This is a genomic window from Proteus sp. fly-1067, assembly GCF_040139345.1.
GTDB lineage: Bacteria > Pseudomonadota > Gammaproteobacteria > Enterobacterales > Enterobacteriaceae > Proteus > Proteus vulgaris_B.
Genome location: NZ_JBEEUL010000004.1, coordinates 57,672 through 283,793 on the forward strand (window position 1 = coordinate 57,672; position 226,122 = coordinate 283,793).

At 38.2% G+C, this 226,122-nt stretch carries 187 protein-coding genes, 1 other RNA gene and 2 pseudogenes (1 of these 190 cut by a window edge); 103 read left to right on the forward strand and 87 right to left on the reverse strand.

Going from position 1 to position 226,122, the window contains the following annotated elements; genetic code table 11:
• From ileS to ABN217_RS07880, 14 genes are all read left to right on the forward strand, one after another.
• Positions 1–599 carry the final stretch of an isoleucine--tRNA ligase gene (ileS, locus tag ABN217_RS07810; protein WP_349459291.1) on the forward strand. Its footprint begins 2,212 nt before the window's first position, so only the last 599 of its 2,811 coding nucleotides appear in the window; its start codon lies off the left edge, out of view; it ends in the stop codon at positions 597–599.
• A 3-nt stretch (positions 600–602) separates the two neighbouring features.
• Complete coding sequence (gene lspA, locus ABN217_RS07815; RefSeq protein ID WP_196553503.1) at positions 603–1,118, forward strand: signal peptidase II; 516 nt, start codon at positions 603–605, stop codon at positions 1,116–1,118.
• Positions 1,119–1,187: 69 nt separating this feature from the next.
• Complete coding sequence (fkpB, locus tag ABN217_RS07820) at positions 1,188–1,658, forward strand: FKBP-type peptidyl-prolyl cis-trans isomerase (RefSeq protein ID WP_072069463.1); 471 nt, start codon at positions 1,188–1,190, stop codon at positions 1,656–1,658.
• On the forward strand, positions 1,639–2,592 hold the full coding sequence (gene ispH / locus ABN217_RS07825; RefSeq protein ID WP_072069462.1) for a 4-hydroxy-3-methylbut-2-enyl diphosphate reductase: 954 nt from the start codon (positions 1,639–1,641) through the stop codon (positions 2,590–2,592). Before fkpB ends, ispH begins: the two co-directional genes overlap by 20 nt.
• 223 nt (positions 2,593–2,815) lie before the next feature.
• The gene (gene dapB, locus ABN217_RS07830) at positions 2,816–3,637 is read left to right on the forward strand and encodes a 4-hydroxy-tetrahydrodipicolinate reductase (RefSeq protein WP_340895101.1); all 822 of its coding nucleotides are present in this window, start codon (positions 2,816–2,818) and stop codon (positions 3,635–3,637) included.
• Positions 3,638–4,071: 434 nt separating this feature from the next.
• Positions 4,072–5,235, forward strand: a complete 1,164-nt coding sequence (gene carA, locus ABN217_RS07835) for a glutamine-hydrolyzing carbamoyl-phosphate synthase small subunit (RefSeq protein WP_072069460.1) — start codon at positions 4,072–4,074, stop codon at positions 5,233–5,235.
• A gap of 17 nt (positions 5,236–5,252) precedes the next feature.
• Positions 5,253–8,480, forward strand: a complete 3,228-nt coding sequence (gene carB / locus ABN217_RS07840) for a carbamoyl-phosphate synthase large subunit (protein ID WP_196553505.1) — start codon at positions 5,253–5,255, stop codon at positions 8,478–8,480.
• Positions 8,481–9,308: 828 nt separating this feature from the next.
• Complete coding sequence (locus ABN217_RS07850) at positions 9,309–10,202, forward strand: AraC family transcriptional regulator (protein ID WP_196553507.1); 894 nt, start codon at positions 9,309–9,311, stop codon at positions 10,200–10,202.
• Positions 10,203–10,414: 212 nt separating this feature from the next.
• Entirely contained in the window at positions 10,415–12,109 is a 1,695-nt protein-coding gene (locus tag ABN217_RS07855) for an ABC transporter ATP-binding protein (protein ID WP_196553508.1), read from the forward strand.
• On the forward strand, positions 12,099–13,739 hold the full coding sequence (locus ABN217_RS07860; protein ID WP_196553509.1) for an ATP-binding cassette domain-containing protein: 1,641 nt from the start codon (positions 12,099–12,101) through the stop codon (positions 13,737–13,739). The genes ABN217_RS07855 and ABN217_RS07860 overlap by 11 nt, the downstream gene beginning before the upstream one ends.
• Before the next feature lie 131 nt (positions 13,740–13,870).
• Positions 13,871–16,063: a TonB-dependent siderophore receptor gene (locus ABN217_RS07865; protein ID WP_349459292.1), complete on the forward strand. Its 2,193-nt coding sequence runs from the start codon at positions 13,871–13,873 to the stop codon at positions 16,061–16,063.
• Complete coding sequence (locus ABN217_RS07870; RefSeq protein ID WP_072069454.1) at positions 16,063–16,317, forward strand: hypothetical protein; 255 nt, start codon at positions 16,063–16,065, stop codon at positions 16,315–16,317. Before ABN217_RS07865 ends, ABN217_RS07870 begins: the two co-directional genes overlap by 1 nt.
• Entirely contained in the window at positions 16,314–17,720 is a 1,407-nt protein-coding gene (locus ABN217_RS07875; RefSeq protein WP_340895112.1) for a PepSY-associated TM helix domain-containing protein, read from the forward strand. Before ABN217_RS07870 ends, ABN217_RS07875 begins: the two co-directional genes overlap by 4 nt.
• Before the next feature lie 12 nt (positions 17,721–17,732).
• On the forward strand, positions 17,733–18,956 hold the full coding sequence (locus tag ABN217_RS07880; protein ID WP_340895113.1) for a RhtX/FptX family siderophore transporter: 1,224 nt from the start codon (positions 17,733–17,735) through the stop codon (positions 18,954–18,956).
• An 85-nt stretch (positions 18,957–19,041) separates the two neighbouring features.
• Here ABN217_RS07880 and ABN217_RS07885 read toward each other — a convergent pair whose 3' ends face one another.
• From ABN217_RS07885 to ABN217_RS07895, 3 genes are all read right to left on the reverse strand, one after another.
• On the reverse strand, positions 19,042–26,148 hold the full coding sequence (locus ABN217_RS07885) for an Ig-like domain-containing protein (protein WP_349459293.1): 7,107 nt from the start codon (positions 26,146–26,148) through the stop codon (positions 19,042–19,044).
• 223 nt (positions 26,149–26,371) lie between these two features.
• A complete protein-coding gene (dkgA, locus tag ABN217_RS07890; protein WP_196553514.1) occupies positions 26,372–27,202 on the reverse strand; it encodes a 2,5-didehydrogluconate reductase DkgA in 831 nt (276 codons plus the stop codon).
• Positions 27,203–27,230: 28 nt separating this feature from the next.
• A complete protein-coding gene (locus tag ABN217_RS07895) occupies positions 27,231–28,388 on the reverse strand; it encodes an iron-containing alcohol dehydrogenase (protein WP_196553515.1) in 1,158 nt (385 codons plus the stop codon).
• Positions 28,389–28,567: 179 nt separating this feature from the next.
• Here ABN217_RS07895 and ABN217_RS07900 point away from each other — a divergent pair, with 179 nt between their 5' ends.
• Positions 28,568–29,350 (forward strand): class I SAM-dependent methyltransferase, encoded by a 783-nt coding sequence (locus tag ABN217_RS07900; protein ID WP_196553516.1) that lies wholly within the window; start codon positions 28,568–28,570, stop codon positions 29,348–29,350.
• 160 nt (positions 29,351–29,510) lie between these two features.
• Here ABN217_RS07900 and ABN217_RS07905 read toward each other — a convergent pair whose 3' ends face one another.
• Positions 29,511–30,179: a DedA family protein gene (locus tag ABN217_RS07905; RefSeq protein ID WP_196553517.1), complete on the reverse strand. Its 669-nt coding sequence runs from the start codon at positions 30,177–30,179 to the stop codon at positions 29,511–29,513.
• Positions 30,180–30,302: 123 nt separating this feature from the next.
• Positions 30,303–31,493: a cystathionine beta-lyase gene (gene metC, locus ABN217_RS07910; protein WP_349439247.1), complete on the reverse strand. Its 1,191-nt coding sequence runs from the start codon at positions 31,491–31,493 to the stop codon at positions 30,303–30,305.
• A 327-nt stretch (positions 31,494–31,820) separates the two neighbouring features.
• On the opposite strand from metC, the gene exbB reads away from it, so the two are divergent.
• The 14 genes from exbB to yedF all read left to right on the forward strand — a co-directional run bounded on the left by exbB (position 31,821) and on the right by yedF (position 46,550).
• Positions 31,821–32,840, forward strand: coding sequence for a tonB-system energizer ExbB (exbB, locus tag ABN217_RS07915; RefSeq protein ID WP_196553519.1), 1,020 nt, complete (start codon positions 31,821–31,823; stop codon positions 32,838–32,840).
• 6 nt (positions 32,841–32,846) lie between these two features.
• A complete protein-coding gene (gene exbD, locus ABN217_RS07920; protein ID WP_072069444.1) occupies positions 32,847–33,275 on the forward strand; it encodes a TonB system transport protein ExbD in 429 nt (142 codons plus the stop codon).
• 1,944 nt (positions 33,276–35,219) lie between these two features.
• Positions 35,220–36,344 (forward strand): hydrogenase 2 small subunit, encoded by a 1,125-nt coding sequence (hybO, locus tag ABN217_RS07925; RefSeq protein WP_072069443.1) that lies wholly within the window; start codon positions 35,220–35,222, stop codon positions 36,342–36,344.
• The gene (gene hybA, locus ABN217_RS07930; RefSeq protein WP_036911746.1) at positions 36,341–37,354 is read left to right on the forward strand and encodes a hydrogenase 2 operon protein HybA; all 1,014 of its coding nucleotides are present in this window, start codon (positions 36,341–36,343) and stop codon (positions 37,352–37,354) included. The genes hybO and hybA overlap by 4 nt, the downstream gene beginning before the upstream one ends.
• The gene (gene hybB, locus ABN217_RS07935; protein ID WP_196553520.1) at positions 37,341–38,522 is read left to right on the forward strand and encodes a Ni/Fe-hydrogenase cytochrome b subunit; all 1,182 of its coding nucleotides are present in this window, start codon (positions 37,341–37,343) and stop codon (positions 38,520–38,522) included. The genes hybA and hybB overlap by 14 nt, the downstream gene beginning before the upstream one ends.
• Positions 38,519–40,222 carry a hydrogenase 2 large subunit gene (gene hybC, locus ABN217_RS07940; RefSeq protein WP_072069441.1) on the forward strand — a complete coding sequence of 568 codons (1,704 nt, stop codon included), beginning with the start codon at positions 38,519–38,521 and terminating at the stop codon, positions 40,220–40,222. The genes hybB and hybC overlap by 4 nt, the downstream gene beginning before the upstream one ends.
• Positions 40,222–40,710 (forward strand): HyaD/HybD family hydrogenase maturation endopeptidase, encoded by a 489-nt coding sequence (locus ABN217_RS07945; protein WP_072069440.1) that lies wholly within the window; start codon positions 40,222–40,224, stop codon positions 40,708–40,710. The genes hybC and ABN217_RS07945 overlap by 1 nt, the downstream gene beginning before the upstream one ends.
• A complete protein-coding gene (hybE, locus tag ABN217_RS07950) occupies positions 40,707–41,201 on the forward strand; it encodes a hydrogenase-2 assembly chaperone (protein ID WP_196553521.1) in 495 nt (164 codons plus the stop codon). The genes ABN217_RS07945 and hybE overlap by 4 nt, the downstream gene beginning before the upstream one ends.
• 62 nt (positions 41,202–41,263) lie before the next feature.
• Positions 41,264–42,478 carry a hydrogenase nickel incorporation protein HypB gene (gene hypB / locus ABN217_RS07955; protein WP_349459294.1) on the forward strand — a complete coding sequence of 405 codons (1,215 nt, stop codon included), beginning with the start codon at positions 41,264–41,266 and terminating at the stop codon, positions 42,476–42,478.
• Positions 42,469–42,735, forward strand: coding sequence for a hydrogenase maturation factor HybG (gene hybG, locus ABN217_RS07960; protein WP_196553523.1), 267 nt, complete (start codon positions 42,469–42,471; stop codon positions 42,733–42,735). The genes hypB and hybG overlap by 10 nt, the downstream gene beginning before the upstream one ends.
• Positions 42,722–43,858, forward strand: coding sequence for a hydrogenase formation protein HypD (gene hypD, locus ABN217_RS07965; protein ID WP_072069436.1), 1,137 nt, complete (start codon positions 42,722–42,724; stop codon positions 43,856–43,858). Before hybG ends, hypD begins: the two co-directional genes overlap by 14 nt.
• Positions 43,855–44,874 carry a hydrogenase expression/formation protein HypE gene (gene hypE, locus ABN217_RS07970; RefSeq protein WP_072069435.1) on the forward strand — a complete coding sequence of 340 codons (1,020 nt, stop codon included), beginning with the start codon at positions 43,855–43,857 and terminating at the stop codon, positions 44,872–44,874. Before hypD ends, hypE begins: the two co-directional genes overlap by 4 nt.
• A 210-nt stretch (positions 44,875–45,084) precedes the next feature.
• A complete protein-coding gene (gene yedE, locus ABN217_RS07975; RefSeq protein WP_196553524.1) occupies positions 45,085–46,311 on the forward strand; it encodes a selenium metabolism membrane protein YedE/FdhT in 1,227 nt (408 codons plus the stop codon).
• Positions 46,308–46,550, forward strand: a complete 243-nt coding sequence (gene yedF, locus ABN217_RS07980; protein WP_196553525.1) for a sulfurtransferase-like selenium metabolism protein YedF — start codon at positions 46,308–46,310, stop codon at positions 46,548–46,550. The genes yedE and yedF overlap by 4 nt, the downstream gene beginning before the upstream one ends.
• A 71-nt stretch (positions 46,551–46,621) precedes the next feature.
• On the opposite strand, the gene rdgC is transcribed toward yedF, so the two are convergent.
• A complete protein-coding gene (gene rdgC / locus ABN217_RS07985) occupies positions 46,622–47,530 on the reverse strand; it encodes a recombination-associated protein RdgC (RefSeq protein ID WP_072069432.1) in 909 nt (302 codons plus the stop codon).
• A gap of 1,327 nt (positions 47,531–48,857) precedes the next feature.
• Here rdgC and ABN217_RS07990 point away from each other — a divergent pair.
• The 4 genes from ABN217_RS07990 to ABN217_RS08005 all read left to right on the forward strand — a co-directional run bounded on the left by ABN217_RS07990 (position 48,858) and on the right by ABN217_RS08005 (position 54,578).
• Positions 48,858–50,036: a porin gene (locus tag ABN217_RS07990; protein WP_231619330.1), complete on the forward strand. Its 1,179-nt coding sequence runs from the start codon at positions 48,858–48,860 to the stop codon at positions 50,034–50,036.
• A gap of 83 nt (positions 50,037–50,119) precedes the next feature.
• Positions 50,120–52,075, forward strand: coding sequence for a bifunctional 2',3'-cyclic-nucleotide 2'-phosphodiesterase/3'-nucleotidase (locus ABN217_RS07995; protein ID WP_349459295.1), 1,956 nt, complete (start codon positions 50,120–50,122; stop codon positions 52,073–52,075).
• 84 nt (positions 52,076–52,159) lie between these two features.
• Positions 52,160–52,936, forward strand: a complete 777-nt coding sequence (locus ABN217_RS08000; protein WP_196553527.1) for a ribonuclease T2 family protein — start codon at positions 52,160–52,162, stop codon at positions 52,934–52,936.
• Between the two features lie 19 nt (positions 52,937–52,955).
• Positions 52,956–54,578: a bifunctional metallophosphatase/5'-nucleotidase gene (locus ABN217_RS08005; protein WP_115350484.1), complete on the forward strand. Its 1,623-nt coding sequence runs from the start codon at positions 52,956–52,958 to the stop codon at positions 54,576–54,578.
• A 247-nt stretch (positions 54,579–54,825) separates the two neighbouring features.
• On the opposite strand, the gene ABN217_RS08010 is transcribed toward ABN217_RS08005, so the two are convergent.
• The 3 genes from ABN217_RS08010 to sbcD form a co-directional block, all read right to left on the reverse strand.
• Positions 54,826–55,425 carry a nitroreductase family protein gene (locus ABN217_RS08010; RefSeq protein WP_072069426.1) on the reverse strand — a complete coding sequence of 200 codons (600 nt, stop codon included), beginning with the start codon at positions 55,423–55,425 and terminating at the stop codon, positions 54,826–54,828.
• A gap of 157 nt (positions 55,426–55,582) precedes the next feature.
• Entirely contained in the window at positions 55,583–59,284 is a 3,702-nt protein-coding gene (locus tag ABN217_RS08015) for an AAA family ATPase (protein WP_197269550.1), read from the reverse strand.
• A complete protein-coding gene (gene sbcD, locus ABN217_RS08020; protein WP_197269549.1) occupies positions 59,281–60,513 on the reverse strand; it encodes an exonuclease subunit SbcD in 1,233 nt (410 codons plus the stop codon). Before sbcD ends, ABN217_RS08015 begins: the two co-directional genes overlap by 4 nt.
• A gap of 219 nt (positions 60,514–60,732) precedes the next feature.
• On the opposite strand from sbcD, the gene phoB reads away from it, so the two are divergent.
• The 3 genes from phoB to brnQ all read left to right on the forward strand — a co-directional run bounded on the left by phoB (position 60,733) and on the right by brnQ (position 64,567).
• On the forward strand, positions 60,733–61,422 hold the full coding sequence (phoB, locus tag ABN217_RS08025) for a phosphate regulon transcriptional regulator PhoB (RefSeq protein ID WP_072069424.1): 690 nt from the start codon (positions 60,733–60,735) through the stop codon (positions 61,420–61,422).
• Positions 61,423–61,445: 23 nt separating this feature from the next.
• Positions 61,446–62,744 (forward strand): phosphate regulon sensor histidine kinase PhoR, encoded by a 1,299-nt coding sequence (gene phoR / locus ABN217_RS08030; RefSeq protein WP_072069423.1) that lies wholly within the window; start codon positions 61,446–61,448, stop codon positions 62,742–62,744.
• Between the two features lie 479 nt (positions 62,745–63,223).
• On the forward strand, positions 63,224–64,567 hold the full coding sequence (gene brnQ / locus ABN217_RS08035; protein WP_197269548.1) for a branched-chain amino acid transport system II carrier protein: 1,344 nt from the start codon (positions 63,224–63,226) through the stop codon (positions 64,565–64,567).
• A gap of 57 nt (positions 64,568–64,624) precedes the next feature.
• Here brnQ and ABN217_RS08040 read toward each other — a convergent pair whose 3' ends face one another.
• The 12 genes and pseudogenes from ABN217_RS08040 to ABN217_RS08095 all read right to left on the reverse strand — a co-directional run bounded on the left by ABN217_RS08040 (position 64,625) and on the right by ABN217_RS08095 (position 76,601).
• Positions 64,625–65,602, reverse strand: coding sequence for a type II toxin-antitoxin system HipA family toxin (locus tag ABN217_RS08040; RefSeq protein WP_349459315.1), 978 nt, complete (start codon positions 65,600–65,602; stop codon positions 64,625–64,627).
• Between the two features lie 9 nt (positions 65,603–65,611).
• A pseudogene (locus ABN217_RS08045) lies at positions 65,612–65,779 on the reverse strand (type II toxin-antitoxin system HipA family toxin); the annotation flags it as partial.
• Between the two features lie 56 nt (positions 65,780–65,835).
• Positions 65,836–66,129 (reverse strand): helix-turn-helix domain-containing protein, encoded by a 294-nt coding sequence (locus ABN217_RS08050; RefSeq protein ID WP_164525946.1) that lies wholly within the window; start codon positions 66,127–66,129, stop codon positions 65,836–65,838.
• 112 nt (positions 66,130–66,241) lie between these two features.
• On the reverse strand, positions 66,242–67,210 hold the full coding sequence (ydhT, locus tag ABN217_RS08055) for a protein YdhT (protein ID WP_196553532.1): 969 nt from the start codon (positions 67,208–67,210) through the stop codon (positions 66,242–66,244).
• Positions 67,211–67,235: 25 nt separating this feature from the next.
• Positions 67,236–68,033, reverse strand: coding sequence for a thiosulfate reductase cytochrome B subunit (phsC, locus tag ABN217_RS08060; protein WP_197269547.1), 798 nt, complete (start codon positions 68,031–68,033; stop codon positions 67,236–67,238).
• Positions 68,030–68,701: a 4Fe-4S dicluster domain-containing protein gene (locus ABN217_RS08065; RefSeq protein ID WP_072069418.1), complete on the reverse strand. Its 672-nt coding sequence runs from the start codon at positions 68,699–68,701 to the stop codon at positions 68,030–68,032. Before ABN217_RS08065 ends, phsC begins: the two co-directional genes overlap by 4 nt.
• Positions 68,702–68,767: 66 nt before the next feature.
• Entirely contained in the window at positions 68,768–69,481 is a 714-nt protein-coding gene (locus ABN217_RS08070; protein WP_231619329.1) for a YdhW family putative oxidoreductase system protein, read from the reverse strand.
• Between the two features lie 22 nt (positions 69,482–69,503).
• Positions 69,504–71,606, reverse strand: a complete 2,103-nt coding sequence (locus tag ABN217_RS08075) for an aldehyde ferredoxin oxidoreductase (protein WP_072069416.1) — start codon at positions 71,604–71,606, stop codon at positions 69,504–69,506.
• Positions 71,607–71,659: 53 nt separating this feature from the next.
• On the reverse strand, positions 71,660–72,289 hold the full coding sequence (locus ABN217_RS08080) for a ferredoxin-like protein (RefSeq protein ID WP_072069415.1): 630 nt from the start codon (positions 72,287–72,289) through the stop codon (positions 71,660–71,662).
• Between the two features lie 607 nt (positions 72,290–72,896).
• Positions 72,897–74,657, reverse strand: coding sequence for a gamma-glutamyltransferase (ggt, locus tag ABN217_RS08085; RefSeq protein WP_072069414.1), 1,761 nt, complete (start codon positions 74,655–74,657; stop codon positions 72,897–72,899).
• A gap of 299 nt (positions 74,658–74,956) precedes the next feature.
• Complete coding sequence (locus tag ABN217_RS08090) at positions 74,957–75,559, reverse strand: peroxiredoxin C (protein WP_072069413.1); 603 nt, start codon at positions 75,557–75,559, stop codon at positions 74,957–74,959.
• Between the two features lie 454 nt (positions 75,560–76,013).
• Positions 76,014–76,601 carry an acyl carrier protein phosphodiesterase gene (locus ABN217_RS08095; RefSeq protein WP_196553533.1) on the reverse strand — a complete coding sequence of 196 codons (588 nt, stop codon included), beginning with the start codon at positions 76,599–76,601 and terminating at the stop codon, positions 76,014–76,016.
• A gap of 107 nt (positions 76,602–76,708) precedes the next feature.
• Between ABN217_RS08095 and queA the strand changes: the two genes are divergently transcribed.
• The 10 genes from queA (at position 76,709) to thiL (ending at position 86,393) form a co-directional block, all read left to right on the forward strand.
• The gene (queA, locus tag ABN217_RS08100; protein ID WP_197269545.1) at positions 76,709–77,782 is read left to right on the forward strand and encodes a tRNA preQ1(34) S-adenosylmethionine ribosyltransferase-isomerase QueA; all 1,074 of its coding nucleotides are present in this window, start codon (positions 76,709–76,711) and stop codon (positions 77,780–77,782) included.
• 182 nt (positions 77,783–77,964) lie between these two features.
• Entirely contained in the window at positions 77,965–79,107 is a 1,143-nt protein-coding gene (gene tgt / locus ABN217_RS08105; RefSeq protein ID WP_072069411.1) for a tRNA guanosine(34) transglycosylase Tgt, read from the forward strand.
• A gap of 85 nt (positions 79,108–79,192) precedes the next feature.
• Positions 79,193–79,528: a preprotein translocase subunit YajC gene (gene yajC / locus ABN217_RS08110; protein WP_006535133.1), complete on the forward strand. Its 336-nt coding sequence runs from the start codon at positions 79,193–79,195 to the stop codon at positions 79,526–79,528.
• 32 nt (positions 79,529–79,560) lie between these two features.
• Positions 79,561–81,408, forward strand: a complete 1,848-nt coding sequence (gene secD / locus ABN217_RS08115) for a protein translocase subunit SecD (RefSeq protein WP_115350476.1) — start codon at positions 79,561–79,563, stop codon at positions 81,406–81,408.
• A gap of 10 nt (positions 81,409–81,418) precedes the next feature.
• Positions 81,419–82,387 carry a protein translocase subunit SecF gene (secF, locus tag ABN217_RS08120; protein WP_196553535.1) on the forward strand — a complete coding sequence of 323 codons (969 nt, stop codon included), beginning with the start codon at positions 81,419–81,421 and terminating at the stop codon, positions 82,385–82,387.
• A gap of 116 nt (positions 82,388–82,503) precedes the next feature.
• Positions 82,504–82,953, forward strand: coding sequence for a transcriptional regulator NrdR (gene nrdR / locus ABN217_RS08125; RefSeq protein ID WP_006535128.1), 450 nt, complete (start codon positions 82,504–82,506; stop codon positions 82,951–82,953).
• Between the two features lie 70 nt (positions 82,954–83,023).
• Entirely contained in the window at positions 83,024–84,178 is a 1,155-nt protein-coding gene (ribD, locus tag ABN217_RS08130; RefSeq protein WP_197269544.1) for a bifunctional diaminohydroxyphosphoribosylaminopyrimidine deaminase/5-amino-6-(5-phosphoribosylamino)uracil reductase RibD, read from the forward strand.
• Between the two features lie 212 nt (positions 84,179–84,390).
• Entirely contained in the window at positions 84,391–84,861 is a 471-nt protein-coding gene (ribH, locus tag ABN217_RS08135) for a 6,7-dimethyl-8-ribityllumazine synthase (protein ID WP_036932916.1), read from the forward strand.
• A 28-nt stretch (positions 84,862–84,889) separates the two neighbouring features.
• The gene (gene nusB, locus ABN217_RS08140) at positions 84,890–85,306 is read left to right on the forward strand and encodes a transcription antitermination factor NusB (protein ID WP_072069408.1); all 417 of its coding nucleotides are present in this window, start codon (positions 84,890–84,892) and stop codon (positions 85,304–85,306) included.
• A 103-nt stretch (positions 85,307–85,409) separates the two neighbouring features.
• Positions 85,410–86,393, forward strand: a complete 984-nt coding sequence (gene thiL / locus ABN217_RS08145; RefSeq protein ID WP_196553537.1) for a thiamine-phosphate kinase — start codon at positions 85,410–85,412, stop codon at positions 86,391–86,393.
• Between the two features lie 70 nt (positions 86,394–86,463).
• Here thiL and ABN217_RS08150 read toward each other — a convergent pair whose 3' ends face one another.
• The 10 genes from ABN217_RS08150 to xseB form a co-directional block, all read right to left on the reverse strand.
• Positions 86,464–86,799 (reverse strand): zinc ribbon domain-containing protein YjdM, encoded by a 336-nt coding sequence (locus tag ABN217_RS08150; protein WP_196553538.1) that lies wholly within the window; start codon positions 86,797–86,799, stop codon positions 86,464–86,466.
• A 383-nt stretch (positions 86,800–87,182) separates the two neighbouring features.
• Positions 87,183–88,193 (reverse strand): ribose operon transcriptional repressor RbsR, encoded by a 1,011-nt coding sequence (gene rbsR, locus ABN217_RS08155; RefSeq protein WP_425355531.1) that lies wholly within the window; start codon positions 88,191–88,193, stop codon positions 87,183–87,185.
• 4 nt (positions 88,194–88,197) lie between these two features.
• A complete protein-coding gene (gene rbsK / locus ABN217_RS08160; RefSeq protein WP_072069402.1) occupies positions 88,198–89,124 on the reverse strand; it encodes a ribokinase in 927 nt (308 codons plus the stop codon).
• A gap of 76 nt (positions 89,125–89,200) precedes the next feature.
• The gene (rbsB, locus tag ABN217_RS08165) at positions 89,201–90,091 is read right to left on the reverse strand and encodes a ribose ABC transporter substrate-binding protein RbsB (protein ID WP_196553540.1); all 891 of its coding nucleotides are present in this window, start codon (positions 90,089–90,091) and stop codon (positions 89,201–89,203) included.
• A 42-nt stretch (positions 90,092–90,133) separates the two neighbouring features.
• Positions 90,134–91,099, reverse strand: a complete 966-nt coding sequence (rbsC, locus tag ABN217_RS08170) for a ribose ABC transporter permease (protein ID WP_036932908.1) — start codon at positions 91,097–91,099, stop codon at positions 90,134–90,136.
• Position 91,100: 1 nt separating this feature from the next.
• Positions 91,101–92,609 (reverse strand): ribose ABC transporter ATP-binding protein RbsA, encoded by a 1,509-nt coding sequence (rbsA, locus tag ABN217_RS08175; RefSeq protein WP_197269541.1) that lies wholly within the window; start codon positions 92,607–92,609, stop codon positions 91,101–91,103.
• A gap of 7 nt (positions 92,610–92,616) precedes the next feature.
• Complete coding sequence (gene rbsD, locus ABN217_RS08180) at positions 92,617–93,036, reverse strand: D-ribose pyranase (protein ID WP_072069399.1); 420 nt, start codon at positions 93,034–93,036, stop codon at positions 92,617–92,619.
• A gap of 420 nt (positions 93,037–93,456) precedes the next feature.
• The gene (gene dxs / locus ABN217_RS08185; protein ID WP_197269540.1) at positions 93,457–95,322 is read right to left on the reverse strand and encodes a 1-deoxy-D-xylulose-5-phosphate synthase; all 1,866 of its coding nucleotides are present in this window, start codon (positions 95,320–95,322) and stop codon (positions 93,457–93,459) included.
• A 66-nt stretch (positions 95,323–95,388) separates the two neighbouring features.
• Positions 95,389–96,312, reverse strand: coding sequence for a (2E,6E)-farnesyl diphosphate synthase (gene ispA / locus ABN217_RS08190; RefSeq protein WP_196553542.1), 924 nt, complete (start codon positions 96,310–96,312; stop codon positions 95,389–95,391).
• On the reverse strand, positions 96,313–96,576 hold the full coding sequence (gene xseB, locus ABN217_RS08195; protein ID WP_196553543.1) for an exodeoxyribonuclease VII small subunit: 264 nt from the start codon (positions 96,574–96,576) through the stop codon (positions 96,313–96,315).
• Between the two features lie 201 nt (positions 96,577–96,777).
• On the opposite strand from xseB, the gene thiI reads away from it, so the two are divergent.
• The gene (gene thiI, locus ABN217_RS08200) at positions 96,778–98,229 is read left to right on the forward strand and encodes a tRNA uracil 4-sulfurtransferase ThiI (RefSeq protein WP_196553544.1); all 1,452 of its coding nucleotides are present in this window, start codon (positions 96,778–96,780) and stop codon (positions 98,227–98,229) included.
• Positions 98,230–98,335: 106 nt separating this feature from the next.
• Here the strand turns inward: thiI and yajL are convergent, their stop codons facing one another.
• Positions 98,336–99,016, reverse strand: a complete 681-nt coding sequence (gene yajL / locus ABN217_RS08205; protein ID WP_231619328.1) for a protein deglycase YajL — start codon at positions 99,014–99,016, stop codon at positions 98,336–98,338.
• On the reverse strand, positions 98,985–99,905 hold the full coding sequence (gene panE, locus ABN217_RS08210; protein WP_349440768.1) for a 2-dehydropantoate 2-reductase: 921 nt from the start codon (positions 99,903–99,905) through the stop codon (positions 98,985–98,987). The genes yajL and panE overlap by 32 nt, the downstream gene beginning before the upstream one ends.
• A 227-nt stretch (positions 99,906–100,132) precedes the next feature.
• On the opposite strand from panE, the gene ABN217_RS08215 reads away from it, so the two are divergent.
• On the forward strand, positions 100,133–100,624 hold the full coding sequence (locus tag ABN217_RS08215) for a YajQ family cyclic di-GMP-binding protein (protein WP_072063676.1): 492 nt from the start codon (positions 100,133–100,135) through the stop codon (positions 100,622–100,624).
• Positions 100,625–100,702: 78 nt separating this feature from the next.
• Here the strand turns inward: ABN217_RS08215 and ABN217_RS08220 are convergent, their stop codons facing one another.
• From ABN217_RS08220 to ABN217_RS08250, 7 genes are all read right to left on the reverse strand, one after another.
• Positions 100,703–102,073 carry an MFS transporter gene (locus ABN217_RS08220; RefSeq protein ID WP_197269538.1) on the reverse strand — a complete coding sequence of 457 codons (1,371 nt, stop codon included), beginning with the start codon at positions 102,071–102,073 and terminating at the stop codon, positions 100,703–100,705.
• 173 nt (positions 102,074–102,246) lie between these two features.
• Positions 102,247–103,131 carry a heme o synthase gene (gene cyoE / locus ABN217_RS08225; RefSeq protein WP_072069392.1) on the reverse strand — a complete coding sequence of 295 codons (885 nt, stop codon included), beginning with the start codon at positions 103,129–103,131 and terminating at the stop codon, positions 102,247–102,249.
• Positions 103,132–103,142: 11 nt separating this feature from the next.
• A complete protein-coding gene (locus ABN217_RS08230; RefSeq protein ID WP_072069391.1) occupies positions 103,143–103,475 on the reverse strand; it encodes a cytochrome o ubiquinol oxidase subunit IV in 333 nt (110 codons plus the stop codon).
• On the reverse strand, positions 103,475–104,086 hold the full coding sequence (locus tag ABN217_RS08235; protein WP_072069390.1) for a cytochrome o ubiquinol oxidase subunit III: 612 nt from the start codon (positions 104,084–104,086) through the stop codon (positions 103,475–103,477). The genes ABN217_RS08230 and ABN217_RS08235 overlap by 1 nt, the downstream gene beginning before the upstream one ends.
• Positions 104,086–106,068, reverse strand: a complete 1,983-nt coding sequence (cyoB, locus tag ABN217_RS08240; protein WP_115350464.1) for a cytochrome o ubiquinol oxidase subunit I — start codon at positions 106,066–106,068, stop codon at positions 104,086–104,088. The genes ABN217_RS08235 and cyoB overlap by 1 nt, the downstream gene beginning before the upstream one ends.
• Before the next feature lie 4 nt (positions 106,069–106,072).
• Complete coding sequence (gene cyoA, locus ABN217_RS08245; RefSeq protein WP_115350463.1) at positions 106,073–107,023, reverse strand: cytochrome o ubiquinol oxidase subunit II; 951 nt, start codon at positions 107,021–107,023, stop codon at positions 106,073–106,075.
• Positions 107,024–107,519: 496 nt separating this feature from the next.
• Positions 107,520–108,281, reverse strand: a complete 762-nt coding sequence (locus ABN217_RS08250; RefSeq protein ID WP_072069387.1) for a nucleoside-specific channel-forming Tsx family protein — start codon at positions 108,279–108,281, stop codon at positions 107,520–107,522.
• Positions 108,282–108,648: 367 nt separating this feature from the next.
• Here ABN217_RS08250 and dbpA point away from each other — a divergent pair, with 367 nt between their 5' ends.
• Complete coding sequence (dbpA, locus tag ABN217_RS08255) at positions 108,649–110,022, forward strand: ATP-dependent RNA helicase DbpA (protein ID WP_196553547.1); 1,374 nt, start codon at positions 108,649–108,651, stop codon at positions 110,020–110,022.
• A gap of 105 nt (positions 110,023–110,127) precedes the next feature.
• Here dbpA and ampG read toward each other — a convergent pair whose 3' ends face one another.
• Both ampG and ABN217_RS08265 read right to left on the reverse strand, forming a co-directional pair.
• Positions 110,128–111,648, reverse strand: a complete 1,521-nt coding sequence (ampG, locus tag ABN217_RS08260) for a muropeptide MFS transporter AmpG (RefSeq protein ID WP_196553548.1) — start codon at positions 111,646–111,648, stop codon at positions 110,128–110,130.
• 55 nt (positions 111,649–111,703) lie between these two features.
• Positions 111,704–112,282 carry a YajG family lipoprotein gene (locus ABN217_RS08265; protein ID WP_072069385.1) on the reverse strand — a complete coding sequence of 193 codons (579 nt, stop codon included), beginning with the start codon at positions 112,280–112,282 and terminating at the stop codon, positions 111,704–111,706.
• A 339-nt stretch (positions 112,283–112,621) separates the two neighbouring features.
• Here ABN217_RS08265 and bolA point away from each other — a divergent pair, with 339 nt between their 5' ends.
• The 9 genes from bolA to ABN217_RS08310 all read left to right on the forward strand — a co-directional run bounded on the left by bolA (position 112,622) and on the right by ABN217_RS08310 (position 123,623).
• Positions 112,622–112,936, forward strand: coding sequence for a transcriptional regulator BolA (gene bolA, locus ABN217_RS08270; RefSeq protein ID WP_072069384.1), 315 nt, complete (start codon positions 112,622–112,624; stop codon positions 112,934–112,936).
• A gap of 320 nt (positions 112,937–113,256) precedes the next feature.
• Positions 113,257–114,561 carry a trigger factor gene (tig, locus tag ABN217_RS08275; protein WP_072069383.1) on the forward strand — a complete coding sequence of 435 codons (1,305 nt, stop codon included), beginning with the start codon at positions 113,257–113,259 and terminating at the stop codon, positions 114,559–114,561.
• A gap of 256 nt (positions 114,562–114,817) precedes the next feature.
• Positions 114,818–115,441: an ATP-dependent Clp endopeptidase proteolytic subunit ClpP gene (gene clpP / locus ABN217_RS08280; RefSeq protein WP_004245088.1), complete on the forward strand. Its 624-nt coding sequence runs from the start codon at positions 114,818–114,820 to the stop codon at positions 115,439–115,441.
• A gap of 145 nt (positions 115,442–115,586) precedes the next feature.
• Positions 115,587–116,858, forward strand: a complete 1,272-nt coding sequence (gene clpX, locus ABN217_RS08285; protein WP_036932880.1) for an ATP-dependent protease ATP-binding subunit ClpX — start codon at positions 115,587–115,589, stop codon at positions 116,856–116,858.
• Positions 116,859–117,118: 260 nt separating this feature from the next.
• On the forward strand, positions 117,119–119,479 hold the full coding sequence (gene lon, locus ABN217_RS08290) for an endopeptidase La (RefSeq protein ID WP_072069382.1): 2,361 nt from the start codon (positions 117,119–117,121) through the stop codon (positions 119,477–119,479).
• Positions 119,480–119,693: 214 nt separating this feature from the next.
• Positions 119,694–119,969, forward strand: a complete 276-nt coding sequence (gene hupB / locus ABN217_RS08295; protein WP_036911695.1) for a nucleoid-associated protein HU-beta — start codon at positions 119,694–119,696, stop codon at positions 119,967–119,969.
• A 464-nt stretch (positions 119,970–120,433) separates the two neighbouring features.
• Positions 120,434–122,311, forward strand: coding sequence for a peptidylprolyl isomerase (gene ppiD, locus ABN217_RS08300; protein ID WP_196553549.1), 1,878 nt, complete (start codon positions 120,434–120,436; stop codon positions 122,309–122,311).
• Positions 122,312–122,596: 285 nt separating this feature from the next.
• On the forward strand, positions 122,597–122,971 hold the full coding sequence (locus ABN217_RS08305) for a ComEA family DNA-binding protein (RefSeq protein ID WP_419775808.1): 375 nt from the start codon (positions 122,597–122,599) through the stop codon (positions 122,969–122,971).
• Positions 122,972–123,218: 247 nt separating this feature from the next.
• Complete coding sequence (locus ABN217_RS08310; RefSeq protein ID WP_072069380.1) at positions 123,219–123,623, forward strand: acyl-CoA thioesterase; 405 nt, start codon at positions 123,219–123,221, stop codon at positions 123,621–123,623.
• Positions 123,624–123,773: 150 nt separating this feature from the next.
• Here ABN217_RS08310 and queC read toward each other — a convergent pair whose 3' ends face one another.
• Entirely contained in the window at positions 123,774–124,472 is a 699-nt protein-coding gene (queC, locus tag ABN217_RS08315) for a 7-cyano-7-deazaguanine synthase QueC (protein ID WP_196553551.1), read from the reverse strand.
• 158 nt (positions 124,473–124,630) lie between these two features.
• Here queC and ABN217_RS08320 point away from each other — a divergent pair, with 158 nt between their 5' ends.
• The 5 genes from ABN217_RS08320 (at position 124,631) to amtB (ending at position 130,546) form a co-directional block, all read left to right on the forward strand.
• Positions 124,631–125,092, forward strand: a complete 462-nt coding sequence (locus ABN217_RS08320) for an Lrp/AsnC family transcriptional regulator (RefSeq protein ID WP_072069378.1) — start codon at positions 124,631–124,633, stop codon at positions 125,090–125,092.
• Positions 125,093–125,148: 56 nt separating this feature from the next.
• Entirely contained in the window at positions 125,149–126,894 is a 1,746-nt protein-coding gene (locus ABN217_RS08325; protein ID WP_196553552.1) for a SmdA family multidrug ABC transporter permease/ATP-binding protein, read from the forward strand.
• Positions 126,881–128,668 (forward strand): SmdB family multidrug efflux ABC transporter permease/ATP-binding protein, encoded by a 1,788-nt coding sequence (locus ABN217_RS08330; protein ID WP_196553553.1) that lies wholly within the window; start codon positions 126,881–126,883, stop codon positions 128,666–128,668. Before ABN217_RS08325 ends, ABN217_RS08330 begins: the two co-directional genes overlap by 14 nt.
• A 234-nt stretch (positions 128,669–128,902) precedes the next feature.
• The gene (locus ABN217_RS08335; RefSeq protein WP_072069375.1) at positions 128,903–129,241 is read left to right on the forward strand and encodes a P-II family nitrogen regulator; all 339 of its coding nucleotides are present in this window, start codon (positions 128,903–128,905) and stop codon (positions 129,239–129,241) included.
• Between the two features lie 12 nt (positions 129,242–129,253).
• Positions 129,254–130,546: an ammonium transporter AmtB gene (amtB, locus tag ABN217_RS08340; protein ID WP_196553554.1), complete on the forward strand. Its 1,293-nt coding sequence runs from the start codon at positions 129,254–129,256 to the stop codon at positions 130,544–130,546.
• 35 nt (positions 130,547–130,581) lie between these two features.
• On the opposite strand, the gene tesB is transcribed toward amtB, so the two are convergent.
• Complete coding sequence (gene tesB / locus ABN217_RS08345) at positions 130,582–131,454, reverse strand: acyl-CoA thioesterase II (RefSeq protein WP_196553555.1); 873 nt, start codon at positions 131,452–131,454, stop codon at positions 130,582–130,584.
• A 321-nt stretch (positions 131,455–131,775) separates the two neighbouring features.
• Here tesB and ffs point away from each other — a divergent pair.
• Positions 131,776–131,872, forward strand: an RNA gene (ffs, locus tag ABN217_RS08350) — signal recognition particle sRNA small type.
• A gap of 355 nt (positions 131,873–132,227) precedes the next feature.
• Here the strand turns inward: ffs and hha are convergent.
• The 4 genes from hha to ABN217_RS08370 all read right to left on the reverse strand — a co-directional run bounded on the left by hha (position 132,228) and on the right by ABN217_RS08370 (position 137,829).
• Entirely contained in the window at positions 132,228–132,431 is a 204-nt protein-coding gene (gene hha / locus ABN217_RS08355) for a hemolysin expression-modulating protein Hha (RefSeq protein WP_006535062.1), read from the reverse strand.
• A 46-nt stretch (positions 132,432–132,477) separates the two neighbouring features.
• A complete protein-coding gene (gene tomB, locus ABN217_RS08360; RefSeq protein ID WP_196553556.1) occupies positions 132,478–132,840 on the reverse strand; it encodes an Hha toxicity modulator TomB in 363 nt (120 codons plus the stop codon).
• Between the two features lie 631 nt (positions 132,841–133,471).
• Positions 133,472–136,621 (reverse strand): efflux RND transporter permease subunit, encoded by a 3,150-nt coding sequence (locus ABN217_RS08365; protein ID WP_197269535.1) that lies wholly within the window; start codon positions 136,619–136,621, stop codon positions 133,472–133,474.
• Between the two features lie 14 nt (positions 136,622–136,635).
• On the reverse strand, positions 136,636–137,829 hold the full coding sequence (locus tag ABN217_RS08370; RefSeq protein ID WP_115350452.1) for an efflux RND transporter periplasmic adaptor subunit: 1,194 nt from the start codon (positions 137,827–137,829) through the stop codon (positions 136,636–136,638).
• A gap of 124 nt (positions 137,830–137,953) precedes the next feature.
• Here ABN217_RS08370 and acrR point away from each other — a divergent pair, with 124 nt between their 5' ends.
• The 3 genes from acrR (at position 137,954) to mscK (ending at position 142,529) form a co-directional block, all read left to right on the forward strand.
• The gene (gene acrR, locus ABN217_RS08375) at positions 137,954–138,598 is read left to right on the forward strand and encodes a multidrug efflux transporter transcriptional repressor AcrR (RefSeq protein WP_072069369.1); all 645 of its coding nucleotides are present in this window, start codon (positions 137,954–137,956) and stop codon (positions 138,596–138,598) included.
• Positions 138,599–138,626: 28 nt separating this feature from the next.
• Positions 138,627–138,980: a DsrE/DsrF/TusD sulfur relay family protein gene (locus tag ABN217_RS08380; RefSeq protein ID WP_196553558.1), complete on the forward strand. Its 354-nt coding sequence runs from the start codon at positions 138,627–138,629 to the stop codon at positions 138,978–138,980.
• Between the two features lie 165 nt (positions 138,981–139,145).
• Positions 139,146–142,529, forward strand: coding sequence for a mechanosensitive channel MscK (gene mscK / locus ABN217_RS08385; protein WP_419775807.1), 3,384 nt, complete (start codon positions 139,146–139,148; stop codon positions 142,527–142,529).
• On the opposite strand, the gene rsmS is transcribed toward mscK, so the two are convergent.
• Both rsmS and priC read right to left on the reverse strand, forming a co-directional pair.
• Positions 142,526–142,693 (reverse strand): pleiotropic regulatory protein RsmS, encoded by a 168-nt coding sequence (gene rsmS / locus ABN217_RS08390; protein ID WP_072069366.1) that lies wholly within the window; start codon positions 142,691–142,693, stop codon positions 142,526–142,528. The genes mscK and rsmS overlap by 4 nt on opposite strands.
• An 11-nt stretch (positions 142,694–142,704) precedes the next feature.
• A complete protein-coding gene (gene priC, locus ABN217_RS08395; protein ID WP_197269534.1) occupies positions 142,705–143,247 on the reverse strand; it encodes a primosomal replication protein PriC in 543 nt (180 codons plus the stop codon).
• Between the two features lie 138 nt (positions 143,248–143,385).
• Here priC and apt point away from each other — a divergent pair, with 138 nt between their 5' ends.
• The 11 genes from apt to yjiA all read left to right on the forward strand — a co-directional run bounded on the left by apt (position 143,386) and on the right by yjiA (position 156,567).
• The gene (gene apt, locus ABN217_RS08400) at positions 143,386–143,937 is read left to right on the forward strand and encodes an adenine phosphoribosyltransferase (RefSeq protein ID WP_036932856.1); all 552 of its coding nucleotides are present in this window, start codon (positions 143,386–143,388) and stop codon (positions 143,935–143,937) included.
• A gap of 251 nt (positions 143,938–144,188) precedes the next feature.
• Positions 144,189–146,162, forward strand: a complete 1,974-nt coding sequence (gene dnaX / locus ABN217_RS08405; RefSeq protein ID WP_349459296.1) for a DNA polymerase III subunit gamma/tau — start codon at positions 144,189–144,191, stop codon at positions 146,160–146,162.
• Positions 146,163–146,216: 54 nt separating this feature from the next.
• Entirely contained in the window at positions 146,217–146,546 is a 330-nt protein-coding gene (locus ABN217_RS08410; protein ID WP_036932854.1) for a YbaB/EbfC family nucleoid-associated protein, read from the forward strand.
• Positions 146,546–147,151 carry a recombination mediator RecR gene (gene recR / locus ABN217_RS08415; protein WP_072069364.1) on the forward strand — a complete coding sequence of 202 codons (606 nt, stop codon included), beginning with the start codon at positions 146,546–146,548 and terminating at the stop codon, positions 147,149–147,151. The genes ABN217_RS08410 and recR overlap by 1 nt, the downstream gene beginning before the upstream one ends.
• A gap of 244 nt (positions 147,152–147,395) precedes the next feature.
• Entirely contained in the window at positions 147,396–148,064 is a 669-nt protein-coding gene (locus tag ABN217_RS08420; protein ID WP_349459297.1) for a vWA domain-containing protein, read from the forward strand.
• Positions 148,064–148,819, forward strand: a complete 756-nt coding sequence (locus ABN217_RS08425) for a protein phosphatase 2C domain-containing protein (RefSeq protein ID WP_196553562.1) — start codon at positions 148,064–148,066, stop codon at positions 148,817–148,819. The genes ABN217_RS08420 and ABN217_RS08425 overlap by 1 nt, the downstream gene beginning before the upstream one ends.
• Before the next feature lie 17 nt (positions 148,820–148,836).
• Positions 148,837–150,288: a protein kinase domain-containing protein gene (locus ABN217_RS08430; protein WP_349459298.1), complete on the forward strand. Its 1,452-nt coding sequence runs from the start codon at positions 148,837–148,839 to the stop codon at positions 150,286–150,288.
• Positions 150,289–150,303: 15 nt separating this feature from the next.
• Positions 150,304–152,811: a TonB family protein gene (locus ABN217_RS08435; RefSeq protein WP_349459299.1), complete on the forward strand. Its 2,508-nt coding sequence runs from the start codon at positions 150,304–150,306 to the stop codon at positions 152,809–152,811.
• Between the two features lie 335 nt (positions 152,812–153,146).
• The gene (locus ABN217_RS08440) at positions 153,147–155,297 is read left to right on the forward strand and encodes a carbon starvation CstA family protein (RefSeq protein ID WP_109407961.1); all 2,151 of its coding nucleotides are present in this window, start codon (positions 153,147–153,149) and stop codon (positions 155,295–155,297) included.
• 60 nt (positions 155,298–155,357) lie between these two features.
• Entirely contained in the window at positions 155,358–155,564 is a 207-nt protein-coding gene (locus tag ABN217_RS08445; protein WP_004245057.1) for a YbdD/YjiX family protein, read from the forward strand.
• Between the two features lie 22 nt (positions 155,565–155,586).
• Positions 155,587–156,567, forward strand: a complete 981-nt coding sequence (gene yjiA / locus ABN217_RS08450; RefSeq protein ID WP_340895229.1) for a GTPase — start codon at positions 155,587–155,589, stop codon at positions 156,565–156,567.
• Positions 156,568–156,742: 175 nt separating this feature from the next.
• On the opposite strand, the gene ABN217_RS08455 is transcribed toward yjiA, so the two are convergent.
• The 3 genes from ABN217_RS08455 to pepT form a co-directional block, all read right to left on the reverse strand.
• Positions 156,743–158,065, reverse strand: a complete 1,323-nt coding sequence (locus tag ABN217_RS08455; RefSeq protein ID WP_349459300.1) for an L-cysteine desulfidase family protein — start codon at positions 158,063–158,065, stop codon at positions 156,743–156,745.
• 669 nt (positions 158,066–158,734) lie between these two features.
• Complete coding sequence (dcuC, locus tag ABN217_RS08460; protein ID WP_196553567.1) at positions 158,735–160,102, reverse strand: C4-dicarboxylate transporter DcuC; 1,368 nt, start codon at positions 160,100–160,102, stop codon at positions 158,735–158,737.
• Positions 160,099–161,352 (reverse strand): peptidase T, encoded by a 1,254-nt coding sequence (pepT, locus tag ABN217_RS08465; protein WP_349459301.1) that lies wholly within the window; start codon positions 161,350–161,352, stop codon positions 160,099–160,101. The genes dcuC and pepT overlap by 4 nt, the downstream gene beginning before the upstream one ends.
• 442 nt (positions 161,353–161,794) lie before the next feature.
• Here pepT and ABN217_RS08470 point away from each other — a divergent pair, with 442 nt between their 5' ends.
• Together ABN217_RS08470 and ABN217_RS08475 are read left to right on the forward strand one after the other, a co-directional pair.
• Entirely contained in the window at positions 161,795–163,042 is a 1,248-nt protein-coding gene (locus ABN217_RS08470) for a hypothetical protein (protein WP_197269525.1), read from the forward strand.
• Positions 163,043–163,222: 180 nt separating this feature from the next.
• Positions 163,223–164,020 carry a hypothetical protein gene (locus ABN217_RS08475; protein ID WP_197269524.1) on the forward strand — a complete coding sequence of 266 codons (798 nt, stop codon included), beginning with the start codon at positions 163,223–163,225 and terminating at the stop codon, positions 164,018–164,020.
• A 46-nt stretch (positions 164,021–164,066) separates the two neighbouring features.
• Here ABN217_RS08475 and ABN217_RS08480 read toward each other — a convergent pair whose 3' ends face one another.
• Positions 164,067–165,407 carry an MATE family efflux transporter gene (locus ABN217_RS08480; RefSeq protein ID WP_072069352.1) on the reverse strand — a complete coding sequence of 447 codons (1,341 nt, stop codon included), beginning with the start codon at positions 165,405–165,407 and terminating at the stop codon, positions 164,067–164,069.
• A 200-nt stretch (positions 165,408–165,607) separates the two neighbouring features.
• Here ABN217_RS08480 and ABN217_RS08485 point away from each other — a divergent pair, with 200 nt between their 5' ends.
• Positions 165,608–166,507: a diaminopimelate dehydrogenase gene (locus ABN217_RS08485; protein WP_164525968.1), complete on the forward strand. Its 900-nt coding sequence runs from the start codon at positions 165,608–165,610 to the stop codon at positions 166,505–166,507.
• Positions 166,508–166,593: 86 nt separating this feature from the next.
• Here ABN217_RS08485 and ABN217_RS08490 read toward each other — a convergent pair whose 3' ends face one another.
• Together ABN217_RS08490 and ABN217_RS08495 are read right to left on the reverse strand one after the other, a co-directional pair.
• The gene (locus ABN217_RS08490) at positions 166,594–167,421 is read right to left on the reverse strand and encodes a phosphoenolpyruvate hydrolase family protein (RefSeq protein WP_072069350.1); all 828 of its coding nucleotides are present in this window, start codon (positions 167,419–167,421) and stop codon (positions 166,594–166,596) included.
• 16 nt (positions 167,422–167,437) lie between these two features.
• Positions 167,438–168,649 (reverse strand): Tm-1-like ATP-binding domain-containing protein, encoded by a 1,212-nt coding sequence (locus ABN217_RS08495; protein WP_349459302.1) that lies wholly within the window; start codon positions 168,647–168,649, stop codon positions 167,438–167,440.
• 231 nt (positions 168,650–168,880) lie between these two features.
• On the opposite strand from ABN217_RS08495, the gene ABN217_RS08500 reads away from it, so the two are divergent.
• The 4 genes from ABN217_RS08500 to ABN217_RS08515 all read left to right on the forward strand — a co-directional run bounded on the left by ABN217_RS08500 (position 168,881) and on the right by ABN217_RS08515 (position 173,632).
• Positions 168,881–169,513, forward strand: a complete 633-nt coding sequence (locus ABN217_RS08500; RefSeq protein ID WP_072069348.1) for a TetR/AcrR family transcriptional regulator — start codon at positions 168,881–168,883, stop codon at positions 169,511–169,513.
• A 64-nt stretch (positions 169,514–169,577) separates the two neighbouring features.
• Positions 169,578–170,210, forward strand: coding sequence for a helix-turn-helix transcriptional regulator (locus ABN217_RS08505; protein WP_196553572.1), 633 nt, complete (start codon positions 169,578–169,580; stop codon positions 170,208–170,210).
• A gap of 201 nt (positions 170,211–170,411) precedes the next feature.
• Positions 170,412–171,995, forward strand: a complete 1,584-nt coding sequence (locus ABN217_RS08510; RefSeq protein WP_349459303.1) for a hypothetical protein — start codon at positions 170,412–170,414, stop codon at positions 171,993–171,995.
• A 74-nt stretch (positions 171,996–172,069) separates the two neighbouring features.
• Positions 172,070–173,632 (forward strand): hypothetical protein, encoded by a 1,563-nt coding sequence (locus ABN217_RS08515; protein WP_349459304.1) that lies wholly within the window; start codon positions 172,070–172,072, stop codon positions 173,630–173,632.
• Here ABN217_RS08515 and ABN217_RS08520 read toward each other — a convergent pair.
• Positions 173,627–174,037, reverse strand: a complete 411-nt coding sequence (locus ABN217_RS08520) for a GNAT family N-acetyltransferase (protein ID WP_196553575.1) — start codon at positions 174,035–174,037, stop codon at positions 173,627–173,629. The two genes, ABN217_RS08515 and ABN217_RS08520, sit on opposite strands and share 6 nt — an antisense overlap.
• Before the next feature lie 113 nt (positions 174,038–174,150).
• Between ABN217_RS08520 and ABN217_RS08525 the strand changes: the two genes are divergently transcribed.
• Positions 174,151–175,203, forward strand: a complete 1,053-nt coding sequence (locus ABN217_RS08525; RefSeq protein ID WP_349459305.1) for an AbrB family transcriptional regulator — start codon at positions 174,151–174,153, stop codon at positions 175,201–175,203.
• Positions 175,204–175,330: 127 nt separating this feature from the next.
• Here ABN217_RS08525 and ABN217_RS08530 read toward each other — a convergent pair whose 3' ends face one another.
• A complete protein-coding gene (locus ABN217_RS08530; RefSeq protein ID WP_502935122.1) occupies positions 175,331–175,681 on the reverse strand; it encodes a YacC family pilotin-like protein in 351 nt (116 codons plus the stop codon).
• Positions 175,682–175,894: 213 nt separating this feature from the next.
• Here ABN217_RS08530 and cueO point away from each other — a divergent pair, with 213 nt between their 5' ends.
• Both cueO and hpt read left to right on the forward strand, forming a co-directional pair.
• Positions 175,895–177,475, forward strand: a complete 1,581-nt coding sequence (cueO, locus tag ABN217_RS08535; protein WP_349459306.1) for a multicopper oxidase CueO — start codon at positions 175,895–175,897, stop codon at positions 177,473–177,475.
• Positions 177,476–177,634: 159 nt separating this feature from the next.
• Complete coding sequence (gene hpt / locus ABN217_RS08540) at positions 177,635–178,177, forward strand: hypoxanthine phosphoribosyltransferase (protein ID WP_072070990.1); 543 nt, start codon at positions 177,635–177,637, stop codon at positions 178,175–178,177.
• Positions 178,178–178,245: 68 nt separating this feature from the next.
• Here the strand turns inward: hpt and can are convergent, their stop codons facing one another.
• Positions 178,246–178,899 carry a carbonate dehydratase gene (gene can / locus ABN217_RS08545; RefSeq protein WP_072070989.1) on the reverse strand — a complete coding sequence of 218 codons (654 nt, stop codon included), beginning with the start codon at positions 178,897–178,899 and terminating at the stop codon, positions 178,246–178,248.
• 849 nt (positions 178,900–179,748) lie between these two features.
• Between can and ABN217_RS08550 the strand changes: the two genes are divergently transcribed.
• The 4 genes from ABN217_RS08550 to ABN217_RS08565 all read left to right on the forward strand — a co-directional run bounded on the left by ABN217_RS08550 (position 179,749) and on the right by ABN217_RS08565 (position 183,140).
• Positions 179,749–180,684, forward strand: a complete 936-nt coding sequence (locus tag ABN217_RS08550; protein WP_196553578.1) for an ABC transporter ATP-binding protein — start codon at positions 179,749–179,751, stop codon at positions 180,682–180,684.
• A complete protein-coding gene (locus ABN217_RS08555; protein WP_072070987.1) occupies positions 180,681–181,451 on the forward strand; it encodes an ABC transporter permease in 771 nt (256 codons plus the stop codon). Before ABN217_RS08550 ends, ABN217_RS08555 begins: the two co-directional genes overlap by 4 nt.
• Before the next feature lie 186 nt (positions 181,452–181,637).
• Positions 181,638–182,870, forward strand: coding sequence for an MFS transporter (locus ABN217_RS08560; RefSeq protein WP_072070986.1), 1,233 nt, complete (start codon positions 181,638–181,640; stop codon positions 182,868–182,870).
• 87 nt (positions 182,871–182,957) lie between these two features.
• Complete coding sequence (locus ABN217_RS08565; protein WP_109407946.1) at positions 182,958–183,140, forward strand: DUF2526 family protein; 183 nt, start codon at positions 182,958–182,960, stop codon at positions 183,138–183,140.
• A gap of 100 nt (positions 183,141–183,240) precedes the next feature.
• Here the strand turns inward: ABN217_RS08565 and htpX are convergent, their stop codons facing one another.
• From htpX to ABN217_RS08590, 5 genes are all read right to left on the reverse strand, one after another.
• Positions 183,241–184,206 (reverse strand): zinc metalloprotease HtpX, encoded by a 966-nt coding sequence (gene htpX, locus ABN217_RS08570; protein WP_196553579.1) that lies wholly within the window; start codon positions 184,204–184,206, stop codon positions 183,241–183,243.
• Between the two features lie 77 nt (positions 184,207–184,283).
• Positions 184,284–184,844: a LemA family protein gene (locus tag ABN217_RS08575; protein WP_072070983.1), complete on the reverse strand. Its 561-nt coding sequence runs from the start codon at positions 184,842–184,844 to the stop codon at positions 184,284–184,286.
• Between the two features lie 290 nt (positions 184,845–185,134).
• Positions 185,135–185,953: a dimethyl sulfoxide reductase anchor subunit family protein gene (locus ABN217_RS08580; RefSeq protein ID WP_196553580.1), complete on the reverse strand. Its 819-nt coding sequence runs from the start codon at positions 185,951–185,953 to the stop codon at positions 185,135–185,137.
• A gap of 2 nt (positions 185,954–185,955) precedes the next feature.
• Positions 185,956–186,507: a 4Fe-4S dicluster domain-containing protein gene (locus tag ABN217_RS08585; RefSeq protein WP_196553581.1), complete on the reverse strand. Its 552-nt coding sequence runs from the start codon at positions 186,505–186,507 to the stop codon at positions 185,956–185,958.
• Positions 186,508–186,509: 2 nt separating this feature from the next.
• Positions 186,510–188,846: a molybdopterin-containing oxidoreductase family protein gene (locus ABN217_RS08590; protein WP_349459307.1), complete on the reverse strand. Its 2,337-nt coding sequence runs from the start codon at positions 188,844–188,846 to the stop codon at positions 186,510–186,512.
• Positions 188,847–189,077: 231 nt separating this feature from the next.
• Here ABN217_RS08590 and ABN217_RS08595 point away from each other — a divergent pair, with 231 nt between their 5' ends.
• Positions 189,078–189,767 carry an IclR family transcriptional regulator gene (locus ABN217_RS08595; RefSeq protein ID WP_196553583.1) on the forward strand — a complete coding sequence of 230 codons (690 nt, stop codon included), beginning with the start codon at positions 189,078–189,080 and terminating at the stop codon, positions 189,765–189,767.
• Positions 189,768–189,833: 66 nt separating this feature from the next.
• Here the strand turns inward: ABN217_RS08595 and efeB are convergent, their stop codons facing one another.
• The 6 genes from efeB to ABN217_RS08625 all read right to left on the reverse strand — a co-directional run bounded on the left by efeB (position 189,834) and on the right by ABN217_RS08625 (position 194,405).
• A complete protein-coding gene (gene efeB / locus ABN217_RS08600) occupies positions 189,834–191,099 on the reverse strand; it encodes an iron uptake transporter deferrochelatase/peroxidase subunit (RefSeq protein WP_340895262.1) in 1,266 nt (421 codons plus the stop codon).
• Positions 191,089–192,012, reverse strand: a complete 924-nt coding sequence (locus ABN217_RS08605) for an EfeM/EfeO family lipoprotein (RefSeq protein WP_340895263.1) — start codon at positions 192,010–192,012, stop codon at positions 191,089–191,091. The genes efeB and ABN217_RS08605 overlap by 11 nt, the downstream gene beginning before the upstream one ends.
• Positions 192,002–192,838 carry an FTR1 family protein gene (locus ABN217_RS08610; RefSeq protein ID WP_196553586.1) on the reverse strand — a complete coding sequence of 279 codons (837 nt, stop codon included), beginning with the start codon at positions 192,836–192,838 and terminating at the stop codon, positions 192,002–192,004. The genes ABN217_RS08605 and ABN217_RS08610 overlap by 11 nt, the downstream gene beginning before the upstream one ends.
• Positions 192,839–192,840: 2 nt before the next feature.
• Positions 192,841–193,188, reverse strand: a complete 348-nt coding sequence (locus ABN217_RS08615) for a cupredoxin domain-containing protein (protein WP_072070975.1) — start codon at positions 193,186–193,188, stop codon at positions 192,841–192,843.
• 70 nt (positions 193,189–193,258) lie between these two features.
• Positions 193,259–193,816, reverse strand: a complete 558-nt coding sequence (locus ABN217_RS08620; RefSeq protein WP_349459308.1) for an iron transporter — start codon at positions 193,814–193,816, stop codon at positions 193,259–193,261.
• 301 nt (positions 193,817–194,117) lie between these two features.
• Entirely contained in the window at positions 194,118–194,405 is a 288-nt protein-coding gene (locus ABN217_RS08625) for a helix-turn-helix domain-containing protein (RefSeq protein WP_036932801.1), read from the reverse strand.
• Positions 194,406–195,004: 599 nt separating this feature from the next.
• Between ABN217_RS08625 and gss the strand changes: the two genes are divergently transcribed.
• Positions 195,005–196,882, forward strand: a complete 1,878-nt coding sequence (gene gss / locus ABN217_RS08630) for a bifunctional glutathionylspermidine amidase/synthase (RefSeq protein ID WP_197269512.1) — start codon at positions 195,005–195,007, stop codon at positions 196,880–196,882.
• A 90-nt stretch (positions 196,883–196,972) separates the two neighbouring features.
• Positions 196,973–197,326: a hypothetical protein gene (locus ABN217_RS08635; protein WP_115350421.1), complete on the forward strand. Its 354-nt coding sequence runs from the start codon at positions 196,973–196,975 to the stop codon at positions 197,324–197,326.
• Positions 197,327–197,404: 78 nt separating this feature from the next.
• Here the strand turns inward: ABN217_RS08635 and ABN217_RS08640 are convergent, their stop codons facing one another.
• Complete coding sequence (locus ABN217_RS08640) at positions 197,405–198,061, reverse strand: hypothetical protein (RefSeq protein ID WP_196553588.1); 657 nt, start codon at positions 198,059–198,061, stop codon at positions 197,405–197,407.
• An 18-nt stretch (positions 198,062–198,079) separates the two neighbouring features.
• A complete protein-coding gene (gene dsdC, locus ABN217_RS08645; protein WP_115350419.1) occupies positions 198,080–199,024 on the reverse strand; it encodes a DNA-binding transcriptional regulator DsdC in 945 nt (314 codons plus the stop codon).
• Between the two features lie 223 nt (positions 199,025–199,247).
• On the opposite strand from dsdC, the gene dsdX reads away from it, so the two are divergent.
• Both dsdX and dsdA read left to right on the forward strand, forming a co-directional pair.
• Complete coding sequence (gene dsdX / locus ABN217_RS08650; protein ID WP_072070969.1) at positions 199,248–200,585, forward strand: D-serine transporter DsdX; 1,338 nt, start codon at positions 199,248–199,250, stop codon at positions 200,583–200,585.
• Between the two features lie 12 nt (positions 200,586–200,597).
• Positions 200,598–201,926 carry a D-serine ammonia-lyase gene (gene dsdA, locus ABN217_RS08655; protein WP_196553589.1) on the forward strand — a complete coding sequence of 443 codons (1,329 nt, stop codon included), beginning with the start codon at positions 200,598–200,600 and terminating at the stop codon, positions 201,924–201,926.
• Between the two features lie 242 nt (positions 201,927–202,168).
• Here the strand turns inward: dsdA and fbpC are convergent, their stop codons facing one another.
• The 14 genes from fbpC to sfsA all read right to left on the reverse strand — a co-directional run bounded on the left by fbpC (position 202,169) and on the right by sfsA (position 217,183).
• Positions 202,169–203,209, reverse strand: coding sequence for a ferric ABC transporter ATP-binding protein (gene fbpC, locus ABN217_RS08660; protein ID WP_072070967.1), 1,041 nt, complete (start codon positions 203,207–203,209; stop codon positions 202,169–202,171).
• Positions 203,210–203,224: 15 nt separating this feature from the next.
• Positions 203,225–205,303: an ABC transporter permease gene (locus ABN217_RS08665; protein WP_349459309.1), complete on the reverse strand. Its 2,079-nt coding sequence runs from the start codon at positions 205,301–205,303 to the stop codon at positions 203,225–203,227.
• Positions 205,304–205,377: 74 nt separating this feature from the next.
• Positions 205,378–206,409: an ABC transporter substrate-binding protein gene (locus tag ABN217_RS08670; protein ID WP_023580795.1), complete on the reverse strand. Its 1,032-nt coding sequence runs from the start codon at positions 206,407–206,409 to the stop codon at positions 205,378–205,380.
• A gap of 2 nt (positions 206,410–206,411) precedes the next feature.
• Entirely contained in the window at positions 206,412–207,764 is a 1,353-nt protein-coding gene (uhpC, locus tag ABN217_RS08675) for an MFS transporter family glucose-6-phosphate receptor UhpC (protein ID WP_082151857.1), read from the reverse strand.
• A 67-nt stretch (positions 207,765–207,831) separates the two neighbouring features.
• Positions 207,832–209,388 carry an MASE1 domain-containing sensor histidine kinase gene (locus tag ABN217_RS08680; protein ID WP_349459310.1) on the reverse strand — a complete coding sequence of 519 codons (1,557 nt, stop codon included), beginning with the start codon at positions 209,386–209,388 and terminating at the stop codon, positions 207,832–207,834.
• Position 209,389: 1 nt separating this feature from the next.
• Positions 209,390–210,022 carry a response regulator transcription factor gene (locus ABN217_RS08685; RefSeq protein ID WP_072070962.1) on the reverse strand — a complete coding sequence of 211 codons (633 nt, stop codon included), beginning with the start codon at positions 210,020–210,022 and terminating at the stop codon, positions 209,390–209,392.
• Between the two features lie 226 nt (positions 210,023–210,248).
• Positions 210,249–210,629 carry an aspartate 1-decarboxylase gene (gene panD, locus ABN217_RS08690; RefSeq protein WP_064719124.1) on the reverse strand — a complete coding sequence of 127 codons (381 nt, stop codon included), beginning with the start codon at positions 210,627–210,629 and terminating at the stop codon, positions 210,249–210,251.
• A 42-nt stretch (positions 210,630–210,671) separates the two neighbouring features.
• The gene (gene panC / locus ABN217_RS08695; RefSeq protein WP_196553591.1) at positions 210,672–211,523 is read right to left on the reverse strand and encodes a pantoate--beta-alanine ligase; all 852 of its coding nucleotides are present in this window, start codon (positions 211,521–211,523) and stop codon (positions 210,672–210,674) included.
• Positions 211,524–211,566: 43 nt separating this feature from the next.
• Positions 211,567–212,358, reverse strand: coding sequence for a 3-methyl-2-oxobutanoate hydroxymethyltransferase (gene panB, locus ABN217_RS08700; protein ID WP_196553592.1), 792 nt, complete (start codon positions 212,356–212,358; stop codon positions 211,567–211,569).
• Positions 212,359–212,719: 361 nt separating this feature from the next.
• Positions 212,720–213,214: a 2-amino-4-hydroxy-6-hydroxymethyldihydropteridine diphosphokinase gene (gene folK, locus ABN217_RS08705; protein WP_164525980.1), complete on the reverse strand. Its 495-nt coding sequence runs from the start codon at positions 213,212–213,214 to the stop codon at positions 212,720–212,722.
• Entirely contained in the window at positions 213,207–214,544 is a 1,338-nt protein-coding gene (gene pcnB / locus ABN217_RS08710) for a polynucleotide adenylyltransferase PcnB (RefSeq protein ID WP_502929688.1), read from the reverse strand. The genes folK and pcnB overlap by 8 nt, the downstream gene beginning before the upstream one ends.
• Before the next feature lie 310 nt (positions 214,545–214,854).
• Entirely contained in the window at positions 214,855–215,766 is a 912-nt protein-coding gene (gluQRS, locus tag ABN217_RS08715) for a tRNA glutamyl-Q(34) synthetase GluQRS (protein ID WP_349459311.1), read from the reverse strand.
• A 54-nt stretch (positions 215,767–215,820) separates the two neighbouring features.
• A complete protein-coding gene (dksA, locus tag ABN217_RS08720) occupies positions 215,821–216,276 on the reverse strand; it encodes an RNA polymerase-binding protein DksA (protein ID WP_023580786.1) in 456 nt (151 codons plus the stop codon).
• Between the two features lie 196 nt (positions 216,277–216,472).
• Positions 216,473–217,183: a DNA/RNA nuclease SfsA gene (sfsA, locus tag ABN217_RS08725; RefSeq protein ID WP_196553594.1), complete on the reverse strand. Its 711-nt coding sequence runs from the start codon at positions 217,181–217,183 to the stop codon at positions 216,473–216,475.
• Between the two features lie 85 nt (positions 217,184–217,268).
• Here sfsA and hrpB point away from each other — a divergent pair, with 85 nt between their 5' ends.
• Both hrpB and mrcB read left to right on the forward strand, forming a co-directional pair.
• On the forward strand, positions 217,269–219,701 hold the full coding sequence (gene hrpB, locus ABN217_RS08730; RefSeq protein ID WP_349459318.1) for an ATP-dependent helicase HrpB: 2,433 nt from the start codon (positions 217,269–217,271) through the stop codon (positions 219,699–219,701).
• A gap of 116 nt (positions 219,702–219,817) precedes the next feature.
• Positions 219,818–222,136 (forward strand): annotated as a pseudogene (gene mrcB, locus ABN217_RS08735) (bifunctional glycosyl transferase/transpeptidase); the annotation flags it as partial.
• A gap of 73 nt (positions 222,137–222,209) precedes the next feature.
• Here the strand turns inward: mrcB and hemL are convergent.
• Positions 222,210–223,496 (reverse strand): glutamate-1-semialdehyde 2,1-aminomutase, encoded by a 1,287-nt coding sequence (gene hemL, locus ABN217_RS08740; protein WP_072070954.1) that lies wholly within the window; start codon positions 223,494–223,496, stop codon positions 222,210–222,212.
• Between the two features lie 275 nt (positions 223,497–223,771).
• Between hemL and erpA the strand changes: the two genes are divergently transcribed.
• The 4 genes from erpA to ABN217_RS08760 all read left to right on the forward strand — a co-directional run.
• Entirely contained in the window at positions 223,772–224,116 is a 345-nt protein-coding gene (gene erpA, locus ABN217_RS08745) for an iron-sulfur cluster insertion protein ErpA (RefSeq protein WP_064719135.1), read from the forward strand.
• 57 nt (positions 224,117–224,173) lie between these two features.
• The gene (locus ABN217_RS08750; RefSeq protein WP_349459312.1) at positions 224,174–224,320 is read left to right on the forward strand and encodes a hypothetical protein; all 147 of its coding nucleotides are present in this window, start codon (positions 224,174–224,176) and stop codon (positions 224,318–224,320) included.
• 695 nt (positions 224,321–225,015) lie between these two features.
• A complete protein-coding gene (locus ABN217_RS08755; protein WP_349459313.1) occupies positions 225,016–225,534 on the forward strand; it encodes an Hcp family type VI secretion system effector in 519 nt (172 codons plus the stop codon).
• A 99-nt stretch (positions 225,535–225,633) separates the two neighbouring features.
• Positions 225,634–226,122: contractile injection system protein, VgrG/Pvc8 family (locus ABN217_RS08760; RefSeq protein ID WP_349459314.1), on the forward strand; the 489-nt coding region annotated here is incomplete at its 3' end.

Here is a 226,122-nt window from a genome sequence, read left to right on the forward strand (position 1 = left end):
AAAGCGACAGTGTTGCTCGTCGTAGTTGCCAAACAGCATTATTCCATATCAGTGAAGCATTAGTCCGTTGGATGGCGCCAGTTATGTCATTCACTGCTGATGAAATCTGGAATGAACTGCCAGGTGAGCGTGCAAAATATGTCTTAACTGAAGAGTGGTATACCGATTTATTTGGTTTAGATGCATCAGAAACCTTAAATGACGATTACTGGGCTGAATTACTGGCTGTTCGTGGTGAAGTCAATAAAGTGTTAGAGCAAGCACGTACAGATAAACAACTACGTGGCTCTTTAGAAGCATCAGTCACACTGTATGCAGATAACGCTTTAGCAGATAAATTAAATGCATTAGGTAATGAACTGCGTTTTGTTTTATTAACATCTCAAGCGACAGTAGCTGATATTAGTGAAGCACCAGAAACAGCATTAGCCTCTGATATGGCGGGTTTAAAAATCGCCTTTAATAAAGCAGATGGCGAAAAATGTCCTCGTTGCTGGCATTATGCGACAGATATCGGTCAAGTAGCGGAACACGCTGAATTATGCGGACGCTGTGTTACTAACGTAGCCGGTAACGGTGAAGAACGTAAGTTTGCTTAATTAATGAAGAAAACACTTTGCTCTACAGGTTTACGCTGGTTGTGGTTAGCAATTGCTGTAGTGGTGTTGGATTTAGGAACAAAACAGTATTTCATGCAGACATTTCGTCTGTATGAATCTGTTGCTGTGATGCCTTTTTTCAATTTCACTTACGCACATAACTATGGTGCTGCCTTTAGCTTTTTAGCGGATAAAGGGGGATGGCAACGTTGGTTTTTTGCACTGATTGCATTAGCAATCTGCATTACTTTATTAGTAATGATGTATAAAAATAAAGCGAACGCCAAACTAAGTAACATTGCTTATGCGCTTATTATTGGCGGAGCATTGGGTAATCTTTCTGATCGTCTGATCCACGGGTTTGTTATCGATTTCCTTGATGTTTATGTCGGAGATTGGCATTGGCCCACTTTTAATATTGCTGATATGGGTATTTGTATTGGTGCTGGACTTATTATCATTGAAAGCTTTTTCCCTGATAAAAATGTCAGTCCGCAAGATACAAAAAAGCAAAAGTAATCAGACAATGAGTTAACTAAAATAACCCCTGCCTTATGGCGGGGGTTACGCTTAATAGAAGGTATTAGTATGGTTATGCAGGTACTCAACAATAGTGCGGTATTGCTGAATTTCACTTTAAAATTAGCCGATGGCTCTGTTGCTGAATCTACGCAAGCACATGGTAAACCCGCTCTTTTTCGTTTAGGTGATGAAAGTTTATCGCCAGCCTTAGAAGCTGAATTATTGGGGTTATCAACGGGAGATAAAAAAACTTTTACGCTTGCGGGCGAACATCTTTTTGGTAAATACAACCCTGACTTGATCCAATACTTTATGCCTTCTGACTTTGCAGAGTCTGGGGTGCCAGAAGCGGGCACTATTATGCTATTTACAGCAATGAATGGCAGTGAAATGCCGGGCATTGTAAAAAATGTCACTGAAGATTCTGTCACGGTTGATTTTAATCACCCATTAGCGTCAGAAGAAGTGACATTTGATATTGAAGTTGTCAGCATCAATCCTGAGGAGGAAACAACACATGCAAATACTGCTGGCTAACCCACGAGGCTTTTGTGCGGGTGTTGACCGAGCTATCAGCATTGTTGACCGCGCTCTGGAAATCTATGGCGCACCTATTTATGTTCGTCACGAAGTGGTTCATAACCGTTATGTAGTTAACGATTTACGCGAACGTGGCGCTATCTTTATTGAAGAAATTTCAGAAGTACCCGATAACGCGATTTTAATTTTTTCGGCTCATGGTGTTTCTCAAGCTATTCGTCAAGAGGCTCGTTCACGTAATTTAACAATGCTTTATGATGCAACTTGCCCATTAGTAACTAAAGTTCATATGGAAGTAGCTAGAGCTAGCCGTAAAGGTAAAGAGGCGATACTAATCGGTCATGCAGGGCATCCCGAAGTTGAAGGTACAATGGGGCAATACAATAACCCTGAAGGAGGGATGTATTTAGTTGAGTCACCTGCTGATGTCTGGAAGCTAACAGTCAAAGATGAAGACAATCTTTGTTTTATGACCCAAACAACACTTTCTGTAGATGATACATCTGAAGTTATTGATGCTTTAAATGCACGTTTTCCCAAAATTATTGGGCCTCGTAAAGACGATATTTGTTATGCAACAACCAATCGTCAAGAAGCGGCGAGAGAACTTGCTGAAAAAGCAGATGTTGTTTTTGTTGTTGGTTCTAAGAACTCATCAAATTCAAACCGCTTAGCAGAATTGGCTCAGCGTGCAGGAAAACCTTCTTATCTTATTGATAGCTTTGAAGATATTGATGAGTCATGGGTGACTAATGTCAATATTGTCGGAGTGACTGCAGGAGCTTCTGCCCCTGATATTTTAGTACAGCAGGTATTAGAGCGTCTAAAAAGCTTTGGTGCTGATGAAGTGATCGAATTATCAGGGCGTGAAGAAAATATTGTTTTTGAAGTACCTAAAGAACTTCGACTTGATTATAAAGTTATCGAATAAGACATCTAGAAAGCGTGGTTTTTAAAGCAGAGTTTAAATCTCTGCTTTTTTTATATCTAAAGTTAAATGAATAATCATGCTATTCATCTCTTTTACTGATAATTAGCGCTGTTTGGTGTGTTTTTCTTATCTAGAACGTTAAATACTGGCATCAAACGGATGACATCGCTAATCTGTAAATAATAAATAGAGATCATAAGCATTGTTAAGGAGAAATTTAGTTATGTCTGCAAAAGAACTTCGTCTTGCTGTTGTAGGTGCTGGTGGACGCATGGGGCGCCAATTAATTCAGGCAATTTCTCAACAAGAAGGAACTGTGCTAGGTGCTGCTTTTGAACGTACAAATTCTTCATTAATTGGCTCAGATGCGGGCGAGTTGGCTGGCATTGGCCATATCGGTGTCACGGTAACTGATAACTTATTAGCACAAGCTAATTCATTTGATGTATTAATTGATTTTACACGTCCAGAAGGCACGCTTTCGCATATTGAATTTTGTGTAGAACAACAAAAAGGTATGATTATCGGTACGACAGGCTTTGATGATGAAGGCAAGAAAGCCATAGATGATGCAGCAAAAATCATCCCTATTGTGTTTGCAGCCAACTTTAGTGTTGGTGTTAATTTGGTGCTTAAATTACTTGAAAAAGCCGCTAAAGTGATGGGATCTTATAGTGATATTGAAATTGTAGAAGCGCACCATCGCCATAAGGTTGATGCACCATCAGGCACAGCATTAGCAATGGGTGAATCTATTGCAGATGCATTAGGTCGTGATCTTAAAGAGTGTGCCGTTTATGAGCGAGTAGGGCATACGGGAGAGCGTGACCCTAAAAGTATTGGTTTTGCTACTATTCGTGCAGGTGATATTGTGGGTGAACATACTGCGATTTTTGCCGATATTGGCGAAAGAGTCGAGATAAGCCACAAAGCTTCTAGTCGAATGACATTTGCAAATGGCGCAGTAAAGGCGGCTATTTGGTTAAGCTCTAAAAAATCAGGTTTATATAATATGAAAGATGTTCTTTCTTTAGAAGATTTGTGATTTATTGTTTTTTATAATCAATTGAAAACTCATGATTATTTTTTTAATTGTGAGTTTTTTTATTTGATTTTTTATTTTTATTTTATTCTTTCTTGTTTATATTGATTATCTCTTATATTTTCTGTTTTTTTTCTAAAAAAAGACACAATTCTTCTGTTTTTTCTTTTAAAATCTCATTTTTAAATTATCTTAGTAAGCAAACGGTTAAATTTGCAAGATTTGTTATATTAATTGTCACTTGGTTGATTAAATTGCTAATGATTGATATTTTTTTAATTAAAAAGGTGTTTTTTCTAGACATCTGTCCATTCGATCTTTAGAATGCGCCCAATTTGCCAAAAATTTGCCCAATTTTATGTTTTTGGCATTGATTTAGAGTCTTAAATCTGAATTAATATGCATGAAATGTGATTTATTATTCTCTGGAGGGCGTTTTGATTAAATCAGCTATACTGGTTCTAGAAGATGGGACCGAATTCCACGGCAAGTCGATTGGCGCAGAAGGCGCCGCCATCGGTGAAGTCGTTTTTAATACTTCAATGACTGGTTATCAAGAAATACTAACCGACCCGTCTTACTCTCAACAAATTGTTACTCTCACCTATCCCCACATTGGCAACACCGGCGTTAATCATTCAGACGAAGAATCAGAAACCATTCATGCTCAAGGCTTAATTATTCGTGATTTACCATTAGTGATGAGCAACTATCGTGCACAAGAAACATTATCTGATTATCTTAAACGCCATAATATCGTTGCGATTGCAGATATTGATACACGCAAGCTAACGCGCTTATTGAGAGAAAAAGGTGCGCAAAACGGTTGCATTATCGCAGGCAATCACCTTGATACTCAACAAGCTCTCGAAAAGGCCAGATCATTTCCTGGTTTAAAAGGAATGGACTTAGCAAAAACGGTGACAGTGAAACAGCCTTATCAGTGGACTCAAGGAAGTTGGACATTAAAAGGTGAGTTACCCAAAGCAAAATCAGTAGATGAATTGCCATTGCATATTGTGGCATATGATTTTGGTGTGAAACGTAATATTTTACGCATGCTGGTGGATAGAGGGTGTCGAGTTACCATTGTACCAGCACAAACACCTGCGCAAGATGTTTTAGCACTTTCACCTGATGGTATTTTTCTTTCAAATGGTCCCGGGGATCCAGAGCCCTGCGAATATGCCATTAACGCCATTCAAACATTTTTAACAACCGATATTCCTCTCTTTGGCATCTGTTTAGGTCATCAGCTTTTAGCATTAGCCAGCGGTGCAAAAACCATCAAAATGAAATTTGGGCATCATGGTGGTAACCATCCTGTTAAAGATTTAGATAAAAATACGGTGATGATCACAGCGCAAAATCATGGATTTGCCGTTGATGAAACCTCTCTTCCTGCCAATTTACGTGTGACACATAAATCTCTATTTGATGGTTCTTTACAAGGCATTCATCGCACAGATAAACCTGCATTCAGTTTTCAAGGCCATCCAGAAGCCAGCCCTGGGCCACATGATGCTGCACCTCTTTTTGATCACTTTATCGAACTTATCGCGCAATATCGTCAAAACCTGCAATCAGTAACAACAAAATAAATCAGGAGCGAAAGAAAATGGCTAAAAGAACAGATATCAAAACAATCCTGATTTTAGGTGCAGGGCCGATTGTTATCGGGCAAGCGTGTGAATTTGATTATTCAGGCGCTCAAGCATGTAAAGCGCTACGTGAAGAGGGATATCGAGTTGTTTTGGTAAATTCAAATCCTGCAACCATTATGACCGATCCTGAAATGGCTGATGCAACGTACATTGAGCCTATTCACTGGCAAGTTGTGAGAAAGATTATTGAAAAAGAACGTCCTGATGCAGTATTACCGACAATGGGCGGGCAGACAGCACTGAACTGCGCTTTAGAATTGGAGCGCCAAGGTGTTTTAGCTGAATTTGGTGTCACCATGATTGGTGCAACAGCTGATGCAATTGATAAAGCAGAAGATAGACAACGCTTTGATAAAGCGATGAAAAAAATCGGCTTAGATACAGCACGTTCAGGTATTGCACATAACCTTGATGAAGCGTTTGCGGTCGCACAACAGGTTGGCTTTCCTTGTATTATTCGTCCATCATTTACTATGGGCGGTACAGGGGGCGGTATCGCCTATAATCGTGAAGAATTTGAAGAAATTTGTACTCGTGGTTTAGATTTATCACCTACCAATGAATTATTAATTGATGAATCATTGATTGGCTGGAAAGAGTATGAAATGGAAGTTGTTCGCGATAAAAATGATAACTGTATTATTGTTTGTTCTATTGAAAACTTTGATGCAATGGGCATTCACACAGGGGACTCCATTACTGTTGCACCTGCGCAAACATTGACTGACAAAGAATATCAAATTATGCGTAATGCCTCGATGGCGGTATTACGTGAAATAGGTGTTGAAACAGGCGGTTCTAACGTTCAGTTTGCCGTTGATCCGAAAACAGGACGTTTGATTGTTATTGAAATGAATCCTCGGGTGTCACGTTCTTCTGCCTTGGCATCCAAAGCAACAGGCTTTCCAATTGCTAAAGTTGCCGCAAAATTAGCGGTAGGTTATACCCTCGATGAGCTGATGAATGACATCACAGGAGGAAGAACACCTGCCTCTTTTGAGCCTTCAATAGATTATGTTGTGACAAAAATTCCTCGTTTTAACTTTGAAAAATTTGCAGGAACCAATGACAGATTAACAACGCAAATGAAATCTGTTGGCGAAGTGATGGCAATTGGTAGAACGCTACAAGAATCTATGCAAAAAGCATTACGAGGCCTCGAAGTGGGGGCGACAGGTTTTGATCCTAAAGTCGATTTAGACGACCCAGAAGCATTAACCAAGATCCGTCGAGAGCTAAAAGAAGCAGGCTCTGACCGAATTTGGTATATCGCAGATGCTTTCCGTGCTGGATTATCCGTTGATGGTGTCTTTAACCTCACCAATATTGATCGCTGGTTTTTAGTTCAAATAGAAGAAATCGTTCGCCTTGAAGAAAAAGTCAGCGAAGTCGGTATAAAAGGCTTAAGTGCTGATTTCTTACGTCAGTTAAAACGTAAAGGTTTTGCTGATGCACGTTTAGCTAAAATACTTAATATAAAAGAGCACGCTATTCGTCAATTACGAGAGCAATATCAGCTACATCCAGTCTATAAACGTGTTGACACATGTGCGGCAGAATTTGCGACTGATACCGCTTATATGTACTCGACTTATGAAGAAGAGTGCGAAGCAAATCCACATCAAGATAAACCTAAAGTCATGATATTAGGTGGCGGACCCAATCGTATAGGTCAAGGGATTGAATTTGATTATTGCTGTGTTCATGCGGCGCTTGCGTTACGTGAAGACGGTTACGAAACCATTATGGTGAACTGTAACCCTGAAACAGTTTCAACAGATTATGACACTTCTGACAGACTCTATTTTGAACCAGTCACATTAGAAGATGTGCTTGAAATTGTACGTATCGAAAAACCAAAAGGGGTTATCGTGCAATATGGTGGGCAAACCCCACTGAAATTAGCAAGAGCGCTAGAAGCTGAAGGTGTGCCAGTCATTGGCACAACACCAGATGCTATTGATAAAGCAGAAGATCGTGAGCGTTTCCAAAAAGCGGTTGATAAATTAGGGCTAAAGCAGCCTGAAAATACCACGGTGACTGCTTTAGAAGAAGCGGTAGAAAAAGCACAGTTAATTGGTTATCCGCTGGTGGTTCGTCCTTCCTATGTACTTGGTGGACGCGCAATGGAGATTGTTTACGATGAAGTCGATTTACGTCGCTATTTCCAAACTGCGGTGAGTGTGTCAAACGATGCGCCAGTGTTGTTAGACCGTTTTCTTGATGATGCGATTGAAGTCGATATTGATGCGATTTGTGACGGTAAGCAAGTCGTGATTGGCGGCATTATGGAGCATATTGAACAAGCGGGTGTTCACTCTGGTGACTCAGCTTGCTCATTGCCTGCTTATACCCTAAGCAAAGAAATTCAAGATGTGATGCGTAAACAAGTTCGTGAACTTGCTTTTGAGTTAGGTGTAAAAGGGTTAATGAATGCACAATTCGCGGTAAAAGGTGATGATGTTTACCTTATCGAAGTCAATCCTCGCGCTGCTCGTACTGTACCTTTTGTATCAAAAGCCACAGGTGTGCCATTAGCCAAAGTCGCCGCGCGTGTGATGATTGGCCAAACTCTTGAAGAGCAGGGCGTTACAAAAGAAGTTATTCCCCCTTATTACTCAGTAAAAGAAGTCGTTTTACCTTTTAATAAATTTGCAGGCGTTGACCCCATTTTAGGGCCAGAAATGCGTTCAACAGGTGAGGTAATGGGCGTCGGTGCAACCTTTGCACAAGCCTTTGCTAAAGCAATGTTAGGCAGCAGTTCTACCATGAAGAAAAAAGGTAGAGCACTTCTTTCTGTGCGTGAAGGTGACAAAAAGCGTGTTGTTGATTTGGCAACGAAATTACTAAAAAGTGGATTTGAATTAGATGCTACACATGGTACAGCCATTGTATTAGGTGAGGCGGGAATAAATCCACGTTTAGTCAATAAAGTACATGAAGGGCGACCGCATATTGAAGATAGAATTAAAAATGGTGAATATGACTATATTGTTAATACCACATCTGGTCGCCAAGCCATTGAAGATTCTAAAATTATTCGTCGCAGTGCATTAAGATATAAAGTCCATTATGACACGACGTTAAATGGCGGATTTGCAACAACGTTGTCATTAGCGGCCGATCCTACGGCGAGTGTTATTTCAGTTCAAGAAATGCATAAAAAGATAAATAAAGCTTAAGTTTATTTGTTGCCATAATAATGATCCTGAATATGAGGAAACTTGTATTCGGGATTTTTTATTTTTTATCGCTATTAAAAAAAAGAAAATTTTACGGAAAAAAGAAAGCCCCAAATAAATTTATTTGGGGCGATTGCAAAACAAAGAGGTGGGTGCGGATCTTTTTTTTCAAGTAAGGAATCAAGAAAATAAAATAAGTTAATTTCTTTGTTTTAGCGGGTTGATTTTGTCTTTTTTTGTCGCTTGAGTCAAGAGAAAATTATTTTACGATATTAAGTAACGTGTTGTTTTAATTGATTTAAGTTTGTTGTTTGCTACGGAAAAGGTATAGGGGATAGAGAAATTTCTGTTACTATATTGGCGGGTGCTTGGATCATTTTGGTTCAAGCATTTTGCAAGAGCCAAAAAGAGAAAAGCCCCGAATTCTATTTTCATAAAATCCGGGGACAGACTCAAACCTCAACAACTTGATTCTGTCTCCTTTTCCGAAAGGAGTCAATCAAATTGACGAAAATAACCTTATTTGGCATTACGGTTATCTGTGTGACTGTTCTATGTTTTACAATAACTGTAGGCGAACGATTATGTTTACTTAACATTAGTAATGGAAACACAGTCGTTCAAGCTATTTTGATGTGTAATAAATAGCTTGGTTGGAGGGAGGTTTTCTCCCTCCCAATTTTTCTTCAAGTTGTCAGAGTTTTGGGTACAAGCACCCTGTCTTTTAAATTATTCTTTGTGATAGTTGGATATAAATGATAATGATTGCTATTTCGTTGAATGTTTGACAACATAGCTGATTATTTACTCTGCTGATATCTTTCTATTATGTCTCAACACTCTTCATTCTATTCATATATTGGTTATCAACCTAAGCATCAACAGGTTGAAGAATATCGCTTTCAAGACCAAATTTTATTACGCCAAGGTGTATTAGAAACTACAGAAGATCTGCATATTGAAGAGACTTATCAAGCCGGCTTTAATTTAGTGGCGGTTCATAGTGGAAGTGTGATTAGTGAAAGTGTCAATGGGCAGAAAATAGAGATAGCAACACCGAGTATTTTTATTGCTAATAGTGTTGAACGTTATTCTTTATTGAATCAATTTAAATCTGGCGATCCTCTAAGATACACATTATTGCAATTATCATCTCAGTGGCTTGAGCAACAATATATTTTATTACCTGAGATATTAAAGAAAAATCAAGGATTAACTCTGCATCATCTGACTTTGGATAATACGTTTTTAGCGTTAACCATGCAGTTATTCCAAAATCCGGTTCATGATTCCTTAAAACCACTTTATTACTCAGGTAAAGCTTGCGAATTTGCTTCATTAAGTTTGCAATATTTATGTCATGAACAAGAGCCAGCCAATCGGCCATTAAGTCAGCGTGAAAAAAACAGTTTAAAACAAGCCAAAGAAATTTTAATTGCTGAAATGGAAACGCCACCAAAGCTTGAAATATTAGCAACTCGTGTGGGATTAAATACTCGAAAACTTACTCAAGGTTTTCGTCAATTATTTGGTAATTCTGTTTATGGTTGGCTACAAGAATATCGTTTACAAACCGCATATAATATGTTGCTAAATGAAGGGGAGTCTATCTCAAGTGTTGCCTATTATGTTGGTTATACACCCGCTCATTTTTCCGTCGCGTTTCGTAAACGTTTTGGTATATTACCGGGAGATGTACGCAAAGGGCATTTTACGCCTTAATTGATTTTATTAGGTTTATCGGTATATTTATTATCTTCATCGCTTGATTTGTCATCTATTAAACACTTAATTAATTCTATCTTTTCCATCTTGCTTAATAAATAAGCAAAATGCGTCTAAATCGAAAGTAATAGTCACGCAATCTAAAGTCTTGTTGCTAGAGGGAAAATACCCTTTTCGCTATAGTGCCACAAGATGTTGTGGAGATTATTATGCATAATGAATTATGGGCGTTGTTGCGTCCTTATCGCTCTTTATTAATAGGTGCGCTGTTACTACAAGCTGTTGCTGGTTTTAGTTCTTTAGTACCTTGGTTAGCACTTTATCAACTGATTATTTCTTTCCCTTCTACTAATACATTCTGGCTAACTATTGCGGTTATTGGTGGCATTGTATGGCTAATATCACAAACCATTGCATTTCATTTAACACATTTAATGGATGCAAAATTAACCTACCAATTACGATTAGCATTATCAGAAAAAATGCAGAAATTACCATTAAATTGGTTTGTTAACCAAGGGAAAAATGGTATTAATCAATATGTTCAGCAAGATATCAAAGCATTACATCAATTAATTGCCCATGCACCCGCTGATATTGTGCAATTAATGGTTGTTCCTGCTATTGCCATTATTGTGTTATCAACAGTAAATCTTTTTTTACTAGTTTTCTCTCTTATTCCTTTAATCATTGCTTATTTTTGTTTTAAACAAACACAATCATCACGTTATCAAACCTATTGTGAACAGCGTGATGAGGCAATGAAAATGCTCTTTGAAGATTATCAACTTCTTGCTGAAAATCCTCTCGTAGCACGCCAATTTCCGCATAAAGGAATTGTTGATAAAACAGAGAAAGCACTATTTAATTTTGTTTTTCATTTTCAAAATTGGGTTAAACGAGTTGGATTATTAGGATCACTTACCCAATTATTATTGAGTGCCACCTTATTAACAGGATGGCTATTATTGGGTGCTACTATTTTTGAACAAGCGTTACCATTGGCCGATTTATTACTGTTTATTTTATTGTTAAGACGTATTGCAGAGCCTGTTATGGCTATGGGGCATGGCGGTGATGCCTTACGTGTAGCAAAAAAATCAGCGCAGCGGATACAGCAATTATTAAATCAGCCTGAAATGCAATATGGTGATTTATCAACAGAGACGATATCTCACGCCGTAGCGTTAACAGCACACTCTGTTTGCCTTTCGTATGGTGATAAAGAGATCCTCAATAATATTAATTTTGAAATTAAGAAAGGAGAATTTATTGCCATTGTAGGCCCCTCTGGCGCAGGAAAAAGCTCTTTACTACAACTGATTGCTCGATTTATGGATGCAACATCAGGTGAGATTTTTATTGAGAATAAGCGTTTACAGGCGTATTCACGTAATACATTAAATCAAATTACTACAGTGGTGATGCAAAACAGTCAACCATTGCCTTATTCAATTAAAGATAACTTATTGTTATTTAATCCCCATTGCAGTGAAGAGCAACTACAATCAGCAATGAATGAAACATATTTTGCTGAAGTCGTTACTAACTTACCCCGAGGTTTATCTACTTTAATTAATGATGAAACGCCACTTTCTGGCGGTGAAGCACAACGTTTGGCAATAGCGCGTGCTTTCATTGCTAATAGCCCACTGTTATTGGCTGATGAACCTTCTTCAGCACTAGATCCTGATAATGCCCAACATATTTTTAATGCATTAAAAAATAAAACCATGACACGGATAATCGTCACACATTCACTGGTTTTAGCACAACAAGCCAACAGAGTGATATTTATGGTTGATGGAAGATTAGTAGCAATGGGAAATCATGATGATTTGCTACTCAATTGTGAGCGCTATAGTGATTTTGTTCAGAAACAAGGAGAGCAAAATGAAGACTAATCCCTTTGTTTCATTACTCTTATCTTTAAAATATCCTCTCAGTTTTATGGTATTGAGCGCCATTTTAGAAGGGCTGTGTGGTTTATTATTATTGCCGATTATTATCTATTGGGATCAGGATGCTAGCCAATATTTATGGATGTTAGCGGGATTAACATTAATTACACTTGTTTTTCAGTACATTGCGACATTAAAAGGTTTTCTTGCGGGTACAACGGTGATGAAAATCTTAGTTCAAGCGTTGATCCGCCATTTACCTCGTAGTTTAACACCACCACCTCAAGCACACACGTTATGCTCAGGTGCTGCAATGAGTGCAATGAGTATCCCTGCCCATTTATTAGCGCCTGTTATTAGTGTTGTAGTGACGCCATTAACTGTAATTATTGGGCTTTTATTTTATAACATCATTTTTGCTTTGATTTTTATCGTAGCTGCATTATTACTTGTTGCAGTGATGCGGATCAGTGCCAAGGGGCTGTATAGACAAGAAGTGACACTGCAAACAGCAGAGTCTGTTGTGGCTAAAACATTGGCTGATTTTGCACAACATCAGGTATTATTGCGAAAAAGTGGGAGAAATACGCTGTTTTCACAGCAATTACAGCAAGACTTATTGGATCAACACCACCAACAAGTGCAATTATTACAACGAAGCTTACCCTATCATCTGATTTTTTCTTTATGTATTCAGGTTATTTTCATTGCTGTTTTAGTTATTGGTGTAGTGAATGTTGATATTAATACTCTTACTTTAACGCAGTGGTTGGCTGTCGTGGTATTAATCGCTCGTTTTATTGAACCTTTATTTCAGCTTTCTCATATTGATCAAGCATTAAGGCAGAGTAAACAATCACTTACTTTAATAAAAAATACGTTGGATGCTCCCACATTACAAAGCCCAAAACAAAGTGATACTCCTAAAAGCAATGACATTCGTTGTGAACAACTGGAGGTGAATAATAGTTTAGGAGCGCTGATCCTTTCTAACATAACAGTGCTATGCCCTGATAAAAAAATGACAGCAATTGTCGGCAGTTCTGGTGCGGGTAAAACAACATTATTACATGTTTTGGCACGTCTTAGGGATGCTGATAAAGGGCAGATTTATTATGGAGACAAAAGGGTCAATGATTTATCTGAGAGTGTATTAGCGCAAACAAGACAAATTGTATTTCAACATAATCAATTAATTAGAGGCACATTGCGTTGGTCATTATTACAAGATGATAACTCAACTGTCAGTGATAATGATATTTTGCATCTACTTAATGCATTGAATTTATCGGTGACTCAAACAGATTTAGATGAAGATGTGGGCGATCAGGGAGATCGTTATTCCGGTGGACAAAAACAGCGACTATGTTTAGCGCGTTCATTATTAGCCGATCCTAAGATCTTATTTTTAGATGAGCCAACGGCGAGCCTCGACATCGTCAGTCGTGAGAAAGTGGTACGTTATCTTGAAGGGCTAACATCTACTCGTGTTGTGATCACGCATGATCCTGATATTGCTAAACATGCTGATCACGTGATTGTGCTTGATAACGGAAAAGTGATTGCTGAAGGTTCGCCTAATACGTTGTTGTCATCTTCAACATGGTTTCTGAATTTTTGTGGCTCATTGTGAGTGTTAGATCTTTACTGATTGCCAATCAATATCGATTGGCAATCGAAAGAGATAATCTGGCAATCTAAAATACCGTAATCCTAAAATTGGTAGAGTGATAACCATTATCATTTGAATATTTTGGGATGAATATGGTTTGCATTTCTTCTTTAGCTGGCTTAGATAAAACACAGAAATTATCGCCAGTATTAAATCAACGTACACAAAATAAATTGGCATTAACACAATGTGCTATTTTGTGTTCTACCGCTTTATTTTCACTTTCTGCCATCGCAAATACAGCAACAGAAAATAATAAAGCAGTCGATGTTTTGGTTGTGACTGAAAGCGTAGCACAAAACCGAAATAACCTTGCTCCTGGTGTTAGTACATTAAGTAAAATGGCGCTTAAACCTAGAGAGATCCCACAAACTGTCTCTGTGATAGATAGAGAGCAGATAGAAAATCAAAACCTAAATACTCTTGATGAAGTGATGACTCGTGCTAATGGGGTTACTAGTGCACCTTTTGTTTTATTAACAACGGCTTATTACGCACGTGGTTTTCAAATTAACTCCTTTGAACTTGATGGTGTTCCCGCATTAATGGGAAATATGGCAAGTTCGCCACAAGATATGGCAGTGTATGAGCGTGTAGAGATCTTAAAAGGCTCTAACGGATTAATGCATGGAATGGGAAATCCTGCGGCAACCGTCAATATGGTACGTAAACACGCCCCTTTAGACTCACAATTAAAAGCAACATTTACGGCTGGGAGTTGGAACCGTTATCGCGGTGAAGTCGATGTGGGCGGACGTCTAAATCAAGAAGGTAGTGTGCGCGGTCGTGTCGTAATGGCATGGGAAGATAAAGATTTTTTCTATGATATTTCAGATCAAAAGACGCGTTTGATTTATGCCACAGTGGATGCAGACTTAACGACTAACACACTATTACGTACCGGTATTCAATATCAAACAATAGACTCCATCACCAATATGGCAGGTGTGCCAATGGGAAAAGATGGTAGCGATTTACACCTTCCTCGTAAAACTTATTTAGATGCTGATTGGGATCGCTTTAAATGGGATACCACTCGGTTATTTACCGGAATTGAACATCAAATTAATGATGATTGGTTGTTTAAAATCAACGGTGATTATCAATATGCTAAAGCGCGTTTGTTGTATGCAGGGGCATGGGGAAATATTGATCCTGAAACCGGTGATGGTGCCATGCTAATGGGAGGAGCATACAAGTTTCATAACTATCAAACCAGTCTTGATACCAACGTCACAGGAAAACTTAACGGTTGGGGCTTACAACATGATCTGATAGTGGGAATGAGCTACTCAAAAGCCAGTGAAGAACAGCACACTGGGCAATTTAAAGATCCTCTCAATGTTCCTGTAAATATTTATCGGTGGGATCCTCATAGTGTACCGAAACCACAAATAACGGATTATTCCTCTCAAGGCGCGACAAAAACGGAACAAACTGGTGTCTATGGAATGGGGCGGATCAAGCTTATTGAGCCAGTAACATTGATTACAGGGGCGAGAGCGAGCTGGTGGGAAGTGAAAAAAACCCAAGCTAAGTTTACTGAAAATGGAAAAATCACCCCTTATGGTGGTTTGATTTGGGACTTTGCACCTCAATGGTCATGGTACAGCAGTTATTCTACGGTTTATCAACCACAAACGGGGAAAACCTGGAGTGGTGACATGTTGAAACCAGTGGAAGGACAAACAGTTGAAACCGGGATCAAAGGAGCGTTGATGAACGGTGGGCTTAATGTATCAGCCGCTATTTTCCGTATCGACATGAAAAATAATCCACAAGAAGATCCGGCACATCCTGGCGGTGGTTTTAATACCTATTTTATTAGTGGCGGCAAAGTTGTTAGTCAAGGTTTTGATATTGAAGGAATGGGGTACTTATCGCCATTTTGGGATCTCTCGGTCGGTTATACCTATACCGATACGGAATATAAAGAAGATACCTTGAATAAAGGTAATAGCTTTAACTCATTAGTGCCTCGTCACATGGTAAGAGTGTGGACAAATTATCAGTTACCTTGGGATGCGCGTAAGTGGAGTGTTGGTGGTGGTATTCAAGCGCAAAGTGAATATAGCAAAACAAACGGTGAAGTTACGTTACGCCAAGGTGGCTATGCGGTATTCAATTCGCGTTTAGGTTACCAAATTAATGAACATTGGTCTGCTGCATTAAATATTAATAACGTCTTTGATAAACGTTATTACACAAGCCTTTTCTCACCTCAATGGAATAACCGTTACGGCGAACCTCGTAACGTTATGTTGAATATCAAGGCTGATTTCTAATGCAAAAGGCACTGCTGATCAGTTGTGCTGTTTTAGGCAGCGTAATAGGGAGTATTACGCTGTCATTATTGATAGCAACATTTTATCCCAGCACTGACCCCCTTAATCGCCTATATGCAGCCGTCTTTTTACCCGTTGTCTGTTTATGTGGATTGCTCTGTTTTAGCTTATTCTCACTAAATGGAAAACAGGTATTTTGGCGCGCATGGAGCTGGTGGCCATTACCTTTAATATTGATGGAATTTATTGTATGAAAGCAATATTAAAGCGCCAATTTTTACAACTTCATCACCAAGTGGGTTCTTTGTTTGGTATTCTATTATTTATTATTCTATTGACAGGAACATGGTCATTAGCACATGAAAATTTAAATTTATGGGCTCAATTTAAGCCATTAGATAGAGAGTTATTGCCGTTAGATCAGTTATTAGTAAAAGGCGAATATCTATTAGGTCAAAACGGTTTCAATAGTGTGAAATTACCCTCTATAGACCATCCAATTATTACTTTCTGCCAAGGAATGGGCGATTGTTCACTGCAATTAAATGCACAAACGGGTGAAAAAATTACAGTAAGAGAAGTTATCTCTCCTATTGTTAATTTACATAAAAATCTATTTATGGGTTTTTCTGGGCGGTTATTTATTAGTTTATTTGGTTTTGTGTTTGCGCTATTACTAATAACGGGCATTGTTATTCATCACCGTAAAGTTTATCAACTATTTCGACTCCGTTTTAATCAAGGGCGTAGGCTGTTTTTCTTTGATTTACATAATGTAATTGGATTATGGAGTTATCCTTGGCTAGTAATGTTTGCATTAACTGGAGCATTATCAGGATTAGGGGCATTTGGTACATTAATGCTCGCAAAATATGTAGAGCCAGATGCTCCAGTACAAGTCATGATGAAATTAATGGGACAATCAACGCCTGTTTCATCTGAGTTTATTGCATCTTCTCCTAGCTCATTATTAATTCAACTTTCACAAGAAAAACCAGACTTTATTCCTGAAACTATTAATTGGAAAAATAGAAGTAATACTGAGCAGCAAATTACAGTGAGTGGTATTCATTTATATTTACCCAGCACCGCTAATTTTGAGCAGTTATTTTTTTCTGGCTTAGATAACCATTGGATTGCGGAAAAAAGTTCTGTGTCTCAGCAATTTTGGACACGTGCTTTTATTGCCATTCAACCTTTGCATTATGGTCAATATTTATGGGCAGGTTCAGCAAATTTTAGTTTATCGGTACTTCATTGCCTAATGGGAATGATGGCCTGTGTATTGACCTTTAGTGGATTAGTAATTTGGGCATTAAAAAAGCCTATTAATATCAGTTCCCGTTTAGTGTTAGGAAGTTGTTCTGGCTTAATTTTTGCCAGTACATGTTTACTTCCTTTCGCTATTTTCTCCGCGTTATCACCGATACTGCCTTTTTTTGGTGTTTGGTTGATAACGCTTCTTTTTTATTTTTTTTATCCGCAAGTGATCCAACTTACTTTTCTTATTTTAACCATCAGTAGTGTGGTTTTATTTATCAGTGTCTTTAGTCACTTATTTATAACCCACGCTGCTTTGTGGTGGATAAGTTGTGCCTTGTTGATCAGTGCTATTTTTTATTTTTTGATAGGTCTTTTTCTACTAAAAAGACAGTAATTGGAGTCTGTTATGCAAGAATTATTAAAACATCGGCAATTAGTGATAACGCTAGGTTTACTTTATTTAGCACAAGGTATTCCGATGGGAATTGCGATGGATGCATTGCCTACATTATTACGCCAAGAAGGTTCGGCTTTAAGTGCAATCGCATTTATTCCATTAGTTGGATTGCCATGGGTATTAAAATTTTTATGGGCGCCAGTGGTTGATAATTATTGGTTTAAATCTTTAGGTCGTCGCCGTAGCTGGATTATTCCCATGCAGATCATTGTGACGTTCTGTTTATTATTATTAGCAATCCTTGGTATTTCTATCGAAACGGCAAAATGGGGTGTCACTTTATTAGCTATCGCTTCATTAGCCAGTGCTACACAGGATATTGCAACAGATGGTATGGCCGCTGAACATGCGAGTGGCACGTTATTATCGAAAATAAATGCTGTTCAAATTGCAGGCGTGATGGGCGGCTTTTTCTTAGGAGGAGCAGGTATGATGATCCTCACTGATAAATTAGGCCAGCATACCGCATTACTGTTATTTGCCTTAGTGCCCGCTATCAGTTTATTTTTTATTACGTTATTTCGTCAAAAAGCAAAATATGATGAGGGTGAAAATGGTGATTCACCTAATGCAAGCCTATTAAAAATGGTACGGAGAAAAGGAGCGGTAAGACTATTAACACTGACATTGCTTTCAGCAGTAACCGCAGTATCAGGCTTTGGTTTAGCAAAGCTCTTTTTAAGTGACAGTGGTTGGTCTTTAGCAGAGATCGGGAAAATGGGCATGATGGGTGGCATGGTAACCCTTTTCTTTGGTTGTGGCGGTGGTGCTTGGTTAATTAATAAAATTGGTGTGTGGCGCGCTTTTTCTGCAGGATTACTGTGTGCTTTAGGTTCCTCATTATTATGGCTTTCACAATCAATAGGCTCTATCAGTCTTACAATAGTTACTGTGTGTATTGTATTAGGCTCTTTATCATCAGGGATCACTTCTGTGGCTATTATGACCGCAGGCATGCGTTTTGCGTCAACCGATAATCAAGCCGGTACTGATATGACCGCAGTACAAAGTATGCGTGATATCGGTGAAATGGCGTGTGCAATGATGTTGGTGAGTTTAACGGCAACAATAGGGTATCGTGGTGGGTTTGGTTTGGCAGCTATAATTGCAGTTTGTGCATTGGTAGTGACGTTGATGAATGTAAAATACCAAGAGAAAGTGTCGATTTCTTAAAATTAGAAAAGATAAAAGCATTGATGATTAAAAAACCCCCGTAAAAAGTAAACTTTACGAGGGTTTTATATTAATCAGTCATTTTTTAATTTACTGCTTTATTATAAATAGTGCTGACTTTATTTTTATTTGGATCACCTGTGCCGTCCCATTGAACTGTTTGTTGATATTCTTTGGTTACTCCATTGATCGTGATATTTGTGATTAATGTCGCTGAGCCTGAATCAGGATCACCTGCTAGAGGTTGAAAACAATCTTCTTTCATCGCTAATGAAGGAAACGTATTATTGAAAGAATTATTTTGAGTTGAAGTATTATACACGTATTCATCATGATAATCGACTTCACTACGACTTGCATCACCTTGAATATTAATGAGTTTATGAGAAACTGCTATAGGGTATAATAATTTCTCAGAATATAACCCTAATGAGGTAACAGGAGAAGCCATAACATGTGTCATTGTATCTGTTGGTAATGTTCGGCACGAACTGGTTTGTGTGCCATTATTACTTGTTTCAATAAATAAGATTTTTCCAGCTAATGTAAAATCCATATATTTAGGAGAGATTGCTTTAACATTTAAAGGGTAGAAAGTAGGGTATTCTTTATTGTTGTCAGCAAGATCAAATACAATAACTTTGATTTTAAGATCAGTGCTTTGTAATGAATTTTTTTCCATCGTTAATCGCGTTGTGACTGTATTCCCCGAAGCGATTGCGTTTGCTGGATATTCAAATATTTTGCTAGTTTTTTTGTTACCGTCCCATAATTCAAAGTTAACTGCATATTCCATTCCGGATGTTTTAGGCGGTATCCAAGAAAAAGTTAACGCATCATCCTCATAAACCGGTGTCCAACTTATTGGTGTATTGGTATTTGGAATAATTTGAGCTTTATTATTATTATCCACTCTTCGTGAGACATAATTAATTGTGACATGAGGCACCTTTCTTACATTAACAAAATAATACCCTTCTGATTCATAGAAATAGTCATTTTCTTTTGATGTTAATGTAATCTCTGTGCTACCTGAGCTGACTTTAATAATGGTTCCATCTTCTTTTATCGAAACAATACTAGGATCTTTTGCTGACCAAACACCTTGCGCCTCTTTAGGTAAAGGGGATATGGGTTGTTGAACCTTAATATTGGTATCATTTTCATATAATATCATGTTTTTTGATGCAAATTGAATGGACAGTGTTCCTTTATCTTGTTGATAGTCAACGGTCACGGTATCTGCTAAAAATTGTTCGGTGGCATCACTGTTTATATGTATTTTTGTTTTACCGGGCTTGACTTCCGTAATAGTACCTTGTGTATCAATAGTCATTACGTGTTGGTCATCACTTACATAATTTAAAGGAATATTTTTTGCATCAGCATTGTCAAAAGTAACGCTAACATTATATGTTACCCCATCATTCCATGTTGATTGTATAGAGAGTGGGGACGTTAGTTTTAGATTTGGTTTCGCTTTTTCAATCACCAAAGGATAGCTGCTTTGAGATGGTTGATATTGGTCATTACCCGCCGTTTGTAACGTAATAATCGCGGTTCCTGCTTTTTTCATCGATACTTCACCGTTAAGAGCATCAATTGAGGCTACTGAAGGATCAGAACTAGACCACATCACATTAATGTTATTTGGAATACCTGTATAACCTAATGCGTTAATGGGTGCAGAAGCATAGGTTTCTTGCTGAATAGGCTTATCAAAAATAATCTCAGGTTTAGGAATAGTCACTTTAATGGTGATAGGTTTGGCAAGCGTTATCCCCTCTGAATTTGCCGTTAATACGATATCTGTTTTGACATTCGACGTGAGGTTGGTTTGATATTCTCCATTTCCCACGGGTTTTAACGGATTATCGCTAAAGTGAGGTGTGCCGCTGGTGGCGGTAATCGACACTTTTTTACCCTCAATGGCGTTATCATACTTATCTATTAATTTAACAGAGAGTAAGGCGCTATCTTTGTCATTTCCACCAATAGATTGACGGCTACTGCTAAAGGTTGATTTATTGGCGTCAATATCAGCTGGTGTGACAACTACATCATGAATAGGTTTATGATTATTTAAATCAAGGTAAGCACTCATTTTTAATGTGCCTGCAACATGACTTGTGACTTTCGTTCTTGCGACACCTTTTGCATCGGTGTAGGTACTAAAGTCATAATCATCCGCCAAGCCTTGTAATTTCCACGAGACGATAACGTTCGGCAATATATTGTCATTGGCATCGACAATGGTGGCTTGGTAATTAACGCCTTTGTCACCGGCAATTATGGTTGTTCTATCAACATCAACAGCTTTAACTTGCCATGTTGCTGGATCGGCGCGCAGTTGTAAGGTTTTTTGCTTCTTAAATTCGACTCCATTCACTTTAACAGTGAGTTGTGTGGTGCCTGATTGAGTCCCTGTGACGGTGATTTCATAATGACCAGGGGACACCTGTTTTGCTGTGCTAAATTGCAAGGTTGGGTTAGCTGAAATACCTTCAACAGTTTGATCTGGCAGAATATTGCCTCCTTTATCACGAACCGTTAATGAAAGTACCGCACTATCTTTACCATTAGCAATAATACTTGAAGGCAATAAACCAATTTCTGAGCGATTTTCGTCAACATCATCGGCGATAAAATTAACATCATCTGCAGGATAAGTACCCGTGCTTAATACAACACTGACTTTGGCAATACCAGCGGGATCTCGGGTTAATTTAGCTTGTGTTACACCTTTACTATCAGTAAAAGTGAGCGGTGTAGCTAATAAACTGTCTTTGTTTGTTGTCCATGTGACAGGCATACCCGCAATAATAGGGTTGTCATTGGCATCAATTAAGTAAGCATCATAGGTGATGGTATCTCCTGCATGAGGTGTTCTATCACTGATCACAAATTTGCTGACTTTTGCCGTTTGTCCATTAGGTAAGACAGTTAATGGTGCGGTTTGCGTTAAAGTGACTGCGTTGACTTCGGCACTGATGACCGTCTGTCCTGCTTTTATCGCGCCAATTTGTGCTTGATAAATACCTTTATCCGTTTCAGTAAAAGGAGAGATTGTAAACGTGAGATCCGTACTGTAACGAGCATTAATTTTACTTGCTAATCCTTTGAGTAAATTCCCATTTTTATCTTTTAATGTGAGTGTCAATGTGGCTTTTGTTACTGTGGAAACAATGCTATCAGGGGTGAGCGATAACTGAGATTGATCCGCAGAAATAACATCAGTATTAAAGGTAATAATATGGTCTGCATCTAAAGATTGCTGACTGTCTAACAGTGCACTGACTTGTGTTACACCCGCTTGTGTACTGGAAATGGTGGTTTCGGCAATACCTTGCGCATTAGTTTTGCTGAGAGGGGAAGAGAATGTGCCTAATGGACTTATCCAACCGACAGCAACATTTGCCATGCTTGGATTCCCTTGCTTATCAACTATTTCTGCGCGAAGTGTAACTTTATCATGACCGTTAGCAATGACTTCATAAGGCTTGATAACTGTGACACTTTTAATCACGGCATTTTGGGTATCAGCAACAAAACCTAATGGTTGAGTTAAGGTAAATTTGGTATTGCTTTGCTGATATTGCGCACTGATGGTGCTTATTCCTTCTTGTTTACCACTGATATTGAGTTGATAAATTCCTTTGGCAATTTCTTTGATAGAACTAAATTGAATGGTGTTGTTATCCCCAGTTAATAACAGTGTTTTTGCTTGCTGAGGCACAGGGTTATCAAATTTATCTTTTAACGTAATAGTGGCAGTAGAAACCGATTTACCATCCGCAATAATCGATTGTGGATTGAGTATCATGCTGCTGTGTGCACTGGCAGCATTACCCGGTGTGAAGATAACATCTAATGACGCTTGTTGTTTATTTAACAGCGTTGCGGTGAGTGTTGTTGGTAGTGCTTGTGTTCCTTTTAATTCGATATTAACGTCGCCGTTATTATCAGTTTTAACTAAGTTTTTGCTTAATGTATTGTGTGTTGCCTGCCAAAAAACAGGGTGCTGCATTAATGGATTATGATGTGAATCCACAACATGAGCTGTAAATGTCAGGGTGTCGTTATCATCAGCAATTGCACTGATTTTACCATTCAGTGGAGTAATGGTGACAGTTGCACTGTTATGATCAGCAACGGCCATTAAGGTAACTTGTGCTGTTTTACCATTTGCCAATTTGGCGTTAATGGTGGTTAAACCAGCTTGATTTGTCGTGATACGTGTTTGAGTTTGTCCTTGTTTATCAGTTCGTGTCTGAGGTGCACTAAATACTACACCTTGAGAGCCTTGCCATTGCACTGACATATCCGATAACGGGTTGCCTAAATTGTCGGTAATAACCGCTGTGAGTAATGCACTGTCTTTGGTATCGGCAGTAATTTGGTTTTTATCAATCGTTAATGAAGCAAAAAGAGCTTGTTGAATATCAGCAGTAAAATGAATAGGTGCAGCATCAACAGTATCGTTGCTAATGCTGGCGGTCACTATTACATCTAACTCTTTGGTGCTGGTGATTTGCGTCGTCGCTATCCCTTGATCGTCAGTAACAGACATATCATCAATTTTTACGCTATTAGGATCTCCATCAGTTGACCAAATAATTTTTGCGTTGATTAATGGGTTGTTATTATTATCTTTTACCACAGCGGTGTAGGTTACTGGGGTTTTACCATCAGCAATATAAGGTGGCGCAGATGCGGTGATAGACGTGATTTTTCCATTTGACATATCCGCAATAAATTGTGTTTTTTCTTGGCTAACCACGTTATTAACTTCAGCACTAACGGTCACAATTCCTGATATTTTGCTGGTCATTGTGGTAGAGGCAAGACCTTGTTTATCAGTCGTTAATGTGGTTTGTTTTAGTTGCGCTTTATTGTCAGCAGTTAATTGAATTGTGATATCTGGAACGGGGTTTTTATTGGCATCAAGGACTTTAAATGCCAACGTTTTTTCATCACTATTATTGGCAAAGGAGCGATAAGGCGTGATGGTGAAAGTCTCTAATTTTGCCGTATGAACATCAGCAATGAAATTAACTTTCGCCGCATAAGCAATATCTTTCACTGTGACTTCAATGTTTGTTTGACCTTGCAGTGTATTGGTAATAGGAACAATAATTTTACCCTGTGCGTCAGTCTCACCTTGTTGCATTATCGTTGCACCATTATCAGCACTAAAGCTAACGGGATAATGAGGAATTGGATTATGGTTAAGATCAGTGACTATCGCTTGGATTTTATTTTGACTTTTACCATCAGCAGGGGCGTTATCTTTAACAACTGTTAACTCACCCTTGGCAATATGCGCAGTAATATCATCAGCAATAAAAACAACCTTTGCCGAATTAAAGGTATCATCTCTAAATTTCGGCGTTAATGTGACCGTTTCAGGTGAACTTCCTGCCGTGATAGTAAGCTGATATTTCCCTGCATCAAGACGAGTAAACGCGGAAATTCGGCTGGTGCTTATTGCGTTATCCGAGCTACTGTTTAGTGATAATTCTTTAAGATTAATATCAACGGGTAATTTATCGTTATCCAGTACGGTTAACAGTAATGATTGCGTGGAGTGCCCATCAGCAGCTAATTGGCTTATTTTAGGCGTAAATTGGCTATTTTGCGTATTAATTGCCGATTGAGAAACTATAATTTTGCTTTGTACAGGATCAGAGCGATTACCTTGTTCATCAATAGCAATTGCACTGATGGTATAGCTATTTTGTTGCTCAGTACCAGTGACATGGCGAGGTAAAATAACTGAATAATTAAAGCCACCGTTATGATTAATTTTACCGCCATTGGTGATTAAGCGACTTGCAGACCATTCAATATTTTTCACGGGATATTTAGCGTGAACATAAACATTGAGATCTTTTTCTTCATTGGCATAACCCGAAAGTGAAGGTGCCATGGAGAGGAAAACCAGCGTTTTCTTTTTATACTCCAAAACAATATCGTTATTTCTATCGACAAAATCATAGCGGCTACCCGACATTAAACGCATTGCTCGCACATTATCAGGATTAAGCTGTGATGAGATTGATTCACCAAGGTGATATTGTAAGCTAATATCTAAGCGATTATCGCCATTGTCGTTTAAACCAAAGCGACGCTCTGCACCAAAAGTGAGCAAAGGAACGGGGGTATAAGTGAGTCCAGCAGTATAAGCGTGAGGATTTTCTTGACGATTATCTTTGCCAAACAAACCCACTTCTTTGCCGTAATACTGTTCAAAAATAAGTTTTGCACCTAATTGTGGATATGCTGGCAAATAGCCTTCTGTTCTGATATCCCAACCATTAGCTGGGCGTTCGTTATAATCCATGACATCATCAGAAGTGCGCCAATTGGATAAACGATGGTAGTGGTTCATGCTGAGTTTAAAATAATCTCGCCAAACTTCAGCACCAACACCAAATCGGCTGTGATAGCGGCTGAGGTCGTAGTCATAAAACGCATTAAGTCCCACCATAAATTTATCGGTAAAATGACGATAACCAATTCCTTGGTTGAATTGGCTACGTGAGTCTTTACGGTGATAACTTGTTTGAGTAAAAACTAAATTTTTCTCTTGATCGTAAATGGGAATTAATAAATCGGCCGAGCTATTTTCTAACGTAAAATCTTTATCTGTGGATAATGATACTCGAGCATGACCAAATTGATTTAACCATTGTTCTATTTGTTGATTGGCTTTACTTGATACTCGGCTAATTGCATATTGTGTTGCATCAGTCTCTTTATTTAATAAAGATGAGTTATCAACAATAATTTGAGCGAGTTCTTGTCCGTCTGTTGAAGGAATAGGATTATCTTGATTGTTATTATTTAACCATTTTTTTGTCAATAAAGATTTACTAGGGATATTCAGTGTAATACCTGTTTTTATCTTTAAATTACCGACTAAAGAGACATAATCAGGATTTATTTCAATTAACTCAAATAGCTTTATATTAAACTGCTTTGCAATAGACTCAGGGGTATCACCTTCTTTAACTTGATACGTATTTTCTTTATTAATGAGTTGATTTTCTTGTATATTCCCATCCGCAAAAACATTGACAGGTATTGTTGCTGAAATAGGAAAAGCTAACTGAATTATAATATTAAACCAAGCAACTTTCTTTGTAATGGAGGAAAGTTGCGGTGTTAGCTCACTTTTAAATTTTGTCATTTTTAAACTCACCGTTACAAATAATGATGAGATTCTCGTATTTATATATCTTTTTTATATCAGAAAGTGAACTTGAATTAATTAATTTCTAAAGATATAAAAAAATGCATTCAGAAAAATAAAAATATATCGTCAAAAAAAGGAAGAATAGAGGATGAGCGAATTGAATAAGAAAAAAGTCAATAGGAAATAACACTATTGACTTTTAACGTGTGAATTAATATTAGATATCAACAAAAACATCAGGATCAGGTCCTAAACGTTTTTTCTGCTCAAGTGTTGTTATTTCCGCAACTTCCTCTTTTTCTAATTTAAAATCAAAAATGTGAAAGTTTTCTTCAATACGAGAAGGGGTGACAGATTTTGGAATAACCACTAGTCCACTATCTAAATGCCAACGTAACACAATTTGAGCGGGTGTTTTATGGTATTTTTCAGCCAGTTTTTGAATAATTGGTTGATCAAATACGCCCTCGCCGCCTTGGGCTAATGGGCTCCAGGATTCAGTCACAATATTGTGAGTCGTATTCCATGCTCTTAATGGTGCTTGTTGCATTAATGGATGAATTTCAATTTGATTAATAACAGGAGTAACGCCCGTTTCAGTAATGATACGTTCGAGGTGCTCTTCTTTGAAATTACAGACACCGATACTTTTGACCAAACCTTCTTTTTGCAAGATGATCATTTGCTTCCACGTTTCAACATAAAGTTCACGTGATGGTGCTGGCCAATGTATTAAATAGAGGTCAATATAATCAAGTTGTAAACGCTGAAGACTTTCTAAGACAGCACCACGAGCATGGGTTTGATCGTTGTTCCATAATTTGGTTGTGATAAAGAGTTCATCACGAGGAACCGTCGTCTGTTTTAGCGCTTTACCTACACCTTCTTCATTGTGATAAATTGCCGCGGTATCAAAAAGACGATAGCCTGTATCAAGAGCGTGGTGAATAGCTTTAACCACTTGATGGTTATCTGCTTGCCAAACGCCAAGCCCTAATTGAGGTATTGCGTTGCCATCAGATAATTTGATTAGTTTAGGTTTATTCATTTATATCTCCAAAGTCGTATTAAAGTCCTTAGAGTGCCGCTGTATAAATACGTTGGCTGACTTCTAACGTGATATCTTGGTGCTCGCCCAGCGCTGTTTGTCCATGCTCTTCCAATTTTCGCACTAATGCGGGAATATCTTCTTCATTGATTTTGAAATCAGCCAGTCGAGTTCTAAGACCCATTAATTCAAAGAATTTTCGAGTTTCGTTAATCGCAGTTTCAATTTTAAAAGCGTCAGAACCTTGGTTTATACCCCAGACTTTTTGTGCATATTGGATTAACTTTTCATATTTAGCCTGTCGTTTTTCATTTAATAGGGCAGGTAAAACGATGGCGAGAGTTTGTGCATGATCAAGCCCGTGTAAAGCTGTGAGTTCGTGACCTAATGCATGCGTAGCCCAATCTTGAGGAACACCAACACCAAGGATGCCATTAAGGGCTTGTGATGCTGTCCACATAATATTAGCACGGATATCATAGTCTGTAGGTGATGTCAGCGCTTTTGGTCCTTGATCAATTAAAATACGTAAAAGGCCCTCTGCATATTCATCTTGTACACGAGCATTCACAGGATAAGTGAGATATTGCTCTAATATATGAATAAAAGCGTCTACAACCCCATTAGCCGTTTGTCTTGGGGGTAAAGAATAGGTAGTTGTAGGATCTAAAATGGCACAATGAGGGTAGACATAAGGACTGGAAAAGCTTTGTTTATCCATGGTCTGTTTTTTACTGATAACTGAAAAACTGTTTGTTTCTGTACCAGTTGCCGGAAGCGTTAATACGCAACTTAAAGGTAGGGCTTTTTCAACGACTTTACCGCGACTGGTAACAATTTCCCATGGCTCGCCTTGATAGGGAACAGCAGCTGCAATAAATTTTGTCCCATCAATAACCGACCCGCCCCCTACGGCTAATAAATGCGTGATACCGTGATATCTTGCATAAGAGACGGCTTTCATCAATGTTTCATAAGAAGGGTTGGGTTCAATACCACCGAATTCATGAATTTGATGGCCGGGAAGTGCAGTATAAATTTGGTCTAATACACCATTACGTTTAATACTACCCCCACCATAGGTCAGTAATATCCTTTCATTTTTTCCGATTTCAGAACGTAATTTTTCGATTTGACCTTGACCAAAATGAAGGCGAGTAGGGGAGTAATAAGTAAAGTTTTGCATGTTGTTTCCACCTTAAATTGATGTTCTGTGGGATGACAATAAATCAGGAAAAATTTATTTATTGTATCTAGACGAAATAGCATGACATAACTATAACTGTAAGGTTGTAGAATTAAGAGGTGAATTATCTGCCTTAATGACTACAACGTCCTATCGTGTTGTAATTTATAAGGAGTTATATGGAAAGTCATTATTTAACATTAAACCAAGAACATTGGGATAAACAAGCTGCAATGGAAAATCAGTGGTCTAAGCCTGTAAGCGATGAAGAAATTATCGCTGCAAAGCAAGGCGACTGGAAAGTTCATTTAACGCCTAACCCAGTTAAGAGTGAGTGGCTAGCTGATATTAAAGGTAAAAAAATACTCTGTTTAGCGTCTGCGGGTGGGCAACAAGCGCCTATTTTAGCCGCGGCTGGTGGTATTGTGACAGTATTTGATTTATCAGAAGGGCAATTAAGTAAAGATAGCCAATTGGCGCAAAAGCATCAGTTAGATTTGGTGGCAGTACAAGGAGATATGGCAGATCTAACAGCATTTGCTGATGAAAGTTTTGATATTATTTTTCATCCTATTTCCAATTTATATGTACCAGATGTAAATCCTGTTTGGCAAGAGTGCTACCGTGTTTTGAAGAATGGCGGTGTATTGATGGCGAGTTTCTATAATCCCGTTGTATTTGTTGATGATAGAGATCCGCAATTACGTTCTCAGGGATTAATGAGACCCACTTACCGCTTACCGTATAGTGATCAAGATTCATTGCCTTCAGACATTCTGCAAGAAAAAGTGGCCAAAGGTGATGGGCTTGTATTTGGTCATTCTTTAACGGATCTTATTGGTGGACAATTAGCGGCGGGTTTTCTATTACAAGATTTTATTGAAGATTTTGCCCCTCATGCGCGTTTTCTTGTTGATAGCTATATTCCTACATTCCTTGCTTCAAAAGCGATTAAGCTTTAAAGAGAAATAGAGTAAAAAGACCATGATTGTAATTAATATAAATGGATTTTTAGTCAGATATTAATAGATTAGGAGATAAAACAATGAACAACTGAACTTTTGAAGTATTAGATGATTAAAAACGCCATTATAATGTTTAAAATAATGGCGTTTTTTTGAATTACTTATTACTGGGGCTATTTTTACGATGGCGAATATACATTACGATAGAGCCAATTAAACCTGCGCTTAAGAGCAATACAGGCAGTGTCATCAAAATATTCATCACTAATGTTTCATGCTTTTGAATAAAGGGAATTAAATTCAATACATAACCTAGTGACACAATAATACCCACCCACAAAAAGCCACTTAACCAGTTAAATATTTGAAAGCGACGTTGTTGTAATTCGGATAAGCCTGCTAACGTTGGTAATAATGTTCGTACAAAACCGATAAAGCGACCAATTAATAGTGCATACAAACCTTGGCGATGGAAAAGATCATTTGCCTTATGGTGATATTGCTCAGGTAATTGAGCCATCCAACGTTTAACTATTTTTGTATCACTTAACCAGCGACCTTGTAAAAAACCAAGCCAACTCCCAATACTGGCGGCAGTACCTAATACAATGATTGTCGGAAAGAAGTGTAAAACATCTTTTGCAATTAAGGCACCGCAAAGAATAAGCAGTGTATCTCCTGGTAAAAATGCTGCGGGTAACACCCCATTTTCCAGCATAATAATAACAAAAAGAACAATATAGATAACCCATAACACATTAGGATTAGCCAACACCATATAATCGTGTTGCATTAATGCGTGAATTATCTCTTTTAATGTACCCATTAGCGAACTCGCATTAAAAAGAACTTTATGTTCGCTATTCTAACGCAAAATAAAGATAACAGTTTGATTTAATCCCTGTGGAACCACAGGGATAGATTTTTTTTATAAAAATTTAATGATTAATTAAGAAATACGTAAAAATGCGTGTTCAAGATCTTCAATTAAATCATCTACATTCTCTAATCCAATATGAACACGGAATAATGTGCCAGTAAATGTAGGTTGTGTTTCATATTGGCGCATTGCTTTAATGTCATTAGGTTGATAACCCAAAATTAAAGATTCAAATCCTCCCCATGAGAAAGCCATTTTAAATAATGAAAAGTTATCTAAAAAAATCTCAAATTCTTCTGGCGAGAGGTTTTTTTTCAAACTAAAAGAGAATAATCCGTTACTGCCTGTGAAATCACGTTGGAAATATTCATGTCCTGGGCAAGAGGCTAGCGCAGGGTGATAAACGTTATCAACTAATGGATGCTGTTTTAGCCAACGAGCAACTTCCAATGCGCTTTGCTCATGTTGCTTCATTCTTACTGGTAATGTTCTTAATCCTCTTGCTGCCATATAAGCAGTATCAGGATCAACACATTGTCCTAATAGATAGGTATTTTCTCGTAACTGTTTCCAACAGCGTTCATTCGCTACAGCAAAACCTAACATGCCATCAGAGTGGCCATTAATATACTTTGTGGCAGATTGGATTGAAATATCGACACCAAAAGTCAGTGGTTTAAGTAGCAATCCTGCCGCCCAAGTGTTATCAATCATAATAATGATTTCAGGATTATATTGGCGAACTGAGCTGATTATTCCTTGTAGATCTTGAATTTCCATCGTGATTGAACCGGGGGATTCAAGAAAAATAATTTTTGTTTCAGGTCGCAGTAGTTGACTGATATTTCTACCTATTAATGGATCAAAATAGGTTGTTGCGACTGAAAACTTACGTAAGATCTGATCACAAAAGTTTTGCGTTGGATCATAAGCTGATCCTGTCACAAGAATATGAGAGCCTTGTTCAACAAAGGCGAGTATAGACTGCGTAATAGCTGCCGCACCTGAAGGAAAAAGTGCACAACCTGCACCGTTTTCTAATTCAGTTAAGGCTTCTTGTAAGGCAAAATGGGTGGTTGTACCTCGACGGCCATAAAAAAGTGTACCCTCCGCGCGTTTTTTGGTTGCATCACGTTTTTGTGCAACTGAATCAAAAATAACAGATGAAGTGCGTTGTATAATAGGGTTTACTGCGCCGTGAGAATATTTTTTAGCTCGACCAGAAAGGAGGAGTGAGGTTTCTTGTTTTTTTAGCGTCATCCTTAATACCTTCTTTTAATTGATGGTGTGTTTACTCCACGTTAATTCATTTTTTGGATAAGTACAAAAGACGATCGATGTAGTTGATAAAATTTCACGTTACGTGAAATAACGATAATTTGTCTTAAAAATCGACAAATGAAAAAAAAATAGCCAAATAGTAATGATAATTACTATCAAAATGCTTCATGTTTGATATCATTTGAGCGTTTTCTCTTTCCTGATGGCAAACAGGATGATTGTAAGCGAACGATTTTGGGTAAGTAGTGACGGAAAACGTCATTGCTGAATAAATAAATAGATAAAAAGAGAGTAAAAGGCCAACTGATGCGTAATTTGACAGCTTCTATTCTATTGGCAATCGGTCTGACAGGCTCTGCTTTTGCGGATACGACTCCTGCCACACCAACTGAACAGCCAACTACTGCTGCCGTTTCTTCAACAGCTTCTACACAGGGAACTGCTACAACTACAACACCAACAACAGACTCATCTGCGAATACCAGCAATGAGGCTAAAGTACCGGGTTCTGAACCTGCTAAGCCTGAGGGTGAAAATACTTTACCTGCAACGGTTGAAAATGCAGAAAACACGGTAAATACTCCGTCAGCGACAGAAAATTCATCACCAGCAGTAGAGCCAGAAATGGTTGCTGGTGGTGGGTTTGCAGAAGATTTATCCGTAATGGGCATGTATCGTAATGCCGATTTAGTCGTTAAAAGTGTCATGATTGGCTTACTGTTAGCTTCTATTGTGACGTGGGCGTTATTTTTCGCCAAAGGAAGCTACTTACTCTCATTACGTCGTCGATTAAGAAATGAAACAGCGCAATTAGTTGATGCTAAATCACTCAATGATGCTTTAACCATTAGCAAAAAATTTGGTAATAAGAGCGCGACTGCTGATTTCTTTAATGATGCTGAATTAGAGCGTACATACTCTCAAGAAAGTAAAGTGGCATCAGGCATTAAAGAACGCGTTGAAATGCGTATGGAACGTCGCGTTGCTGCCATTGTTCGTGAATTAGGCCGTGGTAATGGCTACTTAGCGACTATCGGTGCAATTTCTCCATTTATCGGTCTTTTTGGTACGGTTTGGGGAATTATGAACAGTTTTATTGGTATTGCACACTCTCAAACGACTAACTTAGCAGTTGTTGCTCCAGGAATTGCAGAAGCTTTATTAGCTACCGCGATTGGTCTGATTGCCGCCATCCCAGCAGTTATTATTTATAATATTTTTGCTCGTATGATCGCAGGTTATCGTGGTGAAATTGGTGATATTGCAACAGGTGTGGTGACATTAGTTAGCCGTGACTTAGATATCGAAAACAGCAAAGCAAGGTAATGAATTATGGCAATGCGTCTTGGTGATGATTCAGGTGATGATAATGAATTACATGATATCAATGTGACGCCTTTTATTGATGTCATGTTGGTTCTGCTCATTATCTTTATGGTAGCCGCGCCTTTAGCTACCGTTGATATAAAAGTAAATTTACCCGCTTCAAGTGCAAAACCACAGCCACGTCCTGAAAAGCCTGTCTATTTGACTATTAAGTCTGATAAGCAAATTTTCATTGGTGAAGAGATGGTCACGCATGAAACGATGGCTAATGTGTTAGATACGATGACACAAGCAAATAAAGAGACCACTATCTTTTTTCAAGCAGATAAAAGCGTTGATTATGAAACGTTAATGGCTGCCATGGATTCGTTAAGAAAGGCAGGGTATCTCAAAGTTGGATTAGTAGGGATGGAAACAGTCTCTACAGGTGGATAAAGTTTAGAAATACGCCATCCAACTAAGTATTATTACGCTATTTTAAAAGCACTTTATTTATCGTTGTAAAATGATGAATAAGGTGCTTTTTTATTGTACAAAAAATTATACTTATATTTTTTATTGTTTTTAGTTATTAATGAGACAATTAATAAAATTGAGTTAGAATAAAATTTAGCTTTAGTGTTGAATAATATTAATAATAGATAGATTAATTTTAAGAATAAATAGTTAATTAAGTTACTTGGTAATAACGAGCTGAATCAATTAATGCTAAGTAGATATTATTATTTCAACTTACCTTACATTAATATTCATTAACTCTTCATTTTTTTTCACTTTTTGATTTGTTGATATTTTCTTTTTTAAGTTAAATCTCCTTATAACCATATGATTAGTAATGTTTTTGTGTGAATTTGATTTAAGTGTAAAAATACTTGCGTAAAAAATCTTATTGGATATAATGCATCCACGTTACAAATTGAAACATTCTGTTACGTACAAGAACGCCTAATTTGTTTATTATCTAAGTTATCCGTATTTGGATGCTTATTTTTTTATTGCACCAGGTAGACCGTTGTTTTCAGTCATTCCAATTTCTGATAAGTAGATTTTATTTACTTATTCAAACCACTTCTTATTTTTGATAAGCGGTGAGTAAAATAAAACGTGAAAGGCAGAGAACTACACATAGCATTTTATTATTTTAATAAATTTAAAGGCCATAACATTTCGGTGTTATGGCTTTTTATTTTGTTGACTGATTCTATTTTTATCATTATTTTTGTCGTTCCTGTCGTTCCTGTCGTTCCTGTCGTTCCTGTCGTTCCTGTCGTTCCTGTCGTTCCTGTCGTTCCTGTCGTTCCTAAATTTTAGTCTAAAAGGGAGATGCTTTGCTTTGGGTTTATCTCTTATTCTTTATAAGGTCTTTGTTAGATTGAAAACTACAACCAGTTAACAAAGTGCTTTTCTATTTTTTAGATTTATGACCACTTCTTTTATCTATTCTCACAAAAAAAAGAAATATGCTTTATTTGGGGATTTTTTATCGATAGTTTGTGCTTTTTTTATCCACAATAACAACAAGGATTTAACATGAAAATTTATTTAGGCTAATTTCATTATAAACTCGATATGTTATAAAATAACTTAATGTAATTATCGCGATAGATTACTAATTAGTAATAATTAATGATCTTATCTTTTGAATGTTATCACACATCAATATGTATTTAATTTTATAACGATTTTACGTTAGGATATTAGCTTATTCCAAAAGCGAATATACATATAACTATATGAAAAATGATAAGAAAAACAGGTTAATTTATGATTAAAAAATAAACAGGATCATAATGATTAAAAAATAATAACAAATGAAGATTGGATAAATTAGTAATTAAAATAGACTGAAATTAAATATATTAATGTAATGATTTCTTGTTTATGAAATGCAATTTTTAACATTATTTATGATGTAATATAAAGGTTGATAATATGAAAACAAGAGTCATAATTATAATTAAAAAATATATTAAAACTTATCTTTAATAATTTTTTTTAGAAAATTAAAAATATTAATTATTAATTTTGTATTATTTTAAATATATTGTCTTATAAATTGAGTATTTTTTAGCTTGTTTGTATCGCATTGATTTATAATGACTAATAAAATTTAATCTCCCTGCTTATTGAGATAATGAGAATTATTTCTATTTAAATTATCATTATTAAATAGCATTTTAATAATTTTAAAATGACGAAATATATAAAATATAGGCGTTAAACCTTATATTGCTGAAACGTTTTTACTCACATAAAAGAATAATTTATTTTTTAATGAATTATCGCTTGATAATGATCAAGTCATTATTGTGTCGGAGTGTTAAAAAGGCGGTGTTTTAAAATTATTCCAATTAAAAATCATCATATCAGGAGAGATATATGGCCTTGGGGAATAATGTTTTTTCCCATCATGGTATTAACCGACGCGATTTTATGAAATTGTGTGCTGCGTTGTCAGCTACCATGGGATTAAGCGGCAAAGCAGCCGCAGAAATGTCAGAAGCAATGGCGTCATCTGAACGCCCACCCGTTATCTGGATTGGTGCTCAGGAGTGTACAGGGTGTACGGAGTCTTTATTACGTGCAACTCACCCGACTCTGGAAAACCTAGTACTTGATGTTATCGCACTTGAATATCATGAAGTGCTTTCTTCAGCTTTTGGTGATCAAGCTGAAGAAAATAAACACAATGCGATGGAGAAATATAAAGGTAAGTACGTTCTCGTTGTCGATGGTTCAATTCCAGACAAAGATGGCGGTGTTTACTGTATGGTTGCAGGAAAACCTATTCTTGAGCATATCAAAGAAGCCGCTGAAGGGGCCGCTGCGATTATTGCGATTGGTTCATGTTCTGCATGGGGTGGTGTACCAGCAACTGGGGGTAACCCAACAGGCGCTAAATCATTGGAAGCAATTTTACCGGGTAAAACCGTTATTAATATTCCAGGATGTCCACCAAATCCACATAATTTCTTAGCAACTGTTGCACATATTATTACTTTCAACAAATTACCTAAGTTAGATAGCAAAAACAGACCGCTTTTTGCTTATGAGCGTTTAATTCACGAAAACTGTGAACGTCGCCCTCATTTTGATGCGGGTCGTTTTGCTAAAGAATTTGGTGATGAAGGTCATCGCCAAGGTTGGTGTTTATACCATTTAGGCTGTAAAGGCCCTGAAACCTATGGTAACTGCCCAACATTGGAATTCTGTGATGTCGGTGGTGGAATTTGGCCTGTGGGTATCGGTCACCCTTGTTACGGATGTAACGAAGAAGGGATTGGCTTTACTAAAGGTATTTTCCAATTAGCGAATGTTTATCAGCCAACACCAAAAGCGCAAGTGCCTGATGTTAATGCGAAAGAAGGTGGCGGCGTGTCTTATGGTGCTGCGGGCTTGCTCGGTGCTGTCGTAGGTGCTGTCGCCGGTGTCAGTGTGATGGCGGTGCGTCAATTAGGCCGTGACAAGAATGCCACAGGAGCCTCACAGGAGGATAAACGGTGAATAGGCGTCATTTCTTTAAGCTGGCATCAGGTGGGGTTCTCCTTGCGGGAATGGCTCCCACTGCGAGTCATGCTGCGGCGCAGAACCGTCCCCCAATTCCTGGGTCTCTCGGTATGCTCTATGACTCTACATTATGTGTAGGCTGTCAAGCATGTGTCACAAAATGTCAGGAAATCAATCACCCGGAGCCAATGGAGCGTGGTGATACTTACGCCAATGGTGATCCGATTTGGTCAAACAATGACAAATTAAGTCCTTACACAAATAACATTATTCAAATTTGGCGTGATGGTACTGGTGAAAATAAAGACCAACTGGAAAACGGTTATGCCTTTATTAAGAAACAATGTATGCATTGTGTCGATGCAAACTGTGTTTCTGTTTGTCCTGTTTCTGCGTTAACCAAAGATCCAAAAACCGGTATTGTCCATTATCACGCAGATATCTGTACAGGTTGTCGTTACTGTATGGTGGGATGCCCCTATAACATTCCAAAATACGACTATGACGATCCATTTGGTAAGCTCTATAAATGTGAGCTTTGTAACCAAAAAGGTGTTGAGCGTTTAGACAAAGGCTTATTACCAGGTTGTGTTGAAGTGTGCCCAACAGGTGCGGTTATTTTCGGTACACGAGAAGAATTGCTTGAAGAAGCAAAACGTCGTTTAGCGAAAAAAGCGGGTGAGGAATACCATTACCCACGTCAAACCATTAGTGGTGGCGATACTTATCTGCATAAAATTCCTGAATATCAAGATCATATCTATGGTGAGTTTGAAGGTGGCGGTACGCAAGTCATGGTACTTTCAGCGGTGCCTTTCGACAATTTAGGTATGCCAGAAGTAGCACCATTATCTACAGGTGCGCGTTCTGAACATATTCAACACACGCTTTATAAAGGCATGGTATTACCAATAGCAGCCCTTGCAGGGATCACCTATTTGGTTAACCGTAATAGTAAAAAACAAGAGCAAGAACACCACAAGGAGGATAACGATGTCGAGTCATGATCCTCGTCCACTTGGCGGTAAGTTATTTACTCTCGCTGTAAGAGTGTTTTTACCGCTTGCTGTGCTCGGTTTTATTCTTATTGGTAAGCGTTTGATATTAGGTCTGGGTGATGTCTCTGACCTGAATGGGGGATACCCTTGGGGTATTTGGATTGCTTTTGACTTATTGATAGGAACAGGCTTTGCATGTGGCGGTTGGGCACTTGCATGGGCTGTTTATGTCTTTAATAAAGGCGAGTTTCACCCATTAGTGCGTCCTGCATTATTAGCGAGCTTGTTCGGCTATTCATTAGGTGGTTTATCCATTGCTATTGATATTGGTCGTTATTGGAACATGCCTCACTTCTTTATGCCGCAATACTTTAACGTTAACTCAGTGTTGTTTGAAACAGCGACCTGTATGACCATCTATATTATGGTGATGGCATTAGAATTCTTACCTGCGTTATTAGAACGTTTAGGCTGGAAAGTGTCGTTGAAACGTCTTAACAAAGCGATGTTCTTTATTATTGGTCTTGGTGCTTTACTGCCAACCATGCACCAATCCTCAATGGGGTCATTAATGATTTCAGCGGGTTGGAAAGTACATCCACTGTGGCAATCTTATGAGATGTTACCTGTTTTCTCCCTGTTAACTGCTTTTCTTCTTGGTTTCACTATCGTTATTTTTGAAGGTTCTTTGCTAAAAGCAAGCCGCACCATGAATGATGATGAAACACCACTATTTACCAAGTTAACTAAAGTAATCGAAGTGCTACTGATTGCGTTCTTGGTCTGTCGTTGGGGTGAAATTATTTGGAACGGTAAACTGAGTTATATCGGAAATGGAGATATGTTCTCGTGGTTATTTATTGCTGAAAGTGCATTGTTATTACTTCCTCTTATTTTGATGCATTTAAATAATAACCGTCGTAGTCCAAAAATGCTGTTTGTCTGTGCTGTCTTTATTTTAATCGGCGCAGCAATGTGGCGTATGAACTACTCTTTAGTTGCTTACAACCCAGGCAATGGTTACCACTATTTCCCAACAGCAAGTGAATTGCTGATTTCTATTGGTTTCGTTGCATTTGAAGTAACAGCTTACATTCTTATTATCCGTTTACTGCCGGTTTTACCTGCACAAACAGACTCAAATATACAATTAAAAAAGGCTGAGGTTAAATCATGAGCCAACGCATTACTATTGATCCTATTACCCGTATTGAAGGGCATTTACGCGTCGATTGTGAAATTGATAACGGAAAAGTTGTTAAGGCTTGGTCTTCCGGTACCATGTGGCGTGGAATGGAGGAGATCCTAAAAGGAAGCGATCCTCGTGATGCATGGATTATCGTGCAACGTATTTGTGGTGTTTGTACGACAGTTCACGCAATTGCCTCAGTACGCGCTGTAGAAGATGCTTTAGGTATGGATATTCCTGTGAATGCGCAGTATATCCGTAACTTGATTTTAGGTTCACATATCATCCATGACCATATCGTCCACTTCTATCAGCTTTCTGCGATGGACTGGGTTGATATCACATCAGCATTACAAGCCGATCCTGAAAAAGCATCAGCGATGTTAAAAGGGGTTTCTGAATGGCATCTGAACTCTGCCGAAGAATTCAGAAAAGTACAGAAAAAAATCCAAGGTTTAGTGGACAGTGGCCAGTTAGGTATTTTTGCTAATGGCTACTGGGGTCACTCAGCCATGAAATTGCCACCAGAAGTTAACCTAATTGCGGTTGCTCACTACCTGCAAGCACTTGAGTGTCAGCGTGATGCAAACCGTATTGTGGCTATTTTGGGCGGTAAAACACCTCATATCCAAAACTTGGCTGTGGGCGGTGTGGCTAACCCGATTAATCTTGATGCGCCAAGTGTTCTCAACTTAGAACGTTTAATGTACGTGAAAAGCTTTATCGATAAACTAGGTGATTTTGTTAACCAAGTTTATAAAGTAGATACTGCTATTTTTGCGGCTTATTATCCTGAATGGTTAAAAATCGGTAAAGGTGCTAACTACTATCTGTCTGTACCTGAATTACCAATTAATGGTAATAACACAGAGTTCTTATTGTCTGGTGGTTATATGGAAGGGATTGATTTCTCTACTTATCGCCCAATTAAAGACTGGAAAGATCAAAACCTGAAAGATGGTATCGAAGAAAGTGGTAAACACGCATGGTATGAAGATGATGAACCATTAAAACCATGGGAAGGCTTAACTCGTCCTAAATACACTGGTTGGGATGAGAACAACAAGTACTCATGGGTTAAATCACCAACATTCTATGGCAAACCTGTAGAAGTTGGCACGTTAGCATGGTTAGTGTGTGGGTTAGCAGGTAAGCACGAAGGAACTGTTAGAAACTACAACGATATCAATAAGATCTATACTCAATTAACCGGTGAAACACTGGTGACAGAGCAACTAGAATCGACTTGGGGACGCATCATTGGACGTACTGTCCATGCATGTGTGTTACAAGAATCACTGGCCTCTTTATGGCAATCATTGGTTGATAATATCGGCCGTGGTGATACAGCTGCCTTTATTAAACCAGAGTTTGAACCAGGTAAAGAGTATCGTGGTGTCGGTTTCGAAGAAGCCTCTCGTGGTATGTTATCTCACTGGATCGTGTTTAAAGACGGTAAAATCACTAACTATCAGGCAGTTGTTCCATCAACATGGAATGCGGGTCCTCGTAATTTTAATGATGAACCGGGTCCTTATGAACTCTCTCTAGTGGGTACACCTGTTGCTGATCCGAAAAAACCGTTAGAAGTGGTAAGAACGATACACTCCTTTGACCCATGTATGGCATGTGCTGTGCATATGGTTGATTTAACAGGTAAAGAGCTAAGTAAGGTGAAGGTATTATAATGCGAACTCTCGTCTTAGGTATTGGTAATTTATTACTAAGCGATGAAGGCATTGGTGTTCGTATAGTAGAAGCGCTCGAAGAGCGCTTCTCTTTACCAGAGAACGTCGATGTTATTGATGGTGGCACATCAGGTATGGAAATTTTGCAAGATATTGCAGCAAGAGACCTCCTGATTGTTGCCGATGCGGTAAGAAGTAATCATGAACCAGGCAGTATTTTTATCTTACATGATGATGATGTTCCGGCACTTTTTACACAGAAAATTTCTCCTCATCAATTAGGTTTATCTGATGTATTAATGGCTTTACGTATGACGGATGAATTTCCTCGTAAGCTTATTTTAGTGGGTATTGAACCTGCATCATTAGAGCCAAGTATGTCACTGTCTGATATTGGTGAAAAATCAATGGAAATTGCGTTAGAGCACGTAGTCAATATTTTGCGTGAATACGGCATTCCAGTGACACCAAAAGAGGTAATCGCATGAGTGAATTAAGCTGGGATATCATCGGTTATGACAAACCACCAGTAGAGTTACTTGAAGCTCGTTTTAGTGAAATTGCTGAAAAAGAGATGAAAGGATTGCCTTTTTATCGTGAAGGTATTCCTGTTAAAGCAGGGGGCTTTACCTTATTTGAAAATCAGTGGATAGGCTCAGTTCTGACGCCTTGGATGTTAGAACTCGTGGTTTTTCCTGGACCTTCACAAGAGTGGCCACATCGAAAAGTGGGTGATCGTATCGGGTTAGAATTACCTTGTGGACAGATTAAATTTGTTGTGGGCGAGCTTGCGGGGGGTATGCAATATCTTGCTTGTTCATTAATGTCACCACTTGATAGGCACCTAACAGGTGAACATGCTGTTGAGTTGGTTGAAAATAGTGTAAAAATGGCACTTTCTCTTCCTGTTCAGACACAATCCGTAGCAGAAGTTGATTTAAGTCGTCGTTCTCTCTTCCGTGGTCAGTTAAGATCATAGTGTAGAAATTTTACGCGACACAGAGTCACATTCTTCTTATTGAATAGTACAGGAGTCAGAATATGTGTAGCACTTGCGGTTGTGGCGAAGGCAATGTCAGAATTGAAGGCGTAGAGCCTCATTCACATGAGCATCACCATCATCATTCTCACGACCATGATCATCACGACCACGGTCATCATCATGATCACGACCATCATGGGCATGATCACCATCATGAACACAAGGCTACTCCAGCGAATACTGTTCATAAATATATTGATAAGTCTGAACAAAAGCATAAGCATAACTACGAAACCAATGGTCAGCCTATCATTGTTCATCACCACTATTATCATAACAGCGGTGATGTTCATCTCCATTTTCATAACGATACACAGCTAAACGAAACCCCAGTTTTCCATGAGCATCATCATGGGCATGACGATCATCACCAGCATGATCATCATGAGCACGATCACTCACATAGTCACTCTCACGAACATGCTCACGATCATAGTCATGAGCATTCTCACAACCATCAGCACGATCATGAGCATGAAGAGCAATTTAGCCCAGTGATTGAAAATCAGAATATGCATTATGGCCAAGGTGAAGCAGGAACATATGCTCCTGGTATTAGCCAAAAGCGTATGCTGAAAATTGAAATGGATGTGTTGGATAAAAATAACCGCATTGCTGTTCATAACCGTGAACATTTTGAACAACAAAATGTGTTGGCATTGAATTTAGTTTCAAGCCCCGGCTCCGGTAAAACTACACTGTTAACACAAACGTTAAAACAGTTAGCACAACGAGTCCCTTGTGCCGTGATTGAAGGAGATCAGCAAACCACCAATGATGCTGATCGTATCCGTGAAACGGGTGTTCCTGCAATTCAAGTGAATACAGGTAAAGGTTGTCACCTTGATGCACAAATGGTGCATGATGCGACACACCAATTAGGCTTACAAGATAACAGCGTTCTCTTTATTGAAAACGTGGGTAACTTAGTGTGCCCAGCCAGTTTTGATCTGGGTGAAAAGCATAAAGTCGCTATTCTTTCTGTCACTGAAGGCGAAGATAAACCACTGAAATATCCGCATATGTTTGCTGCAGCTGATTTAATGATTATCAACAAGATTGATTTAGTGCCCCATCTTAATATTGATATTCAATCCTGTATCGAATCTGCTCGCCGTGTTAATCCTAATATCGAAATCATTGCATTATCGGCAACCACCGGTGAAGGTATGGAAGCGTGGTTAGCTTGGTTGGAGAGTCGTTTATGTGCTTAGGTGTTCCGGCTAAGATTGTTGAGGTGGGCGAAGACGTCCACCAACTCGCTTATGCTGAAGTGAGTGGCGTTAAACGTGCTGTTAATATTTCAATGGTATGTGAAGGCGAACCCCATGAATTATTAGGTAAATGGGTGCTAATTCATGTGGGATTTGCCATGAGTATTCTTGATGAGCAAGAAGCACAAGATACCCTTGATGCATTACAGCATGTTTATGGTGTAACCCTTGAAGAGGCTGATGATGCAGTACGTTGATGAATTTCGCGATCCCGAACTTGCTAAAGCTTTGTTAGCCCAAATTCGTGAAACTATTTCACAATGGCCTCACCCTATCACACGGCCATTACAAATCATGGAAGTGTGTGGTGGGCATACACATGCCATTTTTAAATTTGGTCTAGACCGCTTATTACCAGAAGAAATTGAGTTTGTTCATGGACCAGGTTGCCCTGTTTGTGTATTACCTATGGGGCGAATTGATGCCTGTTTAGAAATTGCAGCACGTCCTGATGTGATTTTTTGCACATTTGGTGATGCAATGCGTGTGCCGGGTCGTAATGGTTCAATGCTGGATGCGCGTCGTCGTGGTAGCGATATTCGTATTGTTTACTCACCGCTTGATTCACTAAAGATTGCACAAGATAACCCTGATAAACAAGTTGTTTTCTTCGGTTTAGGCTTTGAAACAACCATGCCAAGTACTGCAATGACGCTACAACAAGCAAAATTGCGTGGACTTAAAAACTTTTCTCTATTTTGTCAGCACATAACTATCGTACCTACTTTGCGTTGTTTGTTAGAGCAAGACGATGTTCGCATTGATGGCTTTATTGCACCGGGACATGTAAGTATGGTGATTGGATGTACACCATATCAACCGCTATGTGATGAATTTGAAAAGCCTTTTGTGGTGACAGGATTTGAACCATTAGACTTATTGCAAGCTATACTGATGGTCATTAAACAGCTTAAAGCAAAAGCAGAAAATGCAGATTATGTTTTAAGTATTGAAAACCAATATAGTCGCATTGTACCAAACGAAGGTAATAAGCTGGCGCAAAAAGCGCTTAAAGATGTCTTTATGTTAAAAGAAACCAGTGAATGGCGAGGATTGGGCGAGATCCCGATGTCAGGTATTCAATTAACACCCGCTTATTCTGAGTTTGATGCGGAGTTACGTTTTACACCTGCACCACAAAAAGTAGCAGATAACCCACAATCTCGCTGTGGTGATGTATTAACAGGACGATGCAAACCTTCCGATTGCCCGCTATTTGGCAAAAGCTGTACGCCAGAAACCGCATTAGGTGCTTTAATGGTGTCATCAGAAGGGGCATGTGCGGCTTATTATCAGTATCGCCGTGAAGGTAATATATGAAACAACCTGATGAAATCACCTTAGCCCAAGGTAATGGTGGGCAAGGTATGCAACAACTGATCGAAGGCCTGTTTTTAAAAGCGTTCGATAATCCGTTATTAAATGAAAAAGAAGATCAAGCGCGGATCACGTTAAATGAGTTAACGGCTCTTGGCGATCGTCTTGCTTTTAGTACAGACAGTTATGTAATTGATCCGATCATTTTTCCCGGTGGGAACATTGGTAAATTGTCTGTATGTGGCACTGCTAACGATCTTTCCGTCGGTGGTGCTGTGCCTCGTTACCTGTCATGTGGTTTTATTCTTGAAGAAGGGCTCCCATTTGAAACCCTTGAAGTGCTTGTATTAGCGATGGCAAAAGCAGCTTCACAAGCAGGAATACAAATTGTCACAGGGGATACCAAAGTGGTTCCTCGTGGTGCTGCAGATAAGATCTTTATCAATACTGCGGGCATTGGCGTTATTCCAACCCAAATTAATTGGGCCGCAAGCAATATCAAAGCCGGTGATAAGATCTTAGTGAGTGGTACGATTGGTGATCATGGTGCAACAATCCTTAATCTTCGTGAAAATTTAGGATTAGAAGCGGATCTACAAAGCGACTGTGCTGTTCTTGAGCCAATGATTGCATCTTTACGTCAAATTGAAGGTATTCGTGCATTACGTGATGCAACACGAGGCGGTGTGACCGCTATTTTGCACGAATTTGCCCAAGCCAGCGGTTGTGGCATGAATGTACATGAAAGCAAATTGCCAATGAAACAAGCCGTTCGTGGTGTGTGTGAATTATTAGGCCTTGAAGCACTTAATTTTGCTAACGAAGGTAAAATCGTTTTAGTAGTATCGCCTGACGTTGAAGCACAAGTTATTGACGCTTTACATCAACACCCTTTAGGTAAAGATGCTTGTACTATCGGTGAAGTTACAACTGATAACTATATTCGTTTAACTGGGATTTTCGGTACAAGTCGAATTCTAGACTTACCTTATAACGAACCTCTGCCTCGTATTTGCTAAACACTTCTTCCCCCACTTATAAATGAGAATTATGGCTGAATTTATAAGTGGGATAAGTTATCTGCCTGTTACAAAAACTTTGTTATAACGCAAATTTCCTTCATTTATCTGAATACTGACTCTTTGATAAAAAAATTATTGGAGTAACATGTTCGGCCAATCCTACTGCGTGGAGAGGGTCTCTCGTAGAGGTAAGCTCTAGGAAAAAACATGTCTTGGTCAGAATTTAAATCTCAATACCTGATCCGTTTTTGGAAGCCTCTTCCAGCGGTTATTGCGGCAGGTATCTTATCAACTTACTACTTTGGTTTAACCGGCACTTTCTGGGCTGTCACTGGTGAATTTACTCGCTGGGGTGGTCACGTTATGCAGTGGTTTGGCGCTCATCCTGAAGAATGGGGTTATTTTAAAATCATTGGCCTTGAAGGTACGCCGTTAACGCGTATTGATGGCGTGATGATTATTGGGATGTTTGGTGGTTGTATTATGGCGGCGCTTTGGGCAAATAACGTCAAACTTCGCCATCCTCAACATAAAATTCGTATTCTTCAAGCCGTTCTTGGTGGGATCATTGCTGGTTTTGGTGCTCGTTTAGCAATGGGATGTAACCTTGCGGCTTTCTTTACGGGTATTCCTCAATTCTCTTTACATGCTTGGTTTTTCGCGGTTGCAACGGCAATTGGTTCTTATTTTGGTGCCAAGCTTTCACTGATGCCACTGTTTCGTATTCCCGTAAAACTGCAAAAGGTCAGTCAAGCCTCACCGATTACCCAAGACAAACAACGTGCAAAACGTCGCTTTAGATTGGGAATGGTTATCTTTTTTGCCATGATTGCGTGGTCTTTAATTATTCTTTTTGATTCACCAAAACTGGGCTTTGCTATGTTAGGCGGTATTGGTTTTGGTATTTTAATTGAACGAGCGCAAATCTGTTTTACCTCTGCTTTCCGTGATTTATGGATAACGGGCAGAACCCATATGGCAAAAGCGATTATTATTGGTATGGCAGTAAGTGCGATTGGGATCTTCAGCTATGTCCAATTAGGTGCAGCGCCTAAAATTATGTGGGCAGGGCCGAATGCTGTAATTGGTGGTTTACTCTTCGGTTTCGGTATTGTACTTGCTGGTGGGTGTGAAACTGGCTGGATGTATCGTGCAGTGGAAGGCCAAATTCACTTTTGGTGGGTTGGATTGGGTAACGTTATCGGTTCTACATTATTGGCTTACTACTGGGATGATTTTGCCTCAGTGATTGCAACGGATTACGACAAGATTAATTTGCTTGATACCTTTGGTCCTGTGGGGGGATTAGGTGTGACGTATCTCATGCTTGGTGTGTCATTTGTATTATTACTTTGGTGGGAAAAACACTTTTTCCGTAAAAAAGCCCAACAAGAACAATCTATTTCAACGCAGATTAATAAGGAAATCGCATGAACCCAAAAGACACTATTATTCCTGATTATCGTCTAGATATGGTCGGTGAACCTTGTCCTTATCCTGCGGTGGCAACGCTTGAAGCCATGCCATCACTGAAAAAAGGCGAAATATTAGAAGTAGTGAGTGATTGCCCTCAATCAATCAACAATATTCCGCTTGATGCTAAAAATTACGGATATACTGTATTAGATATTCAACAAGATGGTCCGACTATCCGTTATTTAATTCAAAAATAAATTTTATTTTTATTAGATAAAAAAACAGCCTAACATCGTGAATGATAGGCTGTTTTCTTGAGAAGATATGATTACTCGGCTTCGCCACCTAAGACTTCAGTGACTCGTTCAATTAAAGCGCTTAATTCACCCGTCATTAAAACGAAGTCGGCATCAAAACGTTGGGCAAAATCGGCTTTATCGATATCATCATTTTGTTCACGTAAAGTTTCACTGAATTTAATGCGTTTGATAGAGCCATCATCACAGAGCATAAATTGAAGGCGATCTTCCCAATCTACAGAAAGTTTGGTGACAAATTTGCCTGCTTCAATATGTGTCGCAATTTCATCAGAGACTAATTCTTGTTTCTTACAACGAATAACACCACCTTCTTCTAGTACGGCTTTTAGCTCTGCTTCATCCATTAAGGTAAAACCAGCTGGAAGCTCACCTGAACGTACCCATTCAGTCATTTTTAGTTCAACTGATTCATTAAAGTTGAGTGGAACAACAGGGAGTGAGCCTAAGGTCTTGCGTAACAAGGCTAAGTTATCTTCAGCGCGTTTTGCACTACCTGAATCAACAATGACTAATTGTTTTTCTAAATCTAACCAAATAAAGGTTTGTGAGAATTTGCTAAAAGCACGAGGAAGTAGGGTATGAACTACTTCATCTTTTAGGGTCGCTTTTTCTGTTTTTTTCAGTTTGCGCCCTTGTTCACCTTCAAGTTTTTCAACTTTGTCCTGTAAGGCGTTTTTAATTACTGTAGCAGGTAAGATTTTGTCTTCTTTTCGTGCACATATCATCACGTGCTTACCAGCAACATGAATAAGCGCTTCACCACGATCGCCCATAGGTGAAACCCAACCTGTTCTGGTCATATCTTGGCTACTGCAAGGAGTGAATGCCAATGAAGCAAGCTGTTGTTCTAACTCATCCATTGACAGTGCTATCTCTTTATTTAATCGATAGACCAAAATATTTTTAAACCACAGCATCTGACATTCCCCTTAATCATTATTTACCGCATTATGATACTGAATGTTTAGGGTATCTAAAAGGTAATATCCCTTAAAAGAAAATATCCATAATGTTATTTAATAAAAAAGAAAAAAAGCTGAAACGAATAATTAGTAAATCTACTCTATGATAATGAGTTTTATTCTTATTTGGATTGGGTTAACTAAGAATATTAATACTGAAATAACGAGATTTTTAGCACAAGCTCTTATGTGATAATAATCACATGATTTCACTTTTTAGCCATTTTTTGTTTACAATATGAAATCATTTTCAGATTTATCCCTGCATTAATTTACAAAACAAAAATCTTCTTGACGCTCCTGTGTGATAATTGTCACAAAAATAAGAAAATATAAAGAGTGATTTTTCATAAATAGCAAAGTGATATACATCACAAATTTGAATATTTGTTTTTTAAATATCGTCAAAATAGCACGATTGGGCTTTTTATATTAACCAAGGTTATAGTTTAGATTTTATAATGTTTTATCCTGTTTCTTTGTGACTTGTACGTATTGATTAGATATTGTGATTGAATGGTATTCTTGTGCTTCTCTTTTTAATATTTGTAGTTAATTATTCTTTTTTCGAGCGAGTGTTACTCGTTACCACCAGTTAAATTGTATTTAAATGTGATTTTGCTTTTATTTAAATAAGAAATAAATATAAAGATAAAAAATTATTAATTAGGGATAACAATATTCAAATCTTTAGTGTTATTTATTTAGTGGTTAAAATTAATACTTCCTTTTAAATATATTAAATAGGGGGATAAATTTTTTATTAGCAAAAAAAAGAGTCTTGTAACAAAATGAAATCTAAAAGAAAAATCAAAAAATGTTATTTTTGAAAAGTTGATTTAGTTCAAAAAACACGTATCTTTACCTTTAATTGTGATGCCTATCACTTAGGTATGTAACCATGAAATTGCATGTTGGTGTAATTGTGGGCTACATCACGAAAGAAGGGCTTTTTTTTGAGTAACATGCCAACGAAAACTCAACGACCTATTTCTTTTCCTAACAGAAATAAAAGCAATGCCCTTATTTAAATATAATGAGGATATTATTTTTGTGTCTTATTGGTGATTACGTCTGTGTCAAGGAAATTAAAACCTTTAAGAAAATTTTGTAGAGTCATAATTAGTAGCTATAAAAATTATCAATTGTGAGAGCGATTTTCTTTTTCGAAATTCGTGGCAGAGATCTTTTGTCTGAATATCAGGTCAATTATATACGGCGGTATTATTTTTGAACTTAAAGAAAATCATAAAACTATAGAAAATAGATGGGTATTTTAATCATGAAAAGCTTGAAGCCTCTAGCAGCACTGGTTGGTTTGTTGGTTCTTTCTGGATCGGCAAACGCAGTAAACGTGTATAACGATAAAGGTACACGTTTTGATGTAAACGGTCAGTTTCGTTTAAAAACACAAGTGACTAGCAAAGATCACGAAATGCGTATGCGTGATGATGGTAGCCGTATCGGTTTCTTCGGTTCACATGAACTGACTAACGACATCAAAGTATTTGGTAAATTAGAGTGGGGTTCAGATACCCAAAAAACTAATAGTGATAACAAATATACCAACTTTGATATGTTCAACCGTGTGGGTTATGTAGGTTTCTCTCACCGTGATTATGGTCAAATTCAGTTTGGTCGTACCTATATTCCGATCGACTGGGTGAAAAAATCAAGCTATGGCTATGGTAATACGGGTGTATTCTACTTCAGCGATGTATTAAGTCGTTCTGTTGGTAGTCAAAGTAATGGTGTTGGTAAAAACAACTTTATGACCCGTTTACCACAGACTATCTTTATTGAAACTAACCGTTATGAAGGCTTTAAATTAGCCGCAACTGTAACAGGTAAAGATGGTAAAGATGAGAAAGACGGAAAACCAGGTGATCGTAAACAAGGCGATATTCGTAATGCTTACTCTATTGTTGGTTTCTATAAATCAACCTTCGGTTTAGAGTTTGATGGTGGGTACTCATCAGCAACGGGTGAACAAAACTTCTATGATGGCCCTAACAAAGGTAAGCAACCAGAGAACAGTATTTTAGCTTTTGGTGCTGAATACTTCTTCCCAGGTCGTGAGTTTTCTATCGGTTTAGACTATGGTCAATCCCGTGCTAAAAACTCTAGCAATGTAGTTGCTCAAGGTGCAGCTCCAACTAGCTCATATTCAGTTAAAGGCGACTGGAAAGCAGACCTGTATGGTGTTGGTGTGAAATGGCACTGGGATCGTATCGAAAGTGGTATGTATGCGGGTTACTACCTACGTGATGGCGATGCTAACACATACAACTATAAGAAAGAGACTTATACTGTGGGTGTAGATAAACGTTTTGCGGTATCTAAATACAACAACTTACGTTTATTCGCTGAAATGGCATACGATGATGCGCGTAGTGATAGTGAAGCGTATGAAGATAAAAAACAATATATCTTCGAAACAGGTATGCGTCTGTACTTCTAGTCCTTTCAAAGAGACTGTTTAACAGAAGTAACGAAAGGAGAGCCATTTTGCTCTCCTGTTAACCAATATATAAGGGGTGTGTAATGGTTAAGAATGTGTTGAAAATTTCAACATTAGCAATGTTTGTTGCATTCAACGTGAATGCTGCGACAGTCGATCTTCGTATTATGGAGACGTCTGATGTTCACAGTAACTTAATCGACTTTGACTACTTCAAAGATAAACCAACAGAACAATTTGGTTATGTCCGTACTGCTAATTTAATTAAAGCAGCAAAAGCTGAAGCAACCAATGCGATTTTAGTTGATAACGGCGACTTGATCCAAGGTAGCCCACTGGCTGACTATCAAGCAGCTAAAGGCTTAGAAAAAGGCGAATCTCATCCAGCTCACCAGCTGATGAACACCATGGGCTACACAGTAGGTAACTTTGGTAACCATGAGTTTAACTATGGTTTAGATTACCTGAAAAAAGCCATTGCTGGTGCTAAATTCCCTTACATCAACGCCAACGTGATGGATGCGAAAACAGGCAAAAACTATTTCACACCTTATATCATTGTTGATACACCAGTAAAAGATCGTGATGGTAAAGAACACACTATCAAGATTGGTTATATCGGCTTCGTTCCACCACAGATCTTAATCTGGGATAAAGCCAATCTGGATGGTAAGGTCGTTGTAAATGATATTACAGAAACAGCGAAAAAATTCGTCCCTCAAATGAAAAAAGAGGGTGCTGACCTGATTGTGGCTATTCCTCACTCTGGTTTCGCGTCAGAGCCGTACAAAGCAATGGCTGAAAACTCTGTTTATTATTTAAGCGAAGTTGAAGGCATCAATGCAATCATGTTTGGTCACGCTCATGGCGTATTCCCAAGCAAAGAGTTTGAAGGCATTAAAGGCGTTGATGTTGCTAAAGGTACAGTAAACGGCGTTCCTGCTGTTATGCCTGGTCAATGGGGTGATCACTTAGGTGTCGTTGATATGGTTATCAATAACGACAGCGGTAAATGGGTGATGACAGAAGCAACAGGTGAAGCGCGTCCAATCTTTGATAAAGCAAACAAAAAAGCATTAGTTGAACGTGATGCTGAATTAGCTCAAATCATCGAAAAAGCACACCAAGGTACCCGTGATTTTGTGGGTAAACACATTGGTAAAGCTTCTGCCAATATGTACAGCTTCTTAGCATTAGTACAAAGCGATCCAACAGTACAAATCGTTAATGATGCACAAGTTGATTACACCAAACACTTTATTCAAGGTGATCCGAACTTAGACGGTTTACCAGTATTAGGTGCAGCTGCGCCGTTTAAAGCGGGTGGCCGTAAAAATGCACCAGCAGACTTCGTAGAAGTTGAAAAAGGTGACTTAACATTCCGTAACGCTGCAGACTTATATCTGTATCCAAACACATTAGTGGTTGTTAAAGCGACCGGTGCGGATGTTGTTGAGTGGTTAGAATGTTCAGCGGGTATGTGGAATCAAGTTGATCCTAACTCAACTAAACCACAAGAACTGATCAACTGGGATGGTTTCCGTACTTATAACTTCGATACCATTAGTGGTGTGAACTATAAAGTTGACTTAACTCAACCAGCTAAATATGACGTTGATTGCCAAGTGGTTAACAAAGATGCGAATCGTATCAAAGAAGTGACTTATGAAGGCAAACCAATCGATCCTAAAGCAACATTCCTGATCGCAACAAATAACTACCGTGGGTACGGCGGTAAGTTCGCAGGTACAGGTGAAGCGAATATTGCGTTTGCATCTCCAGATGAAAACCGTGCAATTTTAGCTTCTTATATTGCTAAACAAACTAAAGAAAAAGGTGAAGTTACGACTAAAGCCGCTAACAACTGGTCATTCTTACCTATTAAGACTGACAAAGCGTTAGATGTCCGTTTTGAAACTTCACCAAGTGAAAAAGCAGCAGCATTTATTAAAGATTTCTCTCAATATCCAATGACTTTCGTGGAAAATGATGAAATTGGTTTTGCAATTTACAAAATCGATTTAACTGAGAAGAAATAAGCCATTAAGCCTGTCCATTCTGGGCAGGCTTTTCTTACCTTTATGAACCAAAAGAGTGAATTTATAACTCTTTAGGGGGATTTTATGCGCTTTATGAAGCTATTACCTGCTGCTTTTGCTTTAGTGTTAGCAGGATGTGCAACGCAAGCACCTGAAATTACAGAACCATTAAAACCTCAGGCTAAATTAGTTGAAGGTGTATCTTGTATTGTACCTGATGCACCAACAGCACCTTACGACTACATTGCTTCTAATGATCGCTATGGTCAAAACAGCACAGCATCAACAGATTACTTTAAGTTAGCGATTAACTACTCACCGGCTTTTTGTGATTATAAAAGTAATAATATTAAACGCTTAAATAACGATAATGAAAAAGATCGTGCAAAACGTGAGTACGATAAATTTGAAATCCAATGCTTCTCAGATAATAAATTTGGTTGGATTGTTCATGGGCTGTGGGCTGAAACCTGTGATGGTAAATCATGGGAAGACTGCCGTGATTGGAAAGACATACGCAAGCATCCTCGTTTATGTAAAGGCGATTTACCACCTTTAGAATACTCTGTTATCAAACCTTATCTGTGTGATTCTCCGGGTATCGATCTGTTACAAGGCGAATGGGAAAAACATGGTGTTTGTGCGTTTGATACACCAGATGCATTCTTTGGTAAACAAAAAGAGTTGTATGAAGCGTTAGTATTACCAGAGGGCCGTCCTTCAAATAGTGCATTGATTAAGTTCTTAAAAGAAAACAATCCATCACTGAAGGATAAAGAAATTCAAATTAATCGAGATGAATTCTATATCTGTTATAGCAAAGATTTCGAAGTAATTGATTGTCCGAAACGTGAATTTTGATCTTAGGGATAAATTTTAAATGAACCATAAATATAAACTCGTTGCACTTGCAGTAAGCTCAGTCTTATTAGCAGGTTGTGCAAAAAACTACGACGAAGCTAATGTTGTTGATGTGCGTGTTATCGCCATGAATGACTTCCACGGTGCGCTAAAAGCGCCAGGTCCAAATAAACCTGGTGGCATTGAGCACATGGCTACGTTAATTAAAGAAATGAAGAAAGATAATCCGAACAACATCGTTGTTGCTGCGGGTGATATGGTTGGCGCAAGCCCACTGTTATCTTCAATGTTCCATGATGAGCCTTCAATCGAAGCATTATCATTAGCGGGCTTAGAAGCGACTTCTGTGGGTAACCATGAATTCGATAAAGGCATGGGCGAGTTACTGCGTAAACAAAATGGTGGTTGCCATCCAGTAACAGGTTGCCAAGGTCCTACTGAGTTTAAAGGTGCTGATTTCCAATACTTAGCGGCTAACGTGATTGTTAACGAAACAGGTAAAACATTACTGCCTGAATACGTTATCAAAGAATTTAACGGTATTCCTGTTGCTTTCATTGGTGTCACCTTGGAAGGAACTGCAGCAATCGTAACGCCTAAAGGTACTGAAGGTTTAAGTTTCCATAACGAAGCAAAAACTATTAACGCATTAGTGCCTCAGTTAAAAGCACAAGGTGTTCAAGCGATTGGTGTGTTAATTCACGAAGGGGCTGCACAGCGTCGTGATGGTGGTCCAGTAAACATCAACGCATGTAATGGTATTACAGGTAAAGTACTGGGTGTTGTTGATCAATTAGATCCAGCGATTGACTTCGTTGTGACAGGTCACACTCACCAAGCTTACAACTGTACTATCAACGGTAAATCAGTGACATCGGCGCAATCAAACGGTGCAATGTTAACGCGTATCGATCTGAAATTAGATAAAACAACTAAAGATGTTGTTGATGTAGAAGCTCGTAATATTTGGGTTGATAACCGCAAATATGAAAAAGATCCAGCAGTCACTAAACTGTTAGAAGCTTACGAAAAAATCGCTACCCCATTAGCTAACCGTATTATCGGTAAGTTAGAAGGTAATTTAACTAAGCAAACCAATGACGCGGGTGAATCTGCACTGGGTCAAGTGATTGCTGATGCACATTTATATACTGCAAAACCAAAAGATATGGGTGGCGCACAAATCGCATTTATGAACAGCGGTGGTATTCGTGCTGATATGACAGGTGGTGATGTTTCTTATAACGCAATCTATACTGTACAGCCATTCTCTAACGTACTGTTAACTCAAACATTAACGGGTGAGCAAATCAAACGCCTGTTAGAACAACAATGGGATCGTTCACGTCCACAAGTGTTAGCGATTTCAGGTAACTTCCAGTACACATGGGATAGCAAAGCCTCTAATGGTAACCGTGTTATCGTTGAATCAATGAAAATTGACGGTAAACCAGTAGATATGAAAGCATCTTACCGTGTTGTTGCTAACGAATACTTAGCAACGGGTGGTAGTAACTTCTCTGTCCTGAAAGAAGGTAAAGATCCAGTTTACAGCGTGCCAGATGTTGATGCAGTCGTGAAATACTTTGCTGAGCAGTCTCCAATTGCTCAACCAAAAGCAAATAACATCACACGTAAATAACGTATTTTCATACGCCTTGTGAAAATCGCACCTTTTACTTCGGTAAAGGGTGCGTAAATAAATAAAGAGAGCAAAGTGTTGAACACAAAGGGTCCATCCCTACCTTTGTATTCATTACGCACTTTGCTCTTTTTTTATGGATATGTAATAAAAAAAAGCCCACAGTGGCTGTGGGCAAGGAATGAAAGTGAAAAAAAGAGGGTATTACTTATTGCTAGGGTCTTTTGTCAGATGTCTGTTCTAACACTTATTTGAAGATTTTAAAGCGTGAATCATCTTCCATATAATTCTTCTCACCAGCCTCTTGTTCAATTGAACCAAAGACCATTTGAGCTCTTAATTTCCATGTTTTTGGCAGATCCCAAGTTGCATGAACTTCATCATCAATAATTGGGTTGTAGTGTTGTAATGAAGCACCTACGTTCTCTGCTGCTAATGCAGTCCAAACAGAAAGTTGCGCCATACCACTTGCTTGCTCTGACCATACAGGGAAGTTGTCAGCATACAGTGGGAACTGCTCTTGCAGACCTTTTACGATGTCAGTATCTTCAAAATACAAAATTGAACCAGCACCTGCGGCGAAGCTATTAATTTTTGCTTCAGTTGCACTAAATGCTTCTGCAGGGACTAATTTTTTCAGGGTATTTTTAACAATATCCCATAGTTTTTGATGTTGTTCACCAAACAGAACAACCACACGAGATGTTTGTGAATTAAATGCAGTTGGGCTTTCTTTAACCGCTTCTTTGATAATCGCCGTGACTCTGTCTTCGCTAATTGGAAGTTGATTACCTAAATGATAAATTGTTCTACGTTTTTTCATTAAATCAGTAAATGCGTTAGACATGATGTCTCCTTGATAAATTTAAGCGCTTAAAGCGTGTCTTAGCTTGGGCTAATCTATGGACATACTATAGGTGCTATTGGTGATTTATTGATATATAAAAAATTTAATCAGTTACGTCAAAATATTCGACCTAGTTTTTAACTGATTGATTTATATTCTATTTGTTTTCATATCTAAATTCAGGAGCAAGCTGGCTAATACCTAACCCACCGGCTTTCTTTACTTTGATCTGTACCGGAATGCGTTCTTTCATGGCTTCTACGTGACTAATCACACCAATAATTTTGCCAGAAGCATTAAGACTATCGAGTGCATCTAGTGCGATATCTAGCGTATCAGGATCGAGTGTGCCAAAGCCTTCATCTAGAAATAGTGATTCAATCTGCGTTTTATTACTGACCAAATCAGAAAGTGCGAGAGCGAGCGATAAACTAACTAAGAAACTTTCTCCTCCAGAGAGAGTACGTGTATCTCGTAGAGCATCGGCTTGCCATGTGTCTGCAATTTGTAGTTCAAGACTTGCGGGTGTTTTACGTTGTAAGAAATAACGTCCATGTAGTTTTTCTAAACGACGATTGGCCAAATAAATTAAATGATCGAGCGTTAATCCTTGAGCAAAACGACTAAATTTATCTCCTGAAGCAGAACCCACCAATTCATTTAAATAACTCCAATCATCAAATTGAGCTTGTTGTTTAGAAATATGGGTAAGCAGGCTTTGTTGCTCTTTACGTTTTGCTTCATCAGTGCGTAATTGCTCTTGGATACGAAATTTTGTCTCTTGTAAGTGAGTAATTTGTGTTTCTAACAGCAATAATTGAGTATTAATTTGTTCGATATTTTGCTGTGTTGCCAATAATGGCTGTTGTGACAAATGTTGTTGATATACCTTTTCTTGTGTATCCAAACGTGTTTTTTCTTGCAATAGCTTATCAAGCCGTTGTTTTTGTTGTTCTTGTAAACGGTTTCTTTCTTCGACTGATAACAAGGATGTTAAAAATGCATTTTCGTCAGCAAAGGGACTGTTTTTTAACCTATTGTGATATTGCTCAATAATGCTTTGTGAAAGTGTATGAAGCCGTTGTAACGATTTTTCATTTTCCTGATATTGACCAATAAGTTGATTCAGACGAACTTCAAGTTGGTTTTTTTCTTCGCTGTATTTCTCAATAACTTTTTGTAATAACTGACTTTTTTGTTCTAATTTATTGCGTGCATCTTCGGTGGATTGTGTCCCGAATAAAGCTTGGCGTTGTGCTTTCAACTGTTCTTGTTGTTGATGTAGTTGTTTAAAGTGGATCAAGACATGCTCAAGTTCTTTTTGAGTTTCAGCTAAATAGCGTTTTCTCTCATCTTGTGTTAATGACAATTCACGAATTATTTGCAGTAATTCCTGATATGCTTTTAATGTCGATTGATATTGTTGACTCTCTATTTTACGCGCATTAAGCCATTGAGTTTTTTCTTCGAATTGGCATAACTGATAGCCTTGTTGTTCAACACGAGATTGGATTTCTTGTGCTAATTGTGTCTGTTGTTGCAAATATTGTGCTGTTTGTTGCTGTTTATTGATGACTTCTTTTTGTTGTTGAGTAAATTCATTTTGTTGATAAAGAATAGCTTGCTGTTGTTGATTAAAAAGCTCCTTAGCATCAGATAACAGTTTGTATTCTTGCTGAATTTTGGTTTCTAATACGTTATAACTGGATTGTTTTTGTTTCAGTAAAGTATCTTCTGCCTCAAGCTTGGCATCTAATTTAGTCAACGCATCTTCTTTGCAGTCAGCATCAGGCAATGCGTATGCTTGTGCTAAGATTTGCCATTGTTGTTTTAATGTCGCTATATCTTGAGTGAGTTGTTCACTATCTTCATTGAGTTTTTTGTTTTGAGCTTGATAGTTAGCGCATTGTGTTTTTTGTTCCACTAACTCTATTGTTAATGTATGAACTTGTTGTGTTAAAAGATCTAATCGTGTTTTTGTTTCGTCTGGTTTAATTTCTTTATATTTTTCAACATAAGGATGTTCTGTTGAACCACAAACAGGGCATGGGTTATCTTTAACTAGATGTTGTCTCTCTTCTTCATATTCCGCTAACTTTCGTATTAAAAGATAATTATTATTTAAATCTTTAAGATGTTGTTCTTTCTCTTTTAAAACAATGTCATTTTTGTGGATACTTTCAGTCAGCATAACTATTTTTTGCTGATTTTCTGACTGAATTTTTTGGTACTGAAGTTCTGTTTTTATCGCTCGCTGTAATTGAGCCTGTAATCCCATCAGTTTAGCTAGGGCATTTCTTTGTTGTGATATTTGCTGTAAACGAGGAGAAATATCTGTAATTGCATCAGCTTTATTTTGTTGCTCAAGTTGTGTTTGCCACTTCTTTAATTGCTGTTGCTGTAAATTAAGACTGTATTGTTGTTGCTCTAGTGCTTTAGTTGCTTTTTCTAAGGCGAGTTTGAGAGTGTGTTCTTTTTCTTGCTCTGTTTTTTCACTCTTTTTGCTAATAAGATATTTTTCTGTGATTTCATCATATTGCTCAAAATAGCGTTGCCATAAAGGTAGATTTTCAGCAAGTTGAGCATAAGCCGTATGTTGGCTTAAATAATCATTTAATTCACTGGCTTGTTTTTGTGATGTTGTTAGTTGGTGTGCTGTTGATTGAATTTTTTCTAGATATTCTGATTGCGTTTTTTCGAGTGCATTTTTTTGCTGTGTCTTTGTTGAAATATCTTGTTGTAGCAAGGCTAATTGATTATCTAATGGCGTCACTTTTTCGCGAATAAGTTGTAATATCTGCTGTTTTTTCTCATCGTGTTGTTTAAATGTGTCACGTGCTTCAATTAAATGCTGATTAATTGGTTGGCTTTGTTGTTCAATAAGCTGTTTTTCTGCTGTTAGTGTTGAGAGTTGTGACTCAATATAAGTTTGTTCTTTTAATAGGCGATTTTTTTCATCATAAATCGGGCGAATTTTTTCTGCCGGCTCGCTATTTTCAAGACGTTGAATATCAGGTTTTGCAGCAACTAATGCTTCTTGCGCTAAGTTAACCTCAGTTTGCGCTAATGCTTTGTTTTTATTGAGTTCAATTTCTTTTTCTTGCCACTGTTTTGCTACTTGATATTCCTGTTGTTCTTTTTGTAATAGGCTCTCTTTGGCAAAAAGATCTGTTTGTTCCGTTAATAAAGCTTGGCGGGCATTTTCATCTAATAATGCCATCATTTCAGCCTGTTGCTTGAGTGTTTTTAACGTTTGTTCTTCTTCACGCCAATGTTTAAAGATTAATTGGGAAATATGACGATAAATATCTGTACCAGTGAGTTCTTCGAGTAACTCTGCGCGAGATTTGTCATCAGCATTAAGGAATGCTGCAAATTGTCCTTGTGAAAGCAACATTGATTTAGTAAATCGGTCAAAATCCAGCCCTGTAATATTAATGATCATCTCTTTTACTTGGCTTATCTTACTCGCTAATATTTTGTCCTCACCCTCTGTGATATTTATTTTGACAAGTTCAGCTTGTGGTGCCTGAAGATTGCCATCTTCTTTATAATTAGCACGGCGTTGTTCCCAAAATGCACGATAAGCGACACCTTTGACTTCAAATTCAACTTCCGCCAAACACTCCGCAGTATGACGTGTCATTAATTCATTTTGCGATTGTGTGACTTTGTCCAATCGTGGTGTTCGATGATAAAGCGCTAAACTAATAGCATCTAAAAGGGTTGTTTTTCCCGCACCTGTAGGGCCAGTAATCGCAAACAATCCGTTGCTAACAAAAGGCTCTTGGTTAAAGTTAATTTTCCATTCACCTTTTAAGGAGTTAATATTTTTAAAGCGTAGACTTAAGATTTTCATTTTGCTTCGTTATCCTCTTGTTCTGCCATCTCAACTGCTTGTTTAAACAATGTGGTTAACCGTGTTTTAGTTTCTTCTGAATCAAAATCATGTTGTTCTAAACGTCTTTCAAAAACATCATAGACCGTTAATTCTGTCAGTGTTTCTTTTTCATTTTGAATGAGCACTTGGCGTTGTTTTCTGGATCTTCTTAATAAAACCACATCAAAAAGTGGGTCGTTAGTTAGCTCCTGAATACGCGCTTGTATATCACTGAGATAATCTTGTGTAGAAACTTCAATATCCAACCAGATAGTTATATCTGGTTCAGCATATTGTTTTTTTAAATTTTCAAGCTGTGTGGCTATTTCTTTTAATGAGCCAGTAATTGTGCGCAATAGCTGAAATTCGGGGATAGGGAGTAGTGTAAGCTCAGTTAATTTATCTTGCTCAAAATCGATAAGGCAGACACTTTTTTGTTGCCCACTCTCATCAAAACTTAAAGGAATTGGAGAACCACTGTAACGAATATGCCCTGATTTATTCACCACTTGAGGGCGATGAATGTGGCCAAGAGCAATATAATCAAATTCAGGAAACAGGGTTGCAGAGAAGGCTTCTAAAGTACCGATATATATTTCACGTACAGAATCGGTCACACTTGCACCAATCGTTGTCAGGTGGCCTGTCGCAATAATAGGGATCTTGGTGTTTAATTGTTCACGTAAATCGAGAGCTGCTTGATATTGAACTTGATAATAATCAGCAATCGCTTCTTTTAGCGCGTTTTGTTTTTCAGCACCGGATTGCCCACTTCGGCTAGTTATCATATCTCTAGGGCGTAGATAGGGGATCGCACACAGTAAGGCTCCTGGCGTGTTATCTTTTTTACGAAGAATTAGCGGTGCTTGTGGCGTTTCGGTATGAACATTGGCAATAACAGTGGTATTTAAACACGCCAATAGTGATTTAGATTCATTGAGTGTTGCGACAGAATCGTGATTTCCACCTAAAATTATCAATTGGCATTGTGTGTCTCTCATTGCAACAACAAAGCGGTTATACAGTTCTCTGGCATAGCTTGGGGGCGAGCCAGTATCAAATATATCACCAGCAACAATTAAGGCATCGACTTGATAAACTTTGATTTGTACTAACAACCAATCAAGAAATTGTTGGTGTTCTTGTGCGCGGGTTTTAGTAAAAAAATATTGCCCTAAATGCCAGTCTGATGTGTGAATAATCCGCATTGCTATCCCTCTTTTTTATTTGCTGAGAGTATAGCGCACCTTGCTTTTTTAGTGAAAACTCAGCAGTAAGCCTTTTTTTGAGTGATTTTTCACCGAAAAATGATTTATTTACCTTAACAACACCATGGTATTTCAGTAATGTTAAGGTTAGTCATAAATCTGTCATAAAAGTGCATCATAATCATTTTGACCCTCTATATACATTACACAGGATAGAGTATGGCAAGGCGTATTCTTGTTGTTGAAGATGAAACCGCAATTCGAGAGATGATCTGTTTTGTTTTAGAACAAAATGGTTTTCAACCCATTGAAGCAGAAGATTATGATTCTGCATTGAGTTTTCTTATCGATCCTTACCCTGATCTGGTTTTATTAGATTGGATGATCCCCGGAGGTTCCGGTTTACAGGTAATAAAACAGATGAAGCGAGAAAGTAATACTCGTGACATTCCTATTATTATGTTAACGGCAAAAGGGGAAGAAGAAGATAAAGTCCAAGGCTTAGAAACGGGTGCTGATGATTATGTTATCAAGCCCTTTTCACCTAAAGAGCTTGTCGCCCGAGTGAAGGCAATTTTACGGCGTTTATCACCGATGTCAGCGGAAGATATCATTGAATTCAATGGATTATCACTTGATCCTGTTTCTCATCGAGTAACTAGTCAAGATAAACCGATTGATATGGGGCCTACTGAATTTAAACTCCTGCACTTTTTTATGACGCATCCTGAACGCGTGTATAGCAGAGAACAACTGCTAAACTATGTTTGGGGAACGAATGTTTATGTCGAAGACCGTACCGTGGATGTGCATATTCGTCGTTTACGTAAAGCCATTGAAGAAGATGGTCATGACCGAATGATACAAACAGTACGAGGAACGGGATATCGCTTCTCTGCCCGTTTCTAAGTCAATATGGGAGTAATCGTCAGGTGTTAGAACGACTATCATGGAAAGCCCTCGTTTGGGGGCTATGTCTATTTTGCTTACCTGCCTTTGTATTATCACTTTTTATTGGCCATCTTCCTTGGCTGCTGGTGGCATCACTTTTTAGTGCTTTGGTTTGGCATGCTTATAATTTGATGAAATTGTCTAAATGGTTATGGCTCGATCGCTCAGTCTTACCACCAGAAGGCAGAGGAGGATGGGAGCCTATTTTTTATGGCATTCGACAAACACAGCAACGTAATCGTAAACGACGTCGAGAATTAGGCGACTTAATTAAGCGCTTTAGAAGCGGAGCTGAAAGCTTACCTGATGCAGTTGTAATGATGACTAATGAAGGTAATATTTTTTGGTGTAACAGCTTAGCTCAACATCTATTAGGTTTTCGGTGGCCAGAAGACAACGGGCAAAATATTTTTAATTTATTACGTTACCCTGATTTCTTGCACTATTTTACCGCAGGCGATTTTAGTCACCCTTTAACGATTTCTCTTAATAATGGTTCTATTGTGGAGTTTCGTGTGATGCCATACAGCGAAGATCAACGTCTAATGGTGGCGCGAGATGTGACAGAAAAAAATAAACTAGAAAATGCACGACGTGATTTCTTTGCCAATGTGAGTCACGAATTAAGAACGCCTTTAACCGTTATTCAAGGCTATCTTGAAATAATGGAAGAAAATAGTGCAGAAAAACCCGCAGAACATAAAGCGATAATGACAATGCAAGAACAAGCTAAACGGATGGATACGTTAGTAAAGCAGCTCTTACAACTTTCCCGTATTGAATCAGCTCCTCATATCGATTTAAATAAAGTTGTTGATATACCCGCCATTTTAACCTTATTACAACAAGAGGCGAACTCACTAAGCCAAGGACAGCATCATATTACCTTTGATATTGATGAACAGTGGGCTGTACGTGGTAATGAAGAGCAGTTGCGCAGTGCTGTGTCTAACTTAGTCTATAACGCGATTAATCACACAGAAGAAGGCACAACAATAAAAGTCAGCTGGAAGAAAATTCCTCAAGGTATGTTATTTAGTGTCTCCGACAATGGGTCAGGGATCAGTGCTGAACACTTAACACGTTTAACAGAGCGTTTTTATCGTGTTGATAAAGCACGCTCTCGCCATTCTGGTGGGACAGGGTTAGGGTTGGCAATTGTGAAAAAATCACTGCTTCATCATCATTCACAATTGAATATTGAAAGTAAAGTTGGGAGTGGAAGTACGTTTTCTTTTATTCTGCCTCAAACCTTACTATCTGCTAAAAAAGTACACTAATCATCTTTTCTATTTAAAGCCTTTATCATCTAATATTTAATTAGTGATAAAGGTTTTTTGTCTTTTTATCACTCTTTTCGATGTCAATAAAAACTAATATCGTAGCGTTAAATTTTAATATTATTAATTAATAAGAACTTTAAATATTGCTAATGAACAATATTGCTGGTGATAAAATGCACAAATCATATCGTGTATATTCGGTGATATATGATAGTTATAACTAGCACTGAAAAATAGTTTAGATGATTATTCTGGTTTTTAGATTGGCTATTGCCTTTTTTCATTATAAAAGTTTTACTTGTGCCCAGTTATCGGCAATTTTTTCTATTTGATACGTAATTGCTCTGCATGAAATGATTATATGTGGATATTATCCTGAATAATAATGATATGAGCACAAATAGATATTGTTGATTTTATGTTACGTCATCTCGGCGTTATTTAACCATTATTGTAACTACATATTAACAAAACTTATGGCACATAGATTAACTTCCAGAGATATTCTGGCATTAGGGTTTATGACCTTTGCCCTTTTTGTCGGTGCTGGCAATATTATTTTTCCTCCTATGGTGGGTTTGCAATCCGGTGAATTTGTTTGGACAGCCGCAATCGGCTTTCTTATTACTGGTGTCGGTTTACCTGTATTAACCATCGTTGCATTAGCTAAAGTTGGTGGCGGCATTGAAGCATTAAGTACACCTATTGGTAAATCAATGGGGTTACTATTAGCAATTGTTGCTTATCTTGCTGTTGGTCCTCTTTTCGCAACACCGCGTACTGCAACCGTCTCTTTTAAAGTGGGTATTGCTCCTTTAGTGGGTGATACTGAAATGTCATTGCTGATTTATAGTATTGTCTATTTTTTAATTGTTATTGGTATTTCGCTTTATCCGGGAAAATTACTAGATAGCGTTGGTCATATTTTGGCACCGATTAAAATTTTGGCATTGGCGGCATTGGGTATTGCTGCGATATTTTGGCCTGCTGGTGGTGCTATTCCTGCTACTGAAGCTTATCGAGATATGGCGTTAACTCAGGGCTTTATTAACGGCTACCTCACCATGGATACATTGGGAGCTATGGTTTTTGGTATCGTGATTGTTAATGCGGCTCGCTCTCGAGGTATTGATAATTCATCCTTGTTGACGCGTTACACTATGTGGGCGGGAATTATTGCAGGTATATTATTAACTGCGATTTATTTGAGTTTATTTAAATTAGGCTCTAGCAGTGGCAGCATTATTCCGGGCGCCCAAGATGGTGCAGATATTTTACATGCCTATGTTCAATATACATTCGGTAACTTTGGTAGCTTCTTTTTAGCTCTATTGATCTTCTTAGCCTGCATGGTGACAGCTGTTGGTTTAACGTGTGCATGTGCAGAGTTCTTTAGTCGTTATTTGCCTATCTCTTATCGTACATTGGTACTGATTTTAGCGATATTTTCAGCTGTTGTTTCAAATTTAGGATTAAGCAAACTGATCGCGTTTTCTATTCCTGTGCTGATTATGATTTATCCACCTTGTATTGTGATTATTTTAATGAGTTTCACATTACGATTGTGGAATAACCCAAGCCGTATTATCGCACCAGCAATGGCGGTTAGTTTATTTTTTGGTATTTTTGATGCCATAAAAGCCTCTGATTATTTGAAGCATTTATTACCAGAATGGGCGACAAAACTGCCGTTAAGTGAGCAAGGTTTAGCATGGTTGATCCCAGTATTAGTGACAATTGTTGTATGTGGCATTTACGATAAAGTGGCGGGCTCACAGAATAAAAAAGTGATCCATACTGAAGCCATCCATAAGCAATAAAGTACGTTGATTTGAAAAATAAAAAGGGAAACGAAAGTTTCCCTTTTTTTATTGGAGTTAAAGCAAGTGTCGATTTTCTTTTAAGCGATCAGCAAGTGTTTTTTCTATATCTGCTCGTATTAATTTGGAGACATCATATTCTTTGGCAAGTGATGAGAATCGAGCAATAACATCAACGGTATGATGAATATACGCTTGTGCTTGTTGCCAACTTTCAAAACCGGCAATTTCAGCAAGTTGCTTTATTGTATTTAATGGTGGCTTTTTACCATATCCAGCAAATGAAGTGATATGTTCATTTCTTGGATTGGGATTATAAGTCACATCATAAAAAGGGGCTGGTTCCCAATGTCCATCATCATATTGTAGAAATGACCAATTTTTACTGTGATCATCTTGATTAGAAGCGAATAGATTAAAAATGGCTCGTTTAAATTGGAGTTTTCCAGCTGAAACTGATTTGCATAGTACACGATTTACTTTGATTAAATCTTCATAATCTAAAGAAGGTAACCTAAAATCAGCATCTAATAATCCGCATGCGCTGTGCATGATTAAACGTCCTGATTTACCAGAACTATTTGTGATACGATCAAAGCGTTTTAATGCTAGCCAAGATTTTCCATTACTGTTTTTAGGAACGTCAATAAGTCGCCATTGTGGAGGATTAAGCTCTAGTTCTTTTGCTAGAGTGAGATAGATGGCTTCACATAATCCTTCATCGTGACCAAGAGGTAAGTTTTTGGACGTAAATTTGATCAACCATGACTCATCACCTTCTTCTTCATATGTTTTACATTTATTAAAGTCGTCTTGATTAAAATAAAGTAAGGCTTTAGGTCTCGCCCCTCCAGAACTACCAACAATAGCAAGCTCAGATAAAACAGTTTCCGTTTGCCCGTCAAATACAGCTTGTGCTTCTAACCCTAAATTAATCAAGTCAACTTCAAAATGTTCATCTGATTGGTAGTCAGAGATAGGTAAATAAGATAATCCGCCCATACCTTTATTACCAACAAAGGCTAGCCTATCCATTGCTGTAATTTTATGTGGTTGTATGCCGTGTTGGCGAAAAATTCTGTCTTGTAATAATCGTCCCCACCCATCAGGTAAGCTATCAGAGAAAATCCCATGCAAATTATCATGAGGTTTTTTAGGTGCAATTTGTAAATCTGTATTATTTTTCAGATTAAAAGGAGAGCTATTGCCATATTGTGTTAAATAGTGTGCATCATATTGAAAAAATACATCATTATTGTTTTGTTGGCTTAAAACTCATCTTGCAATACCTCCTCAATCGTTCTTGGTATACGAGGCTTATTGACTTTTTTAGGGTCAACAACGGCATAAAGATTATTTAAATCATCAAGGCATTGCCAAAGTAACAATAATTGACGTAGTGAAATTTTGCCTTGTAGTTCAAATTTTTTAATCGTTGATGCTGGGACGGTACTGCGCTCAGCAAGTTGTTCGCGTGACCATTTTTCTTTTTCACGCTGTTTTCGTAAATGAGTAGCAAAGGCTCGACTTACATCGAGATCAGTCAGTAATGAGAGTTTCATTATTAGCTCTAAGTATTAAATGGATACTATAATGTCTAATTATAGCATAAATTAGCTATTTTAGACATTATAGTATCCATTTAATGAAAGTGGCTTTAGTGGGGATTTTCTATTAATTATGCGTTTCAGTGAAATTATCCATTGTTACTGGGCGTTGGTTTTCATCTAAATAATAATGGACTCCAGCAACAATATTATCTTCACCTTCATAGAAAATGTTAAAACGAGTACGTTGCCCATCATGATAAGCAATTACGGCACTACCGCCTTTTCCTAAGCAGAACTGATGGAGATCACCGGTTGAGATACAAATACTGTTGTCGCCAGATACCGTGACTTTACAGTTATCACCCGTATTAATTGCTACAGAGTTATTTCCAGTAACATTGATTTGCGCTAAATCACCTGTATTAGTGACTTTTGCGCGATCTTGAGAGGCTGTAATAAAGTTACGCATACCGCTATTGGCGATATGAACACCATTGCCTGAGGCATAAATTTTGACATCATTGCCACTATTACAAATGCGAGAGCGCCCACCTAAGCTACCAATACGACACTGATTGCCTGTATTACACACTTTTCCTGCAAAACCCGTATTCATCAATTGATTGCTATAGCCTGTATTGGCAATACTATTTTCATCACCGGAAAATGCCACAATGTTATTACTACCACATAAAGCGAGATCGGCGCTGAGTTGCTGACTTTTTAAGATTAACTGATGCCATTCGGTAGAGAATTGAATATTTTCAGCACTAGGCAAGGTGTTGTGGTATGGCAAGCGTTGTAATGTGACGCCTTGTTGTTGTTCATCACCGAGTAGGAACAAGATGTTTTCCATCACTTCTTGTTCCTGTTTGGCAAAGGAGGCTTCGTTAAAATGACGTAAATAAATATATTGAATAAAGCTTTCTATCCATTGTGTACGGCGCTGTTTTATTAACTCACAATGAATAGCACTGTAAGTGCCTCCATTAGGAAAATAACGTAGAAACCAACGATAAAGCGAAGTTGAAACATGCAGTTGTCGTAAGTCTTCTTTTGTTAATGTGATATTTTCCTTTAAAGGGACTGACATATAAGCTCCTCAATAAAATTCTTTATTAGTGTCTGTGATAACCATCAACCATACTGCGAAATGTTTGGAATGGTGTTTTTCCTGTTGTACACAGATAAAGGTGACCAATGATAAAAAAGACACTACATACCGCTAATATTTGGTGTGCAATTAATAACCAAGCTTTAAACGTTACAGCATCAGCAGGAATAAACGCTGGATTTTGAAGTAAAACACCGGTTATCAAAAGTAGTGGAACTAATGCATACATCACACCTAAATAAGCCATTTGTTGCAGTGGGTTAAATTTCACATTAGGAGTCGCTGGGAAAGGGTGATCTTCTCCTTTAATAATCCCATAGAGATAAAAACGAGTTTGCATAAAAGCACGTTGAAACCAGTTTTTACCATCAATGCGATAAAATTTACCATTACCGCCGACAAGATTAATTAACACAAAAGATAACCAGCACACTAAGAGGAGATAACCACAGATCTCATGCACACTAACTAATAAGGCTGTATCGTGAGCAGAAAGTAGAGCGAAATGGTTAATGCCACCACTAAGGAGCAATAAAATAAATAAAGAGGCATTACTCCAATGCCATAAACGTACTGCCTTAGAGTAAAGGTAGAGTTTCTCTTCTTTATGTGATTGACCATGTGGTGTAGCAAAGCGATAACGTAAAAAGCCATGAAGTGCGAGCACGAGTAGCATGCCAACAAATAATACACCTGCAACAATGAGCCAAAGCGGTAAATAATCTGGTGTATAAATTAAAACATACTCTTTTAGTGCGGCTTGAAACTGGGCACTGTCTGGCATGGTATTGACGATACTCATACTTTACCCTCCTCTTGAACATGAGGCCCTACACGGCGATAGAGATGGGGTTTTCCTACACCATCAAGTTGATAAATATAATAATCGTGTGTTTTAAGCCATTCTTGAACTTGGGGGCTGTCTTCTCTACCAAATAACAAGGCATTTTGTGGACAAGCACTCACACAAATTGGTGGGAAACCTTTTTGTAATCGAGACTCAAGACAAAAATCACATTTATCAGCAACATGCGTCACAGGGTTAAGATAACGTACTTGGTATGGACATGCTGATATACAGTAGCTACAGCCAATACACTTTTCTTTATCTACACGCACAATGCCATTGGTTTCATCACGCCAAGATGCGCCTGTAGGGCATACAGGAATACAAGGAGCATCTTCACATTGCTGGCAGGAGTGTCTAAAGAAATGGTACTTGTCGTTGTCTTCTTTTAGGCTTAATGGAATATGAGCAATATCCATTCTTGCCATTCCCGTTGGAACTTTATTTAATCGACGACATGCAGTGGCACAAATATTACAACCATTACAAAGCGTCTCATCATGGATCATGGCATAACGGATTGGTTTCTTTTCAGCGGTTGCTGCAAGTGCACTTCCTAGTGGCGCACTGAAAAAAATGACCGAACCCATGCCTGCTACAAATTTACGGCGAGAAACACGCATTATTTTTGCTCCTCAGTCTGATGATGTTGTAATACCCACATGACATTTCGTGGATAAGATAGAACGTTAAGGATTTTCATGTTGTTCTACCTCTATCCATTCAGTTAAGCCTCGTGCTTTTCCATAACTCATTAACGTATTGCTAAAGAGATAAGGTGCGTCGTTAGACGCTAAAACTTGCTGAATATCTTGAAAGTCAGGGTGGTCTTTCATCAGTGTCAGTGCATCTTCGATCTCTGAAGCTGTGTAATGAAAGGGTTCAGACATCAACATGCTTTGTTTCAATGGACGAGGATAGGTTTCGCACTCAAATCGAACAACCCCTGCAATTGCGGTGCAAACATCAGCGTGACGATTTAATAATTGCAGTTGTGCGAAGTTATCTGACATAAATTCATCAGAGTAAAAATAATCCTCACCATTGAGACTTAAATGGGCGATATCAATAAACTCGTCGCTTTTTAACGCGGTTTCTAACTGCACAATATCTTCTTGAGTAAGAGAATAGGGCGCATCATACAGCGTTGAAATAGCTAGCAGTTCACCTTCTTTTGAACATTGGCGTATTGCATTCGCTAGATGTTGTTCAGCAGATAATTCTGCGATTTCTTCAGCTTGTTCTTCCTTAAGCGCCGTTGTGGTGTTTGCACTGCGTCCAACACCTGTTTCTGATAGAGGCAGTAGCCAACGGCGACGAGAGATATCAGGTTGCTCTAACGCAAAATCTGCATCATCAGCAATATCGGGTGGTATAGAAGCTGATGCATTTTGTTCTATCATCATGATCTCCTTCTTTTACCGATTAACTTGGTAATAAACCACGAGACGCTAAATCGTCAGCAATATCTTGCAATCCAAGGCGCACCAACGTTTCTTTTGTTGGGCAACCTAACTGTGGATCCCAGCCCATTTCTTCATAGAACATGGTGAGAGAAAGCTGCATATCTTCTCTGTCCATTTTGTCTGTGCCTTCAGTAAAAACAGGAATATCAGGATCTTTATCGAATACCCATGAGCAAATTTGGTCATGTTCGTTACGCATATCCATGGTATTCATTAATTTAACGGTATAAGCACGGTGTAAAGTGAAGATACGCTCGGAGGCTAAATCCAGATCTTTAGAGGTTGTTGGTTCACCTGTAATAGCGGTAAAGAATTTAGCTTCCATTTCTAAGTCACCACGATAATTACGGCTTTTATGAGGTGAAACCGTCATTGGCCAAACCCAGTTACATAAAGTGACTGCGTCGTGTAAGCAACTACGTAAAATTGTCCATTTGGTGTAAGCAATTTTTGCTTTATTGATTGGTGTGTAGTTTTTGGTTTCATCAAAGGCATCACCAGAACCAAATAGCTCACCAGCAATCTCTTTTTGCAGTTTCAGAGGTAAACCACTGCCGATATAGTTGATATGGGTATGTGTCATCGCATCGCGGTTAAACATACAGTTAACGATAGAACCAACTTGGGCAGAGGCTTCATTGGCGTGGTGAATAGGGAAGCCCATAGGTGACCAGAGTTTATTTTTCTTGTTCGCCCAATACTCCTCACCTAAGTTCCAGCGTTGTGCAATTAGGTAAGAGCCATCAGCTAGGTGACTAAATTCACCTTTACGGTGCGCTAAGCGATAATAGAAATCTTTGATAAATTCGGGATTACCTTCTTCAAGTTTATCCCAAGGAATATCATTATATTCCTCTTCAGAAAGAACGCGTTTAAAGACACCGTGGGTGTAACAATAAGTGAAGTCCCGATGAAGTTGGCCGTAGTTACACCATAAACCCATATCATCAAAAATATTCAGACCCACTAAGTTACCAACAACGTTACCATCGCCTTTTTTCTCTACATCTTTAGGGCCATTAGGGAAAATAGTTGTGTGAACAAAGTTAGCAACACAAGTATTACCACCTGTTTGTGGCACACCAAATTTTTTCGCTTGTGGAACGTTAAGTTGTGCCATACAGCGGATAGGGCAAGAGTGACACCCTCCCATTTTCACAGTGTATTCTTCTGCTTCAGGGCCTAAGTCAAAGGTAGACTTCATGGTTCTGAAACCGACAGTATTGATATCACCAGGAGGAATTTCACCTGTTTCAATTGGGCCGCCTTCAGCTGCTCCCCAATAAAGGCCTTTACGCGCAGTCCAACGAGATCCTGGGTGAGAATATTCCGCCCAAGATTGTGGTGTGCTTGGTACAACGTGGTTGTTATTAGAGCCAATTAATTGTGTCATCATGTAGTCGTTAAGCTCTTTTAATGCTTTACGATCAGCAACGTTAACGCCACGGCTACCTTCCACCACAATGGCTTTTAATTTTTTAGAACCTAATACGGCACCAACACCAGCACCACCACTGTGGTTACGGCTATTAATGATGCCAGATAAAGGTACAAGGTTTTCACCTGCGGGGCCAATGGTTGCAACACAAGCTTCAGGGCTTGTTTGAGCACATAACTCTTCTGTGGTTTGGCGAACGCCTTTACCCCATAAGAAAGAGGCATCTTCAATAGATACTTGGTCATCATCAATATGGATCCAAACAGGCTTATCTGATTTACCTTCAATAATCAGAGAGTCATAGCCTGCAAATTTCATCCATGCTGCAAAAAAACCGCCCATATGAGCATCAACAACGAGATTGCCACGAGTAAAAGTGGAAAGAGAGGTGATATTGACACGAGAGCTACAAGGTGCACCTGATCCAGTTAAAGGGCCTACAGCGAAGACAACTTTGTTTTCTTCATCAAAAGGTTTAACTCCAGGACCCACTTCGTCATACATAATTTTATAACCAAAGCCCATACCACCAATTAAGGATTTAAATTTACTTGAGCTTTCACGAGTGATGGCACCGGTAGTTAAATTGATTCTTAGAATATTTCCAGTCCAGCCGTTAATCATAATATTGCTTCCTAATCTAAATGTGGTTCAGTGATGTGATTGTATGGATTTTATTAAACAGTAATTTCTTTCCATTCAATGATTTGCAACGCGCCTGTTGGGCACGCTGATGCACACTCACCACATAAATTACATTTGCCGGATTTTTTAGTTTGTGGATTGACAGTAGCCATCATCCACGGGCAAGCCGTTGTACAGGCTGCACAACCAATACAGCGACGTGTATCTACGACAATACAGCCAAACTCTTCTTGATAACGGATAGCTTTTACAGGACAAACCTTCATACATTCTGGATCTTTACATTGACGACAAGTATCCGTTGTAAAGTTTAAATCACCATAAAGTCCACCACCGGAGCCAATACCTTTATCACCAAAATAGAAATGGCGATGAATTTTTGTTCGAGAGAAGAAAGAACCAACACTTCCATCGTTCCATGTTGTACATGCTGTTTCACAACGGTGACAGCCAGTACAGCGTGCTCGATTAGTGACTAAAACGCCTTTAGGTGTTGTGGTTAATTGAATGATGCCGCTGTCTATTTCTTCTTGCTTACAACCTAAAAGAGAAAGCAATGCGGGTGCTATAGTGATCCCTGCAAGCCCTTTACCGGATATTCGCAGAAACTCTAGTCTTGATAGTCCAATATTTAATATTGGACGATGATGTGTATCAGACATTAATATTTATCTCCGCTTAACTAATTTAATAAGAAATAAGTTGTGATGATAAATTATTTATCCGCTTGCCTTATCGTTATATAAAAAATATAATAACGCTGTCGTTAAGGGATATATTATAAATTTCAACTATTTTTATGATAAAAATACATTGTGATGAAATGTTAAATATTTGTGTTTACAATGTGTTATCTCCACTTTTTACGTATTTTTATTATCCTCTCTGATAGTGTGGGTATTAATAAATTAATACTGTGACTGCTATCATAGAAATAAAAATAGCGCATGCTATTAATTTAATTTAATTAAATGATTATTATTTTTATCTGTAATTAAGAAGGAGAATAAATACCATTTATATATATTCTATTATTGAAATTGAATTAAAGGTGGATTGCTCTTATATTCTATCTAATATTATTACATTAATAATAAATTGATATTTGGCGTTAATTATTTATTTAACCAAAAATTGATATTGATTATTATTAATAGACTAATATATGAATAAATTGTAAAACCGTGACTAGATCATTTTTATAATAAAAGAAACCTTTTCTAATCAAGAAAAGGTTTCTTATATTAATATTATTCTGTGGTTTAGTGATTAGTAACCCACAGCTTTACCTGCTGGGCGACGAACATCATTTGATCCATAAAGATAACCTTCACGTACTGCCCCAGAAACAGCAGAATCATTACCTGATGATGCAGGGATAACACCTTCTTCTCCAGGAAGTCCAACCATAATGAGTTCAGCTGCTCCCCATGGGGTTTGTTCTACCATTTTATATCCCATGGCAGAGAGCTTTTCTAAAGTATCTTTTGATAATCCTCGTTGCTCATAATAAACCTCATCCGGTAACCATTGATGGTGGATACGAGGGCTATTAACCGCTTCTTGTGGTGGCATTCCAAACTCAATGATATTAAGTGCCGTTTGTAAGGTGATCGAGATAATACGTGAACCTCCCGGTGATCCTAAAATAAGGAAAGGTTTGCCTTCTTTAGTCACAATCGTTGGGCTCATTGATGATAGTGGGCGTTTTAATGGCGCAATGCTATTGCGTTCGCCTTGTACTAAACCATAGAGGTTTTTTTCACCAACTTTGGTTGTAAAATCATCCATCTCATTATTGAGGAAAAAGCCAGTGCCAGGGGCAATAACAACGGCACCAAAACGACCATTAATGGTGTAAGTGGTCGAAACTGCATTGCCGTCTTTATCCATCACCGAATAGTGTGTTGTTTCAGGACTTTCATGAGGAGCGATGCCGGGTTGTACATTTTCTGATGGCGTTGCTTTATTCGGTTTAATTTGTTGTCGAAGTTCGGTGGCATAAGCTTTACTTAATAACTTTTCTGTTGGATTTTTAATAAATTGAGGATCACCAAGAAACGTGTTTCTGTCCATATATGCATGGCGCATTGCTTCTGTCAGAGTATGAACATATTCAGCAGAGTTAAAGCCCATCGATTTAAGATCGTAACCTTCTAAAATATTCAACGTTTGACAAATAGTGACACCTCCTGAACTTGGAGGTGGTGCAGAAATAAACTCATAACCTCGATAAGTACAGGTGATAGGTTTGGTTTCTGTAATCGTGAAGTTAGCAAAATCTTCTTGAGTTAGCAGACCATTATGTTGTTTCGACGCTTCTTCAACTTTTTTAGGGATTTCACCTTGATAAAATGCATCAGCACCTTGGTTTGCAATCAATTCAAGTGTATTGGCTAAGTCAGTTTGAATTAGACGATCACCCGGCTGCCATGGCGTTCCATCTGGTTTTAAGAAAATTTTTGCCGATTCAGGATCTTGTTTAAAGCGCTCTGTTGTTGTTTCTAATACATCCGTATCAGCACGCGTTAAAATATAGCCTTCTCTTGCAAGCTTAATGGCAGGTGCCATAACATCTTGGCGAGATAGCGTACCGTATTTTTCTAACGCAGAATCAAGTCCTTTAACTGTACCTGGTATGCCTGACGCAAGATAACCGTATAAACTGGCGTCTTTAATTAAATTACCTTCTTTATCTAAATACATATTTTTAGAAGCCGCTGTAGGTGCTGTTTCCCTAAAATTGATAAAGGTATTTGTGCCATCAGCAAGGTGTATGGTCATAAAACCACCGCCACCAATGTTACCACAGCAGGCATTTACGACAGCTTGCGCATAACCAACAGCAACGGCTGCATCAATGGCATTCCCTCCTTTTTGTAAAATATCATTCCCTACTTGAGATGCTAAATGTTGAGAAGAGACAACCATACCATGTTGTGCTTCAACAGCAGGTTCATAGGCTGCATAAAGTGAATGTGAAAAAAGAGCAGTGAGTAACAGCAGGTGAGTTCTTTTTATAATAATCATTATTATCTCCATTAATAACAGTGAGTTATCTTGAATAAAGACAAATAAAATAGGAGTGGTATACGCTGTTATTAATATTAATTAACAATTGCGTAACAATAAGTATAGAGAGAGGTTATTGCTAAGGAGAATTTTTTTTGATGTGATGATCACAAAATTCTCTTTAAGCTGGAAAATAATAAGATTATGGATAATTAATAATAGTAATAAGGAGATAATCTAAGAATAGATAAATGTGGCGATACAATAAAAAAGCCTGTTTTCACAGGCTTTTAGAAAGATATTAGCTTACTGAAATATTACAGCTTGCCAGAGTTCGCTTTTAGGTATTTAGCAACGCCGTCTGGAGATGCGCCCATACCTTCTTGACCTTTTTCCCACTGAGCAGGGCAAACTTCGCCGTGTTCTTCGTGGAATTGCAGTGCGTCAACCATACGGATCATTTCATCGATATTACGACCTAATGGCAGATCGTTAACGACTTGATGGCGAACAACACCTTCTTTGTCGATCAGGAATGAACCACGTAATGCAACGCCCGCTTCTGGGTGTTCGATGCCGTAAGCTTTGATGATGTCGTGTTTGATATCAGCAACCATTGGATATTTAACTTCACCAATACCACCGTCATCAATAGGGGTTTTACGCCATGCGTTATGAACGAATTCTGAGTCCATAGAAACACCGATGATTTCGACACCGCGCTTTTTGAACTCTTCAAAACGGTGATCAAATGCAATCAGCTCTGAAGGGCAAACAAAAGTAAAATCCATTGGCCAGAAGAAAATAACGGCAGGTTTGCCTTTGATAAATGAATGCAGGTTGAAATCGTTAACAATTTCGCCATTACCTAAAACGGCTGCCGCTGTGAAATCAGGGGCTTTGCGAGTAACCAGAACCATAATGTACTCCTGTAAATTGAAAGAGTTTATATTCGTCATATTTCAAGTTGTAGCGTTGTTGACTGCGTTCATTCGCACTAGTCACATACTTTTGCATGCGCCTAGCGACTCGTTCACTTGTCGCCTAGCTACACCTCGAACTATTTAGAATAAATTCAGAGTGCATACTCTGTTTTTAGATGATGCTTATAGCATAAATAATCAATCGCTATCGATAAAGTCAAACAGAACAATCTATTTGATAGATTATAGCTATTAACTTAATACAACAAAGTAGGATTATTTATGACTCCTTGTATAACCATTCATTCTAATCAACTTTGAAAATGAATACTATGCTTGTTAACAAATCGTTACGAATAATATGATAAATTGACTTAGCATCTCTTTGATATATCAAATGTAATCCTACAATGTGACAAAAAGATGAAATTCAATATAGCGGTTAAATGTATCAGTTATCCAGTTGATGATGCTGTGCTCTTTCTAGCAATTGTGGATAAAATTGCCAGAAAATCTCACTTAATTCATCATAATGGGTTTCAAGTGCAATATAAGAACCGGCTAGTGCACTTAATCGTGGTCTTCTTCTTGCCATTCCTTTCAATGTTTGAGCAATATACGTTTTATCAGCGTAACGAATTAACCAAGATTGTGACCACAAATATTCGTTGAGTTCTTGAAATTTTTCAGGTGTTTGCCATAAATCTGGCTCAATAATGTTTCGTGTTTTAGTGACAAATTCAGTTAAAGACATGTCTGGTTCGAATTGAGACCAATTTAAGGAGAGAAAATGATCCCAAAAGACATCTAAGGTTATAGGAGCGACTCGACGATATTCAGCAGGAAATAACAGACGTGCTTGTTTAACTAACGGGTGAGTGTCAGTGAGCATATCGATGCGTCTATGCATACGAATGCCCTCAATAACAGCTTGGCTGTAATCAGAGCTAGGCGTGCCTTTGACGTAATCTGCCATCATATTACCTAATAGAGAGCTTTTTGCTCTAAAGGCCAGATGTAAGTGAGCGAGATAATTCATTGCATCATCATAGCGCTTTTTGAATAAAAAAGGGCTTCTTTGTTGCACTGATAAGCAGGCAGCACTAGACTAGTCCGCCTGTTTTTTATGAAAGTAGTCGTTTAATTATGCGTGTATCAGACTTTACATTTGAATTGCCAGAAGCCTTGATTGCTCACTACCCACAACCTCAACGCAGTGGTTGTCGTTTGCTCTCTTTAGACGGTGAGACTGGTGCTTTATCACACGGTATTTTTACCGATGTGTTAGATAAAATAAATGCCGGTGATCTGCTGGTTTTTAATAATACTCGCGTGATCCCTGCGCGTATTTATGGACGTAAAGCGTCAGGCGGTAAAATCGAAGTGTTAGTTGAGCGTATGCTCGATGAGCATCGTGTACTTGCCCATGTTAGAGCCTCTAAATCGCCGAAAGAAGGCGCTGCTCTTGTGTTAGGCGAGGATGAAAGTGTACAAGCAACTATGGTTGCGCGTCATGATACGCTTTTTGAAATTCGCTTTGATGATGAAAGAGATATTCTCACCATCCTAAATAGCATTGGGCATATGCCTTTACCTCCTTATATTGATCGTCCTGATGAAGAATCAGATAAAGAGCTTTATCAAACAGTTTATAACGAGCGTCCGGGTGCCGTTGCGGCTCCTACTGCGGGGTTACACTTTGATGAACCATTACTTCAAGCCTTAAAAGAAAAAGGGGTTGAGATGGCATTTGTGACACTGCATGTTGGCGCGGGAACTTTCCAACCTGTACGTGTTGATAATATTGAAGAACACACAATGCATTCTGAATACGCAGAAGTGCCACAAGACGTGGTTGATGCTGTATTAGCGTGTAAAGCACGCGGTAATCGCGTAATTGCTGTAGGTACAACTTCTGTTCGCTCATTAGAAAGTGCAGCAAAAGCAACAAACGATGCGTTAATTGCTCCTTTCTTTGATGATACTCAAATCTTTATTTATCCAGGTTACCAATACCAAGTTATTGATGCGTTGATAACTAATTTCCATTTACCAGAATCAACATTAATCATGCTGGTTTCTGCTTTTGCTGGGTATAAAAATACCATGAATGCTTATAAAGAAGCTGTTGAGCAAGAGTATCGTTTTTTCAGCTATGGTGATGCGATGTTTATTACGCATAATCCTTTAGCTATCAATGAAAAAGTCGGACAAGAATAAAGATTTATTATTCTTTTTAACGATTTTCTTCATTTTATGAAGTGTTATTTCAATTTTATGGCTTAATCCCTTCGACTAAGCATGGGTTTTTGTTGAAGTAACATATACAGCCGTCTAACAAATGATTAGAATGTGCTGTTTTTATTACGCATTGGACTGTTTTTCTGATGCTTGGAGGATGAGTGAAATACGAACTAGATAAAACCGACGGTAATGCTCGTCGTGGTCGCCTTATTTTTGAACGTGGTATTGTTGAAACACCTGCATTTATGCCCGTGGGTACTTACGGTACTGTAAAAGGAATGACGCCTGAAGAAGTAAAAGCGACAGGCGCACAAATTCTTTTAGGTAATACCTTCCACTTATGGTTACGCCCAGGCCAAGAAATCATGAAATTACATGGTGATTTACATGATTTTATGCAATGGCAAGGCCCTATCTTAACGGATTCAGGTGGTTTCCAAGTCTTTAGTTTAGGCGCAATGCGTAAAATTAAAGAAGAAGGTGTTCACTTTCGTAACCCAATTAACGGCGAAAAGATTTTCTTAAGCCCAGAAAAATCAATGGAAATCCAATACGATTTGGGTTCTGACATTGTGATGATTTTTGATGAATGTACGCCTTACCCTTCAGATTGGGATTACGCAAAAAATTCAATGGAAATGTCATTACGTTGGGCCAAACGTAGTCGTGAACGCTTTGATGAACTCAATAACAAAAATTCATTATTCGGTATTATTCAAGGCGGTGTTTACGAAGATTTACGTGATATCTCCGTAAAAGGGCTAGTCGAGATTGGATTTGACGGTTACGCTGTCGGCGGCCTTGCAGTCGGTGAACCTAAAGAAGATATGCATCGTATTTTAGAGCATGTTTGCCCTCAAATTCCTGCGAATAAACCGCGTTATTTAATGGGTGTTGGTAAACCAGAAGATTTAGTTGAAGGTGTGCGTCGCGGTATTGATATGTTTGACTGCGTTATGCCTACACGAAATGCACGAAATGGTCATCTGTTTGTCACTGATGGTGTGATTAAAATTCGTAATGCAAAACATCGTTCAGATACATCAACATTAGATGAACATTGTGACTGCTATACCTGTAAAAATTATAGTCGAGCCTATTTGCATCATCTTGATCGTTGTAACGAAATTTTAGGCGCAAGGCTGAACACTATCCACAATTTGCGTTATTATCAGCGTTTGATGGCTGAAATTCGTCAGTCTATTGAAGACTCGCGTTTTGAAGAGTTTGTACACGAATTCTACGAACGTATTGGAAAACCCGTACCACCGCTAAACGGCAGTGCGAGTAAGTGTGATTAATGTATACGAGAAAGCCCAATTCTGTGTATGATATTGGGCTTATAACTTGAATATCGTCGATATCGACAACAATGAGGAAAAGTGAATGAGTTTTTTCATTTCTGATGCTGTTGCTTCTGCTGGACAAGCTGCACCTGAAGCTAGCTTTATGTCTATTTTACCGATGTTAGTGATCTTTATTCTGATTTTCTATTTTATGATCCTACGTCCACAGCAAAAACGTACTAAAGAACATCGTAAACTGATGGATTCTATCGGTAAAGGTGATGAAGTTTTAACAACGGGTGGTTTAATCGGTCGTGTTGTTAAGGTTTCAGATAACGGCTATATCGTTGTTGCTCTGAATGAAACAACTGAAGTAACTATCAAACGTGACTTTGTTGCCGCTGTATTACCTAAAGGCACAATGAAAGCTATTTAATTACATTTCCCCAAAGGGAAAAGGGAACTGCCGTGCTAAACCGTTATCCTTTGTGGAAGTACCTGATGTTGATAGCCGCTATCCTCATCGGTCTGCTTTACGCACTTCCTAACCTATATGGTGAGGATCCGGCTGTTCAAATCACTGGCGCGCGGGGAACCGCCGCCAATGAGCAAACACTGGATCAAGTTCGATCTTTATTAGATAAAGAAAACATTGAAGCGAAATCTATTGCACTTGAAAATGGTGCAATCTTGGCTCGTTTCGGTAACCCTGACATTCAATTACGCGCTCGTGAAGTGTTGTTGCCTGCATTAGGCGACCAGTTCATTGTTGCGCTTAACCTTGCACCGGCAACACCAAAGTGGCTAGAAGCCATTGGCGGTGAACCGATGAAACTAGGGTTAGACTTACGTGGTGGTGTTCACTTCCTAATGGAAGTTGATATGGAAACTGCGCTAGGTAAACTTCAAGAACAAAATGTTGAAAGTCTGCGTACATTATTACGCGACGAAGGCATTCCGTATTCTTCTATCCGTAAAACGGATAACTATGGTGTTGAAATCCGTTTTCGTAACTCGGATGACCGCTCTAAAGCTTCAGATTACCTGACTCGTCGTAACCAAGATCTCATTTTTAGAGATGGTGCTAATAACTCATTAAGAGCTATTTTTACTGATGAACGTTTACGTGATGCGCGTACTTATGCGGTACAGCAAAATATTACTATCTTACGTAATCGTGTTAACCAGTTAGGAGTCGCTGAGCCATTAGTTCAACGCCAAGGTGCTGACCGAATTGTTGTTGAATTGCCGGGTATCCAAGATACCGCACGTGCTAAAGAAATTTTAGGTGCGACAGCAACATTAGAATTCCGTTTAGTGAATACCAGTGTTGATCCTTCTGCTTTAGAAACTGGCCGTATTCCTGGTGATTCAGAAGTGAAATACACCCGTGATGGCATGCCAACCATTCTTTATAAACGCGTTATTCTAACGGGTGACCACATTACTGACTCAACCTCTCAGGCTGATGAATATGGTCAACCTCAAGTGAATATTTCACTTGATAGCGCCGGTGGTTCTATCATGTCTAACTTTACGAAAGATAATGTCGGTAAGCCGATGGCTACTCTTTTCGTAGAGTATAAAGACAGCGGTAAACGTGATGAGAATGATCGCGCAGTATTGGTGAAAAGCGAAGAAGTTATCAACGTTGCGAACATTCAAAGTCGTTTAGGGAATAGCTTCCGTATTACAGGTATTTCGAATGCGAATGAAGCACGTCAGTTATCACTGTTATTACGTGCTGGTGCGTTGATTGCACCTATTCAAATCGTTGAAGAAAGAACGATTGGACCAACTTTGGGTCTGCAAAATATTACCCAAGGTTTAGAAGCGTGTTTATGGGGTCTAATTGCGTCAGTTGCCTTTATGATAATTTATTATCGTAAATTTGGTGTGATTGCGAGTACGGCATTAATGGCAAACTTAGTGTTAATTGTTGGGGTAATGTCACTATTACCGGGCGCAACACTCACCATGCCGGGTATTGCGGGTATCGTATTAACACTTGCTGTCGCCGTCGATGCCAACGTACTGATAAACGAACGTATCAAAGAAGAGTTACGTAATGGTCGATCAGTACAACAAGCAATCCATGAAGGTTATAAAGGCGCCTTCTCCAGTATTATTGATGCGAACTTAACCACACTGATCACAGCGGTGATCCTTTATGCAGTCGGTACCGGCTCAATTAAAGGCTTTGCTATCACCACCGCTATCGGGGTTGCAACCTCCATGTTTACCGCTATCGTCGGTACACGTGCGATTGTAAACCTGCTGTATGGTGGTAAACGCGTTAAGAAACTGTCTATTTAAGGAGCACGTTGTGGCACAGGATTATACTGTTGAACAATTAAACCATGGTCGTAGAGTCATTGACTTTATGCGTTGGGACAACGTCGCCTTTAGTATTTCGTTTCTGCTTTTGGTAGCGTCAATTGCTATCATTTCCGTGAAAGGATTTAACTGGGGATTGGATTTTACTGGGGGAACGGTAATTGAGATCAATCTCAGTCAACCAGCCGACCTTGATAAAATGCGTGATAGCTTAGATGCTGCAGGCTTCAAAGATCCTCTGTTACAAAACTTTGGTAGCAGTCGCGATATTATGGTGCGTATGCCTCCTGTTGAAGGACAGGCAGGCCAAGAATTAGGTAAGAAAGTTATTGATGTTATCAATGCTAAAGTTGATAACGACGCAGAGGTAAAACGTATTGAATTTGTTGGGCCAAGTGTGGGTAGTGAATTGGCTCAAACAGGTGCAATGGCGTTATTATCAGCACTTATCTGTATTCTTATCTATGTTGGATTCCGTTTTGAATGGCGTTTGGCGTTAGGTGCGGTTATTGCACTTGCGCATGACGTGGTTATTACGCTGGGTGTGCTTTCACTGTTCCACATAGAGGTTGACTTAACCATTGTGGCATCATTGATGTCTGTTATCGGTTACTCACTGAACGATAGTATCGTTGTATCAGACCGTATTCGTGAGAATTTCCGTAAAATTCGTCGAGGGACTTCATATGAAATTATGAACGTTTCTCTGACACAGACATTAAGCCGTACCATTATGACATCAGCAACGACATTATTGGTTGTATTAATGCTGTATATCTTTGGTGGTTCAATGCTTCAAGGCTTCTCTTTAGTTATGTTAATCGGTGTTTCTATCGGTACTATTTCTTCTATTTATGTGGCTTCTGCATTAGCACTGAAAATGGGAATGAAACGTGAACACTTGATTGTACAAAAAGTGGAAAAAGAGGGTGCAGATCAGACAACACTCTTACCATAGTAGAGCGTTTTTCTGATAAAACATCGCAAACACCCTGCCAGTGTATACTGACAGGGTGTTTTTTGTTCACTGAACAGGTACACTGTTTATGAGTATTATCAAAAGTAGGAATAACTATGCATTGCCCATTTTGTGGAGCCGTAGATACCAAGGTAATTGATTCCAGACTTGTTGGTGATGGTTCACAAGTGCGCCGTCGTCGCCAATGTCTTGTTTGTCATGAACGTTTTACTACCTTTGAAGTAGCAGAGTTAGTGATGCCTCGTGTTGTGAAAAGTGACGAAATACGAGAGCCTTTTGATGAAGAAAAACTTCGTCGAGGCATGCTTAAAGCATTAGAAAAGCGTCCTGTTAGTTCGGATGATGTCGAAGCTGCGATTAGCCATATCAAATCACAATTAAGAGCAACTGGTGAAAGGGAAATACCTTCAAAAGAAATTGGCAATTTTGTAATGGAACAACTAAAGAAACTCGATAAAGTGGCTTATATTCGCTTTGCTTCTGTTTATCGTAGTTTTGAGGATATCCGTGATTTTGGTGAAGAAATCGCAAAATTACAGGATTAATACATTAATACTGTGCTTTATTTAATGATTTGAAAAATAACGATAAATAATAAAATTAAACGTAATAATTATGACAAATAACAACAGTGACAACCAATACGAAAATGAAAGCCTGAACGATGAATACTACATGCGTCGAGCTATTGAGCTTGCCGCATTAGGTCGCTTTACAACATCTCCTAATCCGAATGTAGGCTGTGTGATTGTTAAAGAAGGCGACATTGTTGGTGAAGGTTATCATCATCATGCTGGTGGCCCACATGCAGAAGTTAATGCGTTGAAAATGGCAGGTGATAAAGCAAAAGGGGCGACAGCTTATGTTACGCTTGAGCCTTGTAGCCATTTCGGTAAAACACCACCTTGCGCTGATGCTTTGATTAATGCAGGGGTAAAACGTGTTGTTGCTGCTATGCAAGATCCTAATCCTCAAGTCGCCGGACGAGGATTACACAAATTATTATCTGCGGGCATCGATGTTTCACATGGTGTATTAATGCAAGAAGCCGAGAAACTCAACGTTGGCTTTTTTAAACGTATGAGAACTGGCTTTCCATACATCCAACTAAAATTAGCAGCTTCTTTAGATGGTAAAACAGCATTAGCATCAGGCGAAAGCCAATGGATAACCTCTAAAGCATCCCGTCGAGACGTACAAAATTTCAGAGCCCAAGCAAGTGCTATTTTAACTACTAGTGAGACAGTATTAGCAGATGATCCCTCCATGAATGTGCGTTGGGATGAGCTTTCAGAAGAAATTAAAGCTATTTATCCTAAAGAAACACTACGCCAACCTATTCGTATTATCACTGATAGCCAAAATCGGGTTACTGAAAATCATAAAATCACACAAATTGAAGGCGAATGCTGGTTAGCACGCACGAAATCACAGTCAAGTGATTGGCAAGGTAATATTTCAGAAATCCTATTACCAACGAATGGTAAAAACAGTGGCGTAGATTTAGTGTTGCTAATGATGCAATTAGGGCGACGTAATATTAACAGTGTATGGGTTGAAAGTGGGGCACGTTTTGCAGGAGCCTTATTGGAAGCCGGACTTGTTGATGAACTTATTATTTATATCGCACCTAAAATTTTAGGGAATGATGCTCGAGGTTTATTTGCACTGTCTCCCCTTTCATCATTATCCGAAGCACCTGAATTTACAGTAGATTCTCTTCAACAGATTGGTTCTGATATCAGAGTTTGTTTAAAACCTCGTTATTAATAGACGCAAATAAGTGTGTCTACGGCGCTATTTGTAGTAAAATAGCGCCGTGTGTGTTATTTCCTGTCGTTACGACATCGTTATCAGCCAACTAAATGCCTTGATTTATCAAGGGTTTTTGGCTCCTTTGCTGTGTGATAATAAAACAGAGCGCAGTAAGGGAAAGAATATGATAAAATCCGCGCCCCGCGGATAGGAGAAAAAGGTAACCTATGAACGTAATCAAAGGTGTTGTCGCGGCGCCAAACGCACGCGTAGCAATTGCAATTGCCCGTTTTAATAATTTCATCAACGACAGCTTATTAGAAGGTGCTGTTGATGCATTAGAACGTATTGGACAAGTTTCCTCTGAAAATATTACCGTCGTTTGGGTTCCTGGTGCTTACGAGCTACCGTTAACAGTTAAAGCATTAGCTGAAAGCGACAAATATGATGCAGTTATCGCGTTAGGTACTGTTATCCGTGGTGGAACCGCACATTTTGAATACGTTGCTGGCGAATGTAGCTCTGGTTTATCTCAAGTTGCAATGCAAAGTGAGATCCCTGTGACTTTTGGTGTTTTAACCACTGAAAATATTGAGCAGGCTATTGAACGCGCTGGAACCAAAGCGGGCAACAAAGGTGCTGAAGCTGCAATGACAGCACTTGAAATGATCAATGTACTTAAAGCCATAAAAGGCTAATCATCTGTTTTAACTAAAGGGGAATTTTGTGAAACCTGCTGCTCGTCGTCGTGCTCGTGAGTGTGCTGTTCAGGCTATCTACTCATGGCAATTATCCGGAAATGACATCGCGGATGTGGAATTGGAGTTTTTATCCGAGCAGGATACCCAAGGTGTAGATATTGCTTATTTTCGTGAGCTTTTAGTGGGTGTTGCCATTAATGCAGCACGTTTAGATAAGGCAATGGAGCCTTATTTATCCCGCCAACTTGAAGAGCTTGGTCAAGTTGAAAAAGCAATTTTACGTTTAGCAATGTTTGAACTAAGCTTCCGCGAAGATGTTCCTTACAAAGTTGCGATTAACGAAGCGATTGAACTTGCTAAGGTATTTGGTGCTGACGATAGCCATAAATTTGTTAATGGCGTGCTTGATAAAGCGGCACCAACAGTACGACGTAAAAAATAACGTTTTTCACGTTTCCTCTATGGTAAATAATTCAAGGCCGGTATTTCCGGCCTTTTGTTTAATAAAACGAGTTTAGTCGGCACAGCTAAATAGGAAATTGATAATGCCTTGTGGTGAATTCTCCCTTATCAAACAATATTTCACTTCACAGCCTGTAAAACGCAAAGATGTTAGTACAGGAATTGGGGATGACTGCGCAATATTGACAGTACCTGAAAAGCAGCAAGTTGCTATTAGTACCGATACTTTAGTTAGTGGCATTCATTTCCTTCCTTCTATCTCACCTGAAGATTTAGCCTATAAAGCGCTGGCTGTAAATATTAGTGATTTAGCTGCCGTGGGGGCTGATCCTTCATGGGCATCACTTGCTTTAACACTTCCTGAGACAAATTGTGATTGGCTTGAAGCTTTTAGCCGTTCTTTCTTTGCTTTAGCCGATTATTACGCCATTCAGTTAATTGGTGGTGATACAACGCGTGGCCCTTTAAGTTTAACAATCACAATCCAAGGACTGGTTCCACAAGGAACGGCATTATTGCGTTCTGGTGCTAAAATTGGTGACTGGATTTATGTTACTGGCTTTTTAGGCGATAGTGCAGCGGGACTTGCTGTACTACAAAATAGACTACAGCCAACGAAAAAAGAGCACAGTGATTATTTGGTCGCTAGACATTTACGCCCTCAACCACGTTTATTACAAGGTCAGGCATTACGTCATTTAGCAACTTCAGCAATTGATATTTCTGATGGACTTATTTCAGACTTGAATCATATTCTCACCGCAAGTGGTTGTGGTGCTCGCTTAAATTTAGATGCTCTACCGTACTCTGATGCAATGAAAAAAGCCGTCAGTCCAGAGCAGGCCGAAATTTGGGCATTAAGTGGTGGTGAAGATTATGAATTATGTTTTACTGTACCTGAAATTAATCGAGGCGCACTTGAAATCGCGTTAGCACATACTGGTGCTGATTTTCATTGCATAGGGCAAATTATGCCGATTGCTGAAGGTATTCGTTATTTACGTGATGGTAAAGATGTTCACCCTAATCTGAAAGGGTTTGATCATTTTAGTGAGAGTAATGAGTAATCTTACCTAAACAAAAAGGCGCTAATTAAGCGCCTTTTAAAATATCTGAATAACAATATTATCAATAATTTTAGTTTTTCTTCACAAATTCAGACTTCAATTTCATTGGCCCAAAACCATCAATTTTACAATCAATATTATGGTCGCCTTCTACTAAACGGATACCTTTTACTTTAGTACCGATTTTTAGCATGGTTGAGCTACCTTTGACTTTCAGATCTTTAATCACGGTCACTGAATCGCCATCAGCTAATAAATTTCCGTTAGCATCTTTAACTACTAACTCATCGTTATCAACGACAGGTTCAGCATCGTTCCATTCGTGTGCACATTCAGGGCAAACATACATTGCACCATCTTCATAGGTGTATTCTGAATTGCACTTAGGACAAGAAGGTAATGACATAATAATACTCTCAAATTTTATCAAAATGGGAAGTGATTAATCGTCAAAATGAGGATAACACTTGCCCCATAAATTAAAGGACACATTATCGTTTAAGCATGAAAATTTTAAAGTAATGCCCTAAATGATCCGGCATCAGATAATGCGAAAGGGCGATAGTATAATAGATTTGATGAAAATTTGCATCTTTCACAGGTTATGGCTTGAAAGTCAGAAAAAGTAGAACAAATATAGAGAGTTAAATGGAAAATAAAGATAAATAAAGGTGGTTTTAAATATCTCCTAATTTAATGATATTAAAGTTATAATTTTATAAATATAACTAAAAACAAATGCCCCCATCTTAAAAGAGAGCATCATCAATAATAGTGTTAATCTTCTTATTATTGTTTTACAAAATGACTCACTGAGCTACGCTCTATAAGTTTGGGTGTAAGCACCAGAACATTGTCATCAGCATCGATATTTTCCATACGATGTAATAATTGGCTGACAGCAAGTTTACCCAATTCATCTTTAGGTTGGTGAATGGTAGAAAGAGGAGGGATCATATAAGAGGCCAGGTCGATATCGTCATAACCCATGACTGAAATATCATCAGGTACACGCAAACCTTTTTGATAAATAGCTTGATAAGCACCAACAGCCATTGCGTCATTACAGGTGAAAACTGCTTGTGGTAAGACAGAATGTGAGAGTAATTCTTGCATTGCGCTAAATCCACCCGCAAATTCAAAATCACTGGTTAACACAAACTCCTCCCGAATAGTGAGTCCTGCTTTTTGCATCGCATTGTAATAGCCTTGCAAACGATGTTTTGCTGGGAGTTTATCTTGTGGGCCTGCAATACAGGCAATTTCAGTAAAGCCTTTTTCAATCAGATAATTGGTGGCGATTTCTCCCCCAAGCAGGGAGTTATCTTGAATAATATCTCCACCGTATTCGAATGGAGACCAATCCATCATGACCATAGGTAAACGAGGATAACGATTTAGTACTTCATGAGAGGGCGCTCTGGCTTCTGTTGACATCAATAATAAGCCATCAACACGTTTTTGTAGCAACGTTTCAAGGCTACTATCCATGCGCTCGTAATCCCCTTCGGTATTACATAAAATTAGGCTATAGCCTTTTTCGTAGCAACTGCGTTCAACACCACGCACAACTTCTGCATAGAAAGGGTTGCTACTAGCTGTCACTAACATACCAATAGTGTGAGTACAGTTCATTTTTAAACTGCGTGCTAAAGCTGAAGGCGCGTAATTTAAGGTTTCGATAGCATCGTTAACCTTTTTACGAATGCCTTCACTGACATAACGATTGTTATTGATAACGTGAGAGACTGTTGATGTTGAAACGCCCGCTAAACGGGCGACATCTTTCATTGTTGCCAAAGTACTATGCTCGCTCTGCTAAAAATGATTCGATTTCATGACGCCAAGGAACTGAAGATTGCGCACCATGACGTGTAACTGCAATGGCAGCTGCTGCGTGGGCAAAACGAATAGCCTCAACAGAAGGTTTGCCTTCTAATATTGCTGTGACAAATGCACCGTTAAATGTATCACCTGCGGCAATGGTATCAACAGCTTCGACACGAAATCCAGGAATTATCATGCCTTTTCCTTGTTCACTAAACCAGACTCCACGGCTACCCAATGTAATCAGTACTTGTTTGATACCTTTGTGATGTAAAATATCGGCGGCTTTAGCCGCACCTGCTTCATCATGCACAGAAATACCTGTTAATATTTCGGCTTCTGTCTCATTTGGGGTGATAACATCAATAAAACTCAGAAATTCATCAGATAAAGGTTGAGCTGGAGCAGGGTTTAAAATAACTTTTGTATGATGTGACTTTGCCAGTTTAGCTGCTTCAAATACGGTATCTAACGGTGATTCTAACTGCATTAATAAGGCATCGGCGTGTTCAATAACATGATGATATTGCTCAAGATGTCTAGGGGTTAGTGCGCCATTAGCACCTGCAATGATGCTAATTACATTTTCGCCTTGCTCATTAACAAGGATCATTGCAACACCAGTTGGTGTTTGCGGAATAATACTAATTGCATCGATATGGATATTATCTGTTTTAAGTTGTGAAATTATCTCACTACCAATCGCATCATCACCAACACAAGCAATAAAGGTAATATCAGCACCACTACGACCACAAGCAACCGCTTGATTTGCACCTTTACCACCAAAGGCTATTTTGTATTGATGACCAATAATGGTTTCACCGGGTTTTGGAAATTGTGAAATATTCATAATGTGGTCAACATTAATGCTACCTAGAACAGCAAGGCGAGGTGTTGTCATAGCCTTTTATCCTTGTGAAAACATGTTTTAATGATCAAAGCCACCACGGAGCAATATCACTCCGTGGCATTTGTTGTTATTTTTTAATAACTAACTCAAGTTCGACTGGAATTGTTGCATCCACTTTTTCGCCTTTGAGAATTTTATCAGCGGTTTGAATGCCGATGATACCAATTTGATCCGGGCGTTGAGCGATGGTTGCACCTAACATGCCACGGTTTACCGCTTTGATACCATCGTCAGTGCCATCGAAACCAATCACTAATACATCGGTACGACCCGCAGTTTGCAATGCACGTAATGCACCTAATGCCATTTCATCATTTTGTGCGAAAACAGCTTGCACCGCAGGGTAAGCAGTTAATAGGTTTTGCATCACGTTAAGACCTTTAGTACGGTCGAAATCAGCGGGTTGGCTTGCAAGTACATTTAATTTATGGGCATCAACAGCTTGTTTAAATCCTTCACCACGTTCACGAGATGCAGAAGTTCCGGTGATCCCTTCTAGTTGAATGACTTTGGCATCATTAGCTACTTTTTCGGCAATATAATCACCCGCCATTTTGCCACCAAGGCGATTATCAGAAGCAACATGGCTGACAACATCACCTTTGTTTGCAACACGGTCTAACGTGATAACTGGGATCTTAGCTTTATTCGCTAAAATAACTGCATTACCTACAGCATCTGAGTCTGTTGGGTTAATGAGCATTAAGCGTGTGCCTTTTACGGTTAAATCTTGCACGTTAGCAAGCTCTTTAGCTGGGTTATCCATCGAGTCAAGTACAACTAAATCGTAACCTAAACGATTTGCTTCTTTCTGTGCACTGTCTTTCATGGTAACAAAGAATGGATTATTGAGTGTAGAGATAACAAGGGCGATAGATTCTTTTGCAAACGCGTTAGCACTGAGCGTGGCACTTAACGCAACAACAGAAAGAAGTGTCGCCATTTTTTTGAGTTTCATAATATAAGTTCCTGTCGGGGTTCGGATTAAGAGAATAGAGAGTTATTTTTTGTTATCTACCAAAACAGCAAGTAAGATGACCACCGCTTTTACTATCATTTGATAGTTTGATGATATTCCTAATAAATTTAGTGCGTTATTTAAGAAGCCTAGAATAAGTGCACCAATTAATGTACCGATAATTCGGCCTTTACCACCTGCAAGGCTGGTACCACCCAGAACAACCGCAGCAATGGCATCTAACTCATAACCATTACCTGCCATCGGTTGTGCTGATGAAAGGCGAGCAACTTCAATTACGCTAGCAAGGGCAGCTAATAAACCACAAAGTGCATAAACAATAATTTTTATTTTATCGACGCTAATACCGGATAGACGTGTTGCCGACTCATTTCCCCCAAGCGCATAAATATAACGACCTAAACGGGTATGATGTAATAAATACCATGCACTCAAAAAGACAATCATCATGAGCCAGATTGGAGTTGGGATACCAAATGGACGACCAATACCAAACCAGCTAAAGAGATCAGCATTATCGCTAAATCCAGTATTAATTGGACTGCCGTCGGTATAAACACGGGTAACACCGCGCAGTAATAACATCATGACTAACGTAGCAATAAAGGCTTGAACTTTACCTTTTGCTACGATAATGCCTGTTACACCACCAATAGCTGCACCAAGTGCTAATGCACCGACAACCGCAACAAGGGCATTAACATCAGCGCCAACCATAGATGCTGCGACAGCGCCAGTTAACGCAAGTAATGAACCTACGGATAAGTCGATACCAGAGGTTAAAATAACAAGGGTCATGCCAACCGCCATTATGGCGTTAACGGATGTTTGTTGGAGAATGTTGAAGATATTATTTAAGGTAAAGAAATTAGGGCTGAGTGTGGAAACGACAACAATCAGAAGTAGTAATGCTATCAGTGATTTTTGCTCTAATAGCCATGCTTTTGAGAACCAACGTTTTGACGCTGGAATTGAATTTGTGCTCATATCAAACTCCTACCTTAGCGTCATATTGTTTACCAACAGCGGCCGCCATTAGCATTTCTTGTGTAACATTGTGAGCTGAAAACTCACCGCTAATACGCCCTTCATGCATCACCAAAATACGGTCACTCATTCCCATTACCTCAGGCATTTCAGAAGAAATTAAGATGATGCTTAATCCTTCTTGTTTAAATTTATTAATTAGTTGATAAATTTCTTTTTTAGCACCAACGTCTACACCACGAGTGGGTTCATCAAGAATAAGCACTTTGGGGCGAGTCATTAGGCCTCTTGCGATAGCCACTTTTTGTTGATTTCCCCCGGATAAAAAACCAATTGTTTGATCCATTGAGGGGGTTTTTATATTGAACAATTTAATAAAATCACCGACAGTAAGTTGCTCTTCTTTATGATTGAGCACTCCCATGCCACGACTAAAATAACGAAGTGCGGTCAGTGACATATTTTCTTTCACTGACATACCTAGCACTAAGCCATCTCGTTTTCTGTCTTCAGAGATATAAACAATGCCTTGTTCCAATCCTTCAACCGGCTTTTTGATTTGGCAGAGTTTTCCATCGAGTTCTACGGTGCCATTGGTTTTGGGTAATGCGCCGTAGATAATTTTCATTAATTCTGTACGACCAGCCCCCATTAAACCTGAGATACCGAGAATTTCACTTTCATGTAATGAGAAACTGACATCGTGAACATCTTCACCACTAAGGTTAATGACATTGAGTTTGGTTTTGCCTTGGGGAATGTTGATACGAGGATATTGGTCTTCTAACTTACGGCCAACCATCATTTCAATAAGCGTATCTTCTTGTAATGCGCTAACGGGTTTTTCACCAATAAACTGACCATCTCGCAGTACAGTGACATCATCACAAATCTCAAAGATCTCTTTTAAACGATGTGAGATATAAACAATGCCACAACCTTGGTCTCTTAGTTCACGAATAACACTAAACAGGGATTCAGTTTCTGTATCGGTTAATGCATCTGTAGGTTCGTCCATAATAATGACTTTAGAACCAAAACTGAGAACTTTGGCGATTTCTACCATTTGCTGATCACCAATCGATAATTCAGCTACTAAACGGTGACTGCTATAAGCGAGGTTTAATCGAGCTAATAACTTATCAGCCTCAGCATACATTTTCTTCCAGTCGATAGCCCCAAAAGCACGTGTGAACTCACGGCCTAAGAAGATATTTTCTGCAATGGTTAATTCTGGGATAAGGTTAAGCTCTTGGTGAATAATGCCTATTCCTGCTTCTTGTGATGATTTAGGACCATTGAAGGAGCAATGCTCACCTTGATAAATAACTTCGCCTGCATCTTTTTTATAAATACCAGTAAGCACTTTCATCAGTGTTGATTTACCCGCACCATTTTCACCCACCAAGGCCATCACTCGACCGGGATAAATTCGCAAAGTAGCACCTGATAGTGCTTTTACACCAGGGAATGACTTATCAATATCTTTAAGCTCAAGTAAAGGTTTCATATTGTCCTCAGAAAGTCACACCAGAAAACAACACAATATTGGCATAAGGTGTACATTCACCTGTTCTAATAACAGCTTTATTTTCAGTAAGTTGTCTTTTGAATGTTTCATGTGAAACATACGTTATTTGAATGGGTTTCTTCTGTTCTTGCTCTAATAAATTAAGATAAGAGACTATCTCTTTAAAAAGGATGGGGTTAATGGTCTTAATTTCTTCCGCCAGCATGACTGCTTCAACTTGCATCTCATGAGTGATTGTTTGCAATACTGACATAAAGTCAGGAATACCCTGTGTTAGAGCAAGATCAATACGTTCAACAGAAGAGGGAATGGGTAATCCGGCATCTGCAATGGTGATTTTGTCAGTGTGTCCTAAACGTGAAATTACGCTAGAAATAGGACTATTTAGTAATACGCCTTTTTTCATATTTCCTCCTCAGCGAAACGTTTCGCTGTTTATATAGTAGAAAAGAAAAAGGGGAAAACAAGTCTGATTTATTCAGATTGTGAGCGCGATCGAAACGTTTCGTTGGGAAACAAAAAGAAAGAAAAATCTAACTAACTGAATAAATTAGCGCTGAATGGATTCAATAGGAAAATGCTTTATTTGCAATGATTTTCATAAAATATGAGTTATAGGTTACATCTTATATAGAGGAGTTTGAGTAATAATAGTACTAGATTTAATTTTTTATTAAGCTTTTCTTATGTAAATAGGCTGTATGGGATAGATAGAGCAAATTGTAATTCAAAAATGAACAGAAGAATTAGTAATCAAAGAGTTAATAGTCGTTTTGGTAAGTTATGGGCATAGAAAAATGCCCGTTTAATACGGGCATTTTAGACGTTATTTAGCTTGATAATCCGTAATAGATTTTTCAATACCAACAGCATCAAGTCCTAAGTCCGCTCGGATCTCTTCTTGTCCACCTTGTGGTACAAACAAATCAGGAATACCGAGGTTTAAGACAGGCACTAAGCAACGCTCTTGCATGAGTAATTCATTAACTCCACTGCCAGCACCACCCATAATGGCATTCTCTTCTAGTGTCACCAACATATCATGTTGCTCAGCAAGAGAAAGGATAAGTGATTTATCAAGAGGTTTGATAAATCGCATATCAGCCACAGTGGCATCCAACTTTTCAGCGACTTCTAATGCTTCAGGTAGTAATGTACCAAAGTTTAGGATCGCAATACCTTTGCCTTGGCGACGAATAATACCTTTACCCATAGGGAGTGGGTTAAGTGGTTGCAATTGCGCACCAATACTGGAGCCTCTTGGATAACGTACGGCAACAGGACCATCTTGATAGTGATAACCGGTATGAAGCATTTGACGACATTCGTTTTCGTCGCTTGGTGCCATAATAACCATATTAGGAATACAACGTAAGAATGAGAGATCAAAAGCACCTTGGTGAGTTTGACCATCTGCTCCTACAATACCACCACGATCAATGGCAAATAAAACAGGCAGTTTCTGAATCGCAATATCGTGGATCACTTGGTCGTAAGCACGTTGTAAGAACGTCGAGTAAATAGCAACAATCGGCTTATAACCACCAATTGCTAAACCTGCTGCAAAAGTAACGGCATGTTGTTCCGCGATCGCCACATCAAAGTATTGTGATGGGTACTCTTTTGAGAAACGCACCATACCAGAACCTTCACGCATTGCAGGGGTAATTGCCATCAGTTTTGGATCGGTTGAGGCTTCTTCACATAACCAGTCACCAAAAATTTTGGAAAACGTAGGTCGTGCATTAGGGCTTTTAGGTAATGTCCCTGTTTGTGGATCAAATTTTGGTACAGCGTGCCAGCTAATAGGATCTCGCTCAGCAGGAGCATAGCCACGACCTTTTTTGGTCATAATATGCAGAAGTTGAGGGCCTTTTAGATCACGCATATTAGCGAGGGTTTGTACTAATGCAATAACATCATGACCATCAACAGGACCAATATAGTTAAATCCTAACTCTTCAAACATGGTGCCAGGAACGACCATGCCTTTGATATGTTCTTCTGTCTTTTTCAGTAATTCTTTAATTGGTGGAATACCAGAAAAGACCTTTTTCCCACCTTCACGCAAGGTGGTGTACAGTTTGCCAGATAACAATTGTGCAAGGTGATTATTCAGCGCACCAACGTTTTCTGAAATCGACATCTCGTTATCATTAAGAACAACGAGCATATCAGGTTCAATATCACCCGCGTGGTTCATCGCTTCAAAAGCCATGCCCGCAGTAATTGCGCCATCACCAATGACACAAACTGTTTTTCTATTCAGTTTTTCTTGTTCGGCGGCAACAGCCATACCTAAACCTGCACTGATAGAGGTTGAAGAGTGACCGACACAAAGTTTGTCGTATTCGCTCTCTTCTCGCCAAGGGAAGGGATGTAGTCCATTTTTTTGGCGAATTGTATCAATACGGTCACGGCGACCAGTTAAGATTTTATGGGGATATGCCTGATGACCTACATCCCAAATGAGGTTATCAAAAGGGGTTTTATAGACATAATGAAGAGCAACCGTTAACTCAATAGCACCTAAACCTGAGGCGAAGTGACCACTTGAGCGGCTGACACTGTTAAGAAGAAATAGCCTTAGCTCATCACAGAGTTTAGGTAAACTCTCTTTTGGTAATAGGCGTAAATCTTCTGGTGTTTCAACCAACGCCAATGTGGGATATTTTTCGATATCAATGCTCATGTGATGCCTATTAATTAATCACTTGTAATAGGGAAAGAACAGGTAAGCTGCTCTCTTTATTTTTTATTAGTTTTTCCGTTCGACGATAAAACTCGCTAATTGTTTAAGCGTGGTTGTATCGTACTCGTATTGCTCAAGAAACGCTAAGGCATCCAGTGCTTCGTTATACAATTCCTGTGCTTTCTTTTGAGCTCGTTCTAAACCAAGGAGGGCTGGGTACGTACTTTTTCCTGACTCTTGGTCGCTACCTTGTCGTTTTCCAGTTTCTTCTGTACTTCCGATGACATCTAAAATGTCATCTTGCACTTGGAATGCAAGGCCGATGGAGTGAGCATATTTATCTAATGCAGGTAATACATCATGGCCTTTAGAACCTGCACTATATGCACCTAAACGTACAGCCGCACGAATTAATGCACCTGTTTTGTGTAAATGGATTTTTTCAAGAGATGCAAGATCAATTGATTTATCTTCGGCCTCAAGATCAAGTGCTTGACCACCACACATACCTGCAAGACCACTCGCTGTGGCTAATTCAGCAATCATTGCAACGCGATCAGCCATTGAGACATCGGGCATTGGGTTTTTTGCTAAGATCTCAAAAGCCAGAGTTTGTAGTGCATCACCCGCTAAAATAGCGTTAGCTTCACCGAATTCGATATGACATGTTGGTTTACCTCGACGCAGATCATCATCATCCATCGCAGGTAAATCGTCATGAATAAGGGAATAAGCGTGAATACATTCCACAGCAGCTGCCGGAGCATCAAGGTTTAGCGCAGGAACTTTAAACATCTCGCCAACAGCATAAACAAGGAAAGGACGTAAGCGCTTCCCACCTAAAAGAGCGCCATAATGCATGGCTTTACCTAGAGGCATGTCAGTAAATGGTAAAGCTAAGAGCGCTTGATTTAGCGCATCATCGACACGCTGGTGGGCGGAATCTAATTTATGACGGAACGCATCCGTACTTGAAGTTGCGTTACTCAATTATTCTGCCTCTTGGATAAAATCATCAGGAGTTGCATTGTCGTCTTCTTTTAGAAGAATACGAACACGCTGTTCAGCGTCTTGTAATGTTTTTTGTCCAACACGGGCTAGTCGAACGCCATGTTCAAACTCATTAAGCGCTTCTTCTAAAGGGAGTTCACCGGATTCTAAGCGGTTTACGATTTGCTCAAGTTCTTGCATGGATGCTTCAAAACTTGGTGCTTTTGCGATGTCTTCGTTAATTGATGTCGTTTTCTTAGCCATAATATTTTTGATAATAAAGCATGTTAGCGCTGAATAATAGCGATCATCTTACTACAAGTAAGATGAAAATTTCTTATTCAGTCGATGATTTTTGCGGGTGAGCCCTAAATATTGGTGATATACTTTGTGACTTTTATAAACTCCAGTCAATTTACATCACTGTAGTTTATGTTTCTACTTAATAACCTATGACCATTGACTATGAAGTTTATTATTAAATTATTCCCCGAAATTACGATCAAAAGCCAATCTGTTCGTATACGTTTTATCAAAATCCTCACTAGCAATATCCGTAATGTATTAAATACAATCGGCGATGAAATCACAGTTGTCCGTAATTGGGATAACATTGTGGTTGTGAGTAAAGATGAAAGTAAAAGTGAAGCAGTATGTGATGCATTAACACGTATTCCTGGTATTCATCACTTTTTACAAGTCGAAGAACATCCTTATACCGATTTACATAATATTTTTGAGCAAACTTTTGCAGCATTTAAGCATTTAGTTGAAAACAAAACATTCTGTGTTCGTGCAAAACGTCGTGGTAAACACAGTTTTACTTCTAATGAAGTTGAGCGTTATGTGGGTGGTGGTTTTAACCAACACGTTGAAAGCGCAAAAGTGAAGTTAACTCGTCCTGATGTCACCATTAATTTAGAAATTGAAGACGATAAACTTATTTTAGTTAATGCACGCTATGAAGGTATTGGTGGTTTTCCAATTGGTACGCAAGAAGATGTCTTATCGCTGATTTCTGGTGGCTATGACTCAGGTGTATCAAGCTATATGCTAATGCGTCGTGGTAGCCGAGTTCACTATTGTTTCTTTAACTTAGGTGGCTCTGCACACGAAATTGGCGTTAAACAAGTTGCGCATTATTTATGGAATCGCTTTGGTCGTTCTCATAAAGTGCATTTCGTTGCGGTTGACTTTGAGCCTGTTGTCGCAGAAATCTTAGAAAAGGTCGATGATGGGCAAATGGGCGTTGTGCTAAAACGTATGATGGTGCGAGCAGCATCAAGAGTGGCAGAGCGTTATGGTGTTCAAGCAATTGTAACGGGTGAAGCCTTAGGCCAAGTTTCTAGTCAAACTTTAACTAATTTGCGTTTAATTGATAATGCGACAGATACGTTAATCTTACGTCCTCTTATCACTCATGATAAAGAAAACATTATCAATATTGCACGTCAAATTGGCACAGAAGATTTTGCTCGCACAATGCCAGAATTCTGTGGGGTAATTTCAAAAAGCCCAACAGTGAAAGCTGTTAAAGCGAAAATTGAAGCAGAAGAAGAGAAGTTTGATTTTTCTATTCTTGATAGCGTTGTTGAAAATGCTAAGAATATGGATATTCGTCGTATTGCCGAAGAAACTGTACAACAAGTCATAGAAGTTGAAATGGTCTCCGAATTCGCTGCAAATGACGTTATTCTTGATATTCGCTCCCCCGAAGAGCAAGAAACATCACCATTAAAAATGGATGGCATTGATGTTAAAGAGTTACCATTCTATAAACTCAGTACGCAGTTTGGTGATTTAGATAAAGCAAAAACCTATTTATTGTATTGTGATCGCGGAATGATGAGTCGCTTACAAGCACTTTATTTACGTGAGCAAGGTTTTGAAAACGTTAAAGTGTATCGTAAAAAATAATACGCTAACGATTTGATCTTGCGAATAAAAAAAGCCACTGAAAAGTGGCTTTTTTTTAATTATACAACTTTTATGTTGGGGAATGTCGCTGCCATTCTCCAGATGATTACTTCGCTCTTATTGCTTGGCCATCATCATGGTGATTGTGCGAGCCCATATTTTTTACAAAATGCTTATCCCCAAAGCCTGTAAATTCATCTTGGTAATTATAAATACCAGGTGGCAATACGAGTTGCTTGGCGACATCAGCTGCAGCTTCTTTACCTTTTAAGCGTTCGATAATTTTTAGTGCAAAATCGATAGAGGTTGCAGGCGCTTGGCTAGTAATTAAATTAACTCTTTCATCATAATAGACACGATAATCCACCCACTTTTTGGGTGATATTTTATCTTTTAATGCAGGGAAGCCCGTCATATTCCCAATAGGGAAAATATTATGAGTTTCAAGAATTATTGCAGGGGCTGCACAAATCGCGGCCACAAGTTTATTTTCACTGTGCATGCGACGTACTTTTTCGACCACTAGAGGACTATCTCTTAATGTTTCAGTACCTTGTAATCCACCGGGGAGAATAATAACGTCATAGTGATGATCAACAACACGAACTAGAGGCGCATCAGCGACCAGTTTAATACCTCGAGAACAAGTGATAACAAGATCATCAACATCATCTTCTGCGCTAGCAAGTACAACATGAATACCGGCTCTGACTAATAAGTCTGCCGTGGTCACGATTTCGGTTTCTTCACTTCCATTAGCTAGGCAGATGATCGCTGATATGGTCATAATTGCCTTCCTGTTGTTTAATAAATTGAAAAAGATGGTTATTTTCCGGTAAGACAAGGCCTTGCGCTGACGCCCGACGTAATAAATAACCGGTAATATAGTCAATCTCTGTATGGCGTTGATATTTCACATCTTGATACATAGATGAATAATTATTTGCTGTTTGTTCTATGGTATCAATAATGTAGCCATGCAGATGTGTTTTAGAAGTAGGGATAACACCTTCGCGCTCCATCACTTGATAAACTTCATCACAAATTTTGTGAATATGCTCAGGGTAGCGCAATAAATCTCCATTACGGCACTGATAATAAACAGTTAATGGATTAATCACGCAATTAACCGCAAGTTTGAGCCAACTGATGGTGTGGATATCATTGTGCCAAGCGACATCAGGTAATGCATGATGCAGTATTTCTGCTAAATGACTGTATTGTTGGGCAGCACTATTTAATGGGCCAATGTGTGTTATACCTGTAGCTGTGTGGATAACGTGCTGGCCTTGTTGATAAGCTCCATGAGTAATAATGCCTTGCAAAATTGGTCTAGTGATAGAGTGTTGTGTTGCTGTTAATTCATCAGCAGTTCCCATGCCATTATGAATTAATAAGATAGGACATTGTGCAGATAAATAAGGTAGAAGCGCATTTACAGCATCTGAGACTTGCCACGATTTTAAGCAAACAATAAGTAATTCACTTTGTTTTAACCATTCAAGCTGATTCGCGATAATGCGCTGATAAAAAGGCTCACCATTAATATTATCGACGCTCACATCTAAAAAAGGTTGTGGCACTCTTAGCCAGCCTTGTACTTCGTGAGTTTGAAGTGTTAATGCGGCGATCCAAAGTTTACCTATTGAACCACATCCTAAAACGGTAATTTTCATTGTGCCTCTTCTTTTGAAAATCGTAATAGAGTAAGGCGGTGGCCTGCTGTCACTAGACTATCTTTCTGAAATTATAACATTGATTGTGCTTCTCTGTTTAAAGTATGTTTGCTCTTTACTATCAGTATGAAATTGAGTGATAAAGTCGTTATTGAATGTGCAATACTTTTTTGCAATCTTAAAAGAAGCTATTATTTGGGTTGTATTTATTTATTGAGGAAGAAAGAATGCCATCTTTTGATATCGTATCTGAAGTTGACTTACATGAAGTGCGTAATGCGGTAGAAAACGCACAACGTGAACTGACTACTCGTTGGGATTTTCGTAATGTCGAAGCCAGTTTTGAATTAAACGAAAAAGCAGAGTCAGTGAAAACAACCAGCGTATCTGAATTTCAGGTTCAGCAATTATTAGATATTCTGCGTGAGAAAATGGCAAAAAGAGGGATCGATGGTGCAGTATTAAATATCCCTGAAGAAATGACTCACAGCGGAAAAATGTACAGTGTAGAAGCAACCTTAAAACAAGGTATTGATACTGCATTAGCGAAGAAAATTGTTAAGCTGATCAAAGACAGTAAATTAAAAGTACAAGCTCAAATCCAAGGCGAACAAGTTCGAGTAACCGGTAAATCTCGTGATGATTTACAAGCTGTAATGAAATTAGTTCGAGAAGGTGAGCTAGGACAGCCATTCCAATTTAATAATTTCCGTGACTAATAATTTATTCATTAAGTTATAAAAAATGCGCTGAATAAACAGCGCATTTTTGTTTTCATTCGACAAACTGATTGTGGGTTAAACCGAAGGGATTAAAGACTCTAATGTTGCTCTCGGTGTTTGTTTAGTGTCCACTTTTATATAGGCGCTTTGCTCATCAGCAATAATCACAACTTCATTAACACCTGGTTGTTGTTTAAATATTTGTTGTAGTTTTTGTTGCTGACCTAAAGATAGATTAGACGGTAATTCAACCCGTAAACTACTAACATAAGCGGGTTGACGTAAGGTTAAACTAATCAAAAACCAAATAATGCCAATCACTAAACAACCTAGAAATACGATTTGTGCATCATAATGCTGATAAAGCCATCCACCTAAAATACCGCCCAATGCCACTCCTAAAAATTGGCTGGTGGAATAAATTCCCATAGCTGTACCTTTATAACCTGCTGGCGCTTCTTTACTGATTAATGAAGGAAGAAGGGCTTCCATAATATTAAAGCCAATAAAGAAGACCTGAATACCCGCAATAATTAACCACAAGCTAGAGCCTGAAATAATAAGAATTGCCTGAGCCATAATCAGTAAGAAAATACAGAATAAGAACACTTGTTTCATTTTTCGTTTCTTTTCTGCATAGATAATAAAAGGTAATACTGTAATAAAGGCGATAAGCATAGTGACAAGATAAACAATCCAATGTTTCTCTTTTGCTAAGCCAGCTTCACTCATGACAAGAGGAAGCGCAACAAAGGCTGCCATTAATAAAGTATGTAGAGAAAAAATACCGGTATTAAGCTTAAGAAGTTGTGCATCAAATAAGACTTTTTTGACACTGCCACGGACAAAACCAGATTCTCGATTAAGAATATGATGTTCACTGTTCGGTACAGTAAAAAGCGTAATAATAATGCCACTAAAGGCGAGTAGGGCAATGCCCCAAAAAAGACCTTGTAAGCCGAAAATATGCGCTAAAATAGGGCCTAAAACTAAGGCTAAAGCGAACGTTATCCCAAAGCTAATACCAATAAAGGCCATTGCTTTTGTTCTATTTTGTTCCCGCGTTAAATCAGACAATAAAGCCATTACCGCTGCTGAGATAGCTCCAGCCCCTTGCAATGCTCGCCCAATAATAATGCCGTAAATATTGTCACTAAGTGCGGCAATCAAACTACCAATAATAAAAATAATTAAGCCGAAAACAATTATCGGTTTTCGGCCGAATTTATCAGAGAAAATACCAAAAGGGATTTGGAATACCGCTTGTGTTAATCCATAAATACCGATGGCTAATCCGATGAGTGATTCTGTTGCGTGTTGTAGTTGAAGCCCATAGGTGGTTAAAACTGGGAGTACCATAAACATGCCAAGCATGCGAAGAGAAAAAACAGTGCCTAGTCCCCATGTTGCTTTGCGCTCTAATGGGGTCATTTTATTATCATTCATGGATTACCTCGTATTACTGATACCCCATTGTAATGACATTTTATAACGAGGTTAATCAATAAATGGGATGCAAAAAAGTCAAAACTGTACTGATATCTTCTTTAGTCGCAAAACAGGATAAAAAAAGACCAGTCAGAAGGCTGACTGGTCTTTTGGTTACTTTAGTAAATACATTATCTTAAATAAGCAAAGACAGTTTCTGTTGAGCTTGTTGGATCAACCGACATCATTACACTTAATGAAGTGATTGCCACAATAGAAAAAATAAATAATTTTCGTGCCCACACTTTATCATTGGTTGCTTTATAACCGGATAAAGCCATGCCCAACCACCAAATACTGACGGCAGAAGCAACTATTAGATATTTATAGCCCGCATATCCAACTAATGTCAGCATTAAGGTTGCAATCATAAATGCCAGAATATAAAGAATGATATGGCGTTTAGCGACTGAGATCCCTTTAATAACGGGTAATACCGGAATATTAGCTGCTTGGTAGTCTTTAAAACGGAAAATAGCAATGGCATAAGAGTGAGGCATCTGCCACAAACTAAAGATAAGTAATAGGATTGCCGCGCCCGCATCAAATTCACCGCTAACGGCACAATAACCGATAACAGGGGGAGCAGAGCCAGATAAACTTCCAATCAGTGTGCCATAAACAGATTTACGCTTCATATAGAGGCTATAAACCCCAACATAAATAATAAAACCAAATACAGCGATAAACATTGCAAGCGGGTTGGCTGCTACATAGAGCAGCACAACACCTGCAATACCTAATACTGAGGCATAAATTAGGCTAATTCGAGGGTCAATTAATCCTTTAACTAATGGGCGGTTCTTCGTTCTTTCCATGATACGGTCAATATCACGGTCAATATAGTTGTTAAAAACACAACCAGAAGCAACGACCAGAGACACCCCAAGTAGAGTCGCGACAAATAGGGGATAGTCAATCTCACCTTTGGAGGCGAGAAGAAAACCACCTATTACAGAAATTAAATTTCCGAAAATAATTCCTGGTTTGGTGACTTGTAGGTATTGCTTAATCATAGCGACAACTCTTAATCCATCATCATATTGATGTTCAGGTTGTACATAATCCACAACGAGCCTACGACAACAATGCCGATAATAAGCAGTGTGAACAGGAATGCAACGACGTTCCAGCGCTCTTCTGATGACGTATTCATATGTAAGAAGAAGACTAAATGAACAACAATCTGCACAACAGCCATACCGACAACGGTCCATAGAATAGTTGCTGGTGTCGCGGTTCCTTCCATCACCATCCAAAATGGAATAACGGTGAGGATAACAGACAGAATAAAGCCAATCAGGTAAGACTTCATACTGCCGTGGCTTGCGCCTGAAGGAGAAGTATTTGGATGACTCATTACATCGCTCCCATCAGATAAACTACGGTGAACACACAAATCCAGACAACGTCAAGGAAGTGCCAGAACAGACTTAAACAGCTTAAGCGAGTACGGTTAACTTCTGTTAAGCCACGGCGTGATACTTGGATCATTAGGATCACAATCCAAATTAAACCCGCTGTTACGTGAAGACCATGCGTTGAAACTAATGCAAAGAATGCAGATAAGAATGCACTGCGATCTGGGCCGTAACCTTCTGCGATTAGCTCATGGAATTCGTAAACTTCCATGATGACGAAACCTAAGCCGAATAAGAAAGTAACAAATAACCACAGATTAACTTGGCTAACGCTACCTTTATTCATGCTCAGCATAGCGAAACCAAAAGTGATACTACTAAATAGCAGTAAGAAGGTTTCAACTAAAACAAAAGGTAAGCTAAAAATTTCTTTACCTGAAGGACCATCAGCAATCCCGTTAACAAGCACCGCATAAGTGGCGAATAAGCTGGCAAACAGGATAAGGTCGCTCATTAGGTAGATCCAGAAGCCGAAAACTTTCGTCGCTCCTGCATCGTGATGCCCATGATGCTCATGGGCGTTTGTGTTATTTACAGTTTGAGTAGACATTATTTCACACCTGCTTTTTTCAGTTCTTCATAATGCTTATTCTCGATAGCTTCAATTTCAGGCACTTGGACATAGTAATCCACATCTGTATCAAAGCTTTTTACGATCCAAGTGACAATCATGCCAGCGAAACCAACGATAGCTAACCACCAGATATGCCAGATCATGGCAAAACCAAGGACTAAACTGAATGCTGAAATAATTACACCTGCACCAGTATTTTTAGGCATGTGGATTGGTTCGTATTTGGTTGGGCGTTGATAAGCGGTACCTTTTTCTTTCTGATCCCACCACTCATCACGAGTTTGAACATTAGGCTCAACAGCGAAGTTGTAGAAAGGTGCAGGTGAAGAAATTGACCACTCGAGAGTACGTCCACCCCATGGATCGCCCGTTAAATCACGGTTTTGATCACGGTCACGAATACTCACGTAAATTTGGATGACTTGGCAAGCAATACCGATAGCAATTAGTGCAGCACCCCCTGCGGCAACTAACAGCATTGGGTTAAACTCTGGATTGATATTTTGGCTTAAACGACGAGTCATACCCATAAAGCCAAGAATATACAGTGGCATAAAGGCCATAAAGAAGCCGATAAACCAGAACCAGAATGCACGAATACCCCATTTTTCATTCAGTGTGAAACCGAATGCTTTAGGGAACCAGTAAGTCATACCTGCGAAACAGCCAAATACCACACCACCGATAATAACGTTATGGAAGTGAGCAATTAAGAATAAGCTGTTATGTAAAACAAAGTTAGCACCCGGAACCGCCAGCAGAACTCCGGTCATTCCTCCTACAGAGAAGGTAATTAGAAAACCGATAGTCCATAGCATTGGGCTTTTGTACTCGATACGGCCTTGATACATCGTAAACAGCCAGTTAAAGATCTTAACCCCTGTTGGTATGGCGATGATCATGGTGGCGATACCAAAGAAGGCGTTTACGTTAGCCCCTGAACCCATAGTAAAGAAGTGGTGTAACCAAACGATAAATGACAATACGGTAATAACAACTGTTGCACCGACTAATGAGGTGTAACCAAATAACCGTTTTTTAGAGAATGTTGCCGTGACTTCAGAAAACACACCAAATACAGGCAGAACAAGAATATAAACTTCTGGATGACCCCAAGCCCATACGAGGTTGATGTACATCATCATGTTACCGCCCATATCATTGGTAAAGAAATGCGTACCAAGATAGCGGTCTAATGTTAACAATGTAATCGTAACGGTTAAAATTGGGAATGCAGCGATAATCAGGACGTTAGTACATAAAGCCGCCCAAGAGAATACTGGCATTTTCATCATGCTCATGCCTGGCGCACGCATACGCAGGATAGTCGCGAAGAAGTTAACCCCTGTTAGAAGTGTACCAATACCAGATATCTGTAAACTCCATATCCAGTAATCGACCCCGACTCCAGGGTTATACTCTAAGCCTGAAAGTGGCGGATATGCTAACCAACCTGTTTGTGCGAATTCACCAATACCTAAAGAAAGGTTGATAAGTACCACACCAACGACAAAGAACCAGAAGCTCAGTGAGTTTAGGAAAGGGAAGGCCACATCACGAGCGCCAATTTGTAAAGGCACAACGAGGTTCATCAGACCCACAACGAAAGGGGTTGCCATGAAGAAAATCATGATAACGCCGTGTGCGGTAAAAATCTGATCATAGTGATGAGGAGGTAAAAAGCCCGCTTCACCAGCTGAAGCTAGTGCTTGTTGGCTTCTCATCATAATGGCATCGGCAAAGCCACGGAACATCATGACCATTGCAACGATGATATACATAATACCAATTTTTTTATGGTCAACACTGGTTAACCATTCGCTCCATAACCACTTCCATTTACGAAAATAAGTTAGTGCGCCAACAACAGCAAGTCCGCCCAGAACGATACCGAGTAAAGTTACTACGATAATAGGTTCATGCAACGGGACTGCATCAAGAGTTAATTTTCCGAACATGCCTTTATTCCTCTGCTCCTGCATGCGCCGCATGGCTCATGTTCATATTCATTGTTGCATCAGCATGTGCTGTCTGATTGCTACTTGTGTGAGCGCCATGACCTGTATGACCAAATTTAGAAATAGTCTCTTGGAATAACATTGGCTTCACGCTTGAATAATAGGTCACTGGATTTTTCTGGCTTGGTTTAGCAAGTTCATTAAATGCAGCAGTAGTATTTAACGTATCTGATGATTGTTTTACTTTCTCAACCCATGCATCAAAACCAGCACGATCAGGCGTTGCTATTGCGGTAAATTTCATATCTGAGAAACCATGCCCACTATAACTTGCTGACATACCTGGATATTCACCTGGTTCATTAGCGATTAGGTGAAGTTTGGTCTGCATTCCTGCCATCGCATAGATTTGACCACCCAAGCGAGGAATAAAGAATGAGTTCATGACTGAGTCAGAAGTGATTTTGAAATTAACAGGTACATTAGCAGGGAAAGCCAATTCATTGACTGTCGCAATACCTTGTTCTGGATAGATAAATAACCATTTCCAATCCATTGAAACAACTTCAATGGTGACCGGTTTTTCTGAGGACTCTAGGGGTTTGTAAGGATCAAGCTCATGGGTTGTTTTCCATGTGATGCTTGCCAAAATCACAATAATGATAATTGGCACGGTCCAAACAACGAGTTCAATTTTATTTGAGTGAGCCCAGTTTGGGCGGTAGGTGGCTTTTGTATTGGATTCGCGGTAGCGATAAGCGAAAACAATCACCATCAGTATCACCGGTATCACAACAATTAACATTAAACCAAGTGCAATAAGGATTAATGTTTTTTGCTCAGCGCCGATAGCGCCTTTGGGATCCATTAACGCCATGTCACAGCCACTTAATAAGAATGCGGCTGCTAATAGCGAGAGTGTCCCAATACTTTTTATGTATTTCATAAGTCTCATCCAACGACCTAAATGACAAAGGTTCTATTGTTGTTTCATCAGTATCAGTAAGGACATTTTACGGTAAGGTTGCCACAGTGTAAACAATTGTAATGGTAAGTGGGTGGTTGGTTGTTCTTTTGTGTTAATGTGATCACAAGTAATTAAACTATTAAATAATTGTTAATTTAATTATTGGATATTAACGATAATTTCATAAAGTATCATATTTCTAAAATAAATACATATTTTTACAAATAAAAATGCAATAAAAAATGTAAGAAAACGTATTTTGATTAAAAAAGTGACAGCAAGCAGGTCTGAGGAGAGTTTATGAGCTAAATCCTTTTTATTATGATGTTTAATGTCTTAATTTGCCGGTTATGTGATTTTTAATATTGATAATAGATCATTTGTTGAATATTTATATTCAATGAGGATTTTATTCATTAAATAAGAAAAAAGGATTACAGCGGATAAAAATAGATCCGCTGTAATGAAAATTAACAATTTGCTATCAGAAGTTATATTTCAAGCTATATACAATGCCGTCTTGAAGAAAACTCTCTCCTAGCTTTTTATAAGCATAGCGATATTGAATTCCTGTAGTAATAGATGTTGTCGGATGCCACCAAATGGCTAAAGCGCCATTAATGCCATTTTTACCTCCATTGCCATAACGTTTATGTCGTTGAAATTCCATCTCATGCCAGTTTGTTAGGCTAAATTTTTGATTTTTTATATTAAAATCATATCCAGCAACCCAACCAGCCACATAACCGTTGTTACCTGAATATTTAGATTGATCGACATAATGAAGGGCAATAAAAGGTTTAAACCATAAATTAGCAATTTGAGTGTTATAGCCAAACCCGTAAAGTGTATTTACTTCATGAAAGTTACCACCATATTTTTTACCGGGGAGTGACCATGTACCATAAACATGTCCATATAAATTAAAGTTACTTTTGCCTAAATAAATACGAGCAGTACTTTTAATGGTATAGCGCTGATTATCTCCCGGATGAGTTTCTCTTTTATTAAAGGGATTCTCTAAATCGAAAAAGCCATAAAACTCCCCCCATGAAAAATTAGCAGCACCTTCAAGTTCTAAATAGGCAAAATCATCTTTATGGGAAGTTTTGCCTGTTTTGTGTGTTGTATGTGTTGTCCAATCTAAGTAGTTAATACTTGTGCTTGCAAATCCTCCTAAATAACTTGCCTGAGAAGATAAAGAGAATGTTGTTGCGATGACAAACAAAAATGGTTTTTTGATCATAAATTATCTCGATGTTTCATGGTCGATTATGGTTGCGGTGAATGTTCAGTTTTTCTTTTTTATTGGAATAATAAACTATAAAAATCCATTTTGTAGGAATTTGAGCTCCAAATAAGATCTATTTCTAGAATTTTGATATTAGTTTAAAAAATAGGAAGTTTTGTATTTTTTTATTTATTTTTTCGAGTTATTAGTAAAAATAAAAAAGGAATCTTTGATAAGAAGAGGAAATTTAAGGAGATAATGATAAAAAATAACACTTAGATGAAAAAGTAATATGAACAGTGCAAAAATACCTCACGACACAAGAATGAAGGGATAGTATCATTAGCTTATATTTGTTTTTACTTTACTTGGAATTTTCATTGTGACCTCATTTGCTGAACTTAACGCCCTTCCTGCAGAACAACTCGCTAACCTTAATGAAATGGGTTATTTAACTATGACTCCAGTTCAAAAAGCCGCTTTACCTGCTATTCTTGCAGGAAAAGACGTCCGTGCTCAGGCAAAAACAGGTAGTGGTAAAACGGCTGCTTTTGGTTTAGGTGTATTACAACATATTGATGCAAAACAATTTAATACCCAGTCATTAATATTATGCCCAACGAGAGAGCTTGCCGATCAAGTTGCAAATGAATTACGTCGCCTTGCTCGTTATTTACCTAATATTAAAGTATTAACGCTATGTGGCGGAGTCCCCTTTAGTATTCAACGTGATTCATTAATTCACGCTGCACATATTATTGTGGCGACACCGGGCAGATTACTTGATCACCTGAAAAAAGAGACTGTCAATTTAGATGATGTAAAAACGTTAGTGCTCGATGAAGCTGATAGAATGCTGGATATGGGATTTTTTGATGATATCAATGATATTATTTCTCGTATGCCAACGGCTCGCCAAACCCTGCTTTTTTCTGCAACATGGCCAAATGAAATCGCTACAATCAGCCGTAAAATACAGCAAAATCCTATCACTATCGAAATAAATTCAGTTGATGAGCTCCCTGCTGTTGAACAGCAATTTTATGAAATATCTCGTCATGGCAAAATAGGATTGCTGCAAAAACTGTTAAGCCGTGAACAACCAGCTTCTTGCGTGGTTTTCTGCAACACAAAAAGAGATTGCCAAGATGTGTATGAGACACTGACAGAAAGTAATCAAAGTGTGCTTGCTTTACATGGCGATATGGAACAAAGGGAACGTGACCAAACTTTAATTCGTTTTTCTAATGGGAGTTGTCGTGTGTTAGTTGCAACGGATGTTGCAGCTCGCGGGCTTGATATTAAAGCGTTAGAAATGGTGATCAATTACGAATTATCATGGGATCCTGAAGTGCATGTTCACCGTATTGGGCGTACAGCAAGGGCGGGTGAGAGTGGATTAGCTATCAGTTTTTGTGCACCTGAAGAAATTCAACGTGCTAATGCCCTAGAAGAAATGCTTCATATGAAGATAAATTGGTTACCTGTTCCTACAGGTCTACAAATTACGCCGCTTGAAGCAACGATGGCAACATTATGTATTGATGGTGGTAAAAAAGCCAAGATGCGTCCAGGTGATATTTTAGGCGCATTAACGGGAGATATGGGTTTTAATGGTGCTGATATTGGTAAAATTATGATTAATCAGACTCATGCTTACGTTGCGGTAAAACAATCAATTGCTAAGCAAGCTTGGAAACAGCTACAACAAGGTAAAATTAAAGGTAAATCGGTCAAAGTCAGATTGTTTAGATAATTTAAATAATCAGTAACTGTTTTTACTAATACCAAAATTAATATAAATATGAAAAAGGGCAGCTTAAGCTGCCCTTTTTCATTAATGGCCCCAAATATAACAAAACTAATGTGTTGTTATTCTGAGTGCTAAATAATCTAATATTGTGCCTACAACGAGGCTTATTGCACCAATAACAACACCATATAAAAACAGTGATGAAGCCCAATGGCCTAATAATTCATTATTTATTGATTGAATAAAATCAATAGATTGGGATATTTCCAAACCTGATAATGAATTTGTAATAACCAGAATTAAGCTACAAATAAAGAAGAAAACGGCTAGTATTAAACCATAGAGAGCAAAACGGTATTGTTTTATAAATTGTGTTCTTCTAAGAAATTCGCCTGTTTTTTGTGTGTAAATAAGCGTATTTTTTGAAATCATCAGCAAAATAAGGCCAGGAACTGAAGCCACGATAGAGAAAAGATAAAACGCCTCCCAGCCATGGCTTTCGACATACCAACCCGCAACAGGGCCTACATAAACACGACCAATGGCGGATAGGGCTGAAAGAAGTGCGAATTGTGTTGCTGAAAAAGAAAGATGACAAAGAGTCATTAAAAGTGCAACGAATGCTGCTGTACCCATTCCTCCACAGATATTCTCAAAAGCAACTACGGCACCCATGCTATAAATGTTTTGTTCTGAGATAGCGAGATACCAATAGCCAATATTTGAGCCACCTTGCATTATTCCAAAAATCATCAGTGCTTTAAATAAGCTCCAACGACGCATTAATAAGCCACCTAATAAGGCACCGATAATCGTGGCAGCAAGCCCTAATGTTTTGTTGACTAAACCAACTTCCCCAGCATCAAAGCCAGCGCCACGAATAAGAAATGTGGTACTTAAACTCAGAGCAAAAGCATCGCCCATTTTATATAGGACAATGAGGAGTAAAATAAGCCAAGCATTATTACGAGAGAAGAATTCAGCTAAGGGTTCAATTACGGCTTCATAGAGTGTCCGAGGGGGTTTTACCGCGGTTTCTGGCTCTTGGGCGAGTAGTGTGGCAATTATACCAATTCCCATTAAAGCAGCCATTAACCAATACATATTCTGCCAGCCAATATATTTATCAGCAAGCCAAAGTGCCATCCCACCAGAAACAAGCATTGCAATGCGATAGCCTAATACAGAAACTGCCGCCCCAGTACCACGTTCATCAGCCTTTAAAATATCTGTTTTATAAGCATCGAAGACAATATCTTGTGAAGCTGAACAAAAAGCGACAATAACGGCTAAAGAAGCAAGCCACCATAAATGATCATTAGGGTTTAAAAACCCCATACCTGCAATACCTATTACCAACCCTATTTGGGTAAGTAACATCCACCCTCGACGACGCCCAAGAAAAGAGGGCGTATAGCGATCCATAAAGGGCGACCAGAGGAATTTAAATACATAAGCTTGCCCCACCAATGAGAAGAAACCAATGGTTTTTAAATCAATGTTTTCTACTGTCATCCATGCTTGTAATGTACCAGCGGTTAATGCAAGTGGTAATCCAGAAGTAAAGCCAAGTAACAGTAAAATAAATGATTTGTACCAAGTGGTTTGTTTGAAGGCAGGCTGAACCATGCAAGAATTCCTTTCGACGACCTGTTTAAGATAACAGGTCGTTTATTCTAATAAATTAACGGGCGTTAGATTTGATAAATTGACTGACTGAAGCGTCTTTTGCCATATCGCTAACGAGCTCACTTAAGACATTATTAATTGCAGCCGCAATTTTCTCATTAGTGGCACCAAATGGTCCCTGAACATTGTAGCTAGTGCGGAATGTTTTGGTATTTGAACTGCCATTTGGCAAGGTGACAATAACTGAGATATCTGCTTTCGCACTGATATTATGGCGAACACTTCCTTCACCTACATCTGCGTTGAGTTTATTGATAACAATGATCACATCAGCGCTAGCAGGAGAACCTACCATAAAACCACGGGCTGTCATTTGTTTTTGCAATACTTCTTGCATTAAAAATGCAATATCACGAGTTGGAACAAGTACTTCTAGTTTTCCATTACGGTTAATTTCCGCTAGGTTTTTAGATGTACGTTTGTCTTGGCTTGAAATATTCAGTGAAATTGGGCGCATGGTTGGATCGGCCGCAGGAACTGACATTACAGGCTCAATAGAGAGTTTGTTACTAGGAGTTGCACAACCTGAAAGTAGTGTTAATGCAAAAACAGCACAGAGTAAATTTTTAATCATGAGGTAATCTCGGTTAAATATGTCTGTTGTGTTAACAAGTAGAATAGGTTTCAAACTTTAGCCTATCATACCACTGCTAATAGGTTGCTAATATCCTTTTAACGAACAAAATTATCTGATTTTATCAATTGATTTTATTTCAAATTAACCTCATTTTTGCTCATAAATTTAACAATATTCGGTCAATGGTTTTACTCAAGATGAAAAATAAGCGATTATCATCAGCAAAATAAAAAAGAATGAGTTCATCATTTTGTATTGATAAAGGCTTAATCAATATAATCTGGTCGACTTATTTTTTGTTCGCCATGATATAAAGGCAGAGTATTAGGGGCAGAAATGATCCGTGATGATATTGAGAATAAGCTGATTTCACGCTTTTCACCGCATTTTTTACAAGTAATAAACGAAAGCCACCGCCATAATGTGCCTGAAGGCTCTGAAAGTCACTTTAAAGTCATTATTGTTAGTGATGAATTTAATGACAAGCGCAGTGTTTCACGCCATCGTGATGTGTATCAAACCTTAGCTCATGAAATGGAAAATGGTGTTCATGCTCTCGCATTGCATACTTTTACGTTGAGTGAATGGAATGAACAACAGGATAAAGCATTACGCTCTCCTGGATGTCGTGGTGGTAGCCAAGAAGATTAACAATGTTATCGTTAATCGTGAATAAATAGATCTAAGATGCGTATTTTTTGTTCTTTATAGAGGGAAAAAGGGGCGACTTACTCGATTTTATGAAAAAATTGAGGAATAAAACGGCTCTTTCTCGACTCAACCCCTCTAGATCGTTATAATGTCGCGTCTAATTTTCAGTAAGGTTTCGGGATGCTTCTGATATCAGGGATCCTCGTTTTTTTAAATGTGGCGGCCCCGGTTCTGAAAGGAAAATAAATCTAAATATGTCAATGTCATATTAGTTTCCTTTAAAGTAGACCGAGCACTAAAACTTATTTTGAGGTAACAAGATGCAAGTTTCTGTTGAAACGACTCAAGGCCTAGGGCGTCGTGTCACAATCACCGTACCAGCCGCTGATATCCAAACTGCTGTAGACAGTGAACTGAAAAAAGCTGCTAAGACTGTTCGCATTGATGGTTTCCGTAAAGGTCACGTTCCAATGTCTATGGTTAAACAGCGTTACGGTATGTCTGTACTGAATGATGTTCTTGGTGATTTAATGTCGCGTAATTTCATTAACGCTATCATCGAAAACAAAGTAAACCCAGTTGGCGCGCCTGACTACAAACCAGAGCAATACAAAGAAGGTGAAGACTTTGTTTACTCTGTGGAATTCGAAGTTTTCCCAGAAATCGAACTGAAAGGTCTGGAAAGCATTGAAGTTGTAAAACCAGTTGTCACTGTTAAAGACGAAGACGTTGATAACATGTTAGAAACACTGCGTAAGCAACAAGCAGAGTGGAAAGACAAAGACGGCGAAGTTGCAGCAGAAGATCGCGTAACTGTTGATTTCAACGGTTCTATTGACGGTGAAGAATTCGAAGGCGGAAAAGCTGAAGATTTCGTACTGGCAATGGGTCAAGGTCGTATGATCCCAGGTTTTGAAGAAGGCGTTATCGGTCATAAAGCTGGTGAAGAATTCACAATTGATGTGACTTTCCCAGAAGATTACCACGCTGAAAACCTGAAAGGTAAAAAAGCACAATTCGCTATCAACCTGAAAAAAGTTGAAGAGCGTGAACTGCCAGAATTAACTGAAGAGTTCATCAAGCGTTTTGGTATTGCTGATGGTTCTGTTGATGGTTTGCGTGCAGAAGTACGTAAAAACATGGAACGTGAACTGAAAAATGCAATCCGTACTCGTGTTAAAACACAAGTTATTGATGGCTTAGTTAAAGCAAACGAAGTTGACGTACCTGCAGCTGCTGTAGACAGCGAAATTGAAGTTCTGCAACGTCAAGCAGCTCAACGCTTTGGTGGCGACGAGAAACAAGCTCTGCAATTACCACGTGAATTGTTCGAAGAACAAGCTAAACGTCGCGTAATCGTTGGATTATTGTTAGGTGAAGTGATCAATAGTAATGAACTGAAAGCAGAAGACGAGCGTGTTAATACACTGATCGACGAAATGGCTTCAGCTTACGAAGATCCATCAGAAGTTGTTGAGTTCTACAACAAGAACGAACAGCTTATGAATAACATCCGTAATCTTGCATTAGAAGAGCAAGCGGTAGAAAAAATCTTAGCAAATGCTAAAGTAACTGAAAAAGAGACTAACTTCACTGAACTGATGAATGAAGTTCAAATGGGTTAATTCTTAACCGCGATATCGGTTTTAAGCAAAAACCCGTGGTTTTTACCACGGGTTTTTTTCAGTTTGTATATATTTATCAAAATTAGCCTTGAAATCTGAGCGATTATCTCCAGATAATTCTATATTCTCTTTATCACTCCTCGCGAGGCGCCTTGAATGTCTTGTGAGAGATTAGATCATTAGAAATGGTCATGATCAATTATCTCAAGTAAAATTGTTGTCATTGGCACCAATAAGAATGCAATAGGAGACAGACATGTCATTTAACGACACACAGGAACAATTCGCACCTAATATGGCTCTGGTGCCGATGGTTATAGAGCAAACTTCGCGAGGAGAGCGTTCTTACGACATTTATTCACGTTTATTAAAAGAACGTATCATTTTCCTGACTGGCCAAGTTGAAGATCACATGGCTAATCTGATCGTCGCTCAAATGCTATTTTTAGAAGCAGAAAACCCAGAAAAAGACATCAATCTATATATCAATTCACCAGGTGGTGTAATTACTGCGGGTATGTCCATTTATGACACCATGCAGTATATCAAAGCTGATGTCAGCACGATTTGTATGGGACAAGCGTGTTCAATGGGCGCTTTCTTATTATCAGCGGGTGCAAAGGGTAAACGTATTTGCTTGCCTAACTCTCGTGTGATGATCCACCAACCATTAGGCGGTTACCAAGGTCAGGCGACAGATATTCAAATTCATGCACAAGAAATTTTGAAAGTAAAATCGCGTATGAATGAATTAATGGCTCAGCATACGGGTAAATCTATTGAAGAAATAGAAAGAGACACTGAGCGTGATCGTTTCTTATCCGCTAACGAAGCGTTAGAATACGGATTAGTGGATAAAGTCTATACACAACGTAGTTAATTACAGCGCGTTGTAATAGCAACTGAATTAACATGTTTCCTTTGTTATAGAATTAGGCAAAGGAAACTGCCATTAATATCTCTATGTAAAAAGTCTTTCTTCTTCTTATCAATCAATAAGAAGAATAACTAAGTGAGGTTGACTGATGACAGATAAGCGCAAAGATAGCTCAGGGAAGCTTCTGTATTGCTCTTTCTGCGGTAAAAGCCAGCATGAAGTGAAGAAATTGATCGCTGGCCCGTCGGTTTATATCTGTGATGAATGTGTTGATCTTTGTGTCGATATCATTCGTGAAGAAATAAAAGAACTGGCGCCTCATCATGAACGCAGTGAATTGCCAACGCCACATGAAATTCGTAAGCACCTTGATGACTATGTTATCGGTCAAGAATTGGCTAAAAAAGTTCTGGCTGTTGCCGTTTATAATCACTATAAACGCCTGCGTAATGGCGATAAAGCCAATGGTGTTGAGCTAGGAAAAAGTAATATTTTGCTGATTGGGCCTACAGGTAGTGGTAAAACGCTATTAGCAGAAACATTAGCACGCTACCTTGATGTTCCTTTTACTATGGCAGATGCCACAACGCTAACAGAAGCGGGTTATGTGGGTGAAGATGTTGAAAACATTATTCAAAAACTGCTACAAAAATGTGATTACGATGTGCAAAAAGCACAACGTGGTATTGTTTATATTGATGAAATTGACAAGATCACTCGTAAATCTGAAAACCCATCAATTACACGCGATGTGTCTGGTGAAGGTGTACAGCAAGCATTATTGAAACTAGTTGAAGGAACGGTGGCTTCGGTTCCTCCCCAAGGTGGACGTAAGCACCCACAACAAGAATTTTTACAGGTTGATACCTCTAAAATCCTCTTTATTTGTGGTGGTGCATTTGCTGGCCTTGATAAAGTTGTTGCACAACGTTTAAATACACACTCTGGTATTGGTTTTGGTGCAGAAGTCAAAAGCCAAAAAGAAAAAGCCAGTGAAGGTGAATTATTAGCTCAAGTTGAACCAGAAGATCTGATTAAATTTGGACTTATTCCCGAATTTATTGGACGTTTACCTGTTGTTGCGACATTAGGTGAGTTAAACGAGGATGCATTGATCCAAATCTTACAAGAACCTAAAAATGCATTGACAAAACAATATCAGGCATTATTTAAGTTAGAGGGTGTGGATTTAGAATTCCGTAAAGAAGCGCTGACTGCAATCGCAAAAAAAGCCATGGTACGTAAAACAGGTGCTCGTGGTTTACGCTCAATTGTTGAAGCTGCATTACTTGATACGATGTATGACCTTCCTTCATTTGAAAATGCAGAGAAAGTTGTTATTGATGAAGGTGTCATCAATGGAAAATCTGAGCCGTTGATTATTTATAGCCAACCAGAAAACCAAGCATCAGGTGAATAATGCATCGTAATTTGGCAATGTCTCTTATCTGACATTATCTGTAATTTTCTCTTAAATAGACGAGAAATTTAAGATAAAGCGCGCCAACGCAATAAAAATGAGGGAATTTTCCCTCATTTTGTTTTTTTAATGGGTAAGGCTATTGAATGTCAGAAAAGTGCCCTTATATATTTTGACAATCCGTGGAATTAATTTTATTTGGTGACATGCGAATAAAATTACCTGTAAAAGCGTTAAGCTAAAAACGAAGAGAGAGCTCTATGAATCCTGAGCGTCCAGAACGTATTGAAATACCTGTATTGCCATTACGTGATGTCGTTGTATATCCGCATATGGTGATCCCGTTGTTCGTTGGTCGTGAAAAATCTATTCATTGCTTAGAAGCCGCGATGAACGACAACAAACAAATTATGCTGGTTGCGCAGAAAGATGCATCTACTGACGAACCAGGTGTTAATGATCTTTTTTCTGTCGGTACAGTTGCCTCTGTTTTACAGATGCTAAAATTACCTGATGGAACAGTAAAAGTCCTTGTTGAAGGTATTCGTCGTGCCAAAATTACGATGTTATCTGACAATGGTGAGTACTTTCAGGCGAAAGCAGAATACCTTGAAACGCCAGCTGTTGATGAGCGTGAACAAGAAGTCTTAAATCGTACAACGATTAATCAGTTTGAAGGTTATATCAAACTGAATAAAAAAATTCCGCCAGAAGTATTGGCCTCATTACATGCTATCGAAGAATCAGCAAAATTAGCAGATACCATTGCTTCTCATATGCCGCTGAAACTGAAAGATAAGCAAGCTGTACTTGAAATGTCTGATGTGACTGAACGCCTAGAGTACTTAATGGCGATGATGGAATCAGAAATCGATCTGCTACAAGTCGAAAAACGCATTCGTAATCGTGTTAAAAAGCAGATGGAAAAAAGTCAGCGAGAGTATTATCTCAATGAACAAATGAAAGCGATTCAAAAAGAGTTAGGTGAGATGGATGATGCACCTGATGAAATGGAATCGCTGAAACGTAAAATCGATGCTGCAAAAATGCCAAAAGAGGCAAAAGAAAAGACAGAAGCAGAACTTCAGAAATTAAAAATGATGTCGCCAATGTCAGCAGAAGCTACGGTTGTACGTAGTTATATCGATTGGATGGTTCAAGTTCCTTGGAATAGTCGTAGCAAAGTTAAAAAAGACTTAGTGAAAGCGCAAGAAGTGCTTGATACTGACCATTATGGTTTAGAACGAGTTAAAGAGCGTATCCTTGAATATCTCGCGGTACAGTCTCGAGTTAGCAAAATTAAAGGGCCAATTCTGTGCTTGGTAGGGCCTCCAGGTGTGGGTAAAACCTCTCTGGGTCAATCTATTGCTAAAGCAACAGGTCGTAAATATGTTCGTATGGCGTTAGGTGGTGTACGTGATGAAGCCGAAATCCGTGGTCACCGTCGTACATATATTGGTTCTATGCCAGGTAAATTAATTCAGAAAATGGCAAAAGTTGGTGTGAAAAACCCACTTTTCCTATTAGATGAAATTGATAAGATGTCATCAGACATGCGAGGTGATCCAGCATCTGCACTGCTAGAGGTGTTAGATCCAGAACAAAATATCGCATTTAACGACCATTATTTGGAAGTTGATTACGATCTGTCTGATGTTATGTTTGTGGCGACATCTAACTCCATGAATATACCGGCACCGCTGTTAGATCGTATGGAAGTTATTCGTTTATCGGGTTATACCGAAGATGAAAAGCTGAACATCGCTAAACAGCACTTGTTACCAAAACAGATTGAACGTAATGCATTAAAACCAAGTGAGCTGACAATCCATGACAGCGCCATTATGGGTATTATTCGTTATTACACTCGTGAAGCAGGTGTACGTAGTTTAGAACGCGAAATTTCTAAATTATGCCGTAAAGCAGTGAAACAACTGCTGATGGATAGCACGATCAAACATATTGAGATTAACGAAGATAATCTCAAAGACTATTTAGGTGTTCGTAAAGTAGACTACGGTCGTGCTGATACTGAAAACCGAGTAGGTATGGTAACAGGACTTGCATGGACAGAAGTTGGTGGTGATCTACTAACAATTGAAACAGCGAGTGTCCCAGGTAAAGGTAAGCTAACATTCACCGGTTCTTTAGGTGAAGTTATGCAAGAATCTATCCAAGCAGCAATGACGGTTGTTCGTGCTCGTGCGGATAAGCTGGGTATCAATAGCGATTTCTATGAAAAACGTGACATGCACGTACACGTTCCTGAAGGTGCGACACCAAAAGATGGTCCAAGTGCGGGTATTGCAATGTGTACCGCATTGGTATCAAGCTTAACAGGTAACCCTGTTCGTTCTGATGTTGCTATGACGGGTGAAATTACGTTACGCGGACAAGTATTGCCAATTGGCGGACTGAAAGAAAAGTTACTTGCTGCACATCGTGGTGGAATTAAGACTGTTCTTATCCCAGATGAAAATAAACGTGATTTAGAAGAAATTCCTGAAAATATTGTTGCTGACCTGGATATTCACCCGGTGAAAACAATTGAGGAAGTTTTATCGTTAGCCCTACAAAACTCGCCGTTTGGCATGGAAATTGTGACAGATAAATCGCACTAAAAAGTGATGCTAGTCATAAATTATAGCTAAAAAAAAGGCTGGATAAGTAATAAAAGCTTGCCAGCCTTTTTTTGTGTCGCTAATTTAATGGGGATTTTAATTAATAATGCTGTTTTATCGGTCTTGCTATATCTAAAAAGGCTTGATATAACGACGTTTGCAAAATTTGCCATTAATGGTGAAAAATAACGCATAAAATTATGGGGATGAAAGCGTGAATAAAACTCAACTGATCGACAAAATTGCTGCAAATGCAGATATCTCAAAAGCGGCAGCAGGTCGTGTTGTAGATGCTCTGGTTGCTTCTATCACTGAATCTTTACAAAAAGGTGATGATGTAGCATTAGTAGGTTTCGGTACTTTTACTGTACGTGATCGTGCAGCTCGTACTGGCCGTAACCCACAAACTGGTAAAGAAATTCAAATTGAAGCTGCAAAAGTTCCTGCATTCCGTGCGGGTAAAGGCTTAAAAGACGCAGTTAATCAATAATAGTTGAACGAAATTTCTGCCAAAGAGTTATTAACTTAACGTTATGGATAAACAGAAAACGACTCAATTAAAAAATGAAGCGCATCTTTTTGAGATGCGCTTTTCTTTTTTTAGATGTTAAATCACGATTAAACCTTGAATTCTCTGGCGATAAGACGTGAAACTAAAGTAGTCATTTGATAGAATGTCGCGTTGTTCTATAACTGAAATAGACAACAATGAAGGATTCAGTGGTGAGTTAAATCAATGAATCAAATAATGCTGTTTAGTTTTCTTAGTGATAGAAAGTGCGTGTTTAAGACTGCACATTGAATACGGGACTGGCTGTTTTTAATGATTGTCGCGTGTCGCGATATTTTGATATTAAGCCAGCATGGGCATATTATCTTTTCGCTGTGCTCAAAATAGTCGTGTAACACTCATAAAAATAATTTTTATTTCACCAAACGGAGCCTCGTCTCGTTATGATGGACAACATTCGTTCAACTGCTAATAATCCATTTATCAAGATATTATTAGCTGTGATCATCCTCTCTTTCGTCCTAACTGGTGTGGGCGGATATCTCTTTAGTTCCGGCGTTAATGATGCTGCGGAAGTTAACGGATATAAAATTAGCCGTTCTCAATTAGAGCAAGCTTACCAGCAACGTCGCGCTCAGTTACAACAAGATATGGGTGAAAACTTTGCTGCTCTTGCTTCATCAGAAGAAGGTCAGAAACTGATCCGCCAACAATCACTTGATTTACTTATTAATCAAGCTTTACTTGATCAATTTGCACAAAATCTTGGTATTTCAGCGGGCGATCAACAAATTAGAGAAGCAATTTTTGCGCTTCCTTACTTTCAAACTAATGGCAAATTTGACAATAAAAAATACGTCGATTTATTGAAAGGTAATAATATTGATGCTGATGCATTTGCAGAAGGTATTCGCCAAAATCTTATCAATCAGCAATTAAGATTCTCTATCCAAGGCACTGATTTTGCCTTAGAAAGCGAAGTTAAAGAATTTGCAGGACTGATGTTGCAAAGCCGTAACGTACGCTTAGCGTCATTAGATATTCAGCCATTCCTTGAAAAAGAAACGGCGTCAGACGATGAAGTGAAGGCGTTCTATGAACAAAATAACCAAATGTTTATCGCGCCAGAGCAATTTAAAGTCAGTTATATTCAATTAAATGCTCAAAAAGATCTTAATAGCATTAATATTACCGATGATGAAGCAAAAGCGTATTACGACAGCAACATCGATGAATTTACAGCCGCGGGACAGAAACAATACAGCATCTTAGTGTTAGCTGATGAAGCTACCGCGAAAGCAGCGGCAGAAGAACTGAAAAAAGGTGCAGACTTCGTTACGTTAGTCAAAGAAAAATCAGTTGATACTTTCTCTGCGAAACAAAATGGTTCTTTAGGTTGGATAACCATAGGGCAAGAATTACCAGAACTGGCTAATGCGAGTTTGACAGAAAAAGGCCAACTTTCTGCACCTGTTAAAATCAGCAATGGTTACGCAATTTTCCGCCTTGATGATATTAAACAATCTGTTGTAAAACCGTTTGACGAAGTGAAAACAGATTTACTGGCAAAAATGCGCGAAAACAAAGCTATCGATGATTTCTTTGCATTGCAACAACGCGTGAGTCAGGCAGCCTCTAATGATAACGACACATTAGCACCCGCGGCTAAAGCGGGTAATGTGACAGTTGTTGATACAGATTGGTTTGATGAAAATACCGTACCAGCACCATTAAATAATGAAAAACTGACCCAATTAATTTTTGGTGGCTCATTAGTTGATGAAAATGGCCCTACGGGCATGAATTCAGATATGGTGACGTTAGGCAATGACAGTGCATTTGTCGTGCGTGTAGAGGGTTATAAGCCTTCTGCAAGCCTACCGTTAGATAAAGTTCGAGATCAAGTTGTTATGCTCGTTAAACAGCAAAAAGCATCGCAAGCAATGAATACACAAGCGCAGAAAATTTTAGCTGCATTAAAAGAAGGCAAAGGTGATGAAGCACTAAAAGCGGCTAACCTTTCTTTTGGTAATGTGGAAAGCATTGTTCATTCATCTGCGACAGATGCAGTTCAAACCGCTATTTTTGCTATGCCTAAGCCTGCTGACGGCAAAAAAGAATATGGTATGACTAATGTGCCAGGCACTAAGGTTGTCTTTATTCAATTAGATAGCGTGACAGATGGCAAACCAACATCAGAGCAATTAGAGTTTATGGCTAACCTCTATCGTGCGCAGATGGGCGAAGAAGCTTTACAACTGATTTTACGTGATTTAAAAGACAACGCTAAAATTGAGATTTTCGACAAAGATTATCAATAAGTTATCTTTAAATCTTAATAGAAACCCAGCTTAGGCTGGGTTTTTTTATGGGTATCAAATATTGATATTGAGAGTTTATATCTATTTTTTCTTAAAAAAGAATATTTGAGAGTAATCCCGATAATTTTTTTGTAACTCAGCCTTTGTTCATTTTGTTTTTCCTATTCTCTCGACATTTTATTTTTATGTAATTGCAGGTTTATTAATATCTTGTCATTATTTTTTTGCATTCAGAAAACACTGTTTGCTATTGAATTTAAAGTTATTTTATAAAAGGAAATTATGATTATGACGATGGATAAAAAAGTGTTATCAGGATTTATGGCTTCAATCTGCCTTGCTTTAGGACTAGGACTTTCACCGCTTTCTTATGCAGAAGAAACACCTGTTTCAATCCCCTCGATTTCTATTGAAACGAGCACATCTGTTGATAAAAATGCAAAAGAAGTAAAAGTAAATGTAGGAGATAAGGTTGATTTAAATACAGCAACGGTTGATGAGTTAATGGGACTTAAAGGTATTGGTAAAGCAAAAGCTCAAGCTATTATTGATTACCGTGAACAATTGGGTCGATTTACCTCTATTGAACAACTTGAAAAAGTATTTGGTATAGGGATGAAATTAGTCGAACAAAATCGTGATTTTATCGTCATAAACTAATGAGCTAACTTGCATTTTATATTGCATGTAGCTCGTTTACTGAAAAGACAAATATTGTTTTAATAACGTGTGTTTCTCTTTGTAATAAGAGAAACACATTTCCATTGAATTGATTCGTTAAATGGAGTGAAAGATAAAACAGCTAAATTGAGATATTACTAAATTTATTTTTTTGACTATATTTATTGTATCGCAAAGAAACGTTATCAAAATTTTTAATATAATAATCAAGAGGTAATGGATTTGTATGAGTACATTAATTAAAGTTTATGGTTTTCATTTAGATGTTTTTGAACATGTGAATAATGCACGTTACCTTGAGTTTTTAGAACAAGCCCGATGGGATTGGATTGAACAACATTTAGATTTTGCTTGGTTTAAGCGTAATGGTTTGGCGTTAGTAGTCGCTAATATCAATATTAATTATCGCTTACCAGCAAGTCTTGGTGATGAGTTAATTATTGACTGTGAAGTTGCTGAAGTTGGGATTAAAAGTGGTGTATTGTCTCAAAAGATAGTCAGAAAAAAAGATGGTGCGCTTATTTCTGATGCATTAATCACGTTTGTTCTTGTAGACATTAATACCAAAAAAGCACTGACCTTAACGGATCAATTAAGAGAAAAACTAGAGTATGTACGTCAAGCATCATAATCTAGAGTGATTTCACATTATAAATAAGAGTAATTTGACCAAGATGAGTTAACTCAACGTAATTTAAGGTAGTGATAATGCATGAGTGGTTATCACTGCCTAAGCGAACAAGTTGCAGTGATAACGATCAAGTGGGCGATATTACAGTAACTATTTTAATCCTACTTTCTGTTTCATTGCCTGCATGATTTGCTTTTTATCAGCTAAATAAGTGTTTAATCCGCGTTGTCTTAAATGGCAAGCGGCACATTCACCACAGCCATCACCTTGAACACCGTTATAGCAGGTTAAGGTTTCATGGCGAACAAAATTTAATTTTTGGTAATAATCTGCTAATGCCCAAGTTTCAGCTTTATCTAGCCACATTAATGGAGTGATGAATTTAATATCACGTGCAATACCTAAATTGACTGCATGATTTAGTGCTTTGACAAATTCATCACGACAATCAGGATAGCCAGAAAAATCAGTCTCACAAACTCCTGTAATGACACTTTCAGCCCCAATTTGGTAAGCATAAATAGCAGCTAAAGTGAGGAAAAGAATATTTCTACCCGGTACAAAGGTACTTGGAATATCACTTTCTTCACTTTCTTTGAAATCAGGAACAGGTATATTGTCGCGAGTTAAGCTACTGATAGCGAGTTCATTGAGTAAATTTACATCCAAAACCTTATGCGCAGTTGCTCCTAGTAATTGACTTACTTTTTGTGCTACCTCAATTTCTTCTTTATGACGTTGCCCATAATTAAATGTGATGCAATGTACTTCATCGTACTTTTCTTTTGCTTGAATAAGGCATGTTGTCGAATCTTGCCCACCACTAAAGACAACGACCGTTTTTTTCATCGGAATACTCCTGAAAATCGAATTTACATAAGGATTAGTACGCATAAAAGTACATATATTATGACAATTTATTACCGATTTATCATTAGATGATTACTCTTATACTAAGGGGCAGGTTATCATTATTTTTTGTAGGGGCATATTTTGAAGGAGTATCTATGTTAGATAAGATTGACCGTAAATTATTAGCGCTATTACAGGAAGATTCAAGCCTCTCACTGAATACTTTGGCTGAGGCTGTTAACCTAACCTCAACACCTTGCTGGAAACGATTGAAACGACTCGAGGATGACGGTTATATTCGTAAACGAGTTGCCCTACTTGATAGCGAAAAAATTGGGCTAGGTCTAACAGTTATTGTTATGATTAGAACACAGCAACATAATAGCGAATGGTACGAACAGTTTGTTTCATTTGTTAAGCAAATGCCAGAAGTACTGACATTCTATCGAATGGCGGGTGAGTGTGATTATCTAATGCATGTTGAAGTGGTAGACATGAAAAGTTACGACTTGTTTTATAAGCGTATGGTTAATGGTGTACCAGGTCTTATTGACGTGACTTCTAACTTCGCAATGGAAAAAATTAAATACACAACGGCAATGCCGATACCTGAATAAGGTTCATCTTTACCAACTGGCACTTTTATTTTTTGTATAACCTTAGGATTTAAGGCGTGGCTCTATTTTCACAGCTCAGTTGGTATTTTCTCAGTGAATGGCGTCGTTATGTCGGTGCCATTTTCTTATTGGTGGTTATCGCAGTATTACAGGTGATCCCTCCTAAAATTGTAGGGATCATTGTGGATGGTGTTGATAATCATAGTCTGTCGTTTAGCCAAGTAATGAATTGGGTTGGTGTGATGGTGTTAATTGCCCTCGCAGTTTATCTTTTACGTTATTTTTGGCGACTTTGGTTATTTGGTGCTTCTTATCAATTAGCCGTAAAACTGCGAATGCAGATTTATCAACAGCTTAATCAGCAATCCTCTTCTTTCTATCATCGTTATCGTACTGGCGATTTGATCGCTCGTACCACGAATGACGTTGATAAAGTCGTTTTTGCGGCTGGAGAAGGCGTTCTAACTTTAGTTGATTCAATGGTGATGGGACTTGCTGTCCTTGTGATGATGAGTATCCAGTTAAGCTGGGAACTAACACTAATTTCATTATTACCTATGCCACTAATGGCCATTTTGATTAAACGTTATGGTGATAAGTTACATAGCCGTTTTAAAACCGCGCAGGCACTTTTTTCGTCACTGAATAACCAAGCACAAGAAAGCCTGAGCAGTATTCGCATGATCAAATCATTCGGGCTTGAACAACAGCATGCTTCTCGTTTCGATGATGTTGCAAAAGAAACTGGGCGTCAAAATATGCGTGTTGCAAGAATTGATGCTTTGTTTGATCCCACCATTTTTATGGCGATCGGTTTTGCTAATTTGCTCGCAGTTGCTGGTGGGAGCTATCTGGTACTCAATGACAAAATGACATTAGGTGAATTAACTAGTTTTGTTATGTATTTAGGTCAAATGATTTGGCCTATGTTAGCGCTGGCATGGATGTTTAATATTGTTGAACGTGGCAGTGCTGCCTACAGCCGAATTAATAGCTTATTGAATGAAAAACTCGATATGATTGATGGTGATTTATCACCGAAACAAGGTCGAGGGATATTATCTGTTGATATCGATCGCTTTCAGTATCCTGAACAAACAACAGATGTGCTTAAAAATATTCATTTCACCTTATCTCCCGGCGATATGTTGGGAATTTGCGGAATGACTGGTAGTGGGAAAAGTACACTACTCACCGTTATCCAACGACTTTACGATGTAACTGAAGGTGAAATTTGTTTTCAATCCATACCTATTTACCAATTAAAACTCGATGAGTGGCGAGCGCGTTTAGCTGTAGTTAATCAAACACCTTTTTTATTTTCAGATACCATTGCAGGAAACATCGCATTAGGACGTCCTAATGCAACTAAAGATGAAATTGAAGCGGTAGCTAAACTGGCAAATATTCATGATGATATTCTGCGTTTACCTGAAGGGTATCAAACGCAGGTAGGTGAAAAAGGTGTGATGCTATCTGGCGGGCAAAAACAGCGTATTTCTATTGCGCGAGCGCTACTCTTAGATGCGGAAATTTTGTTATTAGATGACGCATTATCTGCCGTTGATGGACAAACTGAATATCAAATTTTACAAAATTTGTCGCAATGGCGAAAAGATAGAACGTTGATTATCAGTGCACATCGTTTATCTGCTTTGGTTGGTGCTACTAATATCCTAGTGTTAAAACAAGGCGAAATTGTAGAACAAGGTACGCATCAACAATTAATTTCAATACCTGGTTGGTATCAAGATATGTACCATTATCAGCAATTAGAGGCCGCGCTGGATGACGATCAGTAAAAATAAATCCGTTAAAGCGCTATTCCCTGCATTAAAGCGTCTTTTAACTTATGGTAAAACCTATCGCAAACCTATGACATGGGGCGTCATTATGTTGTGGGTAGCTGCAGTTGCAGAGGTGGGTGGCCCATTAATTGTGGGTTATTTCATTGATAAAAAAGTGGCTACGAATAATGTTGAATTAACATCTTCATTAGGTTTGGCATTGGCATTTATTCTTTTACAAATAATTGCAGCGACACTTCATTATTATCAGGCAATTGTGTTTAACCATGCGGCTGTTGGGGTTGTACAACAATTACGCACAGATGTGATGAGCGCTGCACTAAAACAACCATTAAGTGCTTTTGATAATCAACCGGTAGGTCAATTAATTTCTCGTGTAACGAATGATACCGAAACAATTAAAGATTTGTTTGTTAACGTCTTACCGACATTGTTTCGTGCCATTGCGTTAGTGGTTGTTATGTTAATTGCCATGTTCTTATTAGAGTGGCAAATGGCATTGGTAGCGATGACTATCTTCCCCGCTGTTATTGGTGTGATGATGCTATATCAGCGACTCAGTACACCGATAGTCCGCAATGTACGCCATTTTCTTGCCAATATTAATGATGGTTTCCATGAAGTTATCAATGGAATGTCAGTGATCCAGCAATTTAGGCAACAAGCTCGATTTGGTCAAAGAATGTCAGATGATAGCTGGCAGCATTATCAGGCCCGTATGAAAGCATTAAAACTTGATGGACTGTTATTGCGTCCTTTGCTAAGCATGCTCTCTGCGTTGGTTTTGTGTGGCTTATTGATGCTATTTGGCTATCAAGGCAGTGCAGTTATCGGCGTTGGGGTGATTTATGCGTTTATTAGTTATTTGGGGCGATTAAATGAACCGTTAATCACATTGACATCGCAGCAGTCCATTTTGCAACAAGCGGTTGTTTCAGGTGAACGTGTTTTTGAATTGATGGATGCACCTTCACAACATTACGGCTCATCATCACATATCATTACTCAAGGTAATATTGATGTTAATTCCTTATGGTTTGCCTATCGTGATGAACAATGGGTATTAAAGGATATCAACTTAGCTATTCCTGCTCGTCATTTTGTGGCATTTGTTGGACATACAGGGAGCGGTAAAAGTACGTTAGCAAGTCTGTTGATGGGAAATTACCCTTGGCAAAAAGGGAATATTTATTTAGATGGGCAACCTTTAGAGGATTACTCTCATTATGCGTTGCGCAGTGGTATTGCTATGGTGCAGCAAGATCCAGTTTTATTATCAGGTTCGTTGTATGACAACATTGCATTAGGGCGAGAATGTGATGAATCACATTTATGGCAGGTGTTAGAAACAGTACAACTTGATCAATGGGCTAAAGCATTACCAGAAGGATTACAAACAGAACTTGGCGAACAAGGTAGTCGCTTATCTGCAGGGCAAAAACAGTTACTTGCATTAGCACGTGTATTATTAATACCACCTTGTATTCTTATTCTTGATGAAGCAACAGCGAATATTGATTCAGGAACAGAGCAAGCCATACAAAAGGCATTAAAAGTAGTAAGAGAAAAAACAACCCTGATTGTTATTGCTCATCGACTTTCAACTATTATTGAAGCCAATGAAATTGTGGTGCTTCATCGTGGTGCAATTGTTGAACAGGGTGATCACATGGAATTACTCTCACAAAAAGGACGATACTATAATATGTTTCAATTACAGCAGGTTAGGGAATCTTTACAAGAACAAAATCCTGTCGAAGTAGAATAATTGACTTAAAATTAATATCTGATTTTTTTAAAGGGCACATAAAACAATGTGTCCTTTTTTATTTTCCATTATTTCGCTTTTATCAAAATAGCAGGCTTCTGTTTGCACCAATTCGGTGAGTTTATTAGTTCTATTTTTTAATAATTTAAATTTTTCTTTAAATATCATTATATTAAAAATTGGCATGTCCTTTGCTTTATAAACGTTGTTCTTTCTTACATAGACGAGGTTTATATGAAATATATCATCGCCATAATTAAGCCATTTAAATTAGAAGAGGTCAGAGAGTTACTTTCTGAGTTGGGTATAAAAGGGATGACAATCAGTGAAGTAAAGGGATATGGGCGACAGAAAGGGCATGCTGAGCTTTATCGAGGGGCCGAATATGAAGTCAATTTTCTTCCTAAAGTGAAAATAGAACTCGCCATCAGCGATGAGCAACTTGAGCCTGTTATGCAAACAATTATGCAAGCGACAGATACGGGTAAAGTGGGAGATGGCAAAATTTTTGTTTTAGAACTATTACAAGCTGTTCGTATTCGTACGGGTGAGTTTGGTGATGAGGCTCTTTAAAGGAGAATTTCGATGAAAAGCTTACTTTCTTTATTATTAATGTTAGTGCTTACAAACTTTTCTTCATCAGCATTTGCCTCTGAAGTCTCGGTTATCGATAAAGCTGATAATGGTTTTATGTTGATTTGCACTGCACTGGTCTTTTTTATGTCTATCCCTGGTATTGCCTTGTTTTATGGAGGATTGCTGAGAAGTAAAAACGTGCTCTCGTTGATAACACAAGTGATGATGATCTTTAGTGTCGTGGTCATTCTTTGGATAACTTTTGGCTACAGCTTAGCTTTTACTGCGGGTAATAAAGTGTGGGGTGGGTGGTCACTTACTTTTTTAAGTAATATTTCTTTGGCGTCTGTTTCAGGTTCAATTAATCAATATGTACACATTGCCTTTCAAGGTTCTTTTGCTGTGATAACGATTGCTTTGATTGTTGGTGCATTGGGTGAGCGAGTCCGTTTTTCTGCGTTGATTATTTTTACGATTATTTGGTTTACGTTTTCTTATATTCCGATCGCTCACATGGTATGGGGAGAAGGTGGCTGGTTAATTGATGATGGCGCACTTGATTTTGCCGGCGGAACCGTAGTTCATATCAATGCAGCTGTTGCTGCCCTTGTTGGTGCTTACTTACTCGGTAAACGACGTGATTACCAACATACAGCCCTTAAACCTCATAATCTACCGATGGTATTTATTGGAACGGCTGTGCTTTATATTGGTTGGTTTGGTTTCAATGCAGGCTCTGCGGGAAGTGCAAATGCAATTGCAGCCTTAGCATTTTTGAATACAGTGATTGCAACTGCGGGGGCGGTACTTTCTTGGACTTTATCTGAATGGCTAGTCAGAGGAAAGCCATCAATGTTAGGCAGTTGCTCGGGTTGTATTGCTGGACTGGTGGCAATTACGCCAGCAGCGGGTACAGTCGGTGTTATGGGCGCATTATTTATTGGTGTGACAGGTGGAATTATCGGGCTTTGGGGCGTTGTTATTTTAAAACGGTGGCTAAAAGCCGATGATGTTTGTGATGTTTTTGGCATTCATGGAACTTGTGGCATTGTGGGGTGTTTATTAACGGGGGTATTTACGGCTTCATTTTTAGGGGGAGTGGGCTATAGCGATGGCATGACATTAAGCAAGCAAGTTTTAATACAGTTAATGAGTGTTGTTATTACAGTGATTTGGTCAGGTGTTATCGCTTATCTTAGTTTTAAAATCGCAGATAAGCTGGTGGGGTTACGGGTTTCTGAAGAAGAAGAGCATGATGGATTAGATTTAACTTCTCATGGTGAACGTGCTTATCAGCAGTAATTGTCTATTCCCCCTCTTTTGAGGGGGGAATATGTTTATTTAATTTTAGGGCGTTTTTGACGAATAACTCCCTCTTGAACGGATGAAGCAACTAATTGGCCATTCGTGTTAAAGAATTTACCTCTAACAAATCCTCTTCCTCCTGATGCCGAAGGGCTTTCAATCACATACAGTAACCAGTCATCAATACGGAATGGACGATGAAACCACATTGAATGGTCTATTGTTGCTACTTGAAGATTTGGGTCCATAAATCCTAAACCATAAGGTTGGAGTGCAGTGGGTAAGAAGTCAAAATCAGAAACATAGCCCAACATATATTGATGTAAAAAAGGATCTGATGGCATTTCACCACGACTACGGTACCAAACATAGCGTTCAGGGGGTGCCTTAGAATAGCCAAAAGGGCTAAAATATTGTACTGGACGAGCTTCAAAAGGAGTTTCTCGTAATGCTAAAGATTTAATCGGCTCTGGTAATTTAGGTGCCAATTTTTTCAAAATATCATCTTGTGAGATAAGCTCATTAGGAAAAGGAACATCAGGCATTGTATCTTGATGCTCAAAACCTTCCTCAAACTCTTGAAAAGAAACCGTCATATAGAAAATAGGTTTACCCTGTTGGATAGCACTGACTCTGCGTGTGCTAAATGAACCTCCATCACGAATAAATTCTACATCATAAATAATGGGTTTATGGCTATCACCGGGACGTAAAAAATAGCTGTGAAAGGAATTAATATAGCGATTATCTGCAATAGTTTGTTTTGCTGCATACAGTGCCTGTCCTACAACTTGACCACCAAAAACTTGAGGTAATCCTAAATCTTCGCTTTGCCCTCTAAATAGACCTTCTTCTATTTTTTCAAGTGCCATTAAATTGATGAGATCTTTCAATGCCTGACTCATAGTGTACCTGTACCATTAGATCGGGTTATTTTTTATAAAGTGATTATATACAATCCTAAAAATATAAAAAAATAATCTCCTTTTTATCTTCAATAGCAACCTAATGATAAATGAACATAGGCAATGAGATTATTGTTTATTAGCTTATTGAATACGATCTTATGGGTTTATGAAAGACAAAAAGAGCGCTAAAGGTAGATGAATAAGAGATATGCCTTAATTTGGGTAATTAATCATCACTTAGGCTCACTGTCCTTGCTATTTTTGTGAGTTTAAAACATAATGCGTGACGTCTTAGCAATAAGACAATCTATGGGGTCTTGTTGGTTCTCCCGCAACGCTAACTTGTTAACTCGGTCAGGTCCGGAAGGAAGCAGCCATGGCAGGTGTCGCGTGTGCCGGGATGTCGCTGGCAAGGCCCCACCCAATTTCTAGCCTTCGTAATTTATCTCTTCCTATTTTTCCACTAATACGCTTTTTGTGTGTTATTTCCCCATTTTTGAATATCAACATTACGTATGTAGAAAATAATAAATTCAATGTATATGGCCGTATTTTTAGAAAACGAATGATGATATTTATAATATGGAAGGGGAATTTTGGGTAAAATAATGCAGTCATGCCGTAATAAGTTAACGGCATGATGGTGTGTAATCATACTACTGATAAGAAAACGTGAATAAAAACGATATCTAAATTAAGAACTAATAACCCTACTACTATAAAAAATAAAAATAGCAAAAATAAAATTAAGGTAATTAAATAGAACTAAATTATCTTACAAATTTCCAAACAGATGCTGGAATTTTGTCATAGAGTTTATTCATTGTGAGCTCAGCTAAACGATGATCAGCCGCTGAATAAAATAGCTCCAGCTCATCATCAGAGAGTTCGTATTTATTTTTTTCAATTACTCGCTCTAATGTTTCGATTGAGGTGCATTTTCTTAAACGCATTAGATAGTCTGTCTTAGTCATGTTGTCTTTTCTCTATTATTTAGAATAAAACTAAAGATAATTAAATTTACTTAATATAACTTTTGGGGTTGTTGGCTATAAGGGTTAAAAGCGAATGATTTAACTCTTTCCAATTATTGATGTCTGAGTAAGAAATTGATGTATTACCAAATAAACGATATGTTTCTTCAAGGTACTCTTCTATAAGAGTGTTAATTATTTGTTTATCTGGGTGTTTAATCTTAAATTTCCAACTAAAGTCCATAATGTGTTCAATTAAGACATTAAGGTCAACGCTTTTTGTGCTACTCAGATCATTGTGCCAAACGGTGTTGCCTTTATCTAATGAGCCTAAAGCTTGCTGTAATAGCTCTTCACATAAAAACGACAATTCAGCTAAATCTACTTTTTCTGGTGAATATTCGTCCATAACTTATCGTGGCTGAATTAATAGAAAATATTCATTAATAATGGTAAATACGTAGAGTTAGACTTATTAATGAGACACTTCACATAATTCATTAATGGATTAATAAAAAAACACAAAATCGAGATTGGGCATTTATATTTACCCGTATGCTAAAAGAGTTTAATAATTATATATATTATTTCTAACAAAGTAATAGCATACCAAAAGATGATATCAAATACTCATTGCATACAAGGAAGTTTAAAAAACACACAATAAAATGTTTCTTTGCTTAATATAGCACTATTATCGCATAAGTCACTATCTGAACAACAGAATTTTGTCTATTTTCGTAAAAATTAATATATTCCAATCAAGATGGTAATTTTTTAACATTATGATTATCTTTGTTTTTATTGTGTTTTACATGTTTAAGCGTGTAAATGAGGTCTATTTAGCGTTGTTATTTATAAATAACAGTCTGTTTGATTTTGACAAAAAGTCATATATAAGAAAAAAAATAAAATGAGTTTATTGATTAAAGAGATATTTTTTTAAAATAATATACTGAGATAAGTTTTCATTTTAAATGATATATCAATAGATAAAGAAAAAGGTCGCTTACGCGACCTTTTTGGTATTCACTGATAAATTAGTGTGAATTACTTGGATGCTCTAAATCTTCGTTTTTCTTCGCAAATCGTCTACGGATCACGACGAAGAAAATAGGAACAAAGTAGATAGCAAGAGAGGTTGCGGCAATCATACCACCGAATACACCGGTACCTACTGAGTTTTGTGCACCAGAACCTGCACCATTACTTAATACCAGAGGAATAACCCCTAACATAAAGGCCAAAGAGGTCATTAGAATTGGACGTAGACGCATTCTAACAGAGTCTAACGTTGCTTCTATGAGTCCTTTGCCTTCTTTTTCCATCAAGTCTTTGGCGAATTCAACAATCAAGATTGCGTTTTTCGCCGATAACCCAATGGTTGTTAAGAGCCCAACCTTAAAGTAAACGTCGTTCTCAAGGCCTCGGAATGTGGTAAACAATAGCGCACCAATAACACCCAGAGGAACCACGAGCATAACGGAGAACGGTACTGACCAGCTTTCATAAAGAGCCGCAAGGCAGAGGAATACAACTATCAAGGAAATGGTATACAGCGCAGGTGCTTGGTTACCAGATAAACGTTCTTGATATGACATTCCTGTCCATTCATAACCAATACCACTTGGTAATTTACTTGCGAGATCTTCCATCATTAGCATTGCATCACCACTACTTTGGCCTGGTGTTGCACTACCTTGAATTTGGACTGCAGGTAAACCGTTATAACGCTCTAAACGCGGAGAGCCATATAACCAAGGATCTTTACTTGTATCAATGAACGATGAGAATGGAACCATCTGACCGACATTGTTACGAACATAAAGATTACCAATATCTTGTGGCAACATGCGGAATTGTGATTCAGCTTGAACATAAACTTTCTTAACACGACCACGGTCGATAAAGTCGTTTACGTAGCTACCACCAAACATGGTACCTAATGTTGAATAGATATCGCTGATTGCAACACCTTGAGCCTGCGCTTTTTCTAGGTCAATATATAGACGATACTGTGATGTATCTTCCTGACCATTAGGGCGCACACCCGTTAACATTTGAGGTTGTTGTGCAGCAAGTCCAAGAAGTTGATTTCGGGCTTCCATTAGTTTTTCATGACCGAGGTTAGCTTTATCGACTAACTCGAATTCGAAACCACCCGCAGAACCTAATTCAACAATCGCTGGAATGTTAAAGGAGTAAACAAAGGCTTCTTTAATTTGGGATAATGCCATATTGGCACGACCTACAATTGCCGGAACTTTGTCTTCATCTGCTTTACGTTCATCCCAATCATTCAATACAACGAAGACCAGACCCATATTTTGGCCTTGACCACCGAAGCCGAAGCCACTTACGGTAAAGACGGATTTAACGAGTTCTTTTTCATCGGTATTGAAGTAGTCGTTTACTCTTTCTAATACGTCTTGAGTCTGTTCTTGTGTGGAGCCCGCAGGTAACTGAACCATTGTCAGTAATACCCCTTGGTCTTCCTCTGGTAAGAACGATGCAGGTAAGCGAATAAACATTAATGCCATGCCTGCGACTAATAAAACGTAAATTAATAAGTAACGGCCAGTACCGCGAAGAGTACGGGATACACTGTCAGTATAGTGATGGCTGCTTTTTTCAAAGGTGCGGTTAAACCAACCAAAGAAGCCGGTTTGCACACCATGACTGCCTTTTGGTATTGGTTTTAACATTGTGGCACAAAGTGCCGGTGTTAAAATCAATGCAACGAAAACAGACAGAACCATTGCTGATACGATGGTGATAGAGAACTGGCGATAAATCGCACCTGTTGAACCACCAAAGAATGCCATTGGAATAAATACCGCAGAAAGCACGAGGGCGATACCCACCAGTGCACTTTGGATTTGTCCCATCGACTTACGTGTAGCTTCTTTCGGAGATAGACCTTCTTCTTGCATAACACGTTCGACGTTTTCAACCACAACGATGGCGTCATCCACCAGAAGCCCGATGGCAAGCACCATCGCGAACATCGTCAAGGTATTTATCGAATAACCGAACGCCGAGAGTATGGCGAAGGTACCTAACAATACAACAGGTACTGCAATGGTTGGAATTAACGTAGCTCGGAAGTTCTGTAAGAACAGATACATAACTACGAATACCAACATAATGGCTTCAATAAGCGTTTTTACCACTTCGAAAATAGAGATCTTAACGAACGGCGTTGTATCATAAGGATAAACGACCTCTAATCCCGCAGGGAAGAACGGTTCCATTTCAGCTAATGCAGCACGCACAGCGGTTGCTGTATCTAATGCGTTAGCGCCCGTTGCTAGCTTAATACCGATACCAGAAGCGGGTAATCCATTAAAACGAGCAACAGTACTGTAGTTTTCAGCACCCATCTCAACTACACCGAGATCTTTTAGCTTAACCTGTGAACCGTCTGTATTGACTTTCATCAGGATATCGCCGAATTGTTCTGCGTTATTAAGTCGAGTTTGAGCAATGATAGAGACGTTTAAACGCTGACCAGGTACAGGAGGCGTTCCCCCTAATTGACCTGCTGCCACTTGGTTATTTTGTGCTTTAATCGCATTAGTAACATCAAGTGTTGTCATGTTGTATTTCACCAGTTTATCTGGGTCTAACCAGATACGCATTGCGTATTGAGTACCAAATAACTGGGTTTCACCCACACCGGTTACACGGCTTAACGGGTCTTTAATCGTTGCACCCACATAGTCTGCGATATCATCTTGTGTCATTGAACCGTCATTTGAGATGAAACCGGCGACCATCAAGAATGAACTTGAGGATTTATCAACACTAATCCCTTGCTGTTGCACTTCCTGAGGTAATAGCGGCATTGCCAATTGCAGTTTATTTTGCACTTGGACTTGCGCGATATCAGGATCAGTACCTGCTTCAAAGGTCAGAGTGATATTCATCATACCTGCAGAGTCACTGGTTGCAGACATATACACCATGTTATCGATACCATTCATATTTTGTTCGATAACTTGGGTAACTGTATTCTGCACCGTAGTGGCGTCAGCACCTGGATAAACCGCAGAGATAGAAATCGCTGGCGGTGCAATCGTTGGATACTGGGCAACAGGCAGTTTGATGAGTGCCAGAAGACCTGCGAGCATGGTAATTATCGCAATTACCCACGCAAATATCGGTCTATCTATAAAAAACTTAGGCATGGATCACCGACTCCTTATTGAGGATTCTTAGCTGGCTCAGTTTGTTCAGGTGATGGCTTCGCATCTAAATTCTCTTCTTGAGGTGTTACGGTCATTTTTGGTTTTGCTTTTTGCAATCCAGAAACGATAACGCGCTCACCTACCTGAACACCACTAGTTACTAGCCATTTATTACCAACAGCTTGTGATACTTGAATAGTACGAACTTCAACAACGTTGTCTTTATTAACAACCATTGCTGTTGCATCACCACGCGCAGTACGAATAACAGCTTGTTGTGGGATTAAAATAGCATCTTGACGAATACCATTTTCTAATTTAGTACGAACAAACATACCTGGTAATAGTTCCCCTTTCGGGTTAGGTACGATAGCTCGCATAGTAATAGAACCTGTTGTTTCATCAACAGTGACATCAGAAAACTCTAAATGCCCTTTCTGTGCATAAGATTGCCCATTGGTCAGTGTTAAATGCACAACCGGTTTACCTTGCTCTTGGCGAATAGCACCACTATCAATTTCATTTTTTAATTTCAGATAATCTTCACTCGATTGTGTCACATCGACATAAATCGGATCGATTTGCTGAACAGTTGTCAGTGCAACTTGTTGACCCATTGAAACCAATGCGCCTTCAGTAACAGTTGATTTACCTGAACGGCCTGAAATTGGAGATGTTACTTTTGTGTATTCAAGATTGATTTTTGCACTTGTCACAGCAGCTTCTGCAGCTCTAACAGCAGCAACGGCTTGTGCGTATTGAGATGTTGCGGCATCAAAATCTTGTTTACTGACATAGTTTGTACCTAGCAGAGGCTTATAACGCTCCACAGTGAGACGCGCTATTTCAGCATTTGCTTTCGCTTTCGCAAGTTCAGCTTGTGCACTATTTAAAGTTGCTTCAAAAAGAGCTGGGTCGATTTGGTACAGTGATGTACCTGCTTCTACATAGCTTCCTTCTGTGTAATTGCGCTTTAAAATAATACCGCCAACTTGAGGGCGAACTTCAGCAATACGGAAAGCTGATGTACGACCTGGTAAATCAGTGGTGATTGTCAGAGCTTGCGCTCCTAAAGTCACAACACCTACAGCCGGAGCAGGAGGAGGCCCCCCAGCAGACTGTTTAGCTTTGTCGTCACATCCAGCAAGAACCAAGCTGCCTGATAGCACTAACAGAGCCAGAGGCAAAACCCCTCTGTTTTTTCGCATAAGAAAACCTCTATTCAAACGTTGTTTCCCGGGATAAAAATAATTAAGTTGATGATTGATTGCGATGTATAGTACAAACATACATGAATGTATGTAAATTAACTTCAGTCAAAATCGAGGATTAATGGCACGAAAAACTAAACGGCAGGCACAAGAGACAAGACAGCAGATTATTGATGCTGCACTTAGGCTGTTTACTGTGCAAGGCGTTTCTGCCACATCACTTTCAGATATTGCAGCCGCTGCAGGAGTTACCCGTGGTGCAATATATTGGCACTTTAAAAATAAAGTGGATTTATTTACTGAAGCGTGCGAACTCACCGACTTAAAAATAGAATCTTTAGAAATAGAGTATCAAACAAAATACCCAGATGATCCACTATTTGTATTAAGAGAATTGCTTATTTACATATTGACATCGATTGTCGAAGATCCTAAACATAATGCACTTTTAGAAATATATTTCCATAAATGCGAATTTGTCGGTGAAATGACACCAATTGTTGAAATTCGCAGAGAATTGTGTGCAGCTGATTACTCTAGAATAGAGCAATCTTTATCTCGTTGTGTTGAAAAAAAACAACTTCCTGCCAACCTTAATTTAAGACGAGCCGCCATTATGTTAAGAGCTATGATGACTGGTCTTGCTGAAAATTGGTTATTTTCACCAGAAAGCTTTTCTATCAAAGATGAAAGTCAATATTTGGTTGATAGCTTTATTGATATGATAAAGCACAGTGCAAATATGAGAATATCTGCGTCCTCTTAATTTATTATTAAACAAAAGGAAGACATTTATGAGTAAGGTCTTAGTTATTGCTAATGGTGCAGCTTATGGTAATGAGTCATTATTTAACGCGTTGCGTTTATCTATTACATTAAAAGAACAACACCCAGAAACTCAATTAAATATCTTTTTAATGTCAGATGCTGTTACTGGGGCTTTAGCTCGCCAACAGCCTAAAGAAGGTTATAACTTACAACAAATGCTGGAAATTTTAACGGCACAAAATGTTCCGGTTAAATTATGCAAAACATGTACAGATACTCGTGGTATCAGTGAGTTACCATTAGTTGATGGTGCAGAGTTAGGTACATTAGTTGATTTGGCACAATGGACGCTCGATGCGGATAAAATTCTAACATTCTGATTGTCACTTCATTTTCTCAGGCGAGAAACAACCCAAGCAACTTGTTCTGTTTACACTGCCAATTGAACGTAATTGGATTATACTAATAAACAGTTTTTCAATATTAATTGAACAAGTTGCTTAACCATGCGGATACAAACTTTTTTTTCTCAATTCAATAATCGAATGACGACGATTGTCGCCGCCACTGCTATTATTTTTATTCTTTGGTGCCTCTCCATTACCTCAGTTTTAGCTGCGGTTCCCAGTAATTTACCTACTCAAGAAAATATTCAAAACCAGCTTAATTTATTAAATAAACGTAGTGAGTTAAGCGCAGAAGATAAATTAACAATTGCGGATTTAGAACAATCTCTTTTATTACTCGATAATATTCAACAGCTAGAAAAAAAATCAGTAAATTACGATAAAACGGTAGATCAACTACCTGAAAAGCTGCGTAGTACGCAATATCAACTTAATCAATTAAAACAAAAAGTCGCCAATAAAGAAGTGGGTGACTACCAAAAATCATTGGAAGCATTGCCATTATCAACATTAGAATCACAATTAGAAAGTGTTTTACAATCCTTACAAAAATCCCAAGATGATTTAGCTAATTACAGTAATGAACTTATCGTATTACAGACACAACCTGAAAGAGCCCAATCTATTTTATTTAATAATTCAGATAGATTGCAACAAATAAGGACATTGCTGAATAAAAGTAGTGCAGATAAAGCACAAATGCGGCCTTCTGCTGTGCAGTTATTACAATTAGAGCAATATTATCTTCAGCAACAAAATAATTTTCAAAAGCGTACATTACAGTCAAATGTGCAATTACAAAGCTTGTTACAACTCCAACGTGACTATAGCTCTGCGTATATAGACCTTTCACAGGAACGTGCACAACTGCTTCAAGATGCTATCAGTGATAAACGTCTAGACAGTTCAGAAGAAACAGCTAAAGAAGCACAAAGCACAGAACTAGATAATCAAGCCATTAATACTGATCCATTCTATTTAGCGCAAACAGAAATCAATAAGCATCTTAGTGATAAACTGATCGTTACAACACAAAATAATAACGAACTAAATCGCCATAGCTTAATGGTGAAAAATCGCTTAGATAGAGCCATCCAATCTGAACGAAACCTAAAAGAACAAATTGATGTATTAAAAGGAAGTTTATTACTTTCCAGAATTTTATTTGAAGAGCAAGTTGATTTACCAGATGGTATTTTTATTAATAATTTGCCTGATAAAATTGCTGATTTGCGGTTAGAGCAATTTGAAATTAATAAACAACGTGATCAGATAATACAACCCAATATCTATATTGATCGGTTGATGCAGGAATACCAAATCACGCATCCTGAAGTCACCGATCCTAATGCACTAAAAGAGTTACATAGTGCATTAGAATTACTTGTTGATGCGCGTCGGGAGTTGCTTGATAAACTTAATAATCAATTAGGTAATCAAATTTCAGGCTCGATTAACCTGCAAATGGATCAGCAACAATTACGCAGTGTCGTAAGCTCTTTAGAAAGTACATTAGCACAACAAATTTTCTGGGTGAGTAGTAATAAACCTATCAATCTCAATTGGTTTTCAACGTTTCCTTCACAAGCGGTGGCAGAATTCCAAAGTTTTAAATTGAATTGGTCAAATGAAAATCTGTTGATCGGGGCTAAGAAATCACTCCCTGTCCTTATTGCCCTGATCCTGTTTGGTTTAATACTAATTTGGCAACGTAAAAAACTTGATACTCAGTTTGAAAAACTTAATGGGGACATTAATAAGCTCAATAAAGATTCTCAGCTACATACACCACTGGCGTTAGGTATTGTTTTCTTAAAAACATTACCTCTTTCTTGTTTTGTTTTAGCGATTGGCTATTGGCTAATAAATAGTTTTAACGTGCAACAAGAGTTTATCTGGTCTTTTGCTTGGCAATTTGCGGTATTTTGGCTGATGTTTGAATGGTCTTATCGTTTAATGTCTGATAATGGCGTTGCTGTAAAACATTTTAAAATCCCTGTAGAGCGAGTTCAGCAAAATCGTAAACGTTTATTGCGTCTTTCTCTTCCTATGTTGCCGATTATTTTACTTTCTGCTTACGGTATTAATAACCCATTATCACTGGTGGGCGATGTTATTGGGCAGTTGGTTGCGATTATTTCACTGTTTTGTATTAGTTTATGTGCATTGCCGTTTTGTCGCGAAATGTGGCAAGAAAAGGGTAATCATGTTGTTAGAACGGTTGTGATCACCCTATTAACGTTCTCGCCTTTAATTTTAATGGGATTAGTGATTTTTGGTTATTACTATACGGCGTTGCGTTTAGCAAATCGCTGGATTGATAGCTTATATCTGCTTATGTTGTGGTTTATTGCTTATCATGCCAGTTTACGGGGATTAACCGTGGCGGCTCGAAGACTTGCTTACCGTCGAGCTCTTGAGCGTAGACAAGCGATGTTAAAAGAAAAAAAAGAGGGCGAAGATAATAGTCTGGAGCCTATCCAAGAGCCTCCAATGGATATGGATCAAATCAATCAGCAATCATTAAGACTGACAACAATGATTTTGTTTATCATTTTTGCGTCTAGTTTCTACGGGATTTGGTCCGATTTTATTACTGTATTTACCTATTTAGATGGTATTTCACTCTGGAGTTATACATTACCCACAGAGTTAGGGAATGTTGTTAAAGCCGTCACAGTGGCAGATCTTTTATTGTCTGTTTCTATCATGGCAATCTCTTGGTTTATGACGCGAAATTTACCGGGTTTATTAGAGGTATTAATTTTATCGCGTATCAAACTGCAACAAGGCGCTTCTTACGCTATTACGACTATTTTAACCTACGTTATTATTGCAATAGGTACTATTGTCTCTCTGGGTATATTAGGTGTGGCATGGGAAAAGCTACAATGGTTAGCGGCGGCTTTAACGGTAGGATTAGGGTTTGGTTTACAAGAAATATTCGCAAACTTTGTGTCTGGTTTAATTATTTTGTTCGAAAGGCCTGTCAGAATTGGTGATACGGTTACTATTGGTAGTTATTCCGGTACTGTTAGCCGAATTCGAATTAGAGCAACAACAGTGACAGATTTTGATCGCAAAGAAGTGATTATTCCTAATAAAGCCTTTGTAACAGAACGACTTATTAACTGGACATTATCCGATACTGTCACACGCATTATTATTCAGGTAGGGGTGGCATATGGATCTGATCTTGATAAGGTCAAAGCTATCTTAATGAAAGCAGCGAAAGAGAATACCAGAGTGATGACTGAACCTGAGCCCGTCGTGTTATTTACCGAGTTTGGCGCCAGTACGTTAAACCACGATTTACGTTTTTATGTCAGAACATTAGGTGATAGAAGCATTGCAATTGATGAAGTAAACCGTGCAATTGATAAGCTTTGTAATGAAAACGATATTAATATTGCGTTTAACCAACTTGATGTTTATTTGCATAATAAACAAGGTGATGAAGTACAAGAGGTAAAACGACCCCTTGATGGTTCGACACCTGAAGCCAATACCCCTTTTGCTTAATTAAGGGGCGTGTTTGTTGATTGTGTCGCCAATTTGTTTTCATAATCTTGGCGAACAATCTCAAGGGCTTCTAGTGCTGTTTTAGGATCAATATGGTGACTTTCAAGTAAGTAGATAAGATCAACGGCCAACTGAACAGATTTTGGTGCTTCTTTTAAACTCATAATTATCGCCTTTAAAATTTATCTTCTTGGTTTTCAATGCTTTTTTCAATAGAGAAAAGGGCGTTTTTACAACGTGCTAGGCGATTCTCAAGTGCGGCAATCTCTTTTTGCAATTCTTGTTGTTGCATAAAACTCTGTGCTTGCGTTAATGAAAGCTCTCTATCTTGGATCATGGCGTGTAATCTGCGCTCATAATCCTGATGTTGGGCAAGTTTTTGGTATAAATCGACACTTTTTTTTCGTTGAGTAAGCTGGTTCTCTTGCTTTCTTAGTGTTTGTGTCGATAATTCACGAGTTAATGCTTCTATTTGTTGTAGGATTTGTGTGGCCAGAAATTTAACCTGCTGGCTTCGTTGTGCCTCAACACAAGCGATTAACTGGGTAAAATTATCGCGGATCTGTTGCATATAGCCGCCAAGTGAATCACTCCGGCGGTGGAACAGTGCTGTGTCGAAGCAAGGTGCTGCAATTTTTTTGTTTGCAATAGGTGCCAGTGTTTCGGCAAGATTGTCTATCTGTTTTTTAAACAAGCTTAAAGGATCGGGTTTATTCATCTGGTTCTTGTTCCTGGTTTGATAAAAACATGAATTGACTTAAAGCAACAAAAAAAGAGTTGTTAACTGGCTTTCTGTTGCATTTTAACGGCATATTGCATAGATTCTATCGTTTCGTTTTTTATTATGGCACTGATTATGACTGCTAACGCGCAACAACTGCAATTTATTAAAGACAGTATTGAAACCATTCCTGATTATCCAAAAGAAGGGATATTATTCCGTGATATCACTACATTACTGGATAATCCTGCTGCATATCAGGCAACCATTGATTTATTGGTAGAACACTATCAAGGTCAGGGTATCACTAAAGTCGTGGGTACCGAAGCTCGCGGTTTCCTATTTGGTGCTCCGGTTGCTTTACGCCTCGGCGTTGGTTTCGTTCCTGTTCGTAAAAAAGGTAAATTGCCTCGCGAAACGCTCAGTGAAACTTATGATTTGGAATACGGCACAGATACTTTAGAGATCCACAAAGATAGCATTACGGATAAAGACAAAGTATTAATGGTTGATGATTTACTGGCAACAGGTGGCACCATTGAAGCAACTGCACGTCTTATCCGTCGCTTAGGTGGAACCGTGACAGAAGCTGCATTTATTATCTGCTTACCTGATTTAGGCGGTATTGAACGCTTAGAAAAACAAGGTGTTCACAGCTTTACTCTGGTTGATTTTCCAGGACATTAATTTCTTCACTGTTTAAAATGGGGTGATATACGCCATTATTTTAAACATGAGTAATAGTGCGGGTGCTTTTGTTTTATTTATGATGTGATATATAAATATCTACGGCCCGCACAATTGATTTTCCTTTCTAATACATGTCAAATATTTGACGGTTCTTTCATCAATATCTCATTTGTTTCTGACAAATCTCGCTCAATGGGGCGTCCCTGTGTTAGCATAGAGATAAATCTCGTTCAAATTTAGCGGAATCAATGAGCTATCAGGTACTTGCCCGTAAGTGGCGCCCACAAACTTTTAACGATGTTGTCGGTCAACGTCATGTGTTGACGGCTTTAGCTAATGGTCTTGATCATCAGCGACTTCATCATGCCTATCTTTTTTCTGGCACTCGAGGTGTCGGAAAAACCACTATTGCCCGATTATTTGCCAAAGGGCTCAATTGTGAAACAGGTATTACGAGTAAACCTTGTGGTCAATGTGCAAATTGCCTTGAAATAGAACAAGGGCGTTTTGTCGATTTAATCGAAATCGATGCTGCATCACGTACCAAGGTAGAAGATACCCGTGAATTGCTTGATAATGTGCAATATGCGCCAGCACGTGGACGTTTTAAAGTCTACTTGATTGACGAAGTTCACATGCTTTCTCGCCACAGTTTTAATGCGCTATTAAAAACATTAGAAGAACCACCAGAGCACGTTAAGTTTCTACTGGCGACAACCGATCCACAAAAATTACCAGTCACGATTTTATCGCGTTGCTTGCAATTTCATTTGCGCGCATTAGACATTGACCAAATTGCGACGCAACTCGAAAAAGTGCTTACTGCCGAACACATCGAAAATGATGTAAGAGCACGCCAGCTTATTGCTCGTGCCGCCGATGGTAGTATGCGAGACGCTTTAAGCTTAACAGATCAAGCTATAGCAAGTGGTGAAGGCGTTGTCACAGCAGATGTTGTAAGCCAAATGCTTGGCACTATTGATGATGCACAACCTTTAGCATTGATTGAAGCACTGGTAAAAGCAGATGGTCAACAAGTGATGTCGTTGGTCAATGAAGTGGCTTCAAGAGGAACTGATTGGGAAAGCTTCTTGGTTGAAACACTTTCATTATTGCATCAAATTGCCATGCTGCAATTATTGCCTAGTGAGGATAATCCCCAAGAACAATTTACCCAAGAGCGTTTACGCCTATTGGCTAAATCTGTTTCACCACAAGATTTACAACTCTATTATCAAACCTTATTAGTTGGACGAAAAGAACTGGCTTATGCGCCAGATAGACGCATGGGCGTTGAAATGACGCTATTAAGGGCGTTAGCTTTTCATCCCAAAACAGTGATTGATGAGGTTTCTTCTGCGCCATTAGCGCAAACTTTGCCTTCTACGTCATCGACAACGAATCGAATGCCAGTGAGTCATGCGCAACAAGTGCCACAAACTCATTCGTCACAAAATACACGTTCTTCTTCGCCCATGGATAATGCCTCGTTAGGTAATAGTCCAGCGGCACAACTTTTAAGAGCACGGCAGGCAATAAAGGGGACAGAACAACAAACCCCGCCAAAAAAGTCTGAACCGGCGACGCCAAATCAGGCTAAGCCGGCTGCTAGTGCATTAGAACGGCTAGCAGCCGTGAGTGAAAGACGCCAACAAGTTGCTAAGCGTCAATCTAATCCTAATGCACCTGAAAAAAAGAAAAAAGAAGCGTATCAATGGCGTCCACAAAATCCTGAGTTGATGTCAACGCAAGAGACAGTGTCTTCGCCTAAAGAAATTAAAGAAGTTCTCGAATACGAAAAAACGCCAGAATTAGCAACCAAAATTGCGAAAGAATCACAAGAAAGAGATGCGTGGGCTGCTGAAATTGAAAAAATGCCATTACCTAAGTTGGTGCAACAACTGGCATTGAATGCGTATAAAGAGACAGTAAGTGAAGAAAATGTGATTTTGCATTTACGAACTAGACAGAAACATTTAAATTCAGCAAATGCATTACGCACACTCACAAATGCATTAAGTGAATTGCATGGAAAAGCAATTTCACTCACAATTATAGAAGATGATAATCCAGCGGTAAAAACGCCGTTGGAGTGGCGACAAGCCATTTATGATGAAAAATTGGCGTTATCGCGTCAATCGATTATTACGGATAAAACAATTCAAACATTACAGCAATATTTTGATGCTGAATTGGATGAAGAGAGTATCCGACCTGTTTAATCGCAACATATTGTATGACTTCATACTGTGTGGCTTTTACAAAGAGAGACAATTATGTTCGGAAAAGGTGGTTTGGGCAATCTGATGAAGCAAGCCCAACAAATGCAAGACAAAATGCAACAAATGCAAGAAGAGATCGCAAACTTAGAAGTGACCGGTGAATCTGGCGCTGGCTTAGTCAAGATCACTATCAATGGTGCTCATAATTGCCGTCGTGTTGAAATCGATCCTAGCTTGTTAGAAGATGACAAAGAGATGTTAGAAGATCTGATTGCTGCCGCCTTTAATGATGCTGCGCGTCGTATTGATGAAACGCAAAAAGAGAAAATGGCCTCTGTCTCTAATGGTATGCAATTACCACCAGGCTTTAAGATGCCATTCTAATGCAAACTAGCCCACTTCTTGAATCATTAATGGAAGCGTTGCGTTGTTTACCCGGCGTCGGGCCTAAATCAGCGCAACGAATGGCTTTCCAACTGCTTCAGCGTGATAGAAGCGGTGGTATGCGGCTTGCACAAGCGTTAACACGTGCAATGTCTGAAATCGGTCATTGCTGTGATTGCCGAACTTTTACTGAAGAAGAGCGTTGTACTATTTGTGCCAATGCTCGTCGCCAGCAAAATGGGCAAATTTGTGTTGTGGAAAGTCCTGCGGATATTCATGCTATCGAGCAGACAGGGCAGTTTGCGGGTCGATACTTTGTTTTAATGGGACATTTATCCCCTTTAGATGGTATCGGACCGATGGATATAGGTTTAGATAGGCTTGAAGAGCGTTTGAGTCAGGAAACAATTTCAGAAGTTATCTTGGCTACAAACCCGACAGTGGAAGGTGAAGCAACAGCCAACTATATTGCTGAGATCTGTGCTCAGTATGATATTACAGCAAGTCGAATTGCTCACGGGGTTCCTGTGGGAGGCGAGCTTGAAATGGTTGATGGTACAACACTTTCACACTCTATTGCTGGACGCCAAAAGATCCACTATTAACATCATAAATCAATTATTAAAAAAGCACCTTTTACTTGATGTAATAAGGTGCTTTTTTTCATTTAACACCATGGAAAGCTTCGCAATTTTTATTAAAAGTAAGGTAATTACCCTTTAAAATTTCTTTTTTCTAAGAAATATCTTTATCTTCAATTTATTCCTTTTTTCTTTCTGATGAATTTAGCACCTTTATGTTACATTAATCATTATCATGAAAAATAATAACTGAATGATGGAGCATCTTATGATCCCTGACGTAGCCTTAGTTGATAACAGTGAACAACGTACCCCTCTGATCTTAGTATTAGATAGCTCCGGTAGTATGTATGGTCAGCCTATTCAACAATTAAATGAAGGCCTTAAGCTACTAGAACAAGAACTAAAAAATGATGTGATTGCAGCAAAACGCGTGCGTATTTTAGTGATTGAATATGGTGGATATGATCAATGTACTGTGCATGGTGATTGGAAAGATGCTATGGATTTTACCGCCCCCATTTTAGAAGCAAATGGCACAACCCCGATGGGACAAGCTATTACGCTGGCGCTTGAAGAAATAAAAGCTGAAAAACAGCGCTTTAAACAAGCAGGCGTTGCTTATACACGTCCTTGGTTATTTTTAATGTCTGATGGTGTACCAACCGATCAATGGGAACAAGCTGCGCAGCTTTGTCGCGAAGCAGAAGAAAACCAAAAAACAGCTGTATTTCCGATTATGGTTGATGGTGCATCAGCAGAAGTGATGGGAAGTTTTAGTCGTAATGGTGTTAATGGCGTGAAAATGCTTAAAGGGTTGCAATTTAAAGAATTATTCTTGTGGTTAAGTGCCAGTATGCAAGTGGTTTCTCAATCAACGCCGGGTGGCACTGCACAATTACCGTCAACAGATCCTTGGGCGAGTGTACCTGTTTGATGAACGATTGGTTAGCTTATGGGGCATCGGTGACAGGAATTGCCCATCAAGAACGTCAAATTCCCTGTCAAGATGCTTATTTTATTCGTCGTAAAGGTGAGTATCTTATCGCTGCTGTTTGTGATGGTGCTGGCTCCTCTCGTTATAGTGAGCAAGGTGCTCAGCTCGTTGCTCGGTTATTTACGCTACGTATCACAGAGTGGCCAAACATTAATTTATTAACCGAAAAACAGATAACACAAGGCGTAAAACAACTTATTGAAGATATTCGCCTCCAACTGGCTGAATATGCAGAAATAAAACAATGTGCGCTTAATGAATATGCATCAACACTGGTAGCATGTTGGGTTGGTGATGATAGTGGCTATTTATTCCATTTGGGTGATGGTATTGCAGTAGTGGAATATTGCGATGGTACAAGTTATGTATCACGACCTGAAAATGGAGAATATGCTAATCAAACGTGGTTTGTGACGTCAGAAAATTGGGAAGCGCATTTACGCGTTATTCCTCTTGATAAACCAGTAAAACAAGTTATTTTGATGTCTGATGGTGTACAGCCTTTTGCCATGAATAAAGCGTGTGATGCCCTTTATGAACCGTTTATCACGCCAGTGATCCGTTATTTAAAAACAGTATCTGAAGATAGCGGAAGTGAAGCGCTCGCGGGAACATTAGCCGACCCTCGGACACATTCAATTACGGGGGATGATAAAACTTTAGTGATTTGTATCAGGGATGAAGAGTTGTGGTAAAAGCGAGAAAAAAAGGGATGGCGATATCTGGGACGACACAACTACAAGATGAAAATGGCAAGATTTATCAGATTGGCGATTTGATAAAAAGTGGGGGGGCAGGGAGTGTTAGTCACATTAACAATGCACCTTTCCAAGTATCAAAAGTTTATCATGATAAAATTGATAAAGCCTATTATCTGAAAAAAATTACCGCAATGCAGAAACTAGAGCCCACATTAAAGGCCGTTTCTGTTAATGATATCCCAATAATTCAACTCGCCTGGCCTCAAGCACGTTTATACAATAGTCAAAAGCAATTTGTTGGCTTCGTGATGCCTGAACTTGATGTGAAAAACACCATTGAGTTGGAATATATTCTTCAAGAGCGTCAAGCTAAAGCCCATCATTTACCCACAGGAATGGGCGCTAAAGTTATCCTTGCTTATAATCTTTGTTCTTTGATTGATGCATTGCATCAACAAGGGCATCGTATTATTGATATGAAGCCATTAAACCTGCGGTTTTATAAATCAAGTTTGTATATGTCTCTTCTTGATTGTGATGGTTTTAGTATTCAAGGGGAAAACATACGCTATCCCGCAGGACAATTTACTGTCGAATATTTAGCACCAGAATTTCACGCAAAACAAGCTATCCCACAAGACCAAGAAGAGCGACAAGATCTATTTGCCTTAGCTGTTATTATTTTTCAACTGCTTAATTTTGGTATCCATCCTTTTAGTGGTCGCCCTAAAAATGATACAGTTCCTACGGATATTCCTAGACGTATTGCTGGTCGTTTTTATGGTTATGGTATGAAGGCGCATAATTTAATTACTCCAAATGTTGCTAGTGGCCATAAACAATTACCCGATAAACTGAGAACATTATTTGATAAAGCTTTTTCAGGAAATCCTACATTAAGACCCAGTGCGAAAACATGGGCTACGGCGCTTTATGAATATGCACAACCTGAAAAGCAGCAAATGTTGGTATGTCAGAAGGATAAAAACCACCAATATTTTGCGGGTAAAGCCTGTGCAGCATGTGCAAGACAAACCCAGCTACAGCAAGTGGCTATGACTCAAAAACAAAGCCAAAAACAACGAGAGCAAATACGTCAAAATAGCGTCAAAAATGCTAATGTTAGGCACACCCCCATACATACGGCTCCAGCTAAACCAATACAGCCACCTGCTATTTTTATCGCGTTAAAACAAGCAATAAGTAAAGTTCCTGCTGTTATTTTTCACACCGCTATTGCCATCATAGCGCCGATTATTTTCGGATTATTTTTGATGTATTTTATTCCGCAAGGAATAAGTGGCGATTTAGGTTTTACTTGGATCACTGACTTAATAAAAGCGAATTATATTGAGCAGCTACTAATAACAATGTTAAGTGTGATTTTTTTAATGATGATAGCCATTATTATACTCATCATTTTTATTCTCCCTTCATTACGTATTTTGAAAAGAAAACCTTAATGAGAGAGAATTTATATGAATAAAACAATTAAACCGATCCTCATTATTGTTGGGATTACCACACTTTTATTTCCTTTTTGGTTACCTGCATTATTAGTTTCAATCATTAGCACTATCGATAGCGTTAGTATCAAGATCCTTCCCTCATCAGTTCGTTTCGATGAGCGTAATTTCTTGCTGGGATTATGGTTAGGTTCTGTCATTATGACGATTGTCATGTTATTGCAATCGTGGCGCGCTAAAAATATCTTCTATTTTTTGGGGAGCGTTGTTGTTGTTCTAACGACATTTAGTCTTTCATTTTCAATCATTCCTCATAGTGAATTAGAAGATCGCCGTCGCTTTGTTTTACAAAATATAGAACAGTCGCAGTGGAGTGATTTTCGTTATAGCGTGATTAATGCTGAAGATAACATCATTAAAACGATTGTTGTTAATCAGCCTAAAACGCTGGGGTATCTCAAAGAGCTTGAAAAAAAACGTATCGAATTACCGGGGCTTGTTTATTTAACGGATGATGTAACTTCCGCAATGCAAGCTAAAGAGGCGTATCTGACTCATGCAAAAGGAACACCAGAACAAAAAGAAGCAATTAAAACGCTCTCTTTTTATGGTGATTGGTTGCTGAATCAACCCGAAATTATTACTGCCCAAGCATTATCATCGCTTCTTACAAATAGTAATGAAAAATTAGTACAATCAGGTATTAACGCTATTACTACCGCACCATTAGTACCGGAAGCATGGCAAACGTTAGCATTAACCTATATTGCTCATACGCCACCCAATATGCAGATAGAAAAAGCAATGGCTGCGTTAATGGTTGCTGATACGCTAAAATATGACAAATTGGGGCATCATAATCCTTCATTACAACCGCTTATTGAAAAAGCGATTTCTGAATTGACAGAAAATCAGCGTCAGATTTATCAAATCCTTCAAGCACGGGTGATAGAAGACCGTCTATATCGACAAAAGAATGCAATTCCTGACGAGGTGGCCAAATTGGCAGAAAAAGTACTGCCTGTCACTAATGCAATAGCGGATAACAATGAAACTTATGTCGAATGGAAATCAATGATGAATGATAGGGAATATCCAGGGATTGTTCTTGTTGATTCACCAAATAAAATACAGAATTGGACGGAAATGCATTACCCGTCTGTTGGACAATATATTCCTATTGCAGAAACCATTTTATCCGTTGATGTTGATCCGCAAGGACGCGTTTTAGGTCTTTGGGTACAAAAAAGTAGTGGGTACAATGTGTTTGATAAGAAAGCATTAAGTGATGCTCGTGGCTGGCGTTTTATGCCAACAAAAGAGGGGTATCATCAACGTGTTACCGTTCGTTTTCAAAGCACACGTCTTGGTTGGAATGACTACACCATTAAACAACAACCTACATTAATCACATTGGCAAAAGCTTATGCAAGGCAAAATATTAAAGGTATTTCGAGTGCTGAAAATGCGTTCGTAGCTTTACAAAAGCAAGCACCAGAAAAAGAGTCGAGTAAATCGTCATCGCATTCTACTTATGATCCCTATTCTTCTATTTATTCAAAACGTGCACAACAGCAAGAAGAACGGGCAATATTACAAAATATTTTAAAAGAGATCCAGACATTACCGAATGGAAAAAATAACCACGAAAGTTGGGATAATAGTCTACGTTTCTTAAACGAAAAATTGGCACTTCATCAAGATAATGAAGATGTTGTAAGAATGGTAGCCCGCTTTGAATTGCAATATTACAATGTGGGAACAAATAATTTATCTCAATCTCCTGATATTTACCCACAAAATAAAGAGTATTGGCAAAACTTGTTATCACAAGCACGTCGCCATTTTGGGCAAGCTATTGCACTAAATCCAAATCGTGAAGATGTTTGGTTAGGTTGGGGGATAACGTGGCTAGATGAAGATCCTGAAATTGCAGCGGGCGCATTTGCGAAAGCAGCACAGCAAAAGTCACAAGAAAGCATTAGTTCTGTCATGCAAATGCTGGAAATGAGGATGGTGATAAATACTCTTGAAGGTGCTCGTTTAGAACGTTACCAAACTTTGAGAGCAAGAATGGATATGCGCTATTTACCTGAAGGTGTTGAAGTTAAGCCTTCAGATGATTATCTCAGTGATGACTTAACGCAGATTCAATTGGCTCAACGTGCGATACCGGCATCAGATCCGAATAGCAAAGTGGTTCGCTTACCTTTAAATACAGACAAAACTGAGCAATCAAACCGTACCTTTAGTGTCGATTTTGCATCAGCAAATATCAAAGGTAGTACTCAGCTATTACCGAAAGTAAATGCTCCAATTACTGCACCTAAAATGGGCGATATGATCCTACAGCTTGATGTTGATCCTCAAGGTGTTCCTACTGTGGTTATGCTAAAAACCAATAGCGGTGATATGAGTATTGATAATGCAGTAATTGATGTTGCTTATCAGTGGCGATTTAATGGCTCACCTTCTCGAACAGGTAATGTATTTTTGATATCCGTTCAATTTAGTCAATAATCTTATTTTGTTTAAAAAATGTTATAAAAAAACGTCTTTTTTGTTGATATTGAGGCGTTTTTTTATCTTTCTTTATTCTCTAACTTATTGAAAGACATAAAATTGTTATCTTGATCACAAAAAAAACGTCTTTTGAAAACAGCAAAACCACTTAACTGAGAAAACAGACCGCTTAATTTGGTATACAACCGCTAAGCGATTTAGTCACACCATTATCGAGTCAAAATTCTTATTATGTAGCTGCGGGCAGTTATCTTTCAGATTCGCTCAAATCATTCTTTGCTGTCCCGCATTACTCTTTGGCTGTTCGGTCTTGCCTGAAAAAAAGGTGTCTCATGAACAAAAATGCATTTTTAAAGCACGTACCTTGGGTGATCCTCGGGATTATCGGTGCTTTTTGTCTTTCAGTGGTTGCACTTCGCCGTGGTGAACATGTTAGTGCGCTATGGATAGTTGTTGCTTCTGTTGCCGTCTACTTAGTTGCTTATCGTTATTACAGTTTGTATATCGCTCAAAAAGTGATGAAGCTTGACCCAACGAGAGCGACACCTTCTGTTATTAACAATGATGGTTTGAACTATGTTCCGACCAACCGTTATGTCTTATTTGGTCACCACTTTGCGGCTATCGCTGGTGCAGGTCCTTTAGTTGGTCCTGTTCTTGCTGCTCAAATGGGGTACTTACCCGGTACACTTTGGCTATTAGCTGGGGTAGTGTTAGCGGGTGCAGTACAAGACTTTATGGTGTTGTTTATTTCCACACGCCGTAATGGTAACTCACTTGGTGAGATGATAAAGAAAGAGATGGGGCCAATTCCGGGTACTATCGCTTTATTCGGCTGTTTCCTTATCATGATCATCATCCTTGCTGTGCTTGCACTTATTGTTGTTAAAGCATTAGCTGAAAGCCCATGGGGTGTGTTCACTGTTTGTTCAACAGTACCAATTGCCCTATTTATGGGTATTTACATGCGCTATATTCGCCCAGGCCGTGTGGGTGAAGTGTCAGTTATTGGTATTGTTTTACTGATTGCAGCGATTTGGTTTGGTGGTGTTATTGCTCACGACCCATTCTGGGGCCCAGCGTTAACCTTTAAAGACACAACAATTACTTTCGGTCTTATTGGTTATGCTTTTGTGTCTGCATTATTACCAGTATGGTTAATTCTTGCACCACGTGACTATTTAGCAACTTTCCTGAAAATTGGTGTTATCGTTGGTTTAGCTGTGGGTATTGTGATTTTAAACCCTGAACTGAAAATGCCAGCAGTTACTCAATACATCGATGGTACTGGACCATTATGGAAAGGGGCTTTATTCCCATTCTTATTTATCACTATCGCTTGTGGTGCCGTTTCTGGTTTCCATGCTCTAATTGCTTCAGGTACAACACCTAAGCTTATTGCAAATGAAATGGATGCTCGTTTTATTGGTTATGGTGCAATGTTAATGGAATCATTCGTTGCGATCATGGCATTAGTCGCTGCATCTATCATTGAACCAGGTCTGTATTTTGCAATGAATACCCCACCATCAGGTTTAGGTATTACGATGCCGAATCTACATGAATTAGGTGGTGAAAATACAGCTGTTATCATGGGGCAGTTAAAAGAAGTTACCGTACATGCAGCTGCAACAGTCAGTTCATGGGGCTTTGTTATCTCTCCAGAAGAAATCTTACAAACAGCGAAAGATATTGGTGAACCTTCTGTATTAAACCGTGCTGGTGGTGCGCCTACCTTAGCGGTTGGTATCGCGATGGTATTCCATAAAATCATTCCTGCTGCGGATATGGGCTTCTGGTATCACTTTGGGATCTTGTTTGAAGCGCTCTTTATTTTAACCGCGTTAGACGCAGGTACACGTTCTGGTCGCTTCATGCTTCAAGACTTATTAGGTAACTTTATTCCTTACTTGAAGAAAACAAATTCGTTCATTCCAGGTGTTATTGGTACAGCGGGTTGTGTAGGCTTATGGGGATATCTGTTATACCAAGGTGTTGTTGACCCATTAGGCGGCGTTAAGAGCTTATGGCCATTATTTGGTATCTCAAACCAAATGTTAGCCGCTGTTGCACTAGTATTAGGTACGGTTATCTTAATTAAGATGAAACGCACTAAATATATTTGGGTAACTGTGGTTCCTGCGGTATGGCTATTAATTTGTACAACATGGGCATTAGGTCTGAAACTTCTCAGCGATGACCCACAAATGGAAGGTTTCTTCTACTTAGCAAATGAATACAAAGCGAAGATCTTAGCGGGTGGTGCTGACTTAACTGCAGCAGAGATTACTAATATGAATCATATTGTAATCAACAACTACACCAATGCGGGCTTAAGTATTCTGTTCTTAGTGGTTGTTTATAGCATCATTTTCTACGGCTTCCGTACGGCAATGAAAGCGCGTAAAAACCCAGAAGAAACAGCACAAGAAACCCCGTATGTGCCTATGCCAAAAGACGTTAAAGTGTCCTCTGGTCACTAATCTTAGGTAAATAGTTTAGCCCCGTACTGGTTTAGCTAGTACGGGGTTTAGGAGAAACTTATGTTTGGCAATTTAGGACAAGCTGGAAAATATCTAGGGCAAGCTGCCCGTATGCTGATAGGTATTCCTGATTATGATAACTACGTACAGCATATGAAAGATAACCATCCTGATAAGCCAGTTATGACCTATAACGAGTTTTTCCGTGAACGTCAGGAAGCCCGTTATGGTGGTGGTGATGGTAAAGGCGGTTTTCGCTGTTGCTAATAATCTGTAAAGGAGACACATAATGGAACCTATTGCAGTGACGATATTGACTGGTTTTTTAGGATCAGGAAAAACAACGCTTTTGCGTCATATGCTTAATGAAGAGCATGGTTATAAAATCGCAGTTATTGAAAATGAATTTGGTGAAGTGCCTATTGATGACGAAATTATTGGTGATAGAGCCACTCAAATTAAAACACTTACCAATGGTTGTATTTGTTGTAGTAAATCGAATGAATTAGAAGACACATTATTAGACTTATGTGACAGCCTTGATCGTGGTGAAATTGAGTTTGATAGGCTAGTTATTGAATGTACAGGTATGGCTGATCCCGGTCCTATTAGCCAAACATTTTTTTCTCATGAGGTGATCTGTCAACGCTATTTGTTAGATGGGATTATTACTCTTGTTGATAATATTCATGCTCAACAACAACTGGATCAATTTACTATTGCACAATCTCAAATTGGTTATGCTGATCGCATCTTATTAACAAAAACTGATGTTGCACCAGCATCACCCGAATTAATGGCTCGATTAAGACGCATTAATGCAAGAGCGCCCGTTAATACCGTTATTCATGGACAAATTGATTTAGGTTTATTGTTTAATGTAAAAGGTTTTATGTTGAATGATAACCTTGAAGTAAAACAGCCTCTTTTCCGATTTCAAGCAGAAAAACAAGATGATATCCATTCTATTGTACTGAAATTTGATTATCCCGTTGAGCTACAAAAAGTTTCTGATGTAATGGAAAAATTATTATTAAGCTTTGCTGATAATCTTTTACGTTATAAGGGGATATTAAATATTAAAGATCAACCTAATCGCTTGTTATTCCAAGGTGTGCAACGCCTTTATAGTGCTGATTGGGATAGAGCATGGCATGAAGGCGAAGTTCGCGAAAGCACATTGGTCTTTATTGGTATTCAATTACCTGAAGATGAGATAAGAGCTAGTTTTGATGCATTAATGCCAAGTACGCAAGAGAATGCACATTAACCCAATACCCTGTAGTGAGTGTTAGAAAGCAAGTAGTAGAAGTAACCGTAGTATAGCCGTAAATAGCAGTAACGAATATTGATAAGCTTCTGACTTGAGGAGGATCCTGTTCCTAGGATCTTATGTTTCACCCCATAATAATCACTATTATGGGGTGCTTTTTTAATTACTGAAATTAGCCATTAGCAACGGCTTTATATTCCATAATCTCAATAATTTGAATATCGGTATGTTGCATTGCTCGACTTGCTAATGCACATAAGTTTTCAATTGTTGAGTCAACATCATGTGCCACAATACCGTCATTACCTGTCACAAATGTATTATCAAGAGCCATTAATACAGCTTTATAAGCGGCACTTGCACCAGTTGAAACTTTCATCGCACAGCTATTTGAAGCACCATCACAAATCACACCGCTGATATCACCAATCATGCTGTTAATCGCCATTGCCATGGATTCATAGCATTCATCCATTAGCCACGCAATTGCACCAGCAGCACCCATTGATGCTGTTGTTGCTGCACATAATGCAGACAGAGCAGGGAATTTATGGTGAATATAAATAGCCAGTAAATGGGAAAGCATTAATGCTCTAGCCATTTTCTCTTCGTCAACTTGTAAGTATTCAGCGACAACGACCACAGGCATGGTGGCAGCAATGCCCTGATTACCTGAGCCAGAATTGCTCATTGCAGGTAATATAGCGCCCCCCATACGTGCATCAGATGCAGCAGATGTACGGATCATTATCTCTGATAATAGATCTTTTGCTAATAGGCCTCGTTGTTGCTGGCGTTGTAAAGTTTGTCCAATATGTAAACCATAACTATTGTTCAAACCTTCTTTTGATAGCGCATCATTTAAATGTGCTGATTCAAGAATAAAAGAAATTTCTTCTACTGGTACCTGAGTAACAAATTGATAAATTTCTTGGGTGTTTGTTTGAGTTAGTGTTTCTTTTATTTCGCAAGGCGATGTAGATTGTTCTGTACTATCACAAGTGTTATCAAGAACAATATCACCATTATGAATGATTTTAACGATATTGGTGTGATTGCCTGCAATAATGACAGTTGCACTGTTTTCACCGTCTTCAACAGTCACTTCACTATATAGAACTTCTTGGCATGCTTTTTTAATTGAAACATTCACAATGCCAGCAGCTAATAGTGCTTTACTTTGTTCAACGTTATCTGGCGTTGCATTCTTTAATACTTCAAGACCTGCATTACAATCCCCCCCAACGGCACCTAAGCTAGCAGCAATAGATAGCCCCACCATTCCGGTTCCTGGTACGGTAACGCCCATACCATTTTTCATTAAGTTCGGGGAAACTTCAGCACTAATGCGGGTAATAGGGTGTTGTAAGTAACTTGCTGCTGTTGCAGCCGCTAATGCAAGCGAAATAGGTTCAGTACAACCTAAAGCGGGTTTAACTTGTTGCTTAACTGCCGCTATCAATATTTTCCAACGAGAAGATAGTTGTTCTTTCATTGCATGCATCCAATAAACAGTATGAGAATTCAAAGGGTTATTCTATTTTTAATACCACAATCATACTGAATTTATTGGAGAAAGTTTTTTCTGAATTTACTAACATTGTACAAATTTTGAGAAAATATTACCCTTTATAGCTTCTGTGTTGGTAATTTTTTCCACATAAAATAAAAGCAAACGTTCTGACTCTTTAATGTAATTTATGAGAGCTAAAGAAGGTATATTTTGTATCTAGTGTATAAATTAAGGAGGATAAAAATGAAGTTAAATAAGATAATTTAAAAAATTGAAGATAAGATTAAATAAAAAGGCAATAGAACGAATACACAATTCTATTGCTAGTATAATCATCATACTTAATGTGGGCTAACTCAGAATCGTTAAAATAAAAATAATGAATATTTTCAATATCACATTTTTATTTTAACAAAGCAGATAATAGGCTCATTAAATTTTAGTGTATAAGAATAATGATTTATTATTTTGTTAATATTTTCATGATGATAGCTTCGATGTTTTTTTAAATAAATAATTAAGTCTATATTTAGAAAAACAGTTAACTAGTTTTTATTTATAAAAATAACAATAAAATATCTTTGTCTATTTTTAATATGTTTATTATTTGAAAACAACCTGAAGCAACAAATATTGCTTCAGGTATATTTATTAATAATAGAAGATAGCAATAATAGCACTATGAAATACAAAGCCGACCATAAGCGGGATCGCTGTTCTTTTTACAACATCAAACGGTTGCAATTTAGCACCACTAGATACTGCAATAATAACTCCAGCTACAGGAGACATACCTCGTCCCATATGTGACGCTTGTTGCATTGGTAAAATCATCGCAATTGGGTTGACACCCATGCTATGTGCAATTTGTGGAATAAGTTCAACAAATGCAAGGAAGGGAGCATTACCTGAACCCATAATAATTGCAGCCGCTAATGTCACGATAGCGAAGACCAATGCCATAGCAAATGGTGGCAAGCCTACAGACTCCGCCATTACAATCAGGCTATCTATTGCACCACTGACTTTAATACCATGAGCAAAGACACCCGCTGCGACTAATAACCCCACAACGTTACTAAATGCAGAACCCATACCCTTTAAGAAATGCTGGAAGCCCGCACACACTGATTTAAAATCACGTAAGCGTAATGTTTCAATTAGCATACAAATTGCCATTGAAATCAATACAATAGTGACTACATCAAGGTGAATTCCTGCAACAAATAGGCTTGATGAACTTACCGCCATAATGATCGGTAACATTGGCAGTAAGGCATAAAAGCCAGGTACGTTTTTATCACTCTTTGTTTCTTCAGACATTTTGCCTAATTGAGGCACAAATCCGGCTTTGCGGTCACAATGGCGCTGCCAGAAGATATGTGTAATACCAACAGCTAATACGGTTGCAATCGCCGCAGGCCCTTGGTAATAAAGTACATATTCTACGACCCCTAAATCAACCGCTTTTGCACCACGAATGGCATCAATAGCCGTTGGGGTGTAAGCCACCCCTAATGAAGTTGCAATTACACCCGCGGCAGATGCTGGGGATAAGCCAAGTCCTATCATAATCGGAAACATCGTACCCATTAACAGAACGGCCAATCCAGTTGCTGAAGGAATAGCAAGTTGCAAAATACTCGCGAGTAAAAAAGAGAAAAATAGCAACACATAAGGTGAACGCATATTTCTCAACGGGCGAGTTGCAACCCGTACAACGGCCTCATTAGCGCCAATATGATCCATATAATGTGCGAACCCCATCAGTGCCATGATCATTAAACCAAGATCAGCAGCACGACTACTAAAGAGATCACGCATTACTTCAAAAGGATCTAACCAGCCAATGCCTGTTGTTTTGACATTTTTAGGAAGAATATCTCCCCAACCAAACATCATGGTTAGCACCATTAAGGCTAGACCGGCGACTAACAAAACAGGTTCTGCTTTATATCCTTTCAAAATCATCCTAGCGACAATAACAACGACGACTAAGACCGCAAGAATTTGGATCATTCTTTAGCTCCAGGTGCAAAACGCTCTGCTGTGATTTTCACGACGGACTTTAAGACATCACTGGCAGCATAAAGGGATTTAACAGGCAGATATTCATAAATAGAATGAAAATTATGAGCACCAGTAAAGATGTTTGGGCAAGGTAAGCCATTTTGAGAAAGGGCTGCACCATCATAACCACCACGCATTGGGATCGGGCGAGGAGTAATTCCATTTGCTTCATAAGCGGCAACTGCAATATCGATAGGGTAGCGATTATCACCTTGTAGGCTATTAAAGACGTTGGCATAACGGTCAGCGAGTTTACAAGTTACGGAGTCTTCACCCCATAAACCTGCGCAATAATCTGAAAGTTGTTTTAAAAATGCCATACGGTGAGCGTAACCTTTTTCGGTGAAATCACGCACATCCATTTTTAATACAGTACGAGCGCTATTACCTGCTAATTGTTTTACCCAATAATAACCTTCACGGCCTTCGGTATATTCAGGCGCCTCGCCACCCGGTAACATAGCAACAAATTTATGTGCCATTAATAGTGAGTTCTTTAATTTACCTTTCGCAGACATTGGATGGGCTGAAGCACCAGTAAAGGTAATTTCCACATCCCCTGCATTCCAGTTTTCATACACTAACTCACCAATACCACAGCAATCTAATGTATAGGCAAAATCAGCACCAAATTCTTTAGTATCAAAGGCTTTTGCACCACGTAAACCTTGCTCTTCATCTGGCACAAAACCAATTTTAATCGTACCGTGTTTAACTTCGGGATGTTGTTTAAAGTATTGCAACATATCCATAATTGAGGCAATAGCCGCTTTATCGTCAGCACCTAATAAACTGGTGCCATCCGTCACGATAATATCGTCACCAATATAGTTTTCTAGTTCTGGGAATTCACTTTGGCGTAGATAAATATCAAGCTCTTTGTTTAAGCAGAGGTCACCACCTTTATAAGGTAGGATTTGCGCTTTGGTATCATTAGTTTGTTCAGCGCTGGTATCTAGATGACCAAAAAAGGCAACCGTAGGGACATCATAATCAAGATTTGAAGGAAGTGTGGCTGTGACAATCGCGGTATCGCGAATTTTGATATCTTCAACACCTAACGCTTTTAATTCTTCCACTAATTGTAGTGCAAGCACTCGCTGACCTTCCGATGAAGGCATAATACCAGCTGCGCCATTTTCCCTGTTAGTCGTGGTGTTAACTTTTGTATAAGAAATAAAACGTTCAACGAGATTCATGACAAGACTCCATTGTGTTTGATTTTTTGTATTCTCTCTATTAAAGCTTAGTTGTCTCATTTATTGGAAAGGACAACATCTACTTGTTGTATCATAAAAAAACCAGCAGGGAATTAGAGGAAAATAATTATTTTTATAAGAAAAGTTTAATGTTAATTAATATTTAATTTTTGGTTTTTTCTTTATTAAAAAAAATCGTGTTTTGTATAGGTGAGGTTATTTTTGTTTACTTTATGACTTCTATTTTTGTGAAGTTAATCGTTAAACTTCATTTAATTCATTATTATTTCTTTATCATAATTAATATGTTTTTTGAAAGATATTAAGTTTTTTTCTTAAAAAAATGCTATTTATTTAAAAAAATAGAAAAGAGAAGTGATAGATGAGGGAAACACTGAGAGTAAAATATTATTTATATATAAATAATATGAGTATTGTGATAATGAATGGTATCAATGAAATTGGTAGAAAATCACCCTCTATTGCTAATAAAATAGTCTCCATAGGCGGGGAAATAAAACTCTCTATTTCTAAATTATCTATCAAGGTGAGGAATGCAATAAATGAATTCATTCATCCTGGTCGCTATGAGAATAAAATTATATTTAATGCAAATAGCTCGTTTTTAAAATCTAAAGATTTAATCATCAGTAATAAAGGAATAAATAATGAAACGATAGAGTTTAACCGTATAGATAATGAGAAAAACACTTTAAAAGAAAGACTGCAAATTCTAAAATATATTGAACTTCCTAATGGAGATTTGGTTCCGATTGATAAAGCTATTAATGATCTTTATTTATGTAAACAAGATAGTCTATTAAAGAGTAAATTATCATTAATTAATTATATTACAGAGATACAATTTAAATCATCAATAAAAACTAAAATGGCATTATCAAATCAATCAAATGATAATTTAAATATATCTAATTTAAAAGGTGGAAGTGAATATGAATATGTAAAATTCGATGGTTATGTAAATAAAAAAACAGCTATTACTGATCCGCAATATGATCAGGTTAATGATGGCGATTTGATAAAAACTGATTTTAAAAATATTGATAAAAATACGAGCAATAAAATTAATTCTAACATTAATAAAAATCAAGTTTCTGTTGAAAAAGAAAATTTTAAATCTCATTTAATTGAAATTACAAAAGATATTTCATTACTAGATAGGTTATCAGATGATAATGATAGATATGGATATGTATTTCTCGATAAAGTTGTTAATTATTTGGAAACTTATAATGAAAATAAGGGATCGGGAGAAAAAGATCCTATTAATAAAGAAACTTATTTTAAAAAACTGGCTAATTCAGACTATTTTTTTAAATTAAATAAAAGAATTAATAATATTATTTATTTGCAGTTTTTAAAAAAAGAACAAAGCAGCGATGAAAATGGTGTTATAGAAAACATCACCGCTACAGTTAACAATACTTTAAATGAAGATGAAAAGTTACAAGAGGCCGAAGAACAGAAAAAAGTTTTTGCTGTGCATGATAAATTAGATGAAAATAATATGTCAATAATAGAAAAACAGCATAAAGATAAACTTAATTCGATTAATAATGATAATTCATTTGATGAGTTTTTAGCTGAAATAGATGAGCAACTTAGTATAGCTAACGAAAATAAAAAACTTACGCCACAAGAGCTATTGGCAATGGTGAAAAAAGAATAGTGTTATTTTATCCTCCTATTAATTTTAACTAATTTTAGATATATTTATTATATATGATTTAAAAATAGAAGGTTTTTTATAAATGACAGATAAATGATAGAAGGATAGAACGTAATCCATAGAATAGTATAAATATTAATTAATAGGATGATAATGATGTATCTTGAAAAGATGAACATAATGCCACAAGGAATGTCTTCAATTTTAGCAAATCATATATCAGATACTGATCTCTCTATTCATAGAGACTCAGTGTTATCAATGAAAAATTCATCGCATGGATTTATTGGTGTTAAGTGTTTAGAAAGTAAAACAATGGAGACGCTAGACGAACCAATTTATATCGACATGAGTAAAGATATCTCTTGCGTTTCTAATTCTTACGAAATGTTTTATGATAAAATCGCTGATGGCTATTTTTCTAATAAAAGTTTATTTATTAAAAGTGAAAAAGAAAATCCATTTTTTGATTTAGATAATAAAGAACAAGAATCAATATTTAATCATTTAAAAAATAAAGGGTTTGATACTGATAAATTAATAAATAAAGAATTGCTAGAAAATGTTATTGATAGTTCTATTAATGAGCCGATTGAAGGCAATACTTATGAATCAATTTATGAGCCAATTTATGAAACAATGAATCAAGATTGTTTGTTAAAAGAAAAACTAGAGCTTGTTGATGATTTATCTAAGATTATTTATAAGAATAATAAAGTGAAGGGTAAGTTTAAAGATAACTTAATTAAGATTATTAGCAATGTTCCATTGGGTGAATTATTTTCTTCATGTGAAAAATATGAAGAGCAGTATGAGATACAAGATTATTTTTTAATTAATAGATTTATTTATCGATTTATAGAAGATTTTAATAAATCAAATAATCATAAAATTAAAGTAAATGAAGATTTAAAAAGACGTTTAAATGCTTTTATTCTTCTTGAGAGCTTAAAGTTGAAAAGTGACAATATTATCTAATAGGGTTTCCCCGATATTTTATCGGGGAAAAAAGAGAGTATTAGTACTAAATATCCAAGCGTTTAGTTTGCCACTTACGTGAACGCCAACGCCATGCGTTAGTTAAACCACGTAACCACTCATCACAAAGAAAGCCAATCCAGATACCAATCAATCCCATTTCCATCTTAATACCAAGGAAATAGCCAACCGGAATTGCCACTCCCCACATAAAACAAATTGCTGTCATCAGAGGAAATTTAGCATCGCCGGCCGCACGTAAGGCATTCACCATCACGATATTAAAAGTACGACCTGGTTCTAAAAAGACCGACAAAATAAACAGAGGAATTAATTGGTCAATAATGCGTTGATCTTCTGTAATGGAATACAAAATAGGATCACGCATAAACCAATAAATAATCACTACCCCAATCGTGAATATCACACCAGTTTTTAAACTTTTCCAGCCACGATTAAAGGCATCATCAAAGCGTTTAGCGCCAACTAAATGCCCCACAAGAATTTCATTACCAATACTAATAGCAATACCAAAGAGCATTAAAAATAATGACAATTGGAAATAGAGCGTTTGTGCTGCAAGAGGAACTTCGCCCATTAAACCAATAAAGGCGGATGCAGTCATGTAATGTAAGATCCAAACTAGATTTTCACCAGCAGCCGGTAATCCAATATGTAGGATTTTCCCCAGCATATTTTTGGACCAGATAAAGAGTTGTCTTGCTTGAAATTTAATGCGTAAGCCGTAGAACAATAATCCACATAATAAAATGACGGCAATAATACGACCAACAACAGTAGACCAAGCAACACCGACTAATCCGTATTGTGGTAAACCAAAGAAGCCATAAAGTACAATCATATTACCAATGACGGTAACAATGTTAGCAATCAATGTGACATACATGGCGGCTTTTGATTTGCCATAAACTCTTAAACATGCAGCCAGAATAATTGAAATTGCCTCAGGAATAAGACAAATGCCAATAATATGCAAGTAATTGTAGCCATCTTGAACCAAGTGAGATGGCGTATTCATTAAATTAAGAATGTTGTAGCCAAAAAAGAGAATAATTACAGCGCTACTTATCCCCAGTAATGAGTTAAATGCAATAGAGATATGGATTGCCTGACTGGCTTTTTCTTTTTTACCCGCACCTAAATATTGGGCAATAACGACGCTACATCCCACACTAATAAAACTAAAAATGGTGATGAAAAGATCAAAAACCTGGTTGCCGACGCCCATAGCGGCTAAGTAAGCGGTAGAAACGTGGCTTACCATGTAAGTATTAATTAATAGTGTGGCTAGATGTAGGAAAATATCTATAAATATTGGCCAACTAAGAGAGAAAAGCGAGCGATCCGCTACATCAGACTGATGCATTGAAAACCTTCTTAAAAACAGAGTGAAATCGATTTATTAATATAAACGTGTCGGAAGAAGGGGGATTCTACAAGGTTTATTTATAAGGGAATAGCGCAAATAATGTTTATCTGGCAAAAAAGATATTTATATGGTTTATTCATTGATAACTAATCACTATTATCATTAAGAGATGATTAACGTTAAAGTCAGGGGAATTAATGAATACTAAAATAAAAGTGGCGATTGTAGGCTACGGTAATATTGGTCGATTTGCATTAGAAGCTGTCCAAGCTGCACAAGATTTTGAATTAATGGGAGTTGTTCGCCGCGATATAAACAACATCCCAGAAGAGCTGCAAAATATTACCGTAACTAACGATATTAAAACATTAGGTAATGTTGATGTTGCTCTCTTATGTTCACCAACCCGTGCAATTAAAGAGTTAGCTAAATCTATTTTAGGCTTAGGCATTAATACAGTAGATAGTTTTGATGTTCACAGCGAAATTGTGTCATTAAAAACAGAATTAGATGAAGTGGCTAAAAAACATGACCGTGTTGCTGTTATTTCAGCAGGTTGGGATCCTGGCTCTGATTCTATTGTTCGTACATTAATGTTAGCCATGGCACCCAAAGGCATTACTTATACTAATTTTGGACCAGGTATGAGTATGGGGCACAGTGTTGCGGCTAAAAGCATTGAAGGTGTTAAAGATGCACTTTCAATGACTATTCCGCTAGGTACGGGCGTTCATCGCCGTATGGTTTATGTCGAATTAGAAGCGGGTGTAGATTTTAATCAAGTAGAGCAAGCGATTAAAGCTGATAGCTATTTCTCTTCTGATGAAACCCATGTGAAGCAAGTCGATTGTGTCGATAGCTTAAAAGATGTTGGGCATGGTGTTCATATGACTCATAAAGGTGTTTCGGGTAAAACACATAACCAATTATTTGAATATTCAATGCGTATTAACAACCCTGCATTGACGTCTCAATTTATGGTTTCAGCGGCAAGAGCAAGTATGAAGCAACGTGCGGGTGCTTATACCGTTATTGAAATTCCACCAGTGGATTTCTTAGCGGGTGATTTAAATACATTAATTGCAAAATTAGTCTAATTTGAATTAGGATTTTTTGCATAAAATATTGCCCACATAATGTGGGCAATATGGATTAACGCTTAGGCAAACTTGATGATTTTGAATTAGCGTTTAATACTTTTAAATTCTTTTGTTGTTGCGGTTAATGCCACTTCTGTTGGTAAACGTTCCATTGAACTTGCACCATAGAACCCATGACAATCAGGGCAATTATCTAAGATATATTGTGCATCTTCAGGGGTTGCAATCGGGCCACCATGACAAAGCACAATAACATCAGCACGTACTGCTTTTGCTGCTTTTGCCCAGTCATTAATTAAAGGGACACAGTCCGCTAATGTTAATGCAGTTTCTGCACCAATGTTACCGCCAGTCGTTAATCCCATATGTGGCACAATAATATCGGCACCAGCCTCAGTCATTGCAATGGCATCTTCACGACTAAAGACATAAGGCGTGGTTAGTAAATCTTTTTCGTGAGCTTGGCGGATCATATCTACTTCAAGCCCATAACCCATACCTGTTTCTTCTAAATTGGCACGGAAATTACCATCAATTAAGCCAACCGTTGGGAAATTTTGTACGCCCGCAAAACCTGTAGCTTTGACATCATCTAAAAACTTATCAAAGTTACAGAATGGATCTGTGCCATTTACTCCTGCAAGTACAGGCGTATGTTTAACAACAGGTAATACTTCTTTTGCCATATCCATAACGATTTCATTAGCGTTGCCATAAGCTAATAAACCCGCTAAAGATCCTCGACCGGCCATACGGTAACGACCTGAGTTATAAATAACGATAAGGTCGATACCACCTGCTTCTTCACATTTAGCTGACAGGCCAGTACCTGCACCACCACCAATAATTGGTTCATGGCGTGCAATCATTTCGTTGAATTTTTTTAGTAACGTTTCACGTGAATGAGTCATTCTTCTTTCTCCGTGGTTAACAAATAAGTTCCTGGTGTAAATCATAAATTTGCTGAGTAAACTCAGCTGAGTTTATGTGATAAGGACTGATGACTAATTGACGAGTCTCTGTCTCTTTAAATGTTGTTATAAATGCATCAAAAAACGCTTGGTTTGCTTTTGGATCCCAAAAAGGGCCCCCTTCAATATCCAGAGCAGAAAAACCGCCCTGTGGTAATACAAACCGTAATGGACCTTCACACTGATTTATTTTTTCAGCGATCCAAACACCCAATTGACGGTTTTCCTCTGGTGTTGTGCGCATTAAGGTGACTTGTGCATTATGATGATAAAATTGACGCCCTTTATATTTCTCAGGAACACTAGAAGGGCGACCAAAGTTGACCATATCTAATGCGCCACAAGAACCGATATAAGGGGTTTTAGTACGGGCGATTGCACCAAAACGGTCTTCATCACAAGCAAGTACACCATCAAACAAGTAATCACACACTTCAGTTGTTGTAAGATCTAACACACTATGAAGCAGGTGACTGTCTACCAGTTTTTCCATGGCTTTGCCGCCACTTCCTGTTGCATGAAAAACAAGGCAGTCATAATTATTTTCAAGTTTTTGAGTGAGTTGTTGTACACAAGGAGTGGTTACACCAAACATTGTTAGTGCTACCGCAGGCTTATCAACAACATGCTCTTCTTGGTAAAAATAAACAGCGCCAGCGATTTGATTCGCTGCATTTCTTAAAACTTTACGAGAAATACGATTTAGGCCTGATACATCTGTAACGGAGTACATCATTGAGATATCACTTGCACCGATATAGCCTGAAATATCGCCAGACGCCATCGTCGATACCATCAATTTAGGAACACCAATTGGCAGAGATTGCATTGCTGGTGTAATCAGAGCTGTCCCCCCTGAGCCGCCTAGTCCAAGAATGGCTAAGACATCATCACAGTGAGTTAAATAGTGTTCAAAAGCAACCGACATCGCTTCTATTGCTTTCCCTCTATCACCACAGAACACAGCTTCTTGGCCATCTGGATGAAAGCGTGCAACTTCGGTTGCTGTGACATCCGCTTCTCGTGCGAGTGCCCTGGGTTTTGTTGTCAAGTCAACGGTCTTAACAGGAAGGCCTGCTTTTTTAATTAAATCACTGACATAAAAAATCTCAGCACTTTTAGTATCAAGCGTTGTGGCAATATAAATAGAACCAGCATACTGTTTCATAAGCCTTCCCATACCTTTTATAATTATCGACGGATAGATTATAATCATAATGAGACTTGAGTTTCATTTATCATAGCACTGTTTTGAGACTACTGTCTCATTATTTTTATTTTTTGCACATTAAAGGTCGATAAGGTGTAATTAATCACCTAAAGTAAACGTTAAGTGTTGTGAGTATTTCGCTTAAGATAAGCCCAGACATAAAAGTGTAGGAATAACGAAGGATTTTCTATGAGTTATAGTGATGAAACGGATGCCATGTCCGGTACACGAAAAAGAACCTATCAATTATTGGTAACAACTGCATTGGGGCTTTTTGAGCAAGGAATGTTACCGACAGTGTCAGAGTTAGCTGCACATGCCGGTGTTTCGAGGGCAACCGCATATCGTTATTTTCCCACACAAAGTGATTTAATTAGTGCCACAGTTGATGCAAGTTTAGCGCCGATCATTGCATGGACACCAACTCCCGAAGATAATACGCAACAACGCATTACTGAGTTGCTCAATCTTGCCTATCCACAAATGTTTAAACATGAAGGCGCACTGCGTGGTGCTTTGCAAGTTTCATTACAGCAATGGGCAAAAGAGAGACAATCGAGTGAATATGCAGAAAAACGATTTATTCGTGGTCACCGTAAAGAGATTTTACTCAAAGTTATTGAACCTTTAAAAGCACACTATCCTCAAGAAATGTGGGATAAGGTGATTAAATCGTTCTCTTTAATTTATGGGTCAGAAGTCTTTTTGGTAATGAAAGATATCTGGAAAATGGATGATCAACAGGTCATTGATATGACTCAATGGATGGCAAAAGCTATTCTAAATCAGGCAAAATCTGATTATCCTGCAGATAACGATTAATTATTTGAATAAATCGGTTAAAATTGTATAAATCATTTACGTTTTAGCTATTGCAGGGATCGTTATGTCACACAAAACAGAAGACCAAGAGTGGCTGGTAGAACAACTACAATTTATTGCACAAGGCATTGGTAAAACATTATCGCCTTTTTGTGAGGTTGTACTTCATGATCTAACTGATAGTGAAAATACCATTATGGTCATTGAAAATAATCTATCAGGTAGAAAAGTTGGGGATAGAGCAACAGAATTGGGAATGGCACGTATTGAATCGTCTGACTTCCCACAAATTGTAGCTAATTACCCAAATCAATTCCCTGATGGTAGAACCGCAAAAAGTACGTCTATTGGCATTAAAGATAAACAAGGGAATTATGTTGCGGCATTATGCTTAAATATTGATATTTCAATGATCAAAGGATTGCAAATGGTACTAAACCAATTTGCAACCCTTGAAGAAGGTAATGACATTATTGAAACCTTTAGCTCAGTGACAGAAGATTCGCTGAAAAAACGTATTGATGAATTTTCAGCAACTTATTCTGTTACACCAAGAGCATTAAAACCGCATCAGCGACGTGAATTGCTATTGTGTTTACAGGATGAAGGTTATCTTTCACTGCGTAAGTCAATGGAAATTACAGCGCAGTATTTAGGCGTTTCAAGGGCAACGGTGTATAACGATTTAAAAGAATAAAACAAGAGACATTTTTTAAAAGACACCCAAAAAAAAGATATCACTTAGTTGATATCTTTTTTTTTGGGGTGTCTTATTTTATAAATAATATATCGTGTTTTTATTGAAAGTTATTAATTGATTACTATTGTGCGATTTTTACAAACTTAAAAAAAATTAAGGGATAAACTATTTGTAATAATGTTTATTAAGGGTGATAAAATGAAAATTGGTATCTCACTATCTACAAGTTTTCATCATGTGGATAATAAAATAACTCAGGGTTTTAAATGTATAGATTCATTACTTTCTATTTCTAACGATAACATAAACTTTAGTAAAATAAATGATAATAGACCACTAGAAAATAATATGTCAGAGTATATAAAATATTGTAGAAATAATTTGGATAAAATCCCTGAAGATAGTTATCCGGTTATTTCTTCGGGAGATATAGATAATAAATTTAGCGAAATACTTTCTAATATTCAACAAAGTATTGAAACATTAAATGAAAAAAATAATTTAAATGGAACAGAAATTAATAACTTAGAAAAACAAAATAACATAAATAAACTATCTGATTTTGTCACAAAGTCAGGGAGAGAGAAATTAAATGTTAATGAAGATATTAAATTAAAAAAAGAGAAAAAAAGAAGCATTAAAAACTTATTTAAAATTTTAATTTCTCCTTTTAAGTTTATCAATAGAAATCTACTACCTTTAAGAATAAATACTGTAAATCTAAATGTTAATCAAGCATTAAGTGAGTTTAAACTTGATTCAATATCAGGGAATAACAAACCTGTTGATAATTTCATTAAACGCTTAAATGAATTAAATAACACATTTATCAAAAATACAAATGAAGTAATAAATAGAAAAAATAATAATAAAAATATAGATAATATAATAAAATATCAAACATTAGAAAGAGCATTAGAATGTAAACTTATTAATGATATTAAAATACTAAAAAGTGAATTTATTGCTGACTTAGCTAAAAGTAAATTTGAAGAAAGCTATGCTGGTTTACCCTCTGAAATTAATAGTAAATTGAATTTAATTCTTAAGGAAGAATCTGATGATATAAACAAGAATATAGGCATGGTTTTTTCTAGGGATACAGTTAATGAACTAAAAAATTTACTAAGAGATAGAATAAATACATTAAATGAAAATATTGATACAGATAGTATTATTGTAAAAATATTTGATTCATTAATGAGTGAGAAAAGTAGGGCTGATATTATTTCTAAATCTAATGGCGATTTTAAATACGACAAAAATATTATCTCTTTAACATTAACAAAAGAGCTATTTAATCAATTATCACAAAATAAAGATTTTATTGGTGAGGGAAATACTATTTCTAAAATAGATAATTTGATAAGGGTGGTAAATAAAGATATCTCTAAAAATATAGGTATTGCAACAAAGAAAATTATAAAATCATTGGATAAAAGTTTTTATGAAAATATAAAGAGTAATGAAAGAGGTAATGAATTACTTATTCGAATTTTTAAAAATACAAGCAATAACATTAATTATAAATGGGCTCAAGATGCAATAGTTTTATTAATTAGTTATCAGACATTTGAAAACCAAGAAAGTAAAATAAGCTCTTATACAAACAATGGCGTAAGAGATTTAGGGGGAGCGGGAGTTGTGAGTACTAAAAATACAGAAATAGAAAATTATTTAAAGGGTATTTTTAGTCGAATAGGTTTGGATACGAATAACTTGGATGGTTCTAAAGATGAAGTGTTGAGAAAATATTTTTCAAATTACTTTGAACATATATAATTTTTTTATTAAATGTTTTTTATTTATATGCGTAATAATAAAGTTATATTGATTTACATATGGATGGATAACCTATGATTGTTAAAACAAATTTATTTGAACCAAAATTATTATTTTTAAATAAACCGCATTACTTTCCAAAAAAGGAAAGTTATGTTTTCACAAAAAAAATAAGTGAAATAAAAAATACGCCTGTCATACCTTCTTTTGGTAAGAAAATTATTCAGTCATTGGCTTCTTTATTCCATAAACTAGAGATTTATTTTATTATAAGAGATATAAAAAACAATAAACAATCTAGTATTGTAGATATAAGTAAACATAGTCACATTTTTAATAGAATAGATAATGAAATAAATAAAAAAGAGTGTGAAATAAAGAATTTACCAGATAAGGAAAATGAAATAAGAAATAAAAATTTAAACACTATAAGTAACATAATTTCTCATGCAAATGATAAATTTGATTTCTATAGTTACTGTGATTATTTGACTGAAGTAAAAAGAGCTAAAGATTTTTTTTCAGCACAAGATGATATAGGAAAAGAAGGCTCTGACAATAAGTTAATTGTAGAATGTTTAAATGAAATTATTAAAAATAGAATTAATGCTATAAATAATGATAGTATAAAGAATATATTTAAATTAATAAATTCTAAGTTTGATTTTGAAAACATTCATTTAAATAAAAAATATGATTTTATATATAATTTTTCAACAGAAAAAGAAAGAGATAATTTTATAAAATCAATGAATATTTTACTTATTGCTATCGAAGAGGTTCAAGTTATTAATAAATTTGATAATAATATAAAAAATAAAATAGAAAGTAAATTATCTACTATTATGATGATAGTTCTTGATAAAAAAATGGGTAGTGAATGTTCCTTTAATGATTTAATGCAAGAATGGATAGGAAAATATATTAGTGATAACCATAATGCGATAAAAAGAAATATGACTGTAGATACAGCTACACAAGTAGATACAGCTACACAAGTAGATACAGCTACACAAGTAGATACAGCTACACAAGTAGATACAGATACACAAGTAGATACAGATATACCAGAATATACAGACATACTTAATGATTTTGAGACGGAAGAAATAATAGAAATACCTAAAAAAGCACCTAAAAAAGACTTGGGTGATAAATATATTAATGTTGATTATTTTGATGTTGGAGATTATAAACCAATATTAGAAAGTAAAGCAGAAAATGTAAATGAGATAGATAAGGATGATAATTCAGATATTGATAATTATAAACTAATATCAGAAAGTAAAATAGATAATAAAAGTGAAATAGATGAAGATGATAGTTTGGATTTTCAATGGGATTATGAAGGTTTTAATATAAATCATGTTCATGAGGAAAAATTAGAATTGGATATTTTAATGGGGAAAATAGACAGTCTTAATTCAGAGTTAAAGTCAAATGAAAAATTCAATAAAATAATAAATAAATTAGACTCAATTATTCTCGATATAGATAAAAGTTCTACTGAAGGAGAAACTACTTTGAATTTAGATGAGAAGGTAAAATATTCAAAAGATAATTATCGATTGTTTTTTGATAAGGAGGGAAATACTAATGAAATAAGTGAAGAAAATAAAAATAACAAAAAACTATAAGTCTTTCCTTAAATAATATTTTTTATCACTAACCGGATAATTTTCTAACGTACCAAATATTTCAAATCCCTGCTTTTGATAAAAAGGCAGGGCTTGAAAGCTAAAGGTATCAACTTCAGCATATTTGGCACCTTTTTCTTTTGCCGTGTTTTCCATTGTTTGCAGTAATTCTGTACCTATGTTTTTTTTACGATAGGCTTTATCTACCCACAAATAACGAATACGTAGCCAATTTCCTAAAATATCACCAGTGATCCCACCTATTTTTTTACCATTCTCTTCCTTAAAAACAGCAAGTGGCGTGTATTGATCCATATGAATATAGTTGAGGTTATGTGTTAACAAACCTTCATAAATTTCATTGATCTCATTTGATGAGGGATTTGTGGTTATTTTTAGCGACATAATGGGCTCTATGTATTAAAAAAAATAATAATTACTTTATCACTATTTGGTTATTAAATATTTATACAAATGCTAGGATGGAAACAATAATTAAAAAAACTGAGTAACACAACATGTCGTTTTTAAAAACTCTACCAGGTATTCTATTTTGTGCATTAATAGGTGGTGTTCTTACCCTTTCTGGTTTGCCCATGGCGCTGATGTTTGGGCCGATCCTTGTTGTCATTATTGCTTATCGCTTTAAATGGGAGCTTGCGGTTCCTAAACATACATTAACGTTTATTCAACTGACTTTAGGTACATCGGTTGGCTTAATGTTTAACCAAGTTCATTTAGGCAGTGCTGATAATTTAATTATTCTTTTACTCACTCTTGTTGTTTGTTTAGCTATTCAGTTTTTTGTGAGTTATTTTTGGTTCCATCGCCATATTGGTTGGACGAAAGAAGAGTCAATGTTAGGTGCTGTGCCTGGTGCTATGGCTGCTATTTTGGCATTGACTGATCATACTAAAACACCACCCCAAAAAATTGTTATTTCTCATACTATTCGTTTAATGGTATTGATTATTCTGGCAGGTTTTATTGTGGGATCTGATAAAGCGAATATGCCTGAGTTTGCCATACCCGAAATGACAATAGTTTCATTGTTGTGGTTATTATTGATTGTAGCTTTAGGGTTAGGTACTGGGCTTTTATTACAGAAAATCCGATTCCCTGCACCCTTTATGTTGACTTCATTAGGTAGTGCAATATTTATTCAATCTTTTATCAGTGAACCTATTGCCTTTCCAATGTTACTTAATGAATTGAGTATGGTTTTAATTGGCATGAATATCGGGGCTCATTTTGTTGTTTTCCCATTTTCCTCACTAATTAAAAATGCTTTTTCTTCTGTTCAAGTAGTTATTATTAATGTGATTTTAACAGTAATAGTAGCATATGGAGCCGCTTATTTAACGGGTGTTCCTTGGGAAACATTAGTATTAGCATGGGCACCGGGAAGTATGGAAGCCATGACTTTTGCCGCTATCACAATGAACGTGGATGCCGCTTTTGTGATGTCGAATCATATTTTTAGAATGTTGATTATTCAAAGTATTCCTTCTGTGGCTCTGTATTGGAATGAGTATAGGCAGAAGAAAAATAATCAGCACAAAAAGGAATAAAGAGCAGGAAAAGAAAGTCAGTTTCTTTGATAACCTCTAATTAGTTGCTTTATATGGTTCTTGTTAATAAGCAAGCTATTCCAAGAGGCTATCTTTTTCTATTTATCTCAATGTTACTCAACAGGTATTAATAATTTAATAGACTTAATGACTTATTCGCGAGTAGCTGACATTTCTTATTATGTGACACTTCAATACCTTTTAAATCATTGTAACTGTCTTCATTTAATTGGCTCATCGGTAATGTTGAATAATTACTGACATCCCATTGTTGCGAGCGAGAAAAGACCATTAAGGCTCTTTCAATTTTAGACTTTGATATTTGCTCATAACCACAATCTTTATTTAAAAAAAGGTAGATTGCAGTTAAATCTGCCAAGTCTTCTGCTTGCGTGTAGGTTAACGCTTTTGCCCCCGGAGAAAAGAGCATAGAAAAAGAAAGCGTTAGCGTGCAGAACAAGGCGAACATTTTTTTCATTAGATGTGTTGTTCCTTTGTGTGATGATTTAGCAAGTTTTGTTATTTGGCTTAATGTAGTTAAAAGTTTTGCAAAGACCCGCTATTTTGTTGGGTTTTAAATTGACCTTCCAGTAAGGGGAAACTTTAGCATCGGTAATAGTTTACAAGGCTTCTTTACTTATCTTATTTCGATAAAGACAGAACAACTTGTTTTTATTCAAAGGAATATATTATGCAACGTCGTGAATTTTTAAAATTAGGCGCCACATTAAGTGCTGTAACATTATTACCAAGCTGGAGTCGTTTTGCGTTTGCCCAAAGTAACACGCCTTCATTGGCGATTCCACCTCAAATTATCCCAGACGCTCAACAAAAGATTGTTCTTAATATTCAACAAGGTGTTTCTCAATTTATTCCCACGGCAAGCACAACCACATGGGGTTATAACGGCAGTTTATTAGGCCCTGCACTAAAGCTTAAACGTGGCCAACCAGTCACTATTAATATCAATAACCAATTGCCTGAAACGACAACGGTTCATTGGCATGGTCTTGAGATTAGTGGTGAAGAAGATGGTGGCCCACAAGCCATGATTGAACCAGGAAAATCTCGTACAGTGACTTTTACACCTAATCAAGCCGAGTCAACGTGTTGGTTCCATCCTCATACTCATGGTGTTACTGGACAACAAGTTGCTATGGGATTAGGTGGATTGGTCATTATTGAAGATGATGAAACAGCAAACCGTAAATTACCTAATCGTTGGGGTATTGATGACTTGCCCGTGATTTTACAAGACAAACGTTTAGACAGTAATGGGCAGATAGATTATCAACTTGATGTAATGAGTGCCGCAATTGGTTGGTTTGGCGACATGATGTTAACTAACGGCGCTATTCAGCCACAACATATTGTGCCAAAAGGCTGGATCAGATTACGTTTCTTAAATGGTTGTAATACGCGTAGCTTAAATTTGGCAACCAGTGATGGCAGACCGATGTATGTGATCGCCAGTGATGGTGGATTGTTAGCGGAACCGGTCAAAGTGACGGAATTACCGATTTTAATGGGTGAGCGTTTTGAAGTTTTAGTGGATACGTCTGATGGGCGTGATTTTGATATTGTTACTTTACCTGTACGCCAAATGGGGATGGTTTTAGCGCCATTTGATAATGTACTCCCTGTGTTGCGTTTATTACCATCAGCAGAAAAAGGGCAAGGCTTATTACCTGATCAATTAGCGCTTATGCCAGCATTACCAGCACTCAGCAATATTTCAACGCGGACATTACATTTACGTATGGATATGCGTTTAGATATGCAAGGTATGATGTTATTAACAGAACGTTATGGTGATAAAGCATTAGCGGGTATTCATCATGGAATGAGCCATATGCGCCAAGGTAACGGTAATGGTATGATGGGCGGTGGGATGAATTGCGGTCATGGAAATGGTGATTTAGATATCTATAATGCTAATAGTATCAATGGTATTCCATTCTCAATGACAGAGCCTGCATTTGATGTGAAGCAAGGTGTTTATGAAAAATGGGTTGTATCAGGTCGTGGTGATATGATGCTACATCCATTCCATGTACATGGTACACAGTTCCGTATTTTATCTGAAAACGGTCGAGCACCAGAGAAACATCGCCAAGGTTGGAAGGATATAGTAAAAGTTGAAGGACAATTTAGCGAAATTCTTGTGAAATTTGACCATTTAGCAACAAAAGAGCACCCATTTATGGCGCATTGCCATTTATTAGAGCACGAAGATACAGGTATGATGGCGGGATTTACCGTTAGTAAATAATCTATCACTATAAAAATCATTAATATCAGTAAGATAAGTTGAAAAAAGGCACAGGATTAATATTTTGTGCCTTTATTTTCATTAAATCAGATCATCGCATGATGAGGGAAGTTCTGGTACAATCGTTTGCTTTCCCCGTTAACCCAATCGAAATTAATCATGAAACATATTGTTGATGTCATGATCTCTGAAGAAGAGATCAAACAGCGTATTGCTGAGCTAGGTCGTGAAATCACAGAACATTACCGCCCACGCCAAGATCAACATGATCTTGTCTTAATCGGCTTGTTAAAAGGTTCTTTTATTTTTATGGCAGATTTATGCCGTGAAATTAACGTGAACCATGAAGTCGATTTTATGACTGTATCAAGTTACGGTAATGGTATGACGTCAACACGTGACGTTAAAATCATTAAAGATCTCGATGAAGATATTCGTGGTAAAGATGTTCTGATTGTTGAAGATATCATTGACTCAGGTAATACCTTAAATCGTGTTAAAGAGATTTTAAGCTTACGTGAGCCAGCTTCTATTTCTATCTGTACTTTATTGGATAAGCCATCACGCCGTGAAGTGGATGTACCGGTTGAGTGGATAGGTTATTCTATTGAAGATAAATTTGTTATTGGTTACGGCATTGATTACGCACAGCGTTATCGCCATCTGCCTTATATTGGGCATGTAACGTTATTAGATGAGTAATTTATTTACTTAAATAGAAGTAAAAAAACCCGCTTTAGGCGGGTTTTTTATTGAATTGAATGTGCTTATTAACGAGGGTGACTCAATTTTGCCATCGCTTGGCGATAAGAAAGTTCAAGTTTCTCACGGCTATCTGAGGTGACATCGAGATCGTGTAATTCACCATTATTTAAACCGTAAACCCAACCGTGGATCATCACTTTTTGCCCACGTTTCCATGCGGCTTGCATAATCGTTGAGTGGCCTAGGTTATATACTTGTTCAATAACGTTTAGCTCACAAAGTAGGTTTAATCTATCATGAGGAGCAAGTTCGCCTAACATTGAACTGTGTTTGTACCAAATATCGCGGATATGCAATAACCAGTTATTAATAAGTCCTAATTCAGTTCCTTCAATAGCCGCTTCAATACCACCACAACCATAGTGGCCACATACAATAATATGTTCAACTTGCAATACATCAACAGCATACTGAATAACAGAAAGACAGTTTAAGTCGGTGTGGATCACTAAGTTTGCGACATTACGGTGAACAAATAGGTCGCCGGGTGCAGCATTGATCAATTTTTCTGCTGGAACGCGGCTGTCAGAGCAACCAATCCATAAAAAATGGGGTTTTTGGCCTTTACAGAGATCTTTAAAAAACTGAGGATTTTCTTCAGTAACAGATTCTGACCATTGCTTGTTATTGGCTAACAGCTCTTCAATTTTTCTCATCATGACGTGACTGCCTGTAAATTCGGTTTCTCACCATTTGCGCTGACAGTACGCCAACACGAAATAGCACTGTGTTATTGTTGGATGCGAGAGATCCACTAAGAAAGGGTATTTTTATACCATTACTTTTGAATTAATCAGAAGGCTTTTTTAAAGCCAAGTGACAGATAATTGTCTGTATTTTTTCGCTTTCAAATAAGATAGATCTTTTTATAGCATTTGTTTAATGAATTTATCAATACATTCTTTGATGTAAATCAAATGTGTAAAAAGATAACTGATTGTTAAGACTACTATTATACTATCCAAAAATAGGTTTATTAAAACATATTATAAATAAATCTTATGTTTATGTTTTTTTGCTTTTTGATATGGATAAATACAGGGATGATAAAAATCGATAGTCAGCATTGATTGAGATAATAAATGGCGAGATAATATCAATCAGTAAGATTGAGGAACAAGGGCAATAATTTTATTGCTATCAGCGAGGCTAAATGATTACATCAAGGGATGAATTGATTAATACATTAGGAATATAAGCAAGAAGTAACAGTATATAGCATCTTCATCTCTGATTTTTTCTTACATTAAGTTTTATTCTTATTATCTGTAATAGTTAAAATAAATTTATTTATTCGTTTGTGTCATAAACCCTAAAACGGTTTATTTACGGCCTTATTTTCTCTAGAATATCCTTATTCCATTTTGATCATATTGAACTAAGCTTATTTTCTAATTCGAAGCGTGTGAGCAATACGTAGCGTTAGTAAGGCTTAGTTGAATAGCTATTTTCTGATTTCAGCTCAGTCAATGCTGAATAATGCAGTTGATAAAAGGTAATTCCCACTTATGACGTATGCATTGGAGTTAACGGAGTTAACGAAAACTTATCACAATGGCGTAAAAGCGCTAAAAGGAATTAATCTCACCGTGGAAGCGGGAGATTTTTATGCTTTATTAGGTCCTAATGGCGCAGGAAAATCGACCACCATTGGTATTATCAGCTCTTTAGTTAATAAGAGTAGTGGCAAAGTTAAAGTCTTTGGCTATGACACAGATACCGATATGGTTAATGCAAAGCGCCAGCTAGGGTTAGTGCCACAAGAGTTCAATTTCAACCCATTTGAAACCGTATTACAAATCGTCCTCAATCAAGCCGGTTATTATGGTGTTCCTCGTAAGTTAGCATTAGAACGTGCTGAAACCTATTTAACTCAGTTAGATTTATGGGAAAAACGTGATGATAGAGCCCGTTTTTTATCTGGGGGAATGAAGCGCCGTTTAATGATTGCTCGTGCATTAATGCATCAGCCAAAATTACTGATCCTTGATGAACCAACAGCAGGTGTTGATATTGAATTACGTCGCTCAATGTGGATGTTTTTAAAACAATTAAACGCTGAAGGAACCACCATTATTTTAACGACACACTATTTAGAAGAAGCAGAAATGTTGTGTAGGAATATTGGTATTATTCAACGTGGTGAACTGGTCGAAAACACCAGTATGAAAGGCTTATTAAGTAAACTAGAGTCTGAAACCTTTATTTTAGATTTAGCACCAAAAAGTCCATTGCCTGAATTACAAAATTATCAATATCGTTTAATGGATACTTCAACATTAGAAGTCGATGTTAAAAGAGAACAAGGTTTAAATAGTGTTTTTGCTCAACTTAATACACAAGGTATTCAAGTGTTAAGTATGAGAAATAAAGCCAATCGCCTTGAAGAATTATTTGTTCATTTAGTTAATGAAGAGCATACAGTAGAAGGAGAGAGGGAATGATTCAGCTGTATTGGGTAGCCCTCAAAACAATTTGGATTAAAGAAGTTACCCGTTTTGGCCGTATTTGGATACAAACGTTAATTCCACCTGTAATAACTATGTCTCTCTATTTCGTTATTTTCGGTAACCTAATTGGTAAACGAATTGGCGATATGGGTGGTGTTGATTATATGCAGTTTATTGTTCCTGGCCTGATTATGATGGCAGTAATAACAAACTCTTATGCCAATGTTTCCTCTTCATTTTTTGGTGCCAAGTTTCAGCGTAGTATCGAAGAGTTATTAGTTTCACCAGTGCCAACGCATGTTGTTATTGCGGGCTTTGTGGGTGGTGGTGTGGCTCGTGGTGTTTGTGTCGGTATCTTAGTGACTCTAGTTTCGCTATTTTTTGTACCTTTAGAAATGCATTCTTGGACAATGGTCGTGGTGACATTGTTGATGACTTCCATTGTGTTTTCACTTGCCGGGTTGTTAAATGCAATCTTTGCGAAAACCTTTGATGATATCAGCATTATTCCAACGTTTGTTTTAACGCCATTAACCTATTTAGGTGGTGTATTTTATTCACTTTCACTCTTACCTGAATTTTGGCAAGGTGTGTCAAAATTAAACCCTATTGTGTATATGATTAGTGGTTTTCGTTATGGCTTTTTGGGTATTACCGATGTTTCTTTAACGGTTACCATCAGTGTGTTGTGTCTTTTCATTGCCGTGTTTTATGTTATAGCATGGTACTTGATTGAAAAAGGCAGAGGTTTAAGAAGCTAATCAATAAAACGAAAATAATAGTTATAATGTTTGAAATCGGTATCTTAATTAGAGATACCGATTTTTTTTAACTGTTTTTTCAGCATAAATGTTAATTTTTCTTTAAATTGACGCTTTGCTATTAACAAAATGATTTTTCTTGTTTAGTATACTAAACACTTTGGTAGGGGATAGAAAGGAAATGTAATGACAACGGCAAGCCAAACAGGCAAAGCACCTGAGGCAATCTCTCGTAATAAGCTTTTATGTATCGCTGGTATGGGCTGGACTTTTGATGCAATGGATGTAGGGCTACTTGCTTTTTTGCTCACTGCATTAAAAGAAGATTGGGGATTAACTGCATCACAATTAGGCTGGATTGGTAGCGTAAACTCAATTGGAATGGCTGTCGGTGCTTTTGTATTTGGCATTATTGCAGATAGAAAAGGACGTAAACCCGTTTTTATCTTTACTTTGTTGCTGTTTAGCTTAGGTTGTGGATTAACTGCATTAGCAAGCTCTTTGATGGTGGTGCTTGTTTTACGTTTCTTTATTGGAATGGGATTGGGTGGGGAATTACCTGTTGCTTCAACACTTGTCAGTGAAAGTGTTGAAACTCATGAGCGAGGTCGAATTGTTGTTTTATTAGAGAGTTTTTGGGCTGTCGGTTGGTTAATTGCGGCTTTGATTGCTTATTTTATTATTCCTGATTATGGCTGGCGTATGGCGATGTTATTAAGTGCATTACCGGCTGTATATGCTCTTTATTTACGATCAAAATTACCTGAACCAACCCCATCTCATATCTCACAGAAAAAAACACGCTTATCGATCCGTCAATCAATGGCATTAATTTGGTCACCTCAGTATCGACGTTCAACGCTAATGTTGTGGATCTTATGGTTCTGTGTCGTTTTCTCTTATTATGGTATTTTTTTATGGCTACCAAGTGTGGCTATGTTAAAAGGCTTTAGTTTAATAAAAAGCTTTCAATATGTGCTTATTATGACATTAGCACAATTACCCGGTTATTTTACCGCTGCGTGGTTAATTGAACGTTATGGGCGAAAATTTGTGTTAGTCACTTATTTAGCAGGAACTGCTATTAGTGCCTATTATTTTAGTGTGGCTGATACCACGACAACGCTACTTATTTTTGGCATGTTACTGTCATTCTTTAATTTAGGGGCTTGGGGGGCTTTATATGCTTATACGCCAGAGCAATATCCTGATGGAATACGAGCAACAGGTGCAGGAACAGCAACAGCAATAGGGCGTATTGGTGGAATATTAGGGCCTTTAATGGTGGGATATTTAGTCCAATATCAATTTGAAATAAGCTCCATATTTCTTATTTTCAGTTTTTCAATTGTTATTGGGATATTGGCAGTGATGTTATTGGGTAAAGAGACAAAGAATAAACCGCTTAACTCAATTTAATCACACTTTATGTGACTAAAAATACAGAAATCTCCTTACTTGTAATATGATAGCGATTAAGAATTTTATGAAGAAAGGGGATAAAAGATGTCTCATTATGATGAAGTGGTTAAACAGGTTGATGATGCTATTGCGACAACCAGTATTGAAACCATGAATGAACTTTTAGTGGAATTAGGTAAAGATAAAACGATTGAATTCCCACTACGTTATGAGCAACAAGAGCGTTTACGCACAGCTATTTTTCATCACGGCGAAAAACATCGCTAATCGAATTATGACTAAGAAATAAGTATTTAAAAAGCGTTTTAACCGTTTTAATAAATAGGTGTAAACGCTTTTTTCTTTTTATTACACCGTATCATACGGATCAAAAAGTCTTTTTACCTTCAAGTACCGCAATTCTATTTTCAATGGACGGATGTGTTGAGAAAAATGAGTCTCCTTTATTAAAAATAAAGGCTGCTTTGCGATAAGCACGTCCCGTTGAACCATCTTCAAAACTTTCAGTGTCATGTTGTGCCGAAATTTTCTTTAGCGCATTAATCATTGCTTGATTATCTTGCGTTAAATCGACAGCGGCGGCATCAGCCATATATTCACGAGTACGAGATAAATAAAAATAAAGGACTTGGGTAATAATCGGTAAAACAAGGTTTAATACAATCAAAATAAGGCGAGCCTTGCTTGCTGCATCATTACTTTTTCCACCCCGGTTGCCTGATGCAATATATAAACGGCTACCAAAGATATTCGTAACCGTCAAAATAACGTTGGCTAAGATGCCAACATATAATGTTAGTCGTGAGTCGCCATGAATAATATGCCCTGTTTCATGGGCTAATACTGCTTGCACTTCTTGGCGATTAAGGCGACTTAATAAGCCAGTGGTTACACCAATAAAGGCATTTTTTTCAGACCAACCAGCTGCAAAAGCATTTGCTTCAGGTGTATCAAGAATATAGAGCTTAGGAATATAGCCTAGCGTGGCACTTAAACTAAGTTCTTCCACAATATTGAGCAATTGGCGCTCTTGTGCATTTACTGTTTCATCTGGGCTAATTAATTTAGCATTCATTCCTGTCAGCATGATTTTGTGCCCTTTAAAATGAATAAAAAGAAGCAATAAAATCGAGATAGCTAAAATAATGAGTGAAGCAATGGGAATAGATTGGAAAGTCAGAAATGCCAACATATTATCAGTGAGATCTAGATAAGGATTTGCTCCAATAGCTGTATCCACCAGCAAACCGATCATTAGCATTAATAGTAAATAAGTTGCTATAACAAAACGAGTTCGAATAGCATTTTTTCGTAGAACATTTCTGAAATCCATTGGTGACTCCAAACAGCACCGCTAAGTGCTGTTTTATCAATCAAGAAGGCATAAGTATCTTTTTATCACTTTAAAAATTAATCGAAATTAATGCGGCGAGCTTCTTCTGTTTTAATAGTTCCTTCATCAAGACGCCAGTACTCTTTATCAATAACTAAGCTTGGGAAAATCTTGACAATAAACACAGCAGGAATAGAAGCAATAAAAGCGCGATATTGTTCTAAAGTACGGTTATAGCCGCGTTTTGCAAAAGAGAGTTTATTTTCCGTTGAAACAATCTCTTCTTGTAAATTTGCCATAATGGTATCGGATTTTAATTCAGGGTAATTTTCAACCGCAACATTAATGGCACCACTTGAAACAATTTTTGATAATTCGTCTTCAGCTGCTTTGGCTTCTTTGCCATTGGCACTTTGAGTTTGTGTTCTTAATTCAGTGATTTTAGTAAATACGTCAGATTCATGGCTGAGATATTTTTTTACTGTAGCTAATAAGCTATCAAAGACTTTACCACGACGATCTAATTGTACTGAAATTTCGGTTTCACTTGAGATAACAGCTTCACGCATAGAAATAATACGGTTGTAATAATAAAAAATAAGACCCAATAACGCGATAGTAATAATTAATCCAGTCATGGTGAAGTGCTCTCTTTTCTAATCGTAAACAGGAAATTGTGTTAAATCTTTAATGTTAATTTTGCCTATTATTGATAAAGATAGCTAGATGATTATTTCATCAAAAACAAAAAGAACATGAATAAAGTAAAATTAATGATATTGATTGAGATAAAAAAATACCCCGAATAAATTCGAGGTAAAAATTAAAGGTAATGCTAGGGCAAATAAAAATATCAAGTGAAACATAGGGGATGAATCTGAGTTAAATAATCGTGTTAACGAAACTATTTAACTCAGAGGTAAAACATTTAGAACCAAGGTGCTTGTGCCATTACGTTGCCATAAAACAGCATTCTTCCCGTGATTTCACCACTAAATAACATCAAAATAGTGATGATAGAGAGCGAAGCTTTGTTAAATGACGTGCTGTGAGACAAAGTAATAATGCAGATACCAATAATTAGACTAGCAATGACTTGCCACCATAATAATAAGCTTGCAACATCTGCACCGGGTACTTGTGTTCTCATAACCAAGCCTATGAGAACTAGGAATGCACCAACTAAGGTTCCTATTTTTAATGAGTTACTAATGGTTTTACCTTGTAAACGCAACCAAGGGATCATTGAGCCAAAACCAAGCAATAACGCTGTGCCAATAAAGCTAATTTGTGTTGCTGGTGTATGCCAAAGAGGATGAGCCTGCATTTGGTAGTAGATTTGTGCTGTGATCAAAATAACAGGTAAACCAATAACGCCACAAAACAACCCAAATAGACTATTACGGCGAATAGCATGAGGTTGTACCCAACTGGCTAGCGCCCATAATGAAATTAAGCCATTTAGCATCACAAAGGCAATTGCTTCGCGACTTAACCAAGAATGTGCAATACCTAATACTGAACGATAAGCACCGAGCGGATCACCTAAGTGTCCCATCGACATTGATGAACCCACAACTTCAATCAGCCAAATGAGTGCAATGGTTGTTCGTAATGCTTTGGTGTTTAGCATTGCAACGTTTTGAGTTTGGTTTTGCCATTGATACAGTGAAAGTGCTAATACCGCACCAATACCCCATTGACTCATAACCGTAAACAGGACTAACGGCAGTTGATAATCATGCATGATTAATCCTCCATACCAATAATGACAATATTAGGATTACTGATGGTGTGATCAGGTACACCATAGCGTTTTTCTAATAAAGCCCAATTTGTCGTGTGTTTTTTACGCAGATCTTCAATTTCACCAAACTCAATAGCCCCAGTAGGACAAGATTCAACACAACGGGGTTTTAAGCCTTCATCAAGTCTATCCGCACACATATTGCATTTACTGGTTTTTCCTTCTACTGGATCATAAACCGGAGCGTTATAAGGGCACGCCATGATGCACATTTGGCAACCGATACATTTTTCATGATCTTGCACGACAATACCGTCTTCACGTTTGGTATAAGTGTCAGCAGGGCAAACTTTTAGGCACTGTGGATCGTCACAATGGTTACAAGACATGGTAATAAAAGCTTGTGCATTGGGTTGATCTTCATTGAATTCGCGAACTCGACGCCACAACACACCTGGAGGCGTGACATTTTCAGATTTACAGGCCATCGAGCAAGTTCGGCAACCATAGCAATCTTTGGTATTTATTAGAAAACCATACTGTTTCTTCGCCATGATCAAGCCTCCCGTCTTACGTTAACTAAGGTGCTATTACAGCAATGGCCGTTACCTAAAGGTTCAACGTGGTCATTGGTAACATGGCTACTACTTCCGCCTTGTTGTTCCCACCATCCATTATCTAATGAAATAACGCCTTGCTTAATATGCGTGGTCACAACGGCAATCGCACGGTGCTCTCCTCGATCATTAAATGCAATAGCCCATTCACCATCTTTAATTCCTCTGGCTAAAGCATCATTAGGATGGATAAGAATATTAGGTTGATTACGCTGTACTTCTAAGATCCACTCATTCATACCATGGCTAGAGTGAACACTACGAGCGAGCTTGCGTTGCACCGCCATTAGTGGGTATTTTTTAGCAAGTTCAGGTGAGCCTTTTGTCGATTCTTTTACGGGATAATAGGTGACAATCGGAGAGAAGTTTTTATCCTGCCACTCTTCAATAAAGAAGTGTGCTTTTTTCGTTGAAGTACGGAAAATGCCATCTTTAAAAGGGATCCAGTCGCCTTCAACTGGGCGCACTGGGCCTTTTTCTAACATTTCACGTGTAATGCCGGAGCCTTTAAGGCAAGCATCAATATAGTGTTCAATAGGTTGGTTGAAAACGTCACCAAAGCCAAAACGTTCGGCAAGACGAGCAAAGATCCAATAATCAGGTTTTGCATCTCCTGGTGGCTCAACCGCTTTTTCCATTAATTGTACATATTGACTACGAACACCTGCCATTAAACTGGTATCTTCAAAAATAGTCGTAACAGGGAGTACAAGATCGGCATAAAGTGCAGTGGATGACATCAAGTTATCAGCAACAACCACAAAAGGTACTTTTTTCAGTGCATTACGTACCATATTAGTGTTAGGAAGTTGTGTCATCACCCCCATGGTCATGATCCACCAAAAATTAATTGGGTGTGGTTTTTCATTGACAATCCAATCACCCACTTTCGCAACAGGAATGGGTTTTATTGGTTTTGCGTTAGGTGCTGGTGGAATAATTGGACTAAATTTTGCCATTTGGCGAGCACCACCGGCATCACAAATTCCAGCACCTTTTTTACCGGTATTGCCGGTTAATAATGCAAGATAAAATTGGCTAGCTGCAACATAAGCACCAAATTCGGTACGTTGAGCGCCGGACATATTTTGCACAATCATAGCGGGTTTGGTGGTGGCATAATCACGAGCTAAACGAATAATAGTTTCTTTCGGGATATCCGTTTCTTGACTGGTTTTTTCGACAGTCCAAGGTTGTGCTTGTTGGTAAATTTGCTCAAAGACAGTCACATAATCAGCATTAGTAGGTAGTTCATTATGAGTTAACGCAGGAATAATATTCGGTGTCTCATGGTGAACAAGTTGCTGACTTAAAGTATCAAAAACTAGATAACTATCTTGATCATCATCAGATTGACGTAATAGTTTTTGCTGTGAGTCAACAAGGTAGACGGCACCTGTGTGTGCACGTAAAAAAGGTTTATCAGTGAGATTTTCTTCAATGATAATTTTGATCATACCTAACGCAAGTGCCGTATCAGTACCAGGAACGATAGGGATCCACTCATCTGCTTTAGCGGCTGTTTCATTAAAGCGAGGATCAATAACCACCATTCTGGCGCCATTTCGACGAGCTTGGTTGTAATTTTTGAAATAGGCCTGCATCGTCACTGCGGGGTTATTACCCCAACAAAGGATATAGCGACTATCTTTTACCGTATCTCGAGTATCTGCGTAGCGTAGACCCACCATTGGGATCATTGCCGCTGTTACGGCAGAGCAACAAAGTGATCCCGCTTGTTTTGTGGAGCCACCTAAGTAATCGAAAAAGGCCTTACCCATATCATTTTTAATCGAGTCCATATTGCCGGCATGAGTAGAGATAAACAGTCCCTCATTACCAAACTTATCAATGGTTTCTCTGATGTTTTTTTCAATGAGATCAAGTGCTTCATCCCAACTAATGGGTTTGAATTCTGCTTTTCCTTTTTCACCCACACGCAATAAAGGTGTGGTTAAACGATCTTTATGGTATACCCATTTGGTTCGGCTCATACCCCGTAAACAACATTTCACATTAAAGCCTTCAGTGGCTTCAACTTTGATAAGTTGCCCCTTATGTGTAAAAGCTGTTAGGTTACAGTGCAAACATTCCATCGCACAGGTTGAACGAAAGGTTTTATATTCGGATAATTTTATCCGTGGTTTCTGGTTAAATATGGGTTTATTTTCATTAACTAGACTGAACGCATTAGGAGAAAGAGCTGCCACGCCAATGGCGCCCATTCCTTTTAACAGCGTTCTTCTATTTAATTCCCACTTTTGATTTTTAGACATAGACATTCTCACGCACAAGAAAAGTTAACTATATATAAACTCAATTCATATATAGTTAACATTGAGGTAGATCATCTAAAAATAGACAAAGAAAATAATCGACAGAAAATAGTTAAAAGGCCACATTTAAAATAAGGTTTTAGTGAAATAAACTAGTAAAAATGACAAAAAAAGAATAATGGGATGTCGTCATAAAACGAAATAAACAACGAATAGGTGTGAAAGAAATAAATGCAGAATTCTCAAGGAGTTAACTCGGTTGATATTGCTATTACCATTCTCGAATTTATTGCATCGAATGGCGGTATTGCCCGATCGTCAGATATTGCAAAAGCCTGTTCGCTTTCAAAAAGTCGCTTACATAAATATTTAGTGTCACTTTGTCGCTCTGAAATGTTGTACCAAGAAAGCGGCGGAAGTCAGTATTGCTTGGGGAGTAAAATTCTTCTTTTAGCGCAGGCAACACCTAAGCCACAATCCATGGTGGATGAAATTAATCAGCTATTATGTGAGTTTAGAGATGAACATAATATGTCTACAGGATTAGTTATTGCGCAAGGCAATCAGCTTTTTTTAACGCGATATAATCGCAGTTTTAAACATGTTGATATTGATTTTTTACCCGATACACCTGTGCCTTATAAAATTAGTGCTGCGGGCTCTATTTTTGCTGTTTTTAGTAATTTAGAGATAGATGCGGGTTTATCAGAAAAACAGAAAAATACTATTCGCCAACAAGGTTTTGCTATTCGTCATGAACCGGCTGAAGGTATTCCTGGTGCACAATCCATTTCATGCCCTGTTTTTAATAAAAAAGGAGAAATGGTGGCAGCAGTATTAACGATGGGCTTTATTGAGTCTGAAAGACAAACTGAATTGGGTAATACACTTAAAGCTAAGATGACGCGCTTTTCACGTTAATTGAGTGGAGTATTGAATTTAGGCATCTTGGCAGGAAAAGCCAAGTGCCTAATATGCAGAGAAGAATTAATCAAATAGCCCTTTTGCAAGGGTATCACCTTGGTGTGGGATGCCGGGTAATACAAAGTAGTATCCGCCACCAAAAGGTTTGATATAGCGCTCTAATGGTTCACCATCTAAGCGTTTTTGGGTATCAATAAAGCCTTTTTTAAGGTTATTTTGAAATGAGATAAAAATCAGTCCCATATCTAATTGACCTGAAGGCGTTAAACCTAATGAATAGCTGTAACTACGTCGGCGTAGTTTGGCGCTATAACGTTCTGGATTTCTTGGCTCTGCTCTTCGCATATGAGAGTCAAACAGCACTCGGTCACCATGAGGATCTTTTTCAAACTGTGGATCGTCCATTTCCTGCTTCATTCCAATTGGCGCACCCGTTGATCGATGACGGCCAAAGTTATTCTCTTGATCTTCAAGCGGTGTTCTATCCCAAAATTCCAATGCAAACCGAATAAGACGCACTGCTTGATAGCTTCCGCCTAAACACCATTGTGGCTCTTTTTGTTCTTCTGTGATCCAGACTAGCGAGTCCATCAGGTTATTATCAGATGAAGGCGCGTTCCCTGAGCCATCTTTAAAACCAAAAAGGTTAATCGGCGTTTGATGATTATCAATATCGCGAGCAGGAAGAAAACCATCAATTTTCCACACCGCATAAACTTGACCAGAAAGATATTTTAAAATATCTCTTAACGCATAAATGACACTTTCTTGGCTATTAGCACAAAACTGGAGTAGAACATCGCCACCACACCATTTTGGATCTAATCGATCATTAGGAAAGGGCTTCATGGGCTCTAAGCGTTTGGGTTTTTTAGGCTGAAAACCAAAACGATTATCAAAAAAGCTATCACCTAACGCGACAGTAATGGTTAATTCATCTGGGTGTAATTGAGTGCCCAGAATACCAGACTCAGCAGGAGGAAGATGTGGATTTGCTCTCTGCTCTAGCTCACGAGGTTGCGTTAAAAAAGCAATTCGTTGTGTCAGAGTTGCGAATATTTTTTTTACTTCATCAACAGTAGTGACTGTTAGATTAAGAGCAATAAATGAGGCGTGTTTTTGTTCTGGAGTAATAACGCCTGCTTGGTGTTTACCTAAATAAGCAATCGTACGTTGATAACGGGGCACAGATGAAGCACTTTGTTTTTGTTGTGCATTAGCCCCTATACTGGCGAGTAATAAGCTTCCACCTAACCATTTTAACGTTGTACGTTTATCGAGGTTAACTGGACTTTTTAATAACGGTTTAAAGAGAGTTTTATTTTTCATCACTTGCTTCTTTATAGTGATAGTAAACATCAATATCGAGCGTGCTACGTAAATTCGCCACTTGCTCTGCTAATTGTGTTACTTGAGAGAAAAGCCAGCTTTTTTCTGTTTCAGAAAGCGCATTTAAAGGCTGGAATAAACCTTCATCACGCTGGTATTTTAAAAGCAGAGCACCAATATCATTATATTGCTTGATCAGAGATTGATATTCAGTAGGGGGAATATGTTCGGATAAGCTCTCCACTATTAAGCGTGATCCGGATAAATTTGCATAACTATCACCTAGATCGCTATTTGAGTATTGGTTTTCAATCCCTGCTAATTTGTCCGTTAAAATAAACTCCAAGCTATCCCCCGCCGATTGGACTAATTTGGGGATTGGGATATCTTCAATGGCTAAACGTTTTTTTAGATCACTAATGCCTCTTAATAGCGCTTTTGCGGACTCTGTAGCTTTTTGCGTATCTTTTAATTTAAAGAGTTGATATTCAATTAAATGAAATCCTGAAAAACGCGATGAGTTTTCTCTTTCAATAAAGAAATCAGCTCGATTATTTAATAAACGTTCGCTTGATCCAAAAAGCGCAATAATAGGGCGAATAACTTCATAGTGATAATGCGCTTGTTGATAGGCATTTTGAGCATTAATAAGCTGATTTTTTTCGCTATTTACTATTAATTTATTGAGTGCTTTTTCAACTTGAGTTAATTGCTCAACAGCCTTTTCTCGGTACATTAAAATATCAGTTTTAAATTTTTCAGGAGTAGGAATATCTCCTTTTGCAACGATGATATTTTCGCTATCTTGAATAATTCCTTGAATGATTTTTTCAGCGTAAATAGGTAGAGAAAACAGCAAAATAAAGAAAAAAACAGTAATATTTCTTCTTTTAAATTTTGTGTTATTTCGCATGCTGAGTACCTCGCTTAAATAACAGTGCAACAATCACCCAGTAGACAATAAACGTCACCACGCTTAAACCAATGGGTTGAGAGCGATAAGCGAAGAATGATACTAAGAAATTACCAAAGACACTCGAGTCATCCAGAATATGGCTAATATCCCAAAGCGGATATATCAAGAAATCAGGTAATTCAAAATCCATTTCAATGAGTAGATTTGCAATTTCTTCTACGGCTTTTAAGAGCAAAGAAACGGCAAGGAATAGCAGTAAAAATCCCGTTACAGTAAAGAAATAACGCCATGAAATAACTTTTGACGTCAGTAAAAATAGCCATAGAGTGAATGCTGCGACAAGTAAGCCAATAAAGACTTCAATAAAGAAAGGCAGTGCTGTTTGTGCATTGAGAGCCATAATATGGCTAGAGAGGAAGACAACAACTTCACTGCCTTCTCTGGCAATTGCAATGGCAATAATCAGTAAAATACCCCATGCACTTTGTTGCTGTGTTTTTTGTGTGAGTTCATTTTCTATGTTGGTTTTTAGTGACTTTCCTTGCCCATTCATCCAATAAACCATTTGAACAATAAGCACACAGGCGAGGATCTCCATTGCGATCATAAATAGAGATTGCCACATATCTTCCAGTGAACTAAATACACCATAAATGCTCAGAGCCAAGATAACAGCAAGAAATAGTCCAAATATAACGCCACTCCACAAGTATTTCATACCTTGTTTTGGCGCTGGAGAGCGCTTTATCCAAGCATAAATAATGCCAATTACCAGTAGCGCTTCAAAACTTTCTCGCCAGACAACAAACAGAACTTGTCCCATATTTACTCTGCCTTTTCAGTTGCAACAATTTCACCTTGAGGGTGAGAAAGGTGAAAATCATCAAAGAAGGTGTAACGACCGGGTTTTAGTGGTGCTATCACAACGACAGAATTTGCGCCAGGAGCTAATACTTTTTCTTTACGTAACTGTGTACTTTCAAATTCAACAGGGCTGGTGCCTGTATTACGGATTTTTATTCTAATGGGGGTTTTGGCAGGTACTTCGAGTACTTGAGGAATAAGCTCGCCGTCTTTCATTTCTAATTCAACAGTAAATTTCTCAGCAGCAAAAACAGAGCTTGTTATCATTAATAGCAGTAATAACGTGTATTTATAGAGATGTTTCATCATCAGCGTTTCACTTAAAAAAAGAGAAAAAGGATAAACTCAATTTTATTGAGCTTATCCGTTATCAAGCTAATTAATAACTACCTTTACGACCTGTGCCGCTATAGGTGAAATCCCATGAAACTTCAAAGGGTTCAAACCAAGGTGCAACACCGGTTTCTTTGTCAATATGGCGACCAAATGTAATATCTTTATTGTATGAAGGTGGGTAAATTTTATAAGTAACATTATATTGGCCATTACCATCGAGTTTCAGATTCTCGCCATAGTGAGGACCATCATTAGCCACCATTGCCATAAAAACGCCTTGCTGTTTTTTCGCTGGCGCATCTGATTTTGTCACGGTGTATTCAATAGTGAGGTAAGGGATCCAGCCACCTTCTGCAAAGCCATTAGGATTGTCTTCTGTAGCATGGATATCGGCTTCTAAATGGATATCGGCTTTATCAGCCGCGAGATGGCTCATTGCATGATGACCTTCTTCGGTATCCATAGTGATAGGTTGAAGGTAAACCCCCTGAATTTCCATACCATTTTTAATAATAGGATGACCTACAGGGTACTCTAGAGCAAAAGCCGAGGTTGAGAGAAACGATAATGCAGTAAGAGAGAGTGCATAGCGATATTTCATGTTTAACCCTTATTTCAAATGATAATTGTTATTATTCTTAATTAGGTTAACACAATTTGTATTAAAGAGAGGAGATAATCTATACGAAAAATATCGCTTAAGTTACGAAAAAAACAGTGAAAAATGTATTAACATTTTATTTTATAAAAGAAAAAAATTTGTTGGTTTAAATATAAAAGATAAATAGAATTGATAACTCAAAGTAATTATACTCATTATGATTATCAAATTAAGAGTGATATATGGAAACCTTATTTATCTTAATAAAAAGATAAAATAGAAGATTTCCATACCAAGAATATTAAATTTGGCTTTGAGCACTCCAAAATTGTTTGGATTGTGTCAGTGCGATAGCAGAAACTTGCTCTTCATTAGGGGGTAAAAAAAACGCTGGTGTCACTTTTAGCTCTTGAGCAATATGAAAGAGCATATCAACATCAATTTTACATAGCCCATTCTCATATCGTGAAAATTGTTGTTGGCTAATACCCACTCGTTCAGCGACAACCTTTGCTGATAAGCGAAGCTGCTGGCGTTGTTTACGAATTTTATGCCCAATAATTTGAGAAATGGGATAAATCTTTGACATTAGTGACCTCATTCTTCCTATCAACCACCAATAATATTCAATAATTCAAATATCAAGTTTCTGTGATGGATCTTCAAAGTAAACAAGCACTCCGGCTTGAATGAGTAAAATCCATTCTATAGTGTTATCGGTTAATAGGCGGAATTATTTATACCCGTCAGGCTATAAGATGATAATAATTTTTATTAAACTATTTTGATATCATTCTTTTTTCTAGCAGGAAAATCGAGAAAAATTTGATAAACAGTGCTATATATTGTCAAAATGCCATTTTATCCATTATTTGTGCTCGCATTTATGATTGATAAAGAGTAAATAATGAAACTATAACAAAAAAGATAAAGCCCTCTTTGACTGTGTTTATACTCGAAAATACCTTTTATATATTTTTTATGATGGGTTATTTTTGAGTTTTTTTTTATTTGGCCCAATTTTTCTTCTTAAATAGCTTTAAAGCGACATACCTCTTTTTACTTTATCGAAATTAATAAAATTACATTCACTTCGAATAGTCCATGGCGTTAATATTGTTATCTATAATACTTAGGTAGATTATAAGTATTACAGGTAATTATCTATTTATCGTCAAGGTCGAGATTATGAATGTAAAAGATATCATTCGTCATGAACCATTTGGAACATTGCTAGGTTATGCGCCTGGTGGTGTCGCGATTTACTCTTCAGATTACAGTAGTATCGATAAAGAAGACTATGCTGCTAATGATTCATTCCGTAGTTATATTGGTAATGAATATATGGGGCACAAGTGGCAGTGTGTTGAATTTGCTCGTCGTTTCCTTTATCTGCATTACGGCGCTGTATTTACTGATGTGGGAATGGCTTATGAGATTTTTTCATTGCGTTTTTTACGTAAAACCATTGATGACGATATATTGCCTCTCCAAGCGTTTGCTAATGGCGGTAAGCAGGCACCAGCTGTTGGTGCTTTACTGATTTGGCAAGAAGGTGGTGAGTTTAAAGTGACCGGTCATGTTGCAGTGATCACTGAAGTGCTCGAAGATAAAATCCGTATTGCAGAACAAAATGTTATCCACACTAGATTACCAGCAGGCCAGCAATGGACACGAGAATTACCGCTTCGCGTTAGTGATGACGGCTACTTTATTCAAGATACTTTTGAGAACACAACGCTTTTAGGTTGGATGATCCAAACTGAACCTAATGCTTATAGTCTTCCTGAGCCTAAAATCACACCTGAACTATTAAATATTCATGCCGAAAAACTTGAAAATAAAGGTCAATTCGATGGGAAATGGCTAGATGAGAGCTCGCCATTAGAGAAAGCTTATATCTATGCGCAACATGGTCATATTATCAATCAAGATAGTTACGAATATTTCACCATTTCAGAAAGTGCAGAGCAGGAGCTTATTCGCGCAAGTAATGAAATGCATTTGATGTATTTGCATGCAACTGAAAAAGTGTTGAAAGATGATAAGTTACTGCGTTTATTCGATATCCCTGAAGTGTTATGGCCTCGCATTCGTTTGTCATGGCAAAACAGACGTCATCAAATGATCACGGGACGATTAGATTTTTGTATGGATGAACGTGGCGTCAAAGTTTATGAATATAATGCAGATTCAGCCTCTTGCCATACAGAAGCTGGCTTAATCATCGAAAAATGGGCACAGAAAGGTGGAATTAAAGAGGGATTTAACCCCGGCGAACGATTACTTGATGCATTAGCTGATGCTTGGAAACATTGTGATGCAAAACCTTTTGTACATATTCTTCAAGATGATGATAGTGAAGAAGATTATCATGCTCTCTTTATGCAACAATCACTGACCCAAGCAGGTTATAACAGTAAAATTCTACGTGGATTAGATGAGCTTCATTGGAATAGTCGCGGCCAATTGATTGATGCAGACAAACGTGTTGTTGAGTGCGTCTGGAAAACATGGGCTTGGGAAACGGCATTAGATCAACTAAGAGAAGAGAGTGAGCAACAAGCACTGATCCCTATTCGTACAGGGCATCCTGAAGGCGAAGTCCGTTTGGTCGATGTACTTTTACGTCCTGAAATTACCGTTTTTGAGCCACTTTGGACACTTATCCCAAGTAATAAAGCCATTTTACCGATTTTATGGCAACTGTTCCCTGACAATCCTTATTTGCTAGATACGGATTTTAAAGTGACTCCTCATCTTGCACAAAGTGGTTATGCAGTTAAACCAATAGCGGGTCGTTGTGGTAGTAACATTGGCTTAGTTGATCATAAAGAAAATGTGTTAGATGAAACCCAAGGTCAATTTGATCACCAAGAAAATATTTATCAGGAATTATGGTGTTTACCGAAAGTCGCAAACCGTTATATTCAAGTTTGCACCTTTACAGTCGGTGGACATTACGGGGGTTGTTGTTTACGTTCTGATCCTACACTAGTTATTAAAAAAGAGAGTGATATAGAACCGTTGATCGTGGTTGAAGATAAACACTTTTTAACTAAATAAGATCATAGACGTTTAGAATTAAGAAATAATAGACCCGCCTAATTGGCGGGTTTATTTTAAAAATAACCAGAATGCTTAGTGAGAAATAGAATGATACAAAAATTTGAAACACTTAGTGAGTTATTAGCATCGCTTTCAACACTTGAATCTAATGAGTGGATTTATACGGAAATTGCAACTTGGAATCGTGATCCTAATCAGGCGATTTTTTATTATATTCCTTGGGATTATCTCCAAGCATTACCTGATGACGAGGTTTATCTTGATGACGAAGATCTGGAAATGCCAAAAGCGGTTGAAGATAAAAATTTACGAGGCTGGATGGTGATTTGTGATTTGGCATTATTTTATCAAGTTCAACAAGCCGAAAAAAAAACCTTACAGTGGGTTATTGAAGAAATTAACTATTATCGTGAATATGATGCTTTTCGGTGTTTGAGTTAGGTGTTTCTTTAGCAATAAAGATCAAATCATTAACTATAATTATTTGATAATTAATGATTTTACTCGTAATTTTTTGTTTTAATAAAGAATGTTTTCAATGTTAGGCCAATCATCAGCATAATGATCTGTCATTAATAAAAAACATTCAGCCACGGCACGGTTTAAAGATTTATGTTCAACAGTATCATTTTCTATTGAAATGACAGACCACACTTTGTTTTCTTGATGATAAGAGCATGACATTTCACAATCTTCTAATAAGGAAAGTGTATCATCGGCATTTTTGAGTAAATCAAATAGTGCGCCATCGGGATCTAAAGAGCTCCAAACTTTTTCGGTTTCTGTATCAAATTCGATTTCATAACCATAACGGCGATAGATAGCTGTTAGGTTTATTTGAAAATCTGTGTAGTGACTATAACGATGGATCGGTGGCTGGTAGGTATCTGGCTCTTGGGCTTTTCGATTATTTTTATAGTCTTGAATTTGTTTTTCTCGAGCTTGAGCTCGTTGATAGCCCTCGTCACCAAATTCTAAAATACGTGCTTTGCGATAAACGTCACTAAAATCTAGTACCGCAGCACCATAATAAAGCCCTTCACCTGTTTTCAGATCCATTAAGTCAACTAAGATATAACGTTTATTCTCAGTGAGTTGTTCTTTATTTCTGATGGATAAACCAGCATATTCTGCAATAGCGACTATCTGTTGTGTTGAAAATGTCATCTCTTTCATAGGGTTTTCCTTAAAAAATTACATGCTTTCCTTGATCTGTTTTTTCAGCCACTGAATGAAAAGCTGTACTTTGGCATTATTCTTTTCGTTTCGAGTGACAAGGTAATAACGCTGAGCACAAAAAAGCTCACTATTATTAAAAGGGATAATTAATTCCTTATTGGCCAGTTGCTTCTGTACTAAACGTTTTCTTCCCATCGCGACGCCAGAGTGATTAACGGCAGCAATCACAGCAAGATCAGAACGGTCAAAACAGATATTACTGCGATTAGGGAAAAGTGAAAGATCCATATGTTCACTCCAAGCTCTCCATTCATCAAAATCAGAATTGTTACTCCATGCTTGTCTATCATGTAGCAAGGTGCAATTAGAGAGATGATGAATATTATTTATAAGCTCATGTTTTTTAGCGTATTCAGGGCTGCATACCGGAATAATCGATTCTGAAATTAAGTCTTCGCAATAAAGATTTTGTAGTTGTTTATCATCAAAATAGATTGCGAGATCAATACCATAGCCTCGAAAGTTAATGTCATCATTTCCTGTGAGCAGATTTAATTCAATGGAAGGGTAACGCTCAGTAAAATCAGCAATACGAGGAACTAACCAACATTGGGCAATGGAAGGACGTGAATAAACGGTAAGTACACCAGAGATTTCTTGGTTATGGATATCTAAAATTTCTTGGTTAATATCTTCTAACGTTTTTTTAAGTGCCCAATAAATACGTTCACCTTCTTCTGTTAGTTCAATTCGGCGATGAAAGCGGTTAAATAACTTAATGCCTAATTCTTCTTCTAGTGTATTAATACGATGGCTAATAGCACTGGGAGTTAATGACAGCTCTTCTGCTGCTAAAGCAAATGAAAGGTGACGACCTGTTGCTTCAAAAGTGTGAAGTCTGGCTAATTGATAACTAGATAATCGTTTATTTCTTAAAATCACGCTAGAAGATTCAAACATTCTTTTATTCTCATTTTATTGTTGATAGTAACGTTAGTTAACAATCAAGGTAATGTTAAGATGAAATACCATGCTATCACTCATCAAAATGTGATTATTTGTGGATAAGATCACTTATTTGAGTTAATTGAATTCATCTTAGTGTAAATTTTCATCATTTGTAAGTATCGAATGATTAATATTCAATATGTTTAACAATAAATAAAAGATTTGGGATGGATATATGGATTCAACATTATGGGTACTAGGTACTCTTATAATTAGTATCTTGCTCATTGTTTTTACTATAATAAAACTTAAGTTTCACCCGTTTTTAGCCTTACTGTTGGCCAGCTTCTTTGTAGGTACTGCAATGAAGATGAACCCTTTAGAAATGGTGAATGCGATTGAAAATGGTATTGGCGGTACACTCGGATTTTTAGCAGCAATTATCGGTTTAGGTACTATTCTAGGTAAAATGATGGAAATATCAGGTGCCGCAGAACGCATCGGTATTACATTGCAAAAGTGTCGTTGGTTATCTCCAGACGTTATTATGGTATTAGTTGGCCTTATTTGTGGTATTACACTTTTTGTTGAAGTTGGTGTGGTATTACTTATTCCACTTGCTTTCTCTATTGCGAAAAAAACAAATACATCATTATTAAAATTAGCCATTCCTTTATGTACGGCATTAATGGCCGTTCATTGTATTGTTCCTCCTCATCCAGCCGCGCTGTTTGTCACTAATGAATTAGGCGCAGATATGGGAACCGTGATTGTTGCCGGACTTGCGGTTGGTTTAGCTGCTTCATTAGTCGGTGGCCCGTTATTTTTAAAAGTATTAGGTGAGCGTTTGCCGTTTAAAACCGTACCTGAAGAATTTTCAGATATGGAAGTGCGTGAAGAAAAAGATTTGCCGTCGCTCGGTGCCACTCTCTTTACGGTATTATTGCCAATTGTTCTGATGCTGATAAAGACAGCCGCAGAATTAAATATGACAAAAGATACTTCGCTTTATACTGCATTACAGTTTATTGGTAATCCAATTACTGCAATGTTTATTGCTGCTTTTGTCGCTTATTATGTTTTAGGTATTCGCCGTAATATGGGCATGAATATCTTATTAAAGAAAACAGAAGATAGTTTTAGCTCTATTGCCAATATCTTATTAATCATTGGTGCTGGTGGTGCTTTTAATGGCATTTTAAAAGGCAGTGGTTTAAGTGAATCTTTAGCGTTAATTCTTTCTAACTTGGACATGCATCCTATTTTATTGGCTTGGTTGGTTGCCATTATCCTTCATGCGGCTGTTGGTTCTGCAACGGTTGCAATGATGGGAGCTACTGCAATTGTTGCACCATTAATGCCTTTATACCCAGACATTAGCCCTGAAATTATTACCTTAGCAATTGGTTCAGGTGCTATTGGTTGTACCATCGTCACAGACTCACTGTTTTGGTTAGTGAAACAGTATTGTAATGCAACTTTAAGTGAAACTTTTCGTTTTTACAGTGTCGCGACCTTTATTGCCTCCTTTGTCGCATTAGGCGGTACATTTATGCTTTCTTTTGTCATATAAAAGAGAACGACTATGAGCCATATAGATATAAATAAACTAATAAGTAATTTTCCACTAGTTCGTGACTTAGTGGGCTTAAAAGAAGTGGTTTGGTTTAACCCAAAGGTGACCACCACTGACCAGGGACTTCCATATGTTGGTTTAACGCAAGATGACGTAATTGATGCACAAGCACGGTTACAACGTTTTGCACCTTATTTAGCTAAAGCATTTCCAGAAACGGCGGTTACTCAAGGAATTATCGAATCAGAAGTGGTTGATATTCCTAAGATGAAAATTGCTCTTGAAAAGCGTTATAACACAACCATTTGCGGTCAGTTGCGTTTGAAAAAGGATAGCCATTTACCAATTTCAGGCTCAATTAAAGCACGAGGTGGAATCTATGAAGTATTAACGCACGCTGAGAAATTGGCAATAAACGCGGGGTTACTGAATACAGATGATAATTATGAAAAATTATTCTCTGATGAATTCCGTAAATTCTTTAGCCAATACAGCATCGCGGTTGGTTCAACAGGCAACTTAGGTATGTCTATTGGGATCATGAGTGCGAAATTAGGCTTTAGTGTAAGCGTTCATATGTCTGCTGATGCACGTCAGTGGAAAAAAGACAAATTACGCTCTCATGGCGTTAATGTTGTTGAATATGAACAAGATTACAGTATTGCTGTAGAAGAAGGCCGTAAAGAAGCAGAAAAAGATCCTAACTGTTTCTTTATTGATGATGAAAACTCAAAAACCTTGTTCTTGGGTTATGCCGTTGCCGGATTACGTTTGAAACGTCAATTTGAAGAACAAGGTGTTCGTGTTGATAGTGAACATCCTCTGTTTGTTTATTTGCCTTGTGGTGTTGGTGGTGGTCCTGGTGGTGTTGCGTTTGGGCTAAAACTGGCATTTGGTGATGCAGTGCATTGTTTATTTGCTGAGCCAACACATTCACCTTGTATGTTATTGGGCGTTTATACCCAGTTACATGAAGGTATTTCCGTACAAGAAATTGGCATCGACAACGTGACTGCCGCTGACGGTCTGGCTGTTGGTCGCGCATCAGGCTTCGTGGGGCGTGCAATGGAGCGCTTAATTGATGGCTATTACACTATTGATGATCAAGAGCTTTATGATTTGCTAAGTCTATTAAATAAAGAAGAAGGCATTAAGTTAGAACCTTCGGCATTAGCAGGAATGGCGGGAGCTGTACACGTCACTCAAGCTAAAGATTATCTGCAAGGTTTATCACTAGACAGTCAAAAAATGCAAAATGCAACGCATTTAGTCTGGGCTACAGGTGGTGGCATGGTTCCTGCGGATGAAATGCAAAAATATCTCGCTCAAGGAAAATAGAGCGTAGATCCGGGGCGATAAGGTTTATCTTTATCGTTCCATATAAAATAAAAGGGAGTAGTGCGAGTATCCAGTAATTATTATATAAAACAATAATATAGTAACAATGGATTAAACCAAGTGTTACATCAAACATTCACACCAGGATGTCACACCAGGGGAAAATGTCGTAGTATTATAATCATAAAAAAAGAGGCACCCATAGGGTGCCTCACTTACATCTATCGCTTTAAATATTAAATTTATTCTAAAATAAACATGCCATAAGGATGAATTTGGAGATAATAGCTGTCACCTACATTTGGTTGAAGCTGTGTGGCATTGACTTGTAATAGTAAAGTCTGATTTTGCCATTCGACGGTTACCTCATACTGAGGCCCCATATAAGCCACATGCACGATTTTACATTGCTGGCAGGCATCGCCTTGTTGAGATAAGGTGATAGCCTCGGGTCTAACTCCAACTCTAACATCTGTTTTAGTGGTATTAAATGTATCTGGCTTTGGTAGGCGATATTGAAAAATATCAACATAATCAGCGCCTAATGTGGCTGGGAATAAGTTTGCATCACCCATAAAGCTGGCCATAAATTCAGAAGCCGGTTGGCGATAAAGAGTTTGTGGTGAGCCTAATTGCATTATCTTACCTTTATTCATCACCAATACCATGTCAGAAACCGCAAAAGCTTCACTTTGGTCATGGGTTACATAAAGAGAAGTGATATTAAACTGTTGTTGTAATTCACGAATTTTCTCTCTCATACTACGACGCAAGTTCGCATCAAGGTTACTGAGTGGTTCATCAAAAAGCAGCACTTTCGGCTTTAAAATTAACGCGCGAGCTAATGCAACTCGTTGTTGTTGACCGCCTGAAATTTGGTCAACAAAACGATCTTCAAAGCCGGCTAAATCCACCAGCTCTAAGGCTTCAGTTACTCGTTGTTTGATTTCTGCTTTCGGACGCCCGAGCATTTTTAAGCCATAACCAATGTTTTCCCCTAATGACATATGAGGGAAAAGGGCATAAGACTGAAACACCATACAGATATCGCGTTGTTGAATTGAGCGTTCAGTGACATCTTCACCATCAATAAAAATCTTACCTTCTGTTGGTTTTTCTAATCCAGCAACTAAACGTAAAACAGTTGTTTTACCACAACCAGAAGGTCCTAATAATGAAACCATTTTACCTTGTGGAATAGACAAGCTGAGATCTTCAATAACTGTGTTAGAACCAAAGCGCTTAATGACATTTTTCAGTTCAACGAAATGTTGTTGTGTCATGGTTTATACTCCGTATTACTGTGCATTTTTGGCTTTAGAGCGTGAAACACGGGCTTCGCCAATCAAATAGTCAAATAAGAAAATAATTGCCAACATAACGACGATTAAAATCGAGCCGTAGGCAATTGCGACGCCGTATTCACCATCTTCAACACGGTTTAAAATATAAGCAGTTGCAACACGTGTATCTGGTGTAACAAGGAAGACGATGGCACTGACAGTGGTAATTGCACGTACAAAGCTATAAATTAGCGCAGACAAAATAGCTGGGCGCAATAGTGGCAATAGCACATAGAAAATCGTTCTCATTGAATTTGCTCTTAAGCTTAAAGAGGCTTCATCAAGTGATTTATCAATTTGCCCTAATCCCGCAATACCTGCACGTATCCCTACTGGCACATTACGCATTGTCATAGAGATAATCACAATCGCCGCAGTGCCCGTTAAATAGAACGGTGAGTCGTTAAACGCAAGAATATAAGAGACACCTGCAACCGTTCCCGGTACAGCGAAACAAAGCATGGTTGTGAACTCAATACTTTTCTTACCTTTAAAGTCTTGGCGCACAACGATATAGGCGATTAGCAATCCAAGAATGGCTGTAATAGGTGCTGCAATACCCGCATATAACAAGGTATCCAATAATGAAGGCCATGCTCCATCACTCATTCCTTGACCAAATAACTTGATAAAGTTATCAAGGGTTAAGGTGTAATCAACACCCCAGTTAACGGTAAAACTACCGTAGAAAATACTGCCATATAACAAGATATTAAAGACAACCCAAATGCCAAGAACAGTTGTTACAAATGCAATCAATGACGATGGTAAAGGTTGAACATCACCACGATAGGATTTCCCTGATACGGTGACGTAAGAGCGTTTACCAATCCACATATACTGCACGCAGAACACTAATAGTGAGAAAACTAAGAGTGACGCACCTAATGTACTGGCTGATTGATAATCTAGTTGAGAGCCGGTGATATAGAAATAAATCTGTGTGGCGATAACGTCAAAGTTACCCCCTAAAACTAATGGGTTACTAAAGTCAGCAAGAGATTGCACAATCACAATTAAAAATGCATTGGCTAATGCGGGCTTAAGTAACGGCATAAAGACGTTAAAGAAGGTTTGATAACGGTTAGCTCTTAAGGTGTAAGATGCTTCTTCTAGGGAAGGGTGTATGGTCTTGATTGCCCCATCTAAGATCATAAAAGACATTGGCGTAAAGGCGAGCACTTGAGCAAGCCAAATACCGGTAAAGCCATATAACCAGTTAGTGTTTTCAAGACCCGCATAAGTGGCAAGAAATTCTGTCACATAACCAGAGCGCCCCATCATAAGTGTGACTCCTAAACCGACAACAAAAGGAGGCGTTACGATAGGTAAGATAGAAAATACGCGACCAATAATGGCAGAGCGTACCGCAATACGAGATGTATAAATTGCTAGAATTAAACCAAAGAAAGTACAACCGATCCCCACAGCAATAGAGAGCATTATGGAGTTGAGCATTACTTGTACAATATGAGCTTGGCTTAAGATAGAAATAAATTCAAATGGAGCGAAATTGCCTGCGCTATCTTTAAACATCGGAATAAAAATAGCGATGCTAGGAAAGATAATAAAGGCGCCAATCAGTGCAACAACCGTGATTAACGATCCAATCACAAAGCTATCACCGCCAAGCCATTCCAAGCGTGTTAAGGCGGTTTTCATGATCATTCCCAGAGAAATAAAGAGAATGATCGCAGAATAACCTAAACCACGTCCTTCGAGGGTTGCACTAACGATTGCAATAAATGCACAAAACAGCGCAAAACCTGCATCAAAATAGTGGCGAGAGCGATTTTCACGCTTAGGGGCAGTTAATGGGCGAAATAACAGTAAACTTGGTAATAAAAACCAGAGCCAACTGATATTAACGCTACTCCAGCCGTAAGAGGTGAGTAATTCATCTGCTGTAGAATCTAAAAGACCGTAATCCAGGCTCCATGACGGCAGTAAAGCAAATGCCATCCATGCAATTAGGACCCATAAAAATATGGGGTCCCGCCTCTTTTTTTCAGGTAAAGCGAGTGTGTGAGACATAAATCCCCCGAGAGTAAATATATTTATTATTATGTGAAAAAGAGAGCGAGAGGTTATCTCGCTCTATTAATGGGCTATTTACCCATTTTTACTTCGGTAACCCACTTATTAATCAGTTCTTTACGTACTTCACTATCGCCATATTTATCCATGTCGTAGTTGATGAGTTTTAAGTCTGATAATTTCAGTGCCATTGGTGAAGATTCAGCCGAGGTATTGGTTAGAATTTGGTAAGATTTACCTTCTTTCCAACTAATTTCTTGCGCTTCTTTTGAGAGTGTCCAATCTACAAATAATTTAGCATTATCCATATTACGGGCATTTTTGATGATACTGACACCACCGATTTCATAGCCTGTACCTTCACAAGGTGAAATCAATTCAAGCGGTGCGCCATTTTCAACTTCTAATGAGTAATCATGTAAGAAACCAATACCAATGGCTGCTTCACCACGGGCTGCATTTCGTGCTGGGGCAATACCTGATTTTGTGTATTGAGAGATGTTAGTGTTGATTTTTTTTAGATAATCAAAGGCTTGTTCAGTACCCCATAACTGGTCGAAGGTTGCCAGTGCGGTATAAGCAGTTCCTGAACTTTGTGGATCGGCGATTTGAATTTCACCTTTATATTCAGGTTTGATTAAATCTTTCCAACAAGTTGGAATAGCAATTCCTTTTTCCTTTAAGCGATCTTTATTAACGCCGAAGCCTAAGATACCGACATAAACCGCAGACGAGTAGTTACCTTTACGTTTAGCGGGATCACGAAATTGTGGCATGATTTGATCGAGATTAGGTGAAACATAAGGCTCTAGCAGATCCATTTCACCCGCTTGTGAGTGAGGATCCATTGTACCGCCATACCAAACGTCAGCTTGTGGATTACGTTTTTCAGCTTCGATTTTGGCTAAAGTACTCCCCGAACCATTACGAACGAAGGTCGTTTTAACATCATATTTTTCGGCAAAGGCTTTTGTTTCAGCTTCACACATTGCATTTGTCGCACTACAGTAAACCACTAAGCGACCGGCAGCGTGGGTTGATAAGCTAACAGCAGAAAGTGCCAGACCAGTAGCAACAAGTGTAGAGAGGGTTTTCAATTTCATGTTCAGAACCTTTTAAATGTGTCGTCATCGGAAAATGAAAGAGGGCCTACTAAATGCTCTTGTTTGCTGACATCAGCAATCAACAACGGCATTAGCAGTAGTCCCATTAAGGCCGCAGCACTGGTTAATAATGCAAACATCCCAGTCCAACCATAATGCGCCATGACCTGACTTAATGGCCAACCTGCCATTGCTGCCCCTAAGTAGGCATACAATCCCAAGTAGCCAGTTACCGTGCCTGCCGCGTTTTTATGGCAATATTCTGTTGCAGCAAGCCCGATTAACATCTGTGGTCCGAACACGAAAAAACCGATACTAAAAAAACAGGCTGCGAGTAGAGCATAATGATGAATTGGAATTAACCAAAGGGCTGCCACTGCGGTAAAAAGTCCGAGTGAAAACAGTAATATCATTGGTGCTCGTTGGCCTCGGAATAAGAGATCCGAGCCCCAACCTGAACATAACGCCCCTAATAAACCACCCACTTCAAATAAAGAGAGGATGGCATTAGCACTCAATAAGTTGGCACCATGTGTTTCTGATAACCAGATATTTCCCCAATCGTTTATCGCCATACGTATGAGATAAACCAAAATATAAGAAAATCCTAGCAACCAAATCATTCGGTTAAATAAAATGCTCTCTTTCAAAATAGTTAGCATCGGTTTAGGTGGAGAAGCTTGCTCTTGACGTAGTTCAAAAACATCACGTCGCCATACACCGACGGTAGGCAATCCTTCTTCTACCGGAGTGCCTTTTAACCGCACGCATAGCCATAACCCAATAATAATGCCGATAATACCGGGTACAAGCAGTGCCACTTGCCAACTATAATGCGTCGCTAGCCACGCTGTTAAAATGGGAAGACTCATCCCGCCAAGGTTGATTGAAATATTCCATAATCCCCACCAGAAGCCGCGCTCATTACGTGAATACCAGTGTGTTAACAACCTTGCACAAGGCGGCCAGCCAAAGCCTTGAAAGAAACCATTTAGTGCCCAGACCAAAAGCAGTGCAGGAAATGAAAGACAATAGGCAAAAATAATATTCATAATGCCAGTCATCACTAATCCCACACCCATAAACCAGCGGTATCCCCATCTATCATGGAAAATACCAGAAACAAATTTAGATAAACCGTAAGTGAGATAAAAAAGGCTGGCTATCCAACCGATATCTCCTTTATCTAAATTCAATTCAATCTGCATAACGGGCATCACAAAGTTGACGCTTTTACGTGTAAGATAGAAAGTGGCATAACCAATAATCATCGACAGCATTAAGTTTTTGCGCCAAAAGTTATAGGTCTTATTTATTGATGCCGAATTTTTACCTGACATAACATCCTCTTTGATGTTGCAAATGTAAAAAAAATGTCGCGAAAAAGAATGAGATAAGGTTGTAGATGACTAAGACTTATTCTTAGTTTTCACTGTTTTCTTTTGAATTTGTGGGTAAGTTAACAATTATTTTCGTGCCGTGATGATTTATCACTTCCCATTCTCCACCTAAAGCGCGAATGCGTTCTTCAATGCCGCGCAATCCAAAACCGCTACTTTGTTGTGTTGATAATGATGTGGGGAGCATACCAATACCATTATCGCTAATGATCAACCGTAGGCGGTTTTTGTTTTGGGTTAATGAGACTTCAATATAGGTTGCGTTGGCATGTTTACTAATATTATTTAATAACTCTTGTACCAAACGGTAGAGCGTAAAAATTATGGTTTCGTTTTCAGGCTCTTTATCTAATGAATAATTAAAATTACAGGTGATGCCATTGTCATTAAAGGCAAATTCATTGATTAAATGGTGAAGGGCTTTTTCAAGCGACATTTCTTCTAAAACAGGTGGGCGCAATTGTCGTAGAAGTTGACGTGTAGATTGATGAATTTGCAATGCTAGGCGTTCTATTTGTTCGCCCGTTTGTCGCGTTTTATCGTTATTGGCCGTTTTCTTCATTAGCATCGATTGAATTTGGATTGCAGTAATATTTTGTCCAATTTCATCATGTAACTCGCGGGCAATCGCTTTTTTTACATCTTCTTCGGTATGAACCAGTTGCTCCATTAATTCACGTCTGGCTTGAAGTTCTTGCTCTAGACGTAATCGATAATGACGTAAATTATGGGCTAATTGCTGTTGACGGCTTATTGCTATCCCTAAACCAATGCCAATAATAGCTTGCGTGGTTAAGAACATTTCTAATTCACGTAAGTCATTAAATGCGCCGTTTACTTGGCGAGCAAAGGTAATAATTAAGCTTCCTAGTAATGCTGATAATACACCACCTTGCCAGCCATAACGGTAGGCCATAAAGACATTAGGAATAAAAACGAGAATAACTAATAAACGCTCTATTTCTGGTGTTAAGAAAAACTGTGCGCTTAATCCAATAAGGCAAAATAAAAATCCCCACATTAATAATGATGTTCTTAATGGAGGATCAGGTGTTCCATCAGAGATTAACGCTCGACTTTGTAATTCACGAAGATATTCATAAAGTAAAAAAACAAAAGGTGCGAGTAATATGCCACCGGTGACTGAGGTTAGAAAAACTCCGCTGGTGGTATTAATAAAAAAGCCAAGAATAAAGGCTTGTAACAGACTATTAAAGCCAACAGCGCCAATTAACAAGGTTAAGCGTTGCCAGTAGAGTGGATATCGCCACCAAATACGTTGAACTTCTAAGGCGATAATTAGGCTTAATAATGGAGAAAGATAAATAATAGCATGGGTAATTAACTGCTCTTGTGTTAGCCAGTAATAAAGCCCCCATTCAGCAAATAACATCGGTAGCCAAAAGCGCCGCCAAAGCAAAATAATCAAGGCTAATCGCAGACCTTGAGGTAAGAAAAGGGCTGCTTGTTGCCCATTTTTACTTAAATAGAAACCAATCACCCAAAGTGATAGCCAAAGTAAAGAGTAGGTGAGTAATAAAAAGAGGGATTGAAGAAGAAAACGCAGTCCTCTTTTCATGTTACAGCGATCCTGTGATCAACTGATTTTTTAAGGCGAAATGGACTAAATCGATGGTTGTTTCACAGCCTAATTTGCCAAGTACATTAGCGCGATGAACGTGTACAGTTTTATGGCTAAGATTAAGTTGTACAGCAATTGTTTTGACATTAACGCCTTGAACTAAAAGGTTGAAAATTTCTCTTTCACGGGGCGTTAATGTATGCAGAGCATCTTCTTTCTCAGGGGTATGTCGTAATGCTTTCATGGCATCAGAGCAAAGATAACAGCCACCTTGATGTACGGCGCGTACTGCTTGAACTAATTCTTCGGGGCCACAACGTTTGGTTAAATAACCACGAGCACCTGAATCAAGTGCGCTTTGAACAAAGGCGGGGGTATCATAAATACTTAAAATAATTGTACGAAAATCAGGGCGTTTTTGTTTTAAACGGCTCTGCAGTTGTAAACCACTTTCACCCGGCATAGAGAGATCCATGACAGCAACATCAATATCATCATGCGCTAAATAAGGCCATGCTTCTTGCCCATTAGAATACTCACCCACAATGTGAATATCGGGTTCTAGCATTAACAGCTGTGCAAAGCCAGAACGCACAACAATGTGATCATCCACTAAAGCAACTTTTATCATAATTTTTTATTAGTCAGAGAGTAGTCAGATAATACTTACCTGATTTATAACAAGCTACAGGATGATAAGCGAGCAAAAAGGGAGAAGAAATACGGTTTTGAATCTTATATCTCGTTTTTATCAAGGTGAATCGTGACAAGCAAATAATAACAATAGGTTATTTATTGTTATTATTTCCCATAAGCAGGGAACCTCTGCCTATGGGAAGTGATTAATATTTTATTAATTAGGCAACTTGAACCGGCACGGCTTTGGCTATGCGTTTCATTTCATTGTTGTCTTCAAAATATGCAATATTGGGTTTATGGCTACGCGCATCACTATCAGGAATTTGTACATAAGAGCAAATAATTAAGCGATCACCAACGGCGGCTCGACGTGCAGCTGCACCATTGACTGAAATAATTCGTGAACCTCTTTCCGCACAAATTGCGTAAGTTGAAAAGCGTTCACCATTATCTACGTTATAAATATCAATTGCTTCATTTTCAAGAATACCAGCAGCATCCATGAAATCCTGATCAATCGCGCAAGAGCCTTCATAATGAAGATCGGCTTGTGTCACTTTTACGCGGTGAAGTTTGCCTTGTAACATAGTGCGTAGCATTGTTGTGTTTCCTATTCTTTTATAATCAATACACCAAATTAATTAAACAAGATCAACTTGCTGATTATCAATAAGGCGAGTATTACCTAACCACGCAGCCATTAAAATAACAGCACGACGGCTCTCTTCATTTAATGGAGTGAGTGTATCTGCATCGCAAATAAAGCATTCATCAGCGCGAAAACCTTGGCTTTCTAATGTGCTTTTTGCATTTTGCAGTAATTGGTTTACATCGTGATTGCCTGACTTTAATTGCTCGGCAATAACTTGTATAGCTTGATAAAGCTTAGGGGCTTGCTGTTTTTCATTCTCGGATAACAGGCGATTACGAGAGCTTAATGCAAGCCCTTCTTTATTACGTACGATAGCAACAGGAACGATGCTGATATCCATACATAAATCACTTACCATCTTCTTGATAATTTGCAGTTGTTGGAAATCTTTTTCACCAAACATTGCAATATCGGGTTGAACAAGATTAAACAGTTTACTGACGACAGTAGTTACACCACGAAAATGTCCTGGGCGGCTTGCACCTTCCAATACAGTAGAAAGTACAGGTACATCAACCGTTGTTTGATTTTCCATACCATGTGGATACATCTCTTTTGCTGATGGTGCAAAGATGATATCTACATTTTTATCACGCAATAATTCGCAATCTTCTTGTAAAGTACGAGGGTAATTTGCTAAATCGGCTTCTCTATCAAATTGAAGTGGATTAACAAAAATAGACGCAATCACCACATCGGCATGAATACGAGCTTCTTCAATCAGTTTCAAATGACCTTCATGAAGATTGCCCATTGTTGGAACCAATGCAATGCGTTTACCTTCTTGCTTTAATCGCTTGATTTCTCTGCGTAAGATAAGCGTAGTTTCAATAATTAGCACGGCGTGACTCCTTTAAACGATATTTATAAATTGAGATGGTAAATCAGTTAAATGAATGTTGCTCTTGTGGAAACAGGCCTTGTTCTACTTGCTGAACATAAAGGCTAACTGCGCCTTTTAATGAGCCGGCTTCTTGTAAAAAATCTTTTGAGAACTTCGGTGCTTGAGGTGTTAAACCTAATAAATCGTGCATAACCAGAATTTGCCCATCAGTGACATTTCCAGCACCAATACCTATCACAGGTACTGTTAATGCATTGGTGATGGTTTTGGCGAGTGAAACCGGCACACACTCTAATACCGCAAGTTGAGCACCTGCATTCTCAAGAGCGATTGCATCTTGCTTTAATTGCTCTGCTTCATAATCTTTTCTGCCTTGGACTTTATAACCGCCAAATACGTTGACTGATTGTGGCGTTAATCCTAGGTGAATACACACGGGTACTGCGCGCTCTGTTAGCATTTCAACAGTAGGAATAAGCCAATTACCGCCTTCAATTTTCACCATATTTGCCCCTGCTTGCATCAAGGTACCAGCAGTAAGGCAAGCTTGTTCTGGGGTTGCATATGACATAAAGGGCATATCAGCAATTAAAAAAGCGTTCGGCGCACCTGCTCTGACACAGCGGGTGTGATAGGCGATTTGCTCAACAGTAACCGGTAATGTACTGCTATGGCCTTGTAGCGTCATTCCCAATGAATCACCAATAAGCATGGCTTGAATACCTTCTTGTGCGAAAAGGCGGGCAAAACTTGCATCATAAGCGGTGATCGTAGCGAATTTTTTCTTTTCTTGCTTATAGCGATTTAGCGTTGAAAGCGTCGTGGGTTTCATTATAACAAACTCCATCATTGTTGGTTTTTGTGTGCAGATAAAATAAAATGCTTCACATAATTATTTGTTTATTAAGTAAATTTTCAAATCACAAATATAAAGCCGCTTTCGATTGTAGCATTTAAGGACTAAAAACGAAGAAAAAGTAGTTAAATGAGTAATAAAAAAGAATGATTAATAAGAAAAGATTATATATGTCAATCAGTTAGTGATAGGAATAAAGCTACAATCATTCAAATGGCGAGAAGGTCATAAAGGTGGGGTTGTAATACAGTGAATGTGTGGTAGTGAGATAGAGGCTGATACCGTGTTTATTTTTTACAGTATCAACCTTTAGCTTTAGTGGAGGACTTACGTGGTATCACCACTTTTCCATGCCATTTTCAGGCACTAACGCTAATCTATCTGCTAATAACTCACCATCAGGAAAGCGAAGATCTGGTGCTAATTCGGCTAATGGATAGAGCATAAATTCACGGACTTTTAGCCCGTAATGAGGCACTGTTAAACGCTCTGTTTGGATCACTTCATCACCAAATAACATAATATCGAGATCCAGCGTTCTAGGGCCCCAGCGGTTACCTTCTTTTCTGACGCGACCTTGTGCTAATTCAATCGCTTGAGTGTTATCAAGCAAGATTTCTGGCGTCAAGGTTGTATCAACGGCGACGGCAACATTAAGAAAATCGGGTTGATCTTGTGGCCCCATAGGGCGAGTACGATACCAGGAAGATTGAGCAATCAGTGTGGTTTGTGGGATCTCACTGATTGCTTTAATTGCTGAATTTACCTGATCCTCAGGTGAATTCAAATTGCTACCTAAAATGATATAAACACGTTTTGTCTGTTTACTCATTATTGTTCTCTTGTCTTGATGCTGTTTTTGCACTTGGATGGCGAGGACGCTTACGTGGGCGAGGGCGTCTACGAACAGGTGCTTGACCTAATTCTGAGACCATTGAGCGTTGTTGTGTATTGTTAGAGGCTTGGAAATCAGCCCACCAGCTTGCTAACGCTTGAAGCTCTGGATTGCGTTGTACATTGGCACGTAATTCCAGTAAATCGAACGCTGCACGGAATTTAGGGTGCTCAAGTAATTTATTCGCACGACGGCCTTGGCGTTTAGGTAAACGTTGCTGTAATTGCCAGATATCACGCATCATGGTTGTAATGCGTTTTGGAATTGCAATTGTACGGCATTGTTCATCTAAAATATCATTCATCGCCATAGCGAAAGAATCATAGTAAGAAAGACCACTTTCTTGGACTAATTTCTCTGCATGTTCGATTAATGGATACCACAACATTGCCGCAAATAAGAATGCCGGATTAACACGCATATCTTTATTAATACGATAGTCTGTATTTTTGAGAACTTGATCCAGCATTCTCTCCATCGGCGTATCATGTTGTTCTGTCATTTTTGATGCTACTAGCGGGAACAGCGGCTCAAGCAACTGATGGCGACACATGAGTTTATATGTTTTATAGCCTTGCCCTGTTTGTAATAATTTCAGTGATTCTTCAAACAGACGAGCTGAAGGAATATTACGTAATAATGGCGCAAGTCTGCTAATTGGCTCTGCGGTTTCAGGTGCAATTTGCATATCAAGCTTACTGGCAAAGCGAATAGCTCTTAACATTCTAACGGGATCTTCGCGGTAACGCGTCTCAGGATCGCCAATCAAACGAATAATGCCTGCTTTAAGATCAGCTAAACCTCCAACGTAATCACGCACAGCAAAATCATCAACACCGTAATAGAGGCTGTTTAATGTAAAGTCACGACGGATGGCATCTTCTTCAATGGAGCCAAAAATATTGTCGCGCAGTAACATACCGCTTTGTGCTTGCTGTGATTGGTTGTTGTCTGAAATTTCATGATCTTCATGAGAGCCACGGAAAGTGGCCACTTCAATCACTTCAGGGCCAAACATGATATGTGCAAGACGAAAACGACGACCGACTAAACGACTGTTGCGGAATAATCGACGTACATCTTCAGGGGTTGCATTTGTGGCAATATCAAAATCTTTTGGTTTTTTTCCCAGTAGTAAGTCACGGACACCACCACCGACTAAATAAGCCTGAAAACCAGAGTTATTTAGGCGATAAAGCACTTTTAATGCATTGTCACTGATGTCTTTACGTGAAATTGGGTGTTGATCTCTTGGGATCACAGTCATTGGCAAATCACTCCCGTTCGCCTTTTCTTTATTACTCTTTTTCTTACGGGGACGGTCTGCGGATATAGCAGGACGCCGACGCACAGGTTTCTGTGTTTCTTGTATTGGTCGGTCAGATGCTGTTGTGACTGGCCTTTCACTTGCTACCGGTTGTGTGTCTGATGACGTTGTTTGTCGCCCTAGCAGATTACGGCAGAAATGTGCTACTCGATTAAAAATATGACACCTCGAATAATAAATTCTAATAATTAAAAAAATTAAGCGGCTAATCATAGCCTACTGAACATTTTTTGAGAATGCTTTGTGTGGTTTATTCGTATCCTTGTTGCTGATGATTTTGTTTTAAAATCTCAGAAGGTGACCACTGCGCAATCGCAATCTCTAATAATGATGCTAACGAATAATCCTGCCAGCCAGCGATAATCGGCTGATTAAGAAATTGTAAAGCATCGATAATGACGGGTCTTGGATCAGAATCCGGCAATGCATGTGCGTGATTTTGTTTCGATAATTTATTACCGTCATGATTTATTGCTAAAGGCAAATGAGCATAACGCGGAATAGGTAAATTCAGTTGTTTATGTAAACTGATTTGTCGCAATGTGGGATCAAGTAGATCAGCACCTCTTACCACTTCGGTCACACCTTGATAATTATCATCAATCACCGTCACTAGATTATACGCAAATAAGTTATTTTTTCTGTGAATAATCATATCTTCTAGTACGATAGATGTACTTTTAGAATAATAGGTGCCTTGGATCATGTCTTCAAAATGATAAACAGGGTGCTGCTGGATCAGTCGCCATGCACTGTTTTTATCAAAAGGTGTCTCGCTATTCGCTAACGGAGCGTGGTGGCGACAGTGATTATCATACACACCACCCAAATCATGCAAACGATGACGGCTACACTGGCAGTGATAACAGATACCTTCTCGCCAAAGTGCGGACAGTATTTCATGATAAGCATCATGGCGTTGTGATTGATAAAGAATATCACCATCCCAAAACAATCCATAACGCTCTAATGTGCGAATAATTAAGGATGCCGTATTAGGAGGTTCTCTAGAAGGATCAATATCATCGATGCGAAGAAGCCAACGCCCGTGGTATGCGCGAGCTTGAAGGTAACTACCAAGTGCAGTAACCAATGAGCCAAAATGAAGTTGACCCGTTGGTGATGGCGCAAAGCGCCCAATATAGTCTGTAATCTCGTGCATCGAAAGATTCAGATAAACGCCTCAACGTATCAGGTTGAGGCGTTGGCTCATCAATTAGCCAGCCATCTGCTTTTCACGGATTTCAGCTAATGTTTTACAGTCGATACATAAATCGGCGGTAGGGCGAGCTTCTAAACGGCGGATGCCGATTTCAACGCCACAAGATTCACAGAAGCCGAAGTCATCATCTTCAACTTTTTTCAGTGTTTTCTCGATTTTCTTAATGAGTTTACGTTCACGATCACGGTTACGCAGCTCAAGACTGAATTCTTCTTCTTGTGCAGCACGGTCAACGGGATCGGGGAAGTTTGCCGCCTCATCTTGCATATGAGTAACGGTGCGGTTGACTTCATCCCTGAGCTGATTGCGCCAAGATTCAAGTATTAGCTTAAAATGCGCTAATTGGGCTTCGTTCATGTACTCTTCGCCCGCTTTTTCCTGATATGGCTCAACGCCAGCAATAGCGAGAATGCTCATGGACGATGTTTTACGCTTTTGCCCTTCTTGCATAATGCTTCTCCTACATACGCATTTCTGAATAATCCCCACCTTCAAAACAGGAAGGGGAAAAAATAGGGCGCTATAAATAGCAGATGCCCGCGAGGATAGCAATTATTCCTTTAATAAGTTTTCTCATGGTGTGAAGGCACGCAAGTAAATGTCCCTTTTTAGTTAAAAAATGCTTAACTAAAGCCATGAAAAACAATTAACCATTTGAAATGAAAGGTAATTGCTGTCCAATTGTTAAATTGTATTCACTAATATTGATGCGATAACACAAAATTTCAACCCCTGCATCATGTGCTTCTTTTAGCAATGAAGCATAGTCAGGGTCAATCTCTTTAGCAACAGTCACTTCCGTAATGCCAGTATGGGGAACTGCGTAGAATAAGACAGCCCTTAAGCCCAATTTTGCGATAGCCGTCAACTCTCGAAGATGTTTCTGGCCACGTTGTGTTTTGGCATCAGGAAAATAACCCATTCCACTATCTAACAATGTGACTGACTTCACTTCAATATAGCAGTCAACTTTATGATTTGATTTAAGTAAAATGTCAATACGACTATTTTCATTCCCGTATTTGATTTCTCGTTTTATCTCTTCATATTCAGATAATTCTGGAATGTCACCTGCTTCAATGGCATCTGCAACAATACCATTCGCTCTTAAGGTATTAACACAAATCCAATCATCAGTTTGAGTCTGTGTCAGTTCCCAACTGTGTGGGTATTTTCTTTTTGCATTTGAAGAGGTGGAATACCAAACCGTATCACCGGGAGTCGCACATCCTGTCATTGCGCCTGTGTTGGCACAATGAAGCGTGAATTCTTCCCCATCAGGGGTAACAACGTCTGCTAAAAAACGCTTATATCGTTTTAGTAAAGTGGCAGATTGTAGCGGTTGCTCAAATTTCATGACAACTCCGATGAAAATACGATCTTTAATAAAGCGCTAATGCTACAATGCCAAGCCGAGAAAGTTAATGAGTCATGGAGCCTGTGTGCATTTATTGCCAATCTTTGAGGTAACGGAAAATATCGTTACTGCGTTAAAACAATCCCCACAAGTCTTACTTCATGCGCCAACAGGTGCAGGTAAATCAACAGCGCTTCCCCTCTATTTACTTCAGCAAAACCTTTTTGATGGCAAAATAATTTTATTAGAGCCAAGACGAATTGCCGCTAAAAGCATTGCTTATCGTTTAGCAAGCCAGCTTAATGAAGAAGTGGGTCATACGATAGGCTATCGTATGAAAGCAGAAAGCAAAGTGAGCCAGCACACTCGACTTGAAGTGGTAACAGAAGGTGTATTAAACCGCATGTTACAGCAAGATCCAGAACTGACAGGCATCAGTCTTGTGATATTAGATGAATTTCATGAACGCAGTTTACAGGCTGATTTAGCGCTGGCTCTATTACTCGATGTCCAAATGGGATTACGCGATGATTTGCGTGTTTTGATTATGTCTGCAACATTAGATAATCAAAAACTCACGACATTATTACCTGAGGCGCCCATGATCAGCGCTCAAGGGCGCAGTTATCCCGTAGAACGATGCTATTTTCCTATCAATACGCATCAACCTTTTGAACAAGAAATTGCCACCATGGCTTTGCGATTACTGGCACAAGAAACAGGCTCCATGTTGATATTCTTGCCGGGTAGCGCAGAGATTATGCGTGTTACTGAAATACTAAAAGATAAAGTAGACAATTCAGTATTGCTGTTCCCACTGTATGGCGCTCTTTCATTAGCTGAACAACAAAAGGCGATAGAACCAACAGAGCAAGGCTATCGAAAAGTGGTACTTGCGACCAATATCGCAGAAACCAGCTTAACAATTGAAGGTATCCGCCTTGTATTGGATAGTACAATTGAGAAACGCGCTCAGTTTGATTTAAAAAGCGGTATCACCAGCTTGCTACGCCAGAGAATTAGTCAATCATCACAAACACAAAGAGCTGGGCGTGCGGGTCGCCTTGAGGCTGGAATTTGCTGGCATTTAATGAGCCAAGAACAATCACAACGCATTGCCTCTCATCAAGTACCAGAAATTTTAAGTAGCGATTTATCCTCATTATGGCTTTCCGTATTGCAATGGGGATGTCGCGATATTAACCAGTTAAACTGGTTAGATACACCTTCGTCACAAGCATTGAATGCAGCTAAAGATTTATTGTATCGTTTAGGCGCTATTGATAAACAAGATGGGTTAACACCGCGTGGCTTGCGTATGGCGCAATGGGGAATAGAGCCTCGACTCGCGGCAATATTAGATTATGCTAGTGAACAAAGTGACAATCATCTTGTTACGGCTTCTCGATTATGTGCAATCCTAGAAGAACCACCACGAGGGCAAGAAATTAATTTAGAGTGGATTGCTCAACAAAAAAATACTTTCTGGACACGACGTGAAAAGCAACTTTCTCAACATCGAAAAGAGACTTTTTGTCCAGAATTATTAGGGTCATTATTAGTTGTCGGGTTTCCTGATAGAATTGCTAAAAATCGTGATAATCAAGGCCGTTTTCGTTTAGCCAATGGGCAGGGGGCAATGATGGACGACACTCAAGCAATAAGTGATGCACCTTGGATTTTAGCGCCGTTGTTACTTCAAAATACACATTATGCTGATGCGCGCATTTTATTAGCGCTACCTATTGATATTGATGAAATATCAACGACCTTTTCTGAACTTATTGAAGAAAATACCACGGTTGAATGGGATGAAAAACGCGGTACGTTAATTGCTTGGCAACAACGCCAATTAGGGCGACTAACCTTAAGTCAGCGTCAACTAGACAAACCCAATAAACAACAAATGCAACAAGCATTATTGAATTGGTTGAGAGATAACGGCTTAAATGCATTAGCCCTTAGTGAAGAGACTAATCAGTTTTTTATACGGCTTTCTTTAGCGAAAAAATGGTGTCCAGAAGCCTTATTACCTGATTTAGGTGGATCTGTATTACTTGAAACTTTAGAAGCATGGTTGTTGCCTGAATTGGGTGAAATTCAAACATTAAAAGCATTGCAACAAATTGATATTAATACAATTATTAAAAACCAATTAACATGGCATGAAAATCAGTTGCTACAAAATTTATTTCCAACGCACTATTTAGCACCAACAGGTACAAAAGTGGCTATCCAATATGATCTAGAGTTACCACCAGTGATCGCGATCCGCATTCAAGAAGTTTATGGTGAGAAACAAAGCCCTATTGTAGCAAATGGTCAATTACCTGTTGTAATGGAGTTATTATCACCCGCTCATCGGCCTATTCAAAAAACACAAGACTTAGCAACGTTTTGGGTTGGAAGTTATAAAGAGGTACAAAAAGAGATGAAAGGGCGTTATCCAAAACATTTGTGGCCTGATTCACCCGCTAATACTGCACCTACACGGCGAGTAAAAAAATATAGCCAATAAATAAATACAAGTTTTAACCTAGTGTTATTTATATTTGAGAGCTTTCTTGTGTGATCACACAGAAAAATAGCGACAATGTTAGGCTTCTTTATCCCGTGATAAAGGGGTTTTAATGAGAGATACAGTTCATGAGTAGAAAGAAAAGACCAGCAAAACAAGCCAAAAGAGGTCGTTTTTGGTTTTGGTTATTTGTTAAAATTGCGGTTGTAGTTGCGGTTTTAATGGGCATTTATGGTGTTTATTTACATTCTCAAATCAAAGAGCGCCTTGATGGCAATGTTTGGGAATTGCCTGCTGCTGTTTACGGACGCACCGTTAACTTAGAGCCGGGCATGAATTATAGCCAAAAAGAGATGGTGAGCTTACTTGAAGGCATGCAATATCGTAATGTCAACAAAATCACACGTCCCGGTGAATTTGTGGTAAGAGGCAACACGATTGAGATGTTGCGCCGACCTTTTGATTTCCCAGATGGCCGTGAAGAGCAAATTTTGGCTAAGTTGTCTTTTGAGCAAAATTCTCTCGTTAGCATCACAAATATGGGAAATCAGCGTCAGTTTGGTTTTTTCCGTCTTGATCCTAAATTAATTACCATGATGCAATCTGCCAATGGTGAACAACGTTTGTTCTTGGCGAGAGATAAATTCCCACAATTATTAGTGGATACATTAATTGCAACAGAAGATCGCCGTTTCTATGAGCATGACGGGATCAGCCTTTATTCTATTGGGCGTGCTGTATTGGCAAACTTTACCGCGGGTAAAGCAGTTCAAGGCGGGAGTACACTCACGCAACAGTTAGTCAAAAACTTATTCCTAACAAATGAAAGAACGTTAAAAAGAAAGCTGAATGAAGCCTATATGGCGATCATTATGGATGCAAGTTATAGCAAAGATCGCATTCTAGAGCTGTATCTTAATGAAGTTTTTTTAGGACAAAGTGGTGATGAGCAAATTCGTGGTTTTCCTTTAGCGAGCCTCTACTATTTTGGCCGTCCTGTTGATGAATTAAGTCTTGATCAGCAAGCGCTTCTAGTTGGAATGGTAAAAGGAGCTTCGGCTTATAACCCATGGCGTAATCCTAAATCTGCACTTGAACGCCGTAATGTGGTGTTAAAGTTACTGCAAACTCAAGAGATCATCGACCAAGAGCTTTACAATGTACTTAGCGCACGCCCTTTAGGTGTGAAGCCACGCAGTGAAGCACTAACACCGCAACCTGCATTTATGCAATTGGTTCGCCAAGAGCTACAAACAACTTTAGGCGATAAAGTAAATGATTTATCAGGTACAAAAATTTTCACTACATTAGATCCTGTATCGCAAGATGCGGCTGAAAAAGCCGTTGAAGTGGGTGTCGCGGATATACGTAAAGTTCGTAAAATTGACGATCTTGAAGGGGCGATGGTTGTTGTGGATCGCTTAAGTGGTGAAGTTCGTGCCTTAGTGGGGGGCTCACAACCACAATATGCAGGTTTTAACCGTGCATTATCAGCCCGTCGTTCAATCGGCTCTTTAGCAAAACCGGCTACCTACTTAACTGCATTAAGTGAACCAGAACGTTTCCGCTTAAATACATGGCTTGCAGATGAACCTATTTCTGTGCCTATTCCAGGGGGCAAACCTTGGCAACCTCGTAACTACGATCGTGGTTATAAAGGCAAATTAATGCTGGTGGATGCGTTAGCAACATCGCGTAATATACCCACTGTGAATCTTGGTTTAGAAGTGGGGTTAGACCAAGTGATCAAAACATGGATTAACTTGGGAGCACCTGCGGAGAATCTGGAAAAAGTACCAGCAATGCTTCTTGGGGCGTTAAACTTAACACCCATGGAAGTTGCTCAAACATTTCAAACGATTGGTAGTTTAGGTAACAGAGCAAAAATATCGTCATTGCGTTCGGTTATTACTCAAGATGGTACTGTGCTTTATCAAAGTTATCCTCAAGCTGAAACGACTGTTTCGCCTCAAGCCGCTTATATGACGTTATTTGGTATGCAACAAGTGGTTAATTCAGGAACAGCATGGCGTGTATTAAAACCAAAATTTGGTAATTACAACCTTGCAGGTAAAACAGGTACGACTAACGATTTACGTGATAGTTGGTTTGCGGGAATTGATGGTAAAGAAGTTACCATTGCATGGATGGGACGTGACAATAATGGTCCAACAAACTTAACGGGATCAACAGGTGCGTTATTGTTATATCGCAACTATTTAGAGAACCAAGCACCGCTGAAATTAAATCCACCAATGCCAGAAGATATTGCAGAGATGTCTGTTGATGCCCAAGGTAACTTTGCTTGTTATGGTGGCGGTGTGCGTACATTACCTGTATGGACAGCAAACCCAGATGGATTATGCACACCTATTCAGCAAGATACCGATGAAAGCGGCGCACCAAAGTGGTTACAAGATCTGTTTTCTGAGTAGGTAATCACGCCGATTAGCTAAAATAAAAACGGCACATAAGTGCCGTTTTTTGTTGATTTCCGAACAGGGATAACTAGCCTTTCATCTGCATAAATGCATATTCCGCCGCATCAATCGTGCGTTGAATATCTTCTTTGGTATGCGCGATAGACATAAAGCCCGCTTCAAATGCAGAAGGCGCAAGGTAGACGCGTTTTTCTAGCATTAAATGGAAGAATTGCTTAAAGCGTTCAACATCGCAGTTCATGACATCTTGGTAGCAAGTGACTTCTTTTGCATCGGTAAAGAACAGACCAAACATACCACCAACATGGTTGATAACCATTGGAATTCCGGCTTGTTGTGCTTTTTCAAGTAAGCCATCAGCCAGCATTGTTGTTAGCTCATTTAATGTTTGATGAACACCCGGTTGTGAGACTTCGTGTAAACACGCTAGACCTGCCGCCATTGCAATTGGGTTACCAGATAGCGTACCTGCTTGATAAACAGGGCCGATTGGCGCGAGTTTAGACATCACTTCCATATGTCCGCCAAATGCACCGACTGGCATACCGCCACCGATGATTTTACCTAAGCATGTTAAGTCAGGATCAACATCGTAATAAGCTTGTGCGCCACCTAATGCAACACGAAAACCAGTCATTACTTCATCAATAATTAGTAGTGCACCAAATTCATCACATAACGCACGTAAACCCGGTAAGAAATCTGCTTTTGGCGGTACACAGTTCATGTTACCCGCAACAGGTTCAACGATAATACAAGCGACTTCTTCAGGATAATTTTCAAAGGCTTGGCGTACAGAATTTAAATCGTTGTAAGTACAGGTTAAGGTGTGTTTGACAAAATCAGCAGGCACACCCGGTGAATTGGGTTGTCCCATCGTTAGTGCGCCTGAGCCCGCTTTAACTAATAAGCAGTCTGCATGGCCGTGGTAGCAACCTTCAAATTTAATGATTTTGTCACGACCCGTGTAACCACGAGCAAGGCGAATCGCGCTCATCGTCGCTTCTGTACCTGAGTTCACCATACGAACCATGTCCATGGAAGGTACCAGTTCAGTGACTAGGTTTGCCATTTCAACTTCAGCCGCCGTTGGTGCGCCAAAGCTTAGGCCTTTTTGTACCGCGTCAGTAACAGCATGACGAATGGAAGGGTGGTTGTGACCTAAAACCATCGGTCCCCATGAGCCGACATAGTCAAGGTAAGCTCGTCCATCAACATCATAAATATACGCACCATTAGCACGTTCAATAAAAAGAGGGGTTCCACCTACACCGTTAAATGCTCTAACAGGTGAGTTGACACCGCCGGGGATCACTTGTTGTGCGAGATTATAAAGCGTTTCAGACTTGCTCATGTCAGACTCCTAATGATGGGTGAGCGTAAGATTAAGGCGTATTCTAAAGCACTGCGCAGATGAAGCCAAATACACGGCAACAACATTTTGATTTATCACTGTTATTGTGGGTACGTGATTTATCGTAAAAAGTGATAGGTAGCAAAAAGTGTATTTTGTCCACAACAAACTTGAAGGTTATGAGCAGGTATTAGATAATCATCACATTATATCAGCAAGAAAGATAAATTTTTGCTGGCTGTTTTTTTGCTGGAATACCCAGTCTGGAGTGAACAATGAGTGATGATATGGCTCTGCCGTTACAATTTACTGACGCGGCTGCAAATAAAGTAAAAGATCTGATTGCAGATGAAGAAAATCCAAATCTGCGTTTACGTGTTTATATCACGGGTGGCGGTTGTAGCGGATTCCAGTATGGTTTTACCTTTGATGATGCCATGAATGACGGCGATATGACCATAGAAAAACAAGGTGTTGCTTTAGTGGTTGATCCGATGAGCTTGCAGTATTTAGTGGGCGGTTGTGTGGATTATACCGAGGGGTTAGAGGGTTCGCGTTTTATTGTGACGAATCCTAATGCTAAGAGTACGTGTGGTTGTGGCTCTTCCTTTAGTATCTGATCCTTCTTTGGCGTCGTGGCTGTGCAGTAGTGCTGTGGTGTTATAGCAATACTCGTAATGCTTTGTGCTGTTCATATTCTTTGGCGTCGTGGCTGTGCAGTAGTGCTGTGGCGTTATAGCAACACTCGTAATGCTTTACGCTGTTTTTATTCTTTGGCGTCGTGGCTGTGCAGTAGTGCCACGGCGTTAGAGCAGTGCTCGTAATGCTCACATACTAATGTATGCTCCGCTTACTGTGCGCTGTCTGCCTTGTTGCACTGCTTGCTCGCTCACGACTTTTGTTTGTGAGAGTTTATTGGTTACTCTTTTCTTTTTTTCTTCTCTTTTTTTCTCTTTTTTTCTCTTCTCTTCTTTATTCTTCGTTATTTATTCTTTCTGAGCTTATTTCATAAAATTACTCTATGGGTGATATTTTTGCCTCTATTTAAATAGATCTTCTGCGATACGCTAAATTTTAGGTGCGGATTTTTTGTCCTTTGAGAATAAAAATCGTAGTTTGCTTATTATTTTGAAAATAGGGTTGTTTTCTCCTTATAAATCAACATTGTTACAAATTGAAACAAAATACACACTTTGTTACATATTAAAAATCCATGTACATTAGAACTGACTGGCTTTAGCGAGATTTCGGACATTTGCGAAAGTTGATCATGTAAATAAATACACTTATTTTAAGAAACGAAAGCAGTAAATAACGTGTGAACAATTATTTTACGCTAAGTCACTTATCCTACGAGGATACAACGTCCTTCTTTTCCGTCACTCCCTTTACTTCCCCTTAAAATTACTTAAGCTACTCTAATCAAATCGCAGTGTGCACTGGCTGATTTTTTGAAAAGGACATCAACAATAATCGTTTTGTTGAGAAACAATAACTGATAGTTAATTAAGGACTTGCCATGCCAACTCCCTGCTATATCTCCATTGAAGGAAAAACCCAAGGCAATATTACTGCGGGCGCATTTACGGCTGAATCAGTAGGAAATATTTATGTTCAAGGCCACGAAGATGAAATGCTGGTGCAAGCATTCTCTCATGTAGTGACTGTGCCTACTGATCCGCAATCAGGTCAGACTTCAGGTCAACGTGCGCATAAACCTTTCCGCTTTACGGTGGCGTTAAACAAAGCGGTTCCTCTGCTGTATAACGCATTAGCCTCGGGCGAAATGTTGTCAAAAATCACCTTAAAATGGTATCGCACCTCGGTTGAAGGGAAGCAAGAGCATTTCTTCACCACCACATTAACTGATGCCACCATCGTGAATATCGATTGCCAAATGCCACACTGCCAAGATCCGACTAAGTCTGACTTCACTCAACTGATCGAAGTGTCTCTTTCTTATCGCAAAATTGATTGGGAACACACCGTTGCAGGGACATCAGGCTCTGACGACTGGCGTGCACCACTCGAAGGTTAATTCTTCACACTTTATTTATGGGCTCTGTCATGGGCCCATTGTTCTCTGCATTTTTTGTCTTTTTTATTGCGTGTTTGTCACATTTAAATGGGAGCTTTTATGTCAACGAATGACGCTAACAATACCCCTAAACCTCGTTTGGTATTAGATGATCCGGCATCATCTCGCCCTTTTGAAATAGGGATGACATTCTCTGAACAACAAGCTCGCATTAAAAAATACAGCGAATTACTCGAAACCCTAGGAAAGGGATTACTTCATACAGGGTTAGTGTTTACTTGCCAAATTGGCGATTTACCTAAAAGCACTTTTCAAGTCACTCAGTTTGATTTAAACGAAGGATTATCAGAGCTTTTCACGCTGTCGATACACGCGGTGAGCGAGCAACGTGATATTGATTTTGCCAACCAATTAGGCGTGGCTTCATCGTTAACCGTCAGTCGTGACGGTAAAACAATTCGCACGGTTCAAGGCTTACTGGCGAGTGCCGAACAAGGCAACACAGACGGCGTTAAAACGTGGTATCAATTTGTTATTCGCCCAGAAATGTGGGTGATGACGCTGAACCAAGATAGCCGTATTTTCCAG

Excerpts from the sequence above, each read along its gene's own strand:
- lspA (WP_196553503.1), top strand. The coding sequence starts at position 603 with ATGAAGAAAACACTTTGCTCTACAGGTTTACGCTGGTTGTGGTTAGCA.
- fkpB (WP_072069463.1), top strand. The coding sequence starts at position 1,188 with ATGGTTATGCAGGTACTCAACAATAGTGCGGTATTGCTGAATTTCACT.
- ispH (WP_072069462.1), top strand. The coding sequence starts at position 1,639 with ATGCAAATACTGCTGGCTAACCCACGAGGCTTTTGTGCGGGTGTTGAC.
- dapB (WP_340895101.1), top strand. The coding sequence starts at position 2,816 with ATGTCTGCAAAAGAACTTCGTCTTGCTGTTGTAGGTGCTGGTGGACGC.
- carB (WP_196553505.1), top strand. The coding sequence starts at position 5,253 with ATGGCTAAAAGAACAGATATCAAAACAATCCTGATTTTAGGTGCAGGG.
- ABN217_RS07850 (WP_196553507.1), top strand. The coding sequence starts at position 9,309 with ATGTCTCAACACTCTTCATTCTATTCATATATTGGTTATCAACCTAAG.
- ABN217_RS07855 (WP_196553508.1), top strand. The coding sequence starts at position 10,415 with ATGCATAATGAATTATGGGCGTTGTTGCGTCCTTATCGCTCTTTATTA.
- ABN217_RS07860 (WP_196553509.1), top strand. The coding sequence starts at position 12,099 with ATGAAGACTAATCCCTTTGTTTCATTACTCTTATCTTTAAAATATCCT.
- ABN217_RS07865 (WP_349459292.1), top strand. The coding sequence starts at position 13,871 with ATGGTTTGCATTTCTTCTTTAGCTGGCTTAGATAAAACACAGAAATTA.
- ABN217_RS07870 (WP_072069454.1), top strand. The coding sequence starts at position 16,063 with ATGCAAAAGGCACTGCTGATCAGTTGTGCTGTTTTAGGCAGCGTAATA.
- ABN217_RS07875 (WP_340895112.1), top strand. The coding sequence starts at position 16,314 with ATGAAAGCAATATTAAAGCGCCAATTTTTACAACTTCATCACCAAGTG.
- ABN217_RS07880 (WP_340895113.1), top strand. The coding sequence starts at position 17,733 with ATGCAAGAATTATTAAAACATCGGCAATTAGTGATAACGCTAGGTTTA.
- ABN217_RS07885 (WP_349459293.1), bottom strand. The coding sequence starts at position 26,148 with ATGACAAAATTTAAAAGTGAGCTAACACCGCAACTTTCCTCCATTACA.
- dkgA (WP_196553514.1), bottom strand. The coding sequence starts at position 27,202 with ATGAATAAACCTAAACTAATCAAATTATCTGATGGCAACGCAATACCT.
- ABN217_RS07895 (WP_196553515.1), bottom strand. The coding sequence starts at position 28,388 with ATGCAAAACTTTACTTATTACTCCCCTACTCGCCTTCATTTTGGTCAA.
- ABN217_RS07900 (WP_196553516.1), top strand. The coding sequence starts at position 28,568 with ATGGAAAGTCATTATTTAACATTAAACCAAGAACATTGGGATAAACAA.
- ABN217_RS07905 (WP_196553517.1), bottom strand. The coding sequence starts at position 30,179 with ATGGGTACATTAAAAGAGATAATTCACGCATTAATGCAACACGATTAT.
- metC (WP_349439247.1), bottom strand. The coding sequence starts at position 31,493 with ATGACGCTAAAAAAACAAGAAACCTCACTCCTCCTTTCTGGTCGAGCT.
- exbB (WP_196553519.1), top strand. The coding sequence starts at position 31,821 with ATGCGTAATTTGACAGCTTCTATTCTATTGGCAATCGGTCTGACAGGC.
- exbD (WP_072069444.1), top strand. The coding sequence starts at position 32,847 with ATGGCAATGCGTCTTGGTGATGATTCAGGTGATGATAATGAATTACAT.
- hybO (WP_072069443.1), top strand. The coding sequence starts at position 35,220 with ATGGCCTTGGGGAATAATGTTTTTTCCCATCATGGTATTAACCGACGC.
- hybB (WP_196553520.1), top strand. The coding sequence starts at position 37,341 with ATGTCGAGTCATGATCCTCGTCCACTTGGCGGTAAGTTATTTACTCTC.
- hybC (WP_072069441.1), top strand. The coding sequence starts at position 38,519 with ATGAGCCAACGCATTACTATTGATCCTATTACCCGTATTGAAGGGCAT.
- ABN217_RS07945 (WP_072069440.1), top strand. The coding sequence starts at position 40,222 with ATGCGAACTCTCGTCTTAGGTATTGGTAATTTATTACTAAGCGATGAA.
- hybE (WP_196553521.1), top strand. The coding sequence starts at position 40,707 with ATGAGTGAATTAAGCTGGGATATCATCGGTTATGACAAACCACCAGTA.
- hypB (WP_349459294.1), top strand. The coding sequence starts at position 41,264 with ATGTGTAGCACTTGCGGTTGTGGCGAAGGCAATGTCAGAATTGAAGGC.
- hybG (WP_196553523.1), top strand. The coding sequence starts at position 42,469 with ATGTGCTTAGGTGTTCCGGCTAAGATTGTTGAGGTGGGCGAAGACGTC.
- hypD (WP_072069436.1), top strand. The coding sequence starts at position 42,722 with ATGCAGTACGTTGATGAATTTCGCGATCCCGAACTTGCTAAAGCTTTG.
- hypE (WP_072069435.1), top strand. The coding sequence starts at position 43,855 with ATGAAACAACCTGATGAAATCACCTTAGCCCAAGGTAATGGTGGGCAA.
- yedE (WP_196553524.1), top strand. The coding sequence starts at position 45,085 with ATGTCTTGGTCAGAATTTAAATCTCAATACCTGATCCGTTTTTGGAAG.
- yedF (WP_196553525.1), top strand. The coding sequence starts at position 46,308 with ATGAACCCAAAAGACACTATTATTCCTGATTATCGTCTAGATATGGTC.
- rdgC (WP_072069432.1), bottom strand. The coding sequence starts at position 47,530 with ATGCTGTGGTTTAAAAATATTTTGGTCTATCGATTAAATAAAGAGATA.
- ABN217_RS07990 (WP_231619330.1), top strand. The coding sequence starts at position 48,858 with ATGAAAAGCTTGAAGCCTCTAGCAGCACTGGTTGGTTTGTTGGTTCTT.
- ABN217_RS07995 (WP_349459295.1), top strand. The coding sequence starts at position 50,120 with ATGGTTAAGAATGTGTTGAAAATTTCAACATTAGCAATGTTTGTTGCA.
- ABN217_RS08000 (WP_196553527.1), top strand. The coding sequence starts at position 52,160 with ATGCGCTTTATGAAGCTATTACCTGCTGCTTTTGCTTTAGTGTTAGCA.
- ABN217_RS08005 (WP_115350484.1), top strand. The coding sequence starts at position 52,956 with ATGAACCATAAATATAAACTCGTTGCACTTGCAGTAAGCTCAGTCTTA.
- ABN217_RS08010 (WP_072069426.1), bottom strand. The coding sequence starts at position 55,425 with ATGTCTAACGCATTTACTGATTTAATGAAAAAACGTAGAACAATTTAT.
- ABN217_RS08015 (WP_197269550.1), bottom strand. The coding sequence starts at position 59,284 with ATGAAAATCTTAAGTCTACGCTTTAAAAATATTAACTCCTTAAAAGGT.
- sbcD (WP_197269549.1), bottom strand. The coding sequence starts at position 60,513 with ATGCGGATTATTCACACATCAGACTGGCATTTAGGGCAATATTTTTTT.
- phoB (WP_072069424.1), top strand. The coding sequence starts at position 60,733 with ATGGCAAGGCGTATTCTTGTTGTTGAAGATGAAACCGCAATTCGAGAG.
- brnQ (WP_197269548.1), top strand. The coding sequence starts at position 63,224 with ATGGCACATAGATTAACTTCCAGAGATATTCTGGCATTAGGGTTTATG.
- ABN217_RS08040 (WP_349459315.1), bottom strand. The coding sequence starts at position 65,602 with ATGGATAGGCTAGCCTTTGTTGGTAATAAAGGTATGGGCGGATTATCT.
- ABN217_RS08050 (WP_164525946.1), bottom strand. The coding sequence starts at position 66,129 with ATGAAACTCTCATTACTGACTGATCTCGATGTAAGTCGAGCCTTTGCT.
- ydhT (WP_196553532.1), bottom strand. The coding sequence starts at position 67,210 with ATGTCAGTCCCTTTAAAGGAAAATATCACATTAACAAAAGAAGACTTA.
- phsC (WP_197269547.1), bottom strand. The coding sequence starts at position 68,033 with ATGAGTATCGTCAATACCATGCCAGACAGTGCCCAGTTTCAAGCCGCA.
- ABN217_RS08065 (WP_072069418.1), bottom strand. The coding sequence starts at position 68,701 with ATGCGTGTTTCTCGCCGTAAATTTGTAGCAGGCATGGGTTCGGTCATT.
- ABN217_RS08070 (WP_231619329.1), bottom strand. The coding sequence starts at position 69,481 with ATGATAGAACAAAATGCATCAGCTTCTATACCACCCGATATTGCTGAT.
- ABN217_RS08075 (WP_072069416.1), bottom strand. The coding sequence starts at position 71,606 with ATGATTAACGGCTGGACTGGAAATATTCTAAGAATCAATTTAACTACC.
- ABN217_RS08080 (WP_072069415.1), bottom strand. The coding sequence starts at position 72,289 with ATGTCTGATACACATCATCGTCCAATATTAAATATTGGACTATCAAGA.
- ggt (WP_072069414.1), bottom strand. The coding sequence starts at position 74,657 with ATGATTATTATAAAAAGAACTCACCTGCTGTTACTCACTGCTCTTTTT.
- ABN217_RS08090 (WP_072069413.1), bottom strand. The coding sequence starts at position 75,559 with ATGGTTCTGGTTACTCGCAAAGCCCCTGATTTCACAGCGGCAGCCGTT.
- ABN217_RS08095 (WP_196553533.1), bottom strand. The coding sequence starts at position 76,601 with ATGAATTATCTCGCTCACTTACATCTGGCCTTTAGAGCAAAAAGCTCT.
- queA (WP_197269545.1), top strand. The coding sequence starts at position 76,709 with ATGCGTGTATCAGACTTTACATTTGAATTGCCAGAAGCCTTGATTGCT.
- yajC (WP_006535133.1), top strand. The coding sequence starts at position 79,193 with ATGAGTTTTTTCATTTCTGATGCTGTTGCTTCTGCTGGACAAGCTGCA.
- nrdR (WP_006535128.1), top strand. The coding sequence starts at position 82,504 with ATGCATTGCCCATTTTGTGGAGCCGTAGATACCAAGGTAATTGATTCC.
- ribD (WP_197269544.1), top strand. The coding sequence starts at position 83,024 with ATGACAAATAACAACAGTGACAACCAATACGAAAATGAAAGCCTGAAC.
- ribH (WP_036932916.1), top strand. The coding sequence starts at position 84,391 with ATGAACGTAATCAAAGGTGTTGTCGCGGCGCCAAACGCACGCGTAGCA.
- thiL (WP_196553537.1), top strand. The coding sequence starts at position 85,410 with ATGCCTTGTGGTGAATTCTCCCTTATCAAACAATATTTCACTTCACAG.
- ABN217_RS08150 (WP_196553538.1), bottom strand. The coding sequence starts at position 86,799 with ATGTCATTACCTTCTTGTCCTAAGTGCAATTCAGAATACACCTATGAA.
- rbsK (WP_072069402.1), bottom strand. The coding sequence starts at position 89,124 with ATGACAACACCTCGCCTTGCTGTTCTAGGTAGCATTAATGTTGACCAC.
- rbsB (WP_196553540.1), bottom strand. The coding sequence starts at position 90,091 with ATGAAACTCAAAAAAATGGCGACACTTCTTTCTGTTGTTGCGTTAAGT.
- rbsC (WP_036932908.1), bottom strand. The coding sequence starts at position 91,099 with ATGAGCACAAATTCAATTCCAGCGTCAAAACGTTGGTTCTCAAAAGCA.
- rbsA (WP_197269541.1), bottom strand. The coding sequence starts at position 92,609 with ATGAAACCTTTACTTGAGCTTAAAGATATTGATAAGTCATTCCCTGGT.
- rbsD (WP_072069399.1), bottom strand. The coding sequence starts at position 93,036 with ATGAAAAAAGGCGTATTACTAAATAGTCCTATTTCTAGCGTAATTTCA.
- dxs (WP_197269540.1), bottom strand. The coding sequence starts at position 95,322 with ATGAGCATTGATATCGAAAAATATCCCACATTGGCGTTGGTTGAAACA.
- xseB (WP_196553543.1), bottom strand. The coding sequence starts at position 96,576 with ATGGCTAAGAAAACGACATCAATTAACGAAGACATCGCAAAAGCACCA.
- thiI (WP_196553544.1), top strand. The coding sequence starts at position 96,778 with ATGAAGTTTATTATTAAATTATTCCCCGAAATTACGATCAAAAGCCAA.
- yajL (WP_231619328.1), bottom strand. The coding sequence starts at position 99,016 with ATGACCATATCAGCGATCATCTGCCTAGCTAATGGAAGTGAAGAAACC.
- panE (WP_349440768.1), bottom strand. The coding sequence starts at position 99,905 with ATGAAAATTACCGTTTTAGGATGTGGTTCAATAGGTAAACTTTGGATC.
- ABN217_RS08215 (WP_072063676.1), top strand. The coding sequence starts at position 100,133 with ATGCCATCTTTTGATATCGTATCTGAAGTTGACTTACATGAAGTGCGT.
- ABN217_RS08220 (WP_197269538.1), bottom strand. The coding sequence starts at position 102,073 with ATGAATGATAATAAAATGACCCCATTAGAGCGCAAAGCAACATGGGGA.
- cyoE (WP_072069392.1), bottom strand. The coding sequence starts at position 103,131 with ATGATTAAGCAATACCTACAAGTCACCAAACCAGGAATTATTTTCGGA.
- ABN217_RS08230 (WP_072069391.1), bottom strand. The coding sequence starts at position 103,475 with ATGAGTCATCCAAATACTTCTCCTTCAGGCGCAAGCCACGGCAGTATG.
- ABN217_RS08235 (WP_072069390.1), bottom strand. The coding sequence starts at position 104,086 with ATGTCTACTCAAACTGTAAATAACACAAACGCCCATGAGCATCATGGG.
- cyoB (WP_115350464.1), bottom strand. The coding sequence starts at position 106,068 with ATGTTCGGAAAATTAACTCTTGATGCAGTCCCGTTGCATGAACCTATT.
- cyoA (WP_115350463.1), bottom strand. The coding sequence starts at position 107,023 with ATGAGACTTATGAAATACATAAAAAGTATTGGGACACTCTCGCTATTA.
- ABN217_RS08250 (WP_072069387.1), bottom strand. The coding sequence starts at position 108,281 with ATGATCAAAAAACCATTTTTGTTTGTCATCGCAACAACATTCTCTTTA.
- ampG (WP_196553548.1), bottom strand. The coding sequence starts at position 111,648 with ATGGTTCAGCCTGCCTTCAAACAAACCACTTGGTACAAATCATTTATT.
- ABN217_RS08265 (WP_072069385.1), bottom strand. The coding sequence starts at position 112,282 with ATGATTAAAAATTTACTCTGTGCTGTTTTTGCATTAACACTACTTTCA.
- bolA (WP_072069384.1), top strand. The coding sequence starts at position 112,622 with ATGATCCGTGATGATATTGAGAATAAGCTGATTTCACGCTTTTCACCG.
- tig (WP_072069383.1), top strand. The coding sequence starts at position 113,257 with ATGCAAGTTTCTGTTGAAACGACTCAAGGCCTAGGGCGTCGTGTCACA.
- clpP (WP_004245088.1), top strand. The coding sequence starts at position 114,818 with ATGTCATTTAACGACACACAGGAACAATTCGCACCTAATATGGCTCTG.
- clpX (WP_036932880.1), top strand. The coding sequence starts at position 115,587 with ATGACAGATAAGCGCAAAGATAGCTCAGGGAAGCTTCTGTATTGCTCT.
- lon (WP_072069382.1), top strand. The coding sequence starts at position 117,119 with ATGAATCCTGAGCGTCCAGAACGTATTGAAATACCTGTATTGCCATTA.
- ppiD (WP_196553549.1), top strand. The coding sequence starts at position 120,434 with ATGATGGACAACATTCGTTCAACTGCTAATAATCCATTTATCAAGATA.
- ABN217_RS08310 (WP_072069380.1), top strand. The coding sequence starts at position 123,219 with ATGAGTACATTAATTAAAGTTTATGGTTTTCATTTAGATGTTTTTGAA.
- queC (WP_196553551.1), bottom strand. The coding sequence starts at position 124,472 with ATGAAAAAAACGGTCGTTGTCTTTAGTGGTGGGCAAGATTCGACAACA.
- ABN217_RS08320 (WP_072069378.1), top strand. The coding sequence starts at position 124,631 with ATGTTAGATAAGATTGACCGTAAATTATTAGCGCTATTACAGGAAGAT.
- ABN217_RS08330 (WP_196553553.1), top strand. The coding sequence starts at position 126,881 with ATGACGATCAGTAAAAATAAATCCGTTAAAGCGCTATTCCCTGCATTA.
- ABN217_RS08335 (WP_072069375.1), top strand. The coding sequence starts at position 128,903 with ATGAAATATATCATCGCCATAATTAAGCCATTTAAATTAGAAGAGGTC.
- amtB (WP_196553554.1), top strand. The coding sequence starts at position 129,254 with ATGAAAAGCTTACTTTCTTTATTATTAATGTTAGTGCTTACAAACTTT.
- tesB (WP_196553555.1), bottom strand. The coding sequence starts at position 131,454 with ATGAGTCAGGCATTGAAAGATCTCATCAATTTAATGGCACTTGAAAAA.
- hha (WP_006535062.1), bottom strand. The coding sequence starts at position 132,431 with ATGACTAAGACAGACTATCTAATGCGTTTAAGAAAATGCACCTCAATC.
- tomB (WP_196553556.1), bottom strand. The coding sequence starts at position 132,840 with ATGGACGAATATTCACCAGAAAAAGTAGATTTAGCTGAATTGTCGTTT.
- ABN217_RS08365 (WP_197269535.1), bottom strand. The coding sequence starts at position 136,621 with ATGCCTAAGTTTTTTATAGATAGACCGATATTTGCGTGGGTAATTGCG.
- ABN217_RS08370 (WP_115350452.1), bottom strand. The coding sequence starts at position 137,829 with ATGCGAAAAAACAGAGGGGTTTTGCCTCTGGCTCTGTTAGTGCTATCA.
- acrR (WP_072069369.1), top strand. The coding sequence starts at position 137,954 with ATGGCACGAAAAACTAAACGGCAGGCACAAGAGACAAGACAGCAGATT.
- ABN217_RS08380 (WP_196553558.1), top strand. The coding sequence starts at position 138,627 with ATGAGTAAGGTCTTAGTTATTGCTAATGGTGCAGCTTATGGTAATGAG.
- mscK (WP_419775807.1), top strand. The coding sequence starts at position 139,146 with ATGACGACGATTGTCGCCGCCACTGCTATTATTTTTATTCTTTGGTGC.
- rsmS (WP_072069366.1), bottom strand. The coding sequence starts at position 142,693 with ATGAGTTTAAAAGAAGCACCAAAATCTGTTCAGTTGGCCGTTGATCTT.
- priC (WP_197269534.1), bottom strand. The coding sequence starts at position 143,247 with ATGAATAAACCCGATCCTTTAAGCTTGTTTAAAAAACAGATAGACAAT.
- apt (WP_036932856.1), top strand. The coding sequence starts at position 143,386 with ATGACTGCTAACGCGCAACAACTGCAATTTATTAAAGACAGTATTGAA.
- dnaX (WP_349459296.1), top strand. The coding sequence starts at position 144,189 with ATGAGCTATCAGGTACTTGCCCGTAAGTGGCGCCCACAAACTTTTAAC.
- ABN217_RS08410 (WP_036932854.1), top strand. The coding sequence starts at position 146,217 with ATGTTCGGAAAAGGTGGTTTGGGCAATCTGATGAAGCAAGCCCAACAA.
- recR (WP_072069364.1), top strand. The coding sequence starts at position 146,546 with ATGCAAACTAGCCCACTTCTTGAATCATTAATGGAAGCGTTGCGTTGT.
- ABN217_RS08420 (WP_349459297.1), top strand. The coding sequence starts at position 147,396 with ATGATCCCTGACGTAGCCTTAGTTGATAACAGTGAACAACGTACCCCT.
- ABN217_RS08425 (WP_196553562.1), top strand. The coding sequence starts at position 148,064 with ATGAACGATTGGTTAGCTTATGGGGCATCGGTGACAGGAATTGCCCAT.
- ABN217_RS08430 (WP_349459298.1), top strand. The coding sequence starts at position 148,837 with ATGGCGATATCTGGGACGACACAACTACAAGATGAAAATGGCAAGATT.
- ABN217_RS08435 (WP_349459299.1), top strand. The coding sequence starts at position 150,304 with ATGAATAAAACAATTAAACCGATCCTCATTATTGTTGGGATTACCACA.
- ABN217_RS08440 (WP_109407961.1), top strand. The coding sequence starts at position 153,147 with ATGAACAAAAATGCATTTTTAAAGCACGTACCTTGGGTGATCCTCGGG.
- ABN217_RS08445 (WP_004245057.1), top strand. The coding sequence starts at position 155,358 with ATGTTTGGCAATTTAGGACAAGCTGGAAAATATCTAGGGCAAGCTGCC.
- yjiA (WP_340895229.1), top strand. The coding sequence starts at position 155,587 with ATGGAACCTATTGCAGTGACGATATTGACTGGTTTTTTAGGATCAGGA.
- ABN217_RS08455 (WP_349459300.1), bottom strand. The coding sequence starts at position 158,065 with ATGAAAGAACAACTATCTTCTCGTTGGAAAATATTGATAGCGGCAGTT.
- dcuC (WP_196553567.1), bottom strand. The coding sequence starts at position 160,102 with ATGATCCAAATTCTTGCGGTCTTAGTCGTCGTTGTTATTGTCGCTAGG.
- pepT (WP_349459301.1), bottom strand. The coding sequence starts at position 161,352 with ATGAATCTCGTTGAACGTTTTATTTCTTATACAAAAGTTAACACCACG.
- ABN217_RS08470 (WP_197269525.1), top strand. The coding sequence starts at position 161,795 with ATGAATGGTATCAATGAAATTGGTAGAAAATCACCCTCTATTGCTAAT.
- ABN217_RS08475 (WP_197269524.1), top strand. The coding sequence starts at position 163,223 with ATGCCACAAGGAATGTCTTCAATTTTAGCAAATCATATATCAGATACT.
- ABN217_RS08480 (WP_072069352.1), bottom strand. The coding sequence starts at position 165,407 with ATGCATCAGTCTGATGTAGCGGATCGCTCGCTTTTCTCTCTTAGTTGG.
- ABN217_RS08485 (WP_164525968.1), top strand. The coding sequence starts at position 165,608 with ATGAATACTAAAATAAAAGTGGCGATTGTAGGCTACGGTAATATTGGT.
- ABN217_RS08490 (WP_072069350.1), bottom strand. The coding sequence starts at position 167,421 with ATGACTCATTCACGTGAAACGTTACTAAAAAAATTCAACGAAATGATT.
- ABN217_RS08495 (WP_349459302.1), bottom strand. The coding sequence starts at position 168,649 with ATGAAACAGTATGCTGGTTCTATTTATATTGCCACAACGCTTGATACT.
- ABN217_RS08500 (WP_072069348.1), top strand. The coding sequence starts at position 168,881 with ATGAGTTATAGTGATGAAACGGATGCCATGTCCGGTACACGAAAAAGA.
- ABN217_RS08505 (WP_196553572.1), top strand. The coding sequence starts at position 169,578 with ATGTCACACAAAACAGAAGACCAAGAGTGGCTGGTAGAACAACTACAA.
- ABN217_RS08510 (WP_349459303.1), top strand. The coding sequence starts at position 170,412 with ATGAAAATTGGTATCTCACTATCTACAAGTTTTCATCATGTGGATAAT.
- ABN217_RS08515 (WP_349459304.1), top strand. The coding sequence starts at position 172,070 with ATGATTGTTAAAACAAATTTATTTGAACCAAAATTATTATTTTTAAAT.
- ABN217_RS08520 (WP_196553575.1), bottom strand. The coding sequence starts at position 174,037 with ATGTCGCTAAAAATAACCACAAATCCCTCATCAAATGAGATCAATGAA.
- ABN217_RS08525 (WP_349459305.1), top strand. The coding sequence starts at position 174,151 with ATGTCGTTTTTAAAAACTCTACCAGGTATTCTATTTTGTGCATTAATA.
- ABN217_RS08530 (WP_502935122.1), bottom strand. The coding sequence starts at position 175,681 with ATGAAAAAAATGTTCGCCTTGTTCTGCACGCTAACGCTTTCTTTTTCT.
- cueO (WP_349459306.1), top strand. The coding sequence starts at position 175,895 with ATGCAACGTCGTGAATTTTTAAAATTAGGCGCCACATTAAGTGCTGTA.
- hpt (WP_072070990.1), top strand. The coding sequence starts at position 177,635 with ATGAAACATATTGTTGATGTCATGATCTCTGAAGAAGAGATCAAACAG.
- can (WP_072070989.1), bottom strand. The coding sequence starts at position 178,899 with ATGATGAGAAAAATTGAAGAGCTGTTAGCCAATAACAAGCAATGGTCA.
- ABN217_RS08550 (WP_196553578.1), top strand. The coding sequence starts at position 179,749 with ATGACGTATGCATTGGAGTTAACGGAGTTAACGAAAACTTATCACAAT.
- ABN217_RS08555 (WP_072070987.1), top strand. The coding sequence starts at position 180,681 with ATGATTCAGCTGTATTGGGTAGCCCTCAAAACAATTTGGATTAAAGAA.
- ABN217_RS08560 (WP_072070986.1), top strand. The coding sequence starts at position 181,638 with ATGACAACGGCAAGCCAAACAGGCAAAGCACCTGAGGCAATCTCTCGT.
- ABN217_RS08565 (WP_109407946.1), top strand. The coding sequence starts at position 182,958 with ATGTCTCATTATGATGAAGTGGTTAAACAGGTTGATGATGCTATTGCG.
- htpX (WP_196553579.1), bottom strand. The coding sequence starts at position 184,206 with ATGGATTTCAGAAATGTTCTACGAAAAAATGCTATTCGAACTCGTTTT.
- ABN217_RS08575 (WP_072070983.1), bottom strand. The coding sequence starts at position 184,844 with ATGACTGGATTAATTATTACTATCGCGTTATTGGGTCTTATTTTTTAT.
- ABN217_RS08580 (WP_196553580.1), bottom strand. The coding sequence starts at position 185,953 with ATGCATGATTATCAACTGCCGTTAGTCCTGTTTACGGTTATGAGTCAA.
- ABN217_RS08585 (WP_196553581.1), bottom strand. The coding sequence starts at position 186,507 with ATGGCGAAGAAACAGTATGGTTTTCTAATAAATACCAAAGATTGCTAT.
- ABN217_RS08590 (WP_349459307.1), bottom strand. The coding sequence starts at position 188,846 with ATGTCTAAAAATCAAAAGTGGGAATTAAATAGAAGAACGCTGTTAAAA.
- ABN217_RS08595 (WP_196553583.1), top strand. The coding sequence starts at position 189,078 with ATGCAGAATTCTCAAGGAGTTAACTCGGTTGATATTGCTATTACCATT.
- efeB (WP_340895262.1), bottom strand. The coding sequence starts at position 191,099 with ATGAAAAATAAAACTCTCTTTAAACCGTTATTAAAAAGTCCAGTTAAC.
- ABN217_RS08605 (WP_340895263.1), bottom strand. The coding sequence starts at position 192,012 with ATGCGAAATAACACAAAATTTAAAAGAAGAAATATTACTGTTTTTTTC.
- ABN217_RS08610 (WP_196553586.1), bottom strand. The coding sequence starts at position 192,838 with ATGGGACAAGTTCTGTTTGTTGTCTGGCGAGAAAGTTTTGAAGCGCTA.
- ABN217_RS08615 (WP_072070975.1), bottom strand. The coding sequence starts at position 193,188 with ATGATGAAACATCTCTATAAATACACGTTATTACTGCTATTAATGATA.
- ABN217_RS08620 (WP_349459308.1), bottom strand. The coding sequence starts at position 193,816 with ATGAAATATCGCTATGCACTCTCTCTTACTGCATTATCGTTTCTCTCA.
- ABN217_RS08625 (WP_036932801.1), bottom strand. The coding sequence starts at position 194,405 with ATGTCAAAGATTTATCCCATTTCTCAAATTATTGGGCATAAAATTCGT.
- gss (WP_197269512.1), top strand. The coding sequence starts at position 195,005 with ATGAATGTAAAAGATATCATTCGTCATGAACCATTTGGAACATTGCTA.
- ABN217_RS08635 (WP_115350421.1), top strand. The coding sequence starts at position 196,973 with ATGATACAAAAATTTGAAACACTTAGTGAGTTATTAGCATCGCTTTCA.
- ABN217_RS08640 (WP_196553588.1), bottom strand. The coding sequence starts at position 198,061 with ATGAAAGAGATGACATTTTCAACACAACAGATAGTCGCTATTGCAGAA.
- dsdC (WP_115350419.1), bottom strand. The coding sequence starts at position 199,024 with ATGTTTGAATCTTCTAGCGTGATTTTAAGAAATAAACGATTATCTAGT.
- dsdX (WP_072070969.1), top strand. The coding sequence starts at position 199,248 with ATGGATTCAACATTATGGGTACTAGGTACTCTTATAATTAGTATCTTG.
- dsdA (WP_196553589.1), top strand. The coding sequence starts at position 200,598 with ATGAGCCATATAGATATAAATAAACTAATAAGTAATTTTCCACTAGTT.
- fbpC (WP_072070967.1), bottom strand. The coding sequence starts at position 203,209 with ATGACACAACAACATTTCGTTGAACTGAAAAATGTCATTAAGCGCTTT.
- ABN217_RS08665 (WP_349459309.1), bottom strand. The coding sequence starts at position 205,303 with ATGTCTCACACACTCGCTTTACCTGAAAAAAAGAGGCGGGACCCCATA.
- ABN217_RS08670 (WP_023580795.1), bottom strand. The coding sequence starts at position 206,409 with ATGAAATTGAAAACCCTCTCTACACTTGTTGCTACTGGTCTGGCACTT.
- ABN217_RS08680 (WP_349459310.1), bottom strand. The coding sequence starts at position 209,388 with ATGAAAAGAGGACTGCGTTTTCTTCTTCAATCCCTCTTTTTATTACTC.
- ABN217_RS08685 (WP_072070962.1), bottom strand. The coding sequence starts at position 210,022 with ATGATAAAAGTTGCTTTAGTGGATGATCACATTGTTGTGCGTTCTGGC.
- panD (WP_064719124.1), bottom strand. The coding sequence starts at position 210,629 with ATGCTACGCACTATGTTACAAGGCAAACTTCACCGCGTAAAAGTGACA.
- panB (WP_196553592.1), bottom strand. The coding sequence starts at position 212,358 with ATGAAACCCACGACGCTTTCAACGCTAAATCGCTATAAGCAAGAAAAG.
- folK (WP_164525980.1), bottom strand. The coding sequence starts at position 213,214 with ATGAGTAAACAGACAAAACGTGTTTATATCATTTTAGGTAGCAATTTG.
- pcnB (WP_502929688.1), bottom strand. The coding sequence starts at position 214,544 with ATGACTGTGATCCCAAGAGATCAACACCCAATTTCACGTAAAGACATC.
- gluQRS (WP_349459311.1), bottom strand. The coding sequence starts at position 215,766 with ATGCACGAGATTACAGACTATATTGGGCGCTTTGCGCCATCACCAACG.
- dksA (WP_023580786.1), bottom strand. The coding sequence starts at position 216,276 with ATGCAAGAAGGGCAAAAGCGTAAAACATCGTCCATGAGCATTCTCGCT.
- sfsA (WP_196553594.1), bottom strand. The coding sequence starts at position 217,183 with ATGAAATTTGAGCAACCGCTACAATCTGCCACTTTACTAAAACGATAT.
- hemL (WP_072070954.1), bottom strand. The coding sequence starts at position 223,496 with ATGAGCAAGTCTGAAACGCTTTATAATCTCGCACAACAAGTGATCCCC.
- erpA (WP_064719135.1), top strand. The coding sequence starts at position 223,772 with ATGAGTGATGATATGGCTCTGCCGTTACAATTTACTGACGCGGCTGCA.
- ABN217_RS08750 (WP_349459312.1), top strand. The coding sequence starts at position 224,174 with ATGCTTTGTGCTGTTCATATTCTTTGGCGTCGTGGCTGTGCAGTAGTG.
- ABN217_RS08755 (WP_349459313.1), top strand. The coding sequence starts at position 225,016 with ATGCCAACTCCCTGCTATATCTCCATTGAAGGAAAAACCCAAGGCAAT.